The 229,177-nt window shown below is 63.9% G+C and carries 205 protein-coding genes and 2 tRNA genes (2 of these 207 cut by a window edge); 98 read left to right on the top strand and 109 right to left on the bottom strand.

Features of this window, described 5'->3' with window-relative positions; genetic code table 11:
* The 5 genes from ACSQ3E_RS09420 to ACSQ3E_RS09400 form a co-directional block, all read right to left on the bottom strand.
* Positions 1-1,750 carry the 5' portion of an arylsulfatase gene (locus ACSQ3E_RS09420; RefSeq protein WP_436122473.1) on the bottom strand. The gene continues 482 nt to the left of window position 1, outside the view, so only the first 1,750 of its 2,232 coding nucleotides appear in the window; the start codon lies at positions 1,748-1,750; the stop codon falls past the left edge of the window.
* Between the two features lie 108 nt (positions 1,751-1,858).
* A complete protein-coding gene (locus ACSQ3E_RS09415) occupies positions 1,859-2,683 on the bottom strand; it encodes an ABC transporter permease (protein ID WP_115732519.1) in 825 nt (274 codons plus the stop codon).
* Between the two features lie 3 nt (positions 2,684-2,686).
* Positions 2,687-3,502: an ABC transporter ATP-binding protein gene (locus ACSQ3E_RS09410; RefSeq protein WP_310325178.1), complete on the bottom strand. Its 816-nt coding sequence runs from the start codon at positions 3,500-3,502 to the stop codon at positions 2,687-2,689.
* A 2-nt stretch (positions 3,503-3,504) separates the two neighbouring features.
* Complete coding sequence (locus tag ACSQ3E_RS09405; RefSeq protein ID WP_436122472.1) at positions 3,505-4,509, bottom strand: ABC transporter substrate-binding protein; 1,005 nt, start codon at positions 4,507-4,509, stop codon at positions 3,505-3,507.
* Between the two features lie 105 nt (positions 4,510-4,614).
* Positions 4,615-5,487 (bottom strand): formylglycine-generating enzyme family protein, encoded by an 873-nt coding sequence (locus tag ACSQ3E_RS09400; protein ID WP_436122471.1) that lies wholly within the window; start codon positions 5,485-5,487, stop codon positions 4,615-4,617.
* Between the two features lie 159 nt (positions 5,488-5,646).
* On the opposite strand from ACSQ3E_RS09400, the gene ACSQ3E_RS09395 reads away from it, so the two are divergent.
* From ACSQ3E_RS09395 to ACSQ3E_RS09370, 6 genes are all read left to right on the top strand, one after another.
* Positions 5,647-6,396: a GntR family transcriptional regulator gene (locus ACSQ3E_RS09395; protein WP_310325167.1), complete on the top strand. Its 750-nt coding sequence runs from the start codon at positions 5,647-5,649 to the stop codon at positions 6,394-6,396.
* Entirely contained in the window at positions 6,393-7,364 is a 972-nt protein-coding gene (locus ACSQ3E_RS09390) for an ABC transporter substrate-binding protein (RefSeq protein WP_436122470.1), read from the top strand. Before ACSQ3E_RS09395 ends, ACSQ3E_RS09390 begins: the two co-directional genes overlap by 4 nt.
* 53 nt (positions 7,365-7,417) lie before the next feature.
* Positions 7,418-8,200 carry an ABC transporter ATP-binding protein gene (locus ACSQ3E_RS09385; RefSeq protein ID WP_310325162.1) on the top strand — a complete coding sequence of 261 codons (783 nt, stop codon included), beginning with the start codon at positions 7,418-7,420 and terminating at the stop codon, positions 8,198-8,200.
* The gene (locus ACSQ3E_RS09380; RefSeq protein WP_436122469.1) at positions 8,200-8,958 is read left to right on the top strand and encodes an ABC transporter permease; all 759 of its coding nucleotides are present in this window, start codon (positions 8,200-8,202) and stop codon (positions 8,956-8,958) included. The genes ACSQ3E_RS09385 and ACSQ3E_RS09380 overlap by 1 nt, the downstream gene beginning before the upstream one ends.
* Positions 8,959-9,021: 63 nt before the next feature.
* Complete coding sequence (locus ACSQ3E_RS09375) at positions 9,022-11,256, top strand: sulfatase-like hydrolase/transferase (protein WP_436122468.1); 2,235 nt, start codon at positions 9,022-9,024, stop codon at positions 11,254-11,256.
* Positions 11,257-11,432: 176 nt separating this feature from the next.
* Complete coding sequence (locus tag ACSQ3E_RS09370; RefSeq protein WP_436122467.1) at positions 11,433-11,885, top strand: hypothetical protein; 453 nt, start codon at positions 11,433-11,435, stop codon at positions 11,883-11,885.
* Positions 11,886-11,928: 43 nt separating this feature from the next.
* Here the strand turns inward: ACSQ3E_RS09370 and ACSQ3E_RS09365 are convergent, their stop codons facing one another.
* On the bottom strand, positions 11,929-12,630 hold the full coding sequence (locus ACSQ3E_RS09365) for a TorF family putative porin (protein WP_436122466.1): 702 nt from the start codon (positions 12,628-12,630) through the stop codon (positions 11,929-11,931).
* A 514-nt stretch (positions 12,631-13,144) separates the two neighbouring features.
* The gene (locus ACSQ3E_RS09360; RefSeq protein WP_436122465.1) at positions 13,145-14,053 is read right to left on the bottom strand and encodes a LysR substrate-binding domain-containing protein; all 909 of its coding nucleotides are present in this window, start codon (positions 14,051-14,053) and stop codon (positions 13,145-13,147) included.
* Positions 14,054-14,237: 184 nt separating this feature from the next.
* On the opposite strand from ACSQ3E_RS09360, the gene ACSQ3E_RS09355 reads away from it, so the two are divergent.
* The 5 genes from ACSQ3E_RS09355 to ACSQ3E_RS09335 all read left to right on the top strand — a co-directional run bounded on the left by ACSQ3E_RS09355 (position 14,238) and on the right by ACSQ3E_RS09335 (position 19,103).
* Positions 14,238-15,242: a dimethylarginine dimethylaminohydrolase family protein gene (locus tag ACSQ3E_RS09355; protein ID WP_436122464.1), complete on the top strand. Its 1,005-nt coding sequence runs from the start codon at positions 14,238-14,240 to the stop codon at positions 15,240-15,242.
* A gap of 8 nt (positions 15,243-15,250) precedes the next feature.
* On the top strand, positions 15,251-16,318 hold the full coding sequence (locus tag ACSQ3E_RS09350) for an ABC transporter ATP-binding protein (RefSeq protein ID WP_436122463.1): 1,068 nt from the start codon (positions 15,251-15,253) through the stop codon (positions 16,316-16,318).
* A 29-nt stretch (positions 16,319-16,347) separates the two neighbouring features.
* Positions 16,348-17,457 (top strand): ABC transporter substrate-binding protein, encoded by a 1,110-nt coding sequence (locus ACSQ3E_RS09345; protein ID WP_436122462.1) that lies wholly within the window; start codon positions 16,348-16,350, stop codon positions 17,455-17,457.
* Positions 17,458-17,645: 188 nt separating this feature from the next.
* A complete protein-coding gene (locus ACSQ3E_RS09340) occupies positions 17,646-18,305 on the top strand; it encodes an ABC transporter permease (RefSeq protein WP_436122461.1) in 660 nt (219 codons plus the stop codon).
* Between the two features lie 12 nt (positions 18,306-18,317).
* Positions 18,318-19,103, top strand: coding sequence for an ABC transporter permease (locus tag ACSQ3E_RS09335; RefSeq protein ID WP_436122460.1), 786 nt, complete (start codon positions 18,318-18,320; stop codon positions 19,101-19,103).
* Positions 19,104-19,120: 17 nt separating this feature from the next.
* On the opposite strand, the gene ACSQ3E_RS09330 is transcribed toward ACSQ3E_RS09335, so the two are convergent.
* Genes ACSQ3E_RS09330 through ACSQ3E_RS09320 form a run of 3 tightly spaced genes read right to left on the bottom strand, consistent with a single transcriptional unit; the run spans position 19,121 to position 22,158 of the window.
* Positions 19,121-20,041 carry a response regulator transcription factor gene (locus ACSQ3E_RS09330; RefSeq protein ID WP_436122459.1) on the bottom strand — a complete coding sequence of 307 codons (921 nt, stop codon included), beginning with the start codon at positions 20,039-20,041 and terminating at the stop codon, positions 19,121-19,123.
* Between the two features lie 6 nt (positions 20,042-20,047).
* Entirely contained in the window at positions 20,048-21,115 is a 1,068-nt protein-coding gene (locus tag ACSQ3E_RS09325) for an agmatine deiminase family protein (protein WP_436122458.1), read from the bottom strand.
* Positions 21,112-22,158 carry an agmatine deiminase family protein gene (locus ACSQ3E_RS09320; RefSeq protein WP_436122457.1) on the bottom strand — a complete coding sequence of 349 codons (1,047 nt, stop codon included), beginning with the start codon at positions 22,156-22,158 and terminating at the stop codon, positions 21,112-21,114. Before ACSQ3E_RS09320 ends, ACSQ3E_RS09325 begins: the two co-directional genes overlap by 4 nt.
* Positions 22,159-22,307: 149 nt before the next feature.
* Here ACSQ3E_RS09320 and ACSQ3E_RS09315 point away from each other — a divergent pair, with 149 nt between their 5' ends.
* On the top strand, positions 22,308-23,222 hold the full coding sequence (locus ACSQ3E_RS09315) for a LysR substrate-binding domain-containing protein (RefSeq protein WP_436122456.1): 915 nt from the start codon (positions 22,308-22,310) through the stop codon (positions 23,220-23,222).
* Here the strand turns inward: ACSQ3E_RS09315 and ACSQ3E_RS09310 are convergent.
* Together ACSQ3E_RS09310 and ACSQ3E_RS09305 are read right to left on the bottom strand one after the other, a co-directional pair.
* On the bottom strand, positions 23,183-24,241 hold the full coding sequence (locus ACSQ3E_RS09310; RefSeq protein ID WP_310325130.1) for an ABC transporter ATP-binding protein: 1,059 nt from the start codon (positions 24,239-24,241) through the stop codon (positions 23,183-23,185). The two genes, ACSQ3E_RS09315 and ACSQ3E_RS09310, sit on opposite strands and share 40 nt — an antisense overlap.
* On the bottom strand, positions 24,238-25,221 hold the full coding sequence (locus ACSQ3E_RS09305; protein WP_436122455.1) for an ABC transporter ATP-binding protein: 984 nt from the start codon (positions 25,219-25,221) through the stop codon (positions 24,238-24,240). The genes ACSQ3E_RS09310 and ACSQ3E_RS09305 overlap by 4 nt, the downstream gene beginning before the upstream one ends.
* A gap of 218 nt (positions 25,222-25,439) precedes the next feature.
* Between ACSQ3E_RS09305 and ACSQ3E_RS09300 the strand changes: the two genes are divergently transcribed.
* Genes ACSQ3E_RS09300 through ACSQ3E_RS09290 form a run of 3 tightly spaced genes read left to right on the top strand, consistent with a single transcriptional unit; the run spans position 25,440 to position 29,053 of the window.
* Positions 25,440-27,101, top strand: a complete 1,662-nt coding sequence (locus tag ACSQ3E_RS09300) for an ABC transporter substrate-binding protein (RefSeq protein ID WP_436122454.1) — start codon at positions 25,440-25,442, stop codon at positions 27,099-27,101.
* Between the two features lie 15 nt (positions 27,102-27,116).
* The gene (locus tag ACSQ3E_RS09295) at positions 27,117-28,124 is read left to right on the top strand and encodes an ABC transporter permease (RefSeq protein WP_436122453.1); all 1,008 of its coding nucleotides are present in this window, start codon (positions 27,117-27,119) and stop codon (positions 28,122-28,124) included.
* A 5-nt stretch (positions 28,125-28,129) separates the two neighbouring features.
* A complete protein-coding gene (locus ACSQ3E_RS09290) occupies positions 28,130-29,053 on the top strand; it encodes an ABC transporter permease (RefSeq protein WP_436122452.1) in 924 nt (307 codons plus the stop codon).
* A 205-nt stretch (positions 29,054-29,258) separates the two neighbouring features.
* Here the strand turns inward: ACSQ3E_RS09290 and aguB are convergent, their stop codons facing one another.
* The 5 genes from aguB to ACSQ3E_RS09265 form a co-directional block, all read right to left on the bottom strand.
* Positions 29,259-30,140 carry an N-carbamoylputrescine amidase gene (aguB, locus tag ACSQ3E_RS09285; RefSeq protein ID WP_436122451.1) on the bottom strand — a complete coding sequence of 294 codons (882 nt, stop codon included), beginning with the start codon at positions 30,138-30,140 and terminating at the stop codon, positions 29,259-29,261.
* A 16-nt stretch (positions 30,141-30,156) separates the two neighbouring features.
* Positions 30,157-31,515: an aminotransferase gene (locus ACSQ3E_RS09280; RefSeq protein WP_436122450.1), complete on the bottom strand. Its 1,359-nt coding sequence runs from the start codon at positions 31,513-31,515 to the stop codon at positions 30,157-30,159.
* Positions 31,516-31,734: 219 nt separating this feature from the next.
* Entirely contained in the window at positions 31,735-33,237 is a 1,503-nt protein-coding gene (locus ACSQ3E_RS09275) for an aldehyde dehydrogenase family protein (protein WP_436122449.1), read from the bottom strand.
* A 135-nt stretch (positions 33,238-33,372) separates the two neighbouring features.
* Positions 33,373-35,058, bottom strand: a complete 1,686-nt coding sequence (locus ACSQ3E_RS09270; RefSeq protein ID WP_436122448.1) for an amidohydrolase — start codon at positions 35,056-35,058, stop codon at positions 33,373-33,375.
* Between the two features lie 138 nt (positions 35,059-35,196).
* Positions 35,197-36,093 carry a LysR substrate-binding domain-containing protein gene (locus ACSQ3E_RS09265; RefSeq protein WP_436122447.1) on the bottom strand — a complete coding sequence of 299 codons (897 nt, stop codon included), beginning with the start codon at positions 36,091-36,093 and terminating at the stop codon, positions 35,197-35,199.
* A 177-nt stretch (positions 36,094-36,270) separates the two neighbouring features.
* Here ACSQ3E_RS09265 and gabT point away from each other — a divergent pair, with 177 nt between their 5' ends.
* Genes gabT through ACSQ3E_RS09250 form a run of 3 tightly spaced genes read left to right on the top strand, consistent with a single transcriptional unit; the run spans position 36,271 to position 40,272 of the window.
* On the top strand, positions 36,271-37,557 hold the full coding sequence (gabT, locus tag ACSQ3E_RS09260) for a 4-aminobutyrate--2-oxoglutarate transaminase (RefSeq protein ID WP_436122446.1): 1,287 nt from the start codon (positions 36,271-36,273) through the stop codon (positions 37,555-37,557).
* A gap of 8 nt (positions 37,558-37,565) precedes the next feature.
* Positions 37,566-39,023, top strand: coding sequence for an NAD-dependent succinate-semialdehyde dehydrogenase (locus ACSQ3E_RS09255; RefSeq protein ID WP_436122445.1), 1,458 nt, complete (start codon positions 37,566-37,568; stop codon positions 39,021-39,023).
* A gap of 1 nt (position 39,024) precedes the next feature.
* Entirely contained in the window at positions 39,025-40,272 is a 1,248-nt protein-coding gene (locus tag ACSQ3E_RS09250; RefSeq protein WP_436122444.1) for a M20 family metallo-hydrolase, read from the top strand.
* A 3-nt stretch (positions 40,273-40,275) separates the two neighbouring features.
* On the opposite strand, the gene ACSQ3E_RS09245 is transcribed toward ACSQ3E_RS09250, so the two are convergent.
* Entirely contained in the window at positions 40,276-41,493 is a 1,218-nt protein-coding gene (locus ACSQ3E_RS09245) for an ROK family transcriptional regulator (RefSeq protein ID WP_436122443.1), read from the bottom strand.
* 242 nt (positions 41,494-41,735) lie between these two features.
* Here ACSQ3E_RS09245 and ACSQ3E_RS09240 point away from each other — a divergent pair, with 242 nt between their 5' ends.
* From ACSQ3E_RS09240 to glpK, 15 genes are all read left to right on the top strand, one after another.
* Positions 41,736-42,971: an extracellular solute-binding protein gene (locus ACSQ3E_RS09240; RefSeq protein ID WP_436122442.1), complete on the top strand. Its 1,236-nt coding sequence runs from the start codon at positions 41,736-41,738 to the stop codon at positions 42,969-42,971.
* Between the two features lie 72 nt (positions 42,972-43,043).
* Positions 43,044-43,928 carry a carbohydrate ABC transporter permease gene (locus ACSQ3E_RS09235; protein WP_436122441.1) on the top strand — a complete coding sequence of 295 codons (885 nt, stop codon included), beginning with the start codon at positions 43,044-43,046 and terminating at the stop codon, positions 43,926-43,928.
* Positions 43,928-44,773 carry a carbohydrate ABC transporter permease gene (locus ACSQ3E_RS09230; RefSeq protein WP_436122440.1) on the top strand — a complete coding sequence of 282 codons (846 nt, stop codon included), beginning with the start codon at positions 43,928-43,930 and terminating at the stop codon, positions 44,771-44,773. Before ACSQ3E_RS09235 ends, ACSQ3E_RS09230 begins: the two co-directional genes overlap by 1 nt.
* Before the next feature lie 5 nt (positions 44,774-44,778).
* Positions 44,779-45,795, top strand: coding sequence for an SIS domain-containing protein (locus ACSQ3E_RS09225; protein WP_436122439.1), 1,017 nt, complete (start codon positions 44,779-44,781; stop codon positions 45,793-45,795).
* Complete coding sequence (locus ACSQ3E_RS09220) at positions 45,796-46,725, top strand: PfkB family carbohydrate kinase (protein ID WP_436122438.1); 930 nt, start codon at positions 45,796-45,798, stop codon at positions 46,723-46,725.
* Complete coding sequence (locus ACSQ3E_RS09215; protein ID WP_436122437.1) at positions 46,722-47,807, top strand: ABC transporter ATP-binding protein; 1,086 nt, start codon at positions 46,722-46,724, stop codon at positions 47,805-47,807. Before ACSQ3E_RS09220 ends, ACSQ3E_RS09215 begins: the two co-directional genes overlap by 4 nt.
* A gap of 303 nt (positions 47,808-48,110) precedes the next feature.
* Entirely contained in the window at positions 48,111-49,403 is a 1,293-nt protein-coding gene (locus tag ACSQ3E_RS09210) for an NCS2 family permease (protein ID WP_436122436.1), read from the top strand.
* A 395-nt stretch (positions 49,404-49,798) separates the two neighbouring features.
* Positions 49,799-51,328, top strand: a complete 1,530-nt coding sequence (glpD, locus tag ACSQ3E_RS09205; protein ID WP_436122435.1) for a glycerol-3-phosphate dehydrogenase — start codon at positions 49,799-49,801, stop codon at positions 51,326-51,328.
* A 37-nt stretch (positions 51,329-51,365) separates the two neighbouring features.
* Positions 51,366-52,448: an ABC transporter ATP-binding protein gene (locus tag ACSQ3E_RS09200; RefSeq protein ID WP_436122434.1), complete on the top strand. Its 1,083-nt coding sequence runs from the start codon at positions 51,366-51,368 to the stop codon at positions 52,446-52,448.
* Between the two features lie 9 nt (positions 52,449-52,457).
* Positions 52,458-53,525, top strand: coding sequence for an ABC transporter ATP-binding protein (locus ACSQ3E_RS09195; protein ID WP_436122433.1), 1,068 nt, complete (start codon positions 52,458-52,460; stop codon positions 53,523-53,525).
* Between the two features lie 2 nt (positions 53,526-53,527).
* Positions 53,528-54,394, top strand: coding sequence for a carbohydrate ABC transporter permease (locus ACSQ3E_RS09190; protein ID WP_115732541.1), 867 nt, complete (start codon positions 53,528-53,530; stop codon positions 54,392-54,394).
* Positions 54,395-54,443: 49 nt separating this feature from the next.
* Positions 54,444-55,331: a carbohydrate ABC transporter permease gene (locus tag ACSQ3E_RS09185; protein WP_409014664.1), complete on the top strand. Its 888-nt coding sequence runs from the start codon at positions 54,444-54,446 to the stop codon at positions 55,329-55,331.
* A 13-nt stretch (positions 55,332-55,344) separates the two neighbouring features.
* Positions 55,345-55,626 carry a DUF2160 domain-containing protein gene (locus ACSQ3E_RS09180; protein WP_067963213.1) on the top strand — a complete coding sequence of 94 codons (282 nt, stop codon included), beginning with the start codon at positions 55,345-55,347 and terminating at the stop codon, positions 55,624-55,626.
* A 74-nt stretch (positions 55,627-55,700) separates the two neighbouring features.
* Positions 55,701-57,425 carry an ABC transporter substrate-binding protein gene (locus ACSQ3E_RS09175; RefSeq protein WP_436122432.1) on the top strand — a complete coding sequence of 575 codons (1,725 nt, stop codon included), beginning with the start codon at positions 55,701-55,703 and terminating at the stop codon, positions 57,423-57,425.
* Between the two features lie 83 nt (positions 57,426-57,508).
* On the top strand, positions 57,509-59,002 hold the full coding sequence (gene glpK, locus ACSQ3E_RS09170) for a glycerol kinase GlpK (RefSeq protein WP_436122431.1): 1,494 nt from the start codon (positions 57,509-57,511) through the stop codon (positions 59,000-59,002).
* 20 nt (positions 59,003-59,022) lie between these two features.
* On the opposite strand, the gene ACSQ3E_RS09165 is transcribed toward glpK, so the two are convergent.
* The 10 genes from ACSQ3E_RS09165 to hutI all read right to left on the bottom strand — a co-directional run bounded on the left by ACSQ3E_RS09165 (position 59,023) and on the right by hutI (position 78,475).
* On the bottom strand, positions 59,023-60,099 hold the full coding sequence (locus ACSQ3E_RS09165) for an NAD(P)H-dependent flavin oxidoreductase (RefSeq protein WP_436122430.1): 1,077 nt from the start codon (positions 60,097-60,099) through the stop codon (positions 59,023-59,025).
* A 25-nt stretch (positions 60,100-60,124) separates the two neighbouring features.
* Entirely contained in the window at positions 60,125-60,889 is a 765-nt protein-coding gene (locus ACSQ3E_RS09160; RefSeq protein ID WP_436122429.1) for a heme ABC transporter permease, read from the bottom strand.
* A gap of 109 nt (positions 60,890-60,998) precedes the next feature.
* A complete protein-coding gene (locus ACSQ3E_RS09155) occupies positions 60,999-62,765 on the bottom strand; it encodes a glucan ABC transporter ATP-binding protein/ permease (protein WP_436122428.1) in 1,767 nt (588 codons plus the stop codon).
* Between the two features lie 243 nt (positions 62,766-63,008).
* Positions 63,009-71,564, bottom strand: coding sequence for a GH36-type glycosyl hydrolase domain-containing protein (locus ACSQ3E_RS09150; protein WP_436122427.1), 8,556 nt, complete (start codon positions 71,562-71,564; stop codon positions 63,009-63,011).
* A 348-nt stretch (positions 71,565-71,912) separates the two neighbouring features.
* Entirely contained in the window at positions 71,913-72,485 is a 573-nt protein-coding gene (locus tag ACSQ3E_RS09145) for an NADPH-dependent FMN reductase (protein ID WP_436122426.1), read from the bottom strand.
* Positions 72,486-72,599: 114 nt separating this feature from the next.
* Positions 72,600-73,163 carry a HutD/Ves family protein gene (locus ACSQ3E_RS09140; RefSeq protein WP_436122425.1) on the bottom strand — a complete coding sequence of 188 codons (564 nt, stop codon included), beginning with the start codon at positions 73,161-73,163 and terminating at the stop codon, positions 72,600-72,602.
* 29 nt (positions 73,164-73,192) lie between these two features.
* Positions 73,193-74,869, bottom strand: a complete 1,677-nt coding sequence (gene hutU, locus ACSQ3E_RS09135) for a urocanate hydratase (RefSeq protein ID WP_310325056.1) — start codon at positions 74,867-74,869, stop codon at positions 73,193-73,195.
* An 11-nt stretch (positions 74,870-74,880) separates the two neighbouring features.
* Complete coding sequence (gene hutG, locus ACSQ3E_RS09130) at positions 74,881-75,708, bottom strand: N-formylglutamate deformylase (protein WP_436122424.1); 828 nt, start codon at positions 75,706-75,708, stop codon at positions 74,881-74,883.
* Complete coding sequence (gene hutH / locus ACSQ3E_RS09125) at positions 75,705-77,249, bottom strand: histidine ammonia-lyase (protein WP_436122423.1); 1,545 nt, start codon at positions 77,247-77,249, stop codon at positions 75,705-75,707. The genes hutG and hutH overlap by 4 nt, the downstream gene beginning before the upstream one ends.
* Positions 77,246-78,475, bottom strand: coding sequence for an imidazolonepropionase (hutI, locus tag ACSQ3E_RS09120; protein ID WP_436122422.1), 1,230 nt, complete (start codon positions 78,473-78,475; stop codon positions 77,246-77,248). The genes hutH and hutI overlap by 4 nt, the downstream gene beginning before the upstream one ends.
* Before the next feature lie 94 nt (positions 78,476-78,569).
* Between hutI and ACSQ3E_RS09115 the strand changes: the two genes are divergently transcribed.
* Both ACSQ3E_RS09115 and hutC read left to right on the top strand, forming a co-directional pair.
* The gene (locus ACSQ3E_RS09115) at positions 78,570-79,922 is read left to right on the top strand and encodes a formimidoylglutamate deiminase (protein ID WP_436122421.1); all 1,353 of its coding nucleotides are present in this window, start codon (positions 78,570-78,572) and stop codon (positions 79,920-79,922) included.
* A 36-nt stretch (positions 79,923-79,958) separates the two neighbouring features.
* Positions 79,959-80,702: a histidine utilization repressor gene (hutC, locus tag ACSQ3E_RS09110; RefSeq protein ID WP_310325214.1), complete on the top strand. Its 744-nt coding sequence runs from the start codon at positions 79,959-79,961 to the stop codon at positions 80,700-80,702.
* A gap of 77 nt (positions 80,703-80,779) precedes the next feature.
* Here the strand turns inward: hutC and ACSQ3E_RS09105 are convergent, their stop codons facing one another.
* Positions 80,780-81,124: a RidA family protein gene (locus ACSQ3E_RS09105; protein ID WP_310325044.1), complete on the bottom strand. Its 345-nt coding sequence runs from the start codon at positions 81,122-81,124 to the stop codon at positions 80,780-80,782.
* 206 nt (positions 81,125-81,330) lie between these two features.
* Between ACSQ3E_RS09105 and aztA the strand changes: the two genes are divergently transcribed.
* The 6 genes from aztA to ACSQ3E_RS09075 all read left to right on the top strand — a co-directional run bounded on the left by aztA (position 81,331) and on the right by ACSQ3E_RS09075 (position 87,174).
* Complete coding sequence (aztA, locus tag ACSQ3E_RS09100; RefSeq protein ID WP_436122507.1) at positions 81,331-82,224, top strand: zinc ABC transporter ATP-binding protein AztA; 894 nt, start codon at positions 81,331-81,333, stop codon at positions 82,222-82,224.
* An 8-nt stretch (positions 82,225-82,232) separates the two neighbouring features.
* Positions 82,233-83,099 (top strand): zinc ABC transporter permease AztB, encoded by an 867-nt coding sequence (gene aztB / locus ACSQ3E_RS09095; protein WP_436122506.1) that lies wholly within the window; start codon positions 82,233-82,235, stop codon positions 83,097-83,099.
* Positions 83,100-83,122: 23 nt separating this feature from the next.
* Positions 83,123-84,058, top strand: a complete 936-nt coding sequence (aztC, locus tag ACSQ3E_RS09090) for a zinc ABC transporter substrate-binding protein AztC (RefSeq protein WP_436122420.1) — start codon at positions 83,123-83,125, stop codon at positions 84,056-84,058.
* A gap of 139 nt (positions 84,059-84,197) precedes the next feature.
* Complete coding sequence (gene aztD, locus ACSQ3E_RS09085; RefSeq protein ID WP_436122419.1) at positions 84,198-85,388, top strand: zinc metallochaperone AztD; 1,191 nt, start codon at positions 84,198-84,200, stop codon at positions 85,386-85,388.
* A 134-nt stretch (positions 85,389-85,522) separates the two neighbouring features.
* Positions 85,523-86,743 (top strand): zinc metallochaperone GTPase ZigA, encoded by a 1,221-nt coding sequence (gene zigA, locus ACSQ3E_RS09080; RefSeq protein WP_436122418.1) that lies wholly within the window; start codon positions 85,523-85,525, stop codon positions 86,741-86,743.
* 92 nt (positions 86,744-86,835) lie between these two features.
* Positions 86,836-87,174 (top strand): TIGR01244 family sulfur transferase, encoded by a 339-nt coding sequence (locus ACSQ3E_RS09075; RefSeq protein ID WP_436122417.1) that lies wholly within the window; start codon positions 86,836-86,838, stop codon positions 87,172-87,174.
* A gap of 45 nt (positions 87,175-87,219) precedes the next feature.
* Here the strand turns inward: ACSQ3E_RS09075 and ACSQ3E_RS09070 are convergent, their stop codons facing one another.
* From ACSQ3E_RS09070 to ACSQ3E_RS09040, 7 genes are all read right to left on the bottom strand, one after another.
* Positions 87,220-87,756 (bottom strand): DinB family protein, encoded by a 537-nt coding sequence (locus ACSQ3E_RS09070; protein ID WP_436122416.1) that lies wholly within the window; start codon positions 87,754-87,756, stop codon positions 87,220-87,222.
* Between the two features lie 8 nt (positions 87,757-87,764).
* Positions 87,765-88,508, bottom strand: a complete 744-nt coding sequence (locus ACSQ3E_RS09065) for a fumarylacetoacetate hydrolase family protein (protein WP_436122415.1) — start codon at positions 88,506-88,508, stop codon at positions 87,765-87,767.
* Positions 88,509-88,522: 14 nt separating this feature from the next.
* The gene (locus ACSQ3E_RS09060) at positions 88,523-89,392 is read right to left on the bottom strand and encodes an MBL fold metallo-hydrolase (RefSeq protein ID WP_436122414.1); all 870 of its coding nucleotides are present in this window, start codon (positions 89,390-89,392) and stop codon (positions 88,523-88,525) included.
* Between the two features lie 112 nt (positions 89,393-89,504).
* On the bottom strand, positions 89,505-89,957 hold the full coding sequence (locus ACSQ3E_RS09055) for an HPP family protein (RefSeq protein WP_436122413.1): 453 nt from the start codon (positions 89,955-89,957) through the stop codon (positions 89,505-89,507).
* Positions 89,958-90,135: 178 nt separating this feature from the next.
* Positions 90,136-91,170, bottom strand: coding sequence for an L-threonine 3-dehydrogenase (gene tdh / locus ACSQ3E_RS09050; RefSeq protein ID WP_310325000.1), 1,035 nt, complete (start codon positions 91,168-91,170; stop codon positions 90,136-90,138).
* Positions 91,171-91,225: 55 nt separating this feature from the next.
* The gene (locus ACSQ3E_RS09045) at positions 91,226-92,413 is read right to left on the bottom strand and encodes a glycine C-acetyltransferase (protein WP_436122412.1); all 1,188 of its coding nucleotides are present in this window, start codon (positions 92,411-92,413) and stop codon (positions 91,226-91,228) included.
* Positions 92,414-92,590: 177 nt separating this feature from the next.
* A complete protein-coding gene (locus ACSQ3E_RS09040; protein WP_436122411.1) occupies positions 92,591-93,070 on the bottom strand; it encodes a cupin domain-containing protein in 480 nt (159 codons plus the stop codon).
* A 261-nt stretch (positions 93,071-93,331) separates the two neighbouring features.
* Here ACSQ3E_RS09040 and ACSQ3E_RS09035 point away from each other — a divergent pair, with 261 nt between their 5' ends.
* Positions 93,332-94,447, top strand: coding sequence for a mandelate racemase/muconate lactonizing enzyme family protein (locus tag ACSQ3E_RS09035; RefSeq protein ID WP_436122410.1), 1,116 nt, complete (start codon positions 93,332-93,334; stop codon positions 94,445-94,447).
* Positions 94,448-94,499: 52 nt separating this feature from the next.
* On the opposite strand, the gene ACSQ3E_RS09030 is transcribed toward ACSQ3E_RS09035, so the two are convergent.
* Both ACSQ3E_RS09030 and ACSQ3E_RS09025 read right to left on the bottom strand, forming a co-directional pair.
* Complete coding sequence (locus ACSQ3E_RS09030) at positions 94,500-94,979, bottom strand: cupin domain-containing protein (protein ID WP_436122409.1); 480 nt, start codon at positions 94,977-94,979, stop codon at positions 94,500-94,502.
* 272 nt (positions 94,980-95,251) lie between these two features.
* Complete coding sequence (locus ACSQ3E_RS09025; protein WP_436122408.1) at positions 95,252-96,454, bottom strand: acyl-CoA dehydrogenase; 1,203 nt, start codon at positions 96,452-96,454, stop codon at positions 95,252-95,254.
* A 119-nt stretch (positions 96,455-96,573) separates the two neighbouring features.
* On the opposite strand from ACSQ3E_RS09025, the gene ACSQ3E_RS09020 reads away from it, so the two are divergent.
* A complete protein-coding gene (locus ACSQ3E_RS09020; RefSeq protein WP_436122407.1) occupies positions 96,574-97,467 on the top strand; it encodes a LysR family transcriptional regulator in 894 nt (297 codons plus the stop codon).
* Here ACSQ3E_RS09020 and ACSQ3E_RS09015 read toward each other — a convergent pair.
* Positions 97,457-99,502 (bottom strand): FAD-dependent oxidoreductase, encoded by a 2,046-nt coding sequence (locus tag ACSQ3E_RS09015; RefSeq protein ID WP_436122406.1) that lies wholly within the window; start codon positions 99,500-99,502, stop codon positions 97,457-97,459. The two genes, ACSQ3E_RS09020 and ACSQ3E_RS09015, sit on opposite strands and share 11 nt — an antisense overlap.
* A gap of 113 nt (positions 99,503-99,615) precedes the next feature.
* Here ACSQ3E_RS09015 and queF point away from each other — a divergent pair, with 113 nt between their 5' ends.
* Positions 99,616-100,077 (top strand): preQ(1) synthase, encoded by a 462-nt coding sequence (queF, locus tag ACSQ3E_RS09010; RefSeq protein ID WP_310324982.1) that lies wholly within the window; start codon positions 99,616-99,618, stop codon positions 100,075-100,077.
* A gap of 23 nt (positions 100,078-100,100) precedes the next feature.
* Here the strand turns inward: queF and ACSQ3E_RS09005 are convergent, their stop codons facing one another.
* The 3 genes from ACSQ3E_RS09005 to ACSQ3E_RS08995 are packed head-to-tail and all read right to left on the bottom strand — an operon-like array spanning position 100,101 to position 102,550.
* Positions 100,101-100,583, bottom strand: coding sequence for a hypothetical protein (locus tag ACSQ3E_RS09005; RefSeq protein ID WP_310324980.1), 483 nt, complete (start codon positions 100,581-100,583; stop codon positions 100,101-100,103).
* Entirely contained in the window at positions 100,580-100,972 is a 393-nt protein-coding gene (locus tag ACSQ3E_RS09000) for a nuclear transport factor 2 family protein (protein WP_436122405.1), read from the bottom strand. Before ACSQ3E_RS09000 ends, ACSQ3E_RS09005 begins: the two co-directional genes overlap by 4 nt.
* Positions 100,973-100,984: 12 nt before the next feature.
* Positions 100,985-102,550 (bottom strand): trimethylamine methyltransferase family protein, encoded by a 1,566-nt coding sequence (locus ACSQ3E_RS08995; RefSeq protein WP_436122404.1) that lies wholly within the window; start codon positions 102,548-102,550, stop codon positions 100,985-100,987.
* 91 nt (positions 102,551-102,641) lie between these two features.
* Here ACSQ3E_RS08995 and ACSQ3E_RS08990 point away from each other — a divergent pair, with 91 nt between their 5' ends.
* Together ACSQ3E_RS08990 and mutL are read left to right on the top strand one after the other, a co-directional pair.
* Entirely contained in the window at positions 102,642-103,544 is a 903-nt protein-coding gene (locus ACSQ3E_RS08990) for a LysR substrate-binding domain-containing protein (protein ID WP_436122403.1), read from the top strand.
* A 157-nt stretch (positions 103,545-103,701) separates the two neighbouring features.
* Positions 103,702-105,546, top strand: a complete 1,845-nt coding sequence (gene mutL / locus ACSQ3E_RS08985; RefSeq protein ID WP_436122402.1) for a DNA mismatch repair endonuclease MutL — start codon at positions 103,702-103,704, stop codon at positions 105,544-105,546.
* Positions 105,547-105,849: 303 nt separating this feature from the next.
* Here mutL and ACSQ3E_RS08980 read toward each other — a convergent pair whose 3' ends face one another.
* The gene (locus ACSQ3E_RS08980) at positions 105,850-106,749 is read right to left on the bottom strand and encodes a DMT family transporter (protein ID WP_436122401.1); all 900 of its coding nucleotides are present in this window, start codon (positions 106,747-106,749) and stop codon (positions 105,850-105,852) included.
* 90 nt (positions 106,750-106,839) lie between these two features.
* Here ACSQ3E_RS08980 and ACSQ3E_RS08975 point away from each other — a divergent pair, with 90 nt between their 5' ends.
* Positions 106,840-107,766, top strand: coding sequence for a LysR substrate-binding domain-containing protein (locus ACSQ3E_RS08975; RefSeq protein WP_436122400.1), 927 nt, complete (start codon positions 106,840-106,842; stop codon positions 107,764-107,766).
* A gap of 137 nt (positions 107,767-107,903) precedes the next feature.
* Positions 107,904-108,137 carry a DUF2093 domain-containing protein gene (locus tag ACSQ3E_RS08970; RefSeq protein WP_310324960.1) on the top strand — a complete coding sequence of 78 codons (234 nt, stop codon included), beginning with the start codon at positions 107,904-107,906 and terminating at the stop codon, positions 108,135-108,137.
* Positions 108,138-108,157: 20 nt separating this feature from the next.
* Here the strand turns inward: ACSQ3E_RS08970 and lpxK are convergent, their stop codons facing one another.
* The 6 genes from lpxK to ACSQ3E_RS08940 form a co-directional block, all read right to left on the bottom strand.
* Positions 108,158-109,183 (bottom strand): tetraacyldisaccharide 4'-kinase, encoded by a 1,026-nt coding sequence (gene lpxK / locus ACSQ3E_RS08965; protein ID WP_436122505.1) that lies wholly within the window; start codon positions 109,181-109,183, stop codon positions 108,158-108,160.
* Positions 109,184-109,185: 2 nt separating this feature from the next.
* Positions 109,186-110,502, bottom strand: coding sequence for a lipid IV(A) 3-deoxy-D-manno-octulosonic acid transferase (gene waaA, locus ACSQ3E_RS08960; RefSeq protein ID WP_436122399.1), 1,317 nt, complete (start codon positions 110,500-110,502; stop codon positions 109,186-109,188).
* Positions 110,499-111,323 carry a lysophospholipid acyltransferase family protein gene (locus tag ACSQ3E_RS08955; protein ID WP_409014656.1) on the bottom strand — a complete coding sequence of 275 codons (825 nt, stop codon included), beginning with the start codon at positions 111,321-111,323 and terminating at the stop codon, positions 110,499-110,501. Before ACSQ3E_RS08955 ends, waaA begins: the two co-directional genes overlap by 4 nt.
* A complete protein-coding gene (locus ACSQ3E_RS08950; RefSeq protein WP_067963345.1) occupies positions 111,323-111,574 on the bottom strand; it encodes a DUF4170 domain-containing protein in 252 nt (83 codons plus the stop codon). The genes ACSQ3E_RS08955 and ACSQ3E_RS08950 overlap by 1 nt, the downstream gene beginning before the upstream one ends.
* A 78-nt stretch (positions 111,575-111,652) precedes the next feature.
* Positions 111,653-112,453, bottom strand: a complete 801-nt coding sequence (locus tag ACSQ3E_RS08945) for a 3'(2'),5'-bisphosphate nucleotidase CysQ (RefSeq protein ID WP_436122398.1) — start codon at positions 112,451-112,453, stop codon at positions 111,653-111,655.
* Positions 112,446-113,789, bottom strand: coding sequence for a TldD/PmbA family protein (locus ACSQ3E_RS08940; RefSeq protein WP_436122397.1), 1,344 nt, complete (start codon positions 113,787-113,789; stop codon positions 112,446-112,448). Before ACSQ3E_RS08940 ends, ACSQ3E_RS08945 begins: the two co-directional genes overlap by 8 nt.
* A 145-nt stretch (positions 113,790-113,934) precedes the next feature.
* Between ACSQ3E_RS08940 and ACSQ3E_RS08935 the strand changes: the two genes are divergently transcribed.
* On the top strand, positions 113,935-115,365 hold the full coding sequence (locus ACSQ3E_RS08935) for an MATE family efflux transporter (protein WP_310324946.1): 1,431 nt from the start codon (positions 113,935-113,937) through the stop codon (positions 115,363-115,365).
* A gap of 24 nt (positions 115,366-115,389) precedes the next feature.
* Here the strand turns inward: ACSQ3E_RS08935 and ACSQ3E_RS08930 are convergent, their stop codons facing one another.
* The 5 genes from ACSQ3E_RS08930 to ACSQ3E_RS08910 form a co-directional block, all read right to left on the bottom strand.
* Positions 115,390-116,211, bottom strand: coding sequence for a patatin-like phospholipase family protein (locus ACSQ3E_RS08930; RefSeq protein WP_436122396.1), 822 nt, complete (start codon positions 116,209-116,211; stop codon positions 115,390-115,392).
* Positions 116,208-117,560, bottom strand: coding sequence for a M16 family metallopeptidase (locus ACSQ3E_RS08925; protein WP_436122395.1), 1,353 nt, complete (start codon positions 117,558-117,560; stop codon positions 116,208-116,210). Before ACSQ3E_RS08925 ends, ACSQ3E_RS08930 begins: the two co-directional genes overlap by 4 nt.
* 4 nt (positions 117,561-117,564) lie before the next feature.
* Positions 117,565-118,938: a M16 family metallopeptidase gene (locus ACSQ3E_RS08920; RefSeq protein WP_436122394.1), complete on the bottom strand. Its 1,374-nt coding sequence runs from the start codon at positions 118,936-118,938 to the stop codon at positions 117,565-117,567.
* Positions 118,939-119,050: 112 nt separating this feature from the next.
* Entirely contained in the window at positions 119,051-119,605 is a 555-nt protein-coding gene (gene rsmD / locus ACSQ3E_RS08915; protein WP_436122393.1) for a 16S rRNA (guanine(966)-N(2))-methyltransferase RsmD, read from the bottom strand.
* Positions 119,605-121,794 carry a pseudouridine synthase gene (locus ACSQ3E_RS08910; protein WP_436122392.1) on the bottom strand — a complete coding sequence of 730 codons (2,190 nt, stop codon included), beginning with the start codon at positions 121,792-121,794 and terminating at the stop codon, positions 119,605-119,607. Before ACSQ3E_RS08910 ends, rsmD begins: the two co-directional genes overlap by 1 nt.
* Positions 121,795-121,870: 76 nt before the next feature.
* Here ACSQ3E_RS08910 and ACSQ3E_RS08905 point away from each other — a divergent pair, with 76 nt between their 5' ends.
* Entirely contained in the window at positions 121,871-122,323 is a 453-nt protein-coding gene (locus ACSQ3E_RS08905; RefSeq protein ID WP_436122391.1) for a nucleoside deaminase, read from the top strand.
* Positions 122,324-122,391: 68 nt separating this feature from the next.
* On the opposite strand, the gene ACSQ3E_RS08900 is transcribed toward ACSQ3E_RS08905, so the two are convergent.
* The 3 genes from ACSQ3E_RS08900 to ACSQ3E_RS08890 form a co-directional block, all read right to left on the bottom strand.
* Positions 122,392-123,009, bottom strand: a complete 618-nt coding sequence (locus ACSQ3E_RS08900) for a hypothetical protein (RefSeq protein ID WP_310324930.1) — start codon at positions 123,007-123,009, stop codon at positions 122,392-122,394.
* 186 nt (positions 123,010-123,195) lie between these two features.
* Entirely contained in the window at positions 123,196-126,117 is a 2,922-nt protein-coding gene (gene ileS, locus ACSQ3E_RS08895) for an isoleucine--tRNA ligase (protein WP_436122390.1), read from the bottom strand.
* A 232-nt stretch (positions 126,118-126,349) separates the two neighbouring features.
* The gene (locus tag ACSQ3E_RS08890; RefSeq protein ID WP_436122389.1) at positions 126,350-127,153 is read right to left on the bottom strand and encodes a MipA/OmpV family protein; all 804 of its coding nucleotides are present in this window, start codon (positions 127,151-127,153) and stop codon (positions 126,350-126,352) included.
* A 213-nt stretch (positions 127,154-127,366) separates the two neighbouring features.
* On the opposite strand from ACSQ3E_RS08890, the gene ACSQ3E_RS08885 reads away from it, so the two are divergent.
* A complete protein-coding gene (locus ACSQ3E_RS08885) occupies positions 127,367-127,933 on the top strand; it encodes an HdeD family acid-resistance protein (RefSeq protein ID WP_436122388.1) in 567 nt (188 codons plus the stop codon).
* Between the two features lie 59 nt (positions 127,934-127,992).
* On the opposite strand, the gene ACSQ3E_RS08880 is transcribed toward ACSQ3E_RS08885, so the two are convergent.
* Complete coding sequence (locus tag ACSQ3E_RS08880) at positions 127,993-128,976, bottom strand: bifunctional riboflavin kinase/FAD synthetase (RefSeq protein ID WP_436122387.1); 984 nt, start codon at positions 128,974-128,976, stop codon at positions 127,993-127,995.
* A gap of 8 nt (positions 128,977-128,984) precedes the next feature.
* Positions 128,985-129,845: a TIGR01459 family HAD-type hydrolase gene (locus ACSQ3E_RS08875; RefSeq protein WP_436122386.1), complete on the bottom strand. Its 861-nt coding sequence runs from the start codon at positions 129,843-129,845 to the stop codon at positions 128,985-128,987.
* Between the two features lie 264 nt (positions 129,846-130,109).
* On the opposite strand from ACSQ3E_RS08875, the gene ACSQ3E_RS08870 reads away from it, so the two are divergent.
* Positions 130,110-132,098 carry a pilus assembly protein TadG-related protein gene (locus tag ACSQ3E_RS08870; protein ID WP_436122385.1) on the top strand — a complete coding sequence of 663 codons (1,989 nt, stop codon included), beginning with the start codon at positions 130,110-130,112 and terminating at the stop codon, positions 132,096-132,098.
* A gap of 79 nt (positions 132,099-132,177) precedes the next feature.
* On the opposite strand, the gene ACSQ3E_RS08865 is transcribed toward ACSQ3E_RS08870, so the two are convergent.
* The 3 genes from ACSQ3E_RS08865 to ACSQ3E_RS08855 form a co-directional block, all read right to left on the bottom strand.
* Positions 132,178-133,716, bottom strand: a complete 1,539-nt coding sequence (locus tag ACSQ3E_RS08865; RefSeq protein WP_436122384.1) for a DHA2 family efflux MFS transporter permease subunit — start codon at positions 133,714-133,716, stop codon at positions 132,178-132,180.
* A gap of 144 nt (positions 133,717-133,860) precedes the next feature.
* Entirely contained in the window at positions 133,861-135,009 is a 1,149-nt protein-coding gene (locus ACSQ3E_RS08860; RefSeq protein ID WP_436122383.1) for an HlyD family secretion protein, read from the bottom strand.
* Entirely contained in the window at positions 135,006-135,476 is a 471-nt protein-coding gene (locus tag ACSQ3E_RS08855; protein WP_310324907.1) for a MarR family winged helix-turn-helix transcriptional regulator, read from the bottom strand. The genes ACSQ3E_RS08860 and ACSQ3E_RS08855 overlap by 4 nt, the downstream gene beginning before the upstream one ends.
* A 156-nt stretch (positions 135,477-135,632) precedes the next feature.
* Between ACSQ3E_RS08855 and ACSQ3E_RS08850 the strand changes: the two genes are divergently transcribed.
* The 3 genes from ACSQ3E_RS08850 to groL all read left to right on the top strand — a co-directional run bounded on the left by ACSQ3E_RS08850 (position 135,633) and on the right by groL (position 138,423).
* On the top strand, positions 135,633-136,247 hold the full coding sequence (locus tag ACSQ3E_RS08850; RefSeq protein WP_436122382.1) for a DsbA family protein: 615 nt from the start codon (positions 135,633-135,635) through the stop codon (positions 136,245-136,247).
* 159 nt (positions 136,248-136,406) lie between these two features.
* Complete coding sequence (groES, locus tag ACSQ3E_RS08845) at positions 136,407-136,703, top strand: co-chaperone GroES (RefSeq protein ID WP_018427182.1); 297 nt, start codon at positions 136,407-136,409, stop codon at positions 136,701-136,703.
* Positions 136,704-136,767: 64 nt separating this feature from the next.
* Positions 136,768-138,423 carry a chaperonin GroEL gene (groL, locus tag ACSQ3E_RS08840; protein WP_310324894.1) on the top strand — a complete coding sequence of 552 codons (1,656 nt, stop codon included), beginning with the start codon at positions 136,768-136,770 and terminating at the stop codon, positions 138,421-138,423.
* 102 nt (positions 138,424-138,525) lie between these two features.
* On the opposite strand, the gene ACSQ3E_RS08835 is transcribed toward groL, so the two are convergent.
* A complete protein-coding gene (locus tag ACSQ3E_RS08835; RefSeq protein WP_436122381.1) occupies positions 138,526-139,284 on the bottom strand; it encodes a DeoR/GlpR family DNA-binding transcription regulator in 759 nt (252 codons plus the stop codon).
* Positions 139,285-139,404: 120 nt separating this feature from the next.
* Between ACSQ3E_RS08835 and ACSQ3E_RS08830 the strand changes: the two genes are divergently transcribed.
* Together ACSQ3E_RS08830 and ACSQ3E_RS08825 are read left to right on the top strand one after the other, a co-directional pair.
* Entirely contained in the window at positions 139,405-139,761 is a 357-nt protein-coding gene (locus tag ACSQ3E_RS08830) for a DUF4406 domain-containing protein (protein WP_436122504.1), read from the top strand.
* Positions 139,762-139,946: 185 nt separating this feature from the next.
* A complete protein-coding gene (locus ACSQ3E_RS08825) occupies positions 139,947-141,344 on the top strand; it encodes an MATE family efflux transporter (protein WP_436122380.1) in 1,398 nt (465 codons plus the stop codon).
* A 206-nt stretch (positions 141,345-141,550) separates the two neighbouring features.
* Here the strand turns inward: ACSQ3E_RS08825 and ACSQ3E_RS08820 are convergent, their stop codons facing one another.
* Positions 141,551-143,002, bottom strand: coding sequence for a patatin-like phospholipase family protein (locus ACSQ3E_RS08820; protein WP_436122379.1), 1,452 nt, complete (start codon positions 143,000-143,002; stop codon positions 141,551-141,553).
* 126 nt (positions 143,003-143,128) lie between these two features.
* On the opposite strand from ACSQ3E_RS08820, the gene ACSQ3E_RS08815 reads away from it, so the two are divergent.
* The 4 genes from ACSQ3E_RS08815 (at position 143,129) to ACSQ3E_RS08800 (ending at position 146,075) form a co-directional block, all read left to right on the top strand.
* Positions 143,129-143,308: a CsbD family protein gene (locus tag ACSQ3E_RS08815; protein WP_067963408.1), complete on the top strand. Its 180-nt coding sequence runs from the start codon at positions 143,129-143,131 to the stop codon at positions 143,306-143,308.
* 194 nt (positions 143,309-143,502) lie between these two features.
* Entirely contained in the window at positions 143,503-144,900 is a 1,398-nt protein-coding gene (gene fumC / locus ACSQ3E_RS08810) for a class II fumarate hydratase (protein ID WP_310324879.1), read from the top strand.
* A gap of 202 nt (positions 144,901-145,102) precedes the next feature.
* Positions 145,103-145,528: a DoxX family protein gene (locus tag ACSQ3E_RS08805; protein WP_436122378.1), complete on the top strand. Its 426-nt coding sequence runs from the start codon at positions 145,103-145,105 to the stop codon at positions 145,526-145,528.
* Positions 145,529-145,661: 133 nt separating this feature from the next.
* On the top strand, positions 145,662-146,075 hold the full coding sequence (locus tag ACSQ3E_RS08800; protein ID WP_436122377.1) for a DoxX family protein: 414 nt from the start codon (positions 145,662-145,664) through the stop codon (positions 146,073-146,075).
* Here the strand turns inward: ACSQ3E_RS08800 and ppx are convergent.
* Together ppx and ACSQ3E_RS08790 are read right to left on the bottom strand one after the other, a co-directional pair.
* The gene (gene ppx / locus ACSQ3E_RS08795) at positions 146,068-147,603 is read right to left on the bottom strand and encodes an exopolyphosphatase (protein ID WP_436122376.1); all 1,536 of its coding nucleotides are present in this window, start codon (positions 147,601-147,603) and stop codon (positions 146,068-146,070) included. The genes ACSQ3E_RS08800 and ppx overlap by 8 nt on opposite strands.
* A complete protein-coding gene (locus tag ACSQ3E_RS08790; RefSeq protein ID WP_436122375.1) occupies positions 147,603-149,810 on the bottom strand; it encodes an RNA degradosome polyphosphate kinase in 2,208 nt (735 codons plus the stop codon). Before ACSQ3E_RS08790 ends, ppx begins: the two co-directional genes overlap by 1 nt.
* A 152-nt stretch (positions 149,811-149,962) precedes the next feature.
* On the opposite strand from ACSQ3E_RS08790, the gene ACSQ3E_RS08785 reads away from it, so the two are divergent.
* A complete protein-coding gene (locus tag ACSQ3E_RS08785; protein ID WP_310324865.1) occupies positions 149,963-150,211 on the top strand; it encodes a zinc-finger domain-containing protein in 249 nt (82 codons plus the stop codon).
* A 15-nt stretch (positions 150,212-150,226) separates the two neighbouring features.
* Positions 150,227-151,447 carry an FAD-dependent monooxygenase gene (locus ACSQ3E_RS08780; protein WP_436122374.1) on the top strand — a complete coding sequence of 407 codons (1,221 nt, stop codon included), beginning with the start codon at positions 150,227-150,229 and terminating at the stop codon, positions 151,445-151,447.
* On the opposite strand, the gene ACSQ3E_RS08775 is transcribed toward ACSQ3E_RS08780, so the two are convergent.
* From ACSQ3E_RS08775 to ACSQ3E_RS08750, 6 genes are all read right to left on the bottom strand, one after another.
* The gene (locus tag ACSQ3E_RS08775; protein WP_436122373.1) at positions 151,405-152,103 is read right to left on the bottom strand and encodes a TIGR02117 family protein; all 699 of its coding nucleotides are present in this window, start codon (positions 152,101-152,103) and stop codon (positions 151,405-151,407) included. The genes ACSQ3E_RS08780 and ACSQ3E_RS08775 overlap by 43 nt on opposite strands.
* 90 nt (positions 152,104-152,193) lie before the next feature.
* Positions 152,194-152,997, bottom strand: a complete 804-nt coding sequence (locus tag ACSQ3E_RS08770) for an amino acid ABC transporter ATP-binding protein (RefSeq protein ID WP_305866842.1) — start codon at positions 152,995-152,997, stop codon at positions 152,194-152,196.
* Positions 152,998-153,020: 23 nt separating this feature from the next.
* Positions 153,021-154,178: an amino acid ABC transporter permease gene (locus ACSQ3E_RS08765; RefSeq protein WP_310324854.1), complete on the bottom strand. Its 1,158-nt coding sequence runs from the start codon at positions 154,176-154,178 to the stop codon at positions 153,021-153,023.
* A gap of 9 nt (positions 154,179-154,187) precedes the next feature.
* The gene (locus ACSQ3E_RS08760) at positions 154,188-155,378 is read right to left on the bottom strand and encodes an amino acid ABC transporter permease (RefSeq protein ID WP_310324851.1); all 1,191 of its coding nucleotides are present in this window, start codon (positions 155,376-155,378) and stop codon (positions 154,188-154,190) included.
* 63 nt (positions 155,379-155,441) lie between these two features.
* A complete protein-coding gene (locus ACSQ3E_RS08755; protein ID WP_310324849.1) occupies positions 155,442-156,470 on the bottom strand; it encodes an amino acid ABC transporter substrate-binding protein in 1,029 nt (342 codons plus the stop codon).
* Positions 156,471-156,727: 257 nt separating this feature from the next.
* A complete protein-coding gene (locus tag ACSQ3E_RS08750; RefSeq protein ID WP_436122372.1) occupies positions 156,728-157,555 on the bottom strand; it encodes a phosphatase PAP2 family protein in 828 nt (275 codons plus the stop codon).
* 52 nt (positions 157,556-157,607) lie between these two features.
* Between ACSQ3E_RS08750 and ACSQ3E_RS08745 the strand changes: the two genes are divergently transcribed.
* Together ACSQ3E_RS08745 and ACSQ3E_RS08740 are read left to right on the top strand one after the other, a co-directional pair.
* Positions 157,608-158,783, top strand: a complete 1,176-nt coding sequence (locus tag ACSQ3E_RS08745) for a cystathionine beta-lyase (protein ID WP_436122371.1) — start codon at positions 157,608-157,610, stop codon at positions 158,781-158,783.
* Positions 158,784-158,926: 143 nt separating this feature from the next.
* Complete coding sequence (locus ACSQ3E_RS08740) at positions 158,927-159,445, top strand: cupin domain-containing protein (protein ID WP_310324840.1); 519 nt, start codon at positions 158,927-158,929, stop codon at positions 159,443-159,445.
* Between the two features lie 70 nt (positions 159,446-159,515).
* On the opposite strand, the gene ACSQ3E_RS08735 is transcribed toward ACSQ3E_RS08740, so the two are convergent.
* Positions 159,516-159,592 (bottom strand) — tRNA-Arg (locus ACSQ3E_RS08735).
* 45 nt (positions 159,593-159,637) lie between these two features.
* Positions 159,638-159,943: an ETC complex I subunit gene (locus ACSQ3E_RS08730; protein ID WP_109574555.1), complete on the bottom strand. Its 306-nt coding sequence runs from the start codon at positions 159,941-159,943 to the stop codon at positions 159,638-159,640.
* Between the two features lie 158 nt (positions 159,944-160,101).
* On the opposite strand from ACSQ3E_RS08730, the gene ACSQ3E_RS08725 reads away from it, so the two are divergent.
* A tRNA-Pro gene (locus tag ACSQ3E_RS08725) sits at positions 160,102-160,178 on the top strand.
* 117 nt (positions 160,179-160,295) lie between these two features.
* Here ACSQ3E_RS08725 and ACSQ3E_RS08720 read toward each other — a convergent pair.
* From ACSQ3E_RS08720 to ACSQ3E_RS08705, 4 genes are all read right to left on the bottom strand, one after another.
* A complete protein-coding gene (locus tag ACSQ3E_RS08720) occupies positions 160,296-160,961 on the bottom strand; it encodes a helix-turn-helix domain-containing protein (RefSeq protein ID WP_436122370.1) in 666 nt (221 codons plus the stop codon).
* 465 nt (positions 160,962-161,426) lie between these two features.
* The gene (locus ACSQ3E_RS08715; protein ID WP_310324835.1) at positions 161,427-162,083 is read right to left on the bottom strand and encodes an ANTAR domain-containing response regulator; all 657 of its coding nucleotides are present in this window, start codon (positions 162,081-162,083) and stop codon (positions 161,427-161,429) included.
* 90 nt (positions 162,084-162,173) lie between these two features.
* Positions 162,174-163,331: a transporter substrate-binding domain-containing protein gene (locus ACSQ3E_RS08710; protein WP_436122369.1), complete on the bottom strand. Its 1,158-nt coding sequence runs from the start codon at positions 163,329-163,331 to the stop codon at positions 162,174-162,176.
* 144 nt (positions 163,332-163,475) lie between these two features.
* The gene (locus ACSQ3E_RS08705; protein ID WP_436122368.1) at positions 163,476-163,652 is read right to left on the bottom strand and encodes a hypothetical protein; all 177 of its coding nucleotides are present in this window, start codon (positions 163,650-163,652) and stop codon (positions 163,476-163,478) included.
* Positions 163,653-163,938: 286 nt separating this feature from the next.
* Here ACSQ3E_RS08705 and ACSQ3E_RS08700 point away from each other — a divergent pair, with 286 nt between their 5' ends.
* The 4 genes from ACSQ3E_RS08700 (at position 163,939) to ACSQ3E_RS08685 (ending at position 169,982) form a co-directional block, all read left to right on the top strand.
* Positions 163,939-165,999 (top strand): hydantoinase/oxoprolinase family protein, encoded by a 2,061-nt coding sequence (locus ACSQ3E_RS08700; protein WP_436122367.1) that lies wholly within the window; start codon positions 163,939-163,941, stop codon positions 165,997-165,999.
* Between the two features lie 46 nt (positions 166,000-166,045).
* Positions 166,046-168,055, top strand: coding sequence for a hydantoinase B/oxoprolinase family protein (locus ACSQ3E_RS08695; protein WP_436122366.1), 2,010 nt, complete (start codon positions 166,046-166,048; stop codon positions 168,053-168,055).
* 170 nt (positions 168,056-168,225) lie between these two features.
* Positions 168,226-169,494 carry a purine-cytosine permease family protein gene (locus ACSQ3E_RS08690; RefSeq protein ID WP_436122365.1) on the top strand — a complete coding sequence of 423 codons (1,269 nt, stop codon included), beginning with the start codon at positions 168,226-168,228 and terminating at the stop codon, positions 169,492-169,494.
* Between the two features lie 194 nt (positions 169,495-169,688).
* Positions 169,689-169,982 carry a hypothetical protein gene (locus ACSQ3E_RS08685; protein ID WP_436122364.1) on the top strand — a complete coding sequence of 98 codons (294 nt, stop codon included), beginning with the start codon at positions 169,689-169,691 and terminating at the stop codon, positions 169,980-169,982.
* A 217-nt stretch (positions 169,983-170,199) separates the two neighbouring features.
* Here the strand turns inward: ACSQ3E_RS08685 and ACSQ3E_RS08680 are convergent, their stop codons facing one another.
* Complete coding sequence (locus ACSQ3E_RS08680; protein WP_436122363.1) at positions 170,200-171,951, bottom strand: ATP-binding protein; 1,752 nt, start codon at positions 171,949-171,951, stop codon at positions 170,200-170,202.
* Positions 171,952-172,081: 130 nt separating this feature from the next.
* Here ACSQ3E_RS08680 and ACSQ3E_RS08675 point away from each other — a divergent pair, with 130 nt between their 5' ends.
* The 11 genes from ACSQ3E_RS08675 (at position 172,082) to ACSQ3E_RS08625 (ending at position 183,471) form a co-directional block, all read left to right on the top strand.
* Positions 172,082-172,741, top strand: a complete 660-nt coding sequence (locus ACSQ3E_RS08675; protein ID WP_310324821.1) for a response regulator transcription factor — start codon at positions 172,082-172,084, stop codon at positions 172,739-172,741.
* 169 nt (positions 172,742-172,910) lie between these two features.
* Positions 172,911-173,528: a LysE family translocator gene (locus tag ACSQ3E_RS08670; RefSeq protein WP_310324819.1), complete on the top strand. Its 618-nt coding sequence runs from the start codon at positions 172,911-172,913 to the stop codon at positions 173,526-173,528.
* 168 nt (positions 173,529-173,696) lie between these two features.
* Positions 173,697-174,803, top strand: a complete 1,107-nt coding sequence (locus tag ACSQ3E_RS08665) for a transporter substrate-binding protein (protein ID WP_436122362.1) — start codon at positions 173,697-173,699, stop codon at positions 174,801-174,803.
* Positions 174,800-175,408 (top strand): ANTAR domain-containing response regulator, encoded by a 609-nt coding sequence (locus ACSQ3E_RS08660; protein WP_436122361.1) that lies wholly within the window; start codon positions 174,800-174,802, stop codon positions 175,406-175,408. The genes ACSQ3E_RS08665 and ACSQ3E_RS08660 overlap by 4 nt, the downstream gene beginning before the upstream one ends.
* A 1-nt stretch (position 175,409) precedes the next feature.
* Positions 175,410-176,291: an ABC transporter permease gene (locus ACSQ3E_RS08655; RefSeq protein WP_436122503.1), complete on the top strand. Its 882-nt coding sequence runs from the start codon at positions 175,410-175,412 to the stop codon at positions 176,289-176,291.
* Positions 176,288-177,208 carry an ABC transporter permease gene (locus ACSQ3E_RS08650; RefSeq protein WP_436122360.1) on the top strand — a complete coding sequence of 307 codons (921 nt, stop codon included), beginning with the start codon at positions 176,288-176,290 and terminating at the stop codon, positions 177,206-177,208. Before ACSQ3E_RS08655 ends, ACSQ3E_RS08650 begins: the two co-directional genes overlap by 4 nt.
* 70 nt (positions 177,209-177,278) lie before the next feature.
* A complete protein-coding gene (locus tag ACSQ3E_RS08645) occupies positions 177,279-178,922 on the top strand; it encodes an ABC transporter substrate-binding protein (protein ID WP_436122359.1) in 1,644 nt (547 codons plus the stop codon).
* Positions 178,912-179,856, top strand: coding sequence for an acetamidase/formamidase family protein (locus ACSQ3E_RS08640; RefSeq protein ID WP_436122358.1), 945 nt, complete (start codon positions 178,912-178,914; stop codon positions 179,854-179,856). The genes ACSQ3E_RS08645 and ACSQ3E_RS08640 overlap by 11 nt, the downstream gene beginning before the upstream one ends.
* Positions 179,853-181,658: an ABC transporter ATP-binding protein gene (locus tag ACSQ3E_RS08635; RefSeq protein WP_436122357.1), complete on the top strand. Its 1,806-nt coding sequence runs from the start codon at positions 179,853-179,855 to the stop codon at positions 181,656-181,658. The genes ACSQ3E_RS08640 and ACSQ3E_RS08635 overlap by 4 nt, the downstream gene beginning before the upstream one ends.
* A 366-nt stretch (positions 181,659-182,024) precedes the next feature.
* Positions 182,025-183,125, top strand: coding sequence for a helix-turn-helix transcriptional regulator (locus ACSQ3E_RS08630; RefSeq protein ID WP_436122356.1), 1,101 nt, complete (start codon positions 182,025-182,027; stop codon positions 183,123-183,125).
* 61 nt (positions 183,126-183,186) lie between these two features.
* On the top strand, positions 183,187-183,471 hold the full coding sequence (locus ACSQ3E_RS08625; protein WP_436122355.1) for a hypothetical protein: 285 nt from the start codon (positions 183,187-183,189) through the stop codon (positions 183,469-183,471).
* A 42-nt stretch (positions 183,472-183,513) separates the two neighbouring features.
* On the opposite strand, the gene hdaA is transcribed toward ACSQ3E_RS08625, so the two are convergent.
* Genes hdaA through ACSQ3E_RS08610 form a run of 3 tightly spaced genes read right to left on the bottom strand, consistent with a single transcriptional unit; the run spans position 183,514 to position 185,940 of the window.
* Positions 183,514-184,221, bottom strand: coding sequence for a DnaA regulatory inactivator HdaA (gene hdaA, locus ACSQ3E_RS08620; protein ID WP_436122354.1), 708 nt, complete (start codon positions 184,219-184,221; stop codon positions 183,514-183,516).
* Entirely contained in the window at positions 184,218-185,411 is a 1,194-nt protein-coding gene (locus ACSQ3E_RS08615) for an AI-2E family transporter (RefSeq protein WP_436122353.1), read from the bottom strand. The genes hdaA and ACSQ3E_RS08615 overlap by 4 nt, the downstream gene beginning before the upstream one ends.
* Positions 185,383-185,940, bottom strand: coding sequence for a CDP-alcohol phosphatidyltransferase family protein (locus ACSQ3E_RS08610; RefSeq protein ID WP_310324784.1), 558 nt, complete (start codon positions 185,938-185,940; stop codon positions 185,383-185,385). The genes ACSQ3E_RS08615 and ACSQ3E_RS08610 overlap by 29 nt, the downstream gene beginning before the upstream one ends.
* Before the next feature lie 229 nt (positions 185,941-186,169).
* Here ACSQ3E_RS08610 and purM point away from each other — a divergent pair, with 229 nt between their 5' ends.
* From purM to ACSQ3E_RS08585, 5 genes are all read left to right on the top strand, one after another.
* Positions 186,170-187,234 carry a phosphoribosylformylglycinamidine cyclo-ligase gene (gene purM, locus ACSQ3E_RS08605; protein ID WP_310324781.1) on the top strand — a complete coding sequence of 355 codons (1,065 nt, stop codon included), beginning with the start codon at positions 186,170-186,172 and terminating at the stop codon, positions 187,232-187,234.
* Complete coding sequence (purN, locus tag ACSQ3E_RS08600; protein ID WP_436122352.1) at positions 187,231-187,938, top strand: phosphoribosylglycinamide formyltransferase; 708 nt, start codon at positions 187,231-187,233, stop codon at positions 187,936-187,938. Before purM ends, purN begins: the two co-directional genes overlap by 4 nt.
* A gap of 14 nt (positions 187,939-187,952) precedes the next feature.
* Complete coding sequence (locus ACSQ3E_RS08595; protein WP_436122351.1) at positions 187,953-188,480, top strand: SixA phosphatase family protein; 528 nt, start codon at positions 187,953-187,955, stop codon at positions 188,478-188,480.
* Positions 188,481-188,681: 201 nt separating this feature from the next.
* Positions 188,682-189,098 (top strand): MarR family winged helix-turn-helix transcriptional regulator, encoded by a 417-nt coding sequence (locus ACSQ3E_RS08590; protein WP_436122350.1) that lies wholly within the window; start codon positions 188,682-188,684, stop codon positions 189,096-189,098.
* A gap of 60 nt (positions 189,099-189,158) precedes the next feature.
* Positions 189,159-189,551, top strand: coding sequence for a tautomerase family protein (locus tag ACSQ3E_RS08585; protein ID WP_436122349.1), 393 nt, complete (start codon positions 189,159-189,161; stop codon positions 189,549-189,551).
* Positions 189,552-189,691: 140 nt separating this feature from the next.
* Here the strand turns inward: ACSQ3E_RS08585 and ACSQ3E_RS08580 are convergent, their stop codons facing one another.
* The 3 genes from ACSQ3E_RS08580 to ACSQ3E_RS08570 form a co-directional block, all read right to left on the bottom strand.
* Positions 189,692-190,327, bottom strand: coding sequence for a hypothetical protein (locus tag ACSQ3E_RS08580; protein WP_436122348.1), 636 nt, complete (start codon positions 190,325-190,327; stop codon positions 189,692-189,694).
* A gap of 117 nt (positions 190,328-190,444) precedes the next feature.
* Positions 190,445-191,338, bottom strand: coding sequence for a cation diffusion facilitator family transporter (locus ACSQ3E_RS08575; protein ID WP_436122347.1), 894 nt, complete (start codon positions 191,336-191,338; stop codon positions 190,445-190,447).
* Between the two features lie 107 nt (positions 191,339-191,445).
* Positions 191,446-192,342, bottom strand: coding sequence for a LysR substrate-binding domain-containing protein (locus tag ACSQ3E_RS08570; protein ID WP_436122346.1), 897 nt, complete (start codon positions 192,340-192,342; stop codon positions 191,446-191,448).
* A gap of 97 nt (positions 192,343-192,439) precedes the next feature.
* On the opposite strand from ACSQ3E_RS08570, the gene ACSQ3E_RS08565 reads away from it, so the two are divergent.
* Positions 192,440-193,165, top strand: a complete 726-nt coding sequence (locus ACSQ3E_RS08565; protein ID WP_436122345.1) for a glutathione S-transferase family protein — start codon at positions 192,440-192,442, stop codon at positions 193,163-193,165.
* Positions 193,166-193,246: 81 nt separating this feature from the next.
* Here ACSQ3E_RS08565 and ACSQ3E_RS08560 read toward each other — a convergent pair whose 3' ends face one another.
* From ACSQ3E_RS08560 to ACSQ3E_RS08535, 6 genes are all read right to left on the bottom strand, one after another.
* Positions 193,247-195,352 (bottom strand): molybdopterin-containing oxidoreductase family protein, encoded by a 2,106-nt coding sequence (locus ACSQ3E_RS08560; protein WP_436122344.1) that lies wholly within the window; start codon positions 195,350-195,352, stop codon positions 193,247-193,249.
* A 378-nt stretch (positions 195,353-195,730) separates the two neighbouring features.
* Positions 195,731-197,329 (bottom strand): GmrSD restriction endonuclease domain-containing protein, encoded by a 1,599-nt coding sequence (locus ACSQ3E_RS08555; protein WP_436122343.1) that lies wholly within the window; start codon positions 197,327-197,329, stop codon positions 195,731-195,733.
* Positions 197,330-197,421: 92 nt separating this feature from the next.
* Positions 197,422-199,299, bottom strand: coding sequence for a ribosomal protection-like ABC-F family protein (gene abc-f, locus ACSQ3E_RS08550; RefSeq protein WP_436122342.1), 1,878 nt, complete (start codon positions 199,297-199,299; stop codon positions 197,422-197,424).
* Between the two features lie 93 nt (positions 199,300-199,392).
* Positions 199,393-200,661: an MFS transporter gene (locus ACSQ3E_RS08545; protein ID WP_436122341.1), complete on the bottom strand. Its 1,269-nt coding sequence runs from the start codon at positions 200,659-200,661 to the stop codon at positions 199,393-199,395.
* A gap of 238 nt (positions 200,662-200,899) precedes the next feature.
* Complete coding sequence (locus tag ACSQ3E_RS08540; RefSeq protein ID WP_310324751.1) at positions 200,900-201,505, bottom strand: hypothetical protein; 606 nt, start codon at positions 201,503-201,505, stop codon at positions 200,900-200,902.
* Between the two features lie 205 nt (positions 201,506-201,710).
* Positions 201,711-202,223, bottom strand: a complete 513-nt coding sequence (locus tag ACSQ3E_RS08535) for a DinB family protein (protein WP_310324747.1) — start codon at positions 202,221-202,223, stop codon at positions 201,711-201,713.
* 62 nt (positions 202,224-202,285) lie between these two features.
* Between ACSQ3E_RS08535 and ACSQ3E_RS08530 the strand changes: the two genes are divergently transcribed.
* Together ACSQ3E_RS08530 and ndk are read left to right on the top strand one after the other, a co-directional pair.
* Complete coding sequence (locus tag ACSQ3E_RS08530) at positions 202,286-202,978, top strand: glutathione S-transferase family protein (protein WP_436122340.1); 693 nt, start codon at positions 202,286-202,288, stop codon at positions 202,976-202,978.
* Between the two features lie 74 nt (positions 202,979-203,052).
* On the top strand, positions 203,053-203,475 hold the full coding sequence (ndk, locus tag ACSQ3E_RS08525; protein WP_018427138.1) for a nucleoside-diphosphate kinase: 423 nt from the start codon (positions 203,053-203,055) through the stop codon (positions 203,473-203,475).
* Between the two features lie 154 nt (positions 203,476-203,629).
* Here the strand turns inward: ndk and ACSQ3E_RS08520 are convergent, their stop codons facing one another.
* From ACSQ3E_RS08520 to ACSQ3E_RS08495, 6 genes are all read right to left on the bottom strand, one after another.
* Positions 203,630-204,397, bottom strand: coding sequence for a YbaY family lipoprotein (locus tag ACSQ3E_RS08520; RefSeq protein ID WP_436122339.1), 768 nt, complete (start codon positions 204,395-204,397; stop codon positions 203,630-203,632).
* Positions 204,398-204,545: 148 nt separating this feature from the next.
* The gene (locus tag ACSQ3E_RS08515; protein ID WP_436122338.1) at positions 204,546-205,013 is read right to left on the bottom strand and encodes a molybdenum cofactor biosynthesis protein MoaE; all 468 of its coding nucleotides are present in this window, start codon (positions 205,011-205,013) and stop codon (positions 204,546-204,548) included.
* Between the two features lie 5 nt (positions 205,014-205,018).
* Positions 205,019-205,273 carry a molybdopterin converting factor subunit 1 gene (gene moaD, locus ACSQ3E_RS08510; protein ID WP_310324733.1) on the bottom strand — a complete coding sequence of 85 codons (255 nt, stop codon included), beginning with the start codon at positions 205,271-205,273 and terminating at the stop codon, positions 205,019-205,021.
* A 4-nt stretch (positions 205,274-205,277) separates the two neighbouring features.
* Entirely contained in the window at positions 205,278-205,874 is a 597-nt protein-coding gene (gene pgsA / locus ACSQ3E_RS08505) for a CDP-diacylglycerol--glycerol-3-phosphate 3-phosphatidyltransferase (RefSeq protein WP_310324731.1), read from the bottom strand.
* A 105-nt stretch (positions 205,875-205,979) separates the two neighbouring features.
* Complete coding sequence (uvrC, locus tag ACSQ3E_RS08500) at positions 205,980-207,986, bottom strand: excinuclease ABC subunit UvrC (protein ID WP_409014662.1); 2,007 nt, start codon at positions 207,984-207,986, stop codon at positions 205,980-205,982.
* Positions 207,987-208,045: 59 nt separating this feature from the next.
* Positions 208,046-208,810: an SDR family oxidoreductase gene (locus tag ACSQ3E_RS08495; RefSeq protein ID WP_436122337.1), complete on the bottom strand. Its 765-nt coding sequence runs from the start codon at positions 208,808-208,810 to the stop codon at positions 208,046-208,048.
* 417 nt (positions 208,811-209,227) lie between these two features.
* On the opposite strand from ACSQ3E_RS08495, the gene ACSQ3E_RS08490 reads away from it, so the two are divergent.
* Positions 209,228-209,887, top strand: coding sequence for an outer membrane protein (locus tag ACSQ3E_RS08490; RefSeq protein WP_310324724.1), 660 nt, complete (start codon positions 209,228-209,230; stop codon positions 209,885-209,887).
* An 87-nt stretch (positions 209,888-209,974) separates the two neighbouring features.
* Here ACSQ3E_RS08490 and ACSQ3E_RS08485 read toward each other — a convergent pair whose 3' ends face one another.
* Positions 209,975-210,688: an FkbM family methyltransferase gene (locus tag ACSQ3E_RS08485; protein ID WP_436122336.1), complete on the bottom strand. Its 714-nt coding sequence runs from the start codon at positions 210,686-210,688 to the stop codon at positions 209,975-209,977.
* A gap of 205 nt (positions 210,689-210,893) precedes the next feature.
* On the opposite strand from ACSQ3E_RS08485, the gene ACSQ3E_RS08480 reads away from it, so the two are divergent.
* Entirely contained in the window at positions 210,894-211,769 is an 876-nt protein-coding gene (locus tag ACSQ3E_RS08480; protein ID WP_436122335.1) for an alpha-1,2-fucosyltransferase, read from the top strand.
* Between the two features lie 45 nt (positions 211,770-211,814).
* Here ACSQ3E_RS08480 and ACSQ3E_RS08475 read toward each other — a convergent pair whose 3' ends face one another.
* The 6 genes from ACSQ3E_RS08475 to ACSQ3E_RS08450 form a co-directional block, all read right to left on the bottom strand.
* On the bottom strand, positions 211,815-212,414 hold the full coding sequence (locus ACSQ3E_RS08475; RefSeq protein WP_436122334.1) for a glutathione S-transferase family protein: 600 nt from the start codon (positions 212,412-212,414) through the stop codon (positions 211,815-211,817).
* Positions 212,415-212,528: 114 nt separating this feature from the next.
* Positions 212,529-213,242 (bottom strand): ribonuclease T2 family protein, encoded by a 714-nt coding sequence (locus ACSQ3E_RS08470; RefSeq protein ID WP_436122333.1) that lies wholly within the window; start codon positions 213,240-213,242, stop codon positions 212,529-212,531.
* A 16-nt stretch (positions 213,243-213,258) separates the two neighbouring features.
* On the bottom strand, positions 213,259-213,702 hold the full coding sequence (locus ACSQ3E_RS08465) for a hypothetical protein (protein ID WP_184773779.1): 444 nt from the start codon (positions 213,700-213,702) through the stop codon (positions 213,259-213,261).
* Positions 213,703-213,755: 53 nt separating this feature from the next.
* Entirely contained in the window at positions 213,756-214,616 is an 861-nt protein-coding gene (locus ACSQ3E_RS08460) for a 23S rRNA (adenine(2030)-N(6))-methyltransferase RlmJ (protein ID WP_436122332.1), read from the bottom strand.
* The gene (locus ACSQ3E_RS08455; RefSeq protein WP_436122331.1) at positions 214,613-215,248 is read right to left on the bottom strand and encodes a hypothetical protein; all 636 of its coding nucleotides are present in this window, start codon (positions 215,246-215,248) and stop codon (positions 214,613-214,615) included. Before ACSQ3E_RS08455 ends, ACSQ3E_RS08460 begins: the two co-directional genes overlap by 4 nt.
* A gap of 73 nt (positions 215,249-215,321) precedes the next feature.
* A complete protein-coding gene (locus ACSQ3E_RS08450) occupies positions 215,322-215,957 on the bottom strand; it encodes a TetR/AcrR family transcriptional regulator (protein ID WP_436122330.1) in 636 nt (211 codons plus the stop codon).
* 131 nt (positions 215,958-216,088) lie between these two features.
* Here ACSQ3E_RS08450 and ACSQ3E_RS08445 point away from each other — a divergent pair, with 131 nt between their 5' ends.
* Positions 216,089-216,580: a carboxymuconolactone decarboxylase family protein gene (locus tag ACSQ3E_RS08445; RefSeq protein WP_436122329.1), complete on the top strand. Its 492-nt coding sequence runs from the start codon at positions 216,089-216,091 to the stop codon at positions 216,578-216,580.
* 42 nt (positions 216,581-216,622) lie between these two features.
* Here ACSQ3E_RS08445 and ACSQ3E_RS08440 read toward each other — a convergent pair whose 3' ends face one another.
* Both ACSQ3E_RS08440 and ACSQ3E_RS08435 read right to left on the bottom strand, forming a co-directional pair.
* Positions 216,623-217,072 (bottom strand): DNA polymerase III subunit chi, encoded by a 450-nt coding sequence (locus ACSQ3E_RS08440; protein WP_436122328.1) that lies wholly within the window; start codon positions 217,070-217,072, stop codon positions 216,623-216,625.
* 86 nt (positions 217,073-217,158) lie between these two features.
* Entirely contained in the window at positions 217,159-218,655 is a 1,497-nt protein-coding gene (locus tag ACSQ3E_RS08435) for a leucyl aminopeptidase (protein WP_436122327.1), read from the bottom strand.
* 304 nt (positions 218,656-218,959) lie between these two features.
* Here ACSQ3E_RS08435 and lptF point away from each other — a divergent pair, with 304 nt between their 5' ends.
* The 6 genes from lptF to rsmA all read left to right on the top strand — a co-directional run bounded on the left by lptF (position 218,960) and on the right by rsmA (position 226,545).
* Positions 218,960-220,159 carry an LPS export ABC transporter permease LptF gene (gene lptF, locus ACSQ3E_RS08430; protein WP_436122326.1) on the top strand — a complete coding sequence of 400 codons (1,200 nt, stop codon included), beginning with the start codon at positions 218,960-218,962 and terminating at the stop codon, positions 220,157-220,159.
* Positions 220,156-221,244, top strand: coding sequence for an LPS export ABC transporter permease LptG (lptG, locus tag ACSQ3E_RS08425; protein WP_310324698.1), 1,089 nt, complete (start codon positions 220,156-220,158; stop codon positions 221,242-221,244). Before lptF ends, lptG begins: the two co-directional genes overlap by 4 nt.
* 12 nt (positions 221,245-221,256) lie before the next feature.
* Complete coding sequence (locus ACSQ3E_RS08420; protein ID WP_436122325.1) at positions 221,257-223,632, top strand: LPS-assembly protein LptD; 2,376 nt, start codon at positions 221,257-221,259, stop codon at positions 223,630-223,632.
* Positions 223,633-223,750: 118 nt separating this feature from the next.
* Entirely contained in the window at positions 223,751-224,686 is a 936-nt protein-coding gene (locus tag ACSQ3E_RS08415) for a peptidylprolyl isomerase (RefSeq protein WP_436122324.1), read from the top strand.
* A 3-nt stretch (positions 224,687-224,689) separates the two neighbouring features.
* Positions 224,690-225,712 carry a 4-hydroxythreonine-4-phosphate dehydrogenase PdxA gene (gene pdxA / locus ACSQ3E_RS08410; RefSeq protein ID WP_436122323.1) on the top strand — a complete coding sequence of 341 codons (1,023 nt, stop codon included), beginning with the start codon at positions 224,690-224,692 and terminating at the stop codon, positions 225,710-225,712.
* Positions 225,709-226,545: a 16S rRNA (adenine(1518)-N(6)/adenine(1519)-N(6))-dimethyltransferase RsmA gene (rsmA, locus tag ACSQ3E_RS08405; protein ID WP_436122322.1), complete on the top strand. Its 837-nt coding sequence runs from the start codon at positions 225,709-225,711 to the stop codon at positions 226,543-226,545. Before pdxA ends, rsmA begins: the two co-directional genes overlap by 4 nt.
* A gap of 32 nt (positions 226,546-226,577) precedes the next feature.
* On the opposite strand, the gene gmk is transcribed toward rsmA, so the two are convergent.
* The 3 genes from gmk to mltG form a co-directional block, all read right to left on the bottom strand.
* Positions 226,578-227,231 (bottom strand): guanylate kinase, encoded by a 654-nt coding sequence (gene gmk, locus ACSQ3E_RS08400; RefSeq protein WP_310324689.1) that lies wholly within the window; start codon positions 227,229-227,231, stop codon positions 226,578-226,580.
* A 3-nt stretch (positions 227,232-227,234) separates the two neighbouring features.
* Complete coding sequence (locus ACSQ3E_RS08395; protein ID WP_436122321.1) at positions 227,235-228,125, bottom strand: YicC/YloC family endoribonuclease; 891 nt, start codon at positions 228,123-228,125, stop codon at positions 227,235-227,237.
* A gap of 64 nt (positions 228,126-228,189) precedes the next feature.
* A protein-coding gene (gene mltG, locus ACSQ3E_RS08390) for an endolytic transglycosylase MltG (protein WP_436122320.1) crosses the window boundary here: on the bottom strand, positions 228,190-229,177 show its 3' portion. The gene runs 218 nt beyond the window's last position; only the last 988 of its 1,206 coding nucleotides appear in the window; the start codon falls outside the window, past its right edge; its stop codon occupies positions 228,190-228,192.

The following is a 229,177-nucleotide window of genomic DNA, read 5'->3' as shown; positions in this document are numbered from 1 at the left end:
TGGATTCGAGCTGCGGATAAAAGACATAGCGGCTGCGCGAACGGATGGAGTCGGGCTTCGCCTTGGCACGGAAACGAACCTCCCGGTCGTCGAGAGGCATGACGTCGTACCGGCCGGCTTCCGCCCACCAGCGTTCCGTCATCTCGCGGAGCTTGGCGGGATTCTCCCTGGCCAGATCGCGGGTCTCGTTGAAATCCTCGTCGAGCTTGTAGAGCTCCCAGTCATCGAGCTCGAAATCGTCGCCGCGCCTGTGCTTGGTGACGGCCTTCCAGCCCTTGTGCCAGATGCCGCGGTGACCGAACATTTCGAAATACTGCACATCCTTGCGCGTATCTGCGTCGGGCGCGTCGAATGTGTAGGCAAAGCTGGTGCCGTGCACCGGCATCTGGGCGACGCCCCTGTAGACGTCGGGAGCGGTGACGCCGCAGACCTCGAGCACCGTCGGCGTGATGTCGACGACGTGGTGGAACTGATGACGGATGGCGCCCTTGTCTGCGATGCGCCTGGGCCACGACACGATCATCGGGTCACGCACGCCGCCGCCATGGGTGAAGGATTTGAACAGGCGCAGCGGCGTGTTGCTGGCCTGGGCCCAGCCCCAGGGGTAGTTGCTGTTGCTCCTGGGGCCGCCGATCTCGTCGATTTCGGCCAAGTTGCGTTCGAATGATTCCGGGATCTGGTTGAAGCGCCTGAGCACGTTGGTCGTGCCCTCGGGGCCGCAGTCGATCGATGCGCCATTGTCGGAGATGACGACGATCAGCGTGTCGTCCAGCTTGCCTGTCGTCTCCAGGAAATCGAGCAGCCGGCCCAGCTGCTCGTCGGTGTATTCGAGGAAGCCGGCATAGGCCTGCTGCAGCCTGACGGCGACCTTCTTCTGGTCGGCCGAGAGCAGGTCCCAGTTCTCCACGCCGGGGGCATCGGGCGGCAGTTCGGTCGTTTCAGGCACCAGGCCCATCGCCTTCTGCCGCTCAAGCCGCTGCTGCCTGACGACGTCCCAGCCGCAGTCCCAGACGCCCTCATAGCGGTCGATGTAGGCCCTGGGCACCTGATGAGGAAAATGGCCGGCCGAAAAGGCCAGGTTCAGGAAGAACGGCGTGTCCGGCGCCAGCGAGACATGGGCGCCGAGCATCGCCATCGCCTTGTCCACCAGGTCGGCGGTCAGGTGGTAGCCGTCTTCGGCTGACTTCGGCTGGGCAACCGGGTGGTTGTCCTCGACGAGCTCGGGATGATACTGGTCGGTGCTGCCATTCATGAAGCCGTAGAAGCGATGGAAGCCACGGCCGAGCGGCCACTGGTCGAACGGTCCGACGGCGGTGATCTCGTCGGTCTGCGCGACATGCCATTTGCCGACGGCGAAGTTGGCGTAGCCGGCACTGCCGAGCATTTCCGCGACCGTCGCTGCCCGATGCGAGATCGAGCCGCGCCCGTTGCGGTAGCCGAAATCGAAATTGGCCAGGCAGCGCATGCCCACGGCGTGATGGTTGCGCCCGGTCAGCAGGCTGGCCCGCGTCGGCGAGCACATGGTGGTGGTGTGGAAATTGCTGTAGCGCAGCCCCGCCTGGGCAAGCCGGTCGAAATTGGGCGTGCGGATCTCCGAACCGAAGCAGCCCAGGTCGGCGAAACCGACATCGTCGAGAATGACATAGATGACGTTGGGGCTGCCGGACGCCGGCATGGGCCTGGCTTCAAACCAGCTGTCTGACTCGTGATAGGTGCGGCCGATACGGCCTGGATTGTGGTCGTTGGACATTGGGGCGCCTCGGAATTCGGATAAACCGGAGATGCCGCATCTCGCTCACCGACCATGCCGCATCGATCGGAACCCGGCCTGCCCATCGGCAGGCCGGGTCTTTGAAGATTACATCGCCGCGCCGGGATCCCAGCGGATGATCCACTTCTCGAGCATCGAGACGATCGCAAAGCCGGTGATGGCGATGACCGACGCAGTCAGGATCGTCGCAAACAGCCGCGGCGCGTTGAAGTCGAACATGCTCTGCAGCAGGAGATAGCCGATGCCCTGGTTGGAGCCGATCCATTCGCCGACGATCGCGCCGAGCACGCACATCGTCACCGAAATCTTGAGCGCTGAGAAGATGTAGGGCAGCGCGCTGTAGATGCGGATCCTGAGGAAGACCTCGGTCTTGGAAGCTGACAGGACATGCATCAGTTCGAGCAGCTGCGGATTGACCGAGCGGAAACCACGGACCGAATTGACCAGCGTCGGGAAGAAGCAGATCAGCGCCGCGATCACGATCTTGGGCTCGATGCCGTTGCCGAGGATGATCTTGAGCACCGGTGCAATCGCCACGATCGGGATCGTCTTGATCAGGATCGCGACGGGATAGAACATCTCCTCGACGACCTTGTTGTAGACGAAGGACACCGCCACCAGCAGGGCTATGGTGTTGCCCAGCAGAAAGCCCAGAAAGGCTTCGGTGATTGTCGGAACGGCCGCATCCAAAAGCAGCGGCAGATCCCGGGAAAGCGCACCGGCAACGTCGGTCGGCGCGGGCACCAGATAGGACGGCACGCCAAACAGCGTGACGATGAGCTGCCACAGTACCAAGGTGAGCGAGAGACCCAGCACTGCCATGCCGAGCGTACGCATCACTTCGGGGCTTGGGAGGATGCTCCAGATGCGCGGCAGTGGAGCGGCGGTTTCGATGGAACGATCAACGCTCATGGCTTATCCAGCTCCCAGCATGTCGCGCAGCCTGGCGACGTGGTGGCCCAGTTCCGGGGCGTCCTTCAGGGCAAGGCCGCGCTCTTCAGGAAGGTCGACTTCGAGAATTCCCCCGATCCTCGAGGGCCTTCGGCTCATCACCACGACGCGCTGCGACAGGAAAACGGCCTCGTGCAGCGAGTGCGTGACAAAGACGATCGTCATCCCGCTCTGTTTCCAGATCCGCAACAGCTCGACGTTCAGCGTGTCGCGAACAAGCTCATCGAGCGCGCCGAAAGGTTCGTCCATGAGCAGGACCTTTGGCCGGGTGACGAGAGCGCGCGCGATCGAGACCCGCTGGCGCATACCACCCGAGAGTTCCGACGGCAGTGCGTCCTCGAAACCTTCCAGCTCGACCAGCTTCAGGGCCTCATACGGGTCCATGAAGTTGCCAGCCTTCGGATTGGCCCCGCCCACCTCGAACGGCAGGCGGACATTGTCGATAACCTTGGCCCACGGCATCAACACCGATTGCTGGAAGACCATGGAGAATGTGCGCGAGGCACGCGCTGCCGATGGCGTTCCGCCGAATATGGCAACCTTGCCTTCGGTCGGCGCAATGATGTCGGCGATGGTGCGCAGCAAGGTGGATTTGCCGCAGCCGGAATGCCCGATCAGGGAGACGAACTCGCCTTCGCGGACCGTCAGCGAGACGTTGTCGATGGCTCGCACAGCTCGCGAACTGCCGCCAAACGTCACCGCGACGTTGTCGATCTCGATGGCGTTGCGGGCCTGGGAGATACCGACGTCGCCGGGATGGGCGGCCATTGTCGCCATCATGTTCACCGCTTCGTCCTCTGTGCTGCCGCGAGGATGCTGCCGTCGAACACGTCGTCCGCAGTCAGCTCGGATTTGATCTCGCCGATCTTGGCGTAAGTCTGCAGCGTCGCGTCCCAACGGTCCTTGCTGATATTGGCAAAACCGTGCTCGCGCGTTTCATCGGTATAGATGAAATCGGCCACGATCACCTTGAGCGAGGCGAATTCCTTGTCCTTTTCGATCGCGCTGGACATCGAGGCAACCATGTCGATCGCTTCTTCGGGATGGTCGGCGGCATAGGCCCAGCCCTTGTCGCAGGCCTCCAGGAACTTCACCAGCATGTCGCTGTCGGAGCCGATCAGGTCGGTCCGGGCGATGTAGTAGTTAGATTGGAACTGCAGCCCGTTGTCCCAGATGCTCTGCGTGTTGTAGCCACTGGGATGCTGCAGGATCGGCTGGTTCTGGGCGACATTGGTCGGCCAGGAGGCAACGACGTCGACCTGATCCTGCAGAAGGCCGGGAATCTGGGCCTGGATGAAGGTGATGTCCTCAAACTTCAGGCCATTGTGGTCGAGTACGGCCTTGACCTGGGCGGTGGCGCCCTGACCAGCACCGATGCGCTTGCCCTTCCAGTCTGCAATGGACTTGATGTTGGATTCGCCAAGTGAATAGAAGGTCAGCGGCGCCTTCTGGAATGCCGCGCCGAAGGTTTTGATCGGCAGCCCCTGGTTCGCGGCATACATGATCTCGGGCGCATAGGCGGTGGCGATCTGCGCTACCCCGGAGAGCGTCTCCTGCACCGTGTTGGAGTTCGGTCCGCCGGGAAGGATCTCCACCTCGAGGCCCTTTTCCGCGAAGAACCCCTTCTTCAAGGCGACGATTTCGCCAGCGGCGGCTCCGTTGTAGAGCCAGGCGAGTTGCAGTTTGATCTGCTTCTGCTGCGCATGGGCGGGAACCACGTCTCCAAGCCCCAGCGAGGCGAGCGACATGATGCTGGCTGCTGCCAGAAATGAACGTCGGCTGACCATCTATATCCTCCAATCAGACAAGACCAACGACCTAATTGCGATGAGGATAGACCGCATGCAGCGGCTCCACACCATAACATGCTTCTGCGAACTCATTCCATGTGGTTATGGACCCACATGCGGAACGGGCATGGTCGGCCGCTGCCCTGCAAGGTCGCCGGCACAGCGAAATCCGAGATGGCTAGAGGTCGCGCCATGATGGTTGCCGGTCCGGGCCGCAACCCGATAACGGTTGCAGTAGCTCGCATGGCACAGATAGGAGCCGCCACGCATGGCCATCAATCCGGTCGGCTCGCCCGACCAGGGCGACGCGGTCCATTCCCAGACATTGCCGAGCATGTTGTAAAGGCCGAAGCCATTGGGCGGAAAGCTGCGCGCCGGCGCTGTTGCGAGATAACCGTCCTCAGCACTGTTGCTGAGCGGAAAGCGCCCCTGCCAGATGTTACACATATGACGGCCGCCAGGATGCAGCTCGTCGCCCCAGGCATAGATCGCCCGCTCAAGCCCGCCACGCGCCGCGGCTTCCCATTCGGCTTCCGACGGCAGTCGCTTGCCGGCAAAGTTCGCGAAGGCAACGGCATCGTTCCATGAGACATGGACAACCGGATGGTCGCGCCGGTCACGCCAGGTGGCCCCCCTGCCATCGGGTTGTTGCCAGCAAGCGCCGCGAACCGGCGCCCACCAGTCCGGCGCGCTGGCATCGGCGCCGGTTGCAATCACCGCCTCAGGATGAACCTGGGCCATGAAGACAAAAGACCAGCCCAGGCGTTCGGCCTCCGTCACATAGCCGGTGGCGCCGACGAAGGCCGCGAAGGCCCGGTTGGTCACCGCGGTCTTGTCGATCAGGAACGCCGGGAGTTCGACCGGGCGCACCGGTCCTTCGCCGTCGTCAGGATTGGCGAACGAGCGATCCTCCCCGAGGAGCCAGCGCCCAGCCGGTATCAGCGCCATTTCAGGCTGGCTGCGGGCATCGAGCAATGCGGGCTCCGCCACCGGCCTGGGGACATGATCGTTCTGTGATCGGCCCGGAGAACAACACGTCATGGCGCGTTCCTGTCGAAAAATGGATCAACCGAGTTTGACTCTTTCATGTTCCTGCGTAAAGGTAGGACGTCCTACCTCTTGGAGGAGAGAGCGATGTCGGGAACTGCCGCCGAACGTGTCATGCAGTATATTCGCCAGCAAAAACTGGTCGCCGGCGACCGTTTGCCGGCGGAAATCGACATTTCCCGGATACTCGGTCTCAGCCGCAATTCACTGCGCGAGGCCTATGCCGACCTGATGGCCAAGGGCCTGCTCAAGAACAAGCATGGCGTCGGCACCTTCATCGCCAACCCGCCGATCCTCAACGCCTTGACCGGCTCAGCGGGCTTCTGGAACCTGATCGAGAATGCCGGAATGAAGGCATCGTTCCGCGAGGTTCAGCGCGACCAGGTCATCGCGCCGAAAGAGATCGCTGTCATCCTGGGCGTGGCAGCCGAGAAGCCAGTCCATCGTTTGCGCTGGCTGTTTTTGGCCAACGGTCAGCCCTGCATTCTCGTCGACCACTATCTTGCCCGCGGCGTACCGCCCGGCGCCTTCAACGAGAGTACGGAACACGACGCGCTCGCCGCAATTGCCCCGTTCACCGTCATCGACGGCGCATCACTCTCGACCCGCACCTCGGCGATCAATGCCACGGCCGACGTCGCCGAGCTGCTCGAGGTCAGCGAGGGCGACGCACTTTTGTGGAGCACGGCGCTCGTGCACTCGGGCAATGGCAGCGTGCCGTTGGCCTCGCGCTCTTGGATGGTGCCGCAGCTTCTCGCCAGCCATCAGATGATGGCGCTCGCACCCGTTCATTTTCAGGGCAGTTCAGCCCTTTCGCCGGAGGACGAACCGAAATGACCCGCTTCAAAAAGATTGTCCTGAGCCTCGCATCGGGCCTCATGCTCTTCTCGGCCGGGATGGCCGGGGCACAGACCCTGGAGCCTGTGCGCTTCGGCGTCGATGCCTACACCACCGGCTCCCAGATCTGGGTCGCCAAGGAAAAGGGCTTTTTCGAAAAGGAAGGCATTGACGCTCAGATCACCACCTTCGCCACTGGCGTCGAAGCCATCGATGCGCTGCTGATCGGCCGCGCCGACATGGCGGTCGGTCTCGACTTCCCGATCGTCTCGCGCATCCAGGGCGGCAAGCTGACCGTCCTTGCCGGCATCTTCCATTCCAAGCCCGGCTTCCACAAGCTGGTGGTCAGCAACGACATCAAGGACGCCAAGGATCTGGTCGGAAAGAAGATCGGCATTGCCACCGGCACCGCCCAGCACCTGATTACCATGAAATATCTCGAGGAAAACGGCATAGCCGAGGACAAGGTCGAGATCGTCGGCTTCACCAGCCTGCTCGAGATCGTCGCCTCGCTCCGTTCCGGCCGCATCGATGCGGCCTTCGTCTGGGCCGACGGCACTGAGAAGTCGACCGATGGCGGCAACCACTATGTGCTGACCGACGATGCGGCGGCCAAGCGCAACAGCAGCGCCTACATCGCCGCACAGACCGAGTTCACCGAAAAGCACCCGGAACTGACTGTCGCGACGCTGCGGGCGCTCAACGCAGCAAGCCAGTTCATCGCAACCAACAAGGACGAGGCGGCAGCCCTGATCGCCAAGAACACGCGTGCCCCGCGCGACACGGTGCGCGACCTGCTCAACTACAACGAATTCGCCCTGGCGCTGACCGACTATGAGCGCGCCGGCTTCAAGGAAGTCGCCGACTTCCTCGCCAGGACGAAAGCCCAGCCGGTCAGCTTCGAAACAGGCGTCAACCCGAAGTTTCTTCAAGAAGCCGCCTCCGACCTGGTCAAGCTGAGCAACTGAGCGGACCTGCGATGACAAACAATCAAACAAACGCGGCCGCGCCCGGAGGCGCCATGCCTGCGGTCGTCTTCGACAAGGTCGGCATGGCCTATCCCGGCCAGAAGGCGGGTAGCGAGCTGATCCTGGCCGACCTCTCCGTGTCTGTCGGGCAAGGCGAGTTCTTCGTGCTCGTCGGCCCCAGCGGCTCGGGCAAGTCGACCTTGCTCAAGATTGTCGCCGGAACCGAGAAACAGACCGAAGGCCGCGTGCTCGCCAATGGTGAGACGATCGCCGGCCCCGACCGGCGGCGCGGCATGGTGTTCCAGTCGATCGAGGAGCCGCTGTTCCAGTGGCTGACGGTCGCCGAAAACATCGGCTTCGGCCCCAGCGTCGCGGGCAAGCCGCGCGCCGAATGCCTTGAAATGGCCCAGCGCTACGTCGACCTCGTCGGCCTGCGCGGCCACGAGCAGAAATTCCCGCATGAGCTGTCCGGCGGCATGAAGCAGCGTGTGCAGATCGCCCGCACGCTGGCCGCCGAACCTGAACTGATCCTGTTCGACGAACCGTTTGCGGCACTCGACGCGCTGACACGCCGCGTGCTGCAGAAGGAGCTGACGCGGATCTGGCGCGAGACCGGCTGCACCATGGTCTATGTCACCCACGACATTCGCGAGGCCGTGCTGCTTGGCCAGCGTGTCGCCGTGATGAGCCGGGGCCCGCGCGCCAACATCACCCGCATCTACGACATCGACCTGCCCTATCCGCGCGATGACCTCGACAGCCGTTTCGCCGACGCCGTCAAGGCGATCGAGGGCGACATCGAAAGGGAGGCGGCTTCGCAATGGGAGCAAAACTGATGCCATCCTACGCCTGGTCGGCGCTCAGCGTCGCTATCGTCGTGATCTTCTGGCAGATGGCCTCGACCTGGCTGGTCGATCCGATGTTCCTGCCCGCACCGCTCGCCGTCCTCAACGGCGCCGGACAGATGCTGGTCGAGGGCACCCTCACCCAGTCCATCCTCGTCTCGATGATGCGCATTCTCTCGGGCTGGTTCCTCGGCAGCGCCATTGCCATTCCGATCGGGCTGGCCGTCGGCGTCTCGCCGGTGGCGCGTCACCTGGTCGACCCGTTCATCCACTTCTTCCGCTTCGTTCCGGCCATTGCGCTGGTGACCTTGTTCATCATCTGGTTCGGCGTCGGCGAGATGTCGAAGATCATCCTGATCGCTTATGCGACGGCCTTCATCGTCATGGTCAACACGGCCAGCGGCGTGTCCTCGATCTCGCAGGACAAGCTGAACGCCGCGCGCTGCCTCGGCGCCAATGAGCGGCAGGTGTTCTTCAAGGTGATGATCCCGGCCTCCCTGCCCTCGATCTATGTCGGCATGCGGCTGGCACTCGCCTCGTCCTTCCTGGTCATCGCGGCCGCCGAAATGCTCGCCGCCGACGCCGGGCTCGGCTACATCATCTGGACCTCGCGCCTCTACTTCCAGGTCGACTGGATGTTCGCAGCCATCATCGCGCTCGGCCTTCTCGGCTTTGCCACTGATCGGCTGTGGCGGCTGCTCGGGCGGACGCTGCTCAAGCGCTATCTGCGCGGCGTCACCGGTTACTGATCCATCGGCCGGGCCGGCCTCCTGAAACGGCCCGGCGACCATCTCACAAGATCGGGGTAGAGCATGACTTCCGAATTTCGCGGCCATATCGGCCGCACGCACCATGAATCCGAGCGCGACTATGCCGACATTCCCGTCGGCCCCGCCGGCAAGCCGAATGTCATCTATGTCGTGCTCGACGATGTCGGCTACTCCGACCTCGGCTGTTTCGGCTCGTCCATCGATACGCCGAACTTCGATTCACTCGCCGATACCGGCTTGCGCTACAGCAATTTCCACACCACCACGCTGTGCTCGCCGACACGCGCCTGCCTGCTGACCGGGCGCAACCATCATTCGGTCGGCATGCGCTACCTGGCCAATGCCGACATGGGCTGGCCCTCCGGTCGCGGCGCGATCAGCCACCGCGCCGGCACGCTCGCCGAAATGCTCAAGCTGCAGGGTTATGCGACCTATGCGGTCGGCAAGTGGCATCTTGCGCCGACCGAAAACGCCAATGCCGCCGGCCCCTTCGACCAGTGGCCGCTCGGCCGCGGCTTCGAACGCTTCTACGGCTTCATGAATGGCAGCACCGACCAGTTCCACCCGGAACTCTGCCAGGACAACCAGCAGGTTCCGCCGCCGGCGACACCTGAACAGGGCTACCATTTGTCCGACGACCTTTCGGACCGCGCGGTGCGCTACATCGCCGACAAGATGGCGATCTGGCCCGACAAGCCGTTCTTCCTCTATCTCTGCTACGGTGCCGGGCATTTCCCGCACCAGGCGCCCGCATCGACGCTGGCCAAATATCGCGGCCGCTTCGGCCATGGCTGGGACGAAGAACGCGTGCAGAGGCTGGCCAGGCAGAAGGCGATGGGTCTCGTGCCGGAAAGCACCGAACTGCCGCCGCCAAATCCCGGCGTGCGTGCCTGGGCCGAGCTCTCGCCTGAAGAACGCGAGGTGTCGGAGCATATGCAGGAGGCCTATGCCGCCCTTCTGGGCCATACCGACGCTGCCTTCGGCAGGCTGCTCGACTTCCTCGAGCGTACCGGCATTCGCGACAACACGATCATCGTGCTGATTTCGGACAATGGCGCGTCCACCGACTGCGATCCCGACGGCACGACCAATGTCCTGCGCTGGTTCAACCGCCTGCCTGAAGACTATGCCGTGTCGCGCGAGCGCCTGACGGAAATCGGCACGGCGCGCAGTTCGGGCAATTATCCCTGGGGCTGGGCGCAGGCATCGAACACGCCGCTCAAGCTCTACAAGAGCTTCACCCATGGCGGTGGCGTACGTGACCCGATGATCTTCTCGTGGCCATCAGGCATATCAGACAAGGGCGAGGTGCGCAGCCAGTTCACCCATGTCACCGACATCACGCCGACAATCATGCAGCTCTGCGGCGTCACCGCGCCCGAGAGCATCAACGGCGTGGCGCAGATGCCGATCCATGGCGAGAGCTTCGCCTATTCCTTCGACGCGCCCGATGCGGCAACCGCCAAGCAGTCGCAATATTTCGAGATGTACGGCCATCGCAGCATCTGGCACCGCGGCTGGAAGGCTGTGACGCAGCACAAGGCCGGCAGCGACTTCGACAGCGAGCGCTGGGAGCTCTACCACCTCGACGAGGATTTCTCCGAACTGTGTGACCTCTCCGGGGAAAGGCCGGAAAAGCTCGCCGAAATGAAGGAACGCTGGTGGGCGGAGGCCGGCCGCTACGGCGTCATGCCGCTCGACGACAGCGACGTGCTGTTCAAGCCGCCCTACAGGCCCGGCGCACCACGCTGGCGCAACGAATACAGCTACTTCCCGCCGATCTCGTCGATACCTGCGGAAGCGGCGCCGATGACGCAGGACGTCTCGCACCGCATATCGATCGAGATCGAGCGCAGCGATGCGAGCCAGGGCGGCGCACTCGTCTGCTTCGGCAGCTGCCATGGTGGCTACGCGATCGACATCATCGCGAACCGACTGGTCTACACCTACAACTATGCCGGCTTCGAGGTCAGCCGCCTCATCTCCGACCGGGAGCTTCCGCTCGGCAAGACGACTGCCGTGTTCGAGTTCGAAAAGACCGGCACGCTCAAGGGACGCGGCCGCCTGACGGTCGACGGCCAGCCGGCCGGCGAACATGTGTTCGAACGCACCCTTCTCAGGCTGTCGCTGTCGCCGCTGATGTTCGGACGCAGCAACGCCGAACCGGTCGATCCAAACAGGCAGACCAGTCCGGATTTTTCGGGCCGCATCCTGCGCATCGACTACGCCATCGCCGATGACCGCGAGGTCGCCCCGGCGAGCCTCGACGTGGATTGACCAGCATGTCGCATAGACCGGTCGAAGGAAGCCCATTGCTCCTTTGACCGGCCAGATCGATTTCGTCTGTCGCCGCTCGCTCCATCGCCTGGTCGAACGCTGGTGACATGAGCCGTGGATGTATGGCATCGATGGGCACGTCGCTCGCTTCTGCGACGCGGTGAAAGGGGCGCTTCGTGTGGAACTGGCTGGGAAGAAACGCTGACAAGGTGCAGGCGGTGGGGGCGATTGCGACTGCGCTTGCCGCACTCGTGGCGCTGATCGTCATTCCGCTGCAGATCAGTTCCGCCGACCTCATCCAGCGCGACCAGACCGCGCGCGAGATCTACCGCGAGTTCCTGAACCTGACGGTGCAGAAGCCGGAGCTCGCCGCCGGGCACTATTGCGCGATGACGGATGAAAACCAGCGCGTCGCCTACGAGGCCTATGTCGACTATCTGTTCTACACCGCCGAGCAGATGATCGAGTCCGACTCGGCCTGGAAAGGCCCGATGACCACCTATTTCGAGGATCATCTCGAATTCATCTGCTCGCGCGAAAACAAGGGCCGCTACACCCACAGCGTCGCCGAGATCGCAGCAGCGCTGCAATCGCAATGCGCCAAAATCCAGAGCTGCCCTGCGGAGTGATCCGGCCAAGGCGGTGCCGGCGACGCCGGCATTGTTTCACGCTTTACTGTCCGCCCTGTAGCGCCGACCAGCTGGTGTCGAACGACAATTTGGCCACCACCCGGCCGGGATCGTAGTTCGAGTCGTGGTAACGCAGGTCGACAGTGACGACATCGGCGAAGGTGCGGGACAAGCCGAGGTCCCAGGCGACCTTGTCGCTGTCAAAGCCATAGCTTCCGAAATCGGTGCCAAGCTTGCCCGAGAGGCTTGTCTCCCAGGGCAGTCCGTTCACCGACGCCGTCAGGTCGAGCCAGTCGGTGTCGACAAAGACGTCGTGATAATAAGCAGCGCCAGCGCTGAACTGATCCGTCAGGGCGTAGCTGCCCTTGGCGTAGAGCTCGCCATAATTGTTCGGGTCCTTCGGGTAATAATAATGGACATAGCCGAAATCGAGCGACAGGGCGCCGAATGAAGGCCTGATGCCGGCATAGAGATCGATCTCGGCATCTTTCACATCCTCGGCCCTGATGTTCGAGATCCAGGTGCCGGCATAGAACATGTCGTAGGACGCCTCGACATAGGCCTGCACCGCCGGCTTGTCTTCAGTCAGCGTCGCGCCGCGCGAGATGTAGTTGGAAACGAACGCTACCCCGACGGCCACGTCGAACGGCGATTTTTCCGCTGTTGGCGCGAGCGTTTCAGCCTGATCGGCGGCCTGCGCCGCGACCGGCCAGACCATGCCGAGGGCGGATATGAGCGTTAGCACTCTGATCATTTCGGTGTCCCCATTTTTTGCTTCTATTCCGGCCCGGCACCTGAGCTCTCGAATGTGCTCGCGCACGACGTCGCTCCAGCGCGCAAAAGGGTCCGCGCGGCGCCCGATGGTTCGATGAAGGATGAATTTCTACTGCCTGGGATTACGTGGGCTTCTGCTGCGCCAGTCCGTGAGCGGTCCCGCCTCCACGCGGGAGGCTGCCATCCGACGGAAGCGGCAAGCTGCCATCACCGGAAGCAACCATCGACGGACCGCAACCGGCATCATCGTTGCTGCAGCAGGACGGCTCGAAGGTTTGCCCTTCCCGGCAGCCGACACCGCCACGCGACATCACCACGGCAGCCAGTGTCCAGCCAAACGGGCCGCGCCTCGAAGTCGTCATCACATCCATCCCCACGGAGTGGCCGGGCGTCTTGTTGTTGTTGTCTCGCCCGGACCCAAATCACCCCGCGAACAGAACGGATTCACCTGGAGGCCGCAATAACTCCTTGGGGTTACGCTGCCGTCACGCCGTCATGGACGGCATATCGGTTCGCGTCGTTTCCGCGGTCAGCCACTCCAGAAAGGCCTGGGCCGGCTTGGACATGACGCCGCCGGAGGGGGCCAGGATGTAGTAGGCGTTGTTTTGCGGGCGCAACGCCTCCTTGAGCGGCCTGACCAGCGTGCCGTTGGCAAGGTCCTCGGCGGTGGTCAGATTGTCACCGAGCGTGATCCCGAGGCCGGCGCGCGCGGCCGCCAGATTGTGGTTGAAGTCGGTGAAGCAGAGCCGGCGCGCCTCCTTGGCGCTGGCATTGCCGATCAGCGCGAACCACTCGATCCAATGTGTTTGTTCAGGGTCGTCGAGCAGGACGTGGCGAAGCAGGTCCGACGAGCGGCGGATCTTGTGTTCGCCGCTCACCAGGACAGGGCTGCACACCGGAAAAAGCTCCATCTGCTTCAACAGGCGGACATCGAGATGCGGCCACCTTGGCCGGCCGAACATGATGGCGACATCGACGCTCGGGTCGCGGAACGGGTCGTCGTCGGTCGGCGGCGTAATGGTCAGCGTGACGTCGGCATAGCGGTTGACGAAGCGCGACAGCTTCGGGATCAGCCAGTAGGTGGCGAAGGCCGGCATGCAGATCACCTTGACGCGGCCGACGATCTCGCCACGCCTGACATTGCGGACCGCCAGCGACAGGTTGTCGAATGCCTTCGACAGCTGGTCGAGCAGCGCCTGACCTTCCGACGTCAGCGAGAGGTTGCCGCGCTTGCGGTCGAACAGCTCCAGGCCGAGCTGCTGCTCGAGCGATTTCAGCTGCTTGCTGACGGCGCCATGGGTGACGAACAGCTCGTCCGCCGCGCGCGAGATGCTGAGGTTGCGCCCGGCTGCCTCGAAAGCGCGCAAGGCATTGAGCGGCGGCATGTCGCTCATAAGGGCATCCATGGCATGTGAGTTTTTCTCCGTTTCAGCTGCAATTCATTTCGTTTGCTGGAGAAAAAGTCAAACACTACGATCCACTCATGTTCCCGGAATGAAGGCAGCAGACGTTCCTGCGGCAGGTGGCGGCGTCTGATGACGCGCGCCCCACCGGGACTTTGGGAGAGGACCAGAGACGTTGGAACAGAAGAACAAGACCCACTATTCGGACACCATCAAGCTGTTTGGATCCGAGCCGGAACCGGCCTTCGAATCCACTGAACGGCTGACCGCGCTGTGGGGCCGCAACTGGGGTTGCGACAATGACGTCGGCCAGATCCGCGCCGTGCTGATGCACCGCCCCGGCGACGAGTTCGGCATCATCGACCGCTCCAAGCGTATCGACGCCATCGGCACCTATGGCGATGTCGACAAAGGCTGGTACTGGCAGAGCGACCGCATCCCCGAGCTCGCGGAACTGCAGGAACAGCATGACGGACTTGCCGACGCACTGCGCGCCGAAGGCGCCGAGGTGATCTATGTCGAAGGCGTCGACAATGGCCGCTTCAAGTCGGTCTACACTAGAGACTCGTCCTTTGCCGTCAAGGGCGGCGCCATCGTCACCCGCCTGGCGCCCCGGATGCGCCATGGCGAGGAGCTGCCGATCACCCGCACGCTGGCCAAGGCCGGCATGCCGATCCTGCGCACGCTGACCGGCACGTCGATGGCCGAGGGCGGCAGCTTCGCCTGGCTCAACAGCAGCACCGCCGTCATCGGCCGCAGCATCCGCATCAACGACCGGGGCATCGACCAGATCGCAGATGTGCTGCGCCACCAGGGCGTCGAGCTGATCGTCGTCGACCTGTGCGGCTACGACATCCACATCGACGGCCATTTCCTGATGGTCGACACCCATCTCGCGCTGGTGTCGGCGCGCGGCCTGCCCTTTACCTTCCTCGAACGCCTGAAGCAGCTCGACATCAAGACCGTCGAGATCACACCCGACGACAACAGCTGGGTGGTCAACGGCCTGGCGGTGAGCCCCGGGCGCGTGATCATGCCGCGCGGCCTGTCGGACAGGACGCGGGCAGCACTCGAAGGCCACGGTGTCGACATCATCGAGATCGACTACGACAAGGTGCAGCTCAATGGGGGCGGCATCCATTGTTCCACCTGCCCGCTGATCCGGGACCGCGTGGATTGAGAGATCCAATGACCAGTCATATCGAGATGGTCGGCGTCCAGAAGACCTTCGGCGCGTTCCACGCGCTGAAGGGCGTCGACCTGGACATCCGCCGCGGCGAATTCCTGACCTTCCTCGGCCCTTCGGGCTCGGGCAAAACGACGCTGCTGATGATCCTGGCCGGCTTCGAGACGCCCACCAGCGGCACCGTCACCAAGGACGGCGCCGACATCACAGGCATATCGGCCGATCGCCGGAATTTCGGCATGGTGTTTCAGGGTTATGCCTTGTTCCCGCATATGAGCGTGGCTGACAACATCGCCTTTCCCTTGAAGATCAGGGGCGTGCCGAAGCGTGAGCGCGACACCCGCGTGTCCGAGATGATCGATCTCGTCGGGCTGACCAACCATCAGGCCAAGCGGCCGCAGGCCCTGTCGGGCGGCCAGCAGCAACGCGTGGCGCTGGCCCGGGCGCTGGTTTTCAAACCCGAACTGCTGCTGCTCGACGAGCCGCTGTCGGCACTCGACAAGAACATGCGCGAGCAGCTGCAATCCGAACTCAAGGAGGTGCACCGCAAGACTGGAACAACATTCGTCTTCGTCACGCATGACCAGAACGAAGCGCTAGCCCTGTCCGACCGCATCGCCATCTTCAACCATGGCGGCATCGTCCAGGTGGATACGCCGGAACGGCTGTATCAGGCGCCGCGCGACAGGTTCACCGCCGAGTTCCTCGGCTCGATCAACATCTTCGAGCTTCAGAACCCGCGCCGCCTCGACGGCTTCATCGTCGGCGACTTCTGCGGCCAAAAGATCGGCGCGCCGGCGCCGGAGCACGGCACGAGCCCCCTGCTCTCGGTGCGCCCGGAATTCCTCGACATGCGCAAGATCGGCCCGGACCCGGACGAAAACGGCGTCGAGGCCGTCGTCCGCGACAAGGTCTACCAGGGCGGCAACACGCTGCTGAAGCTGGTTGCCGGCAATGGCACGGAACTGACCGCCATCCGGCATGCCGGACAGCCATCGAACATGGAGGTTGGCGAGACCCTCTGGGTCACCTGGCCGCGCGCATGCGGCCGCATCATTCCTGAGAACTGATCAACTGATAACAACAAATGGGTGGAGACATGGACAATCATTTCAAACGGGATTGCTTGCTGGTCCTCAAGGACAAGCTGAGCGAGGGCGCAATCGACCGCCGTACGTTCCTGACGGGCCTCGTGGCGCTTGGCGCCTATTCGGTCATCGGTGCCCATGCCGCAAAGGCGGCCGACGGCGAACTCGTGGTCACGAACTGGGGCGGCGACGCGGTGCCAGCCTTCAAGTCGGCATTTGCCGACGGCTTTGGCGAAAGCGCCGGCAAACCGGTCAAGATCGACGGCTCCGGCCCGACCAAGGGCGCGATGCGGGCGCAGTTCGAAAGCGGCGCGGTGCGCTGGGACGTCTGCGACGCAGACCCCGGTTCGACCAAGGCACTCGGCCAGAAGGGCATGATCGAACAGGTTGACTACGCTGTCGTCGACAAGGCCAAGATCGAGAACGGCTTCGCCTTCGAGTTCAGCCCGGCCAACTACTTCTTCAGCTACGTCATCGCCTATGACGCCAAGGCGTTCGCCGGCGACCCGCCGAAGAGCTGGGCCGATTTCTGGGACGTGAAGAAGTACCCGGGCAAGCGCACCATGTTCAAATGGATGTCCGGCTGCCTGGAGGCAGCGTTGATGGCCGACGGCGTGCCGGCCGACAAGCTCTACCCGCTCGACATGGACCGCGCCTTCAAGAAGCTCGAAGAGCTCAAGCCGCACATCGTCAGCTACTGGGACTCGGGCGCCGAAAGCCAGCAGCTGATGCGCGACGGCGAGGCCTCGATGGGGCTTCTGTGGCATACCCGCGCCAACCTGGTTGAAACAGACACCGGCGGCGATGTCTCCTGGACCTACGCTCAGGGCATCATGGCGGCATCGGGCTGGACGGTGATCAAGGGCAATCCGGCCGGCAAGGATGCTGCCATGCAGTTCATCGCCTATTGCCAGGACCCGGCGCGGCAGGTGGCACTGCTCGAAGCACTCGGCAGCGGCCCGGCCAATCCGGCGGCCCATGCGATGGTAAGCGACAAGTTCAAGCGGCTCGACTGCAGCTCACCTGAAAACCGCGCCCAGCAGGTGGCGATGGACTCCGAATGGTACGCCGCAAATTCCGACAAGGCGCTCGAGCGTTACCTGGCGATGGTGGCAGGATGACAACGACCCGGACAGCCGGCACGGCAGGTGCCAATCTGATCACGCAGATCCTGATGTGAGCACTGCCGGTCCTGCTGCTGGGATTCTATGTCATTCCCCTGCTCGGCGTTGTCAGCTGGAGCGTTACCCAGCCCGTAACAGGGCTGGGTAACTACGCGCGCATCGTCGAAGGCGGCGACATCTCAAGCGTGTTCCTGCGCACGCTGCGCATCTCGCTGATCTCGACCGTTGCCACCGTGCTGATCGGCTATTGCCTGAGCTATTATTGGGTCATGGGCTCGCGCTTCAGGCAGACGATCCTCGAAATCTGCATCTTCATCCCGTTCTGGATCTCGGTGCTGGTGCGCGCCTTCGGCTGGCTGGTCATCCTGCGCGACAACGGCCTGGCCAACGGCTTCCTGATGGCGACGCATCTGATCTCGGAGCCTCTAGGCACCGGGCGCAACGAGTTCGCCGTCATCGTCGGCATGGTGCATTTCATGGTGCCGTTCTCGGTGTTTCCGATGGCAACCGTGATGCGCAAGATCGACCGCCGCATCCTGCTCGCCGCCCACGGCCTCGGCGCCAGCCCGGCTGTCGTGTTCGCCAAGATCTTCCTGCCGCTGTCCTTGCCGGGCGTCTTTGCCGCCTTCGTCATGGTCCTGGTGTTTTCGGTCGGCTTCTTCGTCACGCCGGCGATCCTCGGCGGCGGGCGCGTGGTGATGGTGGCCGAAGCCGTCTTCGTGCAGATGTTCCAGACGACGAACTGGGGCCTGGGTGCGGCGATGAGCGTCGTTCTGCTCGCGCTGATCGGGGCGGTGGTGACTGTCGCCTATCGCCTGCTCGGCGTTCGCAGCTTCGTCGACTGAGGGGAGGAAATCATGTTCGGACGTTCGAAATTCGGCGGCGCACTTGCCTATCTCGCGGCAGCTTTCCTGCTGTTGCCGCTCATTGCCGTCATTCCGGTTTCCTTCACCCCCAAGCGTTTCCTGTCGATGCCCGACGGCGACTGGTCGCTGCGCCACTACCGCGCGCTGTTCGAGGACGGCGTCTGGCTTTCCAGCATCGGTACGAGCCTCTCCATCGCACTCGCGGCCAGCCTGCTGGCAACTGTTCTCGCCACGATGTTCGGGCTGGGGCTGTGGTTCCGCCGGCCGCGGGGTGGTGCCCTGCTTGTCGGCTTTGCGCTGTTGCCGATGGTGGTGCCGCCGGTGACGTCGGCAATCATCCTCTACTTTCTGCTCGCCAAGCTCAGGCTGCTCGACACGATGTTGGGCCTCGTCATCGGCCACGCCATCATGACCTTGCCGTTCGCCGTCGTCGCCATGCTCAGCGCCTTCGCCAGGCTCGACCGCAGCCTGGAGATGGCAGCGCGCAACCTTGGCGCCTCGACCTTGCAGACGATCTTCCTGGTCGTGCTGCCGAACCTCAAGGCGGGCATGCTGTCGGCATGGTTCCTGACCTTCATCCTGTCCTGGGAAGAAAGCACGGTAACCCTGTTCACCAGCGGTATCGAGGTCGTAACGCTGCCCAAGCGCATCTGGGACAATCTGCGTCTCGATGTCGACCCGGTGGTGGCCTCGATCTCGGTCGTGATGGTGGTCATCACGGCAGCGGTCATCATCGTCCGCGCCCTGGCGCGGCACCGCTACGCGACGCAGAGCTGACAACTCTCCTGCCCGCGCTATCTCGGCGCGGGCGCAAAATCCTCGAGATAAGACAGCGGATCGTCCTGCCCCTCCGGCGGCATGCAGGACAGCGCGCGCAGAAAGATGGAGAACAGCTCGCCCTGCGAGGTGATGCCCATCTTGGCGTAGATGCGCTTGCGGTGGACCTTGACGGTCTCGGGGCTGTTTCCCAAAACCCTCGCCATCGACTTGCTCGAATGGCCCTTCAGGATCAGGCGCACGATCTCGCTTTCGCGATTGCTCAGCACCGATGTGGCGAACATCTCGAATGCGTTTTCGAGGTGATTGTCGCGGCGGCTGGAGCCGGCCTGCGGGCTCGGCGCAAGCCGCGGCCAATGCTGCCGGCAGAGATTGGCAATGACGCCGAGCAGCGCCTCCAAAGTCGATTTCGACCGCGCGGACAGGTCGAGCCGGTCGTCGCGCACGCCGAGCGAGATCAGGATGCTGGTGCCAGCGCCAAGGCTGACGAACACTCCCATCTCGTCGTTGAGATAGGTGTCGGCGTAGAACATCCGGTAATAGTCAGACGAGCGGAAATCGTCGGGCGCGCATTCGTTGAGCCCAACGACGCGGTCACCGATGTCCTGCTTGAACAGGTCATAGAACGGATCGAGCAGATAGGCCGAGCCGACATAGGGAATGACGACCCGCCGGTCCTGCTCGGCGCCGAGGTCGCTGTAGAGCGGCAGCGGCTTGTCTCCGGCGAAGAAGGCGCAAATGAAGGCGCTTTCGAAATGCGAGACATGCAGACACAGGGTGGCGACCGCCTTGGGAAAGGCTTGGGTTCCCACCGCGGCGATCGCCAGGGCGACCTTGGCCAGTGCCTCCGCGTCGCAGAGCCCGCCGCCCGCAGCGCCTGCCTGCGGGGCAGCGCTGCGGGGCTCAATTTCAGGCGTCTGAAGAAGCTTGCTGGCCATTGTCATTTATGCCGGCTGCTGCTGGGTGATGCAATGAATTCCGCCACCTCCGGGGCAGATGTCCCTGATGTCGACCTGCACGATCTCGCGACCGGGAAAGCCCTTGGCAAACACCTGCCGGGCCGCCTCATCTGTCGGCGTGTCAAAGCCTGGTATGACTATGCCGCCATTGGCGATGTAGGCGTTGACGTAAGACAGCGCGGTGTGGTCGTTGGCAGCCTCGACCATATAGGCTTCGTTGATAAGCCCCACCTCAATCTCCCTGCCCATGGCGTCGGTCTGGCCGCGAAGCGCGCGAAGATTTTCCGCGCAAACTTTTTGGCGCGGATTTGCCGGATCGGGATTGTTCTCGAAGATCACCTTGCCCGGCGTGCAATAGGTCAGAATGCCGTCGATGTGGCCATCGGTGATCCATTCGTCCTCGTCGCCGGGCAGCCAGATCACCTTGCGCACGCCGAGCGCGTGGAACAGCTCCTTCTCGACATCCTGCCGCGTCATGCCGGCATTGCGATTGGCGTTGAGCAGGCAGGTCTCGGTGGTGATTGCCGTGCCCTCGCCATCGACATGGATGCCGCCGCCCTCGCCGCACAGCGGCGATGAATAGAGCGGCACCGACAGGCGCCGGGCCAAGGCGGCACCGACGGTCACGTCGAATTCGGTGTGCTCGAACTTGCCGCCCCAGCTGTTGAAGACGAGCTTGCTCGCCACGAGTTGGTTGTCGCCGTTCTTGACGAACAGCGGACCAGTATCGCGGAACCAGACGTCGTCCTGGGGGATATCAAGGACTTCGATCGGCGGCGGCAGCGCCCGGCGGGCATCGGCAGCCACTTCCGGATGCGCGACCACCCTGACCGGCTCGAACCGGCTGATGGCGGTGGCCACGCGGACGAAGGCTCGCTGCGCGGCCGGCAGCATCCGCCCCCATGCGTCCGCGTGGTCGTCATGCGGCCACGCCATCCAGCAGCAGGCGTGCTCCGCTGTCTCGATCGGCATGACGAAGCCGAGTTCGCCGGGGGTCTTGCCCATTGCGAACAGGGCGTCGAGTTCGACTGATGTCCCGAGAGCTCCGATCATGCCGCAGGCTCCTGCTGGGTGATGCAGTGAATGCCGCCGCCGCCGACGGCGATGTTGTCGATCGGAACCTGCAGCACCCGGCGATCCGGGAAGATCGCTTCGAAGGTCTCGCGCACCACGTCGTCGCTGCGGACGCCATATTTGGGCATGACCACGCCACCGTTGACGAAGTAGGAGTTGACGTAGGAGCGGCAGAACCGGTCGCCGACAGCCTCGGCTTCAATGGCCTCGGGAATGGTGATCAACTTGAGGCGCCGGCCTTTGGCGTCGGTCTGACCTTCAAGTGCCTGGATGTTGGCCAGATTGATATCTCGCCACGGCGATTCCGCGTCGTCAGCGCCTTCGATCAGCACGACGCCGGGAGCCACGAAGGTGGCAATACCGTCGACGTGGCCGTCCGTCTCGGTTTCTTCCTTGTTGCCCGGAAGCCAGATCACCTTGTCGCCGCCAAGCATCAACATCAGCTCTTGCTCGATCTCGTCGCGCGACCAGTCGGGGTTGCGGTTGGAGTTTGGAAAGCAGGTTTCCGTGGTCAGGATGGTGCCCTCGCCGTCGACCGAGACGCCGCCGCCTTCGGCGATCAGCTTTGAGCTGAAGGCGCGGGCGTTGGCCTGCTCGATCGCAAAGGCTGCGAAGGCGTCGTCACTGTCATGCGGGTGGTACTTGCCGCCCCAGGCGTTGAACCTGAAATCGACGCCGGCCCGGCCGCCGCGACCGTCGACGAGGAAGCACGGACCAGCGTCGCGGGCCCAGGAATCATCAATGGGGGTGATTGCCAGAGTGATGTCGCGGCCCAGCATCGAACGGGCTTCGGCTGCGTCTTCCGGCCGGACGGCCATCGTCACCGGCTCGAACTCACGGATCGCGTGCGCAACGGCGACATAGTCACGTTTGGTGGCCGCCATGTCGTTCCAGAAGTCGGCCCGGGTTGGCCACATCATCCAGCTGCGTTCATGCCGCTCCCATTCTGCCGGCATCCGGAAACCTGACGCCTTCGGGCTCGTTGTCTTGTCGGAAACACGCATCATCTGCCTCTTCTTCATGAATTAATTTTGCTCATCGATTGACCTCGCAAGACCAGTGAGATGAGATACAATGATAGGTACGATGCCGATTTGGCCGGCACAAACGCGAATCCTTCAGGTTTTAGATGAGCAATCCTCATGTGAACCCATACAGAAACCTGCCGCCCATGGCGGCATTGGCGGGCTTCGAGGCGGCTGCCCGGCTGGAGAGTTTTTCGCTGGCGGCGGACGAGCTGAACATGACCCAATCGGCGATCAGCCATCAGGTGCGGGCGCTGGAGGAGCATCTAGGACAGCCGCTGTTCAAGCGCCTGAACCGGCGCGTCGAGCTGACCGATGCGGGGCACGATTTCCAGACGACGGTGGCCAATGCGCTCGAGACGTTGCGCCTCGGCGTGCGCAGGCTCGGCTTCTACACCAAGCCAGGATCGATCGTGCTGGCCATGCCGCCGTCCTTTGCCGCCGGCTGGTACATGCCGCGTCTTGCCAGGCTGAAAGCCGACCACCCCGAAATGGAGCCGTGGCTTTTCACGACCGAGCGCGACATGAACCTTGCCGAGGCCGAGATCGACATCATGGTGACGCGCGGGCGAGGCAATTGGGAAGGCATGGTGTCAGTGGCGCTGTTCACCGATATGGTGTGGCCGATGTGTTCGCCGTCGCTGCGCCAGCAGATGCCTTCAGTCGTCGACGCCGGCACATTGCTCGAATGGCCGATGCTGCATGACGAAAGCGAAGACGACTGGCAGAAATGGTTCCTTGCCGGTGGGCTGGTCCGCAGCGACCTGGTCAAGGGGCTGAACTTTTCGGATTCCGGCCTGATGCTGGACGCCGCCGCGCGTGGTTTCGGCGTCTGCCTCGGCAGCCTCAGCTTGGCCAAAGAGCGCCTTGCCAGGGGCGAGTTGGTGCTCGTCGGCGACCGCGGCATGCCTGCTGCCAAACCCTTCATGCTGGTCGCGCATCCACGCCACCTGCGCCGGCCCGAGATCATGGCGCTGTGGGACTGGCTGGTGCGCGAGGCAGATCAGGATTCTTCGGCAGGTCAGCCTGTAGAAACGCCGTCCGAGACACGGTCGGAATAGGCGCAACGAACCTGATGCCCGTCGACGTCCGAACTCAGGGCTGGTGCGTTTTCGCGGCAAGACGCGGGCTTGCCAAGCTGGTTGTAGAGCCAGCAGCGCGTATGGAAGGCGCATCCTGTGGGCATGCGCGCATGGCTCGGAATGTCGCCTTCAAGCTGGATGCAAGCTTTCGCCTCCTCCCCTTCGTCGCGGTGGACGCGCGGTGCCGCCGAAAGCAACGCAGCGGTGTAGGGATGCTTCGGCCGGGCGATGATCTCTTCGGTCGGCCCGACTTCGACGACCCGGCCGAGATACATCACCGCGATGCGATCGCAGAGATGACGCACCACCGACAGATCGTGCGAGATGAACAACATGGTCATGCCGCTTTCGCGCTGCAGGTCGCGCAACAGGTTCAGAATCTGCGCCTGGATCGAGACATCGAGCGCGCTGACCGGCTCGTCGGCGATAATCAGCTCGGGTTCATTGGCGATGGCGCGCGCAATGGCGACGCGCTGGCGCTGGCCGCCACTGAGGTTGAGCGGGTAGAGCTCGGCATGCGTGCGCTGCAGGCCGACCTTGTGAAGCAGTTCGAGCACACGATCCCGGCGCTTCGCCTTTGCGACGGTGCCCTGGATCCGCAGCGGCTCCTCCAGCGAACGCCCGACGGTCTGGCGCGGATGCAGTGACGAATAAGGATCCTGGAAGACCATCTGCAGATTACGCAAATAGGGTTTGCGCGCCGTCGGCGAAAGCTGCGCGATGTCGTCACCCTGGAAGCGGATTGCGCCCGACGAGCTGCGCGTCAGCCCCATGATGGCGCGACCGAGCGTCGACTTGCCGCTGCCCGATTCACCGATCAGGCCCAGCGTCTCGCCCCGATGCAAGGTGAGGTCGATGCCGTCGAGGGCGCGGAACGTCGCCGGCTTGCCGAACAGCTTTTGCGGTGCGGAACTCCTGAACTCGACGCACAGCTGCTCGACCTCCAGAAGGGCTGCATTGGCGGGGGATGACGTTAGCACAGTAGCGATGTTGTTCACGACAGGCCCCTTCCCGCATCAAGCTTGTGACAGGCGGCGCTATGGCTGCCGCCATCGAGGGCAGTCAGCGCCGGCTGGGCGCTGGCGCAAATGTCGCTCGCCAGCGCACAGCGCAACCTGAATGCGCAGCCGCTCGGCCGCTGCCGGATGCTGGGCGGCGCACCGGGGATCGGCTCGAGCTCGGCGACCTTGTCGTCGAGCGACGGGTGCGCCTTGAGCAACGCCCGCGTGTAGGGATGTGCCGGCTGCCGCAGCACCTGCCTGGTCTCGCCAGCCTCGACGACGCGGCCGGCATAAAGCACGATCAGCTTTTCGGTCATCTCGGAAACGACGCCGAAATCATGGGTGATCAGAAGCAGCGAGGTGCCCATCTCAGCCGTCAGCTGCTTCAACAGCCGCAGGATCTGCGCTTGGATCGTCAGGTCGAGCGCGGTTGTCGGCTCGTCGGCGATGATCAGTTGCGGCCGCAAGGCGATCGCCATGGCAATCAGGATGCGCTGGCGCTGGCCACCGCTGAGCTGGTGCGGATAACGCCGCATCGTCGCCGCCGGATCGGGCATGCCGACGCGGCGCAAGGCGTCGATGACCTGCTCCTGCACCTCCTTGCCTGACAACCGGCTGTGGGTGCGGATGCATTCGGCGATCTGGTCGCCGACACGGATCACCGGATTGAGGCTGCTTGCCGGGTCCTGGAAGATCATCGCGACCTTTGACCCCTGAACCGAGCGCAGCTCGCTGCTGCTCAGTTCCAGCAGGTTGCGGCCCTGGAAGAGGACGTCGCCCGATGTCCTGATCTGCCGGTTGTCGCGCAGCAGTCCCATGATCGACAAGGCAGCCGTGCTCTTGCCGGAGCCGCTTTCGCCAACGATGCCAAGGGAGTGGCCCTTGTCGAGCGACAGGTTGAGATTCTCGACGATCGCGGCGGCGGTCTTCGAACCGCCCACGCTGACCGACAGATCTTGCACATCGAGCAGAGTCAAAGGACGGGCACCTCACGATCTACTGGAGCTGTTCCAGACCCAGTCCGGAACCGCCTCTTGGGCTTCGATATCAGGAGGTTCGTACAGTTGCGCAGGCGGGCGTAGTGCCCCTTTCGGGGTATCGACAAGGAGGCGTCCTGCAAAAAGGATGCGACGGGAACGAATAGCGTCCGCAGCCGGCGCAATCATCAAAAACAGCATCAATGGGAGCCACAGACATGACCGACGACGGCATCAAGCAGGGCGGCGCGTCCAACGAATTGCAGTACAGGTTGCACAGGCGGCATTTCCTCGCTGGCGCTGCCGCCTTCGGCCTCGCTACGGTCGGGCGCGTGCCGATGTCGCTGGCCGCCGCAACCGATCTTCCCATCGGCAACCGCGACCCCAGGAGCCTGGTCGTCGTCGTCGATGCGACGGTGGAGAATCTCGACCCGGCAACCAATGTCGAATGGGCCTATGGCCTGAGGCCGGTCTACGAGACGCTGACCGTCCTCGACGGCGCCGATACCCGCAAGGTGAAAGGCTCGCTGGCAAACTCGGTCACCTCCTCAGACGACAAGATGACGTGGACCTTCGCACTTGCCGAGGGCGTCAAGTTCCATGACGGCACCGCCTGCGACGCAGCAGCGGTCAAGGCAGCGATCACACGCACGATCAAGCATCCGAGCGGCCTTGGCGTCGCCTGGCAGATCGCAGACCCGGACAAGCAGATCAGCGCCAAGGATGCCCGCACGCTCGAGTTCAACTTCACCGAAGCACGGCCCTTCTTCGATGTCGAAGTGTCGTCGCAATATGGCTTCTGGATCGCCAGTCCGACGGCGGCCGAGAAGAACTCCAAGGGGCCTGACGACATGGGCACGGAGTTCCTGCAGTCGCATCCGGTCGGCTCCGGCCCCTACAGGATCGAAACGTTCAACCCGGGCCAGGACGTCACCTATGTCAGGTCCGAAGACTTCCATGGCGGCTGGGACCATCCGCATTTCGAACGGATCATCACAAAGACCGTTCCCGTCTCGGCGACGCGCCGACAACTGCTCGAGGCGGGCGAAGCCGACATCGCCCTGCGCATGGAGCCGCAGGACATCGTCGACCTCAAGAATGATCCGCGCTTCGTCGTCAGCGATACGCTAACCGCGACCCTGCAATATGTGGTCTTCACGACCGACGGCAAATTGGCCGACAAGCGGATCCGCCAGGCGATCTGCCATGCCTTCGACCATGACGCCTATCTGCGCGATGTGGTGCTCGGCACCGCCGACAAGCCGCGCTCGGTCTTTCCCATGCAGATGCAAGGTCTTGACGACACCTCCTATCTCCTCCCCTTCGACCTCGAAAAGGCGAAGGCGCTGCTGGAGGAGGCAAATTTTCCCGCCGGCAGCGAGCTGACCATCACCTACTATGCCGGTTTTGGCGACACCGAATGCCAGTTGCTCCAGGGCTGGCTGAGCGAGCTCGGCATTACGCTGCATCTCCAGGAGAAATCGTTCAGCGCCTTCCTCGACGACTTCTTCGGCGACGCCCCGGCCGACCAGCGCGCCGACCTGTTCTATTTCTCCTGGTGGCCAAACGTGAACCATCCCTACAGCTACGCCTGGAGCCTGTTCAGCGGCGAAACCAAGGCTGCCAACGGCAATGCCGGCCGCTACGCCAATGATGACGCAACCAAGCTGATCGGCGAACTGCGACAGAAGATCATCGATGACGAACAGGCGACCAAGATCCGGAAACTGGCGCAGATACTGACATCAGACGATCCGGCATGGCTGCCAATCCAGCAGGAACGGACGCAGTTCATCTCGCGCCGGGACATCCAGGGCATAGTCAACAACCCGATCTATGTCGCCACGCTCGACATGTACAATCTCTCGCGCTCCGCCTGACGCGGAGGCGAACCGATGCTGCGTTTCGCTATCAGACGTTTTGTCTCGACAGCCTTTCTTCTCACTGGTGTGCTGGTGATGACCTTCGCGCTGGCCCGCATCCTGCCCGGCGATCCGGCTCGCCTCGTCGCCGGCGCCCGCGCCGGCCCGGAGGCCGTGGTGGCGGTCCGGGCCCAGCTCGGGCTGGACCTGCCGCTGACCCAGCAGTTCATCCAGTACGTCTCCGGCATTTTGGAAGGCGACTTCGGCAAGTCGATCATCACCAGGCGCGCGATCTCGACCGACATCCTGACCTTCTTTCCGGCGACCGTCGAACTGGTGATCCTGGCGTCGCTGCTCAGCCTCGTCGGCGGCGTCGCTCTTGGCGTGCTGGCTGCCGCGAAATCGGGCGGCAAGGCCGACGCCTCGGTGCGCGCCGTCTCGGTTTTCGGGCTATCGGTACCCGATTTCTGGACCGGACTGATCTGCCAGCTGCTGTTCTTTTCCGTGCTCGGCATCCTGCCCTTCGGTGGACGCCTGTCGACCGGCGTGGCGATGCCGCCCCAGGTCACCGGCTTCGTCACGGTCGACAGCCTGCTGGCCGGCCGGCCCGATCTGTTTGCAGATGCGCTGCACCATATGATCCTGCCGGTCTTCGTGCTCGCCATTCCCTCGACGGCCATCATCATCCGGGTCGTGCGAACGACGATGCTGGAAGTACTCTCGGCCGACTACATCCGCACCGCCAGGGCCAAGGGCATCGCCCCTCTCAAGGTCTATCTGCGCCACGCGCTCGCCAACAGCCTGCTGCCGATCGTCACGGTGTTCGGACTCAACATGGGGCTGATGATCTCCGGTGCTGTGCTGGTCGAACTGATCTTCAACCTGCCCGGCCTCGGCCGCTACACCGCCGACGCCATCGCCGGCTCCGACTACAACGCGATCATGGCGATCACGCTTGTCGTGTCGGCCGCCTACATCCTCATCAACCTGATCGTCGACCTCAGCTACGTGTTCCTCGATCCCCGGGTGGAATTGAAATGACAGTAATGACCAGTACCGACCCTGTCGTCGCCTTCGGGAGCTTCCGTTTGCTGGGATCCGCCATCAGGGGCACTACCGCTTTCGCCAAATCCTCGCCGCAGAGCATGATCGCCGTCATGATCGTCGGTTTGGTCGTGGTGATGTCGCTCGCCTCGTTTGCAGCCCATGTGTTCGGCTTCAGCCTCACCAACTACAACCCGATCAAGATGAACATCGCGGCATCGCTAAAGGCGCCGTCGTTCGACCACTGGATGGGCACCGACAAGATCGGCCGCGACACGCTGGCGCGCATCCTCGGTGGCGCCTGGATCACCATGTCGATCTCGGTGGTGGTACTTGCGGTCGCCGCCGTCATCGGAACCACTGTCGGGCTCGTTGCCGGCTTCTTCGGCGGCCTGATCGACGAAATCCTGATGCGGGTGACCGACCTGTTCCTGGCCTTCCCCGCTCTCATCCTGGCTGCTGCCATCGCCGCCACCTTCGGCGGCGGCATGGGGCCGACGATGACAGCGCTCGCCGCCGTCTTCTGGCCCTGGTATGCGCGCGTCATCCGTAGCCGAGTGCTGTCGCTGAAGGAGCAGGAGTTCGTCTCCGCCGCCCGCGCGCTCGGTGCAAGCAGGACCTATCTCATCTTCGTGACGCTATTGCCGATGGTCTGGCCGCTGGTTCTGGTGCAGCTGACAAGCGACGTCGGTTTCGTCATGCTGGCCTCATCAGGCCTGTCCTTCCTCGGCCTCGGCGCGCAGCCGCCGGCACCGGAATGGGGCGCGATGATCTTCGATTCCCTGGCGCAGCAGCCGCGCGCATGGTGGCTCGGCGTCTTTCCCGGCGCCGCGATCGCGCTGGTGGCGGTCGGCTTCAACCTGCTCGGCGACAGCCTGCGCGACTATCTCGACCCGTCGCTGGGAGCGAACGAAACCGGCGTCTGATCCATCTGCAGATACGCTCGACACATCCATAAAACCGGGCCCAGGCGGCCCGGTTTTTCTTTGCCTTCGGGCTGGTCGGCTGAGCAGCCTGAGGGCGTCGCTAGTCGCTGCTGCCAAAGAGGCAGTTACCGACAGCGGCAAAAGAAAACGGCGTGACCGCAAGCAGTCACGCCGTGCCCTGGGAGGTCGCGGGCAAAGAGATGGTTCAGTCGGGCATCACGGTGCGACCGTCCAGTGTCCGCAGCGCCCCGTATGTTTCCGGGCGACGGTCGCGGTAGATACCCCATGCCTGGCGGAAATGCTCAATCTCGTCGAGGTCGAAGGAGGCAACAACAACGGTCTCATCCGTGCGGTTGGCATCCGCGACGATGGCGCCGGTGTGGTCGGCGATAAACGACGTACCGTAGAAGGTCGAGGTGGTGGTGCCGTCGGCCTCGGCGCCGACGCGGTTGGAGGCCACGACAGGGATGATGTTGGCCGCAGCGTGCCCCTGCATGGTACGGCGCCAGTGGCCGCTGGAATCGTGCGCCGGATTGACCTTCTCACCGCCGATTGCCGTCGGGAACATCAGAACCTCAGCGCCAAGCAGCGACAGCGAACGCGCCGTTTCCGGGAACCACTGGTCCCAGCAGATGCCGCAGCCAAGTCGGCCATATCGGGTCTGGACGACCTTGAAGCCGGTATCTCCAGGGGAGAAGTAGAACTTCTCCTCGTAGCCGGGCGCCTGCGGAATGTGGGTCTTGCGATAGTTGGTCAGGATCGTGCCGTCGGCATCGATGATGGCAAGCGAATTGTATTTCGCAGCACCTGCTGCTTCGAAATAGGAGATCGGCAGCACGACCTTGAGCTTGGCCGCCACGCTTCGAAAATGCGCAACAGCGCGGTCTTCTTCCATCCTCCGGGCCAGGCCGTAATGCGCGATCTTCTGCTCCAGGCAGAAATACGGGGTATGGAACAGCTCCTGCAGCAGAACGATCTGGGCACCGTCCCCAGCGGCGCGGCGCACCAACGCCTCCGCCTTGTCGATGTTTTCGTCGATATCCCAGCTGCACGCCATTTGCGTCGCAGCAACGGTCAGTTTCCGCATCGTACCCTCCCTTTGCTCAGCGGCTGGCCGCGAATTCGAGAATGCTGTCGTTGATCGCCGCGATGATCGTGTCGCACTGATCCTTGTCGATGACGATTGGCGGCGAGACGACGATCTTGTTGCCGATCGGACGAACCATGACACCACGCTCCAGGCACGACCGGGCGATCTCGGCTGCGTTCGGCAACGGCGCCCTGGTTGCCTTGTCCGCGACCAGCTCGATGCCCAGCATGAGGTGGCTGCCCCTGACGTCGCCGACGACCGGCAGGTTGATCAGCGAAGCCGCCGCTGCCTGCAGGTGGGCACCGACCGTGCGGGCGTTGGCGAGCAGGTTCTCGCGCTCCATGATCTCGATGCTCTTCAGCGCCGCCGCACAGGCGACCGGATGGCCGAAATAGGTCAGCCCCATCGAGAACAAGCCGCCCTCGCATTGCGGGCGGCTGATCACCTCGTGGATTTCAGACGAGATCAGTGTCGCGCCGAGCGGGATGTAACCAGAGGTGATGCCCTTGGCGCAGACCAGGATATCGGGCGTGTAGCCAAACAGCTTCTCGGACGCGAACCACTCGCCGAGGCGACCGAAGGCGGTCACCACCTCGTCGGCGATGTAGAGCATGCCGTAGCGTTTGCAGACCTCGTACATGCGGCGATGGTAGCCTTCAGGCGCGACCAGCACGCCACCGGCGCCCATGATCGGCTCGGCAATGAAGGCCGCGACATTGTCGGGGCCGAGCTGCTGGATGCGGTTTTCGAACTCGTTGACGAGGAAATCGCAGTAATCTTCCTCGCTCATGTCGCGCGGCCTGGAATAGAGATCGGCAGCCGAGACGTGGTGGATGAAATCCTCGCCGATCCGGTCGAAGCCGATCTTGGTGCCATGGATGCCGGTCAGGCTGGCCGCGACATAGGTCGCACCGTGATAACCGTTGACCCGGGAGATGATCTTCTTCTTCCGATGTTGGCCCTTCATGCTGAAATAGTAGTGCACGAGGCGGACAGCAGCATCGTTGGCGGTCGAGCCGCCGCAGCTGTAATAGACGTGGCTGAGATTGCCGGGAGAGTTCGTGGCCAGCCAGTGCGCGAGCTTGGCCGCCGGCACGTTCGAGCTATGGCCGAACGGATTGTAGTAGTCCATGTCCATGACCTGGCGCGCGATCGCCTCGGCCATTTCCTCACGCCCGTGGCCGATGTTGACACACCAGAGACCTGCGATGCCGTCGAGGATGCGACGGCCATCGGAATCGGCGACGTACATGCCACTGGCCTTTTCGATGATCTGGCTCCCCTCCTCGGCGAAGGTGGAAAAATCCGTATAGGGATGGAGCACATGGGCGCGGTCCATCGTCCAGGCGCTGGCACTTTCGAGAACGGTCATTTGCGATACCTTGGTTGAACATAAGTCAGAGTGGCTGTGCTGCGGCGACGGCACAGGGGACTTTGCCAACCCGTTCGACAGGTCGGCCCAGGCCCGGTCCAGCTCGACCTTGTCGGACTCCGACCCGCTCGCAAATCACCTTTAAGGGTTAGCGGCCGGGCCGGTGCGGCCGCAGATGACATGATGCCGACGACGCGCCTCCGGCGATGAACCGTGGAGCTAGCGGCTCAACGTGACCCAGACGGACTTCATCTGCGTGTTCTCGAGCAGCGCCTCGATCGCCTTGTCGCGGCCTTGTCCCGACGCCTTCCAACCACCCCAGGGCTGGCTCATGTCGCCGTTCATGTAGCCATTGACCCAGACCATGCCGCATTCCAGGTCGCGCGCGATGCTGTGCGCGCTGGTCAGGTCATTGGTCCAGATGCCAGCCGCCAGGCCATAGGGCGTGTCGTTGGCAATCGCCACGGCATTCGCCGGCCCGTCATGGCAGATCACCGCCGCCACCGGCCCGAACACCTCCTGGCTGGCGATGGTCATCTCGTGGCGGACCGAAGTGAACAGCGTCGGCGAAACGAAGCAGCCTTCAGGCCGCTCCAGATGCGCCTCGCCGCCGAGAGCTCTTGTTGCGCCTTCAGCACCCGCGCCGTCGATGAAACCCAGCACCTTCTGCTGATGCGCCCGGTTGACCAGCGGCCCCATCGTCGTTGCCGGATCGAGCGGATTGCCGGGCAGGAATTTCCGCATTGCCGTCTCCCTGAACAGGTCGACGAAATCGTCGTGGCGGGCCTTGCCGACGAGGATGCGCGAGCCGGCGCTGCAGACCTCGCCCTGGTTGCCGTAGATGCCGTCGACAACCCAATCAGCCACTTTCTGCAGGTCGCCCGCATCGTCGAGGATGATCTGGGGCGACTTGCCGCCGAGTTCGACCGAGACCTTTTTGAGGTTGGAATCGGCCGAGTATCTGTACATCAGCCGGCCGACGCCGGTTGAACCGGTGAACGCGATCTTGTGAACCTTGGAGGACAGCGCCAACGCCTTGCCGGCGACGGCGCCCCTGCCCGGCACGACGTTGAAGACGCCGTCGGGGCCGCCCGCCTCGAGGAACAGCTTGCCGAGTAGGATGGCGCTCAGCGAGGCATCTTCCGCCGGCTTGAGCACGACGCTGTTGCCGGCGGCCAATGCCGGCGCGACCTTCCATGCCGCCATCATCAGCGGATAGTTCCATGGCGTGATGCAGCCGACGACGCCGAGCGGCTGGCGCTGCATGTAATGCAGCGCATCCGAATTGGTGGTCGGGCATGAGCCGCCAATCTTGTCGATACACTCGGCGAGATAACGGATCGCCAGCACGCTGCCTGGCACGTCGACCGTCAGCATCTCGCTGATCGGCTTGCCCATCTCAAGCGTGTCGAGCACGGCAAAGGTTGCGGCATGGGCCTCGACCAGATCGGCGAGGCGAAACATCACCGCCATGCGGTCGCGCAGGGCCATGCGCGACCAGACGCCTTGCCGGAAGCGGCGCTCGGCGATGTCGGCGGCGCGCTCGACATCATCAGCGGTGCCGCAGGCGAGCTCGGCGACGGGCTTGCCGTTTGCCGGGTTGGTGGAAGCCATCCGCCCCATATCGGCGGCATCACAGAAGCTGCCGTCGATCAGCAGCCGGGCCTCGGGGACGATGGATGCGGCAATGGTGCGCCAATAGGCGGCGTCAGTGGTGGACATTGGGGGAAGCCTCGCAGGATTGTTCGGCCGCCACAGAGACTGCCGGAACGCTCGCTGCAAAGTCCCCCAAAGATGGTATCGCCCGGCATGTCTGACCGGAGCAGAAGCGTTGCCGCCTCCGCTCCGGCTCTCAGCTCATTCCTCGAACATCTTGTCCGGATCGTAGACCGCCTCGCCCTGCAGCAGCGTTGCCACCACTTTGGCTTTGCCGATCTGCTTGACCGGAATTTCCGTGATGTCGCGGTCGACGACGACGAGATCGGCGAACTTGCCGACCTCAATCGAACCGGTGGTCTTGTCCTGGTGCAGCAGCCGTGCCGGATTGATTGTCATCCACTCGATGGCGGTGGCAACGTCAGGCGCGCCGTCGGCCTTGCGTGCGACGGCGGCCTGGATCTTGACCAGCGGCGACAGTTCGTCGGCGTCGAAATCGCTGCTCATCACCACGTCAGCGCCCTGCGCGGCCAGCGTGCCTGCCGGCATCATGTGGTCGGCACGGTCGCCGATGAACTGGCGGATGAACTTGTTGTATTCAGGATCGAGTGAACTGGGCGCGAGCTGGAAATCCGCCACCACGCCCAACTGCTTGAAGCGGGGGAAGTCGGCCTTGTCGAGCAGATAGAGATGGGTCAGGCGGTGCGGGCCGGGCTTGGGATCGGACTGTTCGATAGCATCGAGCGCAAGGCGTGCGCCGCGATCCCCAGTCACGTGATAGTGCAACTGGAACCCGGCCTTCGACAGTTCGCTCGAGTAGCGGTCCAGCGTGTCGACATCGAAATACAAAAAGCCGCTGTCATAGCCGTGGTCGATGCCGGCACCCTTCAGATAGGGTTGCAGCACGGCACCGGTGCGCTGTTCGAGAATGCCGTCGACATAGATCTTGGCCTGGTTGAAGCGCAGCAGGCTGGTGGGATCGTTGGAATAGAGCTTCTTCAGCGACGCCATCTGCTCGTCGAAGGGCAAATCCGGATAGACATAGAGCGCGTTCGAGGCACGCACGGTCAGCGTGTCGTTGGCGACCGCCTTCTGCCAGACCTTGACGTGACCTTGCGGCCAGAACCCGCCGGCGTCGCTGACCGAGGTGATGCCGTTTTCGGCCACCGTTTCCAGCGTCGGCAACAGGCTTTCATAAGCGAATTCGACATTCTCCGGCGTATCGGGGAATGCAAGGTTGCGCAGCTTCTGCTGGGCGTTTTCGAGCACGACGCCGTTCGGCTTGCCGGTCTTGGCATTGCGCAGGATGATGCCGCCGGGCGGATCGCTGGCCAAAGTGTCATAGCCGGCGGCATGCATAGCGGCCGAATTGGCCCAGGCGCCGTGGCCGATGTCGTCAAGGATCAGCACCGGCCTTTCAGGCGAAATCTTGTCCAGCAGGGCAATCGGATTGTCGCTCTGGTCGAGCAGGTTGGTCATGCTGACGCCCGAGCCCAGCACCCATTCGGTCTTGCTCGATTTCATGCAGTCCTTGACCGTGGCGAGCGTGTCGTCGAGCGTGTCGAATGGCTCGAACTCGCAGAGGATCTCGTTCACGCCAGCTTCGATCAGATGCATGTGGGCATCCTGAAAGCCTGGAAGCAGCATCATGCCCTCGAGGTCGACGACATCGGCATCCTTGCCAGCTGCGGCCAGCGCCTCTTCTTCCGATCCCACCGCGATGATCACGCCGTCGTCGTCGATGGCGACCGCTTCGGCCGACGGCGCTTTCGCGCTTACGGTATGAACCTTGGCATTGGTCAGAACCATCGGCTTCGCCAAAGCGGGCGCCGCGACCATGCCGCCTGCGAGGATCGCTGCGACCGCAGTCTTGATGCTGTATGTCATTTGCTGTTCTCCACGATGGGCGCCACAGGCTAGGCGCCAACGAAAGCGGCGTCCATCGCGCGGCATCACCGGTCTGCGGAGTCCCTCTTTCGGGGTATGGTATCAAACGTAAGGCCGACAGCTCCAGCTGCTGCCAACCTATCGGCTTGCAGACGCTGCGGCAGCCTCGGATCGCGTCAGTTCGCCGGCCAGCCATTCATGCAGCTTGCGGATCGCCCTGTCCTTGCGTCGGGCGGGCGCGGCGATGAAATAATAGGCGCCGAGCCGGATGTCGGTGTCGAACAACTCGACGAGGCGGCCCTTGGCGATTTCGTCGCCTGTCGTCAGGCGTGTCGCCAGCGCCACGCCCTGCCCGGCCAGAGCCGCTTCGAAGCCAAGGCTGGCGTCCCAGAGGCGCGGGCCGTGCAGCGCATCATGCGCCACGTCAGCCTTGCGAAACCAGTCGGCCCATTGCTGGCGGTTTTCCTCGTGGATCAGCGGTGCCCGCACAAGCGCAGCAATGCTCTCCAGGGGACCTGCCGCATCCAGCCATTGCCGGCTGGCCACCGGAAACATCCTGGGATGAACGAGCAAGGTCGCTCCGACAGGAAGGTCGTCGGGGTCGCCGAAGCCGACCATCACATCGGCCTCGCCAACGGAGAAATCCGGCAGGCGGTCGATGGCGCGGAACACCAGTTCCGTGTCGCTGAGCAGATGCTGTATCTCAGGCAGCCTCGGCCCCAGCCAGCGCGTCGCCAGGCCAGGCATGCACCACAGCCGCAGCGTACGCCGATGCGAGGGCGGACGAAGTTCGGCCGTCGTTGCAGCGATCAGCTCGAACGCCGTCGAGATAGCGGCATGGAAGATCTCGCCTTCCCGGGTGAGCCTGAGGCCCCGGGGACTGGATGCGACGAGTTTCACCGCCATCCAGAATTCGAGGTTCTTGACATGGCGGCTGACCACCGAGTGGCTGACGCCGAGGTCTTCGGCCGCCTTGCGCATCGAGCCCATGCGCCCCGCGGCCTCGAAGGCGCGGATCATCTGCAGCGGCGGCATGGCCTGATGCGGCTGGTTTTTCCCGACGGACCGGCGTCTTCGAATTTCGGTGTTCAAGCAAATGCCCCTGGACAATCTGTGGTGCACTGGAAGCACCACAGCATCTAATTCAATCGCGCACTGCTTGCCAAGGATTGCCGCTACGCTGGCGCCAGAATCTTACGGAGCACCTCCCCCATGACCACCAACACCACCTTGCTGGCCCGCCGGTCGGCGGCAGTTGCACGCGGCGTCGCAACGGCCTTTCCCGTCTTTGCCGGCAAGGCGGAAGGCGCCGAGATCTGGGACGTCGAGGGCGGCCGCTACATCGATTTCGCCGCCGGCATCGCGGTGCTCAACACCGGCCACCGTCATCCCAGGGTGATCGCCGCCGCGAAGGAGCAGCTCGACGCCTACACCCATACCGCCTTCCAGGTGCTGCCCTACGAGCCCTATGTCGCGCTGTGCGAGCGTCTGAACGCACTGGCGCCCTTCTCCGGCGAGGCAAAGTCCATCCTGTTTTCGACCGGCGCCGAAGCTGTCGAAAACGCCATCAAGATCGCCAAGGCAGCGACCGGCCGGCCCGGCATCATCGCCTTTGCCGGCGGTTTCCACGGCCGCACGGCGATGACCATGGCGCTGACCGGCAAGGTTGCGCCCTACAAGCAGAAGTTCGGCATTTCGCCTGCCGGCGTCTATCATGTCCCGTTCCCGGCAACGCCACTTGATGTCGACGTTTCGGATTCCGTGCGCGCGCTGCAGCTTCTGTTCCGCGCCGACATCGCGCCGTCTGACGTGGCTGCGATCATCATAGAGCCGGTTCAGGGCGAAGGCGGCTTCTGGCCCGCCCCTGTCGAGCTTCTCAAGGCACTCAGGGAAATCTGCGACACCCATGGCATCGTGCTGATCGCCGACGAGGTGCAGACGGGGTTCGCGCGCACCGGCCGCATGTTTGGCATCGAACATTCCGGCATCGAACCCGACATCATCACCGTCGCCAAGGCGCTCGGCGGCGGCTTCCCGCTGGCCGGCGTCGTCGGGCGCGCGGCGATCATGGACGCTGCCGAACCGGGCGGGCTGGGCGGCACCTATGCCGGCAGTCCGGTTGCCTGTGCCGCAGCCCTCGCTGTGCTCGACATCATCCAGGACGAAGGCCTCGTTGCCCGTGCCAATGAGATCGGGGCGACGATGCGCACTGCGCTGGAACGCATCGCGCAGCGCAACGACGCGGTGCCGATGTCGTCGATCCGCGGCCCCGGCGCCATGGTCGCCTTCGACATCGTCGCCCAGCGTGGCACCAACACCCCTGACGCCGAGACGACGAAGAAGGTGGTGCAGGTGGCACTCGGCCACGGGCTGGTGCTGTTGTCCTGCGGCGTGTTCGGCAACACCGTCCGCCTGCTCTGCCCGCTGACGATTTCCGATGCGCTGCTTGGGGAAGGACTGGACCTCCTCGAACGCGCGCTCGTCTCCGCCAACGCCTAGGAGCCGTCATGCGTACTCTAAAAGACAATGGCCTGCTCAAGACGCAGGCCTTCATCGACGGCAACTATGTTGGATCGGGCGAAACACCGGTTACCGATCCGGCCTCCGGCGCCGTCATCGCCCACGTCCCCAACCTTGGCGCGGAGGAGGCAACCCATGCAGTCGAGGCCGCTTCCAGGGCATTCAGACCCTGGGCAGCCAAGACGGCCAAGGAGCGTTCGGCAACGCTTCGCCGCTGGTTCGACCTGATCGTTGCGGCACGCACCGACCTCGCCACCATCCTGACCAGCGAACAGGGCAAACCCCTGGCCGAGGCGCTCGGTGAGATCGACTATGCCGCCTCTTATGTCGAGTTCTATGCCGAGGAGGCCAAGCGCGTCGCCGGCGAGATCCTGCCGTCGCACCGCGCCGATGCGCGTATCCTGGTGCAGCGCCAGCCGCTCGGCGTGGTAGCTGCGATCACGCCGTGGAATTTTCCGGCCGCGATGATCACCCGCAAGGTTGCCCCCGCGCTCGCCGCAGGCTGCACCGTCGTCGTCAAGCCGGCACCCGAGACGCCACTGACCGCACTTGCCCTGGCCGAACTGGCGCGCCGCGCCGGCTTTCCCGCCGGCACGTTCAATGTCGTCACGGGCGATGCGGTTGCCATAGGCGGCGTGCTGACCTCGCATCCGGCTGTCCGACTCGTCGGCTTCACCGGCTCCACACCGACAGGCAAGCTGCTGATGCGGCAGGCGGCGAGCACGGTCAAACGTGTCGCGCTCGAGCTTGGCGGTAATGCCCCCTTCATCGTATTCGACGACGCCGATGTCGACGCAGCGGTCGAAGGGGCGATGGCCTCAAAATTCAGGAACTCCGGCCAGACCTGCGTCTGCACCAACCGCATCTACGTCCAGTCGGCCGTCCATGACGTGTTTGTCGCCAAGCTGACGGAGCGGGTGAAACAGCTGCGGGTCGGCTGCGGCTTCGACGACGGTGTCGTCCAGGGACCGCTGATCTCGGAACGAGCGGTTGCCAAGGTGGAAGCGCATATCGAGGACGCGCTCGGCAAGGGCGCTGAGATCGCAACCGGCGGCAAGCGCCACGCGCTTGGCGGCACCTTCTTCGAACCGACAGTCATCACAGGCGCTGCGTCCGACATGCTGCTGGCGCAGGACGAAACCTTCGGCCCGCTGGCACCCGTATTCCGCTTTGAGACGGAGGCCGAGGTGCTGCAGGCCGCGAATGCCACGGAGACTGGCCTTGCCGCCTACTTCTTCACTCGTGATTCGGCGCGGGTGTTCCGCATGATGGAGCGGCTCGAATTCGGCATGGTCGGGGTCAACACCGGGCTGATCTCGACGGAGCTGGCACCCTTCGGCGGCGTCAAGGAAAGCGGCAATTCGCGCGAGGGCTCGCATCACGGCATCCTCGAATTCACCGAACTCAAATATGCCTGCATCGGCGGCATCGATGCGGAGGGCTGAGATGGATAGCGCCGTGACCATGCCCAACCTGACTGTCGACGGCGACCGCCTGTGGCAGTCGCTGATGGAGACGGCCCAGATCGGCGGCACCCAGAAGGGCGGCATCAAGAGGCTGACCCTGACAGAGGAGGACCGCGCCGTCCGCGACTGGTTGGTCCGCCAATGCGAGGCGCTCGGCTGCCGGACGGCGATCGACGAAGTCGGCAACATGTTCTTCACCCGGCCCGGCACCGACCCTGCCCTTGATCCGATCGCCATCGGCAGCCATCTCGACACGCAGCCGACCGGCGGCAAGTTCGACGGCATCCTGGGCGTGCTGGCAGGCCTCGAAATCCTGCGCAGCCTGAGCGAAAGCGGCTACGCGACACGGCATCCGCTTATGCTGGTCAACTGGACCAATGAGGAAGGCGCGCGTTTCAGCCCGGCGATGCTCGGCTCAGGCGTCCATGCCGGGGTCTTCGACCGCGCCTATGCCGACGCCCGCACGGCGGCAGACGGTGTGACATTCGGCGACGCCCTCGATGCCATCGGCTACCGCGGCGAGACGCCGGCAGGGTCGACCAAGATAGCGGCAATGCTCGAACTGCATATCGAACAAGGCCCTGTGCTGGAGCGGCACGGCAAGGACATCGGCATCGTCGAAGGCGTGCAGAGCATGCGCTGGTACGATCTCGTCATAACAGGCGTCGAGGCCCATGCAGGCTCGACGCCGATGGATGCACGTCTTGACGCGCTCGTCGCCGCTGCCGAACTCGTGCTTCTTGTCGAGCGCATCGCCAAGTCGCATGCATCAGCGGTTGGCACCGTCGGCTGCCTCGCAGTCCATCCGAGTTCTCGTAACGTCGTTCCCGGCCAGATCAGCATGACCGTCGACCTGCGGCATCCCGAGGACTGCCAGCTCGAAATCATGGAAGCCACGCTGCGGCGGGAAATCCATGCTCGTTTCGACGGGCGCCTGACCTGCAGCCTGTCCGAGATCTGGCGCAGCCCGGCCGTCAAGTTCGACGGCAGGTGCATCGACGCCGTTGCCTCGGGCGCGGCGACCGCCGGCTATAGTAGCCTCAGGCTGCATTCCGGCGCCGGCCACGACTCCGCCTACATCGCCCGCGTTGCACCGACATCGATGATCTTCATCCCCTGCCTCGACGGCCTCAGCCACAATGAAGCGGAGTCGTCGACCAAGGAGCAGTGCCAGGCCGGAGCCCAGACGCTGCTCAATGCGGTGCTTATGCTGGACAACAGCTTGTAGCCCTCAGGACGCGCCCGAACGCGTCTTGAGGATTGCCGAAAAGCGGGGATCGAATGCACGGCCGATGGGCTCGGCGGCAGCACCTAGGGCGATCGACCAGGGGTCGGTGATGCCGAGCTGCAGCCGCGGCAAGGTCCGCTGCGGGCGGTTGGCGATGGACAGCGGCAACGGCAGCATTGCCTTGAGGATCAGCCGCGCCAGCACCTCGGGCGCGCCGCTGGTCAGGATCACCGTCTGCGGGTCGAAAAGCGTCTCGATGAGCTGGACGCTCCAGCGCAGGTCCATCGCCGCGTCCCTGACCCAAGAGATCAGCGCCGGGTCTTCGGTGAGAGCCAGCGTCTCGACATGTTCGTAGAGGCCCGGTTCGGACGGGTCGAGCTCCAGCTGCTGGTAGAGCGAGGCAAGCGAGGCCCGGTGCTCGAGCACCGCACCGTCGCTGCCGCGCGGTGAAAGCAGCGCCATGCCGATTTCGCCGGCGTTGCCGTTGCCGCCTCGGTAGAGCTCGCCGTTGAGGATGAGGCCGGCGCCGATGCCGTAGCCGACATAGAGGCAGACGGCGTGGTCGAGCCCGTGCGCGGCACCCACCATGCGCTCGGCGATGGCGCAGGCGGCGGAGTCGTTCTGCAGGCTGACGTCGAGGCCGGTGCCGGCTGCAAGCGTCTCCAAGAGCGGGTATTTCTGCCAGGCCGGCATCATCCATTTGTTGTCGCCGAATTCCTCAAGCCCGAACGGGCCGGGCATGGCGACACCCAGGCCGACGATGCGCCTTTCGGATTGCGCCGAGATCGCGGAGAGGTCGCGCCTGATGCCCTCGATCACCCCTAGAATGATCCTGACGCCGCCTTGCGGGTCGTCGGGCGGCAGGTTGGCCTCGGCGCGCACCAGAACTGTGCCGACGAGGTCGACGGCGACGGCACGCGTCAGATGGCGGTCGATCTGCAGGCCGATGGCAAACGCCCCTTCGGAAACCAGTCTGTAGGGCGTTGAGGGCTGGCCCCTGCCCTTTCTCACCGCGTCGAGCGAGACGACGAAGCCATCACGCTCCAGCTCCTCGATGATGTTGGAGACGGCCTGCTTGGTCAGTTGCGTCGCCCGCGCCAGATCGGCCCGCGACAGCGCCCCGTTGAGCCGCAACGCGTCCATCATGACACGGCGATTGTGGGCGCTCGTGCCCTCCTGGTTGGTGCCGCTGGTGGCGCGGATCGGACTGCTGTCGCTCAATTCTCTTTCCCCTCTTGACTCCAATAGATAATTGCAGAAGTAATAAGTCAAGTCAGTTGACTTAATAAAGGAACCGCGAGAGTTCCGGGGAATGAATGGCGGCTGGAGCCGCCGCGCCTTTCGACCAGGACAGCCGCTTGAGACAGACCGCGAGGCCGAAGCCCAGCGCCGTTCCCAAGCGAGACGGCAAGCGTGACGCGCGCCGTCGAACGGATTTGCATAAGTCAAAAATGGAGGATCAAATGTTGAAATCTTTTAGCAGGACACTGCTCGGCGCGGCTTTCGTTAGCGGCGCCTTCATGCCCCATGCCTTCGCCGAAACCTCGATCAACGCGCTGTTCATGGCCCAGGCCGCCTATAGCGAAGCCGACGTGCGGGCGATGGCCGAGGCCTTCACCAAGGCCAATCCCGACATCAAGGTGAACCTCGAATTCGTGCCCTACGAAGGCCTGCATGACAAGACCGTGCTGGCGCAGGGTTCGGGCGGCTACGACGTGGTGCTGTTCGACGTCATCTGGCCGGCCGAATATGCGTCCAACAACGTGCTCGTCGACGTCTCCTCGCGCATCACTGACGACATGAAGAAGGGTGTGCTTCCCGGCGCCTGGACCACCGTCAACTATGACGGCAAGTCTTACGGCATGCCTTGGATTCTCGACACCAAGTACCTGTTCTACAACAAGGAAATCCTTGAGAAGGCCGGCATCAAGAACCCGCCCAAGACCTGGGACGAACTGGCCGAGCAGGCCAAGATCATCAAGGACAAGGGCCTGCTGGCAACGCCGATCTCGTGGAGCTGGTCGCAAGCGGAAGCCGCAATCTGCGACTACACCACTTTGGTCAGCGCCTATGGCGGCGATTTCATCAAGGACGGCAAGCCGGCCTTCCAGAGCGGCGGCGGTCTCGACGCGCTGAATTACATGGTGACGAGCTACAGCTCGGGCCTGACCAACCCGAACTCCAAGGAGTTCCTCGAGGAAGACGTGCGCAAGGTGTTTCAGAACGGCGAAGCCGCCTTCGCGCTCAACTGGACCTACATGTACAACATGGCCAACGACCCCAAGGACAGCAAGGTCGCGGGCAAGGTCGGCGTCGTGCCGGCACCGGGTGTTGCGGGCAAGAGCGAGGTCTCGGCGGTCAACGGCTCGATGGGCCTCGGCGTCACCACTGCCAGCAAGCATCCCGAGGAAGCCTGGAAGTTCATCACCTTCATGACCTCGCAGGAAACGCAGAACCAGTATGCCAAGCTGAGTCTGCCGATCTGGGCCTCGTCCTATGACGATCCGGCCGTCACCAAGGGCCAGGAAGAGCTGATCGCCGCGGCCAAGCTCGGCCTTGCCGCGATGTATCCGCGCCCGACGACGCCCAAGTATCAGGAGCTGTCGACGGCGCTACAGCAGGCGATCCAGGAATCGCTGCTCGGCCAGGCAAAACCCGAAGACGCGCTCAAGGGTGCTGCCGAAAACAGCGGCCTCTAAGGTTTACTGCCCCAAACTTCCGGGCGGCTCCGGCCGCCCGGCCCTTTCGTTTCAAGTGAAAAGAGTCGCCTCATGTCGGGCCCATGGATGACGACCCGAGCATGGCTGCTGATGCTGCCGCTGCTCGTGGTCATGATATCAGTCATCGGCTGGCCCCTCGTCGACACGGTTCGCCTGTCCTTCACCGACGCCAAGCTCGTCGGCACCGAGGGCAGCTTCGTCGGCCTCGACAACTACGCCAAGATGCTGTCCGGCTCGAACTTCCAGCGCACGCTCGTCACCACGACATGGTTCGCGGTCGTTTCGGTGGCGGCGGAGATGGTGCTCGGCGTGCTTGCGGCTCTGCTGCTGAACCAGCAGTTTTACGGCCGCACAGTCCTGCGCGCGCTGATGATCCTGCCCTGGGCGCTGCCGACCGTGGTCAACGCCACGCTGTGGCGGCTGATCTACAATCCCGAATATGGCGCATTGAACGCAGCGCTGACGCAGGTCGGCCTGCTAGACGCCTACCGCTCATGGCTTGGCGAGCCCAACACCGCGCTGGCAGCGCTGATCGTCGCCGACTGTTGGAAGAACTTTCCGCTTGTCGCACTCATTGCCCTCGCAGCCTTGCAGGCCGTGCCGCGCGACATCACCGCGGCATCGATGGTCGACGGTGCCGGGCCGATCGCGCGGTTTCGCTTCGTCATCCTGCCTTATCTCGTCGGCCCGCTTCTCGTGGCGCTGGTGCTGCGCACCATCGAGGCATTCAAGGTGTTCGACATCATCTGGGTGATGACGCGCGGCGGGCCGGCCAATTCGACCAGAACGCTGTCGATCCTCGTCTACCAGGAAGCCTTCTCGTTCCAGCGCGCCGGCTCGGGCGCGTCGCTGGCGCTGATCGTCACCTTGCTGGTCACCGTGCTGGCCGTCGCTTATGCGGCCCTTGTCAGGAAAGCCGCGGGGAGTACGAGCTGATGGAACGCAGGAGCCTGCCTTTCACCATCTTCATCTATGCCTCGGCGCTGCTGCTGGCGATCGTCATCCTGGCGCCGGTGCTGTGGCTGTTCGTCATGAGCATCTCGCCCGCGGCCGACCTGTCGGCCAAGCCGTTGCGCTGGTGGCCGCAACAGGTCGACTTCTCCCGCTACGCTTTGCTGCTTTCGACCGTCGAAAACAGCGCCGGCGCCGCTTTCGTCGCCTCCCTCTGGAACAGCCTGAGGATCGCCGGCATGGCGACGATTGCGGCGATAGCACTTGCCATCCCGGCCGGCTGGGCAGTGTCGCGCACGCCCGCCGTCGGCTGGTCGCTGTCCGTGGTGATCGCCACCTACATGCTGCCGCCGGTGGCGCTGGCCGTGCCGCTTTATATGGGCCTGGCCTATTTCGGCATGCTCAACAACATCTTCGGCCTGGCGCTGGTCTATCTCACCATCCTCGCCCCTTTCACCACCTGGCTGATGAAGTCGGGTTTCGATGCGATCCCGCGCGAGATCGAAGCAGCCGCGATGATCGACGGCGCCAGCCTGTTCCAGACGCTGCGCATCATCACCTTGCCGCTGGCAGCACCGGTTGTCGCCACCTCGGCCCTGTTTGCGCTGCTGCTTGCCTGGGACGAGTTCTTCTACGCGCTTTTGTTTACCTCCGACCTGCGCGCCAAGACGCTGACTGTCGCCATCGCCGATCTCGCCGGTGGCCGCGTCTCGGATTACGGTCTGATTGCCACCGCAGGCGTGCTGGCAGCCTTGCCGCCGGTGCTGATCGGGCTCGTCATGCAACGTGCCCTGATTTCGGGCCTGACCAGCGGCGGCGTGAAAGGATAATGTCCATGACTACACCAAAGCCCAGACCTGCCGGTCTCTTGGCAATCGACCGCGAAATGGCGCGCCAGCATGGCGACGCACTGGCGTCCTTCGCCGAAAACACCGGGATGGCAGCCAGGGTCGCCGCTTCCCTGGCAAAGACCGGCCAGTTGCTGCTGCTCGGAATGGGCGGCTCGCACGCCGTCGGCCGCGCCGTCGAGCCGCTCTATCGCGCGCTCGGCATTGATGCCATCGCCCTGCCCCTGTCCGAGCAGCTCGGCCAGGGGCTTTCGCTCGATGGCCGCACGGTGATCATGACGTCGCAATCGGGCGAAAGCGCAGAGGTGGTGCGCTGGTTCACCGAGACGGGCGGCAATGCCGAGACTTTCGGGCTGACGCTGGAGGCCGGCTCGTTCCTCGCCCGGACAGCGCCTTCGCTGGTCGGCGTCGGCGGCACCGAGCTCGCTTTTGCCGCTACCCGCAGCCTGACGGTGACACTTTCGCTTCACCTCGCCATCCTCGCCGCCCTTGGCGAGCACCCGGGCGGCGCGCTGGTCGCCCTGCAGATGCCTGAGATCGTCGATGTCGGCGCAGCACTCAAGGCTCTGGCTGATGTCGACACCGTCGTCACCTCGGGGCGGCGCCTGCAGGGCGTTGCCGAAGCACTGGCGCTCGGCCTGACCGAGCTGTCGCGACGCCCATGCTTTTCGCTCGAAGGCGGACAACTGCGGCACGGGCCGATGGAAATGCTGGGACCCAGGATCGGGGTCGTGCTGTTCCGTGGCAAGGACCCGACGGCGGCACTCGTCACTGCCATGGCTATCTCGGCTGTGGAGACCGGCGCACCGGTGGTGATCTTCGATTCCTCTGATGAGACGCCGGTGGCGGGCGCGACGACCCTCGCTTTCAAGCCGGCAACCGGCATGGACGCCATTTTTGCCATGCTGCCCACGGCACAGCGCCTGATGATCGCCTTTGCCGATGCCCGCGTCGCAGACGCCGGCACGCCGGTGCGTTCGACCAAGATCACACGGAGCGAATGAATGCGGCCGCTTGCTGTGATCGGCAACGTCAATGTCGACCTCATCCTGGGCCCGACGGCACCCTGGCCGAGGGCAGGCACCGAGATCATCGTCGACCACGACGAGTTGCGCGTTGGCGGCCAGGCGGGCAACAGCGCGCTTGGCTGGGAGGCGCTCGGCGTCGACTTCGAGATCGCGGCCAATGTCGGCAACGACCAGTTCGGCCTGTGGCTGCGCGATGCCTTCGGCGATCGGGCGGCCAAATGGCCGGTCAGCCAGGAGCGCACGACGCTTTCCGTTGGCATCACTCACCCCGACGGCGAGCGCACCTTCTTCACCACCCATGGCCACCTGCCCCGGTTCAGCCTGGCCGATGTGCTTTCGGTGCTCGATGGCGAGCGCCTTGCCGACGGCTATGCCTTACTGTGCGGTTCGTTCCTGACCACCGACCTCACGCGCGACTACGACGCCTTCTTCGACTGGGCGCATGGCCATGGCATCTCGGTCGTTCTCGACACCGGCTGGCCGCCCGATGGCTGGACGGAAGAGAACTGCGCCTTGGCACGCATGTGGCTCTCGCATTGCGACTGCGCGCTGCTGAACGAGGTCGAGGCGACGACGCTCGCAGGCCTCGACAGCCCTGCCGCAGCTGCCGCCGCCTTGTGGCCGAGCATGCCCAAGGGCGCGATCCTGGTCGTCAAATGCGGCCCGGACGGCGCCATCGCGATCGGTCCCGACGGCGAGCTGGTGTCGGTGGCAGCGCCTGTTGTCACAGTCATCGACACGATCGGTGCCGGCGACGTCTTTAATGCCGCCTTCCTGGCAGCTCTCGCCGACGACCAGCCGCTCGACGCCTGCCTCGCTGCGGGCGTCCAGGTCGCGTCGCGTGCCATTTCCACCTTGCCCCGCAGCTATGGCGGGTTGCCTGAGATCAGGGACGACGTTGCATGAGTGCGCTCGACATCCAGAACATCCGCAAGAGCTACGGCGCGGTCGAGACGCTGAAAGGCATCGACATCGCCTTGCAGAGCGGCGAGTTCCTGGTGCTGCTCGGCTCGTCGGGTTGCGGGAAATCGACGCTGCTCAACATCATCGCCGGCCTCGCGGAGGCCACCAGCGGCGACATCCGGATTGCCGGCAGGTCCATTCTCGGCGTCCATCCCAAGGACCGCGACATCGCCATGGTGTTCCAGTCCTATGCGCTCTACCCCAATCTCAGCGTGCGCCGAAACATCGGCTTCGGCCTCGAGATGCGCAAGGTGCCGCTTGTCGAACGCGAAAAGGCAGTCGAGGAAGCGTCGCGCCTGCTGCAGATCGAGCCGCTGCTCGACCGCAAGCCGAGCCAGCTCTCGGGCGGCCAGCGCCAGCGGGTCGCTATCGGACGGGCGCTGGTGCGCAAGCCGCAGGTGTTCCTGTTCGACGAGCCGCTGTCCAACCTCGACGCCAAGCTGCGGCTTGAAATGCGTACCGAGCTCAAGCGCCTGCACCAGATGCTGAAGACCACCGTCGTCTATGTCACCCACGACCAGATCGAGGCGATGACGCTGGCAACACGCGTCGCGGTGATGAAAGACGGGCGCATCGAGCAGCTCGGCACGCCGGAAGAAATCTACAACCAGCCCGCCACGCTCTATGTCGCCGGCTTCGTCGGCGCCCCGCCGATGAACATCCTCGACGTCGAGGTCGACAATGGCGCGCTGGCAATTATCGGATCCGACATTTGTTTGCCCCTGCCCGACCGCTTCAGGACAGTTGTCCGCGACAAGGCGCGGCTTGCACTCGGCATCAGGCCGGAGGCGCTGCGGCTGGCGTACGCCGATCAGACGGGCGGCTATGCCTTGTCGGCGCGAATCGAGGTGGTCGAGCTGACCGGCCCGGAGCTTGTCACCACCGCCCGCCTCGGCCAGCAAAAGCTCACCGCATGTCTTGCGCCACGAGCCAGGGTCAGCCAGGGTGACGTTGCGGCATTTGCCGTCGACGACGACGCGCTGCACCTGTTCGACCCCGCGACCGGCCAGGCGCTGCTCGCCTGAGGCATCGTCCGAACGGGCCTGATCCATCAACAAAAACGCGAAACTGCTTAAAGCAACTGCCACTTGTGCGATGAGAGCAACGGGCAGAATTTAGGCCATGTTTGCGCAGGCAATCGTGCCTTGCGCCATTTGTTGGCGGAAGCCGGCCCGGGGTGGAGACGCAAGAAGCGTCCTGGGTCGGCACGAGAGGGTAGCAGGAGTTCGGCAGGAAAATCGCTGGCGGCCATGCGGGGAAGCATGGGTGCGTCGGCGAGCCTGCGCCAGGACCAGGCTGCCCCCTAACCGTCTGGGAGGAAGCAAAGAGTGCTCGAGAAGTATTTCAACCTGAAGGAACAAGGCACGTCGGTCCGGACCGAAGTGATCGCCGGCGTCACGACCTTCCTGACGATGGCCTACATCATCTTCGTCAACCCGGAGATCCTGTCGTCGACGGGCATGGACCGCAATGCCGTGTTCGTCGCCACCTGTCTCGCCGCGGCAATAGGCTCGCTCATCATGGGCCTGGTGGCCAAATGGCCGATCGGCATGGCGCCAGGCATGGGCCTGAACGCCTTCTTCGCCTTCACCGTCGTCGGCGCCATGGGCTTTTCCTGGCAGCAGGCGCTGGGTGCCGTCTTCATTTCGGGCGTCATCTTCCTGCTTTTGACCATCAGCGGCGTGCGCAGCTGGCTGATTGCCGGCATCCCGCATTCGATGCGTAGCGCGATTGCCGCCGGTATCGGCCTGTTTCTCGGCATCATCGCGCTGAAAAGCTCGGGCATCGTCGTGGCCAGCCCCGCAACCCTGGTGACGCTCGGCGACCTCAGCCAGACCGGAACGCTGCTCGCCATTGCCGGCTTCTTCATCATAGCTGCACTCGACGCGCTCAAGGTGCGCGGTGCGATCCTGATCGGCATCCTGGTGATCACCATCGCCTCGATGGCGCTCGGCGTCAGCCAGTTCAACGGCATCGTCTCGATGCCGCCATCCATCCTGCCGACCTTCCTGCAGCTCGACGTTGTGGGCGCGCTGCATGCCGGCCTGGTGCACGTCATCCTGGTGTTCGTGCTGGTCGAGGTCTTCGACGCCACCGGCACACTGATCGGCGTCGCCAAGCGCGCCGGGCTGATCGAGCCGGGCAAGCCCAACCGCCTCGGACGTGCGCTTCTCGCCGACAGCACGGCCATCGTCGCCGGCTCGCTGCTGGGCACCTCCAGTACCACCGCCTATGTCGAAAGCGCCTCGGGCGTGCAGGCCGGCGGCCGTACCGGCCTCACCGCCCTGGTCATCGGCGTGCTGTTTCTTGCCGCGCTGTTCTTCTCGCCGCTGGCAGGCTCGGTGCCGGCCTATGCGACCGCACCTGCCCTGCTTTATGTCGCCTGCCTGATGATGCGCGAGCTTGTCGAGGTCGAATGGGCCGACATCACCGAGGCAGCGCCCGCTGCGCTGACCGCGCTGATGATGCCCTTCACCTACTCGATCGCCAACGGCCTGGCCTTTGGCTTCGTCAGCTACGCAGCACTCAAGCTGCTGACCGGTCGTCCCGGCGAGGTTCATGCAGCGACGTGGCTTGTGGCGGCACTGTTCATCATCCGCTTCGCCTTCTTCGCCCACTGACTTTTCCGAACCCATCTTAAGCCGGGGCCGCCCACGCGGCCCCGGCTTTTTGTTGTCCGCGAAGGCGCTTCCCACGGCCGTGACATGCGCTAGGAATTCCGCTTTCGTTTTGGTCGACGAAAGTCGGAAACGAAGATCGCAACCAGGAATTGCCCAGCATTACCCGAGGCCGACCACATTTCGCTGGCCGAAAAATAGAAGATTTCAGCTGTTTGCGGGCATTTAGCCGTCTAAATTGGCGGATGTGCGCTGAAACCCAGGCCTCTGACACAACATCACCCCAAAGCTGGAGAGCAGCTTTATATTTCGTTTGACATTCACTTTCAGTTCGAAATAATCCAAATCTAGTTTCGAAAATTACCTAAATTGCTGCAGTGCGAAAAGGCGGCGAAGGCGTGAGCAGACCCGAAATACACGACATCTTCGTTATCGGCGGCGGCATCAATGGCTGCGGAATCGCACGTGACGCGGTCGGCCGCGGCTATTCGGTCTACCTCGCCGAAATGAACGACCTCGCCTCCGGCACGTCGTCCTATTCGACCAAGCTCATCCATGGCGGGCTGCGCTATCTCGAACACTACGAGTTCCGCCTGGTGCGCGAAGCGCTGATGGAGCGCGAGGTGCTGTGGAAGAACGCGCCGCACATCATCTGGCCGATGCGCTTCGTGCTGCCTTACGCCAAGGGCCTGCGCCCGGCATGGCTGATCCGGCTCGGCCTGTTCCTCTATGACCACATTGGCGGCCGCAAGCTGCTGCCGCCGACACGCACGCTCGACATGCGCAGCGACGTCGCCGGCAAGCCGCTCAAGCCGATGTTTTCGCGTGCCTTCGAATATTCCGACGGCTGGGTCAACGATGCGCGGCTGGTCGTGCTCAATGCCCGCGACGCAGCCGACAAGGGTGCCGTCATCCGCACCCGCGCCAAGGTGACGAGCGCGCGCCGCGACAACGGCCATTGGAACATCCGCGTCGAGGACCTGCGCAGCGGCCAGGTCGAGGAGGTCAAAGCGCGGCTCATCGTCAATGCCGCCGGCCCCTGGATCGACCACGTGCTGACCGAGACCGTCGGGCAGAACAACGTCCACAATGTGCGCCTCGTCCAGGGCAGCCATATCGTGGTGGCAAAGAAGTTCGACGATCCGCGCGCCTATTTCTTCCAGAACAAGGACGGGCGCATCATCTTCGCCATTCCTTACGAGGAAGACTTCACCCTGATCGGCACCACCGACCAGGATTATGAAGGCGATCCCCACACCGCCAGGATCAGCCAGGCCGAAATCACCTATCTCTGCGACGCGGCAAGCGAATATTTCGCCGAGCCGGTGCGCCCCGACGACATCGTCTGGACCTATTCAGGCGTTCGCCCGCTCTATGACGACGGCGCCAGCAAGGCTCAGGAAGCGACGCGCGACTATGTGCTGAAGGCCGATGCCAGCGAAGGCCGCGCGCCGATCGTCAACATCTTCGGCGGCAAGATCACCACTTATCGCCGCCTTGCCGAATCCATGCTCGAGATCATCGAAAAGCAGCTCGGCAAGAAGGGCAAGCCCTGGACGGCGACGGCCGCCCTGCCCGGCGGCGAGTTCGAAGCGACGGGCTTCGATGCCGAAGTGGTGAAGCTCAAGGCTGCCTACCCGTTCCTCGACATGCGCCTCGCCCGTCGCTTGACCAGGCTCTACGGCACGCGTGCCAGGGGCCTGCTTGGCCTCGCGAAGTCCGAAGCCGATCTGGGGCGCAATTTCGGCGCCGATCTCTACGAGGCCGAGGTCCGCTATCTCGTCGCCCATGAATGGGCGGTGAGCGGCGAAGACGTTTTGTGGCGGCGTACCAAGCGGGGCCTGAAGCTCAGCAAGGAGCAGGCCGCGACGCTCGACGAATTTCTGCAAGGAATGAGCCCAGGCGTGCACAACGCCGCGGCAGAATAGGCCTACCCGCCTGCATCTGCCTCTGGGAGGAGGATTTATGCTCGAACTGCGCAACGTTACCAAGACGGTGGCCGGCACGGATCATATCCGCGACGTCTCGCTGACGCTTCAGCACGCTAGCCTCAATGTCCTGCTTGGGCCGACCCTGTCGGGCAAGACCAGCCTGATGCGGCTGATGGCCGGGCTCGACAAGCCGACCTCTGGCTCGGTCTGGTTCGACGGCACCGATGTTACCGGCGTGCCGGTTCAGAGGCGCAACATCGCCATGGTCTACCAGCAGTTCATCAACTATCCGGCGATGACGGTCTACGAGAACATAGCCTCGCCGCTGCGTGTTGCCGGCGCCGACAAGGCCAGGATCGAGCAGGAGGTCAAGCGCGCCGCAGACCTGCTCAAGCTGACGCCCTATCTGGACCGCACCCCGCTCAACCTGTCGGGCGGCCAGCAGCAGCGCACCGCACTTGCCCGCGCCATCGTCAAGAATGCCCGGCTTGTGCTGCTCGACGAACCGCTCGCCAATCTCGACTACAAGCTGCGCGAGGAATTGCGCGCCGAGTTGCCGAAGATCTTCGCCGAAACCGGCGCGATCTTCGTCTATGCCACGACCGAGCCGCATGAAGCGCTTTTGCTCGGCGGCAATGTCGCGACGCTGTCGGAAGGCCGCATCACCCAGTTCGGCCCGACGATCGAGGTGTTCCGCAAGCCGAACGACCTGATCACGGCACGGACCTTTGCCGACCCGCCGCTCAACACCATCGTGTTGAAGAAGAGCGGCCGCAGTTTCCAGCTTGATGGTGGGGTGGACCTCCCGGTGCCGGTGGAACTCGCCGGCATTGCCGACGCCAGCTATACGATCGGCTTCCAGCCCCACCATCTTTCTTTTGAGAAGCGCACCGCGGACGCGGTGGGCGTGAAGGCCAAGGTCTCGGTGACCGAAATCACCGGCTCGGAAAGCTTCGTTCATCTCAACTACGCAGACGCGCGCTGGGTGATGCTCGCCCACGGCATCCGCCAGTTCGAACCGGACGAGGTCATCGAGGTCTTCATCGATCCGCGCCACGTCATGGTTTTTGACGCGAATGGCCGCTCGGCCGCTTCGCCATCGCAACTGGCTGCATAGGAGGGCGAGATGGCACGCATCGACCTGAACCACATCCGCCACGCCTACGGCGCAAACCCGAAATCCGACAAGGACTATGCGTTGCGCGAAGTCCATTACGGCTTCGAGGACGGTGGCGCCTATGCATTGCTCGGCCCCTCCGGCTGCGGCAAGACCACTCTGCTCAACATCATCTCGGGCCTGCTGCACGCCTCGCACGGCCAGCTTTTGTTCGACGGCAAGGACGTGACGCGGCTGTCGACGCAGGAGCGCAACATCGCTCAGGTGTTCCAGTTCCCGGTCATCTACGACACCATGACGGTCTACGACAATCTCGCCTTCCCGCTGCGAAACCGCGGCGTGGCCGAAGCCGATGTCGACCGCAAGGTGCGCGAGACGCTCGACATGATCGACCTCGCCGACTGGGCCAAACGTAAGGCGCGCGGGCTCACCGCCGACCAAAAGCAGAAGATCTCGCTCGGCCGCGGCCTCGTCCGCTCCGACGTCAACGCGATCCTGTTCGACGAGCCGCTGACCGTCATCGACCCGCATATGAAATGGGTGCTGCGCTCGCAGCTCAAGCAGCTTCACCGCCGCTTCGGCTACACCATGATCTACGTCACCCACGACCAGACCGAGGCGCTGACCTTCGCCGAGAAGGTGGTGGTGATGTATGACGGCGAGATCGTCCAGATCGGCACTCCGGCCGAGCTGTTCGAGCGCCCCAAGCACACCTTCGTCGGCTATTTCATCGGCTCGCCCGGCATGAACGTCATGCCGGTGGCGGTCGAAGGCAGGCGCGCCAGGCTCGGCGGCCAGACAATCGACCTGCCCGGCACGCCCAAGGCCGAAGGCGGCGGCATCGAACTCGGCATCCGGCCCGAATATGTCAGGCTCGGCGCCAAGGGCATGCCCGTCACGGTGCGTAAGGTCGAGGACATCGGCCGCCACAAGGTGGTGCGCGCCAGCCTCGAGGGCCGCGAGATCGCGGCGATCCTGGGCGAGGACGATCACGTCCCGGCCGATCCGCACGTCACCTTCGATCCTGCCGGCATCAACCTCTACGATAAGTCCTGGCGCGTCGAGATGGGAGCCTGACCATGGAAAAGACCTGGAATAACAAAGCCTGGTTCATGGTGCTGCCGGTGCTCGTGCTGGTGGCTTTCTCGGCGGTCATCCCCCTGATGACCGTCGTGAACTATTCGGTGCAGGACACCTTCGGCGGCAACCAGTTCTTCTGGGCCGGCGCCGAATGGTTCGAGGAGATGCTGCACTCCGACCGGTTCTGGGCGGCGATGGGCCGCAACCTGATCTTCTCGGCGATCATCCTGGCGATCCAGATCCCGCTTGGCATCTTCATCGCCCTCAACATGCCGAGGAAAGGCTGGGGCGTGCCGGTTTGCCTGGTCTTGATGGCGCTGCCTCTGCTCATCCCGTGGAATGTCGTCGGCACGATCTGGCAGGTCTTCGGGCGCATCGACATCGGCCTGCTCGGCTATACGCTGCACGCGCTCGGCTTCGACTACAACTACGTCAACGACCCGTTCGACGCCTGGGTGACCGTCATCATCATGGACGTCTGGCACTGGACCAGCCTCGTCGTGCTGCTCTGCTACGCCGGCCTAGTGTCGATCCCCGATGCCTTCTACCAGGCGGCCAAGATCGACGGCGCCTCGCGCTGGGCGGTGTTCCGCTACATCCAGCTGCCGAAGATGCAGCGCGTGCTTTTGATCGCCGTGCTGCTGCGCTTCATGGACAGTTTCATGATCTACACCGAGCCCTTCGTCGTCACCGGAGGCGGCCCCGGCAATTCGACGACCTTCCTGTCGATCGACCTCGTCAAGATGGCTGTCGGCCAGTTCGACCTCGGCCCGGCGGCGGCGATGTCGATCATCTACTTCCTGATCGTGCTGCTGCTGTCATGGGTCTTCTACACCGTCATGACAAATTACGACGTGGAGAAGTGAGATGGCGGGGACACGGGATGCAGTCGCGGACGCCGACAAGGACAAGATGATGCGCAATGCCGCGACCACGACGGGCGTTGTCCATGGCGGTGCTCCAGACGAGGCTCTGGCGCGCAGGATGCGGCGGCGCGGCGAGGAATCGCGCTTCTGGTGGGTGGTGCCGACGATCTACATCATCTTCCTGATGCTGCCGATCTATTGGCTCATCAATATGAGCTTCAAGTCGAACCAGGAAATCCTGGGCACCTTTTCGCTCTGGCCGCAAAACCCGACGCTGCGCAACTATGGTGTGATCTTCACTGACCCGTCCTGGTACAAGGGCTACATCAACTCGATCATCTATGTGGTGATGAACACGGTGATTTCGATCGCCGTAGCCCTGCCCGCGGCTTACGCCTTTTCGCGCTACCGCTTCCTCGGCGACAAGCATCTGTTTTTCTGGCTGCTCACCAACCGCATGGCGCCACCGGCGGTGTTTGCCTTGCCGTTCTTCCAGCTCTACTCGGCCTTCGGCCTGATCGACACGCATATCGCGGTTGCGCTCGCGCACTGCCTGTTCAACGTGCCGCTGGCAGTATGGATCCTCGAAGGCTTCATGTCGGGCGTGCCGAAAGAGATCGACGAGACCGCCTATATCGACGGCTACTCGTTCCCGCGCTTTTTCGTGAAGATCTTCGTTCCGCTGATCGCCAGTGGCATCGGGGTGGCAGCCTTCTTCTGTTTCATGTTCTCGTGGGTTGAACTGCTGATCGCCCGAACGCTGACCACCACCGACGCCAAGCCGATCGCCGCCATCATGACGCGCACCGTCTCGGCCTCGGGCATGGACTGGGGCGTGCTCGCCGCAGCCGGCGTGCTGACCATCATCCCGGGTGCGCTCGTCATCTGGTTCGTCCGCAACTACATCGCCAAGGGCTTTGCCCTGGGCCGCGTCTGAGGGAGCGTTTGTGATGGACCTTTCATGGATGGCCTGGACGCTGCCGACGGCGGCGTTCTTCATCACCATCTTCCTGATGCTCGTAGGCATGGGCGTGTGGGAGTACTTCTCGCCGGGCGGCAATCCACGCGTCGGCATCCTCCGCTTCGAAACGACCCGGGGCGACAGGCTTTTCGTTTCGCTGCTCGGCAGCGCCTTCATTCATCTCGCATGGCTGGGCCTGATCGGTCCCAACCTGTGGTGGGCTCTCGCTCTCGCAGTGGTCTACGCGATCGGCGTATTCCGCTTCGTCTAGAGGGGGAAATGTTGGGCCGCCGCAAGCCCGCGGCGGAGCCAAATGGCAATGCAACCTTGTTTGGGAGGAAATTAATGCGACGCCATATTCTAGCATCAACAAGCGTGATCGCCCTGCTCTTGGGATCAAGCAGTGCCTTTGCCGGCATGGACGAGGCGAAAGCCTTCCTCGATACCGAGATCAAGGATCAGTCGGCGCTCGACCGCGCCGGCCAGGAAGCAGAAATGCAATGGTTCGTCGATGCCGCGAAGCCTTTCGCCGGCATGGAGATCAAGGTCGTTTCGGAAACCATCACCACGCACGAATATGAATCGAAGACGCTTGCCAAGGCGTTCACTGACATCACCGGCATCAAGATCACGCACGACCTGATCGGTGAAGGCGACGTCATCGAAAAGCTGCAGACGCAGATGCAGTCCGGCGAAAACATCTATGACGCCTATGTCAACGATTCCGACCTTATCGGCACCCACTGGCGCTATCTGCAGGCCCGCAGCCTGACCGATTGGATGGCCAATGAGGGCAAGGACGTCACCAACCCCAACCTCGATATCGCCGACTTCATCGGCACAAAGTTCACGACAGCGCCGGATGGTAAGCTCTACCAGCTTCCCGACCAGCAGTTCGCCAACCTCTACTGGTTCCGCTACGACTGGTTCAACGACGAGAAGAACAAGGCCGACTTCAAGGCGAAGTACGGCTACGACCTCGGCGTTCCGGTCAACTGGTCGGCCTATGAGGACATTGCCGAGTTCTTCACCGGCCGCGACGTCAACGGCCAGAAGGTCTATGGCCACATGGACTATGGCAAGAAGGACCCCTCGCTCGGCTGGCGCTTCACCGACGCCTGGCTGTCGATGGCCGGCAACGGCGACAAGGGCCTGCCCAACGGTCTGCCGGTCGACGAATGGGGCATCAAGGTCAACGAAAAGTCGCAGCCCGTCGGCTCCTGCGTCGCACGCGGCGGCGACACCAACGGCCCGGCTTCGGTCTACTCGATCGTCAAGTATCTCGACTGGCTGAAGGCCTACGCGCCGCCGGAAGCCCAGGGCATGACCTTCTCCGAATCCGGCCCGGTGCCGGCCCAGGGTGCGATTGCCCAGCAGATCTTCTGGTACACCGCGTTCACCGCCGACATGGTCAAGCCCGGCCTGCCAGTGATGAACGAGGACGGCACGCCGAAGTGGCGCATGGCGCCCTCGCCGCACGGCGTCTACTGGAAGGACGGCATGAAGCTCGGCTATCAGGACGTCGGTTCGTGGACGATCCTGAAGTCGACGCCTGACGACCGCGCCAAGGCCGCATGGCTTTATGCGCAGTTCGTGACCTCGAAGACTGTCGATGTGAAGAAGAGCCATGTCGGCTTGACCTTCATCCGCCAGTCGACGCTCGACCACAAGAGCTTCACCGACCGTGCCCCGCAGCTCGGTGGCCTGATCGAGTTCTACCGTTCGCCGGCCCGCGTTCAGTGGTCGCCGACGGGCACCAACGTGCCTGACTATCCGAAGCTGGCTCAGCTGTGGTGGCAGGCGATCGGTGATGCTTCCTCGGGCGCCAAGACGGCCCAGGAAGCCATGGATTCGCTGTGCGCCGAGCAGGAAAAGGTGCTCGAACGCCTCGAACGCGCCGGCATCCAGGGCGACATCGGCCCGAAGATGGCGGAAGAGCACGATCTCGCCTACTGGAATGCCGAAGCGGTCAAGGCAGGCAATCTCGCGCCGCAGCTGAAGATCGAAAACGAGAAGGAAAAGCCTGTCACCATCAACTACGATGAGCTGGTGAAGAGCTGGAGCAAGTAAGCGTTCAGGCGGAGCATCCGCCTGCCTGGGGAGACGGCGCAGCGCCGTCTCCCCTATTCATGCAAGTGACTGCGGAGGGCAAGATGAGCGGCTTCATTCTGGCGATCGACCAAGGCACGACATCCAGCCGTGCCATCGTCTTCGACGCGGCGATGAAGCCGGTCGGTATTGGCCAGAAGGAATTTACCCAGAATTTTCCAGCTTCCGGCTGGGTCGAGCACGATCCGGAGGAAATCTGGGACAGCGTGGTTTCGACCTGCAAGACAGCGTTGAAGAAGGCGGGCCGGGACGCCGCCGACATTTCGGCGATCGGTATCACCAACCAGCGTGAAACCGTCGTCATCTGGGACAAGGCCACCGGCAAGCCGATCCACAACGCCATCGTCTGGCAGGACCGACGCACCGCCCCCCTCTGTGCCAGGCTGAAGAAGCAGGGGCTGGAGCCGAAGTTCACCCGCAAGACCGGGCTTTTGCTCGATCCCTATTTCTCCGGCACCAAGATCGCCTGGCTGCTCGACAAGGTGAAGGGCGCGCGCAAGCGGGCCGAGCGAGGCGAGCTGCTTGCCGGCACCATCGACAGTTTCCTGATCTGGCGCCTGACCGGCGGCCAGGTGCATGCGACCGACGCGACGAACGCCTCGCGTACGCTGGTCTACAACATCGAGAAGAACAGCTGGGATGCCGAGTTGCTCGACATCCTGAAAATCCCTGCCGTCATGCTTCCCGAAGTGAAGGATTGCGCCGCGGATTTCGGCGTGACCGAGAAATCGCTGTTCGGCGCTGAGATCCCGATCCTCGGCGTTGCCGGCGACCAGCAGGCGGCGACCATCGGCCAGGCCTGCTTCGAGCCCGGCATGATGAAATCGACCTATGGCACCGGCTGCTTTGCCATCCTCAACACCGGCAGCGACATCGTGCGCTCTAAGAACCGGCTGCTGACGACGATCGCCTACCGCCTCGAGGGCAAGACAACCTATGCGCTGGAAGGCTCGATCTTCGTTGCCGGCGCTGCCGTGCAGTGGCTGCGCGACGGCATCAAGGTGATCGGCAAGGCCGAGCAAAGCGGCAAGCTGGCGGCTGACGCCGACGACACCCAGGACGTCTATCTGGTGCCGGCCTTTGTCGGGCTCGGCGCGCCGCATTGGGATGCCGAGGCGCGCGGCGCCATTTACGGCCTCACCCGCAACACCGGGCCGGCGGAATTTGCCCGTGCAGCGCTCGAATCCGTCGCCTATCAGACCCGCGACCTGCTCGACGCGATGAAGAAGGACTGGAAGACCGGCAACGGCAAGACCGTGCTGCGTGTCGACGGCGGCATGGTGGCCTCCGACTGGACCATGCAGCGCCTGGCTGACATCCTCGACGCCCCGGTCGACAGGCCGACAGTGCTCGAAACCACGGCGCTTGGCGCTGCCTGGCTCGCCGGCTCGCGTGCCGGCGTCTGGCCGAAGGCCAAGGCGTTTTCCAAGGCCTGGGCGCTCGACCGCCAGTTCAAGCCGGCGATGGAACCGGCCTTGCGCAACGCCAAGCTGAAAGGCTGGCACGACGCCGTGCGCCGAACGCTGACACCGAAATAGCAGCTTCCCTCGACGGCAGCCTAACGGCCGAAGCTGGCCAGCAAGGCCTGCGTTTCCGTGGCAAGGGCGCGCGTCAGATCGGCCGCCGGCATGTCGCGGCCAAGCCGCGCCGCCTGTCCCGACCACAAGGACATGAAGTCGCCCGAACCTTTCGGTTCCGACGCCGCCCTCAGCGGTGCCAAAGCCCCGCCTGCCAGCGGGAATGCCGGTGCGTCCTTCGACAGCGGGCCGACCTCGCGCATGATGCGGTTGACGATGCCGCGCGCCGGCCGGCCGGTGAACAGATTGGTCAGTGCGGTATGGTCGTCCTTGGCCGAGCGCAGCGCCGCCTTATGCGGCGCCGCCACGTTGGCCTCCGGGCAGAACAGATAGGCCGTGCCGAGCTGCACCGCCGAAGCGCCGAGGGCAAAGGCAGCAACGATGCCGCGTGCATCGGCAATGCCGCCTGCGGCAATGACAGGTACTTTGACCGCGTCGGCCACCTGCGGCACCAGGGCGAAGGTGCCGGGCTGGTTGGCGACGTCGTCGGTCAGGAAGATGCCGCGATGGCCGCCGGCCTCGGCACCTTGCGCGATGATCGCATCGCACCCCCTCGCCTCGAGCCACACCGCCTCATCTGCTGTCGTCGCCGACGACAGCACCTTGGCGCCCGTCGCCTTGACGCGATCGAGCAGGGCCGCATCCGGCAGGCCAAAATGAAAACTCACCACCTCCGGCCGGAACTCCTCGACGATGGCGCAGAACTCGTCATCGAAGGGTGCGCGCCCTGAGCGCGGCGCCGGCGCCTTGGGGTCGAGGCCGAGCTCGATGTAATAGGGCTCGAGCCGCTGTTTCCACGCGGCTTCGCGCACAGGGTCCTCTTGCGGCGGCTTGTGGCAGAAGAAATTGACGTTGATCGGCTTGGACGTGCGCTGCCTGATGATGCCGAGTTCTGTCCGCGCCTTGTCAGGCGTCATCAGCGCACAAGGCAGGCCGCCGAGGCCACCAGCCTCCGAGACCGCGATCACCATTTCGGAATCGACGGGCCCGGCCATCGGCGCCTGGAAGATCGGAAGCTCAAGGCCCAGGAGATCAAGAATTCGACGATCGGGCCACATCATGTCTTCCTTTCTTCAAGGGCCGTCAGGCCTGCTGGCGCTCGGCCCTCCGGGCAGCAATCTGACGCATGGCGACGACGCGGCGACGCCAGATCTCGGTGCGCATCGCCATTAGATGCAGAGTGAAGAACAGAAGGGTAAAGCCAAGCGCCATGGTCATGAGGGGCCAGAGCATGCTCGGATCGATGGTCGGGCCGTCCATGCGGAACACCGAGGCCGGCTGGTGCAGCGTGTTCCACCATTCGACCGAGAACTTGATGATCGGGATGTTGATGAAGCCGACAAGCGCGATGACGGCGGCGGCACGCGCCGAACGCGCGGGATCGTCGAGCGCGCGGGTCAGCGCGATGATGCCGAGATACATCAGGAAAAGCACGAACACCGAGGTCAGCCGGGCATCCCAGACCCACCAGGTGCCCCACATCGGCTTGCCCCAGATCGAGCCGGTAAGCAGCGCAAGTGCCGTGAACACGGCGCCGACCGGTGCCGCCGACTTCAGGGCGACGTCGGCGAGCGGATGACGCCAGACCAGCGTTCCCAGCGCCGAAACCGCCATGACCGAGTAGCACATCATGGCGAGCCAGGCGAAAGGCACGTGGATGTACATGATGCGGACGGTGATGCCCTGCTGGAAATCGGCCGGTGCGGCAAAGGCCAGATAGAGCCCGATCGCCAATACCAATGCCGAAGCGCCGCCAAGCCAGGGCACGATCTTGTCGACCAGCGAGATGAAACGCGTTGGATTGGCCAGGTCGCTGAAACGCCAAGCCTGCGAGGTCGTCTGTGTCATGGACGCTAAATAGCCTTGGGCGCTCGTCTTCGCAATCAGTTCCAGCGTCGCGGTCAAACGCAGACGGGGCGCCAAGGCGCCCCGTTCATATGCGAATTGAGGTGAAGTGTCAGGCCGCAGCCTCGACATGGGTGACGCGGCGGACTTCCTCATCATTGAGCAGACCGCCGGCGCGCAGCAGCGAAGCAAAGCGGCCGTTGCGGGTCGACAGCTCATTGAAGCCGCCCATCTCGACGACATGGCCGTGATCCATGAACACCACCAGGTCGGCGTCGCGAACCGTGCTCAGCCGGTGCGCGATGATGAAGGTCGTGCGACCGTCGCGCAGCATGTCGATGGCGTCCTTGACCCGGTTCTCGGTCTCGACGTCGAGCGCGCTCGTCGCCTCGTCGAGCACCAGGATCGGCGCGCTCTTTAGGATGGCGCGGGCAATAGCGATACGCTGGCGCTCGCCACCGGACAGCTGGCCGCCACGCTCGCCGACATTGGTGTCGTAGCCTTCGCTCTTGGACAAGATGAAGTCCTGCGCCGCAGCCGCGGTCGCGGCAGCGTGCACTTCCTCGTAGCTCGCGCCAGCGCGGCCGACGCGGATGTTGTCCTCGATCGAGCGGTTGAGCAGGCCGGCGTCCTGGAAGACGGTGGCGATCGAATGGCGCAGCGACTTCTTGGTCACCGTGCGCGTGTCGATGCCGTCGATCAGGATGCGGCCATTCTGCGGCGTGTGGACGCGCTGCAACAGGTTGATCAGCGTCGTCTTGCCGGCACCGGTCGGGCCGACGATGGCGATGGTCTGGCCGGCACTTACCTCGAAGGAGACGTCGGTGACGCCCTGTCCCGAGTTCGGGAACTCGAAGCTGACGTTTTCGAAGCGGACATGGCCGGTGACGTTGTCCAGCTCGCGCAGGCCTTCCGGCTCGCGGTTGTCGCCGGCGGCGTCCTCGAGGCGATAGAACTCCTCGAGCTTCGCACGGGCGTCGAAGATCTGGTTGGCGAAGTTCGAAACCTGGTCGAGACGGCTGATCAAAAGGGCAGCGAAGCCGGTGAAGGCAACGATGTCACCGATGCGCAACTCGCCCTTGCTGACGAGATAGGCGCCGATCAGAAGCACGACCATCATCGAGATCGTCGACGCCAGGCGGTGCATGGCGGATGCCAGCGCCCACCAGTCGAGGACCGGGTTCTGCGTGGTGATCAGTGCCTTCACATAAGCACGAAGCGATTCAGTTTCCTGGCCGACGCGGTTGTAGCTCTGCAGCACGGCAACGTTGCTGACCGAATCCGAGACGTGGGAGAAAACCTTGTGATAGTGGCGCTCGACGGAGGCCTGGCCTTCCTTGGTCTTGCGCATGACCAGCCGACCGATGGCGAGATAAAGCCCGCCGAGCACGATCAGCACCAGCGACATGCGGACGTCGAGCGAAAATGCCGTCGGGATCAGCAGCGCCAGCGCCACCGCTGTCGACAGGTGGGTGCGCATGAATTCGAGCCACAGGCTGAACAGCGCTTCGACCGCGCGCAGCAAGGTGTGCAGCGAGTGCGACGTGCCACGCTGCTGGTGCCACGACAGCGGCATGGTGATGACACGCTCGAACGACTGGCACAGCACCTCGCCGCGACGCGCATGCGCCAGGCGGTCGGCGCCGCGTGCGACCAGAACGAAGGCCACGATGTTGAACGCGCCAAGGCCGGCCCACAGCGCCATTGTCGGAACGACTTCCGTCTTTCCGGCGATTGCATCGATGATACGCCCGAACAGAATCGGTTCTGCAATTGTCACGATTGCCAACACGATGTTGGCTGCGCAAATCAGCCCGACCTTCTTGCCGTCGGCGGCAAGATAGCGGAGGGCTCTCCAATAAACTTCAAGCAACGACACTTTGGTACCCCTTGAGTCCCGTTCGTCCCTTTATTGTGCACTGCACCATAGCCGACAAATAGCGGTCATGGGTCCGCAAGACAATGCGCAGATAGCCGCTCCGTTCAAAAAAATCGAACAACACATGGCTACGACCGGTAATCTGCTGTGATCCGATAAGGAATTGAGATTTAACGAAAAAAGGCATCGTTGCGGCAAAATGATGACAAAGCAGGCAGCCAAGTTGACGCAGGGGCATCCCGGCTAGGCCGGGATGCGGATCACAACGTCGACTTCGCCGCTGTCGCGCATGGCAAAGGATGCGTCCTTGCCCTTCACGCCATCGACCTCTGCTTTCGCAGCTTTAGCGGCTTTGTCCCTCACCACACGCAACCTGTAGACGGCACCGCCCAAACGGAGCGTTGCCGAATAACCTTCCCAGTGCTTGGGAATGGCTGGTGCGACGACCAGCTTGTTGCCGCGCTGGCTAATACCGAGGATGCTCTCGACCGCCGCGCGATAGAGCCAGCCTGCCGAACCGGTGTACCAGGTCCAACCGCCGCGCCCTGCTTTGGACGCGTCGGCATAGACGTCGGCTGCAACCACATAGGGTTCGACCCTGTAGGTCTCTGCCGCGGCCTCGTCGAGCGCATGGTTGACCGGGTTGAGCATCGAGAAGCAGCGATAGGCCTCGTCGACCTGCCCCATTTCCGCCAAGGCAATGACAAACCACGTCGCGGCATGGGTGTACTGGCCGCCATTTTCGCGCACGCCAGGCGGATAGGACTTGATGTAGCCCGGCTCCTTGTCGGTTTCGGAGAATGGCGGGGTGAACAGCTTGATCAGCTTCAGCTCGTCGTCGACCAGCATTTTGGTAGCCTGCGCCATGGCGGTGCGCGAACGTGCCGGATCGCCCTCGCCCGAAATGACGCTCCACGACTGCGCGATCGAGTCGATCTTGCATTCGTCGGAGTTGCGCGAGCCGAGCGGCGTGCCGTCGTCGAAGCTGCCACGGCGGTACCATTCGCCATCCCAGGCCGCATTCTCCAGGGCCCGCTTCAATGCCGTGGCATGCTTGTCCCAGGCGTTGGCGCGTTTTGAATCACCTTCGGCCTTGGCCAGCGGCGCAAACTCGCCCAGCGTCCGCAGCAGGAACCAGCCGAGCCAGACGCTGTCGCCCTTGCCCTCCTCACCGACGCGGTTCATGCCGTCGTTCCAGTCGCCGCCGAGGATCAGCGGCAGGCCGTTCTTGGCGGTCCGCTTGATGGCGAGGTCGAGCGCACGCGCGCAGTGCTCGTAGAGCGAAGCCTTCTTCTTGGACTGCTCCGGCGTGAAGAACGCGTCGTGTTCGCCTGGGTTGAGCTGCTGGCCTTCGATGAAGGGCAGTTGCTCATTGAGGATCGCCGCGTCGCCGGTCACCGTGACGTAGCGCGCGGTGGCACTCGCCAGCCAGACGACGTCGTCGGAGATCATGGTGCGCACGCCGGCGCCGGTGCGCGGCAACCACCAATGCTGCACGTCGCCTTCGGCAAACTGCCGGCCGGCGGCGTTCAGGATCTGGGCACGGGCAAGGCTGGCGTCGTGCATCAACAGCGCCAGCGTGTCCTGCAGCTGGTCGCGGAAGCCGAAGGCGCCGCTTGCCTGGTAGAAGGCCGAGCGCGCACGAATGCGGCAGGCCAGGCTCTGGTAAGGCAGCCAGTTGTTGACCATGGCGTCGAGCGCCTTGTCGGGCGTCTCGACCTCGATGGTGCCGAGGAACGAACGCCAGTTGCGCTCGTTTTCCGCCAACCTCTGGTCGAAATCGACCTTGAGATGACGGGTCACCAGCGCACTCGCTTCCTCATCCGAGCCGGCATCGCCGAGCAGCCAGAGCAGGGAAATCGAGCCGCCTGCGGGCACCTCGACATCCCTCGATATCGCCGCGCAAGGATCGACACCCGCCTCGACGCGTCCGGTCAGTTCGGCTCCGATGGTCACGGCGCGCGGCGCCTCGACGGTGCCACCCATGCCGATGAACTCGTGACGGTCCGAGGTGACCGAATTGGCCTTGCCGTCCATCGCCATGAAGGCGACGCGCTCGCCGAAGTCGAGACCGTAGGTATTGCGGGCAAAAAGCGCGCCTGTCGCCTCGTCAAGGGAAGGCACGATGTTGGGGGCCGTCCGGGCCCGGCTGTTGCCCAGCACCCACTCGGCGTAGCTGTAGACCTTGAGCTTGGCCGGCACTGCGCCCGAATTTTCGATCTTCAGCCGCGAAATGCGAACCGGATCGTTCGGATCGACGAGATGCGTCAGTTCGGTGGCCAGCGTGCCGCGCTTCGAGCGGAAGGTCGAGAAACCCTGACCGTGGCGGGCTTCGTAGCTTGCGCCCGCTTCACGCGCGACAGCTGCGATCGGCGAATAGGTCCTGCCGCTGGCGCGATCGAAGATGTATATCGCCTCGCCCGGACGGTTGGTGACGGGATCGTTCGACCAGGGCGTCAGCTGGTAGTCGCGGCTGTTGCGGCTCCAGGTGAAGGCAGCACCTTCGGCCGAAGCGTGGAAGCCGAAGCCGGCATTGGCGATGACGTTGATCCAGGGCTGCGGCGTCGAACGCGCACCATTGAGGCGCACGACATAGTCGCGGCCATTGGCGTCGAAGCCGCCGAAACCGTTCCAGTAGGACAGGCCGTCGCCGCCGCTCTTGCGGGCGCTGCGCGACGGCGACGTCTGCAGCGCGGAGGTTTCCGGCCGGTCGGTCGCCTGAGCGGCTGCAAGGGCATCGCGGGCGGCAAGCGCTGCCGCTTCGGCACGCTCGATCTGGTCGAAGATCGTGCCGTTGCGGGTGTGCAGGCAGACACGTGCGACAGCCAGAAGCGTGCGGTAGGAGCCTTCGTCCATCAGGTCGCGGCGGACGGCGAAGATATGCTGGCGCGGTCCGAGTTCCTTGCCGCGCAGGCGGCTGTTCTCGCACAGATGCTCGATCGCCTGCTGCAGGTCCTGGACATAGGACGAGGCCTGCTCGTTGACGATGACGAGATCGGCGACGAGGCCGCGCGCGCGCATGTATTCCTGGAACCTGAGCGCCTGGGCGACGATCTCGATGTCGGCGACATCGCCGATCCTGATCGCCAGGATCGGGAAATCGCCCGAGATCGCCATCGGCCACAGCGCCGACTGCCGGCCGAGGCCGGAGGCGATGGCATCTGCCGAGAGGCGCAGGAACGGATCGGGATAGATCAGGAAGCGCGCCAGTTTCTGGACGTTTGCCGCATCGGCCAGGTTGAGGCCGAGGTGACGCGTCTGCACCTGCGAACGGGTCCACGACAACATGGCCTGGCGCTGGAAGCCTTCGGGGTGATCGAGCTTGGCAACAGTTTCCTCGACCTCTTCGCGCGTCGAGCCGACGATCGTCCAATAGGTCAGTGTGACCTTCTTGTTGGCCGGCACGCGGACGCGGCGACGCAGCGCCGCGACAGGATCGAGGGTGAAGCCGGCGCTGCCCGAAAGCTTTGCGCCCGGATCAAACGCCGCCGGATCGGCGATGGTGCGGCCGCGGCCGATGAAGGCGCGGCGGTCGGTCTCGGCCTCGGTGTCGCGCACGAAGCCCGACTGGTCGGTGACGAAATGCGCCGCAACGACCGACGGCTCGTTGGCGGCACGGGTGCGCCGCGTCGCCAGGATGGCGCTGCCATTGTGGGTGATCTCGGTCTCGACGAACATCTTGGAGAACGCCGGATGGGCGTTGTCATTGGCCTCCGGCGCAAGCACCAGCTCGGCGAACGACGTCACCTCGATGTGGCGGTCGACGGCCGCGTCGTTCCAGATCGTGACCTTGCGGGCCTCGCCATTGCCTTCGGAGACGACGATGCATTCGACCTCGCTGCGCAGCGTGCCGACAGTCTTGATGAAGCTCGCCTTGTCGTCGCAGAACAGGGTCTGGGTCTGCTCGCCGGTAGCGCGCTTCGGCTCCGATGTCGCCGACCACCAGTCGCCTGTTTCGGTGTCGCGCAGGAACAGATAGGTGCCAAGCCGATCTTCGGTCGGATCCGGCTGCCAGCGCGTGATCGCCATGTCGTTCCAGCGGCTGTAGCCCGAGCCGGTTGCTGTGACCATGACCGAGTAGCGGCCATTTGACATCAGGTTCGTCGAACGCAAGGCGCGCATCGGATTGAGCACGAGGCGCGTATCGGCGCTGTGGTCGGCGGTCTCGTCCTTGGTGTGTTCGGCCACCTCGGTGCGGACGGTGGCGACAGGAATGTCGCGCGGCGCCTTTTCCTGAAGCAGCAGTTCAGCCGCCTCGATCACCGGATCGCTGTGGAAGCGGTCGCGCATGCGGCCTTCAAAGATCGCATTGGCAATCGCCACGATCGACATGCCCTGGTGATGGGCCATGTAGTTGTAGACGACGGCGTGGTCGGTGCCTTCGGGCACGCGCTGCGGTGTGTAGTCGACGGCGTCGTAATAGCCGTAGCGGCCAAGGGCGCCGAGCTTGCGCAAACGCCGGAGGTTGGCCGTCGCTTCGCTTGGCAGGAACTGTGCCGCCAGCACCGTCGCATAAGGTGCAATGACGGTGTTCTGGCCAAGACCGCGTTTGAGGCCAAGCCCCGGCACGCCGAAGTTGGTGTACTGGTAAGTCAGTTCGCGGTCGCGGCCGTTATAGGCGGCTTCCGAAATGCCCCACGGAATACCTTTCGACCGGCCATACTGGATCTGCCGGTGGACGATCAGCTTGTTGGTCTGGTTGAGGATGCCGCCCTGCGGCTCCTTCATTACCAGCGGCGGCATCAGATACTCGAACATCGAGCCCGACCACGACATCAACGCGCCCTGGAAGCCGATCTCGACGATCGGACGGCCGAGGCGGAACCAATGTTCGGTCGAGATGTCGCCCTTGGCGATGCCGAACAGGCTGGTCAGCCGCGCTTCGGAGGCAAGCAGGTCGTAGCAGCTTTCGTCGAGCTGATGCTCTTCGACGCGGTAGCCGATGGACAACAGCTTGCGCTCGTTGCGCATCAGGAAAGAGAAGTTCATCTCGAAGGCGAACTTGCGGGTGCGTTCGCGCAGTTCCATCAGCTTGCTGCGCAGGGCCGCGACCGCCTGGTCATCGCTGTGCGCATCATGCACATGCGCCTCGCAGGTGATTTCGAGTGTCCTCGCCCAATCGGCAAGGACATCGCTCTTGGTCGAGGCCGCCTCGGTGTGGATCGCGCCGGCCAGCTTGCGGATTTCGCCCGACAAAACGGCAAGGTTGATGGTGCGGATCGACGCCATTTCCGGCTGCGACTTGATGGTTTCCACGGCCCGGCGCATGCCGTCGATGCGGTCGATGAGGCGCTGGCGCAGTGGCCGCAGCTGTCGGCGATCGTCAGGCAGGTCGGCGACGCTCTCCTCGATGATCGAAACGATGTCGAGAATGCCCTCGAAGTCGCCCTGGAGATGCACCGAGGGGGCTTCCGCCCATTCGGAACAGGCGGCGGCAACCGCCACGAGATGGCCGGCAAGATTGCCGCTGTCGACGCTCGAGACATAGAGCGGATAGAGCGGCCTGAGGTTCGTGGTGTCGTACCAGTTGTAGAGATGGCCCCGGTAGCGCTCCATCTTTTCGATGGTCGAGACGGTGGCGTCGATGCGCGACACCGCATCGGCAAGGCTGATCCAGCCGAAGTCGCGAGCCGAGACGACCGACAGCAAATACACGCCGATGTTGGTCGGCGAGGTGCGCGTGGCGATCACGCCGGTCGGGTTTTCCTGGAAATTGTCAGGTGGCAGGAAGTTCTGTTCCGGCGTGACGAAGGTCTCGAAATAGTGCCAGGTGCGGCGTGCCACCGTGCGCAGGGTGTGGACGTCCCAGGACGCGACATGCAGCCTATCTTCTGTTTCAGCGGAGCGGCTGATCAGCCAGGCGAAAGCCGGCGAGCCGGCCCAGAAGATGGCGAAGGCAAAGGCGACGAAGGCGCCGGTCGAATCCGTCATCACAGGCAGGACCAGGCCGACAGCGGCGATGATCACCGCGCCATACATCATGCGGTAATAGGCAGCCAGGTCGTTGCCGCCGGACTTGTGCGCCTGCGAGGCGGTGCGCCATTCCAAAAGGTTCTCGCGGCTGACGAACAGGCGATAGAGCGTGCGGATGATCGCATCGCCCATCATCCAGGCCAGATGCGCCATCAAGACGACCTTGAGCGCCACCATCGCGGTGCCGAAGGCAAGGTCGCGGCCGAGCGCGCTGAAATGGCCGCGCGGGGTCGCTTCGCGGTTCTTGGGCAGTATGGCGTCGATGATGTCGAATGTCGGCGCCATGAACAGGCTGAGGATCAGCAGCGCCTGCCATTGCGCGGCCTGGGTGAACGGCAGCAGCGTCCAGCCGGCAATCGCCGCCATGACCCAGAAGATCGGCGTCAGCGAACGGCGCAGGTTGTCGACCATCTTCCAGCGCGAAAGCGCCGGTACGCCCGACTTCGGGTCGAAGATGTAGCCGAGCAGCTGCCAGTCGCCACGCGCCCAGCGATGCTGGCGCGAAGCGTCGACTGAGTAGCGGGTCGGATAGTCCTCGACCACTTCGACGTCAGTGACCAGCGCCGAGCGGGCAAGCGCGCCTTCGAGCAGGTCGTGGGACAGGATGGTATTCTCGGCGATGCGCCCCTTGAGCGCGGCTTCCATCGCGTCGACATGGTAGAGACCCTTGCCGGTGAAGGTGCCTTCGCCGAAGACGTCCTGATAGAGGTCGGACACGGCAAAGACGTAAGGGTCGAGGCCGCGATGGGCCGAAAACACGCGCTGGAAGAACGAGGCTTCGTCGCCCGTCGTCAGCGATGGCGTGACGCGCGGCTGCAGGATGGCGTAGCCTGACGTCACCATGCGTTTCTCTGCGTCGAACTCCGGCCGGTTGAGCGGGTGGCACATCTTGCCGACCAGCTTGGTGACCACGCCGCGCGTCATGCGCGTGTCGGCGTCGAGCGTCATGACGTGGACGATGTTGTCAGGCAGCGCCGTGTCGGTCGGCAGGAAGGTGGTGTCGCCGTCGCCGCGCAGCAAAAGGTTCAGCTCGTGCAGCTTGCCACGCTTGCGCTCCCAGCCCATCCAGCAGCCCTGCGACGGGTTGAACAGCCGGCGCCGGTGCAGCAGGTAGAAACGCGCCGCGCCTTCGCTTGGATAACGCTGGTTGAGCCTGGCGATTTCGCGGCGGGCGTAATCATAGATTTCGCGGTCGCCGACTGAAATCTCGGCCTGGCTGTCGGGCCAATCCGAGAGCACGGCGAAATGGATCTCGCCCGACATGTTGGCGAGGTGATGAATCTCGATGTTGCGGATGTTCTCCTCGACATCATCGCGCGAGCCGATCAGCGACGGCACCACGACCAGCGTCCGGGCTTCGGCCGGAACGCCGTCCTTGAATTCGTAACCGATGAGGCGGGTCGGCTCGAGGAACTTCAGCACGATGGTGTTGAAGAAGGCGAGCGCACCTTCACTGGCCGGAACCGAAAACAGCACCAGCATCACAACGACGGCCGCCGTCGGCAGGCCAAGTGCCGCCAAGGCGTTGCCGGCAAGGAACAGCAGCAGCACGGTCAACGCAAAGACCGGAAGGGCGATGCCGATCCAGTTGGTCTTGCGGAAGGCGCGGTTGGCGATGCGCCCGATGGTCGGACGATAGCCGATCGACTGTTCCAGCTCCTGCCGGCGCGGACCGACGAGGAAGAAACCGACGTCGGAGCGTTCCTTCTGCAGACCCGAAGGATCCTCGGCTGAAGCAGGCGCTTCTTTGAGCGCGAAGTCGGTCGCCTGTTCGGCGACCTGGAATTCCGACAGCTTGGAGTGACGCGCCAGTTCCTCGATCGCGGTGCGATACTGGTCGCGCGAGGCGAAGTCGAGCTCGGCAAAATTGGTGCGCTCGCGCAACAGCGTGTCGACGCGGCTGACATCCTCGAACCAGACCGTCCAGTCCTGGTCGTTGATCAGGCGCAGGCCACGGATGATGTTGCCGGTCGTGACGTTGCCGGAGGACAGCGTGTGGTGCTCGCCGATGATGATCTCTTCGGCGTCGCTGCCCGACTTCTCGAGCTCGTTCTCGAGCCAGATCAACGCCTTGCCGGCGTTCTGCGAACCGTCGCGCAAGCGATAGAGCAGCTGCGTCGCAAAGGTCGTGTCGCGGGCATGGGCGGCGTAGGCCCTGAGCAGGGCAAGGCCGTCGTCCTGCTCCTGCACGCTCTGCAGGCGGTCGGCGACGTCGTTGGCGATTGCCCGCATTTCGCGGGCGCGGTTCACCCGGACGGCGATGCGGCGCAGGTTCTCGACCAGAACGAAACGCAGCAAGGACGGCAGCGCCCACAACTCGCCGATATGCAGCGGCTCGACGGACTGGTAGCCCTCGACGATCGCCTTGAACATATGCGCCGAAACGGTGCTGTCGGAATGAGCGACATAGACCCAGGCGATGGCGAGCGCCCGCGGCACCGACTGGCCGTTGCCGAGATCGATCGTCGGCAGCTCGCGGTAGAAGCGCTTGGGCAGATCGCGCTTGACCTGGTAGATGGTCTCTTCGACCAGGTAATTGTTGTCGAGCAGCCATTGTGCGGCCGGCGTGATCGGCTCGCCCCTGCCCTGCGCGGCGTTGGTGTCGCGATAGACCTGCAGGATCTTCTTGGCGCTCTCGCGGATGCGGGCGTGGAAGTCGAAGGCTTCGAGACCGAAATAGGAGCGCAGCTCCTTGCGGGCCATGCTTTCGCCCGTCGCGCGCAGCCGGTCCTCATGCAGGACCGTCGCCCTGATGGGCTGTTCGGCCACGGCCGGAAAACTCGGCACTACGTCTTTGATCCGGCGCGGGTCGGTCTGAATATTCATCTACAGCATTTCCGTTTGACAGAAAGTCCGCAGCGCCTGCCGGCGTCGCGGACCTGCCACATAAACCGTTTCAAACAAGAATTGGTTGCATGCAACCAACAGGTCGATTGAGCGCTCTTGCACCGCGATTGAGTGAAAATGTGGCGGCGGCGCCGCCAATCTCCCTCCGCGCCTCATAGCAGTGCAGGGCGACGAGCGGAACGCAAGGATTGGGGCTTTTTCGTGTTCGCATGTTGAATCTTTGCCATATTTCAGGCCGTGCGCGTCAACCATCGCAATGCCGGCATTTCTTCTCCCTGATTTCGCTCCCCATGACGCCCAAACATGCGTCGAACCGCTCGGCGCCACTCAGCCGCCCCGGGGCAACACGGTGTAGACCCTGGCGACGAAAGCATGGAACTCGGCCATGTAATTCTTGAGGAATTCGGCGGTGCCCTCGTTGGTCACCTCGCCCTCGTCGGTGATCAGCCCCGGCTTGAACTGGATGTAGGCTTCAGGTGCGTTCATCTGCGGCGAATTGCAGAAGCTCAACACGCTGCGCAGGCTTTGCTGGGCGACAGCGGTGCCGATCGCGCCGGGCGACGTACCGATGACGGCGGAAGGCTTGCGGGTGAAGGAATTGGTGCCATAGGGTCGGCTCGCCCAGTCGATGGCGTTCTTGAGGCCGCCGGGGATCGAGCGGTTGTATTCGGGCGTCACGAACAGCACGGCATCGACGCTGGCCAGCACCTTCTTGAAGGCACGCGCCGGCGGCGGAAAGTCGGCGTCATAGTCATAACTGTAGAGCGGCAGGTCCCGAAATGGGATCTCTTCCATTTCGAGATGCTTGGGCGCGAGCCTGACCAGCGCCTTGGCGAGCTTGCGGTTGATCGAACCGGCGGCAAGGCTGCCGACAAAATAGCCGACCTTGTAGGTGTCCATGGCACATTCTCCACTTCGCCTGGCGATATCGATCGCCGGCCTGACCTACCCGTCCCCCAGGGGAGTGTTTGCCAGTTCAGCGCCGATGTCACGACGATTTTGGAGATTGCCCTGTTAAGTCAGGCGAATGGAGACCAGCAACAGCGACAGAGGCTCGGTCGGCTCGACCTTCAACGTGGCCGTGCCGTCGTCCTGATAGAGCGTGTCGAATGCCGCTACCGGCTCGCTGCCCATGCGCGCCGCCCCGGAGGCGACGAAGGCTAGGCTGATGCCCTCCCCCAGGACAATTTCGGTCGGCTCCGAAAATGCCAGCCGTTCGACGGCATGGCTGACACGGCCGCGCCGGGTCATGACATTGAAGTCGAGGACCGGCCCATCGATGAGCGTTGCCTCGGTGCCGACATCACCTGCAAAAGCGTAAGGCTGTGATTGCGGAGAAAGCGCGACGGGCTCGGCATCGCCTGCTGTTAACCGCATTGTGCCGGACAGGACGGTCAGCGTCCGGTCGATGCCGGCAAAGACCGAGAACGGCCCGCCGCTGGCCACCTGCGCCATCGAGACACGCCAGTCGAAGGCGTCGAGCCCGGCCGCGGGCGGCCAGGCGATGATTTCGGTCGTCACGCCGCCTCCGTTCTTCCACGGCATGGGGCGGCAGTCAGCGTGACGGATTATGCGCATGATCAGCCCAGGATTCCCAAGACCAACCCTTAGCCCAGGATTCCGGGCAGGTTGAGGCCCTTGTCCCTGGCGCAGTCGAGCGCGATGTCGTAGCCGGCGTCGGCATGGCGCATGACGCCGGTCGCCGGGTCGTTCCACAACACGCGCTCCAGACGGCGCGCGGCATCCTCGGTGCCGTCGGCGCAGATGACCACGCCCGAATGCTGCGAGAAGCCCATGCCGACACCGCCGCCGTGGTGCAGCGACACCCAGGTGGCGCCCGAGGCGGTGTTGAGCAGCGCGTTCAGCAGCGGCCAGTCGGAGACGGCGTCCGAGCCGTCCTTCATCGCCTCGGTCTCGCGGTTCGGCGAAGCGACCGAGCCGGAGTCGAGATGATCGCGGCCGATGACGACGGGCGCCTTGAGTTCACCCTTGGCGACCATCTCGTTGAAGGCAAGGCCGAGGCGGTGGCGATCGCCGAGGCCGACCCAGCAGATGCGCGCCGGCACGCCCTGGAAGTGGATGCGCTTGGCCGCCATGTCGAGCCAGTTGTGCAGGTGGGTGTTGCCGGGGGTGAGCTCCTTGACCTTGGCGTCGGTCTTGTAGATGTCCTCAGGGTCACCCGAAAGCGCTGCCCAGCGGAACGGTCCGATGCCGCGGCAGAACAGCGGGCGGATATAGGCCGGCACGAAGCCGGGGAAGTCGAAGGCGTTCTCGACGCCCTCTTCCTTGGCGACCTGGCGGATGTTGTTGCCGTAGTCGACGGTCGGGATGCCCATCTTGTGGAAGTCGAGCATCGCCTTGACGTGCACGGCCATCGAGGCACGCGCGGCCTTTTCGACCGCCTTGGGGTCGCGCTCGCGCTTTTCTTCCCATTCGGCAACGGTCCAGCCGATCGGCAGGTAGCCGTTGACGGGGTCATGCGCCGAGGTCTGGTCGGTCACCGCATCCGGCTTGACGCCGCGCTTGACGAGTTCGGGCAGGATTTCGGCGGCATTGCCGAGAAGTGCGACCGAAATCGCCTTCTTATCCTTGCAGGCCCTGTCGATGATGGCGAGCGCATCGTCGAGATCCTTGGCCTGGACGTCGACATAACCTGTCTTGAGGCGCATCTCGATGCGGCTTGCCTGGCATTCGATGGCGAGGCAGGCAGCACCGGCCATTGTCGCGGCCAGCGGCTGGGCGCCGCCCATGCCGCCGAGACCGGCGGTCAGGATCCAGCGGCCGCCGAGGTCGCCGCCGAAATGCTGGCGGCCCATTTCGACGAAGGTCTCGTAGGTGCCCTGAACGATGCCCTGGCTGCCGATATAGATCCACGAGCCGGCGGTCATCTGGCCGTACATCATCAGGCCCTTCTTATCGAGGGCGTTGAAGTGGTCCCAGTTGGCCCAGTGCGGCACCAGGTTGGAGTTGGCGAGCAGCACGCGCGGCGCATCCTTGTGGGTGCGGAACACGCCGACCGGCTTGCCAGACTGGATCAGCAGCGTCTCGTCGCCTTCGAGCTTGCGCAGGGCGGCAACGATGCGGTCGTAGCTGTCCCAGTCGCGGGCGGCACGGCCGATGCCGCCATAGACGACGAGCTCTCCCGGCTTTTCCGCGACCATCGGGTCGAGATTGTTCATCAGCATGCGCAGCGGCGCTTCGGTGAGCCAGCTCTTGGCGGTGAGCTCGGTGCCGGTGGCGGCGCGGATGACGCGGGCATTATCGATGCGGGAATGTTGGGTCATGCGAAAACCTCCTAGGAGTGTCGGCTGCCCGCCCAGGCGAGCGCGGTTTCGAGGATCTTGGTGAGCGTCGCGCGCATCGGCGCGGCGAATTCGGGGTCGTAGCGGGTCGGCCAGTTGGCCGGCTCGACCTTGCCTGTCGGCTCGAGCATGTAGCCGCGGCAGGACAGTTCCATCTGCAAGGCGTGGACGCCCTGCTCCGGCTGGCCGTGCCGGCGGGTGATCCAGCCACCCTTGAAGCGGCCATTGACCACCCAGGGCCTGCCGCTCGCGGCCATCAGGGCTGCGACCTGTTCCTGCAAGGCGGGATCGGCACTCTTGCCGGAATTGGTGCCAAGGTTGAACAGCGGCAGCTTGCCGTCGAACAGGCGCGGGATGACCGAGCGGATCGAATGGCAGTCGTAGACAACGATCTCGGGGTGCAGGGCCTTGAGGCGGACGATCTCGCCTTCCAGTGCCGCGTGATAAGGATCGTAATAGGTCTCGCGGCGCCTGGCGATTTCAGCCTCGTCGGGCTCGTGCCCTTCCTTATAGAGCGCCTCGCCGTCGAAGGTCGTGGTCGGGCAAAGTTCGGTCGTCGCCTGGCCGGGATAGAGCGAGGCGCCGGAGGGATCGCGATTGACGTCGATGATCGAGCGCGAAACCGTGGTGCGCACCACTGTGGCGCCGAAGCCGGCGGCAAAATCATAGAGCTGCTCGATCCACCAATCGGTGTCGCGCCGGGCCAACCAGGGCGTAACGAAACGATCGTCGAGCCCGGCAAGGTCGGTTCCGGTGTGGGGAATGCTGACGAGCAGCGGGGCGTCGCCGCGCTGGACCGTCAGCCAGGGGGTGCCGCTCATCTCTCACCACCCGAGATCTCAGGCAGGCCAACGCCTGCGATTGCCTGGACGATCGCCCCGGTACGGACAAGTGCGATGGCCTTTTCCATGTCGGGGTGGAAGTGGCGGTCGTCATCGAGATGCGGAACCTGCGCGCGGACAAGCTTGCGCACGGCTTCGAGCGCTCCACTGGAGGCCAGCGGCGCATGGAAGTCGCAGCCTTGGGCTGCGGCAAGCAGCTCGATGCCGAGCACGCCATTGGCGTTTTCGATCATGCCAAGCAGCCGGCGGGCGCCATGGGCGGCCATGGACACGTGGTCTTCCTGGTTGGCCGAAGTCGGGATCGAGTCGACGCTCGCCGGATAGGCTTTCTGCTTGTTTTCAGACACCAGTGCCGCAGCCGTGACCTGCGGGATCATGAAGCCGGAATTGAGACCCGGCTTCGGCGTCAGGAACGCCGGCATGCCGGACAACGCCGGATCAACCAGCATGGCGATGCGGCGCTCGGACAGCGAGCCGATCTCGCAGACGGCAAGCGCGATCATGTCGGCGGCAAAGGCCACCGGCTCGGCGTGGAAGTTGCCGCCCGACAGCGCGGTGTCGTCCTCGGTGAAGATCAGCGGGTTGTCGGTGACGCCATTGGCCTCGGTGCCGAGCGTGTCGGCGGCCTGGCGCAGCAAGGTCAGGGCAGCACCCATGACCTGCGGCTGGCAGCGCAGGCAGTAAGGATCCTGCACACGCTCGTCGCCGACGCGGTGGCTTTCACGAATGGCGCTGCCGGCCATCAGATTGCGCAGCGTCTCAGCCGTTTCGATCTGGCCGCGATGCTTGCGCAGGACATGGATGCGCGGATCGAACGGCGCATCCGAGCCCTTGGCCGCGTCGGTCGACAGCGCACCGGTAACCAGCGCCGAATGATAGAGGTTTTCCGCTTCAAACAATGCGGCCAGCGCATAAGCGGTGGAGAATTGGGTGCCGTTGAGCAGCGCCAGGCCTTCCTTGGCACCAAGGGTGATCGGCTCGAGTTCGTGGGTGACGAAAGCGACCTTTGCGGGAACGATGCCATGCGGGGTATGGCAGTCGCCAACGCCGATCATCGTCGCGGTCATGTGCGACAGCGGTGCCAGATCGCCCGATGCGCCGACGGACCCTTGCGCCGGAACGACCGGGATGACGCCCTTGGCGAGCATCGCCTGCAACAGGTCGATCGTCTGTTCGCGCACACCGGAGGCGCCCTGCGCCAGGCTGGCAAGCTTGAGCGCCATCATCAGGCGGGTGACCGCAACATGCATCGGCTCGCCGACGCCAGCGGCGTGGCTGAGCACGATGTTGCGCTGGAGCGTCTCGAGATCGGCAGCCGGGATGCGGACGCTGGCAAGCTTACCGAAACCGGTGTTGATGCCGTAGACCGGTTCGCCCTTGGCGACGATCCGCGCCACCGTTTCGGCGCTGGCCTTGATCTTGGGACGGCAGGCTGGATCGAGTTCGGGAACAGCGCCGCGATAGATAGCGCGCCAATCGGCAAGCGTGGCATTGCCCGGGTTCAACACAAGTATGGTCATTTCCCTCTCCAGATACGGGCATGGAGCGGGTTGAACCCCATGCGATAGACAAGTTCGGCCGGGCTTTCGATGTCCCAGATGGCGAGATCGGCCCATTTTCCTGTTTCGAGCGTGCCGGTCTCGGTCAGCAGCCCGAGCGCGCGGGCGGCCTCGCGGGTGGTGCCGGCAAGGCATTCCTCTACGGTCATGGCAAACAGGGTCGCTGCCATGTTCATGGTCAAAAGCAGCGAGGTCAGCGGCGAAGTGCCGGGGTTATTGTCGGTGGCGACAGCCATTTTCACGCCGTGACGGCGGAACAGCTCGACTGGCGGCTTTTTGGTTTCGCGGATGAAATAGAAGGCGCCGGGCAGGATGACGGCGACCGAGTCCGCCCCCGCCATGGCGGCGGCACCAGCGTCGTCGGTGTATTCGAGATGGTCGGCCGACAGCGCGCCATAATGTGCGGCAAGGGTTGCACCGCCGAGATTGGAGAGCTGGTCGGCATGAAGCTTGACCGGCAGACCCTTGGCGCGGGCGGCGTCGAAGACACGCGTCATCTGCCCGGTCGAAAAGGCGATGCCCTCGCAGAAGCCGTCGACGGCGTCGGCAAGGCCTTCGGCTGCGATCCTGTCGAGCATCGGGCCGGCAACGAGATCGATATAGGCGTCCTTGTCGCCACCTGCTTCCGGCGGCAGCGCGTGCGCCCCGAGGAAGGTGGTGCGGACAGTCACCGGCCGTAGTTCGGCCAGTTGCCTGGCGGCGCGCAGCGACTTGGCTTCGTTGTCGAGGTCGAGGCCGTAGCCCGACTTGACCTCGACCGTCGTCACACCTTCGGCGATCAGCGCATCGAGGCGTGGCAAGGTCTGAGCCACCAGATCGGCCTGGCTCGCCGCACGCAGCGCCTTGACCGAAGAGACGATGCCGCCCCCTGCCCGCGCCACCTCTTCGTAAGTCGCGCCCGCCAGCCGCATCTCGAACTCGTTGGCACGGTTGCCAGCATGGACCAGATGGGTGTGGCAGTCGATCAGGCCCGGCGTGATCCAGCGGCCGTCACAGTCGATGACCTCGGCGCCATCGCGCAGAGCCTGGGGCATGTCGACTTCTGGGCCGGCAAAGACGATGCTGCCGTCACGAGCAGCAATCGCGCCATTTTCAACAATGCCAAGACCGGCGGCACCTTCAGCCAGCGTCGCCAGCCGCGCATTGCGCCAGATTCTTGCCGATGTCGCCGATTGCTCGCCAGCCATCATCTTTTTCGTTTCCTCCAACTGCGATTATGTATATACATATTAGAAGGACGATGCAAGTGCTATCGTGCATATGAAAGGTGAGGAGATTCTGGTGGCGACGATCTTTGCGGAACAGGCGCTGCTGGCCGACGGCTGGCAACGCAACGTGCGGATGACATTGGCCGGCGGCCGCATCGGCACAGTGGAAACAGGCGCGGCCGCACAGCCCGGCGACGAGCGCCACGCGATTGTCCTGCCCGGCATGCCCAATCTGCACAGCCATGCCTTCCAGCGCGGCATGGCCGGCCTCGCCGAAATCCGCGGGCCTTCGTCTGACAGCTTCTGGTCCTGGCGTGAGGTCATGTACCGCTTTGCGCTGTCGATGACGCCCGAGCAGGTCGAGGCGGTCGCCGCCCAGCTCTATGTCGAAATGCTGGAGGCGGGTTTTTCCCGCGTCGGCGAGTTCCACTATCTCCATCACGACCGCGATGGCAGCCCCTATGCCAACATCGCCGAGATGGCCGAACGCATAGCCGCGGCCTCTCTGGACACCGGCATCGGGCTGACATTGCTGCCGGTGTTCTATGCGCATTCCGGCTTCGGCGGCACACCCGCCAATGACGGCCAGCGCCGATTCATTAATGATACGAATCGCTTCGCAAGGCTTTTTGAGAAGTGCGGCGAAGTGCTGAAGGGCATCGACGGCGCGGTGCTCGGCCTGGCGCCGCACAGCCTGCGCGCCGCAACGCCTGACGAGTTGGCCATTGTCACCGCGCTGACGTCAGGCCCTGTTCACATCCACATCGCCGAACAGGTCAAGGAAGTCGAAGACTGCGTCGCCTGGTCCGGCGCCCGGCCGGTCGAATGGCTGCTGCGCCACGCCGATGTCGACAACCGATGGTGCCTGATCCACGCCACCCACATGACCGAGGCCGAGACGATCGCCATGGCCAAGTCGGGAGCAGTCGCCGGCCTGTGCCCGATCACCGAGGCCAATCTCGGCGACGGCGTCTTTGCGGCGCCGCTGTTCGTCGAGCATGGCGGCAAATATGGCGTCGGCTCGGATTCGAATGTCGAGATCGGCGTCGGCGGCGAGTTGCGGATGCTCGAATATTCGCAGCGCCTCGCCCATCGCGCCCGCAATGTGCTCGCGACGTCAGGCCAATCGACTGGCCGCGCATTGTTCGATGCAGCGCTCGACGGTGGCGCTCAGGCTCTTGGCGCCGGTCCGGCAGGACTTGCAGAGGGTTCCTCGGCGGATTTCATCTCGCTTGATCCCAACCACCCGACGCTCACCGGCAAATCGGAAGATGCCATTGTCGATGCCTGGATCTTTGCCGGAGGCGGCAAAGTCGACTGTGTCTGGGCAAATGGCCGCAAAGTCGTGGCCGATGGCGCACATTTCCGTCGCGACGCTATTGCGGCCAGGTTTCGTAACGTGATGATGGAACTGACAGCGACGTAACATGGAGTGACTGGGGTGCCCGATTCGACGGCGGAGATGCTTGAAGAGACGGTTGGCGGCGATGCCTCGACATCGCTCTACCAGCGCATCCTCAACGACATCAGGGACCGCATCGTCTCGGGCGAGTGGGAGCCCGGCTACCGCATCCCGTTCGAACACGAGCTGACCGCCGAATATGGCTGCTCGCGCATGACCGTCAACAAGGCGCTGTCGCAGCTCGCCAAGGCCGGGCTGATCGAAAGGCGCCGCCGCTCCGGCAGCTTCGTGCGGCGGCCGCAATCGCAGGCCGCGGTGCTGGAGATCCACGACATCCGCGTCGAGGTCGAAGCGCTCGGCCTGCCCTATCGCTACGAGCTGATGGCCCAGACCAAGCGGCGCGCCACGACCGTCGACCGCGACAGGCTCGGCCCCAGCCCGTCGACCGCAGGCCAGGTCCTGGCATTGCAGTGCCTGCATTATGCCGGCGTCAGGCCGTTCTGCGTCGAGGACCGGCTGATCAGCCTCGCTGCCGTGCCCGAAGCCGCCGATCAGGAGTTTCGCAAATCGGCGCCCGGGCCGTGGCTGATCGGGCAGGTGCCATGGAGTGCCGCCGAACACGTCATTCGCGCCGCCTCCGCCGACAGCGAGACGGCCGCCGACCTTGGCCTCGCCAGCGGTGCGCCCTGTCTGATCATCGAAAGGCGGACATGGAGCGCCGAGCGTCCCGTCACCCATGTGCGGTTCACCTATCCGGCCAACGCGCACGCCGTGGTCGCCCGCTTCACCCCGTCAGACAGCTAGATCCAGAAAAAAGAAAAACGCCGCGCATCCCTGGGATACGCGGCGTTCCTTGTTGGCTTCAAGCCGAAGGCCGTCGCTTATGCAGCGGCGGTGACGATGATCTCGACCTTGTACTCAGGGGCAGCCAGCTTGGCTTCGCCGGTGGCGCGCGCCGGCGTGTTGCCCTGGGGCACCCAGCCGTCCCAGACCGAGTTCATCTCGGCGAAGGTCGACATGTCGTCGAGCCAGATGATCGCCTGCAGGATCTTGGTCTTGTCGGTGCCGGCCTTGGCCAGCAGCGCGTCGATCTCGGCCAGGATGGCCTTGGTCTGCGCGGCAACGCTTTCGCCCGGGGCGCCAACTTGGCCAGCCAGGTAAACGGTGTTGTTGTGGATCACGATCTGGCTCATGCGGGGGCCGACATCGATACGACGAACGCTCATGGGTGGTCTCCTTCCGTTATAGGTGGCGCCTTCTTAGATTTTGCCACCCCCTCGGCGCAAGGCCGCAATGGTCGAATTCCATGGACCAGCGCCCGGCTCACCCGCATTGCGTCCCAAATCCACCGGACAAATCGGCTGGCCTCGTTGACTAATGTAATAACATCACATATCCAATGACTAGTTCGCTGCCGCAAAGCATGAAGCCGATGACCGACGCCTGCCTGACATTCAAGGACCTGACGCTTGGCTACAACAGCCATCCGGCGGTGCACCACCTCAACGGATCGATCAGCTCGGGATCGCTGACCGCCGTCGTCGGCGCCAATGGCTCGGGCAAGTCCACCCTTATGAAGGGCATCGTCGGCGTGTTGAAGCCGATGGCCGGCATTTGCACGGTCACGCCAGGCAAGCGCGTCGCCTACCTGCCGCAGCAATCCGAGCTCGACCGCAGCTTCCCGGCCCGTGTCGTCGACCTCGTCTCGCTTGGTCTCTGGCCGAGGCGTGGCCTGCTTGGCCGCTATTCCAGGGACGACCGCGATTCCGTCTCAAAGGCTCTGATGGCGGTCGGCCTCGAAGGTTTCGAAAAACGCGCCATCGACACGCTGTCGGGCGGCCAGCTCCAACGTGCCCTGTTCGCCCGCGTGCTGGTGCAGGATGCCGACCTGATCCTGCTCGACGAGCCGTTCAATGCGGTCGACGCCAAGACCGTCGGCGACCTGATCCGGTTGATCCAGCGCTGGCACGGCGAAAGCCGCACGGTGATGGTCGTCGCCCATGATCTCGAACTGGTGCGCGCACATTTCCCACACACGCTGCTTCTAGCCCGCCGGCCGGTCGCCTGGGGCGAAACGCGCGAGGTGCTGCGTCCGGAAAACCTGCTCAAGGCGCGTCGTTTCGACGAGGCCTGGCATGACGATGCGCCTTGGTGCGAGCCGGACGACGGTCATGCGCACGGGCACGCGCATCCCCACACAGATGGACATGACCATGACCATGGGCATGGGCATGGGCATGGGCATGGGCATGACGAGCATCACCATCATGATCACGGCGAAGTCCACGATCATCCCGACCACGAATCCGGTCCCCGGGCAGCGTGACCTTCGCCATGTATGATTTCCTGATCGCCCCCTTCGTCGAATTCGGCTTCATGCAGCGCGCGCTCGCCGGCTCGCTGATGCTGGCGCTGGGCGCCTGCCCGGTCGGCGTCTTCCTGATGCTTCGGCGCATGAGCCTGACCGGCGACGCCATGGCGCACGCCATCCTGCCCGGTGCTGCCGCCGGCTTCCTGCTTTATGGCCTGCAGATCGTGCCGATGACCATTGGCGGGCTGATCGCCGGCGTCATCGTGGCGCTCGGCGCGGGTGCGGTGTCGCGCTTCACCGTGCAGCGCGAAGACGCCTCGATGGCGGCGTTTTACCTGATCTCGCTGGCGCTCGGCGTGCTGATCGTGTCGCTGCGCGGCTCGAGCGTCGACCTGATGCATGTGCTGTTCGGCACCGTGCTGGCGCTCAATGACGACGCCCTGACGCTGATCGCGCTGATCTCCGGCATCACGCTTCTGACGCTCGCCATCTTCTGGCGCGCACTCGTCGCCGAATGCCTCGACCCGCTGTTCCTGCGTTCGGTCAGCCGCCTCGGCACGCCGGTTCATTTCATCTTCCTAGGCCTTGTCGTGCTCAACCTCGTCGGCGGCTTCCAGGCGCTCGGCACTTTGCTTTCGGTCGGCCTTATGATGCTGCCGGCGGCGGCGGCGCGCTTCTGGACGGCGCGCGTCGAGCCGATGTGCGCACTCGCCTTCGGCTTCGGCGCCATCTCATGCGTCGCCGGGCTGCTGGTGTCCTATCACGCCTCCCTGCCCTCGGGCCCGGCCATCATCCTGTCTTCCGGCGCGATCTACCTCGCATCGATCCTTTTTGGCACCCGCGGCGTCTTCAACACCAAGCTTCGCCGCCACCGCCACCGCACCGCCTGATCCGCTTCAACATGGAGAGACATATGCTCAGGACAATTGGCTTCGCCTCGCTGATGAGCGTTATAACATTAACTTCGCTGACTGCGACTTCGGCCACAGCCGAGCCGCTGAAAGTCGTGGCGAGCTTCTCGATCATCGGCGATTTCGCCAAAAATGTCGGCGGCGACCGCATCGAACTGACGACGCTGGTCGGCCCTGACGGCGACGCCCATGTCTACGAGCCCTCGCCAGCCGACGCAGTGACGATGTCGAAGGCCGATGTCGTGCTCGTCAACGGCCTGCAGTTCGAAGGCTTCCTGCAGCGCCTTGTCGAGGCCAGCGCCACCAAGGCGTCGGTCGTCGAGCTGACCAAGGGCGTCGAGCCGATCAAGATGAAGGAAGACCATGAGCACGCCGCTGAGGCAGGCGGTGATCACCACCATCACGGCGATCTCGACCCGCATGCCTTCCAGTCGATCGCCAATGCCAAGATCTATGTGAAGAACATCGCCGACGCCTTCTGCGCGGCCGATACCACCGGCTGCGACGCCTACAAGAGCAACGCCGATGCCTATACCGCCAAGCTGACGGCTGCCGAGACCGAGGTCAAGGAGGCGGTGGCCGCCATTCCCCAGGCCAAGCGCACCATCATCACCTCGCATGACGCCTTCGGCTATTTCGAAAATGCCTATGGCCTGACTTTCCTGGCGCCCGAGGGTATTTCGACCGAGGCGGAAGCGTCAGCCGCCGACGTGGCGGCCCTGATCTCGCAGGTGCGCGGCGACAAGGCGTCGGCGATCTTTGTCGAAAACATCACCAATCCGCGCCTTGTCGAGCAGATTTCGGCCGAAACCGGGGTGAAGGTCGGCGGCACGCTCTACTCCGACGCCTTGTCCAAGGCCGACGGCCCGGCTCCGACCTATATCGACATGATGAAATCCAACATCGCCACCATCAAGGGCGCGATCCTCGGCAGCTAGGCCTGCCCGCCCGAAGCACCGGCGGCCCGAGCGATCGGGCTGCTGCACGACCCGACCAGCCTGAATGAAGGCGGGGCCTAAAACCTCGCCTTTTTTCCTGGGCTCAATTTGTTACGTAATAACATTATATGAGGACAAGATGAAACGTCTGCTCGCCACCACATCCGCGCTCGCCGTCCTGCTTGGCGTCGCTGCGGCGCCTGCGCTCGCCGAAGAAAAGACAGCATGGCGGCTGTTCGTCTCCGACCATGCAGCACCCGTCGTCCATGCCCTCGACATGGAGACCGGCCAGACGATCGAGACCTTCAGCGTCAAGACACCAGCCCGGCTTTACAGCACCGACAGCGGCCGCAGCATCTTTGCCGTGCAAGGCACGAGCGACGTGGTTTCGGTGCTGTCGAGCGGCATCTCCTTCGGCGACCATGGCGACCACGGCGACATCAAGGTCGAGGCCCCCAGGCTGCTCGACGTCAGCTTCGAGGGCAAGAAGCCGTCACACTTCGTCGATCATAACGGCGACATCGCCCTGTTCTTCGATGGCGAAGGCAAGGCGCGGATCACCCGCGAGGCCGACATTCTGGAAGGCAAGCCTGCCATCCGCGAAGTGGCGACCGATGCCCCGCACCATGGTGTTGCCGTCGCCCTTGGCGACGATGTGCTGATCTCCGAGCCGAACAAGGACAAGCCGGACGAATTGCCTGTCGGCATTCGTGTCGTCGATCGCACCGGTGCGACCGTCGGCGACGTCCATAGCTGCCCTGACCTGCATGGCGAGGCATCATCAGGCAACCTGCTGGCCATTGCCTGCGCCGAAGGCCTTCTGGTCACCAGCGGGGACGGCAAGATCGAGTTGCTGCCTTATGACAAGGCCCTGCCGGAAGGCAAATCGACGACGCTCGTCGGCGGTCGCGGCCTGCAATATTTCCTCGGCAATTATGGCCCAAGCGCTGTCGTGCTGATCGATCCCAAGTCCGAAGAGGCCTTCCGGCTGATCGACCTGCCGACGCGCCGGGTGCATTTCACTGTCGATCCGGTGCGGGCGAAATTCGCCTATATCTTCACCGAGGACGGCCAGTTGCACCGCATCGACGTGGTCGCGGGCAAGATCGACGGCTCGCTCAAGCTGACCGAGCCCTACTCGATGGACGGCCACTGGAGCGATCCGCGCCCGCGCATCGCCGTTGCCGGCAACCGCATCGTCGTCTCCGACCCGCTCAAGAGCGCGCTGCACGTCGTCGATGCCGAAAGCTTCACCAAGGGCGACGACATCCCGCTCGAAGGCAAGCCCTTCAACCTCGTTGCCGTCGGCGGCTCCGGCGAAACGCACTGAGCGACCCTGTTCCGGCATCCAGGCCGGACCATTCCACCCAGATCCGCCCGGCGGCGTCCGCCGCCGGGCAAATTCCACCCACGTCCTAGCCGGCGGCATCCGTCGCCGGCTACCCACATCGAAGGGAGTGACCAATGCCCGTCCCAAACAAGCCGGCACGACTGCCCGTGACAGTGCTCTCCGGTTTCCTCGGTGCAGGAAAGACCACGCTTCTCAACCACATATTGAACAACCGCGACGGCCTTCGCGTCGCCGTCATCGTCAACGACATGAGCGAGGTCAACATCGACGCAGCTCTCGTCCGTGACGGGGGCGCCGACCTTTCGCGCACCGACGAGCAACTTGTCGAAATGACCAATGGCTGCATCTGCTGCACCTTGCGCGACGACCTGCTCAAGGAGGTGCGCGCGCTCGCCGGGCAGAACCGCTTCGACTACCTGTTGATCGAATCGACAGGCATTTCCGAACCCCTGCCCGTCGCCTCGACCTTCCAGTTCCGCGACGAGAACGGCCAAAGCCTGTCCGACGTCGCCCGCCTCGACACGATGGTGACTGTCGTCGACGCCGCCAACCTGCTCAAGGACTATGGCTCATCGGATTTCCTCAGCGATCGCGGCGAACAGGCCGGCCCCGGCGACGATCGCGCCTTGGTCGACCTGCTTGTCGAGCAGATCGAATTTGCCGATGTCGTCGTGCTCAACAAGGCGTCGTCGGCCAGTGCTGCCGACCGCGACGCGGCGCGCAAGATCGTCCGCGCCCTCAACCCGGATGCCCGGCTGGTCGAGACCGATTTCGGCCGCGCGCCGACAGACGCCGTCCTCGGCACCGGCCTGTTCGATTTCGACAAGGCCGAACAGCACCCCTTGTGGTTCAAGGAGTTGAACGGATTTGGCGATCATGTCCCCGAAACCGAGGAATATGGCATCCGCTCCTTCGTCTATCGCGAGCGGCGGCCGTTCGACCCTGAGAAACTGCACGGCTTCATCAACCACCAGTGGCCCGGTGTCGTCCGCGCCAAGGGCTTCTTCTGGCTCGCCACACGGTCCGAGTTCGTCGGCGAGATCAGCCAGGCCGGCGCGCTGGTGCGGACCGGCAAGCGTGGCCTGTGGTGGTCGGCGGTGCCGCGCGGGCAATGGCCCGACCACCCGGAATGGCACGAGGCGATGAAGCCCTATCTCGACCCGGTCTGGGGCGACCGCCGCCAGGAGATCGTCTTCATCGGCTGCGATCCGATGAACGAGGCGCGTATCCGCGCCGAACTCGACCACTGTCTTGTCGACGCCTCGTCATTTACCCCAGGCAAATGGCGCGATCTCGCCGATCCCTTTCCGTCCTGGCAACGCCCGGCGGCCTGACGCCCTCCAACAGCAGTTGCCCCGCGGCGCCAGCAGTGGCAAGACTGGCGCCGACGCGCCGCCGCGGCGGCCAACAAACTGTGAGGACTAACATGGAATACCGTCAGATCACCGACGACTACTCGGTTTCAGGCCAGATCACCCCCGACGAAGTTGCCGCCATCAAGGCCGCCGGCTTCAAGAGCGTCATCTGCAACCGGCCCGACGACGAACAGCCCGGCCAGCCCTCCGCCGACAGCGTCAAGGCCGCCGTCGAAGCCGCCGGCCTCGCCTTCCGCTACATCCCCGTCATCAGCGGCGCCATGACCGGCGACAATGTTGCCGACATGGCCGACGCGCTCGACGAGATGGACGGCCCTGTTTTCGCCTATTGCCGTTCGGGCACACGCTGCACCAATCTCTACATGGCGATCCAGCAGAACAAGGGCTGATCGGCCAAGCGGCAAGACGCGGCCACCGACACGTGTCTTGCCCTGCTAAATCCCCAGTCGTTCGACCTCTTCGCCCCTGAAGCGCAGGTCGTAGTCGAGGAAAAACTCGTCGAGCTGCGGCGGCGCGGCCGAGGTGCCCGACAGCATCGCATGGACCTGGCCGCGATGATGGATCTGGTGGATGAACAGATGGGCCAAGAGGTCGCCGATGCGTTCGGGGATCTGGCCGGCCTCGCCGCGATCCGACAGCACCCGCCTGTCGAGATCGGCAGCACCCAGACCGTCGCAGCAGGCGACCAGCCGCCGGTCGAAACTGGCCTGCGCCGCGGCAAGGCTTTGCGCCGTGTCGAAGGCAACGTAGCGATCGAACAGCTTCTGCCCCTCGCCGGCTTCCTCGATCATGTCGAGATAGAACAGGTCGACTTCCAATATGTGGTTCAGCGTGTCCTGGAGCGAGGGGAAAAAGCTTGTCCGTTCGGCCTCGAACTCACCCGGCTGCAAGGCCAGCACGGCGCGGTAGATGCGGTCGTTGGACCACAGATTGTTCCGCGCCATGCGGCTGAAATGGCTGGTCAACTCCATCCGGCCGCTCAGGCCGGCTCGAACCTGCCGACCTGGCGTTCGATGGCACCGAAGATCGAGTGGCCGGCCTTGTCCTTCATTTCGACGCGCAGCGTGTCGCCGAGCGACACCGACAGCGTTTCGACAGCGCCCCTGACGATGGCGCCGGTGCCGAGCGCACGGGTGGCAGCGGCATCCGCAATCAGCTTGGGAAAGCTGGTCCAGACCGAGGTGACGTTGCGCCCGCCGGCAATCAGCGGCAGGTGCACGGCCCCGTCCCAGCCATCGCCCAGCTCATCGGGGGTGACGGCGACAGGCGACAGCGCCGAAGTGCCGGCCTGGCCACCATCGAGGGTCGTGTCGGTGGAGAGCACGATCAGCGCCACCGCCTCCTTCGCCGCCTCTTCGGTCGCCGCCATGGCGACGTCGGACACGATCACCGCGACCGCGGCTTCGATCTTGGCGTCGCGGATCTTGCCGGGCAGTTCGATCGGATCGCGCGGACCGGCAAAGGCGTCGCCGCCGCCAAGCCGCTGGTAGGCGCGCGGCAAGGGCGAATGGGCGTCATGCTCGTGGAAGCGCGACGACGGCACCGCGCCGATTTCGAGCGAGCCGGCCAAAGCCGCGAGATGCGGAGAAATGCGGCGCCAGTCGTCGAGCGCCGCCTGCAGGTTGGGTGCCAGGAACGAGGCATCGGTGTATCGCGTCAGGTCGCGCGAGACGATGACCAGTTTCCCGTCACGCGAACCGTTCTTCAGCGTCGCCAGTTTCATGCACGTCCTCCCGGTTAGGGGGCGTCTTCGCCCTTAGCCGTCACAACAAGCCCGTCGCGGCCAATCGTCAAGGGACCATTCCATGTTTTCCTGACAGCTTCGACCCAATCGGCCTCGCCGATGTCGGGATCGTCGGCCGGAATGAGGTGGTTGAGCACAAGCCGGCCGACGCCGGCACGCGCCGCGATGGTGCCCGCCTCGCCGGCCAGGCTGTGGCTCGCCATCAGATGTTCGCGCAACCGTGCGCCATTGCCGGTGCGCGCCACCAGCCGCTCGACGCCCTCCTCCAGCATCGCCTCATGCAGCAGGATATCGGCGCCACGGGCAAAATCCGCCAAAGGCGGGAAAAAAGCCGTGTCGGCGGAAAAGACGATCGACGTGCCCTGGTGCTCGAAGCGCAGGGCGAAACACTCGGTGACAGGCGGGTGGTCGACACGCAGGGCGGCGACCGACAGGGTGCCGTCGCGCAGCACCTCGCCCTCGCCGAACTCGACGACCTCGACCATCTCGCGCAGATCCGGGCGGCCTTCGTCGACGATGCGGATTTCGATGTCGAATTCAAGCGCTTGCACGAAACTCTGCCAGTATCGATTCAATCCGACCGGGCCGAAAAGTGTGACCGGTGTGGCGAGCCCTGCCGTCCAGGCAGTGTGCAGCAACGGCCCGAGCTCGAGCACGTGGTCGGAATGGAGATGGGTGATGAAAACGAGGTCGAGCGCCTTGAGGCTGAGACCGGCATCGGTCACGCCGCGCGTCACGCCGAGCCCGCAATCGATCACAACAGTGCGGCCGCCGAGCTCGAGCAGCGTCGATGTCGGCCATGGGCCGCCCGGCCTGATCGCCGGCCCGCCCTTGGTGCCGAGCAGGACGAGACGGCCGCTCATGCGCCCCTGCCCGTGCGAACAGCTGCGATCTGCGTCTCAGCTTTCATGTCATACCTCTTCATGCCTGCGCCCAAGCTAGAGCGGCTGAAGCAACCGAGGCAAGGTCAAAGCGTCAATCGACGCGGCGCGGATATTGGGCGCGCGGCGGGATCCAGTGATGGACAAGCGCCAGCACAAGCAGGCTGATGCAGCTCAGCAGCACGACGATGAACAATGTGCTGCCCTGATAGGGCGTGGCTGTCGCCACCAGCGGGATGGCGCCCGCCGGCGGATGGGTGACGCGGAACATCAGCATCAGGGCGATCGAAACGCCGACCGCAACGGCCGAGACTTCCCACAGGCCGGGGAAAGCCATCGCCGCGGCGACGCCGATCAGCGTGGCGATGAAATAACCGGCGAATATGTTGATGGGCTGCGCCAGCGGGCTGGCCGGCTGGCCGAACAGCAGAACCGCTGTTGCGCCCAGCGGCGCAATCAGCATCGGCAGGCCGGTAACCGATGCCAGGCCGCCGACAGCCGCCAGGCCGACGATCGCACCCGATCCCGACTTGACGTGCGAGAGCATCTGGCCTTTCGGCTCATGCCGGGCAGTAAGGGTGCGTATGTGACGGCGCATCGTTGGTTCCAGGCCGAAGGGCCCGCTTCAATAGCAAATCAGGGCTTCGGCTGGCAACGTCGCTTTGTTCGAATTTTTCACCTCACAGTGAAAAAACTTTCCATAGAAATGCGCCCTGCCAATCCCCCTACCAATCCATCACGACCTTGCCGGAATTGCCGCTGCGCATGGCGTCGAACCCGGCCTGATAGTCGTCGATGCCGATGCGGTGGGTGATCAGCCCGCTGACGTCGAGCGGCCCCTGCACCAGCGCGATCATCTTGTACCAGGTCTCGAACATCTCGCGGCCATAGATGCCCTTGAGATGCAGCATCTTGAAGATGACCTTGTTCCAGTCGATCTCGAAACCGGTCGGCGCAATGCCGAGGATGGCGATCTTGCCGCCATTGTTCATGGTGTCGATCATGTCGCGGAAGGCAACCGCCGAGCCCGACATTTCCAAGCCGATGTCAAAACCCTCGGTCATGCCTTCCTCGCGCATCACGTCGCGCAGCTTCTCTTTCGAGGCGTCGACGACGTGGTGGATGCCCATCTTGCGCGCCAGCGCCAGCCGGGTCGGGTTGATGTCGGTGATGACGACCTTCCGGGCGCCGACACATTGTGCGACCAGCGCGCCCATGATGCCGATCGGCCCGGCGCCGGTGACCAGCACGTCCTCGCCGACGAGATCGAAGGACAGCGCGGTGTGCACCGCATTGCCGAGCGGGTCGAAGATCGCGGCGATCTCGTCGGAGACGTCGTCGGGGATCGGCACGACATTGTGCTGGGGAATGGCGACATATTCGGCGAACGAGCCCGGCCGGTTGACGCCGACCCCGAGCGTATTGCGGCAGAGATGTCCCCGTCCCGCCCGGCAGTTGCGGCAATGGCCGCAGACGATGTGGCCTTCGCCGGAGACACGCTGTCCGACCTTGTAGTCCTTCACCCCGGCGCCAAAATCGGCGACGGTGCCAACGAATTCGTGTCCCGTCACCATCGGCACCGGCACGGTTTTCTGCGCCCACTGGTCCCAATTGTAGATGTGCACGTCGGTGCCGCAGATCGCCGACTTCCTGACCTTGATCAGCACGTCGTTGGGGCCGACCTCCGGCACCGGCACCTCTTCCATCCAGATCCCCGGTTCCGCCTTCGCCTTTACCAGTGCGCGCATCATGTTCGACATTGTCTTGTCCTCGGAATCGCTTGATCCGGAATCGCTTTTCGCAATCCCGGCAGTGTTACCAGATCACCTCGAGCTCGCGCCCGACCTCGGCGAAGGCCGCGATCGCGCGGTCGATATCGGCTGAAGAATGCGCCGCCGACATCTGCGTGCGAATGCGCGCCTGCCCCTTGGGCACGACCGGGAACGAAAAGCCGATGACGTAGATGCCGCGCTTCAGCATGCGCGCCGCCATCTCCTGGGCCACCGTGGCATCTCCGAGCATGACCGGGATGATCGGGTGGTCGGCGCCGGCGAGCTTGAAGCCGAGCTTGCCCATGCCGGCGCGGAACCGCTCGGCATTGGCATAGAGTTTTTGGCGCAGGTCCGCGCCTTCGGCGATCAGCTCCAGCACCCTGATCGAGGCGCCCGCGATGGAAGGGGCAAGCGTGTTGGAGAAGAGATAGGGCCGCGAGCGCTGGCGCAGCCAGTCGACGACCTCGCGCCTGGCCGAGGTGTAGCCGCCTGAGGCGCCGCCCAGCGCCTTGCCGAGCGTGCCGGTGATGATGTCGACCCGGCCCTCGACGCCGCAATGCTCAGGGGTGCCGCGCCCGTTGTGGCCGACGAAACCGACGGCATGGCTGTCGTCGACCATCACCATCGCCCCGTATTTTTCGGCAAGGTCGCAGACGCCTTTGAGATTGGCGATGATGCCGTCCATCGAGAACACGCCGTCGGTAGCGATCAGCTTGAAGCGGCTGCCCTCGGCCTTCTTCAGTTCTTCCTCGAGCGCCGCCATGTCGTTGTTGGCATAGCGAAAACGCCGGGCCTTGGAGAGCCTGACGCCATCGATGATCGAGGCATGGTTAAGCGCGTCGGAGATGATGGCGTCTTCTTCGCCGAGCAACGTCTCGAACAGCCCGGCATTGGCGTCGAAACAGGAGGAATAGAGGATCGTGTCCTCCATGCCCAGGAAGCCGGAGAGCCTGGCCTCCAGTTCCTTGTGCTCTTCCTGGGTGCCGCAGATGAAGCGCACCGAGGCCATGCCGTAGCCATAACGGTCGAGCGCCGTCTTGGCTGCGTCGCGCAGTTCGTGGCTGTCGGCGAGGCCGAGATAGTTGTTGGCGCAGAAATTCAGCACCTTTTCGCCGCCGACTTCGATCTCGGCACCCTGCGTCGAGGTGATGACGCGCTCTGACTTGTAGAGGCCGGCGGATCTGAGACCGGACAGTTCCGTCTGGAGATGGGAGAGGAAAGCACTTGTCATCGCGTCACGTCCCGTTCGTTGGCCTGATATGGCGGCAAGACCTGGCCGATACTACAGGAAATCCGACCCGAGAGGTCGATCATCCATGGCACAGGATGCGGCCAAGCCGGGCCGCCTTGCAACGGGCACGTTTCACGACGCGAGGGGCCGGCCGGGCGGCCAGCCCTTCAAGACTAGTCAGGACAAAGGCGCGCCGATGATGTCGATGCCGTTGCGGGCACAGGCCTCGGTGAGCGCCTTGATGGCCTCAGGCGTCGGCGCGATCTGAGGCGGAAACTCCGCCTTGTCGGTCGGGACGCCGATTTCCCGCACCAGGCGCTCGAAGTCGCCGCGCGTGGTGACGGTCAGGCAACGGGCGCCTTCGGCGGATTCGACGCGGTAGCTGTGCGGAACACCCTTCGGTGCCATCATGGTCTGGCCGGCGCGGCCGTAGAGCTCCTTGCCGCCGACATTGAAGCGCATCACGCCTTCGAGGATATGGAACACCTCGTCCTCATTGACGTGGACGTGGAGCGGCGGCGACGAGCCGTAGGGCATCAGATGTTCGATGACGCTGATCGTGTCGGCTCCCGCCTGACCGGATACCTTGATGGTTGCCAGAGAGCCGGCGAACCACAGCAATTCGCCGTCACTGTCAGTCTTCGCATGCATGGTCATTGTTCGTCCTTTCGAGCAGCGCGGTCTGAAAAGCCGCGGTGCCCCGATCTAAGCGGCGACCGTATCCGTTCGAATTCAGCGAAACCGAAGGCTGTATCTGAAACCTGAAACAATTCGCACCGCATACGAAAGCAAAGGAACCCGTCGGGCCAGAGCCGGGCCTGTCAGGAAAACGACGCGGACAAGCGCCGTTTCCTTCGCCGCGATGGTCGATCCCCCGGTTTATCCTTGGCCGAAATCAGTCTGCGCCCAGGGGACAACATGGCCGACGCGAGCATTTCAGGCATCCGCATCTTCCGGCAATGGCAGCCGTTTCGCGATGGCACCTATCGCTGCTCGGGCGGGCGCAGCGCCGAGGGCTTCGATTCGACCATCGTCGAGATCACCAGCCGCGACGGCGCCAGAGGCTATGGCGAGATGGCGCCGCTCGGCAGCTTCTACGACCCGGCCTTCGCTTCAGGCGCCCGCGAAGCGATGAAGGAACTGGCGCCGCAGCTGCTCGGCTGCGCGGCATCAGGCATCGAGGCGCTCAACCGGCGCATGGAGCTTTTGCTCAAGGGGCACCCTTACGCCAAGTCGGCCATCGACATGGCGCTCTGGGACCTGGCCGGCAAGCGCGCCGGCCTGTCGCTGGCCGCGCTGTCAGGCGGCGCCGAGGGAGAACACCTTGCGCTCTACCGCTCCATCGCCCAGCAGGCGCCTGACGCGATGGCCGCCCGGGCGGTGAAATACATCGCCGAAGGCTACCGTCGGCTGCAGGTCAAGGTCGGGCTCGACGTCAACGAGGACATCGCAAGGCTGGAAGCGGTGCGGGCATCGGTGCCCACTGATACGGTGCTGTTCTGCGACGCCAATGCGAGTTGGGGCACAGCGGAGACAAGGCGTTTCCTGATGGCGACGCGCAATCTTGACTACACGCTGGAGCAGCCTTGTGCGAGTTACGAGGAAAACCTCGCCATCCGCCGCGCCACGGACCGGCCGCTGGTGCTTGACGAGACCATCGACGGCGCCGATGTGCTCATCCGGGCGATCGGCGACGGGCTGGTCGACGGCATCACCATCAAGCTCGCGCGCGTCGGCGGCCTGACCAAGGCCAAGCTTCTGCGCGACATCGCCATATCCAAAAACCTAAAGGTCACGATCGAGGACACCGGCGGCGCCCAGATCGACACGGCGGCCTATTCGGGCCTGCTGTTGTCGACGCCCGAGCATCTCAGGCAGCACACGGTCGACTTCCACAACTGGGTGACGGTGGCAAATGCCCGTGGCGAGTTTGCCATCTCAGGCGGCATGATGGTGCTGCCCGGTGGACCGGGTCTCGGCCTCGACGTCGACCCTGACATGTTCGGCGAACCGCTGTTTGCCTGCGGCGCCTGAAGGAGATGGATGGACGGACACGCCCCCGCACCCGTCCAGCCGGATGTCGGCGCTATGGTAGCGGAGCGCCGACGACCTCGATGTTGTGTTGTGCGCAGGTGTCGAAGAAACGCTGCGTTGCTTCAGGCGTACGCTCCGCCCGGGGCGGCAGGCTGTCCGCCGTCACCGGCAGGCTCATCTGGCGAACCATCTGCTCGAATGCGCCACCCTGGGTGACGATCAGGCAGGTCGCGCCGTCGGTGGATTCGATCCTGAAATCGTGCGGCAGCCCCCGGGGCGCCATCACCGTCTGGCCGACATGGACAGGGAAATCCTTGCCGTCGACGAAAAACTGCATCGTGCCTTCGAGCATGTGAATGACTTCGTCGCCGCTGAGCGTGATGTGCAGCGGCGTCGTTTCGCCCTGCGGCATGCGGCATTCGATGACGCTGATCTGGTCGTCGCCGGCGCTCGCCGGCACGCGGATGGTCATGAGGTTGTCGCCGAACCACAAAATCTGGTTGGCGTTTTCAGCCCTGGTCTGAGCGCTCACAGATTATTCTCCCCGCAACCCGGCGAAATCAGCCGGCCAGTTCGGGAGTTATCGACGCGATGTAACCGTTTGAGGTTGGCAGCCGCCGTTACTGTTTCAGATCAATGAAACAATTCGCGCGAAAGTCGAAATATATTCGCAACACCTAAACCTAAAAGCGAAAGCCATTCCGTGTGAAAGTCCAGCTTCATGGCTAGCAAAGGCCCAAAAGAAAGCGGCCGCGAAGCAGTGCTTCGCGGCCGCCTAAATCGATTTCGAGTTGTGGCCGAGGCCTAGAAGAAGGCCTGCAGGCCGGTTTGGGCGCGGCCCAGGATCAGCGCATGCACGTCATGCGTGCCTTCATAGGTGTTGACCGTCTCCAGGTTCTGCGCGTGGCGCATGACGTGGTAACCGATCTGGATGCCGTTGCCGCCATGCATATCGCGGGCAACGCGGGCGATGTCGAGGGCCTTGCCGCAATTGTTGCGCTTGACGAGGCTGATCATCTCGGGCGCGAACTTGTGCTCGTCCATCAGGCGGCCGACGCGCAACGAACCCTGAAGGCCGAGCGCGATCTCGGTCTGCATGTCGGCCAGCTTCTTCTGGTAGAGCTGCATGCCGGCCAGCGGCTTGTTGAACTGCTTGCGGTCGAGGCCATACTGGCGGGCACGGTGCCAGCAATCCTCAGCCGCACCCATGACGCCCCAGGAAATGCCGTAACGGGCGCGGTTGAGGCAGCCGAACGGCCCCTTGAGGCCCGAAACGTTGGGCAGCAGCGCATCTTCGCCGACCTCCACGCCTTCCATGACGATCTCGCCGGTGATCGAGGCGCGCAGCGACAGCTTGCCGCCGATCTTCGGCGCCGACAGGCCCTTCATGCCCTTTTCGAGCACGAAGCCGCGGATTTGGTTGTCATGGGCTGATGATTTGGCCCAGACGACGAAGACGTCGGCGATCGGCGCGTTCGAAATCCACATCTTCGAGCCGGAGATCTTGTAGCCATCGGCGGTCTTTTCGGCGCGGGTCTTCATGCCGCCCGGATCGGAGCCTGCGTCCGGCTCGGTCAGGCCGAAGCAGCCGATCCACTCACCCGATGCAAGCTTGGGCAGGTACTTCTTGCGCTGCTCCTCGGAACCATAGGCATAGATCGGATACATCACCAACGACGACTGCACCGACATCATCGAGCGATAGCCGGAATCGATACGCTCGACCTCGCGCGCCACCAGACCATAGGTGACGTAGCCGGCGCCAAGGCCGCCATATTCCTCGGGAACGGTGATGCCGAGCAGGCCGGCCTCGCCCATTTCGCGGAAGATCGCCGGATCGGTCTTCTCGTCGAGATAGGCTTCCTCGATGCGCGGCGCGAGCTTGTCGGCGGCAAAGGCCGCGGCGCCATCGCGCACCATGCGCTCGTCCTCGGTCAGCTGGTCTTCGATCAGGAACGGGTCGGCCCAGACAAAGCTGCCGCCGCCGGCCGGTGTGGATGCGCTCATGGTTCCTCCGGAGAATGGGTGAATTCGTCGCCATCCTAGACCGCTTCGGCACTTTTCGCTAACAAGTAATCTCGCATAGTTTATGCGTAAATTCGATCAACTCGGTCAGAGGCCAGGCGATGCGCCGCAGCTATGTCCCAACGATTGCAGAGCTTGAGGCGTTTCGCGCCTGCGCCAGCCTCGGCACGACAATTCGCGCCGCCGATCAGCTTGGCCTGACGCAGAGCTCGGTCAGCCGCTCGATCGGGCAACTGGAGGACCGGCTCGGCGTGGCGCTGTTCCACCGAGTCCGGCAGCGGCTGGCGCTGTCGGATGCCGGCCGGCGTTTTGCCCGTGATGCCGAGGCCATCCTCGACAGCCTGCATGAGGCGGCAGTGCGCACCATGGCTTTTGGCGGCCAGTCCGACGTGCTCAGCATCGCGGTGCTGCCGACATTGGCCGACCGCTGGTTGATCCCCAGGCTCGCCAGCTTCCATGCCGCCCACCCGCATGTCGCCATCGACCTCGCAGTGCGGCTGGAAACCGTCGATTTCGAAACCGAAGCTTTCGATGCCGCGATCCAGCGCGGTCCGGCCTGGACGGGACAGCTCGGCGTCGTCAGGCTGTTCGACGAGGTCCTCGTCGTGGTCGCCTCGCCTGCCCTGCTCGACGGGCGCGCCGCGCTTGACGATGCCGAACTCGCCGCGCTGCCGCTGCTGCAACAGTCGACACGGCCGACGCTGTGGCTGCAGTGGTTCCAGGCCGCGGGCATCGACCCGCGCACCACCTTGCGCGGCCATCGCTTCGAACAGTTCTCGATGGTGGTCGAGGCAGCGGTCGCCGGCCTCGGCGTGGCGCTTGTGCCTGAGGTGCTGGCCGAGCGCGAACTCGGCACCGGCCGGCTGGTCATGGCCTCGCCCAACCGCATCGCCGGCGAAGCGCCTTACCGGCTCGCCTTCCGCCCCGGCAGCGAGGACCGGCCGGGCCTGCGCGAATTCGTCCGCTGGCTGACGGCGGAGGCCGTCAGATCCTGAGGCCGAAGCGGATGCCGTCATAGATGGCGGCGTGGATGTTGCGCGCCTGAACCGCGTCGCCGATGCGCAGCAGCAGGAAACGGCCGTCCGGGTTCTTGTCCGGGAAGATGTCGCCGCCATGGATGAGGCGCTCATAGTCGATGGCGCCAGCGTTCTTCGACAGCGGCTTGAGCTCGAGATAGAGCTCGTCGAGCGGCAGCGTGCCATGCTCGACCACCACCTGGTCGACGCGGCGCTCCTCGCTCCAGCCCTTGGCGAAATCCGAAACAAGCGTCGCCACCAGTTGGTTGCCATCGCGCCGCACCTGCTGCAACCGCGTGTTGATGGTGATCTTCACGCCATGGCGATGGAATGCCTCCATGTAGGGTACGTGGTTCATGCCGCCGATCTCGGGGGCAAAGAAACGCTCCGGCGTCAGAAGCTCGAGCTTGCTGCCGGCCTTGCCGATCAGTTCAGCCGCGGTCATGCCCTGGTGACCGCCATTGTCGTCGTAGAGCATCACGTTTTCGGCCGGCTTCACGGCACCTGCGATGATGTCCCAGCTCGACGTCACAAGACCGTCACCGCCGTCGAGCGGCGGGTTCTGCGGCAGACCGCCGGTGGCGATCACCACGGCGTCCGGGTCGAGCGCCAGCACGTTGTCCAAGCCGGCCCAGATGTCGTAGCGGATCTCGACGCCGAGGCGCTCCAGCTCGGCCAGCCGCCAGTCGACGATGCCGATCAGCTCGCGCCGGCGCGGGTTCTGGGCGGCCAGCCTGATCTGGCCGCCGGCCTGGCTCGCTGCCTCCAGAACGGTCACCTTGTGCCCGCGCTCGGCAAGCACACGTGCCGCCTCCAGCCCGGCGGCACCGGCGCCGACCACGACGATCTTGCGCAGCGGCCCTTCGGTGCGGGAAATGACATGCGGGATCGTCGCCTCGCGGCCGGTGGCGGCATTGTGGATGCAGAGCGCGCCGCCGCCTTCATAGATGCGGTCGAGACAGTAGGTGGCGCCGACGCAGGGCCTGATCCGGTGCTCCTCGCCCGCCATCACCCTTTTGGTGATGTGCGGATCGGCAATGTGGGCGCGTGTCATGCCGACCATGTCGAGCTTGCCGGCTGCGATCGCATGGCGGGCGGTGGCGACGTCGGAAATACGCGCGGCATGGAAGGTGGGGAACTTGGTCGCGGCCCTGATTTCGCCGGCAAAATCGAGATGTGGCGAGGACGGCATGCCGTGAATGGGGATGACGCCGGTCAGTGCGGCATCGGTATCGATATGGCCGCGGATGATGTTGAGGAAATCGAACTTGCCAGACGACGCCAAGCGCTGGGCGATCTCGATGCCCTCCTGTTTCGACAGGCCCTTTTCAAAATCCTCGTCGGCGACCATGCGGATGCCGACAAGAAAATCCGGTCCGACAGCCGCGCGCACCGCATCGATCACCCGCCAGGTGAAGCGCAGGCGGTTGTCGAGCGAACCGCCATGTAAATCGTCGCGATGGTTGGTGGCAGGCGACCAGAAACCGTCGAGCAGATGGCCGTAGGCCTCGAACTCGATGCCGTCGAGCCCCGCCGCCTGCATGCGCTGGGCGGCCGAGGCATAGTCGCCAACGATGCGGTCGAGGTCCCAGTCCTCGGCGGTCTTGGGAAAGGTGCGGTGGGCGGCCTCGCGCACCGGCGAGGCACTGAGCACCGGCAGCCAGTCGGCCTTGTTCCAGGCGGTGCGCCGGCCGAGATGGGTGAGCTGGATCATCACCTTGCAGTCATGCTCGTGACAGGCATCCGCAAGCTCGGCCATCCACGGCACGATGGCGTCGTCATAAGCGTGCAGGTTGCCGAAGGCGGCCGGGCTGTCGCGCGAAACGATGGCCGAGCCCGCCGTCATGGTCAGCGCCATGCCGCCCTTCGCCTTCTCGGCATGATAGAGCCGGTAGCGCTCCTTGGGCATGCCGTCCTCGGAATAGGCCGGCTCATGGCTCGTCGACATGATGCGGTTCTTGAGCCGCAGATGCTTGAGCTGGTATGGCTGGAGGAGCGGATCGTTGCTGGTCATTGCCTTCCTGCATTGTCAGGCGCTAATACACGCCACTTGAAAATCTGGCCCGTGCAGTCTGGCGCATGCCGCCTTTCGAGCATTGAGCCAGGCCCATTCAGAAGAGCCGCCCAATGACCATCACCGACACCCTCACCCAGCTTGGCACCCATGTGCAGACGCCGGCCTCGCCCGAAGCAGCTGTGCTCGAAACCGTGCCTTACGACCGCGTTGGCGGCCCACCCGCCATCGTGCGCTTCACCTGCCCCGAGTTCACCTCGCTGTGCCCGGTTACCGGCCAGCCTGACTTCGCCCACATCGTCATCGACTATGCCCCGGACCGGCTGCTGGTCGAGTCCAAGTCGCTGAAGCTGTTCATGGTCTCGTTCCGCAACCACGGCGCCTTCCACGAGGATTGCACCGTGATGATCGGCCGCCGCGTCGTTGCGGCGACCAAGCCCTTGTGGCTGCGCATCGCCGGCTACTGGTATCCGCGCGGCGGCATCCCGATCGACGTGTTCTGGCAGACCGGCAAGCCGCCGGAGGGCGTGTGGCTGCCCGACACGGGTGTTGCGCCCTATCGCGGCCGCGGCTGAGCGCATCGAAGGGATATCGGCACTCACTGGCATTGATACTGGCTGAGCGCCCATTCATTGGTCACCGACAACAGGTCGGCGACCTTCCACTCGCCATCGACCTTCTTCAGCCTCCACTGCATGCGGTGCGGCTCGCCCGCAGCCGTGAAGGCGGCGACCACGATCGCCGTGTCGCCGGTTTCCGAGCCGATGATCTTCAGGCTCTTGTCGAGTTCGGCCTTGTCATAGGTGACGCTGTCAAGCGGCATGTTGGTATCGAGGCAATCGCCCTGCTCCGATTTCTCGAGCTGGTCGCGGGCGTCGAGCACCGCCTTGGCCGGGTCGACGAAACGTCCGCGCTCGGCTGGATCGAGTTCGAGCCCGACATGGTCGTAGAACGGCTTGATCGCCTCGACGGCGGTGCCGGCAAGTGCCGGGGTGACCAGCAAGGGCAGGATGGCAGTTGCAAAAGCGGCTTTCATGGCGGCCTCGGCGTTGGCGTGATGGCCCTCAATAGCACGCGTCATCGGCCGGTGCCTTGCGCGCTAACGTCATCCTTCACCTCGACGCGCATGATCCTGCCGTCGGCATCGAACGTCACCGTCTCCTCGCCCGACCTGACGAGCCGTGCGCCGCTCACGACATGCGTCGCCTCGAGCCGCCAGCGCGACCAGGCGGAGCGCGGCGACAATGCCGCCACCTGCTCGTCTTTGGAGACCTGGTCGCCATAGCAGGCGAAATAGCCGCGAAATGCCTTGAGGATCGCATCGCGGCCGACAGAGATGGCACCGACGCCATCGGAGACATACTCGGCATCAGGCGTGAAGCAGGCTTCGATGGCCGCGAAGTCGAGCACGTCGATTGCCGCGTGGTAGGTTTTCAGAGCTGCGACGGGATCGAAGGCGGTCTCCTGCATAGGCTGCGGCTCTCAATACCAAGCGTCTTCCATCGACGCCTTCCGGCGCGTCATGAAGTCCTGCAGCGCCTCATCGATGCTTTCATCGAGCGGCGGCGCCTCGTATTCGGCGAGCATCGTCTTCCAGCGCTTGTTGGCGCGGGTGGCCGCATCGGCCGAGCCTGCAGCCTCCCACTTCTCATAGGGCTCGTTGTCGGCGATGGCGGAATCCCAGAAGGCCGTCTCGTAGTTGGCCATGGTGTGGGCACAGCCGAAGAAATGGCTGCCGGGGCCGACCTCGCGGAAGGCGTCGAGCGCCAGCTGGTTGTCGTCGATCTTCACGCCGTCGAGATAGGTGTGCAGCGCGCCGCAGAAATCGGCGTCCATGACGAACTTCTCGTAGGACATCGACAACAGCCCGTCGAGGAAACCGGCCGAGTGCAGGATGAAGTTGGCGCCGCAATGCACAGCCGCCAGCATCGACATGGTGCCTTCGTTCATGGCGTGGGCGTCGGGCAGCTTGGAGGTGGTGAAATTGCCGGAGCAGCGCAGCGGCAGGTTGAGCCGCCGGGCCAGTTGCCCGATGACCATCGAGCCGATCGCCGGTTCAGGCGTGCCGAAGGTCGGCGAACCCGAGCGCAGCGACATGGAAGACAGGAAATTGCCGAAGATGACGGGCGCGCCGGGCCGTTCGAGCTGGGTCAGCGCACAGCCGGCCATGGTCTCGGCCAGCGACTGGGCGATGGCGCCGGCATTGGTCACCGGCCCCATGGCGCCGCCGAGGATGAAAGGCACGATGACAGCCGCCTGGTTGGCGCGGGCATAGGCGCGCAAAGCGGTGGTCATGGTGGCGTCCCAGACCAGCGGCGAATTGACGTTGACGTTGCCGAGGATGACGCAGTTCTGGTCGGTGAACGCCTCGCCGAAGACGATGCGCGCCATGTCGATGGAATCTTCGGCGCGGCCTTCCGAAGTCACCGAGCCCATGAAGGCGCGGTCGGAGTAGCGGATGTGGCTGTAGACCATGTCGAGATGGCGCTTGTTGACCGGCACGTCGACCGGCTCGCAGATGGTGCCGCCGGAATGGTGCAGCCAGGGCGAGGACTGCGCCAGCTTCACGAAATTGCGGAAATCCTCAATGGTGCCGTAGCGGCGGCCCTTGTCGAGATCCATGACGAAGGGCGAGCCATAGGCCGGCGAAAACACCACGCTCTTGCCGCCGATGTCGACCGAACGTTGCGGGTTGCGCGCGTGCTGGGTGAAGCTTGCCGGTGCGGTCTTCAGCACCTCGCGTAGCAGGCCGGGCTCGAACTTGACCAGCACACCCTCGACCTTGGCCCCTGCCCGTTTCCAGTGATCCAGTGCTTCAGGGTCGTCGCGGAACTCGATGCCGATCTCGGCAAGAATCCTGTCGGCGGTCGCTTCGATGCGGACAAGGTTGTCCTCGGAGAGAATGTCATAGGTCGGGATGTTCCTGACGATGTAAGGCCGGCCATGTGCCTCGGGGCCGTGCGAGCGCTGCTCGCGGCGGGCGTTGCGGCCGCCACGCTCGCGGCGTTTGGCGGGCTCGCTCGGGGCTTCGGCGGTTGCGACGCTCATGTCAGGCTCCAAATCGTTCCAGCATGAAGCTAGCCTTTGGATTCGGTGCTGTGACGCTTGAAAATCCTCATCACTTGCATAAGTCTGGCTTATGCAAAGCTTGCGCCACCTGTTGCCCTCGGCCGGCAGCCTGATCGTCTTCGAAGCCGCTGGACGTTTGGCGAGCTTCACCGCTGCGGGCCGCGAGCTCGGCATGACCCAGGCCGCGGTGTCCTACGCCATCCGCGGACTGGAGGATCAGTTCGGCGCCAAGCTGTTCCAGCGCCGCCACCGCCAGGTGCTTTTGACCGAGGCCGGCGAGCGGTTCCATGCCGATGTCACGCTCGGCCTGTCGCATATCCGCAAGTCGGCGGAGGAACTCAGGGCACGGGCCGGCGGCATGCATGTGACGCTGTCGGCCTCGACAGCCTTTGCCTCGTTCTGGATGATGCCGCGGCTGCAGAAGTTCCGTGACGACCTGCCCGGCATCGACCTGCGCATCCAGACCGCCGACCGCGACCTCGACTTGATCGCCGAGGGCATTCCGCTCGGCATACGCGGCGGCGACGCCGCCGACTGGCCCGACTACGAGCTGTTGCAGATCGCCGACGAAGAGGTCTATCCCGTCGCCGGGCCGGCCTATCTCGCGCGCGCCGGCACGCCGAGGACACCGGCTGAGATGACCCTGCACCATCTTATCCATCTCGAAGAGCCCTATCGCCCTGCTGCAACCTGGAACGAATGGTTCCAGTCGGCCGGTCTCAACGGTGCCGTCGCCAAGCGCGGACTGGTCATCAACGACTATGTGCTGGTCATCCAGGCTGTGATGGAAGGCCAGGGCATTGCCCTCGGCTGGCGTCACCTCACCGACCGGCTGATCGCGGCGGGGCTTTTGGTCCGGCTGTCCGACCACGTCATGACGACGAACAAGGGTTTCCATGTCGCCTGGCCCAGGAATTGCGTGCTGAGCGAAAGCGCCGAGAAGGTGCGCGACTGGCTGGCGGCGCAGGCGTGAGGCGCTGCGTGTCGTGCCGCCGCCTGTCGGAACGCGCGCGGACCTGACCGGCAAGGCAACTGACCGTCAGTATACAGGTCCAGCAATCCGCTGTGGATGGCCCTGCACCCGGCAATGCACCTGTCCCGGCGCAGCCGAATCCCGCTATAGTCCTGTCATGCCCATTCGCCAGCTTTCCGAGACAATGATCAACCAGATCGCCGCCGGCGAGGTCGTGGAGCGGCCGGCCAGCGTGGTCAAGGAACTTGTCGAGAATGCGCTCGACGCAGGTGCGGCGCGCATCGAGGTGGCGACAGCAGGCGGCGGGCTCAACCTGATCCGCGTCGTCGACGACGGTTCGGGCATGCCCGAGGACGAACTTGCGCTGGCGATCTCGCGCCATTGCACCTCGAAGCTCGGTGACGACATCCTCGACATACGCTCGCTCGGCTTCCGCGGCGAGGCCTTGCCGTCGATCGGCTCGGTGTCGAAGCTCGCCATCCGCTCGCGCACCAGATCAGCCGACAGCGGCGCCGAGATCACTGTCGAGGGCGGCCGGGTGTCGGGCGTGCGTCCGGCGCCGAGCAACCGTGGCACCACTGTCGAGGTGCGCGACCTGTTCTATGCAACGCCTGCCCGGCTCAAATTCATGAAGACCGAGCGCGCCGAGGCAATGGCCATCGCCGACACGGTCAAGCGCATCGCCATCGCCTTCCCGGCCGTGCGCTTCACGCTGTCGGGCACCGACCGCTCGACGCTGGAATTGTCGGCGACCTCGGATGAGGTCGAGGGCCGGCTTGCCCGCATCGCCCAGGTGATGGGCACGGATTTTCCCGACAATTCGATCGCCATCGATGCCGCCCGGGAAAGCGTGCGGCTCGAAGGCCATGTCTCGATCCCGTCCTACACCAGGGGCAATGCGCTGCAGCAATATGCCTATGTCAACGGCCGGCCGGTGCGCGACAAGCTGGTCGCCTCGGCGATACGCGGCGCCTATGCCGATGTTCTGCCGCGCGACCGCCATGCGGTGACGGTGCTGTTCCTGACGCTCGACCCGGCCGTCGTCGACGTCAACGTGCATCCGGCCAAGGCCGACGTGCGCTTTCGCGATCCCGGGCTGGTGCGCGGCCTGATCGTCGGCGCGATCCGCCAGGCACTGGCCAATGCCGGCATCCGGCCGGCGACAACAGGCACGCAGGCGATGATGGGGGCGTTCCGGCCGGGACCGACCAGCTACGGCCACCCCGGCCCGGCCAACGGCCATCGCGCCTACAATCCGGATTTCCGTGCCGCCACCTCGGCCAATTACGAGCCGCAGCGCTCGCCGTTCCGGCCGCTTGACGCGGGCTTTGCCGAGGCAGCGCAGGCGAGCTTCGACGCGGGACCGCTGCATAGTGCCGATGCCCGCGCAGGCCAGGCTGAAATGGTCGAAGCGCTGCTGCGGACCGAACTGGGTGCTGCCCGGGCGCAGGTGCATGAAAACTACATCGTCGCCCAGACCAGCGACTCGCTCGTCATCGTCGACCAGCACGCAGCCCATGAACGGCTCGTCTATGAGGCGCTGAAAAACGCGCTGCATTCGCGCCCGATTCCCTCGCAGATGCTGCTGCTGCCCGAGATCGTCGACATGCCCGAAGAAGACGCCGAGCGGCTGGCGCTGCATTCGGAAACATTGGCCCGCTTCGGCCTCGGCGTCGAACGTTTCGGCCCCGGAGCGGTGGCGGTGCGGGAAACACCTGCGATGCTTGGCGAAACCGATGTCACCCAGCTGGTGCGCGACCTCGCCGACGAGATCGCCGACAGCGACACGGCGGATACGCTGAAGGAGCGGCTGCATGCGATCGCCGCCACCATGGCCTGCCACGGCTCGGTGCGGTCGGGCCGCCGGCTGCGGCCCGAGGAGATGAATGCGCTGCTGCGCCAGATGGAGGCGACGCCGGGATCGGGCACCTGCAACCACGGCCGCCCGACCTATATCGAGCTCAAGCTCGCCGACATCGAAAAGCTTTTCGGCCGCCGATAGAGCGGTTCTGCTTTTCTTCGAATCGCGAAACCGCTCTATCTCCTTGTTTTTGCGCAATTCCGCACGGAAAGGCGCTGCACAGTCTTGCTGGAATTGCGCCAGAGCGTTGCGCTTGTCATTGATTCAAGGAAACACGCTATCTCCTTGTTTTTGCGCAACTCCTGGGAAAACCGCTTCACACTTTTCGTCGACTTGCTTCTCGACGGCTGATGGCGGTAGCACCTGGCGCCATGAAGGCAGACACCGCAATGTCGGGGGCGGTCCGATCTCAGCGCCTCAGGCCGCCGCAGCACTTGAGCCGCCTCAGCGCTTGAGATTGACCAGCACCACGCCGGCCAGCGCTAGCGCGCCGCCTGTTATGCCGAACAGGCCGGGGGTCTCCCCGAGCCAGACAAAGCCGATGACCACCGCCACCGGCGGCACGCAATACATGAAGTTGGAGGCACGCGACGCCGGCAGCCGCGACAGCGCCACCGACCAGCTGCCATAGGCGATCAGGCTGGGCACGATGCCGAGATAGATGACCGACCAGAACGGTTCGGATGCGGCGACCGACATCTGGGCAAGGCCGTTGGGCAGCGCCGGGGCCAGGAACAGCGCGCCGAGGATCATGTTCCAGGCCGAGACCGTCAGCGGCCGGTGACGGCTGTACAGGCGCTTCTGGACGATGCTGCTCAGCGAGGTGCACAGCGCCGAGCCGAGGATCAGCAAGGCGCCGGTGTTGAAGGTCAGCCCCTGCCCTTCGCCGAGCGCAATGATGCCGATGCCGGCAAAAGACAGGAAGGTACCTGCCCAGGCAAGCACCGGAAAACGCTCGCCGAGCAGGATCATCGCCAGCACCGCCGTGATGATCGGGTTGACGTTGATGATGAAGCTCGCCGCCCCCGCCGAGACAGTCATCTCGCCATAGTTGAGCAGCACCGTGTAGAGCGCGATGAAGACCGCACCGCCAAAGGCAAAGCGCCAGAGCTCGTTCAGCGCCGGCAAGGCCGGGCGCAGGATCATCAGGTAGATCGCCGACGGCACCGCCGCGATGGCGAAGCGCAGCGCGCCGAGCTCGATCGGATCGATGGCGCCCAGCCCGGCGCGGATGGCCGGAAAGGACGAGGCCCAGCCGACGATCGTCACGACCACCGCAAGCACGGTCACGGCGGAAGACGCCTGTGTCGGATTGCCGGTCTGGGTGGTGGTCTGGGCGGTCATGGCTGGGCCTCGTCAGTTTGGGTCTGCGATCCAGATGTCGCCGACACGGAGCTGATTGACAAACGAATAAATCGAGGCTCAGCTGTGAGCATGGATCACAGCTCAGAACAGATGCTCCCTCTCGAAACCTTGCGTGCCTTCCAGGCGGCGGCGCGCAGCGGCAGCTTCTCGGCGGCGGCCGAAAAGCTCAACATGACCCATGGCGCGATCAGCCGGCAGGTCGCCAAGCTCGAGGACTGGCTCGGCCTCAGGCTGTTCGAGCGCGGCGCGCGCGGAGTGACGCTGACGCTCGAAGGCCAGCGCCTGCATCTGCGCGCCAGTGAGGCGTTCTCGCTGATATCTGACACCACCGACCGCTGGATCGAGCCGCGCGGTGCGGCTGTCGTGCGGCTGACCTCTATTCCCTCCATCGCCAGCCTGTGGCTGATGCCGCGCCTGTCGGAACTCGAAGCCGGCACCCCAAAGCTGCGCGTGGTGCTCGACATCGACATCCGCCAGGCCGATCTCGCCGACGAAGGCATCGACCTGTCCATCCGCTGCGGCCGCGGCAAGATCCCGGGGCGGATCTCGACGCAATTGTTCGAGGAGCATTGCTTTCCCATCGCAGCACCCGCACTTGCCGCCCGCATCGGCAGCGGCGACGCCGCAAGGCTGCTGGAGTTTCCGCTGATCCATGATTCCGACGCCTCGAGCTGGCGGTCCTGGTTCAGCACGCATGGCCTCGACTACCGCCCGCGGCCACAGGACCGGCGCTTCGAGGACTACAATCTGGTGCTGTCGGCGGCGAGCCATGGCCTCGGCATCGCTTTGGCGCGGCCGCCGCTGACCGAAAACCAGCTCAAGGCAGGCCATCTCGTCATGGTCGACGAACACCGCGCGCTGAACCCGGTCTCCTACTGGCTCGACCGCCCGACGGGACGGCCGCGAAGTGCCGCGGCCGAGCTTGCCCGGCGCATCGGCCACCATGCCGGGCTGGCACCCGAGACGGTCGAACGCTTCCTGTCCGAGGACAGGTAGCTTGACCCAGGACATTTTGTGACCGTAAAAGCCGGGCAACGCACGGCACGCCCTTCTTTGCGGGCCAAAGAAACTGTAGATTTGGCATCCAGACGATGTCGCCGCCGACCGGCACCAAGGAGATTGAGCGAAAGCCCATGATGAACCGTTTCGAAGGCCCCGGCGCGCGCGAAGCCCGCATCCGCTATCTCGACGGCGATTTCCAGGTGACCAGCCCCGGCTCCTTCGTGCGCTGCGCGGTGACGGGTGAATCGATCCCGCTGGACGAGCTAAAATACTGGAGCGTCGCCCGCCAAGAACCTTACCGCGACGCCGCGGTCTCGCTGTCGCGTGAAATCGACATGAACCCGGACCTGCGCAAGCGCAAGTAGCGCCCGTCAGCCAGCGATCTTCAGCCTGATATCTTCCGGCGCCGCCAGGCTTCGAGCGCCTCGCCGATGATGCGCTCGGGCGCGTTCTCGATGTCGAAGACCGCGTCTATCTCCAGCACGTTCAGGTTTTCCAGGAATTCCGGCGACGCCGCACCATGGCGCAGCCTGGCCGCGTCCTTGGACGTAGTGACCAGCTCGAGCTCGCCGGCGCCGGCAGCGGTGGTCAGGTCCTCGAGCTCGTCGGGCAGGTAGAAATGATGGTCGGCGAAGGGATGCGCCAGCACCACGGTTGCCCCTGCCTTGGCCAGCGTGGCGAAGAACTTCTCGGGGTGGCCGATGCCGGCGAAAGCCAGGAAGCGGCGGCCGGCAAAGGCCTTCTTGCCGCGTGGACGCGCCAGCGCTGAAAAGACCGGCTTGCCGGCGCGAGCCGCCCGGCGCACCACTGCATCCGCCCGCTCGCCCTCGCCCATCTTGAGCACGGCATCGGCGAATCTGAGCTGGTCGATCAGCCGCGCCCGCATCGGCCCGCCGGGGATGACGTGGCCGTTGCCCAGGCCGAAGCGGGCGTCGACGACGATCAGCGCATAGTCGATGTGGATGCGCGCGCTCTGGAAGCCGTCATCCATGATCAGGAAATTGCAGCCGCGCTCGATCAGCATGCGCGCGCCGGCGGCCCGGTTGGCCGACACCGCGACCAGCGCATGCTCGGCCAGAAGCAGCGGCTCGTCGCCGACATGCTTGGCGCTGTCGTGATGGGGATCGACGATGTGCGGTTCGGAAAAACTGCCGCCATGCCCGCGCGACAGGAAGCCGGGCACCAGATGCATGCGCTTGGCCTGCTTGGCTAGCGCGATGGCGATAGGTGTCTTGCCGGTGCCACCAACGGTGAAATTGCCGACGCACAGCACCGGTGCGTCGATCTTTTCGCGCCTGGCCGCCTTCATGCGCCGGCCCGCCACCAGGGCATAAAGCGCCGACACCGGATAGAGCGCGTAAGCGCGCCAATCCGGCTTTTCCCACCAGAAAGGAGGCGCTTCGCTGGCCAGACCTACCTCCCGCCCGCGCCCTTGAGGCGCGACTGCACGATCAGCGGGTGGATGTAGGGTTCGAGCGCTTTCAGCGTCCGGGCCAACGCGCCGCGCATTTCCTCGACGGTGGCGGCACCTGCCGACATCATGTCGTGGCGGGCGATTTCGTTGCCGAGCAGGAAATTGACCGCACCCGCGAGCATGTCGCGGTCGCGCACGATCTTGGCGCCGCCCTTGTCGATGAGACGCTGGTAGGTGTCGCGGAAGTTCTGGACGTTGCGCCCGGCAAGAACAGCAGTGTCGAGCATCGCCGGTTCGAGCGGGTTCTGGCCGCCCTGCGCTGTCATCGAACGGCCGACGAAGGCGATCTCGGTCAGGCGCAGATAAAGCCCCATCTCGCCGATGGTGTCGCCCAGCAGGATGTCGGTGTCGGGGGTGATGCGGTCGCCGGTGCTGCGGCGGGCGACATTCAGGCCCATGGTGGTCAGCTCCGCCACCAGTGCCTCGGCACGATCGGGATGGCGCGGCACGATGATGGTCAGAAGGCTCCGATGGCGGCTGCGCAGCATGGCGTGCACTTCGGCAGCCATCACCTCTTCGCCGTCATGGGTCGACACGGCGGCCCAGGTCGGGCGGCGGCCGATCTGGCGCTGGATGGCATACAAGGCGCCTTCGTCGGCCGGCGGCGGCGCGGTATCGACCTTGAGGTTGCCCGACACGGTGACGGGGCGTGCGCCAAGTGCGCGAAAACGCTCGCCGTCGACCTCCGACTGCGCCACCACATGGGCCATGTTCTCGAACAGCGCCTCGGCGATGTAGGCGCGCTTTTTCCACGACTTGAACGAACGGTCGGACAGGCGCCCGTTAACCAGGATCTGCGGCACGCGGCGCGCGCCGAGTTCGAGGATCGTCATCGGCCAGATTTCCGATTCGGCGATGATCGCCAGATCGGGGTGCCAGTGATCGAGGAAGCGGCTCACCGCCGGCTTGAGGTCGAGCGGCACATATTGATGGATGATGCGGCCACCCAGCCGTTCCTCCGCGACCTGCGCTGAGGTGACCGTGCCCGTCGTCAGCACGACATGGATGCCATAACCAAGGATGGATTCGATCAGCGGCACGACCGCAATGGTCTCGCCGACGCTCGCCGCATGGAACCAGACCAGCGGCCCGTCAGGCCGCTCCCGGCTCGGCACACCGTAGCGCTCACGCCGGCGGTTGTGGTCTTCCTTGCCCTTGGAGGCCCGCCAGGCGACATAACCGCCAACCATCGGATAGGCAGCGGCACCTGCGTAACGATAGGCTCTGAGGAAGGCGCGAGCCCAGCGTTCGCTCATTTGCCGCTATCCACTTTGCCACTGGCCACTTTGCCACCATCGACCAGGCGATAGGCCTGCTCGGTGGCATGGTCGATAGCCGCGGTCAGCTCCTGGCGCTTGCGCTCCATCTCGGCGTCGTCGGCGTCGGCCGGAACCTCGATCAGCGGGGCGACGAAGATCGCGCAACGGCCGAACGGCAGATTGATCGTGGTCTTGTCCCAGGTGCCTTCCAGCACCTTGCGGCGGCTGGTGGCAATCGCCGCAGGCGCGATCGGGCGCCCCGAAAGCCGTGCCAGGAGCACGATGCCCATGCCCGCGTCACGCGGCGTGCCATGCGGAATGTCAGCGATCATGCAGACGTTCTTGCCGGTATCGAGCGCCTTTTTGAGGGCAATCAGCGCGGTTGCACCACCTTTTTCGTGCTTGCGCCTGGTTTCGCGCCCGCCGGAGCCGCGCACCGCCTCGATGCCGAACTTGTTGATGACAAGCGCATTGAGCTCGGCATCGGCACTGCGCGACACCATCGCCACCAGGCCGCGCTTGCTCGGATAGAGCGCCGGCGCCAGCAGGTGCTGGCCGTGCCACAATCCGACGATCAGCGGCTCGTTGTCGGCATGGCTGCCGCCGGCAAGCTCATAAGAGCCCTCGACCAGCGGATTGGTCAGCCTGATGAAGCGCATCGCACCGGCAAACAGGCTCGCCACCGCACCCTTGGCAAAGCGCGACTTGGCAAGCGGCTCGCGGATGCGGCGCCAGAACGTCTTCGACGCCGGCTGCTTGACGCGCTTCTTCTTCGCCACGGGCCTCACGGCCGGCGACGCCATGCGGGGTTGCTCCATCAGTTCTGACCGGCAGCCTTTGTGTCGGGCTCCAGCAACCGATGCAGGTGGACGACGAAATAGCGCATGTGGGCGTTATCCACACTTGCCTGCGCCTTTGCCTTCCAGGCCAGCTCGGCCGACTTGTAGTCGGGATAGATGCCAACCATGTCGAGCGCGTCGAGATCGCGGAACTCGGTTCCGCCGAGCTTGGTCAGCTCGCCGCCAAACACCAGATGCAGGAGCTGCTTTTTTCCGTTTTCTTCGGACATCTGTTTCCTTGATTCATCATCTCAGGGCTCGCCTGATCTAGACCAAAGCGAGCCGTTTTGGAACACTCGGTAAAATCATCAACCGTCGTGGCTGGCAAGCACTCCGGCCATGACGTCGAGCAGCGTCCCGTTGCCGGCCATCAGCGCGCCGTGAACGATGTCGCTGCCGGCAAAAGCGAGCCTGCTGCCATGCCTGTCGAGCAGCTTACCGCCCGCCTCGGTCAAGATCAGCTCGGCAGCGGCAATGTCCCAATCATGGGCATTCGGCTTGACGAAAGTCGCGTCGAGCACCCCGTTGGCGATCATCGCCACGCGATAGGCCAGCGAAGGTATGTAGGCCTCCCGATCAAGCCGCTCCTGCCAATCCGCCGGCATCCTGTCGATCATCGGCTTGGGACCAGCGATACGCATGCGTTCGCCCGGTTCGCGCACCTTCAAGGGTTGGCCGTTGAGAAAGGCGCCACCGCCTTTGACCGCCCAGTAGGTCTCGTTGCGTGCCGGGCATTCGAGCACGCCGGCGAGCGAGCGGCCATCTTCGACCACGGCAACGCTGACGCACCATGCCGTGCGCCCTTCGACGAAGCCGCGCGTGCCATCGATGGGATCGACGACGAAGGTGCGGCGCGCGCCGAGCCGGTCGGGATTGTCGGCGGTTTCCTCCGACAGCCAGCCATAGTCAGGCCGTGCCGCCGTCAAGGTTTCGCGCAGATAGTGGTCGGCGGCGTAATCGGCCTCGCTGACCGGCGAATTGCCGCCCTTGAACCAGACTTCCGGGCTCTGCCGGAAAAAGCCCATGGCGATCCGCCCGGCCTCGGTGGCAGCCTTGCGCAGCAGGTCGAGCTCGGCCTTGAGGTCGGGATTGTCGATGTTGTCAGTCACCTGCAAGGGTCATGCCTTCGATCAGAAGCGTCGGCGCGGCAGTGCCGAAATTGCGGTCGAGGTCGCTTGCCGGCACCATGCGCAGGAACATGTCCTTGAGGTTGGAGGCGATCGTCACCTCCGACACCGCCCAGGTGATCTCGCCATTCTCGATCCAGAAACCCGAAGCGCCGCGGCTGTATTCACCCGTCACCATGTCGACGCCCTGGCCGAACACTTCGGTGACGTAGAACCCACGCTTGAGCGAACGGATGATGTCCTCGGGCGAGCGATCGCCCGGCTCGATGCTGAAATTGGTCGACGACGGCGACACCGAAGAGCCGCCACGCGCGCCACGGCCATTGGTGACGAGGCCAAGCTCGCGTGCCGCCGATGTCGACAGGAACCAATGGTTGAGCACGCCCTTGTCGACCATCTTCAGCGTGGCACCCTCGATGCCTTCGCCGTCGAACGGCCGCGAGGCCTGTCCACGCAGCTTCAACGGCTCGTCGATGGCGGTGATGGCGGCCGATGCCACCTGCTTGCCCATCATGTCGCGCAGGAAGCTGGTCTTGCGGGCCACGGATGCGCCATTGATGGCGCCGGCGAGGTGTCCTGCAATGCCACGCGCGACGCGCGGATCGAAGACGACGTCGACGGGTCCGGTTGCCGCCTTGCGCGCGTTGAGCCGCTTGACCGCACGTTCGCCGGCGTTGCGGCCGATATCGGCGGCTGCATCGAGATCGGCGAAGTGGATGCGCGAGGAGTAATCGTAGTCGCGCTCCATCGACGTGCCCTCGCCGGCGATCACGCTGGCCGAGCGCGAGAAGCGTGAGCCGACATAGTGGCCGACGAAGCCGTGCGATGTCGCGAGCACCAGCCCGCCGAGACCGGCGGCAGCACCGGCGCCGGATGAATTGGTCACGCCCTTGACGGCGAGTGCGGCCTCCTCGGCGGCGAGCGCGTCTTCTTTCAGCCGTTCGGCCGATACGACGGTGTCGTCGAACAGATCGAGGTCGCGCGGCGTTTGCGTCAGCAACGATGCATCCGCCAGGCCCTGATAGGGATCCTCAGGCGAAACCCTGGCCATTGCTACGGCGCGCTCGGCCAGAACCCTGGGGTCGGAGGCGGCCGTCGCCGAAACGCTGGCGACGCGCTGGCCGACGAACACCCGAAGCGACATGTCCTCGCTTTCGGAAGCCTCTGTCGCCTCGACCTTGCCGAGGCGCACCGAAACGCTTGTCGAGCGGCCGCGCACCGCAACCGCGTCGGCTGCGTCAGCGCCGGCCTTCTTTGCCGCCTCGACGAGGTTCGCCACCCGGTCGGCCAGTTTCGCGGCGTCGTTGGTATCGTTCATTTGGCATGTTCCGATTGCTTGCCGCCCGTTGGTCGCGGCCCGTACCACCCCATCTATTGTCCCCAACCCGCTTGTGCAATGGGCGGGTGCATGGTCAAACGACCCTGATGCGGCGCTTCGCCGCCGAAATCTCCAGGGGAATAGCATGTCCACACAGGCCCCGGCGGCGGCACCGGCCAAATTCACCACCGGTTCGACCATGCGCCATGTCGTGGTCATGACCGGCACCGGATCGGTCGGCCTGATCGCCATCTTCATCGTCGACGCGCTCAACCTGTTCTATATTTCCCTGCTCGGCATCGAGGAACTGGCGGCAGCCATCGGCTTTGCCTCGACGCTGCTGTTCTTCACGCTTTCGATCTCGATCGGCTTCACCATCGCCTGCGGCGCGCTCGTGGCGCGCTGCCTCGGCCGCGGCCAGCGCGAGGAAGCCCGGCGCATGGGCGGCGCCTCGATGGTGTTCATGGGTGTCGCCACGCTTGTGATGACGCTTGCTGCCTTGCCGTTCCTGCGGCCACTGCTCTCCCTGCTCGGCGCCACCGGCGCCACGCTCGACCTGTCGACGCGATTCCTGCAGATCGTGCTGCCGTCATTCCCTGTTATGGCGCTCGGCATGTGCACGACAGGCATATTGCGTGGCGTCGGCGATGCGCGACGGGCGATGTATGTGACACTGGGCAGCGGCATTGCGGCGGCCATTCTCGACCCGATCCTGATCTTCGGCTTCGACCTCGGCCTCGATGGCGCCGCCATCTCGACGGTACTGACCCGCTTCGTCATGCTGGCCATCGGCCTGCACGGTGCCCATGTCGTGCACAGGCTGATCAAGCTCCCCGATTTGAGCGGACTGCGCGAGGCCGTCAGGCCATTCTTCGCCATCGGCGTGCCGGCCATGCTGACCCAGGTCGCGACCCCTGTCGGCAACGCCTATGTCACCATCGAAATGGCTGCCTTCGGCGACCAGGCGGTGGCCGGCTGGGCGATCATCGGCCGTCTGGTGCCGGTCGCCTTCGGCGTCATCTTCGCGCTGTCGGGGGCCGTCGGGCCGATCCTCGGGCAGAACTACGGCGCCCGCAAGTTCGAGCGCCTGACCACGACGATGCGCGACAGCCTGCTGTTCACCATCGTCTATGTGCTGAGTGTCTGGGCGTTGCTGGCGATCTTCGCCAACCCGATCGCCAGCGCCTTCGGCGCCGACGGCATCGCTCGCGAGCTGATCGTGTTCTTCTGCCATTTCGCCGCCGGCAGCTTCCTGTTCAACGGCGCGATCTTCGTGTCGAGCGCTGCCTTCAACAATCTCGGCTACCCGACCTATTCGACCGTGTTCAACTGGGGTCGCTCGACACTCGGCGTCATCCCCTTCGTCTGGATCGGCGCGCACTACTGGGGCGCCATCGGCGTCATCGCCGGCTGGGGCCTGGGCGCCGTGGTGTTCGGCGTGGTGTCGATGTTCGTCTGCTTCCGCGTCGTCAATGCGATCGCGCGCGAACCGCAGCACCAGGACGAGCTGGTGCTGGCGCCGCCACCGGCGGCACAGTCGCCCTTCTCCACCGGCAAGGCATCCACCCTGCAATAGGGCGGCCTACAGGCTTCGACCGGTTTAGCTAAGGATCTCGTCGAGGGCGTGCTTGAGTTCGTCCTTGATCGCCGCCGTCTCGGCCATCACCTGGTCGATCTTGAGGAAGTCGAGCGCCTTGAAGCGCGACACCGGTGGCCTCAGGAAGATGTCGGGCGGGTTCTGGCCGAGCTTGTTGGCGATGATCGACTGCATCATCAGCTGGCTGGCGCCGAACATCAGGTCGATCGAATTGGGCGGCTTGCGTCCGTTCTCGAACGGCGCACCGACGACATCGATGGCAATGACGTGGTCGGCCAGGCCCTCGAGCAGGTCGAACGGCACTGGATTGTAGATGCCGCCATCTATGTAGAGCGTGTTGCCGCGCGTCACCGGCTTGAACACCGCCGGGATCGCCGCCGACGCGGCAAGGGCCGAAAACAGCTCGCCCTCCTCGAACACCTTCAGGCAATGGCCGTAATAGTCGGTGGCCGTCACCTTCAAGGGCAGCTTCAGCTCCTCGAAAGTTGCCGGCACACCCTCGGGCAGGAACGACTTGAGGATGCGCTCGACATTGAACTGGGTGACCCTGATGCCGGTCTCGACCATCTCCGACAGCGTACCCGGCCGAGCCCGCCACATGCGGCTTGCAACCTCCGCCGGCCGGCCAAGGACAGCCCGGGAGTGCTCGTGAATTTCCTTGCCGGTCAGGCCGGCAGCCATGCCTGCCCCCATCACCGCGCCGATGGAGGATCCTGCGATCGCCACCGGCTTGATGCCGAGCTCGTCGAGCGCCTCGATGACATGGATATGAGCGAGGCCGCGCGCCCCGCCGCCGCCAAGTGCCAGCGCGAAGGTGGCGCTCATCCCTTGCTCTCTCCGAATTTAGGACCGAGGATCATGATCGCCGGTTCGACCGACAACAGCTTGCGCGCCGCCGCCTTGACGTCGTCGAGCTTGACGGCGTTGATCAGGTCTATGCGCCTCTGCATGTAGTCGATGCCGAGCTTGTCGGTCTGCAGGTCGACAAGCGTGCCGGCGATCGCGCCCGAGGAATCGAGATTGTTGATGGCATAGGCGCCAAGCATGTATTTCTTGGCCGCGTCTAGTTCGGCCTCGGTGGGCCCCTCCTCCGCCATCTTGCGGATCACCTCGCGGATGACGCCGAGCGTCTCGGCTGCCCGGTCCGACCGTGTCGCCGTGCCGATGATCAGCGACGACGAATGCTCCTGGTTGATCAGCGCGGAGCTTACGCTGTAGGCCAGCCCGCGCTTTTCGCGCACCTCGTCGAAGAGCCGCGACGAGAATGTACCGCCGCCCAGAATGTGCTCCATCAGCGCTGCTGCGAGGAAATCGGGCGCTTCGCGTGGCACGCCGGGATAGACCAGCTGCAGCGAGGTCTGCGGCAACGGGTATTCGATATGCATGGTCTGGCCAAGCCTGGGCTCGACGCGTTCGACCGGCCGCAACTCGGCCTTCTCAGGCAACTCGCCGAAAACCTCGTCGAGCCGCGTCTTCAGCGTTTCGGCATCGATCGCGCCGACGACGGCGACATGGATGTTTTCGCGAGCGAAATTGGCCTTGTGAAAGGCGCGCAGGTCATCCGCGGTGATCGTGGCAAGCGATGCCTCGGTGCCCATGTCGGGCCGCGCATAAGGATGCGTGCCGTAGATCGCCTCGGCCCATTTGCGCGCCGCCTGTGTCTCGGGGTCACGCGCATTGGCAACGATGCCGTTGACGATCTGCGAGCGGACGCGGTCGAGCGGTGCCTGGTCGAAGCGCGGCTTCTCGACCGCAAGCTTGAGCAGTTCGAAGGCATCGTTCTGGCGATCGGCCAGCATGCGCATACCGCCGCCGACGGCGTCATTGCCTTCGTTGAAGCCCATCTCCGCGCCGGCCTCGTCGAGCTTGATCTGGAAGGCGTCGCTGTCAAGATCGCCGGCGCCCTCGTCGAAAAGCCCGGTCATCAGGTTGGCGAGGCCTTCCTTACCGACAGGATCCTGCGTGCTGCCGCCATCGAACAGGAATTTGATTGCGATGATCGGCACCGAATAGTCCTCGACCAGCCAGGCGGTGATGCCCTTGTCGGACTTGACCTCCTGGATGCGGACCTCGGCGCGCGCGACCATGGCGGGCAGGACCAGGAAAGCCAGCGCCAGCATCAGCGTCACCGCTGATGCATAGGCCTTGAAACGCATTGCCATGAGCGTGGTCATCAAATCACTTCTCGACTGATTTCGCCGGCAGCAGATAGCCGGCAACCGAATGGTCGGGATTGAGGTATTTGGCGGCAACCGCCTTGATCTGGTCGGTGGTCACAGCGCGAATCCTGTCCGGCCACTGTTCGATGTCGGCAACGGTGCCGCCGGTCGCCAGTGTGCTGCCATAGATGTTGGCCATGCTTGCCTGGTTGTCGCGGGCAAAGATCATCGAGCGGACGAAACGGTCCTTGGCCTTCTCGAGCTCGTCAGCGGTCACGCCATCCTTGATGATGCGGCGAATCTCGACGTCAACGGCGGCTTCCACCTGCTGCAGCCCGGCTTCGCCACGCGGCGCGCCATAAACGGTGAAGCTGGTGTCGTCGACCATCGTGCCTTGGAAGAAGGCGCCGGCGGACGAGGCAATGCCGTCCTTGACCACCAGGCCCTGGTAGAGCCGGCTGCGGCTGCCGCCGCCAAGGATCTCCGAGAGAAGGTCGAGCGCTTCGGCTTCGCCCGGCTCGGCCGTCTGGTAGGACGGCACCACCCAGGCCTTGGAGAAGCTCGGCACGCTGACACGCTCGTCGGTGAGCTCGACGGTGCGCTTGGTGTTCTGCTCCGGCTCGACCGGGCGGATGCGTGGCGGAAGCTCCGGGCCGCGCGCCACCTTGCCGTAGGTCTTTTCGGCCAGTGCCTTGACCGTCTCAGGCTCGACGTCACCGGCAACGATCAGGATCGCGTTGTTGGGGGCGTAATACTGGTTGTAGAACGCCGTCGCGTCGACCCGGTTGAGCTTCTCGATCTCATGCATCCAGCCGATGACGGGAATACGATAGGGCTGGTTCTGGTACAGCGTCGCATCGACTTCCTCGTTGAGCAGCGCGCCCGGATTGTTTTCGACCCGCGAGCGGCGCTCTTCCAGGATGACGTCGCGCTCTGGCCCGATCACCCCATCGGTCAGCACCAAATTGCGCATCCGGTCGGCCTCGAAGCTCATCATCGTTTCGAGTGCTGCGGGTGTCACCGTCTGGTGGTAGGCGGTGTAGTCATAGGTGGTGAAGGCGTTCTCGCTGCCGCCGATCTCGGCGATCTTCTGGCCGAACTCACCGGCCTTGTGGTTGCTGGTGCCCTTGAACATCAGATGTTCGAAGAAATGGGCGATGCCCGACTTGCCGGGCATCTCGTCGGCGCTGCCGACCTTGTACCAGACCATGTGCGTTGCGATCGGCGCACGATGGTCGGGAATGACCACGACCTGCATGCCATTGTCGAGCGTGAAGCTGGTGACCTTCCAGTCGCTGCGCGGCGCTTCGGCGAGAGCCGGCGCCGTCGAGGCGAGGCCCAAGGCCAATAGAATTGGCAGCGAGGCTTTCGCCCGCAAGAATCTCAAGATCATCAACTGCCTCTGAATGTGGACGTGCCCGTCTTATAGGCTTCGGCACAAAGCGGCGGGAAGTGAATTGTTCGTAATCTTCCGGTCCGAAAGAGGCCGAAGTCGGGCGCCGCAGCTATTCCGCTTCGATGAAGCGGATCACCGTCTCGCCATAGGAGCGTTCGTCGACGATGGAAAAGCCGGGACCCGGCTCGAAGGCAGCGGCAGCCGCTTCCTCGACGACGCAGAGCGCGCCGGGCGCGAGCCAGCCGCCGGCGCGGGCCGAACGCAAGGCGCGTTCGCCCAGGCCCTTGCCATAGGGCGGATCGGCAAAGACCAGGCCGAAGGGCCCGAGCGTGCCGGCGTCGCCCAGACCGGTCGCGTCACGGCGGAAGATCTTGGTCCGGCCGGTCAGGCCGAAGCTTTCGACATTGGTTCGGACAAGCCCGCGGCCTTCCGCCGATTCCTCGATGAAGACGCAATAGGCAGCGCCGCGCGACAACGCCTCGATGCCGAGCGCACCGGTGCCAGCGAAAAGATCGAGCACGCGTGCGCCGTCCAGCCTGCCGCCGAAGCGGTGGGCAAGCATGTTGAACACCGCTTCGCGCGTGCGATCCGTTGTCGGGCGAATGGCGTTGTCGCGCGGCGTGGCCAGAGGCCTGCCGCGCAAGTCACCACCGACAACCCGCATCAGCCGCGATCCCGGCGCGGACCGCCGGGGCGTCCGCCGCGCGGACCGTCGCCGCTTGGCCTGTCGGAACGCGGCCTGTCGGAACGTGGCTTGTCGGAACGCGGCCCGTCAGAACGAGGCTTGTCGAAGCGTGGCTTGTCCGAGCGCGGCTTGTCGAAGTCAGGCCTGCCACGCGGCTTGGAAGCGGCATCGGCCTTGGCCTTTTCGCTCTGCGGACGCGCACCCGGAGCCATCCAGACATTGGCCTTGCGGGCGCCCGGCGTTTCGAACGGCTTCTTCTCGCGCTCGTCACCCTTCTTGCCGCCGAATTTCGGCTTGTCGCCAAACCTGGGCTTGTCACCGAACTTAGGCTTGTCGCCAAAGCGCGGCTTGTCACCAAATTTCGGCTTGTCGCCATAGCTCGGCTTGTCACCGAAGCCGGCAGGGCGTTCGGTCGACAGGCGACCCAGCACGTCCTCACGATGACGCTCGCGATCGCGCTTGCGGTTCTTGATCAGGCCGCCTTCGCCGATGTCGAGGCGGGCGGCACGCGGCGCGCGCGGGGCCTCTTCCTCGCGACGTTCCTCGCGGCGGAAGGTCGGCTTGTTGGAGAACGGCTTGACGATGTCGGCGTCGAAATTGGCACCCGACTCCTCGATCAGCCGCTCGCCGAGCTGGTCGCGCAGCATCTTGCCCTTGATCTCCTGGACATGGCCCTCGGGCAGCTCGCCGAGCTGGAACGGGCCATAGGAGATGCGGATCAGGCGGTTCACCTCGAGGCCGAGCGCGCCGAGGATGTTCTTGACCTCGCGGTTCTTGCCTTCACGCAGGCCGATGGTGATCCAGGCATTGCTGCCCTGCTCGCGGTCGAGCGTCGCTTCGATCGAGCCGTAGAACACGCCCTCGACGGCGATGCCGTCCTTGAGACCGTCCAGCGTCTTCTGCTCGACCTTGCCATGGACACGCACGCGGTAGCGGCGCAGCCAGCCGGTCGCCGGCAGTTCGAGCACACGCGACAGGCCGCCGTCATTGGTCAGCAACAACAGGCCTTCGGTGTTGATGTCGAGGCGGCCGATGGTCATCAGGCGCGGCAGCTCTTGCGGCAGCACGTCAAAGACGGTCTTGCGGCCTTCAGGGTCGCGGTTGGTGGTGACCACGCCCGCCGGCTTGTGGAACAGGAACAGGCGGGTGCGCTCGATCGGCGGGATTTCCATGCCGTCGAGATGGATGATGTCATCCGGCATGACGTTGACCGCCGGCGACGCCAGGATCTTGTTGTTGACCTTGACGCGGCCGGCGGCAATCAGCTCCTCGGCGTCGCGGCGCGAGGCCAGGCCGGCACGTGCCAGGCGCTTGGCGATGCGCTCGCCCGGCTCCGGTGCATCCTCGGAAGCACGCGGGCGCGGCTTGAAGCCCTCGCCGCGCTTCTCGAAGGGCTTGCCGCCCTCGGCACGCGGCCGGAACGAGCGATCGCCGCCTTCGGCCGGACGTGCCCGGTAAGGCTTGTCGCCATAAGGCTTGTCGCCGCCGAACGAACGGCCGCCTTCGCGCTTTTCGTAAGGCTTGCCCTCGGGGCGCGGACCCTTGTGGAACGGACGCTCGGAGCGGCCTTCGCCATCGCGCGGGCGATCATCGCGGTTGAACTCGCGGCGCGGACGCTCAGCGCCCTCGGCACCTTCGGCCGGACGCGCCCGGTAAGGCTTGTCGCCATAAGGCTTGCCGCCGCCAAACGAGCGGCCGCCTTCGCGCTTTTCGTAAGGCTTGCCCTCAGGGCGCGGGCCCTTGTGGAACGGGCGCTCGGCCCGTGCTGCGCCATCACGCGGCGCGAAATCGCGCTTGGGGCGTTCGCCGCCTTCGGCACCTTCGGCGCGCTTCACAAATGGCTTCTTGGCATAGGGTTTGTCGCCGAACGGCTTGCCTTCGCGCTTCTCATAGGGCTTGCCCTCGGGGCGCGGTCCCTTGTTGAAGGTACGCTCGCCGCTTGCAGGACGCGCTTCGCCGTCGCGCGGACCGAAGTCACGCTTGGGACGATCAGGACGATCGCCACCGCCTGCACCAGCAGGACGCGGTGCATACGGCTTCTTGGCAAAAGGCTTTGCACCGCCTTCGGTGCGCGGCTTGCCGAATTTCTTCGCACCGCCGTCACGGCCGCCTGCTCCAGCCGGTTTTGACCCGCCCTTGCGGGGGAATTTCTTACGATCGTCGTCCATGGTGGCCTTTGCCCTTTTCGGCGGCTAGATAACAGGAAGCTCGGGGGTTAGCGAGGGGTAACAGGATGGTTGAGGCGTGAAACGGCCCGATTACATGGCATTGGCCTTCGACGAGGCCGAAGCGGCAGCGGCGCGCGGCGAAGTGCCGATCGGCGCGGTCATCGTCCAGGGCAACGAAATCGTCGCCCGGGCCGGCAACCGCACCCGCGAACTCAACGATGCCACGGCGCATGCCGAAATACTGGCGATCCGCGAAGCCTCCGAGCAGCTCGGCCAGGAGCGCCTCACCGGGCTCGACCTCTACGTGACGCTCGAACCCTGCACCATGTGCGCCGCCGCGATCTCGTTTGCCCGCCTGCGCCGGCTCTATTTCGGCGCCGCCGACGACAAGGGCGGCGCTGTGGTCAGCGGCGTCCGCTTCTACGCCTCCCCCACCTGCCATCATGCGCCCGATGTCTATGCCGGCATTGGCGAAACACGCGCCGCCGAGATGCTCAAGAGCTTCTTCAAGGACCGGCGCGAGGACTAGGTCTTCCAGAAAACGAAAACGCCCTGAACCAGTCAGGGCGCCCGGTCAGTCTGCAAATGTGGCCTGGATCAGAACGGCCACCAGCTGGTGCTCTTCTTGGAGAGCTTCTTCTTGCGGCGTTCCTTCTTGATCTCGTCTTCGCCGAGCTCGTCCTGCGCTGCGGTCGCGGCGGCCTGACGATAGGCCAGCGGCGGTTCGCTCAGATACTTGCGGCTCGTGGTGCTGCCCTGCTTGTTCTCGCGCAGGCGGCGCTCGATCTCGATCTTGCGCTGGGCCGGCGTCCACTTGCTCATGTCGGGGCCGTTCAGCGACGCCATGTCGTTGACGACCTGAGGCTCGAAGTTCGGATTGTCGCGATTCTTGGTGGCGTCGTCGCGGATACGGGCGCGGCGCGCCTCGGGCGATTCGGGCCAGTCGGCGCTTGCCGTGGTGACGATGTTGTCCTGCGGCGCCGGCAGCGCTGCCACCTGGCCGGTCTTTGGCTTCACCAGATCGGGACGCGGCTTGTATTCGATGCTGTTGGTCTTCGGCTTCAACGACATGATGTTGGTCAGGTCGGACGCGAGCTGGGTCGTCGCCGACTTGTCGGTGCCGTAGGTGGGGGCGCTCATGCAGCCCGTGAGCGCCAGGCCGGAAACGGCGAGCGACGCAAGCAAAGCTCCGCGCGCGCTGATGCGGTCCGTCATGCCAGTAATTTTCACTCGAACGCCTCTCGCTAGATGCCGGCCTTGAGCCGGGTCCCGGTCCGTATGCTCATCCGACGGAATTCCGGCGACAATTTGTCTGCCGGAGTTTCGCGCTTTTACCTTAATGGGCCGTCAAGGGCAACGACCGGCCACAGATGTCTACCGGTCGTTGCATTTCAGCATCTGTTAGAACCGGCCAAGTGCCTGCAGTTCGTGCAGTGCGGCGGCATCGCGAGCCGACACGTCGGCAAAGGCCGCGTCCGAACCAACGTCACCGGTGTAGCGCCACGAGCGCGCGCACTTGACCAGTCCGCGGTCTTCCGCCTTCTCGACGACGACGGCGACGCCGGGAACTTCGCGAAGGACGAAGGAATCGGCAGGAGCAGCGCCATGCGAGATGACGAGATCGCTGGTGATGCTGATCTCGGCCAGGTCGATGCCCGACAGGGCCTCCTCCAGCACTGCATCGTTCATGTAGACGACCGGAACCGCCTCCAGTGACGAGCCGATGGTCTTCTTCGCCCGCTCCAGCTCCAGCGCGCCGGTGACCACGCTGCGCACCTGGCGGACCTTGCGCCACTTTTCGGCCAGCGCTTCATCGCGCCAGGCAGCCGGCACCTCGGGGAACTGCTCGAGATGAACCGAGACAGCCTCGGGGTTGCGTTCGAGCCATGCCTCTTCGGTGGTGAAGGGCAGCATTGGCGCCAACCACTTGACCAGGCAGTTGAACAGCTCGCGCACGACATGGACGGCCGCCTTGCGGCGGGTGCTCGACGGCGCATCGCAGTAGAGCACGTCCTTGCGGATGTCGAAGTAGAAGGCCGACAGCTCGACGACCATGAAATCGATCAGCCCGCGGGTGATGCGCTTGAACTCGAACTCGTCATAGCCCTTCCGCACCAAAGCATCGAGCTCCGACAGCCGGTGCAGCATCAGCCGCTCCAGCTCCGGCATCTCGGCCAGCGCCACTTCCTCGCCATCGTCATGGGCGAGCGTGCCCAGCATCCAGCGGATGGTGTTCCGCAACTTACGGTAGGCGTCGATGTTGGTCTGCAGCACGTTCTTGCCGAGGCGCTGGTCTTCCCAATAGTCAGTCGTCATCACCCACAGACGCAGGATGTCGGCGCCCGACTGCTTCATGACGTCCTGTGGCACGACGGTGTTGCCGAGCGACTTCGACATCTTGCGGCCTTCCTCGTCCATGGTGAAACCATGGGTGACGACCGTGTTGTAGGGCGCGCGGCCGCGCGTGCCGCAGCTTTCGAGCAGCGACGAGTGGAACCAGCCGCGATGCTGGTCCGAGCCTTCGAGATAGACATCGGCCGGCCATTTCAGGTCGGGGCGATCCTCCAGCGTGAAGACATGGGTCGAGCCCGAATCGAACCAGACGTCGAGGATGTCCATCACCTGCGTCCACGCCTCGTTGGCGCGCGCCCCCAGGAAACGCTCGCGCGCACCCTCGGCGAACCAGGCGTCGGCACCCTCAGCTTCGAAGGCCTCGACGATGCGGGCGTTGACAGACTCGTCCTTCAGCACATTGCCGTCGGCGTCCGCAAAGATGGCGATCGGCACGCCCCAGGCACGCTGGCGCGACAGCACCCAGTCGGGGCGCTCCGCGATCATGGCGCGCAGGCGGGTCTGGCCAGCGGCCGGCACGAAACGGGTTTCCTCAATCGCGCTCAGCGCGCGGCTGCGCAGCGTCGTGCCATCGCCGAGCTGCTTGTCCATATAGACAAACCACTGCGGCGTGTTGCGGAAGATGACCGGCTTCTTCGAGCGCCAGCTGTGCGGGTAGCTGTGCTTGAGTCTACCGCGCGCAAACAGTGCGCTGGCCTTGATCAGCTCTTCGATGACAGCCTTGTTGGCATCGCCCTTCTTGCCGTTGTCGTCGATGACGCGCGCCGCCCCACCCTCGCGGTCGGGACCGAAGCCCGGCGCGTCCTTGGTCAGGAAACCGGCGTCGTCGACGGTAAAAGGGATCGCCGGGTCGATGCCGCGTTCGCGGAGGTGCTTCGCCGCATCCATCCAGGCGTCAAAGTCCTCGCGGCCGTGGCCCGGTGCCGTGTGCACGAAACCGGTGCCGGCGTCGTCGGTGACATGGTCGCCGGCGAGCATCGGCACGGCGAACTCATAGCCGCCGCCCAAGCCCTTGAGTGGATGCGAAAGCACAAGCTTTCCAAGCTCTTCACCCGAAACGCTGCGGATCTGATTCAACGTCACCTTCGCCTTTGCCGCAGCTTCTTCGGCCAATGCCGAGGCAAAGATCAGCTTCTCACCCGGCTGCGGGCCGAAATCGTTTTCGGCTGCCGTGACCTCATAGAGACCATAGCCGATGCGCGGCGAATAGCTGACGGCGCGGTTGCCGGGGATGGTCCAGGGCGTGGTCGTCCAGATGACGACAGAAGCGCCGGCCAGGGCATCCGAACCGGAAGCCACCGGGAATTTCACCCAGATCGTGTCGCTCTCATAATCCTGGTACTCGACCTCAGCCTCGGCAAGTGCTGTGCGCTCGACCACCGACCACATCACTGGCTTGGAGCCACGATAGAGCTGGCCCGACATGGCGAACTTCAACAACTCGCCGGCGATGCGAGCCTCGGCGTGGAAGTTCATGGTCGTGTACGGGTTTTTGAAATCACCGACGACGCCGAGACGCTGAAACTCCTCGGCCTGGACCCCGATCCAGCCGGCGGCGAATTCACGGCATTCCTTGCGGAACTCGTTGATCTCGACCTCGTCCTTGTTCTTGCCGGCAGCGCGGTACTTCTCCTCGATCTTCCATTCGATCGGCAGGCCGTGGCAGTCCCAGCCTGGCACGTAGTTGGAGTCATAGCCGCGCATCTGGAACGAGCGGGTGATGACGTCCTTGAGGATCTTGTTCAGCGCGTGGCCGATATGGATGTTGCCGTTGGCGTAGGGCGGTCCGTCGTGCAGCACGTATTTCTCGCGGCCGGTGGCACTTTCGCGCAGGCGCTTGTAGAGGTCCATCTTCTGCCAGCGCGCAACCGTCACCGGCTCCTTCTCGGGCAGGCCGGCGCGCATCGGAAATTCCGTCTGCGGCAGATAAAGGGTCTTGGAATAGTCGATCTTTTCGAACGTATCGGTCATTTGTCTTGCCATCTTGCCCGGCAAAGCTGCCACGGGCGTTCAACTGTCATGATCTGGAAAAGGCGCTGGTGAGCGCGCAGGCAAAAAGTCCCGGACTTGCGGACAGCCTCAGGCCACCCGGAAGGCCGGGCCCGTAATTCGTATCGCAGTCGCGAAGACGGGCGCGAAAAATCTCATGGCCGCGCTTTTAGCGGAGCCGGAGCGCGGAATAAAGCGCCTAATTCGCTTGCTATCAAAGCTTGAAGTCGAAGCGGTAGCTGGTCGACACGCCGATCGTCAGTTGGTCGCGCGAACCGCGCTCCCTGACGATCGTCGAATCCGCCGCCGATCCCATCAAGCGCGAATACTCGCCAAACAGGCTCGCGGTGACGTTGTCGGTCGCCTTCCAGGTGATCGCGCCGCCGACGCCGGCCGCGCGCATGCCGCCGCTTGGATCATACTGGCTGATGCCGGAGGCCGCCGCTTCCTGGGCGCTGACGCCGTAATAGGTGTCGAAATAGTCGTCGGAAGCGAATGAGACGCGCGGGCCGCCTGAAACCCTGATCTCGGGCGTGACGTCGTGGAAGGCATCGACAGCGATATCGGCAACGATGCCGCTATGGGCGCGAATGCCGTGGCGAACCTCGGCGCGGGCGCGCATCCAGTCGGTCGGATAGAATTCGAAGAAGCCGCCGATTTCGCCGCCCCAGCGCACGTCGTGCAGGCCTTGCAGCTCGTGTTCGGCGTCGCGGCCGAAAATAATCTTGCCGTTCAGGCCGGCGCGGACGCCGCCATCGTCGATCAGCGCCAGCGAGATGTTGTCGTTGCGCGAGGAAAAGCGCACGTCATTGCCGGCCTTGCCGAGCGAGATGATCGGCTGGGCGCTGAACAGGTATTTCTTGGAACCCTCGAAGCGGGGCGCGACCATGCCGGTGGCGCCGAGCGTCAGATACCAGTCGCCGGAGAGAAAGCCGAAAGCGCCTTCGCCTGCCATCGCCGGTCCACTGACCAACGCAAGAGCGGAAACCGCTGCGGAAATACGACCGAAAGACCTCATCACAACCCCGCGTACGCTACGAACCCAATCGCCAGGACCATTCGGTTTGACGCAAACAACGTAAAATTTGAATTAAATTCGATCGTTCGCACTGACGTTTATTTCCCTCTCCGGTTGCCCGCCACTGGACCGACTCGCCTGCCAAGACTAGCCTCCATGTCATGCGCAGTGCCACCGTTATTGAGACTTGTTCAAATCAAGGAGACGGGTTCGATGGCAATTTCCGATCAACTGCCGCAAGGCGACATCGCCGCGCTGCGCTCCAAATGGAGCTGGTTCGTGCTGCTCGGCGTGGCGCTCACCGTTCTGGGAATCGTTGCTGCCGGCAATCTGATGGTCGCGACCGTCGCTTCGGTCTATTTCGTGGGCTGGTTGATGATCCTGGCCGGCGTCTTCGAAATCATCCACGCCTTTGGCGTGAAGAACTGGGGCGGCTTCCTGCTCTGGCTGCTCGGCGGCGTGCTCTACATCGTTGCCGGCTTCCTGGCCTTCAGCAACCCGCTCTTGGCGTCGGCCATCCTAACATTGTTCCTGGCCGCCAGCCTCGTCGCCTCGGGCCTGATGCGCATCTGGATGGGCATCAAGGGAAGAGGCCTGCTCTCGAGCTGGGGTTGGATCGTCGCCGCCGGCGTGGTGACGTTGCTCGCCGGCATCGTCATCGCCATCGGCTGGCCGGTGAACAGCCTGATCGTGCTGGGCGCCTTCCTGGCGATCGACCTGATCTTCCAGGGCATCAGCTACATCGCCTTCGGCTTAGGCGTGAAGAGCGCCAACGGATAGAGCTTTGTTTTTGCACAATTCCGGACGGAAAACCGCGTCACACTTTTCCTGGAATTGCGCTAAAAGGCCATCGTCTGATCGAGTTCGGAGAGAGCGCGAACGCCTTGGAGCAGCGCCCTCGCCTCGGCCTCGTCCTGCTTCATCTGGACGACGAGCGCGTCGAGGCCCTCGAACTTCACCTCGCCCCTGAGGTAGCCGAACAGCGACACTGAAGCGACCTCGCCATAGAGGTCGCCGGAAAAGTCGAAGACGAAGGTTTCGAGCAAAGGCGCGAGATTGTCACCCACTGTCGGGCGCCGGCCGAAGCTTGCGACGCCGTCATGCAACGAGCCGTCGGCGCGGCGGAAGCGGACGGCATAGATGCCTTCCTTCAAGCCGGCCTCCGGCGACAACCGCATGTTGGCGGTCGGGAACCCAAGGGTTCGGCCAAGCTGCGCGCCGCCGACGACCTCTGCCTCGACGGTGTAGCGATAGCCGAGCAGACCCGCCGCTTCCGCCGCCTCGCCCTGTGACAGCGATTCGCGGATGCGGCTCGACGAGATGATCTCGGCGCCCTCGTCGCGGAAGGCGTCGACAAGGGTTACGCCGAAGCCATGACGCTCGCCGGCTTCCATCAGGAAGGCGGGTCCGCCCTGGCGGTTCTTGCCGAAGTGGAAATCGAACCCGGTGACGACGTGGCTGATGCCTAGCCGGTGTTCCAGGATGGAGGTCACAAAATCCTCGGCCGACAGGCTGGCGAATTCGCGCGTGAACGGCGTCTCGACGACGCCGGCAAAGCCGAGCGCCTCGACCAGCCGCGCCTTGACCGGTGGCGGCGTCAGCACGAACAGCGGAACGTCGGGCCTGAACACCTTTCGCGGATGCGGCTCGAAGGTCAGCACGAGTGCGGCCACACCGCGCCGGCGCGCCTCTTCGAGCGCGCGCTCGAGCACCGCCTGGTGGCCGCGATGGATGCCGTCGAAATTGCCGATGGCAACGACGCTGCCGCGCAGCGATGGCGGCACCGGCTCTTCCCCCGAAATGCGAAGAAAGCTCTGTTTCATCTTGGCGCTTACCGCAGCCTTGGAATGGTCGCCACCGGCGAATAGCCATGCTTGTCGAGGAACGCCGCCAGCATTTCGGGGTCGGGTGCGTGCGCCTCGCCATAGTCGCGAGCATGGATGCCGCCCGAGACGTAGAGCACGTCGATGCCGTTGTCGGCCGCGCCCTTGACGTCGGTGAACATGCCGTCGCCGATCGCCAGCGCGTCGGCCAGCTTGACTTCGCGACCGAGCACCTCGCCCGCCGCAGCCAAGGCCGCCTCATAGATCGGCCTATGCGGCTTGCCCGACACCAGCGTGCGGCCGCCAAGCTGGCCGTAGTCACGGGCCAGGGCGCCGGCGCACCAGATCAGCTCGTGGCCGCGCTCGACGACGATGTCGGGGTTGGCGCAGATGAACGGCAGGTTGCGCGCACGCAGGCGGCGCAACACCTCGGCATAATCGTCGGGTGTTTCGGTCTCGTCGTCGAAAAGCCCGGTGCAGACTACGACAGAGGCCTCGAACTCCTCGACAAGATCGACATCGAGGCCGTCGTAGATCGGAAAATCGCGATCGGGACCAATGTGGAAGACGCGGCGCGGACCCGAACGGATCAGTTCGCGTGTCACGTCGCCCGAGGTCACGACCTTGTCCCAGGCGGTTTCAGGCACGCCAAGGTTCGCCAACTGCGCAATGACACCGGCACGCGGACGCGGCGCATTGGTGATCAGCACGACAGCGACGCCCTTCTCGCGTGCGGCCTTGAGCGCGGCCGCGGCTTCGGGGAAGGCATCGACACCGTTGTGGATGACACCCCAGACGTCGCAGAGCAAAGCCGAATAGCAGCCGGTAAGCGCTTCGAGCGACGCGATTGATTGCGGCAAGCCTGCCATTGTCTGTCCTTCGATCGATCCCAACGGGAGACTTTGGCTGAACGGCCAAGCAGCCCGGAATTATCCGAACCTGCTCGCCCTGTCACCAGCTTTGATCTGATGGCAGCTATGCCAACGGCCGCGACGCCGTCGTCGCTGGCGCGGGCCGGTGCCGGCTTGGTAAATGCTTGCCTAATCCGAAGCTGCGATTTCACAACAGATTAGGACCCGCAAATTTAACGGTTGTGTGCGACTTTGGCTCGTTGAGCTCGGGGACACCCTTCCATGATCCGCAATTTCTTGCGCGACAGGCGCGGCAGCTATGCAATCCTCACCGTCGCGGCAATGGTCCCCATCATGGGAGGCTTGGCGCTCGCCATCGACTATTCGGAGATGTCGCGCCAGCGCGAGATCACACGCAACGCACTCGATGCCGCCGGCATAGCCACAGCCAGGCGCCTCATCGAAGGCGCCACCGACGACCAGCTCAAGGCCTATGCGGACGACTTCTTCAAGGCCAATCTCGGGCCGGTGAATCCGGCGAACACGATCCTCACGGTTACGTTGCCCAACAACAATTCGGGCGGCGGCACGCTGAAACTGGAAGCAAATCTCAAATACGATCCATACTTCGTTCCAGCTGCGGCCGCGCTGCTCGGCAAGGGCAGCAGCTCGAACCAGATGGATTTTTCCGTAACGTCCGAGATACGCCTCAAGAACACACTCGAAGTGGCGCTCGTGCTCGATAATTCGGGATCGATGAGCGAATACGGTTCAGGCACCGGTCAGAAACGCATCGATCTTTTGAAGTCCGCGTCAAAGCAGCTCGTCGACACACTTGCGGCACAGGCCGCGCAGATGAAGCAAATCGACAAGCCAGTACAGTTCGGACTCGTGCCATTTTCGGCTTCAGTCAACGTCGGCCCGAAAAATGACGACGAGCCATGGATGGACTTGAACGGCCTATCGCCGGTTCACCACGAAAACTTCGACTGGTCCCAAATGACCGCAGCAAATGCGCCGTCGATCGGCAACAGATATGCCGAGCTATCCGGTGGCATCTGGCGGAAACGCGGCGCCGGCTGGGGTGACACCAAAGACCTGCCTCTAACACGTTTCAGCCTCTATCAAGACATGACTGTCCAGTCCGACCGCGAACGCGTCGAAGGCAGCAGGCACTACGTCTGCTACAAGAAGAAGCCGAACAGCGACAAGTGCGACTCCGGTGCCTATGAGTACGACTACACTTATACTTACAGCCAGTTCTCCAGCTGGCAAGGATGCGTTGAGGCGAGACCCTCACCTTACAACGACAACGACGCTCCGGCTGTGACAACTAATCCCGCGACATTGTTCGTGCCAATGTTCGCGCCAGACGAGGCCAGGCATCTTTGGCGGCTCGACATCGACGGCGATGGCGACATTGATGACAGCAGCAGCGACTTGAACTCGGCCAGCTTCGGCTATTCGAACAGCTGGTGGGCCGACTGGGACAATTCCACCGCAGGCAACCGCCAGCGGGACATGCGCAAGTATTTCCGTATTAAGCCTTATGGCTCTGCGAGTCCGGGAACGGGCGACGGCCCCAGTGCTGGCTGCTCGACCAACCCCATTACTCCGCTCATCGATGTCAGCAAGCTCGAAGGCAAGAATGAAATCAAGGCTGCCATCGACGCGATGGCCCCCACTGGCAATACCAATGTTCCTGAGGGCACCGCATGGGGCTGGCGCGTGGTTTCCAGTGTCGCGCCCTTTACCAATGGCCGTGCAGACGGCGAAAGGGGCAACGACAAGGTCGTCATTGTCCTGACCGACGGCGCCAACACCTATGGCGACCTTGGCAGCACCGATGATGCGGGCAACAAGTCGACCTACGCAGCCTATGGCTACGCAGGCAAAGGCTACGATGGAGGCAGCACCAGCCGCATCTTCATGGGCACTAGCTCCGCTGTCGGCAAATCCACCTACACTAGCGACAACTATCAGGCGGCGATGGACGAACATATGCAGACAGTGTGCACCAACGCCAAAGGCCCCACCGCCCGCAAGGTAACTGGCGAAGGCAATGACAACGTCATCGTCATGACGGTGTCGCTCGATTTGAGCGAAACCTATTCAGACGAGAAGAAGGCTATCGCAGCCCTCAAGAACTGCGCATCCTATTCGCGCAGTACAGTCGGCAAGAAGCTCTACTGGAATGCCACCGGCGCCAATCTGATGCAGGTGTTCAAGGAAATCGCCGACGAGCTGTCGAACCTGCGCATCGTCGGCTGACGATAGGCACTCGGCAAGAAATGAAAAAGGCGCCACCCTGGCGGACGGCGCCTTTTCCTTGTCAGTCCATATGTGCCGGTCAGTCCATGTGCGCCGCCGGAGCACCGCCTGTCACCTGCACCTTCGGCTTGCGCAGCAAAAGCGCCAGGGGAATGGCACAGAGCGACACGATCATCATCAGCTTGAAGTCGTCGATGTAGGAAATCATCAGCGACTGGATGTTGACCAGGCCATCGACCTGCGACAGCGCCGTCGGGTTGCCGGCGACCGCCCCCGGCGACAGAGCCATCAGGTTCGGGTTGAACGGCGTAACATTGGCCGACAACTCGGCATGATTGATCTGGACATTGCGTGTCAAAAGCACCGTGACGATCGAGATGCCGATCGACGAGCCGATGTTGCGGACCAGGCTGAACAGGCTCGCGGCATCCGTACGGTATTGCGGCGCCAGCGTCGCGAACGCCACCGTCGACAGCGGCACGAAGACGAGGCCGAGCCCCAGCCCCTGCACGACGCCGGTCGAGACGATCAGGAACGCATCCATCTGCGGCGTGAAGCCGGTCATGTAATAGAGCGACAGCGCGGTCAGCAGCAGCCCGGCGACGACCAGATAGCGGTTGTCGACCATCCGCACCAGGCGCCCGACCAGCAGCATCGAGATCATCGTGCCGACACCGCGCGGCGCCATGACCAGGCCGGTGGTGATGGTCGGGTAGCCATAGATGCGCGCCAGCATCGGCGGCAGCAGCGCAAGGCTGGCCAGCAGGATCACGCCGATGACGAAGATGAACACCAGCCCGGTGACGAAGTTGCGGTCGGTGAAGATCTTGGGGTCGAGGAAGGTGTTCTGCGACATCGCCATATGGACGGCGAAAACCCAGAAGCCGGTGATCGCGAGCCCGAGCTCGATCCAGATCTCGACGGCCGAGAACCAGTCGACCTCGCCGCCGCGGTCGAGCATCAGCTGCAGCGCGCCGACGCCAAGCGACAGCATGGCAAAGCCGAAGAAGTCGAAGCCGCGCAGGCGCTTGGCGATAGCAGGCAGATAGGCGGCCGAGCCGAGGAAGGCGACGATGCCGACCGGCAGGTTGATGAAGAACACCCAGCGCCAGTTGAAGCTCTCGGTCAGCCAGCCACCAAGCGTCGGGCCGATGATCGGGCCGACCATGATGCCGGCGCCCCACAAGGCCATGGCCTGGCCGTGGCGCTCCTTGGGATTGATGTCGAGCAGGAAGGTCTGGCTCAGCGGCACGATGGCCGCGCCGAACACGCCCTGGAGGACGCGGAACAACACCATCGTCTCCAGGCTCCAGGCAACGCCGCAGAGCATCGACATGATGGTGAAGCCGACGACCGAGACAAGGAACAGCTCCTTGCGGCCGAAACGGTCCGACATCCAGCCGGTCAGCGGCGTCATGATGGCGGCGGCGACGATGTAGGAGGTCAGAACCCAGTTGATGGTGTCCTGGGACGCCCCGAGATCGCCGACCATCGAGGGCAGCGCGACATTGGCGATGGTGGTGTCGAGCACCTGCATCACGGTTGCCAGCATGATGGCAATTGTGATCAGGCCGCGATGCGGCACCTCGGTGAGGGATTTTGCAGCTGACTGGCTCATTCGACCAACCCTTGGGACCCGATGGTCGTCAAGCGGCGACCAGAAGCCGGAGTGCCGGCCGCATCAGCGCGGCCGGATCCACTTCGAAAATTCACATATGCACAGACGGGGACGGCGCTTACTCCGCCGCCCCGGGGACGGCGGCTATTCCGCCGCCACCGCGTGACCGAAGATGCTGCCGAAGCCGCGCGACACGCCGGTGTCGATCGACACCGTGGCGCTCATGCCGGTGCGCATGGCGAGGCCTGCCTCGGCTGTATCGACCTTGACCCTGACCGGAATGCGCTGGGTGACCTTGACCCAGTTGCCGGTAGCGTTCTGGGCCGGCAGCAGCGAGAACTCGGCGCCGGTGCCCGCGCCGATCGCCTCGACCGTGCCGCGGAAGGTGCGGTCCGGATAGGTGTCGAGCACGATCTCGGCTTCCTGGCCTGGCTTCATGTGGGTCAGCTGCGTTTCCTTGAAATTGGCCTCGATCCAGGTGTCGCCCGTCTCGACCAGGCTGAACAGCGCGGTGCCGGTGCCGACGAACTGGCCGACCTTGAAGGACGCGGCTTGCGAGACCACGCCGTCGGCGGGCGCGCGGACAGTCGTCTGGGCCAGGTTGAAGGCTGCCTTGTCACGTGCGGCGAGCGCCGACAGAACCGTCGGGTGCTTGTCCGTCTCGATATCGGGATTGCCGCCAAGCGCCGCCTTGGCACTGGCGATACCCTGCACCGCAGCACTGTGCTGCTCCTGCGCCTTGTCGAGATCCATGCGGGCCTCGTCGAGCGACGACTTGGTGTTGACGCCCTTGGTGACCAGGCCGTTGCTGCGGTCGAACTGCGCCTGGGCATAGTCTAGGCCGCTGGCCGCGACACGCTCCTGGGCGACTGCCTGGCTGTAGGCGGCGCGAAGCTGCTCGACATTGAGGCGGGCTGCAGCAAGGGCTGCGTCCGACTGCGCCAATGCAATCTTGTAGGGCTCGGGATCGACCTCGAACAGCACGTCGCCTGTCTTCACCGTCGTGTTGTCGGCGACGTCGACCTTGACGATGCGGCCCGCGGCTTCCGAGGCGATGTTGACCTTGGCCTGGCGCAGATTGGCGTTTTCGGTTTCCTGGTAGCGGCCGCCGGTCACCCAGAAATAACCGCCGCCGACCACCAGAGCCAAGGGCAATGCCGCCATCAACAGAAGACGGCCACGCTTCTTCGGCGCAGGTGCAGGTGCAGCCAATACCGGCTGGAGCTGGGTCGCTGCCGCGCCATCGAGTTCGACCTTTGCGCTGTTCTCGTTCACTTTCGCCACCGCGTTCATTTCTTCGTCTCTCTCAAACAATTCGCATCCGTGGGTTCGCCAGCGGAAAGGTTGTCGACAATGGTGCGCAGGCCATGGACCGTGGCGAGGCGCTCTTCATCGGAAAGTCCTGCCAACGCCTTCTCGTACACTTCACCGGCCACCGCCTTGACCTTGGAGAAAGCCTCCAGCGCCTTGTCGGTCGGAAAGATCATGCGCACACGTCTATCGGCGGCGCCCTGGCGGCGCTCGATCCAGCCGCCCTCCTCCATCCGGTCCAGCAGTCGCGACACGCTGATCGGCTCGATTTCGAGAAGCTCGGCAAGGCGCGCCTGCGCCACGCCCTCTTCCTTGACCAGCCGGACCAGCAGACGCCATTGCGCCGCTGACAGCCCGAATTCGCTGCCGCGCTGCTCGAAATTGCGCCGCACCAGCCTTGCCGCGTCGTGGATCAGGAAGCCCAGTCTGTCGATGCCTTCGTTTTTCATGAGCGGCATATATTATAAGCATGCTTATCATTCAAGCGACGTTTTTGCATTGCACACCCGCATTCACGTCATCGTGTGCCTGCGCGGCGATTAGGTGACTGTTAATCATGCGCGCTCATCGTCTAGGAGATCGCGACGAAAAACAGGATCGATCGCATGCCGGACCGGTCGCCCAACCGGCGCCATATCCTCAAGCTTGTTGTTGGCCTTGGCGCGCTGGCGCCGCTGCCGCTGTGGGCCAATCCGATGCCGACGGTGGAAGACGTCGCCTTCGACCCTGACATTCCCGTGCTCGGCAATCCCGACGGCGACGTCACCATCGTCGAATTCACCGACTACCAGTGCCCCTACTGCAAGCTGAGCTTCCTCCAGCTGTCGGAAGTGATGAAGGAAGACGCCGGCATTCGCCTCGTGCTGCGCGACTGGCCGATCTTCGGCGAAATCTCGCGCAATGCCGCCCTGCTGACCCTGGCCTCGCACAGCCAGGGCCGTTATGCCGATGCCGTGCACACGCTGATGGCGACGCGCGACCGGCTGACATTCCGCAGCACCGCCAACCTGCTTGGCGAGGCCGGCATCGATGTCGATCGCGCCCGTGGCGACCTCGATGCCAGGCAGGACGTGCTGGTCGGCGTGCTTGCACGCAATGCGGCACAGGCCACCGCCTTCCAGCTCCAGGGCACGCCCGGCTTCCTGATCGGCAAGGCGCTCTACAAGCGCGGCATGACATCAGACGACTTCCGCAAGGCCATCGCCCAGGCGCGCGCCTAGGCCCCCCAGAAAACTCGCTGTCGCGAAGCTGCCATTCCCTTGACACTAGAAGGGTGTCGGACTATCTCAGCGGCACGTTAGCACTCGCCTGAAGTGAGTGCTAACCAAGTCCGGCCAGACCGGACCGAGGGTTCTCAACAGTTCACCGAGGAAGTTCAAATGGCAAAGTCGAAGTTCCGCCCGCTTCATGACCGCGTGGTCGTTCGCCGGGTCGAATCCGAATCCAAGACCGCCGGCGGGATCATCATCCCCGATACGGCCAAGGAAAAGCCGCAGGAAGGCGAAATCGTCGCCGTCGGCTCTGGCGCTCGCGATGAAGCCGGCAAGCTCGTCCCGCTGGACGTCAAGGCTGGTGACCGCGTGCTGTTCGGCAAGTGGTCGGGCACCGAAGTGAAGCTCAATGGCGAAGACCTTCTGATCATGAAGGAATCCGACATCATGGGCATCATCGGCTAATCGCCACCCATCCGCACCATCCAATCTGAAATTCGGGCCGTAAAGGCCCATCGAGGAGCTTAAAATGGCTGCTAAAGACGTAAAGTTCTCCCGTGACGCCCGCGAGCGCATGCTGCGCGGTGTCAACATCCTCGCCGACGCAGTGAAGGTGACGCTTGGCCCGAAGGGTCGCAACGTCGTCATCGACAAGTCGTTCGGCGCCCCGCGCATCACCAAGGACGGCGTCACCGTCGCCAAGGAAATCGAGCTTGAAGACAAGTTCGAGAACATGGGCGCGCAGATGGTCCGCGAAGTTGCTTCGAAGACCAACGACATCGCCGGCGACGGCACCACGACCGCGACCGTTCTGGCCCAGGCCATCGTTCAGGAAGGCCACAAGGCCGTTGCCGCCGGCATGAACCCGATGGACCTGAAGCGCGGCATCGACCTCGCTGTTGCTGAAGTCGTCACCCACCTCGTCAAGAGCTCGAAGAAGATCAAGACTTCGGAAGAAGTCGCTCAGGTCGGCACCATCTCGGCAAACGGCGAGAAGGAAATCGGCTCGATGATCGCGGAAGCGATGCAGAAGGTCGGCAACGAAGGCGTCATCACGGTTGAAGAAGCCAAGACCGCCGAGACCGAGCTGGAAGTCGTCGAAGGCATGCAGTTCGACCGCGGCTACCTCTCGCCCTACTTCGTCACCAACCCCGACAAGATGGTTGCTGACCTCGAAGACGCCTACATCCTGCTCCACGAGAAGAAGCTGTCGAACCTCCAGGCCATGCTGCCGGTCCTCGAGGCCGTCGTGCAGACCTCGAAGCCGCTGCTCATCATCTCGGAAGACGTCGAAGGCGAGGCTCTGGCCACGCTCGTCGTCAACAAGCTGCGTGGCGGCCTGAAGATCGCTGCCGTCAAGGCTCCGGGCTTCGGCGACCGCCGCAAGGCCATGCTGGAAGACATCGCCATCCTGACCGGTGGCCAGGTCATCTCCGAAGACCTCGGCATCAAGCTCGAGAACGTCGGCCTCAACATGCTCGGCCGCGCCAAGAAGGTGTCGATCTCCAAGGAGAACACCACCATCGTCGACGGCGCCGGCAAGAAGGCCGAGATCCAGGGCCGCGTCGCCCAGATCAAGCAGCAGATCGAAGAGACCACGTCGGACTACGACAAGGAGAAGCTGCAGGAACGTCTCGCCAAGCTGGCAGGCGGTGTTGCCGTCATCCGCGTCGGCGGTGCGACCGAGATCGAGGTCAAGGAGCGCAAGGACCGCGTCGATGACGCGCTGAACGCAACCCGCGCCGCTGTCGAAGAAGGCATCGTTCCTGGCGGTGGCGTTGCCCTGCTGCGTTCGTCGCTCGCCATCAAGGCTGTCGGCGAGAACTCCGACCAGGCCGCTGGCATCAACATCGTCCGTCGCGCTCTGCAGGCTCCGGCCCGCCAGATCGCTGCGAACGCTGGTGCGGAAGCTTCGATCGTTGCCGGCAAGATCCTCGAGAACAAGACGGCTACCTTCGGCTACAACGCGCAGACCGGCGAATACGGCGACATGATCGCTTTCGGTATCGTCGATCCGGTCAAGGTCGTTCGTACGGCTCTGCAGGACGCGGCCTCGGTTGCCGGCCTGCTCGTCACCACCGAAGCCATGATCGCTGAAGCTCCGAAGAAGGACTCGGCTGGCGGCGGCATGCCTGGCGGCATGGGCGGCGGCGGCATGGGCGGTATGGGCGGCATGGATTTCTAATCCAGCCATCTGGCTCAAGCTTACGGAAAGGGCGCCCTCGGGCGCCCTTTTTCGTTGAACAATCACCCGCTCCAGGCATCGGCCTGAGTCGAGCGGGTTCTCCTAGCCGGCGCGCAGGATTGAAACGCCGCTGCCGGCAAGGGCGGCGATACGCTCGTCCGCAACGTTGCCTTCGACAATCAGCGTTGCAATGTCTCCGGGCCCACCGATGCGGAATGACGACACCGCACCAAGCTTGTCGTTCGTCGCAAGCACCGCCGTCTCGGCGGAGCAGGCCATCAGTTGCCGCTTGATCGCCGCCTCCTCCATGTCGCCCGTGGTCAGCCCTTCGGTCGGATGAACACCCGTGACGCCAAGGAAAAACAGATCGGCGCGAATGCGCGAAATGGCTTCGGCCGCCAGCGCGCCAACCGCCACCATCGAGTGACGGAAGAGCTTTCCGCCGATGATAACGGCGTCAACGTTCGGCCTGTCCTCTAGCGCCACTGCAATGGTCGGACTGTGGGTGATCGCGGTGAAACGAGCCGCAACAGGCAGATGCCGGATGATCTCCAGATTGGAGGTGCCGCCGTCAAACACGACAGTCATGCCGTCGTGGATCAAATCAGCACCCGCCTTGCCGAGCGCCGACTTGGCGTCCGTTGAGATGGTGCGGCGTTCGGCAATCGGAACCACTGTCGGCGACACCGGCATCGCCCCGCCATGCACGCGTAGCAGCAAACCTTCCGCCGCGAGTTCCCTGAGGTCGCGCCGGATCGTGTCTTCCGACAAATCCAGTTGGTGGCTGAGCCGCTTGGCAACGACCTGCCCATCCCTGGCCAGGAGATCGAGGATCAAACGCTTGCGTTGGCTGGTGAGCACTTTGCGGGTCCATCAATTCCGTGATGCCACACGATATTGCACGATGATGCATGAGGCTATAATAATTTCGTGCAGATTCGCGCAATATCTGGAGATATCATGAACAACCCTAGGAAACCGCTGCTCATCCTGATCGCCGGCCCTTACCGCTCCGGCACTGGCGACGACCCGATCAAGATGGCAGAAAACCTGAACCGCCTCGAAAGCGTCGCCGTTCCGCTGTTTCGCGCCGGCCATCTGCCTGTGATCGGCGAATGGGTGGCACTTCCGCTCGGGCGGCAAGTCGGCTCGAAGGGTGCTGGCGACCCGCTCTATGACGAGTTCGCCTACCCGGTCGCCGACCGCCTGCTGCGCCATTGCAACGCCGTCCTGCGGCTGCCCGGGGCGTCGAAAGGCGCCGATGAGGACGTGCGTCTGGCCAAGGAGCGCGGCCTCGCGGTCTATTACGACCTCTCCGAAGTGCCCGGCATAACCTGATGCACCGGAGCCGGATTGACAGCGTGCATCCACGGGCCTAGTGAGCGCCCAGGGCATGAAGGGCCCGCCGCCCGCAGCGCAAGCACGGTAAAGCCTTCGCCATGTCAGTCGAAACCGACGCATCAGACCAATGGCAATGCGGGCCCCATTTGATCTCCGTTTGATGCGATATCGGAGACGACGAGATGACTTCCCTCGACCCTAAGGGCGCGAATGCCTTTCTGCACGCACCCCTGCCCGGCCTTTTCCTCAGGACGGCGGCGCCCATCATCCTGATCATGGCCACCAACGGCCTGCTCGCCATCGTCGATGCCTATTTCCTCGGCGCCTATGTCGGGCCCGACGCGCTGGCCGCAGTCACCCTGATGTTCCCGGCCTTCATGCTGCTCGTTGCCTTGTCGACGCTGGTGGCAAGCGGCATGGCGAGCCAGCTTGCCCGCCTGCTCGGCGCCGGCGACCTCGACAAGGCGCGGGCGACATTCCTCGATGCGCACGGCCTTGCCCTGCTCGTCTGCGCGCTGGCCATCGCTGCGTTCCTGCTCGGCGGCAAGGAGCTGGCCTTGCGGCTCGCCAACGGATCCCGGCCGCTTGCCGACATGGGCTACAGCTACATCTCCATCCTGATCTGGGGTGCGCCGCTGATGTTTGCGCTGTCGCTCAATGGCGACGGGCTGCGCAGCGAAGGCCGCCTCGGCATCGTCGCGGCAGCCAATCTGCTGACGTCGGTTGCCAATGCCGGCTTGAACTACCTGCTCATTGTCGGCTTCGACTACGGTGTGTCAGGTTCGGCGGTGGGCACCGTGCTGGCCCAGATGATGGCGGTCGCCTTCATCGTCGTCTACAGGCTGCGCGCCGGTACCGTGCTGCAATACGCGCTGGTTCCGTCCATGCGCTGGACCGCCGCCTGGCGGCAATTGCTGTCGCTTGGGGCACCGCAGAGCCTGAGCTTCATCGGCATCTCGCTGCTCGCCACATCAGTCATCACGGCAGCGCAATTTTGGGAAGGCGAGGCCTATGCGGCAACTGTTGCCGCCTACGGCATCATCACCCGCATCATGACCTTTGCCTTCCTGCCGATGCTCGGGCTGAACATGGCGATGCAGACCATCGTCGGTAACAATTTCGGCGCCGGCCTGTGGCAGCGGTCGGATGCCGGCCTCAAGCTCGGCCTTGTGCTGGCGCTGGGCTATTGCGCGTTGTTCGAGGCCGCGATGCTGCTGAGCCATGGCAGCCTTGGCGCGATCTTCGTCGACGATGCGGCGACACAAGGCGAAGTCGCCCGTATCCTGCCGATGACGGTGTCGCTCTACATCCTGGCCGGACCTGTCATGATGCTGTCGGGTTACTTCCAGGCCATCGGCGATGCGCGTCGTGCCCTGCTGCTCAGCGTCGCGCGCACCTATCTGTTCGCCATCCCGCTGACCGTCGGCCTGCCCTACATGCTGGGCGAACGCGGCATCTGGCTGGCCTCGCCCATGGCCGAACTGCTGATGGTGCTGGTGGTCTCGGCGCTGCTGTTGCACGCGAGGGTCAGGACCGGCTTCGCCTGGGGTCTGTTCCGGGCCAAACCTGCCATGGCCTGAGACGACGTCAAAAAAAACTTCGAATTTTTTTCGAAACCGGTGGAACCTTTCTGCCGCCCGCGCATTGAGGTGATGTCGTCGGTACCGGAAGAAGCAATTCAGACGGAACATCGAACGACGAACAGGACGCCTCCAGCACTCTCAAAGGTGCGGGAGGCGTTCTCTTTTGTGCCTTCGGCGGACCATCTTCATGCGCGTTTCGCGGCTCAGTTTGCGCCACCTGATACAACCTGCAGCTGGTCGAGCACGCCGGCGTGGCGGCGGATGTCGGCAACGGCCTCCTGGAAGCTGTCATTGCCCCGAAGCGCCTCGCGTCCTGCCGCAATCGTCAGGTCGACCTGTTCGGTCGGCAATTTCAGCCGCGTCGGCACGCGGTTCAGCTTCGCCTGGGCCGCAGCATCGAGATCCTGGAATGATAGATGCTCGAGCACGAGCCGCACGTCGCGGCAATTCCAGCCGGCCAGCGACCCGCGATAACGCCTGACCGTTTCAGCCGACAGGCTGCAGCGATAGCGGATCAGTTCGCCGCGCCACTCCCCCACGGCAAATTTGAGCGCATCGAGCTGATCACGAACCGCGGCTGAGAAGGTCGTGTTGGTCACCGCCTCAAGCAGGTCGCCCAGCCCAGGACCGCGTATGGTCTCGCCCCAGTCGACATCATCTTCACGACCGGCATCGGCAACGATGAACAACAAGGTCCGCAACTTGACGGCCGCGGCTGGCGACAGCGGACCGTAGGGCGTGCCGGCCGACGAGCGCTCGATGGTGAAACCGGTGATGCCGAGATTGTCAGTCAGCCCGCCATCGAGCAACTTCACATAGTCGAGCCGGTCCGCATGCTGATAGGTCTTCAAGGCGCCGGCATAGGCCTTGAGCCGCACCGAGGCATCAGGATCGGCAAGCGCGCGGCTCAGCCACGCAGGCTGGGTGTAGCCGCATGTCGGCATGGTTGCCGACAGGACGACCGGCGCAAAGACGACGGGAACCGCAGCTGATGCTGCAACGGCATCGGACAGCCTGACCTTGTCGAGATCACTGCATAGCGCGGCGAAGGTGTCATAGGTGAACAGGAATGGCGTGCGGTTGTAGATGTCAGAGGCGTTTATCCAGACGATCGGGGCATCCGGTCGCCTGAAACTCGCATAGGTCGCGCCATTAAAGAGATTGTCCTCGAGCCATTTGGCCAGGCCGTTGCGGTCGTTGACGCCGCCATTGAGCGCGCGCGCCAGGTTGACCGGCGATAGCGTCGACGTCCTGAGATACGCTTCGGCGTCCTTGATCAGGAACCGCTCGCGGAAATCGCGGTAGTCGTCCCGTCCCTTGTAGCCAAAATAGGACGCTGCGACCGCCCCGCCCGAAGCGCCAGAGATCATGCGGATATCGTCGACGAGGCTGCGCGTCACCGGATACTCGTCGATGATGGTGTCGTCGAGTTCGCGCAACACGCCAAAGGCGAAAGCCGCCGCCCGCGTGCCGCCACCGGAAAAACTCAACCCCACCACGGTCGAGCCGTCATCGCCGATATCGGGGATGAATTCTGGCGAGGCCTGGCCGACATGTGCGGTGAGGGTGTTGATCGGGCCGACGTCGCTGGCGACGCAGCCGGCTGCCGACAACCCTGCCATCACAGCCAACGCCGCGCGAATTGCCAATCGCATCCCATCCCCCGATGCCGACAAGATCCGGCTGAGCCTAGCGACATTGAAACATCGCAGCAACCTGGGCGCCGGAACCGTAACGCATCCAAAACGTTGACCAGCGCCACCACCCACAGGAGATGCGAAATGGTGAACAAGGATCAGGTCAAGGGCGTTGCCAAGCAGGTTGCCGGCTCCGTCAAGGAAGCGGCCGGCAAGGCCACCGGCAACAAGACGACCCAGGCCAAGGGCACGGCCGAGAAGATCGCCGGCAAGGTGCAGAAGGCCTATGGCGACACCAAGGAAAAGATCAAGAAGGCGCTTTGACCCCCTGATCTCGTAACCAGCAAGGCGGCTTCGGCCGCCTTTTTTCATGTCCCGTTTCCTGTCCCAGGCGCCGATCCTCAAGCGACATCCCAGTTGAACCGATTAGGATTCCGGCGCGCCCCAATCTCCGCTTGAAGCCGTGTGTGCAACGCGATAGGCCGATGCCCGCAACGAGATTTTTCGGAGACCTGATCGTGACAGCCCAGAAGACCAGAACCGAGACAGACACCTTCGGACCGATCGAGGTCGCTTCCGACCGCTATTGGGGTGCGCAGGCGCAGCGCTCGCTGGGCAATTTCAAGATCGGCTGGGAAAAGCAGCCGCTTTCGGTCGTGCGTGCGCTCGGCATCGTCAAGCGCGCCGCCGCCGAAGCCAACATGGCGCTCGGCCGCCTCGACCCCAAGATCGGCAACACAGTGGTCGCTGCTGCCCAGGAAGTGATCGACGGCAAGCTCAACGACCACTTCCCGCTGGTGGTCTGGCAGACCGGCTCGGGCACGCAGTCGAACATGAACGCCAATGAAGTGATCTCCAACCGCGCCATCGAGATGCTGGGCGGCGAGATGGGCTCGAAGAAGCCGGTCCACCCCAACGACCACGTCAATATGAGCCAGTCGTCGAACGACACCTATCCGACGGCCATGCACATCGCCTGCGCCGAGCGCATCGTCCACGACCTGCTGCCGGCGCTGAAGCACCTGCATGCCGCCCTCGACAAGAAGGCGCGCGAATTCGACCACATCATCAAGATCGGCCGCACCCACACCCAGGACGCGACGCCGTTGACGCTGGGCCAGGAATTCGGAGGCTACGCCGCGCAGGTCGCCTCGTCGATCAAGCGCATCGAGCTGACCCTGCCCGGCCTGCAGGAACTGGCCCAGGGCGGCACCGCCGTCGGCACCGGCCTCAACGCGCCGGTCGGCTTTGCCGAAAAGGTCGCCGAGAGCATTGCCGCCATCACCGGCATCGCCTTCGTCACCGCGCCGAACAAGTTCGAGGCACTTGCCGCCCACGATTCGATGGTCTTCTCGCACGGCGCCATCAACGCGGCCGCCGCTGCCCTGTTCAAGATCGCTAACGACATCCGCTTCCTCGGCTCGGGCCCGCGTTCAGGCCTCGGCGAGCTGTCGCTGCCCGAGAACGAGCCGGGCTCGTCGATCATGCCGGGCAAGGTCAATCCGACCCAGTGCGAAGCGCTGACCCAGGTCTGCGTCCAGGTGTTCGGCAACAACGCAGCGCTGACCTTCGCCGGCAGCCAGGGTCATTTCGAGCTCAACGTCTACAACCCCGTCATGGCCTACAACTTCCTGCAGTCGGTGCAGCTGATGGCCGACGCTGCGATCTCCTTCACCGACAATTGCGTCGTCGGCATCGAGGCGCGCGAAGACAACATCAAGGCAGCGCTCGACCGCTCGCTGATGCTGGTGACGGCGCTGGCGCCGACCATCGGCTACGACAACGCCGCCAAGATCGCCAAGACCGCGCACAAGAACGGCACCACGCTGCGCGACGAAGCGCTGGCGACCGGGCTGGTCAGCGCCGAGGATTACGATCGCATTGTCCGTCCCGAGGACATGACCCGTCCGGGCTGACCGCCTTTCAGGCTGATCCCATCGTCACGGCGCGGCACTCACCTGCCGCGCCGTCTGCTTTTGCGGCGCACCGCGTCGCCGGGCGCATGGTTTCGAGCAAATCGCTTCTTCTGTGAACGATCTGTCGACATATTCGCACCTTTAGTGAACAGTCGAAATCCACTAGGTGTTGGGCATCAAATTTCAACGGAGCCCCACGCCCATGTCCAACGCTTCCATTGCCACCGCAAAGTCCGGCCTCAGCACCAACGCCTCGGCCCTTACCCTCGCCGGCCGCGTGCTTTTGTCGGCCATCTTCATTCTCGCCGGCTTTGCCAAGCTGACCGCCATTTCCGGCACCGCCGGCTGGTTTGCCAGCATCGGCCTGCCGCTGCCGACCGTAACGACCGTCGTCGTCGGCCTGGTTGAACTGGTTGGCGGCATCGCCATCCTGGTCGGTTTCCAGACCCGCATCGCCGCGATCGTGCTCGGCCTCTTCACCCTGGCGGCCACCGCCATCGCCCACACCGACTTCGCCGATCCGAACCAGATCATGTTCCTGCAGAAGAACCTCGCGATCGCTGGCGGCCTGTTCGTGCTCGCCGCCTTCGGTGCCGGCGCCCTGTCGATCGACGGCCGCCGCCGCTAAACTACAGAAATTCCTCCCAAGAAATGGCCCGGGCTCGTCCCGGGCTTTTTTGTGCCCTGACCAACCCACAGGTTCGAGTTGGTGGTGACAGCAAAGGTGCACGGGTGCATCCTGCGGCTGCGAGGACATACCGATGCTCAACAGCCTGTTGTTGCTTGTCGCCAGAATTCTGATCGCGGCGCTGTTCGTGCCGGCGGGCATCAGCACGCTGTCCAACATCTCAGGGACCGCCGGCTATTTCGCCGGGCTCGGCTTTCCCCTGCCGACGATCGTCGCGCTGGGTGTCGGACTGTTCGAACTGATTGGCGGTTTTCTGGTGCTTGTCGGCTTCCAGTCCCGCATCGTGCCGGTGCTGCTGGCCGCCTTCGCCTTGGCTGCGGGCTTTATCGGACACTACGGCCAGAGTGGCGACGACGCGGCCATGGCCTTCATGCACCAGCAGGCACTGATGAAGGACATTGCCACCGCAGGCGGCTTGCTGGCGCTATCTGTGGCGGGTGCAGGCGCGCTCTCGCTCGACCGGATGCTGCTGCGCCAGCCTATTTGACCGCGATGCTCGGGCCGTCCTCGACCGCCAGCACCAGCTTGCGGCCGGTGACCTTGGCAAGTTGGGCAAGGCGTCCAGCGGGCCGCTCGCCATAGAGCTGGCCGAACTCCGACGGGATGACCAGCGCCAACACGCCGTTGCCCCGGTCTTCCCAGCGCAGCCTGGGCATCACCCCCGGCATCGAGGCCGACAGCAGATAGACCACCCGCATCATCGCACCCAGAATGCGGGCACGCTCAAGATAGCGCGGCGTCGCCAGTTCCTTCAGCTCCGGGGCGAAGCTGTCGTTGAAGACACCGTCATGGCGGAACAGATTGGCCAGCGCCAGGAAAGCGCGGCCGGGATGATCGACGCCGATGAACGAGGCGTGCGCGATGATGTTGAGTGATTGGCGCCCGCGATACTCCGGATGGGCGCGCCAGCCGATGTCGGCGAGCAGGCAGGCAGCGTGGCGATAACGCGCCTCCTCCTCGGTCTCTTCGATGCCGAATGCCGCGAAGGACTGCTTGGTCCACTCGGTCAGCTCCTGGGCATGCTGCACCGAACGTGCGCGCAGCAGGGCCAGTTCCTCGGCCGCCGAAATCAGCGGATCGGCGCGCTGTTCCTGCTCTTCGAGCAGCGAAAACAGAAAACCCTCGCGCACGCCGAGCGCCGACACGACGATCTTCTCCGGCTTCATCGCCGTGATGATCTCCTGCAGCACCAAGGCGCCATAAGGCAAAAGCGAACGGCGGTTCTTGGACACGCCTTCGATGCCCTTGATCTTCTCGACTTCGCCGCGCGCCACCTGGCGCAGGAACGGCACAAGCGTGACCGGGTCCATCTGGTAGTGGTGCATCACCTCCAGCGGATAATTTGAGGTGTTCATGTGCAGCCGGGCGAGGTTTCGCCAGGTGCCGCCAACCGCATAGAAAGTCCTGCCCTGCCCGCCCTTGAGCAGCTTGGCGCGGGCGAGTTCGGCATGCGCGATCTTGGCCGCCGTAACAGGCGAGCCCTTGGCCATGTCCTGCAGCCTGAGGCCGCCCAATGGCAAAGTGATGCCGTCGCCGATGGCTTCGCCCCTGACGTCGACAAGCTCGAGGCTGCCGCCGCCGAGATCGCCGGCGATGCCATCGGCGGGATGGAAGCCCGAGATGACGCCGAGCGCCGAATAATAAGCTTCCTCGCGGCCGGTCAGCACCTGGATCTTGGTGCCCAGCACATCCTCGGCGCGCTGAATGAAATCGGGTCCGTTGATGGCTTCGCGGGCGGCGGCGGTTGCCAGCACATACATCTTCTCGGCGCCGGCCTGTTCGGACAGTGCGCGGAAGCGCCGGAATTCCTCCATCGAGCGCGTCACGCCCTCGGGGTCGAGCTTGCCGGTGGAGACGATGCCGCGGCCGAGGCCGGCGAGCATCTTCTCGTTGAACAGAAGGGTCGGCGAACGCGCCAACCCTTCATAGACGACGAGACGGATGGAGTTCGAGCCGATATCGATAATCGACAGCGGTCGGCGGTCCTTGAGCCGGCCCTGCGAAAGCTGCGCCATCAGGTGGCCGCCGCCTCCGCCTTCTTGCGGCGCTTGAACTGGGCAATACGTTTGGGCGCGTGAGACTTCAGCGCGTCACCCCGTCCGGAGAGGCTCGGATTGGTCATGAAATATTCCTGCGCATTGAACGGCTCTTCGCCCTCGTCAAGCGTTATCCGCCGCGAGGTTCCATCCGCCAATACTTCGAAACTTTGCTGGTTGTCCATGATATTTCCCAGCATGACCTGACCCAGCACCTGCTCGTGCACGGTCGAATGTTTGGCGATCGGCACCATGGTTTCAACGCGGCGGTCGAGGTTGCGCGGCATCAGATCGGCCGAACTGATGTAGACGATGGCCTCGTCCGAGGGCAGGCCGTGGCCATTACCGAAGCAATAGATGCGGCTGTGCTCGAGGAAGCGGCCGACGATCGACTTGACGCGGATGTTCTCCGACAGGCCGGGAACCTGTGGCCTGAGGCAGCAGATGCCGCGCACCACCAGATCGATCTCGACGCCGCTGCGGCTGGCGTCATAAAGCGCGTCGATCACGTCGGGATCGACAAGCGAGTTCATCTTCATCCAGATCTGCGCCGGCCGGCCGGCACGGGCATGCTCGACCTCGTCGGCGACGTGCTTGAGGATGCGGCTGCGCAGCGTGTAGGGCGACAGCGCGATGCACATCTCGTCGGCCGGCTCGGCATAGCCGGTGATGAAGTTGAAGATATGCGCCACGTCACGCGCGATCGCCGAATCGGTGGTGAAGAACGACAGGTCGGTATAGATGCGCGCGGTGATCGGGTGGTAGTTGCCGGTGCCGAGATGGACGTAGTTGCGCAGGCGGCCGTCCTCGCGGCGCACCACCAGCGACATCTTGGAGTGGGTCTTGAGTTCGAGGAAACCGAACACCACCTGCACACCGGCGCGCTCGAGGTCGCGGGCCCAGCGGATGTTGGCTTCCTCGTCGAAACGCGCCTTGAGTTCGACGAGTGCGGTCACCGACTTGCCGGCCTCGGCGGCGTCGACGAGCGCGCGCACGATCGGGCTGTCATTGGATGTGCGGTAGAGCGTCTGCTTGATCGCCACAACTTCCGGGTCGATCGCGGCCTGGCGCAGGAACTGCACGACCACGTCGAAGGATTCGTAAGGGTGGTGGACGACGAAGTCCTTCTCGCGGATTGCCGCGAAGCAGTCGCCGCGATGGTCGCGGATGCGTTCGGGAAAGCGCGGGTTGAAGGGCGGGAACTTCAGATCATCGCGGGCGATCGAGACGATCTCCGAGATCTGGTTGATTGCCAGCGGCCCGCTCAGCACGCTGACGCGGTTGGAGGCGACGCCCAACTCGCTGGCAACGAATTCGCGCAGCTCCGCTGGCATCAGGCTGTCGAATTCGACGCGGATCACCGAGCCGCGGCGGCGACGCTTGAGCGCGGTCTCGAACAGCCGAACAAGATCCTCCGACTCTTCCTCGACCTCGATATCGCTGTCGCGAATGATCTGGAACGTGCCCGAGCCCTTGACCTCATAGCCGGGAAAGAGCTTACCGATGAACAGGTTGACCGTTTCCTCGATCGGGATGAAGCGCACCGAGCGCTTGCGGTCGGGCAAGCGGATGTAGCGCTTGAGCGCGACCGGCAGGCGCAGCAGCGCCGTCATTTCCTCGCCGCTCTTGCGGTGGCGCAGCTGCAAAGCGATCGAGAAGCCGAGATTGGGGATGAAGGGGAACGGATGCGCCGGGTCGATCGACAACGGCGTCAGCACAGGGAAGACCTGCTCCATGAAGTGATCTTCGAGCCACTTCCGCTCTTCCTTGGTCAGGTCAGCCGAAGCGATGGTCTCGATGCCTTCGAGCTTGAGCAGTTCGAGCAGGCTGGCGAGGCTTTTCTGCTGGTCCTCCTGCAGCCGCTCGACCTCGTGCAGCAACTGGTCGAGCTGCTGCTCTGGCGTGCGGCCGTCGGCGCTGCGGATGGTGATGCCCTCGCGCACCTGCCCGGCGAGACCGGCGACGCGGACCATGAAGAACTCGTCGAGATTGCCGGCCGAGATCGACAGGAAGCGGACGCGTTCGAGCAGCGGATGGTTGGGGTTCTGCGATTGCTCGAGCACACGCCGGTTGAACTGCAACCAGGAGAACTCGCGGTTGACGAAGCGATCCGGATTGCCGTCGATGGCTCCGGTCGGCGACTTGTCGTTGACGAAATCGGTATGGACCGGCTTCAACTGATTCATAAACAACCCTTCCCCACTGCCGCATTCCGCCGCTTATCCGGCTCAACTTATCCTCTGACAGGCAATTGCGACAGTTTCATTTCAGCATCTTGCAAACCCGCCGCTTATGATACAAACGCTCTCCAATAAGGTTCCTTAGAAGGGAAAATACCATGGCCGGTGGCTCCATCCCCCACTTCCAGAACGACGCTGGACATGCCGTGATCGAGATCGGCGTGAAGGAGTTCATGTGCGTGGGCGCCAAGGCTCCCTTCGACCATCCGCATGTGTTCCTCGACATGGGCGCCGATTCCGAGAAGGTCTGCCCCTACTGCTCGACGCTGTACCGCTATTCGTCCAAGCTGAAGGCCACCGAGACCCTGCCGGCAGGCAGCCTCTACGTCATCGACCGCGCAGCCTAAGACCCCAGCACGATCATGCAGTCGCGGCCGGTCGTCATTGCAGGCGCCGGTATCGCCGGGCTTACGGCTGCGCTTGCCTTTGCCCGGCATGGCGTCAGCGTTCGCATCCATGAACGCTCGCCGGTGCTCGAAGAGGTCGGCGCCGGCCTCCAGCTTTCCCCCAACGCCACCCGCATCCTCGACCGCCTCGGTGTGCTCGACCTCGTCAGCGCGTCTGCCGTGCGGCCCGAAGCGGTGGTCCTGCGCGACGCGGCGACGCTTGTTGAGCGCGCCCGCGTGCCGCTTGGTGCTGCGGCCGAACGACGCTGGAAAGCCCCTTACCTCGTCGCCCACCGCGCAGATCTGCAGTCGGCGCTGCTGGCGCGCGTCAGCGAAAGCCCGCTGATCGAGATCACCACGGGAGCGACGGTCGACACAGTCGAGCCGCAGGCGAACGGCCTAAATGTGTCGGTGATGCAAGGCGGCATCGTCTCCCATGAACAAGCCAGCCTGTTCGTTGCCGCCGACGGCGTCTGGTCGGCCAGCCGACGCCTTGTCGGCCCGCATGGAAAGAGCCGGTTCTCGGGCGAACTCGCCTGGCGCACGACGATCCCGGGCGACAGCGAGCTCGGCCGGCAGTTCGCCGGACTGACCTCGCTTGCGACGGTCACGACCTTCCTGCATCCGGGCTTCCATCTCGTCGCCTATCCGATCCGCGCCGGCCACGCGGTCAATCTCGTCGCCTTCACCCCAGGCACCGCGATCGCAGAGCAATGGTCCGGCGAAACCGATGCCGATGCGTTGCGGCGCGCCATGCATGGCACCGCCCCTGCGCTCTCCAGGCTTGTCCAAGAGGCCGGGCCGTGGACGGTGTGGCCGCTGCACACAGTCGACGCCTCCCGTCCCTGGACCTCGGCATCCGGCATCGTGCTGATCGGCGATGCGGCGCACGCCATGACGCCATTTGCCGCCCAGGGTGCCACCATGGCGATCGAGGATGCCTGGACGCTGGCCGACGCCGTCACTGCGGCGTCGGACATGGCGGACGCGCTTTCGCAATGGGAGGCGGCACGCAAGATCCGCGTCGCCAAGGTGGCGCGACGCGGCGCTCTCAACCATTTCGCCTGGCATGCCGCGGGACCGGTGGCGCTCGCCCGCAACCTGTTCCTCCGGCTCAAGTCGCCGGCGAGCCTGGCAGCCGACCTGGACTGGCTCTATGGCTGGACGCCGTCGGGCTGGTCCGACCGCCGGTTATAGAGGCCGAGCGACCAGTTCAGCGTCGCCGGCAGCGGGTTCCACCAGCCGGTCGTCAGCCCAGCTTCCCTCAGCGCTGCCGCCGTCCAGGTGTTGCAGCCGGCCAGTGCGTTGAACTTGCCGTGGGCATCGAAGAAGCCGTCATAGGCGCCATAGGCGACCTCGGGAATGCGCTGGACGCCGGCCGTTCCCCGCACGAAGCTGCGGTCGATGAAATCGAGCATGGCCGCGAAACCCGCCTCGCCGATCTCGAAGCGCTGGACGGCTGGCTGCGGCAGGGCGACGTCGCCGGCGAGATCGACATGCATGACCGAGTCGTCGAGCGTCAGCGCCGCAAACACCGGGCCGGGCTTGAGCTCCGACCATGTCGGCGTGCCGATATAGAAGGCCTTGCTGCCCCACCCGAACACCAGGTAGCGCGCCGCCGGAAGATCGGCCGCGATGCCCGCATCGAGAAGGAAGCCGAACTTCTGCAGCACCGCATCGTCGATCGGCACGGCGATGTCGGTGTGGATCGGGTTGGTGAAGACGAGGATATGGCGGGGTGCGGCCTCACCTGCCGCGCGCCCGAACAGCGGCCGCGGCACCAGCGTGCCTAAGACCACTGCGGCCACGGCCACAAGCACGACAGCGCCCAGCAGACGTAGAATTCTTCTCAACCGTCCCCATCCCCGCTTCCGCTGCGCCTGTTCCAACAAAAAAGCCCGGCCGTATTACGACCGGGCTTTCTGATTTTTGGGAGCTGATCCCTAGTGAAGGATCTGGCTGAGGAACAGCTTGGTGCGCTCGTGGCGCGGATGGTCGAAGAACTCGCTCGGCGTGTTCTCTTCGACGATCTGCCCCTGATCCATGAAGATGACGCGGTTGGCGACCTTGCGGGCGAAGCCCATCTCGTGGGTCACGCACAGCATGGTCATGCCCTCTTCGGCGAGGCCGACCATCGTCTCCAGCACTTCCTTGATCATTTCCGGATCGAGCGCCGAAGTCGGCTCATCGAACAGCATGATGCGCGGGTTCATGCACAGCGAGCGCGCGATTGCCACGCGCTGCTGCTGGCCGCCCGACAACTGGCCCGGGTACTTGTTGGCCTGCTCCGGGATCTTGACGCGACGCAGGAAGTGCATCGCCTGCTCCTCGGCCTGCTTCTTCGGCGTCTTGCGCACCCAGATTGGCGCCAGCGTGCAGTTCTCCAGGATCGTCAGATGCGGGAACAGGTTGAAGTGCTGGAACACCATGCCGACTTCGCGGCGGACCTCGTCGATCTTCTTGAGATCGTTGGTCAGTTCCTTGCCGTCGACGATGATCTTGCCCTTCTGGTGCTCTTCCAGCCGGTTGATGCAGCGGATCATTGTCGACTTGCCCGACCCGGACGGACCGCAGATGACGATGCGCTCGCCGCGCATCACCTTGAGGTTGATGTCCTTGAGCACGTTGAACTCGCCATACCACTTGTGCATGCCGACAATGTCGATGGCGACGTCGGTATCCGAGATGTGCATCTTTGCCCGATCGACCTTGATCTCGTCGGCGCTGACTGCGTTTTCTATGGCCATGGGCCGTTCCCTTTTGTTGTTCGTTATCGCTTGTGCCCGGTGTCGAGGCGATGCTCCATATAAATGGAATATCGCGACATTCCAAAGCAGAACATCCAGAACACCAGCGCCGCAAAGACGAGCCCTGACGCCGGGGTCTGGGGTGAAGCCCAGGCCGCATCCGAGAAGTTCTGCCTGACAACGCCGAGCAGATCGAACATCGAGATGATGTAGACCAGGCTCGTGTCCTTGAACAGGCCGATGAAGGTGTTGACGATGCCCGGGATAACCAGCTTCAGCGCCTGCGGAAGGATGATAAGCCCGGTCTTCTGCCAGTAGCTGAGGCCGAGCGAATCGGCCCCTTCATACTGGCCCTTGGGGATTGCCTGCAGGCCGCCGCGCACCACTTCGGCCATGTAGGCCGAGGCGAACAGCGATACGCCGATAAGCGCCCGCAGGAACTTGTCGAAGCTCACGCCCGCCGGCAGGAACAGCGGCAGCATCACGCTCGCCATGAACAGCACCGTGATCAGCGGCACGCCGCGCACCGTCTCGATGAAGATGACGCTCAGCATCTTCACCACCGGCATCTTGGAGCGCCGTCCGAGCGCCAGCAAGATACCGAGCGGCAGCGACACGACGATGCCGACATATGACAAGGTCAGCGTCACCAGAAGTCCGCCCCAAAGCGGGGTCTCGACATGCGGCAGTCCCAGCATGCCGCCGATCAGAAGGATCGCGGCTACGATCGGGAACGCCACCAGGAACAGGAATGCATTCAGTCCCTTGTAGGGCGCACGCGGTGTCAGCAGCGGCACCAGAAGCGCCACAAACATGATCGCCACGAGAATGACCCGCCAGCGCTCGTCGAACGGATAGCGGCCAACCATGAATTGGCCGAACTTGGCGTTGACGAATGCCCAGCATGCGCCGGACCAGCCTTCCGGCTGGATGCCGCCCTGCGCCACAGTGGCGCAGAAGGTGCGATCGGTGCCAGTCCATTGTGCCTGGATCAGTGCCCAGTTGATCAATGGCGGCACGATCATCGCAACGATGATCATGCCGATGATCGACAGCACCGAATCGAACGGGTTGGCGAACAGGTTCTTGCGAATCCAGGCCACCGGCCCACGCTCGCGAGCCGGAGCCGGCTGTGGCTGCGCCATCTCGGTGCGGACGTAACCAACGTCATTGAGTGACATCTCCGCCTCCTACCTTTCCACCAATGCCATCTTGGCATTGAACCAGTTCATGAAGGCAGAGGTGATCAGGCTCAGGCCGAGATAGACGACCATCCAGATCACCACGATCTCGATAGCCTGCCCGGTCTGGTTGAGCACCGTTCCACCCACTGCGACAAGGTCCGGATAGCCAATGGCGATCGCCAGCGACGAGTTCTTGGTCAGGTTGAGGAACTGGCTGGTCAGAGGCGGGATGACGATGCGCATCGCCTGCGGCACAACCACCAGCCTGAGCGCCTGGCCCGAGCGGAGGCCGAGCGCCGATGATGCCTCGGTCTGTCCCTTGTTGACCCCGCGGATACCCGCGCGGACGATCTCGGCGATGAAGGCCGCGGTGTAGAACGACAGCGCCAGATAGAGCGACAGGAACTCAGGCTTGATCTGCAGGCCGCCGGTCAGGTTGAAGGTCGACTTCTGCGGGAAGTTGAAGCTCAGCGGAAAGCCCGTGACGACAAGCGCCAGCAGCGGCAAACCGATGATCAAGGCGAGCGAGGTCCAGAGCACCGGGAATGTCGCGCCCGTTGCCATCTGCCGCTGCCTTGCCTGCCGGGCGACGAACCACGACATCGCGATGCCGAGCAACAGCGCCACACCGATCAGCCAAGCCCCCTCACCCCAGACTGCCTTGGGGAAATAGAAGCCGCGGCTGTTGAGATAGGAGCCGAACGGCAGCTCGATGCTCTCCTTCGGCAAGGGCAGCACTGAAAGCACGCCGAAATACCAGAAGAAGATGACCAGAAGCGGCGGGATGTTGCGGAACAGCTCGACATAAACCGTGCAGATCTTGCGGATCAGCCAGTTGTTGGACAGCCGTCCGATACCGATCAGGAAGCCGAGAATCGACGCCGTGATGATGCCGGCCGCGGCCACGACCACTGTGTTGATCAGGCCGACCAGCAAGGCGCGCTTGTAGGTCGAATCGGAATCGAAGGCGATCAGCGTGTCACTGACGTCGAAACCGGCGCGGCCGTTGAGAAAGGCGAAACCTGAGGCGATGTTGGCGCGCTTGAGGTTTTCGATCGTGTTGCCAATGATCCAGTAGACGAACGCTGTCAGCGCAACGACCACCAGGATCTGGAAGAAGATGCCGCGCACCTTCGGGTCGTAGAGTAGCGACGCGCGGCCGCCCCCTACGTCTTGGGGAATGTCCTGCGTAGCCATCGGAAGTCCCTTCAAAAGAGGAACCGGAAGGCGGCAGCGCCGCCCTCCGGGTGAGACTTCGGATCAGCGGATCGGCGGTGCGTACTGCAGGCCGCCCTTGGTCCATTGCGCATTGATGCCGCGGGCGATCTTCAGCTTGCTGCCCTGGCCGACGTTGCGTTCAAAGACTTCGCCGTAGTTGCCCACAGCCTTGACGATGTTGACGACCCAGTCGTTGTTGAGACCAAGATCGGTGCCGATCTTGGTGTCAGCCTCGGTGCCAAGCACGCGCTTGACCTCGGGGTTACCCGACGCCTTCATCTCTTCGACATTCGCCTGGGTGATGCCGAGTTCTTCGGCGGTCAGCAGCGCGAAGTAGGTCCACTTGACGATATGGTACCACTTGTCGTCGCCCTGGCGCACGGCAGGTCCGAGCGGTTCCTTGGAGATGATCTCGGGCAGGACGACGTGATCGTCCGGCGCGCCCAGCGTCAGGCGGATGCCATAGAGACCCGACTGGTCGGTGGTGTAGACGTCGCAGCGGCCAGCGTCATAGGCAGCATTGACCTCTTCCAGCTTCTCGAAGACGACCGGGTTGTACTCCATCTTGTTCGCCTTGAAGTAGTCGGCGAGATTGAGTTCGGTGGTCGTGCCAGTCTGCACGCAGACGGCGGCGCCCGAAAGCTGCAGGGCGGAATTCACGCCGGGCAGTTTCTTGGCGTTGATCATGAAGCCCTGGCCGTCATAGTAGGTGGCCCCGACAAAGTTCAGGCCAAGTGCCGTGTCGCGATTGATCGTCCAGGTGGTGTTGCGCGACAGAAGATCGATTTCGCCCGACTGAAGTGCGGTGAAGCGCTCCTTGGCGGAGAGCGGCGTGAACTTCACCTTGGTGACGTCACCGAAAACCGCAGCGGCCACCGCGCGGCAGAAATCTGCGTCCAGACCTTCCCAGTCGCCCTTGTCGTTGGGCGATGAGAAACCGGCCAGGCCGGTGCTGACGCCGCATTGCAAAAAGCCCTTTGCCTTGACGTCCTCAAGGGTGCCGGCAGATGCGGCGGTCGCCACCATGCCGAGCGTGGCTGCCCCGAGAATGCCTGAAATGATGTACTTCATGACCCACGAACCCTTCTGTTTTTTACAGGCTTTTGCCTGTCTTTTTGAATTGTGAACTCAGCATCCCCTATCCGGCCCAAATCCGGATTGCGCGTCCTGTCCGGCGCGCTTTGCTGCAGTCCGGTTCACGGATGCATCGAAGGCGATAATTCTTATTAGGTCAAGCAATAAAGGCCCGCTGCCGCCGGCTGCGCCTTTAGTATTAGAAATCGGGAGGAACGATTGCTGCGGCCTATGTCGTCTTCACTTCGAAGACGTTAGCCGGCGGCGCGTTTTCGTCTGCCAAAACCGACTGCTGCGGGCAATAGCTTTCCCGGCACGACCCTGAAGCCAACCCTGCGCGCGGCAAAGAAGCGCGCGGCAACGATCGTCACGATCAGCCCGAACAGGAAGCCGGCAGTGACGTCGGATGGATAATGTGCTGCAGCCGGAATCCTGAGCGCGGACAGTGCCAGACCGACGATGCCGATCGGCAGCCAATGGCGCGGGAACCAGATCATCAGGATGGCCGCCACCGTGCCGATGGTCGTCGCATGGCCGGACGGAAAGCTCGAGGAGTAGCGCGTCACCACGAACGGATCGAAATGGTAAGCACCATATTCGCCATAGAAGGCTGGCCGTGCGCGGCCGAAGAACAGCTTGACGATGTTGACAGCAATGCCGGTGAAGGCGACCAGGCCAAAGACGAAGGCGGCCTGGCCAAACAGCGTCACCAGCCGGGCCTTGAGGCCATAACCGACGCCGCGCCAGTCGGCGGCCGCGGTCGCGAGATAAATGAGCAAGGCCGGCACGAGATACCATTCCGACCTGCCGATATCACTCAGCCATGCCAGCCAGGCGGTGAAGCCGTTGCGGTTGCTGAGCATGAAGTTCATCACCGCCGAATCGATGGTGAACAACAGCGCCACGGCGACGGCGCCGCAGAAGAGCAGCAATGTCAGCCCGCGCGACCACACCGGCTGCGGCGCGCCAATGCGACGGCGACGGATGCGGCGCGAGGAAAACGCCACCGTCTCCATAAGCCGCCCGGCAAAACCCACCGGCCAGATCTGGCCCAGCCGAACGGGGCCCTGCGGCGGTTGCACGGGTCGTGCCGTCGCACTATGGCTGGCGTCTTCACTGAAAGGGTGCGGATTCATGACTCGAGACAATGGCAGGATCAAAGGCGTCAACACGCGGCTGACGCACTCCGGGCACGATCCACACGGCTTTCATGGCTTTGTCAATCCGCCGGTCGTGCACGCCTCGACAGTTCTGTTCCCCAACGCTGCGACGATGGCCGCGCGTGCTCAAAAATACACATATGGCACCCGCGGAACGCCCACAAGCGACGCCCTGTGCCACGCCATCGACGAGCTCGAAGGTTCGGCCGGCACCATCGCCGTGCCCTCGGGCCTGGCCGCGGTGACGATTCCCCTGCTCGGCTTCCTGTCGTCGGGCGATCACATCCTGATCACCGATTCCGTCTATTTCCCGACCCGCCATTTCGCCGACACCATGCTCAAGCGCCTCGGCGTCGACGTCGACTATTACGATCCGCATGTCGGCGCAGGCATCGCCGCACTTATCAAGCCGAACACCAAGGTGGTGTTCACCGAATCGCCTGCGTCCAACACCTTCGAGATCCAGGACATTCCGGCGATATCGAAGGCTGCGCACGCCGCGGGCGCCATCGTCATGATGGACAACACCTGGGCGACGCCGCTCTATTTCAAGGCGCTCGACTTCGGCGTCGACGTGACCATCCACGCCGCGACCAAGTACCCGGCCGGCCACTCGGACGTGCTGAGCGGCACCGTGTCGGCCAATGCCGCCTGCTGGCCGAAGCTGCACGACGCCTTCGTCACGCTCGGCTGCTGCGCCGGCCCCGACGACGTCTACCAGGTGCTGCGCGGCCTGCGCACGATGGGAGTCCGGCTCGCCCATCATCAGAAGAGCACGCTCGAGATCGCGCGCTGGCTCGAAGGCAAGCCGGGCGTCGCCCGCGTGCTGCACCCCGGCCTCGAAAGCCATCCCGACCACCAGCTCTTCAAGCGCGACTTCTCCGGTTCGAGCGGCATCTTTTCCGTAGTGCTTGCCGGCGGCGGCACGCCAAAGGCGCACGCCTTCCTCGACGCGCTCGAGATCTTCGGCCTCGGCTATTCCTGGGGCGGCTACGAAAGCCTGGCGGTGCAGGTCAGCCTCGCCGACCGCCAGATCGCCAACGGTCCTTATGAAGGCCCGATCATCCGGCTGCAGATCGGCCTGGAAGACGTCGCCGACCTCAAGGAAGACATCGCGGCCGGCCTGCAGGCGGCGAACGCGGTGGGGTGATGGCCAGGCATGGCGGGCAGTTGGCAAAGCTGCTCCGTCTGATCCCCGCCCCGATACCTCGTCCCGCCTTCTCATATTGACAGGCAGCGTCGCCATCACGACGTTTGCCTTCCGAACCTGGCAAGCCCATCGGGGAGATCGACATGACCGCATCCGGCCGCCCTTCCGAAATCGTCCACTGGACCGAGGTCGAAAAGCCCGACGGTGAAACCTTCATTGGCACATCGGAGCTGCGGGGGCTCGGCGCGCCGCTCGCCGTCCATTTCGGCCTCGAGCGGCTCGGCATCCACCACGTCAGGCTGCCGCCGGGCCGGCGCACCTCGTTTCCGCATGCCGAAAGCCTGGAGGAAGAATTCGTCCACGTGCTCGAAGGCGCGCCCGACGTCTGGCTGGACGGGGTGCTGCATCGCCTGAAGCCGGGCGATTCCGTCGGCTTCCCCGCCGGCACCGGACTGGCGCACAGCTTCCTCAACAACACCGACAGCGAAGTGCGGCTCCTGGTGGTCGGCGAAGCCAACAAGGACGAGAACCGGATCGTCTATCCCGTCAACCTCGAGCGCAAGGCGATCCGCGACGACTGGTGGCACGACGCACCAAAGCGCCAGCTCGGCGATCATGACGGATTGCCGGATCGGGTTCGCGCGGCGCGGGACGGGAAGTGAGAAGAAACTAGACCGTCCATCTACCGGTCGCGTCCAACCGTGTGGGCCAAGGCCAAGTCCTTGATTTTATTGGCGATCCCGACAGGATTCGAACCTGTGACCATCGGCTTAGAAGGCCGGTGCTCTATCCAGCTGAGCTACGGGACCGCTGGCCGGCCGCAGTGAGGGCCGGCGTGATCGTGCGCTGGGATGTCAGTGCGTCCAGGGCGTCCTGCGGTCATAACGGAAATTGTCGGAGTAGGAAATCTGCCGGCGCTTGGCTTCCTTGGGCTCCTGCACGCGGAAAGCGATGCCTTCCTTTTCGGCGTAGGCGACAGCCTCTTCGCGGGTCTCGAAGGTCAGCCGGATCTGGCTCTTCATGTCGCCGGAGCTGGTGTAGCCCATCAGCGGGTCGATCTTCTTCGGCTTCTCGGCGTCGAATTCGAGCACCCAGTGCCCGGTCTTGGCTTTGCCCGACTGCATGGCGGTCTTGGCAGGGCTGAAAATTCGCGCGGACATAATTCCCTCATTCGTGAGTCCGCAGCGAGCGCGGACATCCAGATGCGCCCGTCATTTACTGCGCAATCGCCATTGCTGCAAGGCGAAAGCCGGTTTCCGCTTTTTTGCCCTTGCCATGTCGAGCGGAAGCCACTAGGCACGGCGTCGAAATGTGATTTCGGAGTGTAGCGCAGTCTGGTAGCGCATCTGGTTTGGGACCAGAGGGTCGGGAGTTCGAATCTCTCCACTCCGACCATTTTTCTCCCCGCGACATCGATCTGCCCCATCTGCCCAATTGATTGGCGCACCCTGGCGTCGGCGCGTCATGCGCAGGCGAATCGCGTGCGATGGAACGGCCTGCATGGGCCGTCGCTCAGACCTTTCTGGCCGGCCGCCATGATACGACCGAGAGGAACCGGACCGGCAGCGTCAGCAGCTGATCAGGGCCGTGCGGCGAGGCAGCGTCGAAGAACAGGCTGTCGCCCGGCGCCATGCGGTAAAGTGCCATGCCATGGCGCCAGACCATCCCACCTTCCAGCATATAGATGAACTCCATGCCGGCATGCTGCCGCAAGGCGGGACGATCGGCGTCATCAGCCAGGGTGACGAGACAGGGTTCGACCGAGACACCGGCGGCATCAGGGACGACGTAGCCGAGCGGGCGATGACCGGCGCGCGTGCCGCAGCGCTCGGTTGGCAAACCTGCCTTCACGAACTTGGCGTCGCGCAGCTCCTCGGACGGCTTCAGCAATACGCTCAGCGGCACGGCCAAGGCGCGCGACAGCTGATGCAGCGTGGTCAGCGATGCCGAGATGATGCCGTTCTCGATCTTCGACATCATGCCGAGCGACAGGCCGGCGGCCCGCGCCAGCTCGATGATGGTCATGCCATGTTTGCGCCTGCAGGCCCTGACCTCGCGGCCGATCGCCATTTCGAGCTGGTTGCCGGCAGCACCGCGCAAGGCATGCGGGTCCTGGTTCAGTGCCAAAGCTGCGTCGGCCATGTCGCGTTCGCCGAAGTCGAGGCCTGATATTGTCATGCGCGTCACCTCCTGAAATGCCCATGTCGCTGGCTTTGTCGCCCCCATGTCGCCGGCATCTGCCGCCCCTTTGAACGACGACCGGTCGCGACGGCCCGAACCGAAATCCGCCTCTCCAATTCCGGCACCCGTTTGGACGTCGGCGCGACGTCAAACGTCTGCGGAAATCCGCGACGGCGCGAGGCGGCCCGCCTCCTGCGTCCAGAACGCAAAAAGCTCCCGGCGGGGGTGACCCGCGGGAGCTTTTTTGCTCTGCCATCGGCCCGCATCGGTGCGGGCGTGATGGGGTGAAGCGTCAGGGATTTAGCGGGTCATGTCAATGGGAGTCTGGGGGCGTCCCGAGGGAGTCTCGGAGGGAGTCTCGGGGTGGACAAGTCGAGGCTGCTGCGGCGCGCCGGCATTCGATGCGCCACAGGCGCGCGCCGCCGGCATGTCAGGTCGACCAGTGCAGCGCCCCGGAGATGCCTAGGCAACGTCCACGGCCTCCTTCACCGGCAGCTTGAGCACGTCGCTGGCATTGATGATGGCAAGCGCGATCGCCTCGATGGTGGTGCGCTTGTTCATCGCCTGCTCGCGCAAGGTCTCGTAGGCGACCTGCTCCGACACCTTGTTGGTGGCCATCAGGATCTCCTTGGCCTTGTCGATGTCGCGATGCGCCTTGAGCTTGGCGGAGAGCCGCTCGACGCGGATGCGCAGCCGCTCCTCGCGCCGGTGGTTGTTGACGCTCAGAAGGATGTTGGCGAGGATTCCGAAGGTTCGGAGCGGCAGGCCGATCACTGCTTGCGCCCGCAGCCGCAGCACCTTTTCGACGATGATCGGGTTCTCATAGTCGACGATGGCGATCAGCACCGCCGGCGGATCGTCGGCGTTCCAGTTCCAGGTGATTCCGCCTTCGACCAGCGGGCGGATGAAGGCGAACACCACGTCGATATTGGCGGGAATCTCGGCCGGCGGCGGCCAGTTGGTCTGAACCTGGCAGCCGATGCGGTTGAGGTGCTGCCAAAGCTCCTCGCCTTCGCTGCTCTTAGGCTGCAGCAGCAGCACACGCAGCGAGCGTATGTCCTTGATCTGGATCGGCGCTGATCCGTCATGCGGCGCCACGTTGGGGCTACGTGATACCATTGTTCCTCATCGCGGCAATGTCGTTGCGGTGTTCCAACGCTTGCCTATGGTGTCGTTCGGTTTCTTGTTCCCATGCCCCTCGGCACGGGGTCATAGCGAATGCATGGCTAGGCGCTCCCCCCATTCCTCGGGGTTGTAGCTGGCGAGATAGGGATCGGGCCTGACAGCCGTTGCCGATTTCGACAGGATCTCGAACTGGCCGTCCTCGCGCGCCCGCGCCACCCGCGGCCAGACATGGGTATGGGCATTGTCGGGGTCGATGCGGATGCGTCCTTGCGGTGCATCGAATTCCGAACCGAGGATGGCCGGCCTGAGCGCCTCGACATCGTCCGTGCCTGTCTTGCGCAGCGCATTGGCCACGACATGGACCTGGAAATAGGCCGCCTCCCAGCACATGTTGGTCACAGCATCGCTGCCGAACCTCTTCTTGTAGCGCTCGACACAGCGTTCGTTCTGCAGGCCCCCGACCGACTGGAAATAGCTGGCCGAGGTGATGTGACCGGCGCCGACGTCGATGCCCATCGCCTGGATGTCGGACTCGCTGGTGGTCAGGCTGGCGATCGGCATCGCCCTAGCATCGAGGCCGGCTTCGGCGAAGGCCTGGTAGAAATGGACGATGCTTTCGCCGACGAAATTGCAGAAGATCACGTCCGGCTGCTTGCGCTTGATGTCCGCTACCAGCGGCTTGTAGGCCGAGCGCCTGGCATCGAGCTTGAGATAGCCGCGCCCGGCCACCTCGCCGCCATGCTTGACAAGCATCTCGTTCATGATGCGGTCGGACTCGCGCGGCCAGATGTAGTCGGAGCCGACCATGTAAAAGCGCTGGCCTACATGGTTGAGCAGATGTTCGCCGAGCTGGACGCTGTTCTGGTTGGGGGCAGCACCGCAATAGATGGCGTTGCGCGAATATTCGAAGCCCTCATACTGGGCGGGATAGCAGAGCAGCCCGTTGCGGTGCTCGACCGCCTTCAGCACGGCCTTGCGCGTGCTCGACATGTAGCAGCCGAAGATGATCCTGACGCCGTCCTCGACAAGCAGCCTGTTGGCCAGGCTGTGATAGGCAACCGCATCGCAGCCCGGATCGTGATGGACGGCAACAAGCTCACGGCCGTTGATGCCGCCTGCTTCATTGACCTCGTGGATGGCAAACAGCGTCGCATTCAGCATGCTGCGTTCCATCACCGAAGTGACGCCGGTCTGGGAGAACAACACGCCGACCTTCATCGGCTCCTCGGTTCTTGTCGCCATCAATTGCCAACTCCGTCAGATTGTTCATCCGCGAACTCGACACAAAAAAAGCGCCCAGCGCGGGTAACCGCAGCAAGCGCCTTTGCTCGACTGATGGGGACATCGCTGTCCTTACGTAAACTTTGCCTGAAGCCATCTGGCCCGTCAACTCGCTTGCGCCTGGGCAAACGACATTCCGCCACTGCCCTGTTCAGGCAAAGGCTGTCCGACGGTCGCAGGCGAGCCGGCAAACCGCACAGGAGGTTGCTTTGCCTGCCGTTGCGCCGACCAGATGAAATGCCGGTTGACAGAAATCGGGAAGTTGCGGATGATCATCGACATCAGGCCTGCGACGCTGCGGGCTGAGACCAGAGCAAAAAGGCTCCCGCGGGTCATCTCCGCCGGAGCCTTTTTGCGTTTTACCACCAGTGCGCTGCGCGCCCCATCTCTTCGGCTGCGCAGACAGCAACGACGCTGACAATACCCATTGCCGCCTCGAGCGACTGACCTCGCTCGCACCCCAAATTCCCTGGAATTCCGCAGGAATTCCAGACGTGCGGAGCTTTGCCAAAACGGCTCCGCCCGGCGGAAGCACGACAACAAACATCAGCCTGAGGAGGAACTGGACGTGAACAAGGTAGAGACATTTGGCACTGCGGTGCGTGTGGCCTGCGATGTGGGCGGCACATTCACCGATGTGTGCATCCTGAACGAGGCTTCCGGCAAGATCCATGTCGCCAAGACGCCGACGACGCCGGACCCGATCGACGGCGTGCTCAAGGGCATCGAGGCAGGCGGCGTCGCCCTGCGCGACATCATCCTGTTCTCGCATGGCACCACGCTCGCCACCAATGCGCTGATCACCCGCCGCTTCCCGCCCGCCATCATGGTCACGACCAAGGGTTTTCGCGACGTCATCGAAATCCGCCGCGGCACGCGCGACGATCTCTGGGACACCTACAAGGAAATGGCCCCGCCCTATCTGCCGCGCCGCGACCGGCTGGTGGTGTCGGAGCGCATCGACTACGCGGGCAAAGTCATCGAAGGCGTCAATGAAGCCGAGGCGCGCGAGCTCGCCCGCGTCATCAGGAAGCGCAACGTCAACAACGTCGCCATCTGCTTCGTCAATTCCTTCGTCAATCCCGCAAACGAGCAGCGCATGCGCGACATCCTGCTCGAGGAATTGCCCGGCGTGTCGATCTCGCTGTCGAGCGACATCATGCCCGAGATCTTCGAGCATGAACGCTTCAACACGACCGTCGCCAACACCGTGCTCGGACCGGTCGCCGGCCAGTATGGCGCCGAGCTCGAAAGCCGCATGCAGGACGGCGGTTATGCCGGCGACGTGCTTTTGCTGCATTCCGGCGGCGGTGTCATGACCGCCAAGGGCGCCACCAAATTTGCCGCGCGTCTAGCGGCGTCGGGCATCGCCGCCGGCGCCATCGCCAGCCGCTTCATCTCCGAGCTTGCCGGCTACAAGAACTCGATCAGCCTCGACATGGGCGGCACCAGCACCGACATCAGCCTGTGCTCCGACGGCCATCTCCACGTCACCAATGACTGGCATGTCGAATATGGCTATCCGATCCGCTTCCCCAGCATCGAGGTCCTGACCATCGGCGCCGGCGGCGGCTCGCTGGCCTGGCGCGACGCGGCCGGTGCCTTGCGCAACGGACCGCAATCGGCCGGCTCGACGCCGGGACCGGTGTGCTACAATCAGGGCGGCACCGAGCCGACCAATTGCGACGCCAATGTCTATCTCGGCCGGCTCGGCACCAAGCTCGCCGGCGGCAGGGTCGAACTCGACGTCAAGCTGGCGGAAAACGCCATCAACCGCGTCATCGCCGAACCGTTCGGCATGGACGCGGAACAGGCGGCACTGTCGATCCTGAAGGTCGCCAACGCCAACATGGCGGACGCCGTGCGCCTGGTGTCGCTGCGCAAGGGCTACGATCCGCGCGACTTCGCGTTGGTGGCCTTCGGCGGTGCCGGTGCGCTGCACGGCGTGGCGCTGGCCCGCGACCTCTACATCCCTGTCGTGCTGATCCCGCCAAATCCCGGCGTCACCTCGGCCATGGGCTGCCTGCTCGTCGACATCACCCATGACATCACCCAGATGTACACCGACACGGTCAGCGACATCGACATGGCCGAGCTCAACAGCGCCTTCCGCGTGCTCGAAGAAGACGGCCACGACCGCCTGCTGAGCGAGGATATCTCGCCCGAACAGATGCTGTTCCAGCGCTACATCGACATGCGTTATCTCGGCCAGTGGCGCTCGATGTCGATCCCGGTCAGCGCCGACATCACCAATCTCGACGAGGCGGTCCGGCAGTTCCATGAGGAACATGGCCGCGAGCACAACTATTCGAGGCCCGACGCCCCGGTCGAGGTGTGCCGCATCCAAGTCAAGGCCACCGGCCTCAACCGCAAGGCGGAGCTGGCCAAGCACGAACTGCGCAAGGCGCCTTTGCCCGCCCCCGTCGGCGAACGCCTGGTCCGCTTCGACGAAGCGCCGGAGCGCATCAAGACCCCGGTCTATGACCGCTCGACCCTGCATGCGGGCGCCGTCGTCGTCGGCCCCGCCATCATCGACCAGCTCGACAGCACCATCGTCGTGCCGCCCGGGATCAAGGCCGAGGTGGACGAGTACCTGATCATCAGGATGCACGTCCCGCAGCAGTCCTGAACGACTGAGCCAAAGCCCCACGCAAATTCTGAATTGGAGATTGGAAATGGCACCGAAAAAAGATCGCCGTACGCTCGATCCGGTTACCTTCGAGGTCCTGAAGAACGCCTATGTCAACATCGTCGACCAAATGGCGGAGCAGATCCTGCGCACCTGCTACTCGTTCGTCATCTACTCCCGCGACTTCTCCTCGGCACTGTGCGACCCAACCGGGGACACGATCATGCAAGGCAGCGGCGATATCGCCGCTCACGTTGGAACGCTGCACCTGACCGCCAAGGCGGTGATCAAGAAGTTCGGCAACGACGTTCATCCGGGCGACGTATTCGTCATCAACGACGTCTACCAGGGCGGAACCCACTTCAACGACACCCGCCTGTTCGCGCCGATGTTCTACAAGGGAGAACTGCTTGGCTACGCTCAGGCCAACGGCCATTGGGCAGATGTCGGCGGTGCCGTTCCAGGCTCGTTCAACGTGAATGCGCTCGATCACATGGCCGAAGGCCTGCGCATCACGCCAGTCCGCGTCTACAGCAAGGGCGTGTACCTCTCCGACGTCGCCGAGCTGATCGCCCACAACACACGTGCGCCCAGCGACATCATCGGCGACCTCCAGGCGCAGGCGGAAGCTTGCCGTCTTGCCGAACGCGAGGTGCAGCGCTTGTGCGACAAGTATGGCGTCGACACGATCAAGAAGTCGTTCAACGAGGTCCAGGACTACGTCGAGGATATGACGCGCCAGCGCATCTCCGATTTGCCCGACGGCACCTGGGAGACCATCGATTACATCGACGTTGACCCCGATGAGGGCGAAGGGCTGGTGCCGATCAAGGTCAAGATGACCATCGACGGCGACCGGGTCCATTACGACCTGACCGGTTCGCACCCCAAGACGGTCGGCTCGTTCCTCAACTGCTGCTATGGCGGCGCGTTTGCGGCCGTCGTTGCCGGCACCAAGATGCAGTCGCCCGACATTCCGATGAACTCCGGCTTCTACCGGGTGGTGACGGTCGATGCTGGCCCGCTCGGCTCGGTGGTCAATGCCGAATGGCCGACGCCGGTCGCCGGCTTTGCCTCAGGTCCCTTCGAGAAGATCATGAACGCGGTCTTCGAGCTGTGGGCGGAGGTTCTGCCGGAGCGCGCCATGGCCTGCACCTTCAACCTCGACTACCTGCTGATCGGCGGCCGCGACACCCGTCACGAAGGCAAGCCCTACTTCATGTGGTACGACTGGATGGTCGGCGGCTGGGGCGCGCGCAACGGCCGTGACGGCTGGGCGGCCACCGGACCGGTGTTCGGCGTCCAGCTTGGAACCCAGCCTTTCGAAGGCCAGGAACGCCTGTCACCGGTGCTCACCACCTGCCACGAGCTGATGGTCGATTCAGGCGGCCCCGGCGAATTCCGCGGCGGCCTCGGCGTCCAGAAGGGCGGCACGCTTTACGCCTGCGAACGCACCGTGGTGTCTTATTGCTGCGACCGCGAGCGCTCGATCACCTGGGGCCTGTGGGGCGGATTGCCGTCGATTCCCCACGGCGTCTGGGTCAATCCCGGCCAGGAAAAGGAGCGTTATCTCGGCTCGCTGTTCTCAGGCGTGCCGCTGCAGCAGGGCGACACTGTGCAACGGCCCTCGGCCGGCGGCGGCGGCCTTGGCGATCCGCTCAAGCGCGATATCCAAAGCGTGCTCAGCGACGTGGTCGAAGGCTACGTCTCCGTGGAGCGGGCGAAGAAGGACTATGGCGTCGTCGTCCATGTCGTCGATCTCGATCTCGACGAATACAAGATCGACGAGAACGCCACGCTCGCCGAACGGGCGCGCATCGCCAGCCACCGCAAGGACTGGCTCAACGAGGACGCCGAGAAGATCGCCGCCCTTTATCGCGACAAAAAGCTCAACATGCTCGACCTGATCCGCCAGTACGGCGTCATCGTCGACTGGGGCTCGGGCGAGCTTCTTCCCAAGACCACCGCCGAGTTCCGCGAGATGCTGAAGCGGCGGACGGTTCCTTACTGGACGGCATCGGGCCAGGCCGCCAACGCGACCCTGAAGGTCGCCTGATCAAGGGAAGGCAGCAGGCTCTCGCAGGCTTGCTGCCTTCTTCGCCAACGGGGTTTGCATAATCAAGAATCTGCCAAAAAACAAAAACTCGGAGATGAACCATGTCCGGAAGTCTCGATGTCGCAGGGGAATTGGACTATTCGCAACGGCCGGTCCCACCTAGTGGCCGCATGCCCAAGCTCAATCTGACGATGGCCTTCTGGGCGATCTGCAGCGCCATGTTCTTTCTCATCATCTCGGCGACGCTCGCCGAGATCTATGGCACCGCCAATACGATCATCGGCCTGATACTGACCGTGATCTCCTACTCCGCCATCAATGCCGTCATCACCCGCTACGCGATCAGGACCGGCCTGTCGGTGTCGCTATTCTCAAGGCTTTTGTTCGGCCGCTACGGATCGGCGATCGCCACCTTCATCTATGCGGTCTCAAGCATCTATTACGCCGTGTTCGAAGGCTCGGTCATCGCTACCGCGGCGACCTACTACTTCGAAGGCCTGACCTTCGCTGTCGCAGCCCTGATCGTCTGCATCTACAGCGTGCCGCTGATCCTCGGCAGCGTCCAGCACTGGCTCGACAAGTTCAACGGCTATCTCCTGCCGCTCTATCTTGTCGGCCTGATGGGCACGGTGGTCTACGCCATCTCGCATTACGGCTATTCCAACGCCTGGCTGACCATGACGCCGGAAGGCGGCGCCCCGCCCTATGGCTGGATCAACGTCTTCATCGCCTTCATGGGCGTCTGGTGGATGATGATGTGCACCTTCGACTTCGCCCGCTTCGGCAAGAAGGAGGACGAGACCTACCACGCCGTCTTCAATTTCGGCCTGCCCTTCTACACGCTGACCTATTTCGTCAACGGCCTGGTCGGCATCTTCCTGGTGCAGACGATCCCGCTCGAAGGTGCCACCTCGGAAGTGTCGGTGGTCAAGGCGCTGATCGTGATGATGGGCGCGCTCGGCCTGCTGTTCGTCTGGATCAGCCAGACGCGCATCAACACCACCAATTTCTACCTGTCGACAGTCAACATGCAGGCGTTCTTCCGGCTGGTGTTCAAGCTGGAGATGCCGAAATATGTCTGGGCGATCATCGTCGGCGTCATCGTCTATTTCGTGATGCTGGCCAACATCTTCCAGTACCTGCTCGTCGCACTCGCCTATCAGGGCATCTTCGTCGTCGCCTGGGTCGGCGTGGCGCTGGCCTACATATTGTGCGGACAGCATGACGGCACCGGCGAGGAAAGCGCCCGTTCCGACGACGATTTCCCGGCCTATTACGCGCCCGGAATGGTCGCCTGGTTCGGTGCGGTGGCCATCGGCATCATATTGCTCGCCATCCCCAACCTCGAACTGCTCTCCGCACCGGCAACCGTCACCAGCAGCTTCCTGCTGTTCTGGGCGCTGTCGTCACGCATCAGAACTGTCGCCATAGCCTCTTGAGCCTGCCGGGCGCGGTCGCGTTCTCGAAACCCATCTTCGAGAACCGACCGCGCCCTGAAGAGTTTTGGGGTGTAATCTTGGGCCGCCTCTCCGGGCGGCAGTGTCTCAGTTTGCAAGTTGACGGAACGCAATAGGCGTTTCCCAAATCAGCCCGGCCTCCTATACACTTAGCGGAAAGCAGGGGTGAAGGGGCTATGGAAAGTATCACATTCGCCACGAGCGCTGACTTAATGCGGTGGATCAAACTCGCCGTCAAGTTGCCGCGCTATGATCGCGTACCTGCAGATAAACGTGTGATCTGGACCTACGGCAATGGTGATGTAATCGAGAAGAAAACGGGCAAGAACGGGGGAACGCTGAACTCAAATCTCAGGTTCTTGCTTAGGACAGGAACAGGAGAGTTGGAACATTCGAGCGACGCTCTGCTTGTCAGCAACATCGACGCCAAGGGCGGCGTGGTCCTCAGTATAAATTGGGCTGACGAATAGACATGCCCACCGGCCCCAAAAAGGCCAGAAGCGTCCCGCCGACGTGAGCAATGCCATCCGCGTCATGCGCATTGCAAACGGCTAGGAAGCTGGCGATGGTGCGAAGGCCGACAAGCGTGGTGGCGCTTCACCATACGCTGTTATGGTCGGAGTAGCGTGTCCTGCATTTCAAACTAAGACAATACCCTCACGACAAGACGATCTCGCGCGCCCGCCGTCACCGCCCTGCCCCGGCCCATGCCGCCTGGATCGCCTGGCTGAGCTCGGCTTCCGAGATCGGCTTGTGCAGGATGCGGCTGCCCCCGGCGCTCACCTCCTTCAGCCGTGACGGCGAGGTGTCGCCGGTGATGATGATCGACGGCACGACATGGCCGAGATAGGCGCTCAGCATGCGGATCGCCTCGAGCCCGGTAGCGCCATGCGCCAGCCGATAGTCCGAGATGATCAGATCGACCGTTGCATGGCCGCGCAGGGCCGCTGCCGCATGCACCGCCTGGGCCTCCGCCGCCGACCGTCCGGCATAGACGCTGTGCCCCTCGATGGTCAGCAGCTGCTCCATCGCCTCGAGAATGTCGCTCTCGTCCTCGACGACGATGATGCCGCCGGTTATGGCTTCAGTCCGCGTCTCGCGCTGTGGGACAGGCGCCTTCGCCGCGCGGACTTCCGGCACGGTGATCGAAAACATCGAACCGCGCCCCGGCGTCGATATCAGCCTCAACGGGTGCTTCAGCAAGCCGGCGGTGCGACGCACGATGGCTAGGCCAAGGCCGAGCCCTTGCGTGCGATCGCGCGCCGGGTTCTGCAACTGCACGAATTCCTCGAAGATCACGGCCTGCTGGTCATCGGGAATGCCGGGGCCGCTATCCCAGATCTGGATCTCGACGAAACCGGCCCGCTTGCGGCAGCCAAGCACGACGCCGCCCTCTTTAGTGTAGCGAAAGGCGTTGGTCACTAGGTTGGTCAGCACCCGCTTCAGCATCATCGGGTCGCTTTCGACCATCAGATTACTGTCGACCACCCGCCATTTCAGGCCACGCTGCTTGGCTTCGGCGGCGAACTCCTCGCGGAAATCGCGGAACAGTTCGCGCAGGCACACGGTTTCGCGGGTGACGGTGACGATGCCGGCATCGAGCTTGGAGATGTCGAGCAGCGCGTTCAGCAGGCCGCTGAGATTGCCGATGATCGATTTGGCCCGGCCGGCGAGACCGCGCGCCTGCTCGGCCGGCACGTTGCCGCGTTTGGCCAGCACGGCAATCGTCGACACCAGCAGGCTGAGCGCATGGATCGGCTGGCGCAGGTCGTGGCTCGCCGCGGCCAGGAAGCGGGTCTTGGCGCGGTCGGCTGTCTGCGCGCGGTCGCGCTCTTCCTGCAGATGCTCGACGAGCCGTTCATTTTCCAGGCGCAGGCTGATGGTCTCGCGCAACATGCGGTAGGTGATGCGGCAATAGTAGAAATTGATCGCCACGAGCGAGACGAGCAGGAACAGAAAGCCCGCCGAAATCGCGCTGCCGCTGGTGATGACGCGGGCGGCAACCGGCAACACCGTCGCCAGGATCGAGCCGATCAGCGCCGGCGGAAAAGCCGAAAGCGACGGCACCGTGCCGCAGACGAGGCCGGTCAGCACCACCACGGTGAAGGACAACAGAAGCGGCGCTTCCGGCAGGAAGCCGACCCAGCCGAATATGCCCCACAACAATCCCGAGACCCAGGAAAAGGCGGCCGCCAGCCAGGCCCAGTGCATGATCGTCCGGGGATCGCGCGGCCGGCTGAAGAAGCGGCGGGAGGCAAAGACGCGCAGCGCCGTCAGCGCATAGAGCGTGCCGAGCCAGCCCGCCAGCCATGGCGTGGAAATGCCGCTGCGCAAGACGTAGACGGCGGCGAGCGAAATGACGATGTTGGAGATGACCACGCCATATGAATTGCGATAGAGAAGCTCGACCAGAGCCTGGCGTATCTTGTCTTCCTGCATCGCCCCTCCAAATGCCTGACGAATATCATCAAGGCTGTCCTTGGCCATTGACGGCTGATCTACCGTCAATTTGTTTCCCATAAATTGGCGACCAACGTTCCGGCACCACCGAATCATCTATGCTGTCCAGATGAACCGTCCACTTACATTCATCCTCGCCGACGACCACGCACTGGTGCGCGAAGGGCTGAAGATGCTGATCTCGACCATGGACAACATGTCGGTGGTGGCGGAAGCAGCGGATGGCGAGGCCTTGCTTGAGCAGGTCGCCAGGACGCGCGCCGACCTGTTGCTCCTCGACCTCGGCATGCCCGGCGTTGCCGGCATCCAGTTCATCTCCGACATCAGAGAGCTCGTGCCCAGGCTGAAGATCATCGTGCTGACCGCCAATATCGAGCCGCGGACGGTGCGCGCGGCACTCGAGGCCGGCGCCAGCGGCTACCTGACCAAGGACGGCGATCCCGAAGAACTCGGCGAAGCGATCGAGGCAATCAGGAAAGGCGGCACCTACCTTGCTCGCACTGTGCGTTTCGCCGTAGGCGAGGCACCCGGCAACGGCAAACAGCCTGCCGTACCCGACATCCTGTCGCCGGTGCCGCTGACCCGGCGCGAGCGCGAAATCCTCGCTCTGGTGGCGCAGGGGCTGACGGCGCGCGAAATCGCCGAACGGCTGGGCATCAGCCCGCTGACGGTGCGCAAGCACCGCGAAAACCTGATGGGCAAGCTCAATCTCCACAGTGCCGCCGAACTGACCGCCTATGCGGTTCGCCTGGGTTTGCCCACAGCCTGAAGGCTGCCGCGCACCGCCTTCCCGGCGCACGACATCACGTCAATATCTGCTTAACCATCAACAAATTAGCCAAGGCGGCGGGCGCTCGATATACGCCACATGCCGTATGTTTTCGCCTGATCGGCAAGCCTATTCCTCCCAGCGATCGCATCATTGGGGAGGAGCCGACATGCCGTCGCTGGAACTGTGGATTCCCTTTGCCGCTGCAACGCTGGCCTTCGCCTGCATGCCGGGGCCGGCAATCCTCTACATGACGGCACAGACGGTGGCGCTCGGCCGCCGGGCCGGGCTGATGGCAGCTTTTGGCGTCCATATCGGCTGCTACGTCCACATCTTCGCCGCGGCCATCGGCCTGGCCTCGCTGATCGAGCAGGCGCCGATGCTTTTTCAGGCGATCAAGCTTGCCGGTGCTGCCTATCTCGTCTGGCTCGGGCTCTCGATGTTCATGGGCTGGGGCAAATCCAATGACAAGGCCGCCAGCCCCGCCTCACAAAGCCTGCGCGACAGCATCATCGTCGAGATCCTCAATCCGAAGACCGCCTTGTTCTTCCTGACCTTCCTGCCGCAATTCGTCGATCCGGCAGCCGCCTTCCCGCTGTGGCTGCAGTTCCTGCTTCTCGGCATGTTCGTCAACCTGGTCTTCTCGATCGCCGACGTCGCCGCCGTCGGCATCGCCTCGGTCACCCTTGCCCGCGTTGCATCGGGCGAGGCCGGCTGGATCGTGCCCAAGGCCTGCGGCTCGATCCTGGTCGGGCTCGGCCTGGCGTTGGTCGGTCACCAGATCTGAAACGGCATCACGCCGATCCATGCATTCGCATCGGCCCCCCTTGACTGGCAGGCGCGACAGGCTACGCTGACGTCAAAATACCGGCCCCGACTGCCGGGTGGCAAACATGCCCCGTATGCCTCGCCTCCCGGCGATGGCTGCGGGGCATTTTTGTTTTGGGAGGAATTTTTGAAGTCGCGCATCGAAATCGGCGTGCTGTATTCGCGCTCGGGCAGCTATCAGCTGGTTGCCAACGCCTGCCATGCCGGCACCATGCGCGCCATATCAGACATCAATGCCGATCCCGCAAGCGGCATCGAGCTCGTTGCCATCGAGCGCGACCCCTGTGGCAACATCGACCGCTACGCCCCGCTCTGCGACGAGATCCTGCGCACCAGCGGCGCGCGCCATGTCGTCGGCGCTGTCACTTCGTGGAGCCGCAAGGAGGTCATCCCGGTTCTGGAGAAGTCGGGGGCGGCACTCTGGTATGCCTGTCCCTATGAAGGCTTCGAGGCCAATGAGCATGTCGTCTACATGCATGCCTGCCCGAACCAGCATCTGGTGCCGCTGCTTGCCCATGTCGTGCCGCGCTTCGGCGCCGATGGATTCCTGCTCGGCTCCAACTACATCTGGGGCTGGGAAACCAACCGCGTCGCCCGCGACCTGATCGCGGACGCCGGCGGCAAGGTATCAGGCGAGCGCTACCTACCGATCGGCGAGACCGACGTCTCCAGGTTGATCGAGGAGATCAGGGCGACAAGGCCGTCCTTCATCCTCAACAATCTGATCGGCACCTCGTCCTACGCCTTCTTTGCCGCCTACACTGAGCTTGCGCGCAACGATCCGCATTTCGGGCCGGAGCGCTGCCCGATCCTGTCCTGCAACCTGACCGAGGCCGAGCTGCCGGCGATCGGCGCGGCCGGAAGCGGCCACCTGTCGGTCGGACCCTATTTCCGCGACGTCGGTACGGCCACGCCTGATGCACCAGCGTCGTCCTTCGAGGCTTCCGGCTATGCCTCCGTCATGGTTCTGGCCAAGGTGCTCCAGGCAAATCCCGACGCGGGCTTCGCCGAACTGTCCGCCGCCTTCGCCAAATCAAGTTTCGCCACGCCCTTCGGCACCATCGCCGTCGACCCGCAGACCCAGCATGCGACCCTGCCGGTCGAGATCGGCCGCATCTCAGGGCTCGGCTTCGAACGCGTCAGCCATATCGAACGTGTCGCTCCCGACCCCTATCTCTCGCGTTACGACCGGGCCAAGACCTTCGGCCGCCAGCGGCTCAAGGTCGTGTCATGAGCCGCGCGGCACATATCCCCAATCTCGGCGGCGCCAAGGCATTCGTGCTGCACCGCCCGCATGCCACGGTCAGCGCCATATCACGCCAGCTCCAGGCTATCGGCCTCGAGGTTGTGGATTGCTGGCCGGAACTGCCGGCCGAGGCGCTAGCCGCCGACTTCGTGTTCTTCGACGTCGATCTCGGCTTCGACCAGCAGTTTCCCTGGCCGCGCGGTGCTGCCCCCATGCCGACCATCGCGCTGATCGGCTCGGAAGCGCCGGGTCGCATCGAATGGGCACTGTCGCACAAGGCGGATGCGCAACTGCTGAAGCCGGTCGGCAATGCCGGCGTCTACAGCGCGCTGCTGATTGCTCGCCAGAGTTTTGCCGCGCGCCGGCAACTGGCCGACGAGATCACCGCGCTGCAGCAGCGCGTCGCCGAGCGCCAGACCATCGTGCGCGCTGTTACCGCTCTGTCGAGCCAGGATGGCGTCGACGACGAACGCGCTTATGCGCAATTGCGTTCGCTCGCCATGAACTGGCAGGTCAGCCTCGAGGAAGCCGCCCGACGTGTCGTCGCCATGACCGAAAAGGAGGGCGGCGTTGACCAGTCCCATCGCGCCTGAGATGCCGGCTGTCGCTGTGCCGGCCAAGGCACGCGCCGGTGTCTGGCGTTGCCTCGTCAAGCGGCCGCTGGCGCTGACCGGCCTGGTGACCATCGCGATCACCGTCGCCGGCGCCCTGCTCGCCCCCTATCTCACCGGCTACGACCCCAACGAGCAGCTCTTCGACGGTCTGACGCTGGAAGGCGCGCCGCTGCCGCCCAGCGCCACCTTCTGGCTCGGCACCGACCTGCTCGGCCGGGACCTTCTGACCCGCATTCTCTATGGCGCGCGGACCTCGCTGATCATCGGCATCGTCGCCAATGGCGCGGCCCTCCTGATCGGCACGCTCGTCGGCATCACCGCGGGTTATTTCCGCGGTTATGTCGGGGCAGCCCTGATGCGCTTCACCGACCTGATGATGGCCTTTCCGGCCTTGCTGCTCGCCATCTGCCTGGCCGCCGTGTTCCAGCCCAGCCTGTGGATCGTTGCCATGGTGATCGCGCTGGTCAACTGGGTGCAGACAGCCCGCATCGTCTTCACCGAAACCAGCTCGCTTGCCGAACGCGAGTTCATCGACGCCGAGCGCACCATCGGCGCCGGCACCGGGCGCATCCTGTTCCGCCACATCCTGCCGCATCTGCTGCCGACCATCATCGTCTGGGGCACGCTCGGCATCTCGACGACGGTGCTTCTGGAAGCGACGTTGTCCTATCTCGGCATCGGCGTGCAGCCGCCGACGGCGTCGTGGGGCAACATCATCTTCGAGAACCAGACCTATTTCCAGGCAGCCCCCTGGCTGGTGTTCTTCCCCGGCGCCGCGATCCTTTTGCTGGCGCTCGCTTTCAATCTTGTCGGTGATGCCCTGCGCGACATTCTCGACCCGACGCAGCGAGGCCGGGCATGATCGCCTATCTCACCCGCCGGCTGATCCAGGCAGCGCTGATCCTGCTCGGCGTGTCGCTGATCACCTTCGCCCTGCTCTATCTCCTGCCGGCCGATCCGGTGCGCCAGATCGCCGGCCGCAGCGCCACCCCGCAGACAGTCGAGAGCATCCGCCAGCAGCTCGGGCTCGACCAGCCTTTCGCTGTGCAATACTGGCGCTATCTGACCAACCTGCTCAGCGGCGATCTCGGCCGCTCCTACATCCAGCGTTCGGAGGTCAGCGAGCTGATCGTGGCGCGCCTGCCGGCCAGCCTGCTGCTGATGGTCGGCGCCATCGTCTGCGAGCTGGTCATCGGCCTGAGCATGGGCCTGGTTGCTGCGGTCAAGCGCGGCAGCGCCACCGACCAGGCACTGATGGTCGGCTCCTTCATCGGCGTGTCGGCACCGCAATTCGTCGTCGGCCTGCTTCTGCTCTACGTCTTTGCCGTCAAGCTCGGCTGGTTTCCGATCGGCGGCCACGGCACCTTCAGCCACATGGTGCTGCCGTCGCTGACGCTCGGCATCCTCGGCGCCGGCTGGTATTCGCGGATGATGCGCTCGTCGATGATCGACGTCCTGCGCCAGGATTACATCCGCACCGCCCGCGCCAAGGGCCTGGCCCAGCGCGCCGTGCTGTTCGGCCACGCTCTGCCCAACGCCATCCTGCCTGTCGTCGCCATGATCGGCATCGACATCGGCCTGTTCATGGGCGGCATCGTGGTGGTCGAAAGCGTGTTCGGCTGGCCCGGCATCGGCCAGCTCGCCTGGCAGGCGATCCAGCGCGTCGACATCCCGATCATCATGGGCGTCACGCTGGTCTCCGCCTGCGCCATCGTGCTCGGCAATCTGCTCGCCGACATCGTCGCCCCGTTCATCGATCCGCGCATCAAGCTGCGCTGATCAACGACAGGACCGCAAGACTGCCAACAGACAGACGACAAGCAGACAACAAAAGAGAAGGGAACCTCGGATGAAACAGCTGTTAACATCGACCGTCGCCGCGTCAGCGCTTTTGCTGGCGCTCGGCATGGCTTCTGCCACGGCACAGGAAACGCTCGACCCCAAGGCCAAGCAGGGCGGCGCGATAACCATCACCTACAAGGACGATGTCGCCACCCTCGATCCGGCGATCGGCTATGACTGGCAGAACTGGTCGATGATCAAGAGCCTGTTCGACGGGTTGATGGATTACGAGCCCGGCACCACCACGCTGCGGCCCGAACTGGCCGAGAGCTACGAGATCTCCCCCGACGGCAAGACCTTCACCTTCAAGCTGCGCAAGGGCGTGAAATTCCACAATGGCCGCGAGATGACGGCCGAGGACGTCAAATATTCGCTCGACCGCGTCACCAACCCCAAGACCCAGAGCCCGGGCGCCGGCTTCTTCGCCTCGATCAACGGCTATGACGACGTCGCCGGCGGCAAGTCGGAAAGCCTTGCGGGCGTGACTGTGGTCGACCCCTCGACGGTCAAGATCGAGCTGTCGCGGCCCGATGCCACCTTCCTGCATGTCATGGCGATCAATTTCAGCCATGTCGTGCCGAAGGAAGAGGTCGAGAAATACGGCGCCGACTTCGGCAAGCACCCTGTCGGTACCGGCGCCTACAAGATGGCCGAATGGACGCTCGGCCAGCGCTTGGTGTTCGAGCGCAACGCCGACTACTGGCACAAAGGCCTGCCCTATATTGACAAGATCACCTTCGAGATCGGCCAGGAGCCGATCGTGGCGCTTTTGCGCCTGCAGAATGGCGAGGTCGACGTTCCGGGCGACGGCATTCCGCCGGCCAAGTTCCAGGAGGTGATGGCCGATCCGGCGCAGAAGGCGCGTGTCGTCGAAGGCGGCCAGCTGCAGACCGGCTACGTCACCATGAACACCCAGATGGCGCCGTTCGACAACGTCAAGGTGCGCCAGGCCGTCAACATGGCGATCAACAAGGACCGCATCGTCAAGCTGATCAACAACCGCGCAGTGCCCGCCAACCAGCCGCTGCCGCCGTCGATGCCCGGCTATGACAAGGCCTTCACTGGTTATGCCTTCGACGTCGACAAGGCCAAGGCGCTGCTCGGCGAAGCCGGCCATCCCGACGGCTTCGAGACCGAGCTGTTCGTCATGAACACCGATCCCAACCCGCGCATCGCCCAGGCGATCCAGCAGGATCTTTCGGCGATCGGCATCAAGGCCTCGATCCAGTCGCTCGCCCAGGCAAACGTCATCGCCGCCGGCGGCGAAAAGAACGGCGCGCCGATGATCTGGTCCGGCGGCATGGCCTGGATCGCCGACTTCCCGGATCCGTCCAATTTCTACGGCCCGATCCTCGGCTGCGGCGGCGCGGTGCAGGGCGGCTGGAACTGGGCCTGGTACTGCAACAAGGACCTCGACGAAAAGGCGGCAGCGGCCGATTCGATCGTCGATCCTGCCAAGGCCGAGGAACGTGCCAAGCTGTGGGGCGAGATCTACGCCAAGATCATGGCGGACGCGCCCTGGGCGCCCGTCTTCAACGAGCAGCGCTTCACCATGAAGTCGCCGCGCATGGGCGGCGACGACAAGCTTTATGTCGACCCGGTCCATATCCCGATCAACTACGACTATGTGTATGTGAACGATGTGCAATAACTGCAACTACACCATCCACGGACGCCATCATCACTTCGGCTGGGACAATTCGTTTGCCCCGGCCGAGCGGGTGGCGCCCGGCTCGACGATCGAGTTCGAATGTTTGGACTCGTCGGGCGGCCAGCTCACGGCCAACAGCACCGTCGGCGACATCGCAAAACTCGACTTCGACCAGATCAACCCGGTGACCGGGCCGATCTTCGTCGAGGGCGCCGAGCCGGGCGACGCGCTCAAGGTGACGATCGAGGCGTTCAAACCGTCCGGCTTTGGCTGGACGGCGAACATTCCGGGCTTCGGCCTGCTCGCCGACGACTTCAAGGAGCCGGCGCTCAACATCTGGAAATATGACGCGACCTCGCTCGAGCCGGCGCTGTTCGGCAAGAACGGCCGCGTGCCGCTGAAACCTTTCGCCGGCACCATCGGCAACGCCCCGGCCGAGATGGGGCACCACTCGGTGGTGCCCCCACGGCGCGTCGGCGGCAATCTCGACATCCGCGACCTTGCCGCCGGCACCGTGCTCTATCTGCCTGTCGAAGTGGCGGGCGCGCTGTTCTCGGTCGGCGACACGCACGCCGCCCAAGGCGACGGCGAGGTCTGCGGCACGGCGATCGAAAGCCCGATGAACGTGGTTCTCACCCTCGACCTGGTCAAGGACGCCAGGCTGAAGACGCCGCGCTTCACCACGCCGGGGCCGGTGACGCGGCATCTCGACGCCAAGGGCTACGAGGTGACGACAGGCATCGGTCCCGACCTGATGACCGGCGCCAAGGAGGCCGTCGCCCAGATGGTCGACCTGTTGTCACGGCGTTACCAGATGGATCCGGTCGACGCCTACATGCTGGTGTCGGTGTGCGGCGACCTCCGCATCTCGGAGATCGTCGACATGCCGAACTGGGTGGTGTCGTTCTACTTCCCGCGCTGCGTGTTCGAATGAACGCAGCCGCTGACATCAAACATGCTGCCGGAGCCCCTGCCCCGGCAGCCGACAGGCCGGTGCTCGACGTCGCCGGGCTGACCATTTCCGTGCGCGGCGAAGACGGCGAACGGCCTGTCGTCTCCGATCTCTCCTTCTCTTTGGCTCGCGGCGAGACCTTGTGCATCGCCGGTGAATCCGGCTCCGGCAAGTCGATGACCTCGCTGGCAATCATGGCGCTGCTGCCCCAGCCGGCAGCACGGATCTCGGCCGGTTCGATCAGGCTCGGCGACACCGATCTCGCCGGCCTGGACGAACGCGGGATGCGCCGCATCCGCGGCAACCGCATCGCCATGATCTTCCAGGAACCGATGACCTCGCTCAATCCGGTGCTGTCGATCGGGCGCCAGCTGGTCGAGGCGATCGAAGCCCATACAGGTGTTTCCAGCGCCGAGTCGCGCAAACATGCCATCGAGGCGCTGACCGCCGTGCGCATCCCCGAGGCCGAAAGCCGGCTCGGGCAATATCCGCATGAACTCTCCGGCGGCATGCGCCAGCGCGTCATGATCGCCATGGCACTGGCGCTGAAGCCCGACGTGCTGATCGCCGACGAGCCGACCACGGCCCTCGACGTCACCGTGCAGGGCGAGGTGCTCGAACTGCTGCGCGACCTGCAGCGCCAGCACGGCACCAGCGTCATCCTGATCACCCACGACATGGGCGTCGTCGCCGAAATGGCCGACCGCGTCATCATCATGCGTTACGGCCGCATGGTCGAGCAGGGCAAGGTCGCCGACATCTTCGAACGGCCCCAGGCCGACTACACACGCGACCTGCTCGCCGCTGTGCCGCGCATGGGCACTGGTGCCGCGCGCCAGGCCGCCTCCGGCGACGTCGCGGCGACGAAACCTCAGCCGGTCGCCGTGGCGCGCGACCTGCATGTCCGCTTCGACCTCACCGGCGGCTTCTTCGGTCGGGTCAACCGCCGGGTCCATGCCGTCGAGGGCATCAGCTTTGCCATCGCCGCCAACGAGACGCTGTCCTTGGTCGGCGAATCCGGCTGCGGCAAGTCGACGACGGCCAAAGCCCTTGCCGGCCTAGTGCCCTATCACGGCGAGCTCGAGATCGGCGGGCGCAACCTCAAGGGCCTCGGCCGCGAGGCGCGCAAGGCGGTGCGCCGCGACGTGCAGATGATTTTCCAAGACCCTTACGCCTCGCTCGATCCACGCATGCGTGTCGGCGACCTGGTCGCCGAGCCGCTTGTGATACACGACATCGGCACATCTAAGGAGCGCAGCGAACGGGTCGCCGCCCTGTTCGAGCGCGTCGGTCTTTCAGCCGACCAGATGGAACGTTATCCGCACGAGTTCTCCGGCGGCCAGCGCCAGCGCATCTGCATCGCCCGCGCCCTGGCGCTCAGGCCCAAGCTGATCATCGCCGACGAAAGCGTGTCCGCGCTCGACGTCTCGGTGCAGGCGCGGGTGCTGCAGCTGTTGAAGGAGCTGCAGCGCGAATTCGGCGTCGCCTATCTGTTCATCTCACACGACATGGCGGTGGTGGAGAACATCTCCGACCGTGTCGCCGTCATGTATCTCGGCCAGATCGTCGAGATGGGCACACGCGACCAGATCTTTTCCAATCCGCGCCACCCCTACACCAGGCGGCTGATCGAGGCGGTGCCGGTTCCCGACCCGGTCAGGCGCCGGGAACGTTTCGCGCGAATGGACCGCGAGATCCCGAGCCCGGTGCGCAAGCTCGGCGATGCGCCGAAGAAGCTGGTGCTGACCGATGTCGGCGGCGGCCACCTCGTCGCCGAATCGTAAGATCGGCAAGTCCGCTAACCCGCCGCCCCCATGCCCGACGCCGACGCCGCCGGGGCCGCTCGCGACGCCCCGCCGGCACGTTTCGCCCGCACATCCCCCACCCGCACATCCGATGTGCAGGACGGCGCCGGCCATAGATTGTGGAAAGATCACCGGGAGATGTGCCGTTGCGACCTTTGCGCACGGCAGCCAGCATTTGATGAATCAAAGTGTAGTGCTATCGTCCGGTCAAGCATGGTTAACAAAAGCTGAATGACAGCTGCGCGTTCCACCATGCCAGAGCCTGGCGGATCCGCTCGCCGGCTTTTCGCCACGCGCGAATGACTTTGCATAACCGGTCGCGGGCCAGGGTGGGAGTGCCAACGATTGGCGGAGCTATCCGAAAAATTCATCGACCAGATCTACGAGGCGTCCTTCGTCCCGGAGAAATGGCCTGTTTTGCTTGACGGCCTCGCCAAGGCTGTCGACGGCATGGGCGGCTATCTCTTCACCATCAGCCGTGGCGCTTCCGCCTATGTCGCCTCCGACGCGGTCGCGCCGCATGTCGAGGCCTTCATGCATGAAGGCTGGATGGCGGTGAACGGCCGGGCGGCGCGCGCCGAAGCGCTTGCCTATCCCGGCTTCATCACTGACCTCGATGCCTTCAGCGAAGAGGAGCTGGAGCGCGAGCCGATCTACCGCGATTTCCTCAGGCCACGCGGCATGGGCTGGGCAGCCGGCACCCATATTCCGATCCCGACCGGCGACGTACTGTCGTTCAACCTTGAGCGGACCACGGCGCGCGGCCCGTTCGAGAGGCCGCTTGTCGACGCGCTCGACCGGCTGCGCCCGCATGTCGCCCGAGCCGCTATGGTCGGCGCGCGGATCGGTCTGGAAAAGGCGCGCGCCGGGGCGGATGCGCTGGAGGCGCTTAGCCTGCCGGCGGCAGTGCTGGGCGGACGCGGGCAATTGCTCGCCTGCAACCAGCTCATGGACAAGCTGATCCCGGTGACGGTGCAGGACGGCTCGGCCCGCGCCCAGATCACCGACAAGAAAGCCGATGCGCTGCTTGAGACAGCACTTTCGGCGCTGGCCGGCGGCACAAGGCGCGGCATCGTCCAGTCGTTTCCGATCAAGGGCAGCGACGGCAAGCCATCAGGCGTGGCGCATCTCTTGCCGGTGCGCGGCTCGGCGAACGACCTGTTCAGCCGCATGAACAGCATCCTCGTCATCATGCCGCTGCCCGGCCCGGGCGCACCGCCTGTGAAGGTGTTGCAAGCGCTGTTCGACCTGACACCGAGCGAAGCGCGCATCGCCTCTGCCCTCGCCGACGGCCGCACCATCGACGCCATCGGCCAGGATTTCGGCATCGCCAGGGAAACCGTGCGCTCGCATCTGCGCTCGATCTTCGCCAAGTCGGGCGTCTCCAAGCAGTCGTCGCTGGTCCGGCTGCTGCTCGGCGTGACGCTGCCGCGACCGGGCAGCTAGACGATAGGCTTACTCGACAGTTCGCATACGACCTGCGCAACTGGATTCGGGAGGAACGACAATGCCTTATCTCGACATCTATCTTGCCCAGCTGACCGACCCGTTCCGGGTCGGCCTGCTGATCGCGCTGGTGCTGACCGCCGCCAACACCGCGCCCAACCTGAACCGCTGGATACCGATTGCGCTTGGCATCGTCTTCGTCGCTGTCCTCATTCCCTACAGCTTCGGCAGCTCCGACGACGTCGCCAAGGCGTTTGCTGTCGGCGTTGGCCTGGTCTCCAACATCACGCTGCTGGCCGTCATGCTCGGTGCCAAGGCGCTCTATACGCGGCTGGCGAGAGGCTAGCGAAATTCCAGAAAGAGGAGGAGTTCCGTAGGAAAGGCGGAGCTAGAGCTCGAACTCGCCCTGCCCGGCGTCGAGCGCGCCGATGGTCTCGGCGGCCAGTGCGCGGGTGATGCGGCTCTTCTGTTCGAGCGCTGCCCAGTCGAGGCGCTCGACAACACGAATGGCCGTCGACAGCGAGCGCTCGATGCGGCGGACAAGGAACTGCACGACATGCGGCTCGACCTCGACCTGGCGGTCGGCGAACAGCTTGGTGATGACGCCGGCAAGCAGAAGGTCGTCGGGCTCGTCGATCTCGACGGTCGCCGCTGCCTTGAGCCGCGAGGCGAGGTCAGGCAGCGTCACCGCCCAGGCCGCGGGAAAGCTGCGCGCGGTAAGCAAAAGCTGCGCGCCCGAGCCGCGAACGGTGTTGATCAGATGGAAGAGCCCGTCCTGGTCGATCCGCCCTTGGTCGGCGTCGTCGATCAGCACCGAGGCGGCGCCGACCTCGCCCAAATGAGCCGTAATGTCGGAGACGTCGAGCTGAAGCGCCTCGGCATGCTCGCGCCAGATCGCGGCGAGATGCGACTTGCCCGATCCGGCGGGACCGGCCAGCAACACGACAGGTGCGGGCCATTCGGGCCAGCGGTCGATCAGCGAAACTGCCTGGGCGTTGGCGCCTGAAACAACGAGATCGTCGCGCGAAAACCCGGGCGAATGGCCGAGGTCGAGCGGCAGCTGGCGCGGTTTGATCGGCTCGCGCGACACGGTCATTTTTCCGGTTTCGCGCCGCTCGGCTTGCGGGCCTGGACTTTTGCGCTGCTCGGCGTGCCCGCCTCGGGCGGCTCCACGGCATGGCCGTGATAGAGCGGTGAATCGAGGTAGCGGCCTATGGCAAAGCGCACCAGCACGGCAACGGCTGCCGCCGACGGCACCGCGACCAGAAGGCCGACGAAGCCGAACATCGCACCGAAGGCGACCAGCGCAAACATCAGCCAGACCGGATGCAGGCCGACGCTCTTGCCGACGAGGCGCGGCTGCAGAATGTTGCCTTCGATGAACTGGCCGATGAAGAACACCGCCGCCACGGCGGCGACCATAGTCCAGTCCGGCCAGAACTGGACGAAGGCGACGCCGATCGACAGCACCAGGCCAAGCAGCGAGCCGACATAAGGAATGAAGCTGACGAGTCCGGCAAACAGGCCGATCAGCACGCCGAAGTTCAGCCCGGTCAGCGTCAGGCCGACGGCGTAGAAGATGCCGAGGATCAGGCACAACGTGCCCTGCCCGCGCACGAAGCCGGCGATCGCCGTGTTGATGTCGCGGGCGATCTGCCTGACCGTGACAACGTGATCACGCGGGATCCAGCTGTCGACGACAGAGACCATGCGGTCCCAGTCGAGCAGCATGTAGAAGGCAACGACAGGGGTGACCACGAACAGGCTGGCGATCGAAAACAGCGCGACGCCGGAACTCCAGATGCCTTGGAAGATGGTGGTGGCGAAACCGAAGCCCGACTTGAGCAGCGAGCTCAGGCCCTCGCGCAAGCCTTCGGCATCGACGCCGAAACGCTGTTCGAGCCATTGCGGGTTGAAGTTGGTGATGAGCTGCTGCAGGCGTTCGAGATAGCCCGGCACCTTGGCGGCGAAGTCGGCCATCTGCGAGGCCAGCACCGGAATGATGATGACCAGCCCGAGGATGAGCAGCACCAGGAAGCAGACCAGGATGACGACCGTCGCCATCAGCCTGGATAGGCCAAGCTTCTGCAGTCGGTCGGCGACGGGGTCGAGGAAATAGGCAAGCGCCATGCCGGCCACGAAAGGCAGCAGGATGTCGCTGAACAGATAAAGGAATACCGAGAACAGGACGGCGGTGATCAACCAGAAGCGGATCTGCTTGCGGAATGCCGCCGCAGCAGCTTCTTCGGCCGCTTCGTTATCGGTTGGGAGTTTCGCCTTCGCCATAACCGCTCATGTGCCTCAGCCAAGCCACGAGATAGGCTGCCGCGGAAGCGACGGTCAAGAGGCCGGAAATGGTTATCAACGCTGGCCGGACCGGGCCGAGCGCAAAGCTGAAGGCAAGTTCGGCCAGCACGACGGCCGCCAGCACGATCTGGACGGCTGTGTTGACCTTCGAGACCATCAGCGGGCGCACCTTCACCGGATGCCCCATGATGGTCGACAAAAGCACTGCACCGATGATCAAGGCGTCGCGCGACACCGCCAGCACCACCAGCCACAGCGGCAGATGCCCCATGATGCCGAGCACGACGAAGACGCTGACCAGCAACAGCTTGTCGGCCATCGGGTCGAGATAGGCGCCAAGTTCCGAGCGCTGGTTGAAGTGGCGGGCAATGAAGCCGTCGACGCCGTCCGAAACGCCAGCAATGACGAAACCGGCGAAAGCCCAGTCCCACTCACCCGCCAGCATGGCGTAGATCACGCAAGGCACGAGGATCAGCCTCATGATCGTGATCATGTTCGGAATAGTCACAATCAGCATCCCGTCCCGGCCGTTGCCATTACGCTTTGTCTTTTCCCGATATTTTGTCTTTTGTCGATAAATGGGCGAGACTTCACAGCATCGCAAGAGAGTGGCCGCCACCAGCGCCCTGTCCACCGCTTTGGCAGGGCGTTTGCAAGGCAATCCGGCTCTCTCGCTTGCGGGAACGGGCCGTTCATGCGAATAGCGCCTCAAAAGCGCACGACATCAGGAATTGGCGATGAGCGAAGGCAAGAACGGTCTCACCTATGCGCAGGCAGGTGTCGACATCGACGCTGGCAATCTGATGGTCGAGAAGATCAAGCCGCTGGTGCGCTCGACGCGCCGGCCGGGCGCGGATGGCGAGATCGGCGGCTTCGGCGGCCTGTTCGACCTCAAGGCCGCCGGTTTCAACGATCCGATCCTGGTCGCGGCCAATGACGGCGTCGGCACCAAGCTCAAGATCGCCATCGATGCCGGCAAGCATGACACGATCGGCGTCGACCTCGTCGCCATGTGCGTCAACGACATCGTCGTCCAGGGCGCAGAGCCGCTGCTGTTCCTCGACTATTTCGCTACCGGCAAGCTTGATCCCAACCAGGGTGCCGACATCGTCTCCGGCATCGCCGAAGGCTGCCGCCAGGCCGGCTGCGCGCTGATCGGCGGCGAAACCGCCGAAATGCCCGGCATGTACCATGGCAACGACTACGATCTCGCCGGCTTTGCCGTCGGTGCCGCCGAGCGTGGCCGGCTGCTGCCGACCGACGACGTCGTCGAGGGCGACGTGCTGCTCGGCCTCGCGTCCTCGGGCGTTCATTCCAACGGCTATTCGCTGGTCCGCCGCATCGTCGAGGTTTCGGGCCTGAAGTGGAGCGACCGCGCGCCCTTCGCCGATGGTCCGACGCTGGCCGAAGCGCTGCTCGAGCCGACGCGCATCTACGTCAAGCCGCTACTCAAGGCGATCCGCGAGACCAACGGCATCAAGGCGCTGGCCCACATCACCGGCGGCGGTTTCCCCGAAAACATCCCCAGGGTGCTACCCAAGGAATTCTCGGCCGAGCTCGACCTGTCGGCGATCGAGGCACCACGCGTATTCTCCTGGCTGGCTGCCACCGGCGGCGTCTCGCCTGAAGAAATGATGCGCACCTTCAACTGCGGCATCGGCATGATCGCGGTGGTTGCCGCCGGACAGGCAGCGCAGGTCGCCGCCGTGCTGCAGGAAGCCGGCGAGACCGTCACGCCGATCGGCCGCATCGTGCCGCGCCGCGACACCGGCGTCATCTATCGCGGGTCGCTCGCCCTATGAGCCTCCAGCGCAAACGCACCGTCATCCTGATTTCCGGCCGCGGCTCCAACATGGCCGCGCTTATCGACGCCGCCGCCGACCCGGCATTCCCCGCCGAGATCGTCGGCGTCATTTCCGACAAGGCCAATGCGCCCGGCCTCGGCATCGCCGCCAGCCGTGGCGTCGCCACCAAGGTGGTGACACGCGCGGAGCACGCCAGCAAGGAAGCGCATGACGAGGCGATTGCCACGGCACTCGACACGTTCGGCGCCGAGATCGTCGCCCTTGCCGGCTACATGCGTCTCCTGACCACCGGCTTCGTCGAGAAGTGGCAGGGCCGGATGATCAACATCCATCCGGCACTGCTGCCGTCGTTCAAGGGGCTCGACACCCACCAGCGCGCGCTCGACGCCGGCATTCGCGTGCATGGCTGCACCGTGCATTTCGTTACGCCCGAGATGGATGATGGCCCTGTCATCGCCCAGGCCGCCGTGCCGGTGCTGATCGACGACGACGAGCCGACACTGTCGGCCCGCGTGCTCAAGGCCGAGCACCGGCTCTATCCGCTCGCCCTCAAGCTCTTCGCCGAAGGCAAGGTGCGCATGGAAGGCAGCCGCACGGCCTATTCCGGCTTCAGCGACAGCATCGGCACGGACGAGATCGCCGCCCCGAACCCGGCGCGCGACGAGATCGATCTCGAGCAGCTCGCCCGCATCACGCCCTGAGCCGAAAGACCTGCATGGCAAAGACCAGGCAACTGCTTCTGCTGCGCCATGCCAAGTCGAGCTGGGACGATGCAGCGCTTGCCGATTTCGACCGGCCCTTGGCGCCGCGTGGCCTCGAGGCCGCGCCGCGCATGGGCGCTGAAATCGCCAGACGCGGCTGGCTGCCCGAGCTTGTCTATATCTCGCCGGCGATGCGCACGCGCCAGACCTGGCAGCTGGCTTCGGCACTCTGGCCCGCCCCCCTGCCCGCAACCGCATATCACGACAGCATCTATGGCGCTTTGGCGAACGACCTGTTCGCGCTCACCAAGGCTGCGCCCGACGAGATCGGCGCGTTGCTGGTCATCGGCCACAATCCGGGGCTTGAGATCTTCGCCGCCCAGCTTGCCGGCCCTGGTTCGAGCAGCGATGCGGTCCAATCGCTTGAAGAAAAGTTCCCGAGCGGCGCACTGGCCCGCTTCGAATTCGAAGGCGGCTGGGATGAACTCCGCCCCGGTGTCGCGCGCCTGACGCATTGCCTCAGGCCAAGAGAGCTGGGCTGAGGGCTCAACCTCAAGGCAGACGCCGCCACGGCAAGCTGCCGGTCGCACGCGACCGTCCCCGCAACGATCCGCCTTCAGCGCCCCTGCCCGGCCGTGTCCTTCCGGCCGCCGGTTGAAGCCCGTCATCCCGCCCGTCGTAATTTTTCGAACGGGGGCAAAATAGTAATTGCATATACAACTACCAATGCCTATCTTGAGGTCATGTTCGACCGTTGCATCTACTTCAACACCACAGCCTTGGCGCGGCAGCTCGATCGCGTCTGGACGGTAGCATTTGCGCCGTTCGACCTGACGCCGCCGCAAGGCTTCATGCTGCGCGCCGTGCTGGCACGGCCGGGCCTGCTGCAAAGCGAGCTGGCCGACGAATTGAAGATCGCCCGGGCCACAGCAACGCGCGGCCTCGACGGGCTGGAGGCCAAGGGGTTGGTCGTCAGGACCAAGTCGAGCGGGGACAAACGCGAATCCCTGATCACGCCGACAGCGGCGGCTGTCGAAATCAAGGATGCGCTAAACGCCGCCAGCGCTGCGGTCACGAAACGCCTGTCCGGCCTTTTCGGCGCGGAGGTCTTTGCCGGTTTCGTCGACCAGGCCAAGGCGATCGCCGCAAAGCTGGAATGAGCCATTCAGGATGAATGAGCCGCTCATAATAGTTGCATATCTAACCACTGGAGAGAAGTCATGCCTATCCTCACCGTCAAGATTGCCGCCCAGCGCAGCGACACGCTGACCGACCAGGTGGCGGCGATGCTGGCCGAACACACCAGCACCATCCTCGGCAAGAAGCCTGAAGTGACGGCCATCGCCATCAGCTATGTCGATCCACGCGACTGGATCATCGCCGGCAAGTCGCTGCAGAACCACGGCAAGTCGAGCTTTGCGCTGGAGATCAAGGTCACCGACGAAACCAACACCAAGGACGAGAAGAAGCGCTACATCCAGGCGGTTTTCGCCGGCTTTGCCGACATCCTCGGCGACATTCATGAGGAGAGCTACATCCACGTCCATGACGTGCGCGCGGCCTCTTATGGCTATGGCGGCAAGACCCAGGAGTTCCGTTACCAGCATCCTTGATGGCAGCACCCGTGATGGCGCCATGGCTCACGGCGCCATTTCAGGTCCTGGGGCGCGCGCCTGTCGTAAGGGCGCGTCTTGGGGCCTGTCACGTGGGCGCGTCTTGGGTGCTGCTTATCTCGGGCGCGCGCCGAAACCGCCTAGCGGAACTTGCGCGTGAGCAGGGATACCAGCCTGGGTGCTGCCATGATCAGCACCGCGCCGACCAGCCAGACCACGACCACAAGCGGCTTGAGCACGGCACCGACGAGCGTGAAAAATCCGCCGAGCAGGCCCGATGTCTCGACGCTGCCGACGACACCGACGACCTCCGAGCCGATGCCGGTCGCAGCCGCCGCATCCCGACCGCTCTGCACCAGGGCGCCTGCATTGCTCGACGTCCAGGCGAGCACGCCGTCGACGAGGCTGTAGCCGCCCCAGGCCAGCAGCGTCCACACAACCAGAACGACCAGCGCTGCCGTGCTGCCGAAGCCGGGCAAACGCGAGCGCGGCTCGGTCTTGCCCTGAAGCCCGCGCCCGTCGCGCCCGAAGGCCGCCGATCCATCATGGCCCGACGGCGAACGCTGATTGGCGCCCCAGTTGCCGCTGCCGCCATGACTGCTGCCGCCATGGCCGCTGCCGGCATGACTGCTGCCGCCATGACTGCCGCTTGAGGCCTTGTCGCCAAGCCGCGTGCCTATTTCGCTGAGCACCGTGCCGAGCAGGCCATCCCGGCCGCCCCTGTTACGGTCCCCGTCGCGGCGCTTGCCGTTGTTCCTGAAGTCATGTCCGCCCATCGATGCTCTCCGCTACAGTTGCGCACCGAAGACTCATCGGGCCGGCATGACATAGGCACTCCGGCTGTTAGAGATAATAGGACATATCACTGACAGGACAGTGTGACGCAGGCGCGCTCAGTGAATGCGCTCCAGCGGCGCGCAGCTGACCCGCTCCATCTGCAATGTGGTGTGGTGCAGGTCGAACTTTTCCTGCAGCCGCGCCTCGATCGCCTGGCGCACCGTCTCGGCATCGGCGCCCTCCTCCAGCACCACATGCGCGGTCAGCGACGCCTTGCTCTGGGTGATCGCCCAAAGATGCAAATCGTGCACCGAGGCCACATCAGGCACGGTGGCGATCGCCAGATCCACCTCGGCCAGCTCCATGCCGGGCGGCACGCCTTCGAGCAGGATGTTGATGCACTCCTTGAGCAGCACCCAGGTGCGCGGGAAGACCATGAAGCCGATGCCGACGGCAATGACAGAATCGACCCATTGCCAACCGGTCAGCCAGATGAGGGCTGCACCTGCGATCACACCGATCGAACCGAGCATGTCGGCCCAGACCTCGAGATAGGCGCCCTTGACGTTGAGACTGCCGTCCTTGTGGCCGGCCAGCAGCCGCATCGACGTCAGATTGACCAGAAGCCCGATGACGGCGATGCCGAGCATGCCAACTGACTGGATGTCCTGCGGCTGGAACAGCCTGACATAGGCCTCGTAGAGAATGTAGAAGGCGACAGCGAGCAGCAGCAGCGCGTTGAACGCCGCAGCCAGGATCTCGAAGCGGGCATAACCATAGGTGCGCAGCAGGTCGGCCGGGCGGCGGCCGACATTGATCGCCACCAGCGCGATCGCCAGCGCCATGGCGTCGGTCAGCATATGCGTGGCATCCGATATCAGCGCCAGGCTGCCGGTGACGAAACCGCCGATCACCTCTGCCACCATGAAGGCGCTGGTCAGGCCAAAGGCCATCCACAGCCGCGAGACCGGCGTGTTCTTCATGTCGCCGTGATCGTGGTCGCCGCTCATCAAGGCCTCCCCCTCGGGATTCGATTGCTGCAAGCTAGACCGATATGGACGGCGCGCGAAAGATGCAGTGATTGGGCCTGGACAGCGTCGCCCCGCTGCAGTGACAGCTAGCTTGCCGGCTGGGCGCCCTTCTCGAGCAGGAAATCGATCACCGCGCGCACCGCCGGCAATTGCCCACGCTTGTGCGGTGTCAGGATCGTCGTGGTGACGCGGCCTGCCGTCCAGTCCGGCAGCAGCCGCACCAGCCTGCCCTGCGCCACTGAACTGGCCGAGATCAGCTCGGGCAGGCAGACGATGCCGAGGCCGGCCTCTGCAGCCATCAGCAAAGGCACGGACTCGTCGGCATGGAAGCGCTGCTGCGGCGCCACGTCGACGATGCGGCCCTTGATATCGCGCAGCCGCCAATTCTTCGCCGTCATGCTGCTCATCAGCCCGTCATGAGAGGCGAGCGCCTCCGGTTTATCAGGCACGCCATGCTCGGCGAGATAGGACGGTGCCGCCACCAGCGTCATCGCATCCTCGCTCATCCGCCTTTGCACCAGGTCGGAATCGGGCAGCGGCGCGAAATGGCTGCGCAGGGCGATGTCGAAGCCCTCCTGCACCAGGTCGATGAAGCGGTCGGTGACATGCAGCTGGATCAGCAGCTTGGGATAACGGCGCGCCAGCACAGGCAACCGGTGCGCGAGCCGGAACTGCGCATTGGGCACCGAGGTTGTGACACGGACGATGCCGCCCGGCTCCGCCAGCCGCCGCTGCACCACAGTCTCCACCGCCTCGGCCTCGATGACCGCCGCGCGCGCATGGTCATAGACGTCGCGGCCGACGTCGGTCAGCGTGAAGCTGCGCGAGCTGCGGTGGATCAGCAACGCGCCGAGCGACGCCTCAAGCGCTGCGACACGCTTGCTGACCGTCGATTTGGGGCAGCCGAGACGCCGCGCGGCGGCGGCAAAGCCGCCATGCTCGACCGCCGCGGCGAAAAAATGGAGATCGTTGAGGTTCAGCATCAAAGTCTACGTTTGTGGACATTTGGTTTCAAATTGCCCGACTACAAGATCAAAGTCCACATCAATACATCAGGGTCATCAACAATGGAGACCTGACATGACAACCACCCCGATCTTCACCTCCGGCTTCCCGCTCGGCTCGTCGGCCGGCCTCGTCGCCGCCTTCGAATGGCTCGGCCACCCCTACCGGCTGACCCGCGTCGACATGCTGGGCGAGATGCGCACCGAGGCCTACAAACGCCTGAACGGCCGGGTCGAGACGCCCGTGCTGATTACAGGAGAAGGCCGCGTGCTGACCGAGACGATGGCGATCGCGCTCTGGCTGGAGGCGCGCGACCCCGAACGCCGCATCAGCTTCGAGCCCGGCACGCCGGAGGCCGACAGGATGCACCAGTACATCGCCTTCCTGAACACCGCCTTCACCGGCGCCTTCGGCCCGCTCTGGGTGGCGCTCGAAGCGGAAGACGCCACCGAAGAGGAGCGCGAGACGCTGCGCAAGTTCGGCCGCGACTTCGTCGCCACCCGCCACGCACAACTCGAGGCGATGATCGGCGACAACGACTACCTGCTCGGCGACAGGCCGACACTGGCGGATGCGGTGTTTGCCGGGGTGGCGCGCTGGACGGACTTCCACAAGGCGGTCAACCCGAGCGACTACCCGCGCATCCTGGCGCTGCGCAACCGCATCGAAGCCGACCCGGCGTTCCGCTTTGCCGTGGCGATCGAAGACGGCGACACCACGGCCACCGGCAGCGGCGCGATGAAGGGGCTGGTTCCCCTCGCCGACGTGCTGCGCGACACGAGCGCAGCGCTGGCCGCCTGAGCGGTCAAAACAAAAGGCTGCGCGCCGTCATGACGCGCAGCCCATTTTCGTCGTTTCTGCGGCTGGCTGGCAGCCCAGACCCTAAGCCGCCCTTACCCAGACCTTGTTGTCGTGCACGGCCGCGCCGCCATAAGGCGCCGGCGCGTCGGCGCCGGTCAGCACGTTGATGCCTTCGCCGCGCTCATGGTCGGAGTTCGGCCAGATGCCCTCGGCAATGACGACGCCGCGCTTGATCTTGTCGAACAGGCGGGCATGCAGCACGACCTCGCCGCGCATGTTACCGATCTCGACCCGGTCGCCTGTGGTGATCCCGAGTGCTGCCGCGTCCTCGGAATGGATGAGCAGTTCGGGCCGCCCCTCCTTCTCGCGCGACACCGGCGTCTCGGCAAAGGTCGAGTTGAGGAAGTTGCGCGCCGGCGACGTCGCCAGGCGGAACGGATGTTCGGCATCCGCCACCTCGATCAGGTCGACATGATCGGGGAATTCGGGCAGCTGCGCCACCGGGCCGAAGATGCCCATGCTGCGCGGCGGCTTGTTGGGGGCGGCACCGCCATTCCATTGCGGCCTGAAGCGGAACTTGCCGTCGGGATGGCCGAACCCTTTGAGGAAATGCGCGCTGTCGAACTCCGGCTGCATGTCGGCCCACTTCTCTTCTTTAAAGGAATCGAAATTGCCCAGGCCCTTCTTCTCCAGCATGACGTCGATGTGCTGGCGTTCAGTCATGCCGAAGCCCGGCATATGCGACACGCCAAGCCGCTTGCCCAGCTCCTCGATGACATAGTGGTTGGTGCGCGGGCCCTCCGGCGGGTCGGTCAGCTTCGGCCCCAGCGTGATGTGCTGGTTGCCGCCGCCCTTGTAGATGTCGTCATGCTCGAGGAACATCGTCGCCGGCAGGACGACGTCGGCGAGCTTCGCCGTATCGGTCATGAACTGCTCGTGCACGCAGGTGAACAGTTCGTCGCGCATGAAGCCCTGCTTCACCAGACGCTGCTCGGGCGCGACATTCATCGGGTTGGTGTTCTGGATCAGCATCGCCGTCACGGGCGGGCCGCCATAAAGTGCGTCCTCGGCATTGGTCAGCACCGGGCCGATACGCGAATGGTCGAGATAGCGAATGTTGGGGTCGCGGAACTTGGTGCCTTCGAGCAGCTCACCATTGAGCTTGAAGATGCCCGAATTGGAATGGAAGGCGCCGCCGCCCTCATATTGCCAAGCGCCAGTCACCGCCGGGATCGACAGCGCCGCATGCATGTTCACCGAGCCGTTGCGCTGGCGCGAGAAGCCGTAGCCCAAGCGGAAGAAGGTCTTCTTGGTGGTGCCAACTAGCCGGGCGAAAGCCTCGATCTCGTCAACCGAAAGGCCGGTAATCTGGGCTGCCCATTCCGGCGTCTTGTCGCGCAGATGCGCTTCCAGCCCCTTGGGATCGTCGGTGTATTTTTCGAGATAGGCGCGATCGGCAAGGCCGTCCCGGAACAGCACATGCATCACCGCGCAGGCCAGGGCCGCGTCGGTGCCGGGCTTCAGCACCAGCCCCATGTCGGCCTGCTTCAGCGTCGCCGTCTCGTAGATGTCGATGACGACGATCTTGGCGCCGCGTTCCTTGCGCGCCTTGATCGCGTGGGTCATCACATTGACCTGGGTGACGACCGCATTGGTGCCCCAGATGACGACGCAGTCCGACTTGCCGATCTCGCGCGGATCGGTGCCGCGCAGCGCACCTGTCCCCATGACATAGCCGGTCCAGGCCAGATTGGTGCAGATCGAGCCGAAGAAGCCGGAATATTTCTTGGCGTGGCGCAGCCTTTCGATGCCGTCGCGCTGCACCAGCCCCATCGTGCCAGCGTAGAAATAGGGCCAGACCGTCTCCGAGCCGTATCTGTCCTCCGCCGCGATGAACTTTTCCGCGACGAGGTCGAGCGCTGCCTCCCAGCTCGCTTCCTTCCAGTTGCCGTCGCCCTTGGCGCCGGAACGGACCAGCGGCTTCAGCAGCCGGTCGGGGTGATGGACGCGGTCGGCATAGCGCGCGACCTTGGCGCAGATGACGCCTGCCGTATAGCTGTTGGACTTGGCGCCATGCACACGCCCGATGCGCTTGTCGTCGAGCAGCTCAACTTCGAGCGCGCAGGTCGACGGGCAGTCATGCGGGCAGGCCGAATGGCCGATCCTGATCTTGGCGTGCTGGTTCATGTCAGGGGTTTACCCCAAATTGCCAAGGGCTGGTAGATTGCTCCAGACATTGGCCTAAGCCATCCCGCCAAGTCGACCAATCGCCTCGAATCGCTGGGCCAGTTCGGCAAAGAACAGGTTGCGGTAGCGGGCGACCTGCTCCACGGCATCGAGATGCCCGGCATCAACGCCGTCGAGTTCAGTATGTGCCGACCACAGGAGATAAGCGAGCGTGTAGTTCCCTGCGGGTCAACGCCGGCCTCGGTTTGCCAAAGCAGCGCCATTACGCGATCCGCCCCTACGCAAAGACGACAAACGCGCCGTTGCGGCGGAGCATTCGCCGAGCGGCAGACTACCTCGTCGCTGCGACTAGCGGATTGTCTTACAGCGATTGCTTGCTCATTTTAGGTTTTCTCTCTCACTATTGCAGCGCGGATGGACTGGTCGCCCATTCGCACCGGCTGAACTGCCCCCGTTCGATCGCTCGTCCTCATGATCCGTGACGATCCCGTTGCTGTGCAATAGCCCCCCGCATAACAAGCATCTATGGGCAGTAGGCAAAGCGGATTCAATGAAGCCACCGGACTTAGCTCCCCGAGAGAACCCAGCCCCAGCCGTTCCCGTTCTACGACGCTCCTTGTGTTCGGCATCTTCGCTTTCAAGAAACGCAAAGTCCGATTCACCTATTATACTTGTCCATGCTTCATCGGGCGCGGTTCCTGCGCTCAGTATTTGCAGCATTTTGTCATAGAGGCGCATCATCCGCCGCCGTGTTCGGCCGCCGCTGCCTAGGCGATGGGTTGCAGGTTTTCCGAGTACGGGATGATCCATGATCATTTGTTCAAATTTACTTCGGACTTTCAAAAATCTTACGATCTCACCTTTCTGCTCCAACTGGAGTAACCATGAGAGAACATTGAAAAGTGCGGCCGACTGAAATCCACCCGAAGATGTATAGAAATACAAAGCGGGATGCAGGCCTAGCGATTGAGGTGCTGTTGAAATTATGAATTCAACCATCCGTTTTGTAGATTTGAGATATTCTACAGTTGAGTTTCCGTCTTGATCTTCCGGAATCTCGTCTTTCAATCCTTTTTTCTTCGTCGAAGAATCGGGAATGACCAACTCATTGGCCAGAGAGATCAGATCGAAACAGAACGGCAAAACGGATGCACCGTAGCCGAAGCCCGCCAATGGCACATCCAGGGTTTTGATGGGGAGTTGAAGCGGAGGACTAAATAAGAGCTTGTTTACTGCGCCACCCAGTTCCTCAACCAACTGCCTTTGATGCTGATCGAACTTCTTCCAATACGCGTGTCCAGTGCCGCCTCGCGTAATTGCCCGCGATGAAATCGCGAGGGCCGAATTGCCGGCACGCAGTATCCTAGTTTCGGTCGCATCAATTGGGGTGCCACCTTCGTTTATTCGAAAGAATGCACTCTTGGCCTGCTCGACCCCGGCATTTTTGATCCACTGAGTATCAATAGACTTGAACCCGATTAGGGACGCACGTCTTAGCAACTCTGGGTCTTCTGCCTTCTGATATTGTGCCGCGAACTCATGGGCTTCGTATGAGCCAAGCCTGTCTTTCACCATTTTCCGCGTCAGATCGTGCATGACGCGCTGATGTTCGGGTATCGCATTCCCATAGTGCTTCGCGGAAATTGTTCCCGCGCCGTAGTCGTCATTTGCCCATGCGGCGAGCGCGCTCAGCCTGTGGGCTCCATCAACGACAAAAACGCGCTGACCATTCTGCCAAAGAATGATGGCGGGGATAATGTTGCCGTTGGCAAAAGTTTCGATCAGTCCGACAACCTGTTCAGGTGTCCAGTTGGCGGTTTCTCGCTGGAAGTCTGGCTTGCGTAACCAGCTATAGACAAGACCGGGCTTTAGGTCGCTAATCTTAAGGCCGGGAATATCGCCACCAGATTCAGCCGGAGCCGATAAGTCCTCCCGCGGTATAAGCGCGTCAAGGTTCACAACGTTACGGGTGGCCATGGCAGAATCCCCTCATCCTCATCAAGGTTGAGTCTAGGTAATGCCGTATGTTCAGTCTAGGTGATGCCCGCCCCAGGGAAGAGTGAAAGGCTCTATTCGGCGACGCCTTCTTCATATTCGGCCGACATGGTCAGCCACTTTTCCTCGTTCTGGGCGAGTTGGGTGCCAAGCTGCGAACGCTCCTTGGCCAGCTGCGTCGCCGTCGTCGGGTCCTTCTCATACAGCTTGGGATCGGCCAGCTGGTCCTCGATGCCGTCGATGCGCTTGCGGATACGGTCCATCAGCGCCTCGGTGGCGCGGATTTCCTTGGCCAGCGGCTCCATCGCCGCGCGCCGGGCCGCGGCCTCGCGGCGCTTGTCGGCCTTCGACGCCTTGTCGGCCTCGCGCTCCTTGCGCCGGTCGCCCGACACGCCCGTCACCAACGTCTTGTAGTCCTCGAGATCACCGTCATACGGGTTGACCGAGCCGTCCTTGACCAGCCACAGCCGGTCGGCGGTGGCTTCGAGCAGGTGGCGGTCGTGGGAAATCAGGATCACCGCGCCCGGAAACTCGTTGAGCGCCATGATCAACGCCTCGCGGCTGTCGATGTCGAGGTGGTTGGTCGGTTCGTCCAGGATGAACAGGTTCGGCCCGTCAAAGGCCGACAGGCCCATCAGAAGCCGCGCCTTTTCGCCGCCGGACAGGTCCTTGGCGGCGGTGTTCATCTTTTCCGTCGGCAGGCCGAACTGGGCGACACGCGCCCTCACCTTCGATTCCGGCGCCTCCGGCATCAGCCGGCGGACATGCTCATAGGCATTTTCCTCGGGCCTCAAATCGTCGAGCTGGTGCTGGGCGAAGATCGCCACCTTGAGCCCGGGCGCGATCGTCACCGATCCCGTCTCGGCCTTGAGCCGGCCGGCGAGCAGCTTGGCGAAGGTCGACTTGCCGTTGCCGTTGGCGCCGAGCAGCGCGATGCGGTCGTCGGCGTCGATGCGCAAGGTCATCTTCTTCAGGATCGGCTTGTCGGCCTGGTAGCCGACATTGACCTTGTCGAGGGCGACGATCGGCGAGGCAACCGTCTTCACCGGCTCGGGGAAGCTGAACGGGCGCACATTGTCTTCCATCAGCGCCGCGATCGGCTTCATCTTCTCCAGCGCCTTGATGCGCGACTGCGCCTGGCGTGCCTTCGAGGCCTTGGCGCGGAAGCGGTCGACGAAAGACTGCAGGTGCTTGCGCGCTGCCTCCTGCTTGACGCGGCCCTTTTCCTGCAGCTCGCGCTGCTCGGCGAACTGGCGCTCGAACTGGTCGTAGCCGCCGCGCCAGAAGGTCATCTTCTTCTGATCGAGATGGACGATCGAATTGACGGCGCGGTTGAGCAGGTCGCGGTCGTGGCTGATCAAGAGCACCGTGTGCGGATATTTCGAGACATAGTTCTCGAGCCACAACGTGCCTTCGAGATCGAGATAGTTGGTCGGCTCGTCGAGCAGCAGAAGATCGGGCTCGGAAAACAGCACGGCGGCAAGCGCCACGCGCATGCGCCAGCCGCCCGAGAAGGACGAGGCCGGACGCCGCTGTGCCTCATCGTCGAAGCCGAGGCCGGCGAGGATGGTGGCTGCGCGCGACTCTGCCGAATGCGCGTCGATGTCGGCAAGGCGGATGTGGATCTCGGCGATGCGGTGCGGGTCAGTGGCGGTCTGCTCCTCGGCGAGAAGTGCCGTGCGCTCGACATCGGCCTTGAGCACGATTTCGAGCAACGGCTCCTCGGTGCCGGGCGCTTCCTGGGCAACCTGGCCGATACGCGTGTTCTTGGGCAGGCTGATGCTGCCGGTTTCCGAGCTGAAGTCGCCGGTGATTGCCTTGAACAGCGTGGTCTTGCCGGTGCCGTTGCGGCCGACCAGGCCAGCCTTGGTGCCGGCAGGCAGGGTCAGCGACGCGTGGTCGAGAAGCAGGCGTCCGGCAATGCGGAGGGAAAGTTCATTGATGATGAGCATGGCGTGGCGGTTTTGGCCGAGAGTTGCGGCAATGGCAAGAGCGCGCCGCACCCATTAGGAACGACGCATGATGGAATGAGCCAGTGTCAGGGATCAGGCGAAGGCCGGCCGGTGGCTGCGGTGCAGCGCTTCGCCTGCAATCTCGCCCGTCGCATCGACCGCCTCGCCGTCTGATGCAGCAGGCGGCGGCGAGGCATGGCCGATGGCAAACAGCACCGCACTGCCGGCGGCCAGCATGGCAAACAGCATGAACATGCCCTGCCCGCCAAACGCGCCCAGCGCCAGCCCACCAAACAGCGGGCCGATGAAATTGCCCACCGAACTCAGCGAATGGGCGCCGAAATAGGCGCCGCGATTACCGTCATTGGAGATCTTGTCGACCAGAACATATTCGGCTGGCACGACCAGAACCTCGCCGATGGTGAACAGCACCATGAAGCCGATCAGCATGGTTGCATCGGTGGAAACGGCAAAGCCGAGTTCGCCGCCGAGGAACAGCAGGCAGCCCAGCACCATCGCCCGCAACGGCCCGATCCTCTCGATCACCATGCGCGCCGGTGCGGTGGCAAGCACCACCACGGCGGCGTTGGTGGTGACCAGCCAGGCGAAGATCTTCATGCCGTCGGCAATATTGGTGGTCAGGTATTGCGACAAGGTCACCGACCACTGGCCATAGACCGCCATCAACAGCGTGCCGCCGCCGACATAAAACAACAGCCGGCGGTCGCGCAAAGCAGCACCAAGCCTGCGCAAGCCGGGCGCCTGCTGCACCGTGCCCTGTCCGCCGCGTTCGGCCAGTGCCGCCGGCACGATGGTGAAGATCGCCGCGGCAAAGACGAAGTGGACGATGCCGGCGATGACGAAAGGCAACGGCGAATTGGCGCCGATGGCAAGGCCGATCATCGGCCCGACGGCCCAGCCGGCATTGATGACGAGGTAGCGCCACGAAAACATCTTGAGCCGGAGCTTTTCAGGCGCCGCGTCGCTCATCAGCGCGCGCGACACCGGCTCATATACCGCAGCCGAAACCGACGACACGATATGCGCGAGCGCGAAGGCCGCAACCGACTGCGCCAGGCCGAGGCCGACAAGGCCGAGGCCGGCGAACATCAGCGCCGTAACCAGCACCACCCGCCGGCCGATACGATCCGAAATCGTGCCGGCAAACGGACTGACGGCAGCACCCAGCAAAGGCCCCGTGCCGATCAGCACGCCGATCCATGCCGGGCTCAGGCCGAAATCGCCTTGCAGGCGGATCGCCAGGAAGGTCAGGCTCATGCCCCGGGCGATCGCCACCATGCCGGAGCCGGCAATGAGCAACAGCACGATCGTCTGGCCGGTCTTGTCGCTGAATGGACGCACGGAGGTAATTCCTGGAAAAAGAGATGGCCTGACAAAAGAGAAAGCGACCGCTGCCGGATCGGGCGGAGTCGCGATTGCCTGAACTGGACGAGATCATGGTCAAAGACAAGGCAAACCGCGCCGCCCAGAAGCTCCTATCCGATGATCCAGACATCTCATGACAAGCAGTTGGGCCGACCGTCCCTCGGAATCAAAACGGCCCGCAGATCGCGGGCCGTCCGAAATTCTTCGCGAAGCCTTAGCGGCTTGCGGTACGCAGCAGCTTGCACAGTTCGCGCAGGTCGCTTTCGAATGCCGCCGGGTTGGACAGCACCATCTTGCAGCGCTTCACATAGGCTGCCACCTGAGCGGAATTCATGCCACCGATGACGCCTGGGTTGATGCCAGGTCCGCCAGGTCCGCCGGGGCCTCCGGGTCCACCAGGGCCTCCGGGACCGCCAGGTCCACCAATGCCGGGTCCGCCGATGTTGATGCCAATGTCTGCGAGCGTGTTGCCGCCAAGGCCGACGTTGGCGTTCACGCCGGCCAGGCCCTGGTTGCCAGCGACATTCGCACTGGCATTGGCGGTCAGGCCGTTGTTACCACCGACGGTCGCGTTGGCTTTGGCATCCGCCAGACCCTTGGTGCCGCCGATATCTGCGTTGACATCGGCGTTGACACCGCCCGAACCGCCAACGGTTGCGCCGACGTCGACGCCGAGTCCATTTGAATTACCGATGTCGACAGAGACGCCGAGGCCCTTGCTACGGTCGCCGATGTCCAGGGCGCTGGCCGGGGCGCAGAGCGCCGCGAAAACGATACCACCCGCCAGTGTCTTGGCTATTGCCTTCGATATACTAGTCATGGATGTCTCCCTGTGGTTTTCGAACCAAGCACCCAGTCGCCTTAGACTGGTGCTCCTTCAGTTACGCACCCATGCGACTACGAGTTTCACATGCCCGGCAATTATCCTTTTCTTTTTACTAACGCTGCTCTCTTTCGCTACTCGACGCAAAAAGCAATTTTGTCCACTTCACGACACGTTTAAGAATATAAAATTTTATGCAACCTCAAGCGAATGCTCTGCCGTCTTCCGTGCGCTGGAAGTAAATCAAATCCAAAGCTACGGACGGACGGCCGAGCACTGTCAGGATCATGTGCGCCTGGCCGCGATGATGGGTCTGGTGGTTGAAAAGGTGCATCAGGGCCGGCGCCAGCCGCTGGGAGATTGTGCGCATGTCGGTGACGGTCATGTAGGTGAACCGTCCAGCGAATGCCTTGTCACTGAGCGAGCCGATCCACTCGACGATACGCTTGTCCTCGGCCTGGCGCGCGGCGCGCAGCTTGGCGAAGTCGCCATGGATGACGGCGTCGAGCGATGACGGCGCATCGCCCTCGCCAGTGAAACGCTTCAGCCAGACGCGGTCAGCGACCAGCAGATGATTGAGCGTTCCCTTCATCGACTTGAAGAACGCCCCGGTGTCGCGCTCATATTCTTCCGCGTCCAGGTCGGCTGCTGCTTCATAGACACGCTCGTTGGCCCATTGATTATATGCGGCCAACATCATGAAATGCTGTTTCATCCGATATCCTTCGGTGCTTCGAAAATCATCTTCTTACTACAGCCCATCGGGAACAGCCGCCAATGACCATTCTCCTCTACGACCTCGTGGGCAGCGATATGACGCGCCCGTTCAGTCCGCATTGCTGGAAGGTGGCGATGGCGCTGGCGCATAAGGGGTTCGAATACCGCACCGTGCCGACGCGCTTCCTCGAAGTGCCTGATATCGAAGGCGGCGCCTCGAAGACCGTGCCGGTCATCCGCGACGGCGATAGTGTGGTCGCCGATTCCTTCGCCATCGCGCTCCATCTCGAACATGCCTATCTGGATCGTCCGTCGCTGTTTGGTGGCGCCGGCGGCGAGGCGCATGCCCGCTTCATCGAGCGCTGGTCGCAACTGACCATCCATCCCTTTATCAGTGCCGCCGCGCTGACCGCCCTTCACGGCATGCAAGACGAGGCCAACGCCGACTATTTCCGTAGGAGCCGGGAAGCGCGTTTCGGCAAGACGCTTGAAGAGGTGACGGCGGGGCGCGATGCCGGACTCGCCAGCTTCAGGGCATCGCTCGAGCCGCTGCGCAGCATGCTTGCCTATCAGCCCTGGATTGGCGGCGATGGCCCCCTGTTTGCCGACTACATCGTGTTCGGCGCGCTGCAATGGGCGCGCATCGCCACGCCTTACCAATTGCTCGACGACGCCGACCCAATCGCTGCCTGGTTTGGCCGCTGCCTCGCCCTGCATGGCGGCCTGGCAAGCCGCGTGGCTGCGGCGGCCTAGCCCCTTGGCAATGCGGCGGGCGGCCTGTATAGACCCCGCCACACTGCAAATCCCAGAGATCACAAGGACCTATCATGGCGATCGAACGCACATTTTCGATGATCAAGCCGGACGCAACCCGCCGCAACCTGACCGGCGCCATCACCAAGATGCTCGAAGACGCCGGCCTGCGCGTCGTTGCTTCGAAGCGCGTCTGGATGAGCCGTCGCGAGGCCGAAGGCTTCTACGCCGTCCACAAGGAACGCCCCTTCTTCGGCGAGCTGGTCGAGTTCATGTCGTCGGCTCCGACGATCGTCCAGGTTCTCGAGGGCGAGAACGCCATCGCGAAGAACCGCGAAGTGATGGGCGCCACCAACCCGGCAAACGCTGCCGAAGGCACCATCCGCAAGGTCCACGCCCTGTCGATCGGCGAAAACTCGGTGCACGGCTCGGACGCCCCCGAGACCGCAGCTGAAGAGATCGCCTACTGGTTCTCGGGCACCGAAGTCGTCGGTTGATCCAGCCAGCGAACAGCAGCTGCCAAGTTGCTGATCCAGAATCGAAAAAGCCGGGGTGCGAGCCCCGGCTTTTTCTTTGATCATGAGCTGCCAATTTCACCTGCCAGCCAGACATTTCAAAGGCTTGACAGGACTATCGGCGAAACTGATTCAATCAGCTTCCGGCAGCGAAACGCAGGATGTCCTTGCCGTCCTTGTCGGCCACCACGAGCTTGCCCTGCTCGATCTTGAACGTGGCCGCGCGCTCGAGCGCCTGATGGAACTTGTGCTCCTGGTCCATCACAGCCTGCTCGCAGGCCATCTGCGTCGAGCCGATCTGGCCAAACGTCACCTTGCTGCCATCGACCTTCGCACTGCCGAAGAAACCGTTGCAGCCACCGCGGCCCGACACCTTGCCGTCCTTGCCGATCTGCAGCGTCGGCTTGGCCTTGTCGTGGGCGGCCGCGCCGTCGATCTCCTCGGCAACCCAGTCGCGGTCAAAAATCGTGACCTCCTCGGTGCCAGCGGACTGGCGGACCATTTTGACCTGGATCGTCTGCGGTCCCGCCGTCAGCGGATCGAGCGAATGGCGTACATCATTGATGAACCAGAGCTGGTCATCGACGCTGATGCGCGCCTGCAGCGCGTAGGTCATGTTGGTCTTGATCGCGGTGGGATCGAAAGGGATGGCAAACCTGATCGGCACCTGGCCGGCCGGATCGATCTTCTGCTCGCCGAGTATCTTGGCGGGAGCGTCGGCCAGGGAAATGTCGGCAAGCTGCACCGAAAGCACCGCGTTCGGCGGCAAGGCGATGCGCTCGCGATAGAGCACCTCGCCGGTGACCAAGGTCTCGTCAGCCGTTGCCACGACAGGCACCGCCAGCATTCCGACCAACAGCGGCGCGAAGCCAAACACTAGAAATTCCGCGAGCTTGCAGAGCAAGGCAGCCTCCCCGTTTCAGTTGTTGCCAAGGCGCGACGTGCGCCACCCATCTGCCCCCGAAGCTGCAAAGCCTCGGGGTATGAGGGCCAAAAGTACAAAGAAATGAGGTGGTTCCATGGCCGCCGATGTCGACAGCGGCCACCATCGATCAGGACTTCGCCCAGCGGGCGGCGGCAGCTTCGTCGCTTTCCTTGGCGTCGACCCACCCGCCTTCAGTGCCGTCGATGCGATGCTCCTTCTTCCAGAACGGCGCGCGCGACTTGAGATAGTCCATCAGGAAGCTTGCCGCCTCGAAGGCTGCCTGCCGGTGCCTGGACGCAGCGACGACCAGCACGATGTTTTCGCCCGGCCTGATCTTGCCGAACCGGTGAATGGCGGTGATGCCGGCCAGCGGCCAGCGCGCCATCGCCTCGTTGGCGATGCGCGTGATCTCGGCTTCGGCCATTCCAGGGTAATGCTCGAGTTCGAGGGCAGCAAGGCTGCCGGCCTCGTCGCGGCACAGGCCGGTAAAGGTGACGACGGCGCCGACATCCGCCCTGCCCTGCGTCAGCAGCGCGATCTCGGCGGCGACGTCGAAATCGGCCGCCTGGATGCGCACCATCGGCACGACAGTCATCGGCTTCAGCCGCCCGTCATCGGCGGAAACAGCGCGATCTCACGCGCACTTCCGATCGGCTCGCGGTGATCGACATGCTCCTGGTTGATCGCAACCCGGATCACTTCAGGATGCTGCAGGGCGCTTTCGAATTCCTCGCCGCGCGACTTGAGCCACAAAAGCAGCTCCCTCACCGTCTTCACGTCGGCGGGCAGCTCGACCTCTTCTTCGGCCTTGCCGATCCGCTCGCGCACCCAGGCGAAATATATGAGCTTGGTCATGGTCTCACTCGTCCATGATGTGCTTCAGGCCGGCGCGGAAATAGTCGTAGCCGGTGTAAAGCGTCACAAGGGCCGCGATCCACAGCAGCACGAGGCCGACCTGGGTGGTCAGCGGGAAGATCTTGTCGCCGGCCGGGCCGGCAAGCAGGAAGGCGATGGCCACCATCTGGATCGCCGTCTTCCACTTGGCGAGCTGGGTCACTGGCACGCTGACTTTCAGCGCGGCGAGATATTCGCGCAGGCCCGAGACCAGGATCTCGCGGCACAGGATGATGATCGCCGCCCACAGCGACCAGCCGGCAATGCCGCCACGATGGTCGGTATCGGCGGCAAGCAAGAGCAGGCAGGTGGCGACGAGCAGCTTGTCGGCGATCGGATCGAGCATGCGGCCGATGTTCGATGTCTGCTTCCAGGCGCGCGCCAGGTAGCCGTCAAGATAGTCGGTGACGCTGGCGGCGATGAAGATGACAAGCGCACTCCAGCGGGCAAAGTCGCTCGACTTCAACGTGCCCTCGAGGAAGAAGCACAATACGACGAGCGGCACGGCCACGATACGCGCGTAGGTCAGCATGTTGGGCAGATTGAATGCGCGCTGGGCCATGGTCTCTTATGCTCTTTCGTCTGCCGTAGTGAAATCAGAACGGGGGCTTGGGGGTCAACTGTCTATCGATAGCCCGATCAGACGCCGGACGACAATTCTCGTTGATCACCCATTATCGTGAAAATGGTTGTAAACAAGGCGCGCGATGGATTCCGAGATGCCCTCGACGGCCATCAGGTCGTCGACAGCCGCCCGGCTCACCGCCTTTGCGGTACCGAAGGCCAGCAGCAGCGCGCGCTTGCGACTCGGTCCGATGCCGCCGATCTCGTCGAGCGGGTTCTTGACCATCTCCTTCTTGCGCCGTGCCCGGTGCGAACCGATGGCAAAGCGGTGCGCCTCGTCGCGCAGGCGCTGGACGAAATAGAGCACGGGATCGCGCACCGGCAGCGAGAACGAATCCTTGCCCCTGACGAAGAAACGCTCGCGCCCGGCCTCGCGGTCCTGGCCCTTGGCGACGCCGATGGCAATGACGCGGTCCTCGATACCTAGTTCGGCCAGCATGGCGCGCACCGCCGTCATCTGGCCCTGGCCGCCATCGATCAGGATGACGTCGGGCCATGCCGGAAACGCGCCGGCGTCCTCGACGCCCTCGGCCTCTTCCGTCTCGGGCTGGTCGCCGCCATGCTCCTTGAGCAGGCGCGAAAAGCGGCGGGTCATCACTTCGCGCATCATGCCGAAGTCGTCGCCGGGGGTGATGTCGGTCGAGCGGATGTTGAACTTGCGGTACTGGTTCTTGACGAAGCCCTCCGGCCCCGCAACCACCATGCCACCGACCGCATTGGTGCCCATGATGTGCGAGTTGTCGTAGACCTCGATGCGCACCGGCGGCTTGTCCAGCCCGAAGGTCTGGGCAAAGCCCTCCAGCAGCCGCGCCTGGGTCGACGTTTCTGCCAGCCTGCGGCCGAGCGCCTCGCGGGCGTTCTGCACGGCGTGGTCGACGATGTCCTTCTTCTCGCCGCGCTGCGGCACCGAGATCGCCACCTTGTGGCCGGCGCGGGTGGACAGCGCTTCGGCGAGCAGTTCCTGCTCCTCGACCCCATGTGACAACAGGATCGCGCGTGGCGACGGCTTGTCGTCATAGAACTGGGCCAGGAACGAGCCGAGCACTTCGGCCGCCTCCAGCGACGAGTCAGCCTTGGGGAAATAAGCGCGGTTGCCCCAGTTCTGGCCGGTGCGGAAGAAGAACACCTGGATACCGGTCTGCCCACCTTCCTGATGGATGGCGAAGACATCGGCCTCGTCGATGGTCTGCGGGTTGATGCCCTGATGGCTCTGCACATGCGACAGGGCCGCCAGGCGGTCGCGATAGACGGCGGCGCGTTCGAAATCGAGCTCCTCGGCCGCATGTTGCATCTGGCCGGAAATCTCGGTCTTCACCTTCTGGCTGCGGCCGGAGAGGAAGTCCTTCGCCTCCTGCACCAGCTCGTCATAGCCCTCGCGCGAAATCTCGCCGGTGCAAGGTGCCGCACAACGCTTGATCTGGAACAACAGGCAGGGCCGCGTGCGGTTGTCGAAGAACGAGTCGGTACAGCTGCGCAGCAGGAAGGCGCGCTGCAGCGAGTTGATGGTGCGACCGACCGCCTGCGCCGAGGCGAACGGCCCGAAATAGTCGCCGCCCTTGCGTGAGCGCGCGCCGCGGTGCTTGTAGATGCCGGGCGCGGTGTGGTCGCTGGTCAGCATGATGTAGGGGAACGACTTGTCGTCGCGCATCAAGACGTTGAAGCGCGGCCTGAGACGCTTGATCAGGTTTGCTTCGAGCAGCAGCGCCTCGATCTCGGTGCGGGTGACGACGAACTCCATCGTCGCCGTCTCGCGCACCATCTTGCCGATGCGGTTGGTGTGGAATCGCCCCTGCGCATAGTTGGTGACGCGTTTCTTCAGGCTGCGCGCCTTGCCGACATAAAGCACGTCGCCCGCCGCATTCATCATGCGGTAGACGCCCGGCGCGTTGGGCAGCCGCTTGACCAAAGTCTGGATCACCTCGGCGCCGACCATGCCGTCGGCATCGCCAGCGTGCGCGCTCCAGTCTATCGCGGTGAAAGGCAGGTCCGGACCGGAGGCTACGACAATCTCTTCCGCCGCCTCGTCGTCATCGAGATCGACGTCGGGCATGTCTTCGGCAGCCTTGGCGCCCTTGCGGAGGCTCGTGCCGGTATCGGATTGGCGTGGACTCATTCCACCATGCCTGTCACGTCAGGCGTCTGCCAGGCAAGATGCTGGCCGCCGTCCAGCGCGATCATCTGGCCGGTCACCGACCGCGACTGCCAGAGATAGCGGATCGTCGCTCCAAATTCCGCCAGCGCCGGCCCGTGCTTCAGGATCAGCCCGTCGAGCTGGGCGGCGAAAGCAGCGGCATCCTGGCGGGAGCTCGGCAGAGTCGGGCCGGGGCCGATGGCATTGACGCGGATGCGCGGCGCCAGCGCCTGCGCCATCGTCCTTGTCGCTGCCCACATCGCCGCCTTCGACAGCGAATAGGAGAAATATTGCGGTGTCGGCTTGAGCACGCGCTGGTCAATCATGTTGACGATCAGGCCGTCGGCGCCCTCGGGCAATGCGGCGGCAAAGTTCTTCGCCAACAGTGCCGGCGTCTTCACATGCAGGGCGAAGTGGCGGTCCCATATCTCCCAGCCAAAATCGGTGACCGAATCGACTTCGAAGACCGACGCATTGTTGACCAGCAGCGAGATCGGCCCGAGTGCCGTCGCGGCGTCAGCGACAAGTCCGTCCACCGCCGCCATATCGGCGAGGTCGGCCTGGACGACGACGGCCCGGCCACCACCGGCATTGATGGTGGCGGCAAGATCATCGGCCGCCTTGCGCGCGTGATTGCAATGGATGGCAACGCCAAAGCCATGCGCGGCAAGGTCTTCGACGATCGCGCGGCCGATACGCTTGGCCCCACCCGTCACCAGCACGTTGCCCGCCATGTCAGCCATCCAGTCGTCCTCTCATGCTGTCCGCCAGCTTCCGCAAAGGCAGGTTTCGGCTACCTCTTGGTAACCTATGTAAAAAGCCGTTCATCGATCTGGCGGCAATGTGGCGAAAGCCAGCGGTACCGCCCGAAAACCTGCCAGCGAAGCAGGCTGGCATGCGAGATATAGAACGCCCAACCCCTTGTACCAAGCGGCTTCAGGCAAATGGCTGGCAAAGCTCCTGACAAGGCTGTTGCGCACATGCAACGTCACGCTTCAGCCTCATTTGCGCCGGGCAATCACCCAACTTCAGGTTCGGTTCAGCCGCATTTCGACACGACATTCGGAACTGTTCGGCGCCCAGCCCGTTTCTCCCCCCGGACGGGCTAGGGGTGCCAGTTGAAAAAGAGCCAGTGTCTAGTTGGCTTAAGGAGTAAAACAATGACTGCCATTCTCAAGCACGCTCGTCCGCTCGCTGCGGCGTTCGGCCTGGTCGCGCTGGCTTCCATGCCTTCATTCGCTGCCGACGTCGTCATGGAAGAGCCGCCGGCACCTGCCGCGCCGATGGAACAGCCCCCGCTCAACACCTGGTCGGGCCCGTATGCCGGTGTGACCATCGGTTACGGCTTCAGCGGCGAAGCTGACGCAGCTGGCAACAAGATCAGCACCAGCGGCTTCCTCGGCAGCGCTTTCGCTGGTTACAACTACCAGATGGAAAACTTCGTCCTCGGCGCCGAAGGCGATCTCGGCTACAGCGGCGTCAAGGGCGACAACGCCGGCACCGCCGTCAAGAACGGCTTCGAAGGCTCGCTGCGTGCCCGTCTCGGCTACGTCGTGACCCCTGACATCCTGCTCTACGCTACCGCTGGTGGCGCTGGCGCACAGGTCAAGGCGACTGAAGGCGGCATTTCCGACAAGAACACCATGCTCGGCTGGACCGCTGGCGTCGGCACCGACGTCAAGCTCACCGAGTCGGTCTTCGGCCGTGTCGAGTACCGCTACACCGACCTGGGCAGCGACACCTTCGCTCTCGGCGCAGGCGACACCAAGATCTCGAACAAGGATCACCGCATCCAGTTCGGCGTCGGTATGAAGTTCTGATCCTTGAGATCAGCACAAACGAAAAAGCCGGGCTCACGCCCGGCTTTTTTGTTTTGTGAAGGTCAACCGCAACAGAGAACAAAAAGGTTATCTCGACCTGAAAGTCTCGCAAAAGCGTCGTAGCCAACCAAAGGTAGTTGTCCGTAAGAAAAGCTGGTCGCCATGCCTTGGCGCGCGGCGGAGTTCGATGAACCCGTGGCGGCCGAGAAATACCTTCAGCTCGGGCTGCAGCACCCCGCCTTCGTAGAACTGCTCCTTCGAAACCTCCACGATCACCGCCTTGGCATTGGCCAACAGCGATGTCGCTCCCTTCAAAACCATCAGCTCTGCGCCCTGCACGTCCGCGGCGATGAGATCAGCGTTCTGAAATCCGTTCGACTGGGCAATGTGGTCGAGCGTATCCGTTCCAACCTCTTCGGTAACGCCCGTCTCTTCTACATGCCCCCAGGTTTCCCGAAACAACGGAGTCGCCGAAAAGATTGAACTGGAAGCGCCTTCATTGCTGAAGTGGCGAAGGGTTACGCCCAGACCTGCGACATCGGAGGCAAACGCATTGATCGCCACATGGCGCGTCCTGGCGCCAGTCGGCTTGGCAAGGCGGTCGACGAGTTGCCGATACGCATCCGCGGATGCCTCGACCCAAAGCACATCGCTGAAACCCAGCGACTCGTAGGCCTCGCGCTCTTCGCCATAATGTGCCCCAACGTGAATGGCCGTCTTAATGCCAAGCTGCGCAGCCAAGCCGTCCTTCAGCAACGCCAGCGGCTCCCGGTGTTTTTCCAGGAAGCCAAATTGGCTCATCAGTTTTCGCAACATTCTTGATCCTGCCTGCGCGACGTGAAGGCGAAAGCCAGTAAACTACAGTCTGGCGAATGGGAATGACATTTGCACACGCGCCTCATTTGCAGCGTGTCGTCGGACAAATGCGATCTCACGATCTCCAGATTTGATTTCTTCGACAACCGCTGCCACTAAGCGGCAAATTGCGGCGGACTCGATCACACGAATGAACCGGCAGATAATCAGCAAGATATATGGCGGCCTGGGCAACCAGATGTTCCAGTTTGCCATGGGCCGCGCCATGGCAATCCGCAGCCAAAGTTCCCTGCTGCTGGACAAGCGGTATTTCGATAGTGCGCCGTCAGTCACTTTCCGGCTGAACCACTTCAACATCGGCCAAGCCGTCGTTGCTGGAAGGTTGCCGCCGCTACGGAAGGAGGAGCGGCTGCGCTACCTTCTCTGGCGCGGACTGAGGCTTCCGCCGCATCGTGTGAGGGAACGCGCCCTCAGCTTCGACGCCTCAATGCTTGTGCCTCGCACCAACGTCTGGCTCGACGGCTACTGGCAGTCGGAACGCTATTTTGCCGATTGCATCGAAACAATCCGGGACGACCTCCGAATCGTCACGCCGCCCAGCGACGAAAATGCAAAACACCTTGCCGACATCGCGGCATGCCCTGCAATCTCGTTGCATGTCCGTCGTGGCGATTACCTCCTGCCGGAAAACCAGGCGCTGTTTGCCGCCTGCTCGAAGCAATATTACGCCAAGGCTGTTGACCTGATGGCGTCGAAGATGGCGGAAGAACCGGTCATCTATGTCTTCTCCGACGATCCCGACTGGGCCCGCGACAATCTCTCCTTCCCGGTCGAGAAACGGGTGATGGGCCATAATGGCCGCGACGCCGACTATGAGGACATGCGCCTGATGAGCGCCTGCCGCCATCATGTCATCGCCAACTCCAGCTTTTCCTGGTGGGGCGCCTGGCTCAACCGATCGCCCGAAAAGATCGTCATCGGGCCGGCGTTATGGTTTGCCGATCCGTCCGCCAGCAATCCCGACATCCTGCCCAAGAGCTGGTCGAAGCTGTCCAACCAGGCCTGAGTGCCAAGCCCGAGCGAACGCAACCGGCCGCTGCCCCGGCAGGTCTCAGCCTTGCGGGATTATGGCCTTCAGCTCCGGGAACTTCTCGTCGAAGCGGGCGGCCCAGCGCTTGAGGCGCGGGCGGCCCTTTTCCCACTTTCCGGCGAAGCGCAGGTCGAGATAGCCGATCGCCGCCCGGAGCGCGATCTGGCCCGTGGTGATCGCCTTCGGCAGTTTTGGCGGGTTGGCGTTGAGCAGGTCGAGCGAACGCGTCACCTTCGACCACTGCTTGTCGATCCAGGGCTGGTGGACGATCTCCTCCGGACGCCCGCGACGTTCGTAGACGATCGCCAAAAGGCAATCGCAGATGCCGTCGGCCAGCGCTTCCAGGCGCTCGGCATCGAGGCGCTTTTCGGCATTGCGCGGGAACAGCTTGTTGCCGGACAGCCGGTTCAGATACTGGGTGATGACGCGGCTATCATAGATGCTCTGCCCTTCGTCGGTGATCCAGACCGGGATCTTGCCGAGCGGATTGGCGTCGGTCAGCAGCGCCGGCTGCGGCCCGGTCTCGACGGTGACGGATTCGACCGCGATCCCAACGTAAGCGGCCGCCATGCGGACCTTGCCGCTGTAGGGCGAAGCGGGAGAATAGAAGAGTTTCGGCATGGAGGTCCCCTTTTGCGCCGGCGACCATATCAGCACGTGCTGCTGCGGCAACATGCAGCCAGCATAATCAGGGACGCCAGAAGCAGAGTTCGCCAGAATCAAGGATAGCCGGAATCAGCGGCCACGCACGGGCGGCATTACCACCTTGTCGAGCCGGCAGCCGCGGCGGTCGATCTCGGGACAGGCGCGGAAGGCGAGATCCTTGCTCATGCAGATGCGCACCTCGCGCAGGAAGCGCCGGTCGCAGGTCACCGCGACCGAATCGGCCGACATCTCGGGATTGGACTGCCGGAATGCGCGCTCAGCCTGATCAGGCGACAGTGTGCGATAGCTGTCCAGGCTCTTGAATTCCTTTGGCATTTCGATCTTCTCGCGGGCCGCCCGCAGCACCTTGAAATAGTCGTCCTGGCTAAGCCCGGTGCAGGTGCCGTGCTTGCGCCACTGATGGCGGATCAGGCCGGCCGAGGGCATCAGGTCGTAGAGGCTGCGTAGCCTGTCGCTCGAAACATCGCTATTGTTGGTCGGACAGCTCTCGGGAAAGCCGCGCTCATATTGCGGCCAAAGTCCATGCACGACGAAGGCATAGGGCCGGCCGGCGCGACATTGCTGGCCGTTGGCCTGCTCGCCCTCGGCCTCGCAATAGCTCGGCGACCAGGACAGAGCGAGGACGTAGAAATCGAAGCCCTCGCCACGCGGAACGGCTGATGCCGCCTGCTTCGTTTCGGTTGATGTCGTGTCGGACGGCTGCGACTGCTCGGCCGGCGCACAGGCGGCCAACACGGCAAAGACCGCACTTGTCAGCGCGACCCTCAGGACGTTGCGGATCATCTCAGCCGAGCCGGCCTCAGCGCAGGACGCGGCAGCGGCCGTTATAGACGTACCAGCGGTCGAAGCCCGACACGCAGAACTCGACATTGTCGCCGATCGATGCAAAGCCCATGCCTTCCTCGATCAGGTACCAGATGTCGCGGTCGGCACCATCGGACAAGACCACGGTCGCGCCGCAATAACGGCGGCCGATCGGATGGCTCTCATCGGCCGGCTCGTAGCGGTGTTCGTGGATGCGCTGGAAATCGGTGATGGCGACCTGCGGCAGGTTCGGCACGTGGCGGACCTGGTAGCTGAAGCGGCTGGTGATGCGGTTGAGCACCGCCGCATTGCCGCAAATGCCGGGATCGGAATAGTCGGCGCCAACGGAAAGGTCGGCTGCCTGCGCAGAGCCTGCGCCCGACAGGGCCGCTCCGAGGCCAATCATTGCGGCAAAGATGGTGCTGGCGACGCGACTCATGGTTCCCACTCCAAGGCTTGTGCAACCCAGTTTGCGGTTTCGCCGCGTTGCGGTCAAGAAGCCGCAGCTTCGCCCGCCAGCCACTCGACCGACCAGCGCGCGCCGGGCCCTTCAGCCAGCAGCTTGCCAAGTGCCGGCAGCATGGTCTTGAGCTCAGCTTCCAGCTGATAGGGCGGATTGGCCACCACCATGCCGGTGCCGTCGAGCCGTGGTTCGGCCGATGGCTGCCGGATGTAGAATTCGATGTCCATGATCTTGGGGATGCCTGCGTCCGCAAGGTCGTCGCGGAACGCCGCTACCGCCTTGCGGTCTTTGACCGGATACCACAGGGCGAAGATGCCGCCCGGCCAGCGCCGGTGCGCCTTCTTCAGCCCGTCGACCAGCCGGTCGAACTCGCCGCCGATCTCGAAGGGCGGATCGACCAGCACCAGCCCGCGCTTTTCCTTGGGCGGCAGATGCGCGCCAAGCGCCAGCCAGCCGTCGAGTTCGGTGACCCGGGTCTGGAAGTCGCCTTCGAACTGCGCGGCAAGCGTCCTCGCGTCCTCGGGGTGCAATTCGATCGCCGACAGGCGATCCTGCTTGCGCAGCAGATGCCGGGCGATCACAGGCGAACCGGGATAGCGTTCGATGCCGCCCTCGGCGTTGACGGCACGGACGGCGTCCAGATAAGGCGCCAGCAGTTCGGCAGCATCTGCAGGCAGCTTCGCGTCGATCAGCCGGCCGATGCCGTCATGCCATTCACCCGTCTTTTGAGCCTCTTCAGATGCAAGATCGTAGAGACCTATGCCTGCATGGGTGTCGATGACGCGAAACGCTTTGTCCTTGCGCTTGAGATATTCGACGAGCCGGGCAAGCACGGCGTGCTTGACGACGTCGGCGAAGTTCCCGGCATGATAGGCGTGGCGGTAGTTCATGACTTGTCGGCGTCCCTGCCCCAGCGCGGCGCAGGAGGCGGCGAATTGGGCGGCTGTGAATTGGGATTGTCGGGCTGGCTGTCCTTCTTGCGGCGCAAAGACAGCACCAGGCCGACGAAGCCGACTGCCATCAGCGACAGCCCAATCGGCTGGGCGCGCTCGTCAACCTCGAGGCCGCCCGAACGCAGGATGAGATCGACGCGCTGGACCTGGACGTTGTCGGCGTCGCCCTGCTCGATGACAAAGCGATAGCTTCCCGGCTGGACCTCGCGGATCAGCCCGGCATCGTCGCGGAACACCGGGTCGGGCAGCTGCGGACTGCGCTCGCGCGGGGTGGTGTCATAGAAATTCAGCGCCTCAGCCAGCACGGTCTGGCCGCGCGTCGAGGCTGTGATGGTCAGCACCGCGCTCGCCGGATTGACCTGCGGCGGCGCCAGCGTGGTCAAGTCGACCAGCACGCGCACCGGCGCGTCGCTCGACGCCAGCGCAACCTCGACCGGGCGATAGCCAGCGGCGCGGTCATAGGCGCGGTAGGTGCCGATCTCGCGACCGGCAAAATTGGTCGTCGCCCAGGGATAGAGGATGCCGAGACCAGTACCGGCAAGCAGGATGAGTAGAAACAGGAACCGCATGACGCTCGAAACTCTATGTCGCTCGAAACTGGGCCGGAAACAGCAATCGCCCTGACCGGACGACGCTCCCCTACTACGGCTTTTGCGCCATGCCGGAAAGGCCGGGCCGGCCATTGCCGGCAACTTCCCGTTCCATCTCGTCGAGTAGCATGTCGAGGCCGAGGTCGAAGGTCTTGTCGAACTCGGCGACGGTGAAGAATGCACCGGCCGCCGCCACATTAGGAAAATCGCGCCGCAATTGCGCGTCATCGACCGTGGTCACCGCCGACGCGCCCTTGGCATAGCCTGCCGTCTCGTCGAGGATCGCGCCCATCAGATAGTAGCCGGCCGCCCGGAAAAGCCGTGCCGAGCGCTCCTTGCCAAAGCCGCCCTCCTCGAAGACGCCAAGCACGCCGTCGAGCCATTGCAGGCACTTCGGCGAGTTCATGCGGTAGGTAACGAGAAACGGCGCAAAGGCCGGATGCGCACGCCCCACCGCCCGGAAGTCGCCCATCACCGCCCGCGCCCGCTGCCGCCAGGGCAGATCGCGCGACGGGATCTCCAGTTCACCGACCAGCCTTTCCACCAGCGCCTCGAACAGATGCGCCTGCGAGGCATAATGATGGTAGATGCTCATCGCCTCGCAACCGAGCGCTTGCGCCAGCTTGCGCATCGAAAAGCCCGCCAGGCCCTCGCGCTCGATGACCTCGAAAGCGGCCTTCGCGATCATGTCGCGCGACAGCTTCGCTCGCTTTTTGTTGATCGCCCTGCCCATCCGCTCGCCTTGACAACTTACACTGTAAGGATCATCAATTTGCACACCTTACACCGTAAGGGGAAAATGATCCAGAGGAGGAAGTCATGCCCGCATATGACGCATACACCTTCGCCTCGTTCCGCCGCACGTTGACGGTCCTGGCCGGTGCCGCAGCCCTCACCATTCCGCTTGCCATCATGCCGTTGCCGGCTTTTGCCGACGACTACGACGCCACCATCCAGGACATCCAGAAGACGATGGGCGGCGTGCCAAGCTTCATCAGCCAGTTCCCCAAAGCGGGCCTGCCCGGCGCATGGTCGGAGCTCAAGGCCATCGAGTTCAGCGACAAGACCGCGCTGCCGCCGAAGACCAAGGCGCTGATCTCGCTCGCCGTCGCCGCACAGATCCCGTGCAGCTATTGCATCTGGGCCGATACGCAGAGCGCCAAACAGGCGGGTGCCACCGACCAGGAAATCCAGGAAGCGGTCGCCATGGCAGCGCTGACGCGCCACTGGAGCACCATCTTCAACGGCATGCAGGTCGATTTCGAGACCTTCAAGAAGGATCTTGGCGGCGAGATGAGCGCTGCCAAATAGTCGCTTGGCACGGCGCGGCGGCCCCTTGGTGTGCCGCGCCCGTCAGGCCTTGCGCTCCCAGCGCTTGTCGGCCGCCTGCTGCCAGTAGGTCACCGCGTGGCCGGCAGCTTTCATTGTCTTCCAGTGCTCCCTCGCCCCTTCGAGCTGAGCCGCGTCATGGCCGTCGAACAGGAACACCGCCCTCTGATAGGGCGTGATGTCGGGCGGCGACGCGCCATCGACGAGGAAACGGATCTCAGCGGCGTTGGGATTGGCTTCTGTCACCGTCAGCACCACCGGCTGGTCGGCGGCGTGCGGCTCGCGGTCGCTGCCATGGGCGAGAAACGAATCGTCCCGGAAGGTCCACAGATGCTGGTCGAGCGCGTCGCGGCGCTCTTCGCTGCCGGTCTGCACCACCGCTTTCCAGCCACGCTGCAGACTGCGCTCGAGCAGGCCCGGCAAGGCATCCTCGAGAGTCGATTCGGTCAGGTGGTAGAAAAGCACTTCAGCCATGAGGCAATGCTATGCCCCAATTCCAGTCGCGGGTGAAGCTTCACAGGCAACCGCGCTGATGACGCGCGGTTGCCGGAGCTTGAGCCTTAGCCTTCGTAGTGGTCGCGCACCAGCCTGTCGAGCAGCCGCACGCCGTAGCCCGAACCCCAGGACTGGTTGATCTCGTTGGTCGGCGAGCCCATGGCGGTGCCGGCAATGTCGAGATGCGCCCAGGGCGTTTCCTTGACGAAACGCTGCAGGAACTGGGCCGCGGTGATCGAGCCGCCATAGCGGCCGCCGATGTTCTTCATGTCGGCATTCTTGGAATCGATCAGCTTGTCGTATTCCGAGCCGAGCGGCATGCGCCACAGCTTCTCCTGCGTCGCCGTGCCCGAGGCGGTCAGGCGCTCGGCAAGCTCGTCGTTGTTGGAGAACAGGCCGGCATGGCTCTGGCCGAGCGCGACCATGATCGCACCGGTCAGCGTCGCCAGGTTGACCATGAACTTCGGCTCGAAACGCTGGTTGCAGTACCAGAGCGCGTCGGCCAGCACGAGGCGGCCTTCGGCATCGGTGTTGAGCACTTCGATGGTCTGGCCCGACATCGAGGTGACGATGTCGCCCGGACGCTGGGCGTTGCCGTCGACCATGTTCTCGACCAGACCGATGATGCCGACGGCATTGACCTTGGCCTTGCGCGCGGCGAGCGCCTGCATCAGGCCGGTGACGGCCGCAGCGCCACCCATGTCGCCCTTCATGTCTTCCATGCCAGCAGCCGGCTTGATCGACACGCCACCCGAATCGAACGTCACGCCCTTGCCAACGAAGGCCACCGGCTTGTCCTTGGCCTTGCCGCCGTTCCACTGCATGACCGCGAGGCGCGGCGGACGCACCGAACCCTGGGCGACGCCGAGCAGCGAGCCCATGCCGAGCTTCTTCATTTCCTTCTCGGTCAGGATCTCGACCTTGACGCCGAGCTTCTCGAGTTCCTTGGCCTGGGCGGCGAACTCGACTGGGCCAAGGATGTTGGCAGGCTCGTTGACGAGGTCGCGGGCAAGCAGTACGCCGCCAACGACAGCCTCGGCGTCGGCAAAGGCCTTCTTGGCGGCCGCCGGATCGGCGCAGTGGATGGTGATCTTGGCCGGCTTCTTGTCGTCGGCCTTGCCGTCGCCATTATCCTTCTTGGTTTTGTATTTGTCGAAGCTGTAGCTCCGGAGCTGGATGCCGGCGGCAATGCCTGCCGCGGCCGCGCCATCGGCTGTCACGCCCGGAATGTCGAGGATCACGGCTACTTCAGTCGCCTTACGCAGCTGCGCGGCAACCACGCCGCCGAGCTTCAGCCAGGCATATTCGTCGAGCGCCGACGCCTTGCCGGTTCCGATGGCAACGAGCCGGTCAACCGCCGTGCCCTCGGGCGCCAGGAGTTCGACCACGCCTGCGAATTTGCCGTTGAAGTCGGCAACGGGGAAAGCACGATCGAGCGCCTTGGCCGGATCACTGGCACGTGCCGCATCGCTCAGCCCGCCCTCGTCGGCGGAAAAGACGATGACGGTGCCCTTCTTGGGCGTGCCCGGCTTGGCAAAACTGATCGACGGCTTAGAAGTCATGATATCCCGCTTTCGGATCCCGTTCAGATGGTGCGCGACATTTCGTCGTTTTCACAGGTTTGGCAAGCCTCCCGTCATCTTCCCTCGATATGATTAAAGCTGAAAATTGTTCGGAAACCTTGCGTTAACCACCTCCGTTCGGCGTTTCTTAGCCATTGGCGACGAGACTCCCGATGGCGGGAGAAAGTGTTGGCGGCGTTGACGGCAGTTGTGCCGGCTTGCCTTGGACTATAGTTTAGACACCCACCGGCCAAGCGACGCCCTGTCGGCCGGCCAAGTCGGAAACACGGAATCCTGATCATCGATGAAGGTTGTTGAGCGCTACATTCTGCGTCGTGCGTTCGCGGTTTTCATCGCGGCGTTGACGTGGACATTGGCGATCGTCTGGACCACCCAGGTCCTCGGACGCATCGACCTTGTTACCGACAGCGGCCAGTCGGCGCTGACCTTCTTCGAGGTCGCGGCCCTCATCCTGCCGACCGTCATTCCTATCGTCGTGCCGTTTGCCGTCATCATCGCGGTGGCACTGACGCTGAGCACCATGAACAGCGATTCCGAGCTGGTGATCCTCAATGCCGCGGGCGCCTCGCGGCTCACCGTCATCCGACCGATTCTCATCCTTGCGGTGTGCGCCGCGATGTTCTCCTTCATCGTCGACAACGTCGCCAACCCGATGGCGCGCCAGCGCAACCGGGAGCTTATCGCGACGTCGCGCGCTGACCTTCTGTCGCTGATCATCCAGGAAGGCACCTTCCGCAAGGTCGACGAAGGCCTGTTCGTGCAGGTCGGCGAGCGCCTGCCCAATGGCGGGCTGGGCGGCATCTTCGTCGCCGATTCGCGCGAGCCCAATGTCGACCTCGTCTACTACGCCAAGGACGGCTCGTTCATCGAACGTAACAAGAAACAGATGCTGGTGATGAATGAAGGCGTCATTCACCGCAAGGCGCCGGGCGGCGAAGTCTCGGTCATCAGCTTTGACTCCTACGCGTTTGATCTTAGTGAGTTTTCTGCTGCCGCCAATGAAGTCACCATGCAGCCGAAGGACCGCTCGACGTCCTATCTGATGCAGCCGCAGCACGATGACAAATTCTACCAGCGCAACCCGCGCCTGTTCGACGCCGAACTCAACCGCCGCTTCTCCGACTGGCTCTATTCAATCGCCTTCGCCTTCATAGCACTTGCCGTCGCCGGCGACGCACGCTCGCACCGCGAGGCGCGAATCCACCCGCTGGTCACGACAGTGACGATAGCGCTGTTCTTCCGCTGGCTCGGCTTCTTCGCCAACAGCAAGGCCGAGGCAGCGGCCTGGATCGGCTATGTCGTCTACGCCATTCCCATCGGCGCCTCGCTGTTTGCCCTCTGGTTCATCCGCGGCCACCGCGCCTTGGAACTGCCTGTCTCGGTCGCTGACCGGTTGACGGCATTCGCAGCGCGGCTACGCGACCGCTTCGCCGCCTTCCGCCAGCGCCTCACAGGCCGCGCTTCCGGCCAGGGAGCGGCATGATGGGCTGGACGCTTGGCCGCTATTTCCTCGTCCGCTACGCCGTCATCACGACGTGGTTCTTCATCGGCATCTATGCGCTGATCTTCATCATCGACGTCACCGAATTCTCGAGCAATGTCGGCGGCCTGCCGGGCTTCAAGTTTTCGATCGCCATGACGGTTTCAGCCCTTCGCGTGCCGATGATCATGCAGCAGACGGTGCCGTTCGTGGCCCTGTTCAGCGCCATGGCGACGCTGGTTTCGCTCAACCGGCGCTATGAGCTGGTCATCGCGCGTGCCGCAGGCATCTCGGCCTGGCAGTTCCTTTTGCCCTGCTGCATCGGCGCGCTGCTGTTCGGCCTGGTCACCGTCGGCATCCTCAATCCGATCGCGGCATACGGCTTCTCGCATTCCGAGACCATCGAATCCGAGCTGCGCTCGCGCCAGTCCAATTCGGTTTCGGCGTTTTCGGCGCCCTGGTTGCGGCAGAAGGCCGACGGCACCGAAGTGATCATCGGTGCCCGGGCAGTGCTCAACCAGGGTCTCGAGCTGTCGGATGCGGTGTTCTTCATCTTCGACGACAAGGGCGACATGGTCGAACGCAAGGACGCCGAGCGCGCCTATCTGCGTGACGGCCACTGGGAATTGGTCAACGTCCGCAGCATGAAGGGCGGCAAGAATTTCACCTCCCAGCCGGTCGATCAGGTGCCCACCAATCTGAAGCCTGAATTCGTCCAGGAACGGCTGGCGCGGCCCGAAACAATTCCCTTCTTCGAGCTGCCTTCAAAGATCGAAGTGGCCCGTTCCTTCGGCCTCCGGGCCAACGCATTCGCCATGCAATTTCATTCACTTGTGGCGCTGCCCTTCCTTTTGGTTGCAATGACTCTCATTGCTGCAACAGTGTCGATGCGATTTGCACGTATGGGGCAGTCAGCAACGATGATTTTGGGTGGCGTCGTCGCCGGCTTTCTGCTTTATGTCGTTTCGGTTCTGGTCAAAGCATTTGGCAATGCGGGATTCGTGCCGACTTATATTGCGGCATGGTTTCCAGTAGTGGTCGCAATGTTTTTCGGGGTGACTTTCCTGCTCTACAAAGAGGACGGTTAGGTGAGGGGCGCAATGGCCAACCGCAGGGCCCATATGGCAGGCCTTTTGGGCGCGACTGCGCTCGCGTGCCTGTTTGCGGTCGCGTTGCCGTCCGCACCTGCTTTCGCACAGACTGTCGCCGACCTCGCACCCAGCGTGCCGGAAGGCGCGCAGATGCTGCTAGAGGCGGACACGCTCGTCTATGACAACGACGCCAACACCGTGACTGCGGTGGGCGGCGTGCAGATCGACTATGCCGGCAACCGACTCGTTGCCCAGCGCGTCACTTATGATCGCAAGACGTCGCGGCTGGTCGCCAGCGGCAATGTCGAGGTCGTCAATTCGGACGGCACCAAGATCTTCTCGCAAGAGATCGATATCACCGACGATTTCGCCGACGGCTTCGTCAATACGCTGCGCATCGAGACCGTCGACAAGACCTATTTCGCCGCCGAAAGCGCCAAGCGCGAGGGCGGCTTCCTGACGACGTTCAACAACGGCGTCTACACCGCCTGCGAACCTTGCGAGCAAAAGCCCGACAAGGCACCGATCTGGCGCGTCAAGGCGCAGAAAATCATCTGGAACGGCCAGAAGAAGACTGTGCGATTCGAGAACTCGAACTTCGAGTTCTTCGGCTTCCCGATCGCCTTCCTGCCGGCCTTCGAGATTGCCGACCCGACGGTCAAGCGCAAGAGCGGCTTCCTGATGCCCGGCGTCAGCTACAAGAGCGAGCTCGGCGTCGGCGTTTCGATCCCCTATTATTTCGCGCTTTCGCCGACATATGATCTCACCATCAAGGGCACCGGCTACACCCGCCAGGGTTTCCTTGGCGAGGCCGAGTGGCGCCAGCGCTTCAACAACGGCCAATACAGCCTGAAGATCGCCGGCATCCACCAGATGAACCCGGACAAGTTCGACCCCAACACGGTCGATCGCGGCCCGGCCGGCGACGAAAACAAGCTGCGCGGCATGGTCGGCACGAAAGGTCATTTCGACCTCAACCCGCGCTGGGCCTTCGGCTGGAACATCCTTGCCCAGTCGGACAAGAATTTCTCGCGCACCTATGGCATCGATGGCTTCTCCGGCAGCACGCACCGCTCGGAAGTCTACCTGACCGGTCTCAACGACCGTAACTACTTCGACCTGCGCGCCATGCGTTTCCAGGTCCAGGAAGAAGCGCTCGACACCGATCCCAATGCGCGTGCCGACAAGCAGCCCTGGGTGCTGCCGTCGCTCGACTATGCCTACATCCCCGACACCCCGGTGGCCGGCGGTGAGCTCTCCTTCGACCTCAACGCTCGCGTCATCCAACGCTCGGACCTCGATGCGGGCCTTGCGGCTGCGAATGGTCCGACGGTTCACGGCATCGAAGGCACGTCGAGCCGCATCACTGCCGAAGCTGAGTGGAAACGCACCATCATCACCGATGGCGGCCTTTTGGTAACGCCCCTGCTCGCCTTCCGTGCCGACGGCAGCTATGTCGATGCGTCCAGCGCCTCGCTTACCGCCATCGACAACATGGCCGCCGATCCCCGGATCAACGTTGCCGACGACGTGCGCTCGTCGCTGTTCCGCTACATGGCTACCCTTGGTCTGGAGCTGCGCTGGCCGGTGCTGTTCTCATCGACCAGTTCGACCCATGTGCTCGAGCCGATGGCCCAGATCTTTGCCCGTCCGAGCGAAAGCCATATCAGCGCCCTCGGCATCCCCAATGAGGATGCGCAGAGCTTCGTCTTCGACGCGGCCTCGCTGTTCGAACGCGACAAGTTCTCCGGCTACGATCGCATGGAAGGCGGCACACGCGCCAATCTCGGCCTGCGCTATTCCGGCAGCTTCAACAATGGCTGGACCACCAACGCGCTTGTCGGCCAGTCGTATCATCTTGCCGGCGACAATTCGTTCGCCGCGCCTGATCTCGTCAATGCCGGCGCCTATTCCGGCCTTGAGACCGATACCTCCGACTACGTAGCCCTGGCCGGCATCGCCAGCCCGAACGGATTCTCGGCTTCGGTCAGCGGCCGCTTCGACGAACGCACCTTCGATGTTCGCCGCGCCGAGATGAAGGTCGGCCTCGATGCGCGTCCCCTTGCCGTGTCGGCGCGCTATGCCTTCATCGAGGCGCAGCCGCTCTACGGCTTTGCCAATGACCGTCATGAAGTCACCCTTGGCGCCACCGCCCGCTTCAACGACGAGTGGCGGGTGTTCGGCTCCGGTACCTACGACATCAAGGGCGACCTGCTCGTCAAGAATGGCCTCGGCTTCGCTTATGACGACGAGTGCTTCACCTACATGATGTCCTATTCCGAGAGCCGTGATCACAATAAGCCTGACGACGTCTCGCGCACCGTCGGCTTCAACATCTCGTTCCGCACGATTGGCGACTTCGGCACGGCGACGAGCGCCTTCTAAGGCAGTGACGGGACGGCGGCAGGGGCGGCCTGACATCGTTTTGCCGCATAACGCGGCCAATGACGGGGCACGTATCCGGGCAATGTCCGGATTTGGGGTTTGAACGGGACTTATTTTTATGCGGAAGCACCTCTTTTCGGCAGGCTTTGCCCTGCTCGTGGCGGCGACGTCGCTTTCGATCACCGCCTATGCACCGCCGGCTCAGGCAAGCGAGATCAAGTACATCGTCAATGATGTGCCGATCACCAGCTACGACATCCAGCGCCGCGCGGCTTTCCTCAAGCTGCAGAAGCGCAAGGGCGATGCCGGCCAGGAAATGATCGAGCAGACGCTGCGCGTCGCCGAGATGAAACGGCTCAACATCCGCATCTCCGACAAGCAGGTCGAAGACGCCTATGCGCGCTTTGCCGGTTCCAACAAGCTCAAGCCGGCGCAGATGGACCAGATTCTGGGCCAGGCCGGCGTGACCGCCAGCCACTTCAAGGACTACATCCGCGCCCAGATGGGCTGGAACCAGGCGCTCGGCGCCCGTTTCCGTTCGGCTGACGGCGGTGGCGGCATGTCGACCGAGCAGGACGCGGTACGCCGCATGTTGCAGCAGGGCGGCGCCAAGCCGAGCGCTACCGAATACATGCTGCAGCAGGTGATCTTTGTCGTTCCCGCTTCCGAGCGCGGCACGATCGCCAAGCGCAAGCGCGAGGCGGATGCCATGCGTGGCCGCTTCAATGGCTGCGAGCAGACGCGCGAGTTCGCCAAGGGCCTGCTCGACGTCACCGTGCGCGACCTTGGCCGTGTCATCGCCCCGCAGCTGCCGCCGGAATGGGCAGAGGAGATCAAGAAGCTCAAGGTCGGAGGCGCTACGCCGGTGCGCGAAACCGATCGCGGCGTCGAGTTCATCGGCGTCTGCAGCTCGCGCGAAGTCTCCGACGACAAGGTCGCCCAGATGGTCTTCCAGGCCGAGGGTGCAGGCAAGCAGGGCGACGCAAAGGCCGACGAGCTCAACAAGAAGTACCTCGAAGAGCTGCGGGCCAAGGCTCGCATCGTCACCCGCTAGGCCGTGACAGGCCATAGCTTGCCGCTGGCGCTGACGTCGGGCGATCCCTCGGGCATTGGTCCCGAAATCGCTGTCGCCGCCTGGCGGCAGCGTAGCGCGTTTAGCGTGCCGCCCTTCTATCTGCTTGCTGACCCGAAGCTCATTGCGGCGCGCGCGCGCGCCTTGGGCGTTGACGTCGCCATCGTCGAAACCGATCCCGCCGGTGCTGCCAAAGCCTTCGCCCATGCCCTGCCAGTGGTTCCGCTCGCGGCCGCTCTGATCGATACGCCCAGCCAGCCCGACAAGGCCAACGCCGCCGGCATCATCGAGGCCATTGACCGTGCTGTCGCCGACACCTTCGAAGGCCGCGCTGCAGCCGTCGTCACCTGCCCGATCGCCAAGAAGCCGCTCTATGACGCCGGCTTCCGCTTTCCCGGCCATACCGAATATCTCGCTCATCTCGCGACCGAGCGGACCGGCATCGACACCACCCCTGTCATGATGCTTGCCGGGCCCGAGCTGCGCGCGGTGCCGGTGACCATCCACATCGCGCTGGCAGAGGTGCCGAAGGCGCTGACGACAGACGCCATCGTCGAGACCGTGCGTATCACCGCACGTGACTTGCGCGCCCGCTTCGGCATCGCCAGCCCGCGCATCGCGGTGTCGGGCCTCAACCCGCATGCCGGCGAAGGCGGGGCCATGGGCTACGAGGACGAGCGCGTCATCCGCCCTGCCGTCGAGGCGCTGAAGGCGGAAGGCATCGATGCCTTCGGCCCCCTGCCCGCCGACACGATTTTCCACGCCCGCGCGCGCGCCGGCTACGACGCGGCGATCTGCATGTATCACGACCAGGCACTGATCCCGGCCAAGACGCTCGCCTTCGACGAGACGGTCAACGTCACGCTCGGCCTGCCCTTCGTGCGCACCTCACCCGACCACGGCACCGCCTTCGACATCGCGGGCAAAGGCATCGCCCGGCCCGACAGCCTGATCGCCGCGCTGAAGCTGGCCAGGCTGCTGGCAGACATAGAGGCGAAGCCCGCATGAGCAGTACGACTAGCATCGACGGCCTGCCGCCGCTTCGCGACGTCATCGAGCGCCATGGCCTGCAGGCCAAGAAGGCGCTTGGCCAGAACTTCCTGCTCGACCTCAACCTCACCGGCAAGGTGGCACGCGCCGCCGGCGACCTGACCGGCGTCACCGTCATCGAGGTCGGCCCCGGCCCCGGTGGCTTGACGCGGGCACTCTTGATGCATGGCGCCAAACGGGTCATCGCCATCGAGCGCGACGAGCGCTGCCTGGCCGCCCTTGCCGAGGTTTCCGATCATTATCCGGGGCGGCTCGAGGTGGTGTCAGGCGATGCGCTGAAAACCGATTTCGCAGGCCTCGCCGGCGGCGAGCCGGTCAAGATCGTGGCCAACCTGCCGTACAACATCGGCACTGAGTTGCTGGTCCGCTGGCTGACCGTCGAGGCCTGGCCGCCCTTCTACCAGTCGCTGACGCTGATGTTCCAGCGCGAGGTCGCCGAGCGCATCGTGGCCAAGCCTGCCAGCTCCGCCTTCGGCCGGCTCGGCGTGCTAGCGGGCTGGCGCACCGACGCGCGCATCGCCTTCGACGTGCCTCCGCAGGCCTTCACGCCGCCGCCCAAGGTGACCTCGTCGGTCATCCATCTGGAGCCGCGCAGGGAGCCGCTGGCGGCCGATGTGAAGGTGCTTGGCCGGGTTACCGAGGCAGCCTTCGGCCAGCGCCGCAAGATGCTGCGCCAGAGCCTGAAAAGCATGGGCGGCGAAAAGCTTCTGGAAGCTGTCGGCATCGACCCGACCCGCCGCGCCGAAACGCTCAGCGTCGAAGAATTCGTCGCACTGTCAAAGGCCGTCTGATCTCCTTCTCCCACAGAGGAAAAGGAAAAACGTCAAATCTTCTCGTCGAGCAGCTTCGAAACGAAGTCGAACAGGCCGGGCCGGCGGTCGCGGCGCAGGCGTTCTGAGGCGACGATCGCCCGCACTTCGGCGAAGGCACGGTTGAGGTCTTCGTTGATCACGACATAGTCGTATTCGCCCCAGTGCTCGATCTCGTCGCGGGCGTTCTTCAGCCGCGTTTCGATCACCGCGTCCTGGTCCTCGGCGCGGCGCTTGAGACGGGCCTTCAGCTCGCCCATCGACGGCGGCAGGATGAAGATCGAGACGATGTCGCCGCGCATCTTTTCCTTGAGCTGCTTGGCGCCCTGCCAGTCGATATCGAACAGCATGTCGCGGCCCTGTGACATGGCGAGCTCGACCGGCTCGCGCGGCGTCGCATAGAAATTGCCGTGCACCTCGGCCCATTCGAGCAGCGCGTCATTGTCGCGCAACAGCTCGAACTCGCGCTTCGAGGTAAAATGATAGTGGGCGCCGTCGATCTCGCTGCCGCGGCGCGGACGGGTGGTGACGCTGACCGACAGCTTCAGCTCCGGATCGGTTTCGATCAGGTTGCGCGAGATGGTCGACTTGCCGGCGCCCGACGGCGACGACAATACCAGCATCAAGCCGCGCCGCTTGATGACGATGGATGGGGTCTCGGCGCTCATGCGCTACTCCAGATTCTGAACTTGCTCGCGGAACTGATCGACGACGGCCTTCAGTTCCAGCCCGATGGCGGTCACTGCGGCGGCATTCGACTTCGAACACAGCGTATTCGATTCGCGGTTGAATTCCTGCGCCAGAAAATCGAGCTTCCGGCCGATCGCGCCGCCGCCGGCAAGCAGCGTCCGCCCGGAGGCGACATGGGTCTTCAACCGGTCGATCTCCTCGCGGATGTCGGCCTTGGTGGCCAGGAACGCCGCTTCCATGTTGAGCCGCGTCTCGTCGAGCGCGGGTGATGCTTCAAGCAGCAGCCGCACCTGTTCGGCCAGGCGCTGGCGGATCTGCGCCGGCTCGCGCGACGGGTCGGCTTCGGCCTGCAAGGTCAGCGTCTCGATGGTCGCGATGTGATCCGACAGCAACGACCGCAGCGCCTCGCCCTCGGCCTTGCGCGCCTCGACGAGCCCGGCGAGGCCCTTTTCCAGGCCATTCATGATCACAGCGTCGATCGCTGCCCGCTGCTCTTCGGTCTCGACGGTTTCAGGCACGTCGAACACGCCGCGCAGCGCAAGCAACCCGTCGGCACTGGCAGGGGCCGCGCCATATTGCTTGACCAAGCGGGTGGCGAGCTCAGCGACGTCGCGCAGGAACACTTCGTTGATGACAGGTTGCACCATCGCGCCGGCCATGCGGCTGACGGTCAGCGTCGCCTGCACATTGCCGCGCGAAAAGCGCTTCTGGATGGCTTGCCTGACTGCCGGTTCGAGCCGCTCGAAGCCCTGCGGCAGGCGCAGGCGCACATCGACGCTCTTGCCGTTGACCGACTTCACCTCCCAGGCGATCGCCGTCCCGTCGTGCTCGGCGGCCACGCGGGCGAAGCCTGTCATGCTCTGGAGGGTCATCTGGGCAGCGCGTTCCTGTCTTGCAGCGTGCCTTGCCCCTGGAACGGCGCAAGGCAGCCTGTTCTTACTTCTTGACGGCGTTGGTGGTCGCAGCGTCTTTCTTGGCCGGATCGGCCTCGTCTGCCGCCTTCTCGTCCTCGACGACCTTGCGCTGGAAGGCACGCCAGCGGGCAACGTTCTCGTTGTGCTCGTCCAGCGTCTCGGCAAAGACGTGCCCGCCCGAACCGTCGGCAACGAAGTAGAGGTCCTTGGTCTTCGACGGATTGGCCACGGCCTCGAGCGAGGCCTTGCCCGGATTGGCGATCGGCGTCGGCGGCAGGCCCTTGATGGTGTAGGTGTTGTAAGGCGTCGGCTTGTCGATGTCGGAGCGATAGATCGGCCTGTCGGCCGGCTTACCCTTGCCGCCGAAGATGCCATAGATGATCGTCGGATCGGACTGCAGCCGCATGCCCTTGTTGAGGCGGTTGATGAACACCGCCGCGACGCGTGAGCGCTCGTCGCCGCGCGCCGTTTCCTTCTCGACGATCGACGCCAGCGTCACGAACTCGTTGACGTCGGCGAGCGGCAGGTCGGGCGAGCGCCGGGCCCAGATGGTCTCGACCAGTTCCTTCTGGTCGGCCAGCATCTTGTTGACGATCTGCTGGCGCGTCAGGCCGCGGGTGAAGCGCTGCGTGTCGGCGGCAAGCGCACCCTCCGGGGGCATCTCGGCCGGCATGTCGCCGCTCAGCGCTTCCTGCTCGGCAATGCGCTTCCAGGCCTGCTCGACGGTCAGCCCCTCAGGGATGGTCAGCGAATACTGCACCGACTTGCCGCTCTTCAACAGCTCCATGATGTCGTGCATCGAAGCACCGGCCTGGATCTCATATTCGCCGGCCTTGAGCGCACCGTCATTGCCATAAGCGCGCACGCCCATGCGGAAGATGCGGGCGTCGCTGATCAGGCCGCGCCGCTCGAGCTGGTCGGCGATGTCCTGCACGCCGGTGCTCGGCTTGACCAGGAAGGTCGCCGGCACCGTCGAAGGGCCCGCGCCGCCAAATTCCTGCTTGCCGAAA

Origin of the sequence: Aminobacter sp. LjRoot7 (genome assembly GCF_964252895.1) — a bacterium.
GTDB lineage: Bacteria > Pseudomonadota > Alphaproteobacteria > Rhizobiales > Rhizobiaceae > Aminobacter > Aminobacter aminovorans_B.
This window is presented reverse-complemented; position numbering and strand designations above follow the sequence as displayed.

Coding starts and splice junctions, on each gene's coding strand:
- ACSQ3E_RS09295 (WP_436122453.1), top strand. CDS start 27,117: ATGCTGCGTTTCGCTATCAGACGTTTTGTCTCGACAGCCTTTCTTCTC.
- ACSQ3E_RS08770 (WP_305866842.1), bottom strand. CDS start 152,997: ATGGCCATAGAAAACGCAGTCAGCGCCGACGAGATCAAGGTCGATCGG.
- hutG (WP_436122424.1), bottom strand. CDS start 75,708: ATGAGCGGCACCCCCTGGCTGACGGTCCAGCGCGGCGACGCCCCGCTG.
- zigA (WP_436122418.1), top strand. CDS start 85,523: ATGCCCGTCCCAAACAAGCCGGCACGACTGCCCGTGACAGTGCTCTCC.
- ACSQ3E_RS08420 (WP_436122325.1), top strand. CDS start 221,257: ATGGCCAACCGCAGGGCCCATATGGCAGGCCTTTTGGGCGCGACTGCG.
- ACSQ3E_RS08415 (WP_436122324.1), top strand. CDS start 223,751: ATGCGGAAGCACCTCTTTTCGGCAGGCTTTGCCCTGCTCGTGGCGGCG.
- purN (WP_436122352.1), top strand. CDS start 187,231: ATGAGCCTCCAGCGCAAACGCACCGTCATCCTGATTTCCGGCCGCGGC.
- ACSQ3E_RS08980 (WP_436122401.1), bottom strand. CDS start 106,749: ATGACCGCCCAGACCACCACCCAGACCGGCAATCCGACACAGGCGTCT.
- moaD (WP_310324733.1), bottom strand. CDS start 205,273: ATGACCAAGCTCATATATTTCGCCTGGGTGCGCGAGCGGATCGGCAAG.
- rsmA (WP_436122322.1), top strand. CDS start 225,709: ATGAGCAGTACGACTAGCATCGACGGCCTGCCGCCGCTTCGCGACGTC.
- ACSQ3E_RS08690 (WP_436122365.1), top strand. CDS start 168,226: ATGCCCAAGCTCAATCTGACGATGGCCTTCTGGGCGATCTGCAGCGCC.
- waaA (WP_436122399.1), bottom strand. CDS start 110,502: ATGAGCGAACGCTGGGCTCGCGCCTTCCTCAGAGCCTATCGTTACGCA.
- ACSQ3E_RS09270 (WP_436122448.1), bottom strand. CDS start 35,058: ATGACATACAGCATCAAGACTGCGGTCGCAGCGATCCTCGCAGGCGGC.
- ACSQ3E_RS08800 (WP_436122377.1), top strand. CDS start 145,662: ATGCTCAACAGCCTGTTGTTGCTTGTCGCCAGAATTCTGATCGCGGCG.
- aztA (WP_436122507.1), top strand. CDS start 81,331: ATGACCGACGCCTGCCTGACATTCAAGGACCTGACGCTTGGCTACAAC.
- ACSQ3E_RS08715 (WP_310324835.1), bottom strand. CDS start 162,083: ATGGTATCACGTAGCCCCAACGTGGCGCCGCATGACGGATCAGCGCCG.
- ACSQ3E_RS08755 (WP_310324849.1), bottom strand. CDS start 156,470: ATGAAGTACATCATTTCAGGCATTCTCGGGGCAGCCACGCTCGGCATG.
- ACSQ3E_RS08560 (WP_436122344.1), bottom strand. CDS start 195,352: ATGAACCAGCACGCCAAGATCAGGATCGGCCATTCGGCCTGCCCGCAT.
- ACSQ3E_RS08480 (WP_436122335.1), top strand. CDS start 210,894: ATGAACCGGCAGATAATCAGCAAGATATATGGCGGCCTGGGCAACCAG.
- ACSQ3E_RS09350 (WP_436122463.1), top strand. CDS start 15,251: ATGACCAGTCATATCGAGATGGTCGGCGTCCAGAAGACCTTCGGCGCG.
- ACSQ3E_RS09265 (WP_436122447.1), bottom strand. CDS start 36,093: ATGCCGCCGCTGCAGATGATCCGCGCCTTCGAGGCCGCGGGGCGCATG.
- hutC (WP_310325214.1), top strand. CDS start 79,959: ATGCTTGAAGAGACGGTTGGCGGCGATGCCTCGACATCGCTCTACCAG.
- ACSQ3E_RS08435 (WP_436122327.1), bottom strand. CDS start 218,655: ATGACTTCTAAGCCGTCGATCAGTTTTGCCAAGCCGGGCACGCCCAAG.
- pgsA (WP_310324731.1), bottom strand. CDS start 205,874: ATGGCCCAGCGCGCATTCAATCTGCCCAACATGCTGACCTACGCGCGT.
- ACSQ3E_RS09415 (WP_115732519.1), bottom strand. CDS start 2,683: ATGAGCGTTGATCGTTCCATCGAAACCGCCGCTCCACTGCCGCGCATC.
- ACSQ3E_RS08850 (WP_436122382.1), top strand. CDS start 135,633: ATGCCGGACCGGTCGCCCAACCGGCGCCATATCCTCAAGCTTGTTGTT.
- ACSQ3E_RS09065 (WP_436122415.1), bottom strand. CDS start 88,508: ATGAAACTGGCGACGCTGAAGAACGGTTCGCGTGACGGGAAACTGGTC.
- ndk (WP_018427138.1), top strand. CDS start 203,053: ATGGCGATCGAACGCACATTTTCGATGATCAAGCCGGACGCAACCCGC.
- ACSQ3E_RS08935 (WP_310324946.1), top strand. CDS start 113,935: ATGTCCACACAGGCCCCGGCGGCGGCACCGGCCAAATTCACCACCGGT.
- ACSQ3E_RS08650 (WP_436122360.1), top strand. CDS start 176,288: ATGATCGCCTATCTCACCCGCCGGCTGATCCAGGCAGCGCTGATCCTG.
- ACSQ3E_RS08625 (WP_436122355.1), top strand. CDS start 183,187: ATGCCTTATCTCGACATCTATCTTGCCCAGCTGACCGACCCGTTCCGG.
- ACSQ3E_RS08670 (WP_310324819.1), top strand. CDS start 172,911: ATGCCGTCGCTGGAACTGTGGATTCCCTTTGCCGCTGCAACGCTGGCC.
- ACSQ3E_RS09045 (WP_436122412.1), bottom strand. CDS start 92,413: ATGACAAGTGCTTTCCTCTCCCATCTCCAGACGGAACTGTCCGGTCTC.
- ACSQ3E_RS08475 (WP_436122334.1), bottom strand. CDS start 212,414: ATGCCGAAACTCTTCTATTCTCCCGCTTCGCCCTACAGCGGCAAGGTC.
- ACSQ3E_RS09000 (WP_436122405.1), bottom strand. CDS start 100,972: ATGCAGGAGACCGCCTTCGATCCCGTCGCAGCTCTGAAAACCTACCAC.
- aztD (WP_436122419.1), top strand. CDS start 84,198: ATGAAACGTCTGCTCGCCACCACATCCGCGCTCGCCGTCCTGCTTGGC.
- ACSQ3E_RS08445 (WP_436122329.1), top strand. CDS start 216,089: ATGCCCGCATATGACGCATACACCTTCGCCTCGTTCCGCCGCACGTTG.
- ACSQ3E_RS09230 (WP_436122440.1), top strand. CDS start 43,928: ATGGAACGCAGGAGCCTGCCTTTCACCATCTTCATCTATGCCTCGGCG.
- ACSQ3E_RS08975 (WP_436122400.1), top strand. CDS start 106,840: ATGGATCACAGCTCAGAACAGATGCTCCCTCTCGAAACCTTGCGTGCC.
- ACSQ3E_RS08825 (WP_436122380.1), top strand. CDS start 139,947: ATGACTTCCCTCGACCCTAAGGGCGCGAATGCCTTTCTGCACGCACCC.
- ACSQ3E_RS09015 (WP_436122406.1), bottom strand. CDS start 99,502: ATGACCAGCAACGATCCGCTCCTCCAGCCATACCAGCTCAAGCATCTG.
- ACSQ3E_RS09390 (WP_436122470.1), top strand. CDS start 6,393: ATGACCCGCTTCAAAAAGATTGTCCTGAGCCTCGCATCGGGCCTCATG.
- ACSQ3E_RS08805 (WP_436122378.1), top strand. CDS start 145,103: ATGTCCAACGCTTCCATTGCCACCGCAAAGTCCGGCCTCAGCACCAAC.
- ACSQ3E_RS09290 (WP_436122452.1), top strand. CDS start 28,130: ATGACCAGTACCGACCCTGTCGTCGCCTTCGGGAGCTTCCGTTTGCTG.
- ACSQ3E_RS08710 (WP_436122369.1), bottom strand. CDS start 163,331: ATGGCGACAAGAACCGAGGAGCCGATGAAGGTCGGCGTGTTGTTCTCC.
- ACSQ3E_RS09165 (WP_436122430.1), bottom strand. CDS start 60,099: ATGTGGCCCGATCGTCGAATTCTTGATCTCCTGGGCCTTGAGCTTCCG.
- ACSQ3E_RS08460 (WP_436122332.1), bottom strand. CDS start 214,616: ATGAACTACCGCCACGCCTATCATGCCGGGAACTTCGCCGACGTCGTC.
- ACSQ3E_RS09160 (WP_436122429.1), bottom strand. CDS start 60,889: ATGACACAGACGACCTCGCAGGCTTGGCGTTTCAGCGACCTGGCCAAT.
- ACSQ3E_RS08990 (WP_436122403.1), top strand. CDS start 102,642: ATGCAAAGCTTGCGCCACCTGTTGCCCTCGGCCGGCAGCCTGATCGTC.
- ACSQ3E_RS08870 (WP_436122385.1), top strand. CDS start 130,110: ATGATCCGCAATTTCTTGCGCGACAGGCGCGGCAGCTATGCAATCCTC.
- ACSQ3E_RS08695 (WP_436122366.1), top strand. CDS start 166,046: ATGGCACCGAAAAAAGATCGCCGTACGCTCGATCCGGTTACCTTCGAG.
- ACSQ3E_RS08760 (WP_310324851.1), bottom strand. CDS start 155,378: ATGGCTACGCAGGACATTCCCCAAGACGTAGGGGGCGGCCGCGCGTCG.
- ACSQ3E_RS08450 (WP_436122330.1), bottom strand. CDS start 215,957: ATGATCGCGAAGGCCGCTTTCGAGGTCATCGAGCGCGAGGGCCTGGCG.
- ACSQ3E_RS08540 (WP_310324751.1), bottom strand. CDS start 201,505: ATGACTAGTATATCGAAGGCAATAGCCAAGACACTGGCGGGTGGTATC.
- gabT (WP_436122446.1), top strand. CDS start 36,271: ATGACCACCAACACCACCTTGCTGGCCCGCCGGTCGGCGGCAGTTGCA.
- ACSQ3E_RS08720 (WP_436122370.1), bottom strand. CDS start 160,961: ATGACAATATCAGGCCTCGACTTCGGCGAACGCGACATGGCCGACGCA.
- ACSQ3E_RS09180 (WP_067963213.1), top strand. CDS start 55,345: ATGGACCTTTCATGGATGGCCTGGACGCTGCCGACGGCGGCGTTCTTC.
- ACSQ3E_RS09200 (WP_436122434.1), top strand. CDS start 51,366: ATGCTCGAACTGCGCAACGTTACCAAGACGGTGGCCGGCACGGATCAT.
- ACSQ3E_RS09025 (WP_436122408.1), bottom strand. CDS start 96,454: ATGAGCGCATCCACACCGGCCGGCGGCGGCAGCTTTGTCTGGGCCGAC.
- ACSQ3E_RS08655 (WP_436122503.1), top strand. CDS start 175,410: ATGCCGGCTGTCGCTGTGCCGGCCAAGGCACGCGCCGGTGTCTGGCGT.
- ppx (WP_436122376.1), bottom strand. CDS start 147,603: ATGGCGCAGCTTTCGCAGGGCCGGCTCAAGGACCGCCGACCGCTGTCG.
- aztB (WP_436122506.1), top strand. CDS start 82,233: ATGTATGATTTCCTGATCGCCCCCTTCGTCGAATTCGGCTTCATGCAG.
- ACSQ3E_RS08570 (WP_436122346.1), bottom strand. CDS start 192,342: ATGCTGAACCTCAACGATCTCCATTTTTTCGCCGCGGCGGTCGAGCAT.
- ACSQ3E_RS08930 (WP_436122396.1), bottom strand. CDS start 116,211: ATGAGCGCCACCTTCGCGCTGGCACTTGGCGGCGGCGGGGCGCGCGGC.
- ACSQ3E_RS08640 (WP_436122358.1), top strand. CDS start 178,912: ATGTGCAATAACTGCAACTACACCATCCACGGACGCCATCATCACTTC.
- ACSQ3E_RS09185 (WP_409014664.1), top strand. CDS start 54,444: ATGCGCAATGCCGCGACCACGACGGGCGTTGTCCATGGCGGTGCTCCA.
- ACSQ3E_RS08660 (WP_436122361.1), top strand. CDS start 174,800: ATGAGCCGCGCGGCACATATCCCCAATCTCGGCGGCGCCAAGGCATTC.
- ACSQ3E_RS08875 (WP_436122386.1), bottom strand. CDS start 129,845: ATGGCAGGCTTGCCGCAATCAATCGCGTCGCTCGAAGCGCTTACCGGC.
- ACSQ3E_RS08900 (WP_310324930.1), bottom strand. CDS start 123,009: ATGACGGACCGCATCAGCGCGCGCGGAGCTTTGCTTGCGTCGCTCGCC.
- ACSQ3E_RS08615 (WP_436122353.1), bottom strand. CDS start 185,411: ATGGCGAAGGCGAAACTCCCAACCGATAACGAAGCGGCCGAAGAAGCT.
- ACSQ3E_RS09150 (WP_436122427.1), bottom strand. CDS start 71,564: ATGAATATTCAGACCGACCCGCGCCGGATCAAAGACGTAGTGCCGAGT.
- ACSQ3E_RS08555 (WP_436122343.1), bottom strand. CDS start 197,329: ATGGCCACCCGTAACGTTGTGAACCTTGACGCGCTTATACCGCGGGAG.
- ACSQ3E_RS09240 (WP_436122442.1), top strand. CDS start 41,736: ATGTTGAAATCTTTTAGCAGGACACTGCTCGGCGCGGCTTTCGTTAGC.
- ACSQ3E_RS08955 (WP_409014656.1), bottom strand. CDS start 111,323: ATGGAGCAACCCCGCATGGCGTCGCCGGCCGTGAGGCCCGTGGCGAAG.
- ACSQ3E_RS08485 (WP_436122336.1), bottom strand. CDS start 210,688: ATGAGCCAATTTGGCTTCCTGGAAAAACACCGGGAGCCGCTGGCGTTG.
- hutU (WP_310325056.1), bottom strand. CDS start 74,869: ATGACCCAACATTCCCGCATCGATAATGCCCGCGTCATCCGCGCCGCC.
- aguB (WP_436122451.1), bottom strand. CDS start 30,140: ATGCGGAAACTGACCGTTGCTGCGACGCAAATGGCGTGCAGCTGGGAT.
- ACSQ3E_RS09145 (WP_436122426.1), bottom strand. CDS start 72,485: ATGGACACCTACAAGGTCGGCTATTTTGTCGGCAGCCTTGCCGCCGGT.
- mutL (WP_436122402.1), top strand. CDS start 103,702: ATGCCCATTCGCCAGCTTTCCGAGACAATGATCAACCAGATCGCCGCC.
- ACSQ3E_RS09005 (WP_310324980.1), bottom strand. CDS start 100,583: ATGACGCGTGCTATTGAGGGCCATCACGCCAACGCCGAGGCCGCCATG.
- ACSQ3E_RS09345 (WP_436122462.1), top strand. CDS start 16,348: ATGGACAATCATTTCAAACGGGATTGCTTGCTGGTCCTCAAGGACAAG.
- ACSQ3E_RS09300 (WP_436122454.1), top strand. CDS start 25,440: ATGACCGACGACGGCATCAAGCAGGGCGGCGCGTCCAACGAATTGCAG.
- aztC (WP_436122420.1), top strand. CDS start 83,123: ATGCTCAGGACAATTGGCTTCGCCTCGCTGATGAGCGTTATAACATTA.
- ACSQ3E_RS08565 (WP_436122345.1), top strand. CDS start 192,440: ATGACAACCACCCCGATCTTCACCTCCGGCTTCCCGCTCGGCTCGTCG.
- ACSQ3E_RS08745 (WP_436122371.1), top strand. CDS start 157,608: ATGACTCGAGACAATGGCAGGATCAAAGGCGTCAACACGCGGCTGACG.
- ACSQ3E_RS09275 (WP_436122449.1), bottom strand. CDS start 33,237: ATGTCCACCACTGACGCCGCCTATTGGCGCACCATTGCCGCATCCATC.
- ACSQ3E_RS09195 (WP_436122433.1), top strand. CDS start 52,458: ATGGCACGCATCGACCTGAACCACATCCGCCACGCCTACGGCGCAAAC.
- abc-f (WP_436122342.1), bottom strand. CDS start 199,299: ATGCTCATCATCAATGAACTTTCCCTCCGCATTGCCGGACGCCTGCTT.
- ACSQ3E_RS09040 (WP_436122411.1), bottom strand. CDS start 93,070: ATGACCATGCATGCGAAGACTGACAGTGACGGCGAATTGCTGTGGTTC.
- ACSQ3E_RS09215 (WP_436122437.1), top strand. CDS start 46,722: ATGAGTGCGCTCGACATCCAGAACATCCGCAAGAGCTACGGCGCGGTC.
- ACSQ3E_RS09070 (WP_436122416.1), bottom strand. CDS start 87,756: ATGGAGTTGACCAGCCATTTCAGCCGCATGGCGCGGAACAATCTGTGG.
- ACSQ3E_RS08495 (WP_436122337.1), bottom strand. CDS start 208,810: ATGGCTGACATGGCGGGCAACGTGCTGGTGACGGGTGGGGCCAAGCGT.
- rsmD (WP_436122393.1), bottom strand. CDS start 119,605: ATGCGGGTTGTCGGTGGTGACTTGCGCGGCAGGCCTCTGGCCACGCCG.
- ACSQ3E_RS08880 (WP_436122387.1), bottom strand. CDS start 128,976: ATGAAACAGAGCTTTCTTCGCATTTCGGGGGAAGAGCCGGTGCCGCCA.
- ACSQ3E_RS08465 (WP_184773779.1), bottom strand. CDS start 213,702: ATGAGTCGCGTCGCCAGCACCATCTTTGCCGCAATGATTGGCCTCGGA.
- ACSQ3E_RS08740 (WP_310324840.1), top strand. CDS start 158,927: ATGACCGCATCCGGCCGCCCTTCCGAAATCGTCCACTGGACCGAGGTC.
- ACSQ3E_RS09060 (WP_436122414.1), bottom strand. CDS start 89,392: ATGAGCGGCCGTCTCGTCCTGCTCGGCACCAAGGGCGGGCCGGCGATC.
- ACSQ3E_RS08675 (WP_310324821.1), top strand. CDS start 172,082: ATGAACCGTCCACTTACATTCATCCTCGCCGACGACCACGCACTGGTG.
- ACSQ3E_RS09280 (WP_436122450.1), bottom strand. CDS start 31,515: ATGACCGTTCTCGAAAGTGCCAGCGCCTGGACGATGGACCGCGCCCAT.
- ACSQ3E_RS08860 (WP_436122383.1), bottom strand. CDS start 135,009: ATGAACGCGGTGGCGAAAGTGAACGAGAACAGCGCAAAGGTCGAACTC.
- ACSQ3E_RS08925 (WP_436122395.1), bottom strand. CDS start 117,560: ATGACCACGCTCATGGCAATGCGTTTCAAGGCCTATGCATCAGCGGTG.
- ACSQ3E_RS08395 (WP_436122321.1), bottom strand. CDS start 228,125: ATGACCCTCCAGAGCATGACAGGCTTCGCCCGCGTGGCCGCCGAGCAC.
- ACSQ3E_RS08580 (WP_436122348.1), bottom strand. CDS start 190,327: ATGGGCGGACATGACTTCAGGAACAACGGCAAGCGCCGCGACGGGGAC.
- lptF (WP_436122326.1), top strand. CDS start 218,960: ATGAAGGTTGTTGAGCGCTACATTCTGCGTCGTGCGTTCGCGGTTTTC.
- ACSQ3E_RS09055 (WP_436122413.1), bottom strand. CDS start 89,957: ATGCTCTCGCACGTCAAGTCGGGATCGGGTGCGATCGTCGGCCTGGCG.
- ACSQ3E_RS08790 (WP_436122375.1), bottom strand. CDS start 149,810: ATGAATCAGTTGAAGCCGGTCCATACCGATTTCGTCAACGACAAGTCG.
- ACSQ3E_RS08920 (WP_436122394.1), bottom strand. CDS start 118,938: ATGATCTTGAGATTCTTGCGGGCGAAAGCCTCGCTGCCAATTCTATTG.
- ACSQ3E_RS09250 (WP_436122444.1), top strand. CDS start 39,025: ATGGATAGCGCCGTGACCATGCCCAACCTGACTGTCGACGGCGACCGC.
- ACSQ3E_RS09330 (WP_436122459.1), bottom strand. CDS start 20,041: ATGGCCAGCAAGCTTCTTCAGACGCCTGAAATTGAGCCCCGCAGCGCT.
- ACSQ3E_RS08890 (WP_436122389.1), bottom strand. CDS start 127,153: ATGAGGTCTTTCGGTCGTATTTCCGCAGCGGTTTCCGCTCTTGCGTTG.
- ACSQ3E_RS09325 (WP_436122458.1), bottom strand. CDS start 21,115: ATGATCGGAGCTCTCGGGACATCAGTCGAACTCGACGCCCTGTTCGCA.
- ACSQ3E_RS08950 (WP_067963345.1), bottom strand. CDS start 111,574: ATGTCCGAAGAAAACGGAAAAAAGCAGCTCCTGCATCTGGTGTTTGGC.
- ACSQ3E_RS08970 (WP_310324960.1), top strand. CDS start 107,904: ATGATGAACCGTTTCGAAGGCCCCGGCGCGCGCGAAGCCCGCATCCGC.
- ACSQ3E_RS09380 (WP_436122469.1), top strand. CDS start 8,200: ATGCCATCCTACGCCTGGTCGGCGCTCAGCGTCGCTATCGTCGTGATC.
- ACSQ3E_RS09335 (WP_436122460.1), top strand. CDS start 18,318: ATGTTCGGACGTTCGAAATTCGGCGGCGCACTTGCCTATCTCGCGGCA.
- ACSQ3E_RS08645 (WP_436122359.1), top strand. CDS start 177,279: ATGAAACAGCTGTTAACATCGACCGTCGCCGCGTCAGCGCTTTTGCTG.
- ACSQ3E_RS09175 (WP_436122432.1), top strand. CDS start 55,701: ATGCGACGCCATATTCTAGCATCAACAAGCGTGATCGCCCTGCTCTTG.
- ileS (WP_436122390.1), bottom strand. CDS start 126,117: ATGACCGATACGTTCGAAAAGATCGACTATTCCAAGACCCTTTATCTG.
- ACSQ3E_RS09315 (WP_436122456.1), top strand. CDS start 22,308: ATGGCGGCATTGGCGGGCTTCGAGGCGGCTGCCCGGCTGGAGAGTTTT.
- ACSQ3E_RS08440 (WP_436122328.1), bottom strand. CDS start 217,072: ATGGCTGAAGTGCTTTTCTACCACCTGACCGAATCGACTCTCGAGGAT.
- ACSQ3E_RS09035 (WP_436122410.1), top strand. CDS start 93,332: ATGGCCGACGCGAGCATTTCAGGCATCCGCATCTTCCGGCAATGGCAG.
- ACSQ3E_RS08575 (WP_436122347.1), bottom strand. CDS start 191,338: ATGAGCGGCGACCACGATCACGGCGACATGAAGAACACGCCGGTCTCG.
- ACSQ3E_RS09105 (WP_310325044.1), bottom strand. CDS start 81,124: ATGAGCGTTCGTCGTATCGATGTCGGCCCCCGCATGAGCCAGATCGTG.
- ACSQ3E_RS09395 (WP_310325167.1), top strand. CDS start 5,647: ATGTCGGGAACTGCCGCCGAACGTGTCATGCAGTATATTCGCCAGCAA.
- glpK (WP_436122431.1), top strand. CDS start 57,509: ATGAGCGGCTTCATTCTGGCGATCGACCAAGGCACGACATCCAGCCGT.
- ACSQ3E_RS08590 (WP_436122350.1), top strand. CDS start 188,682: ATGTTCGACCGTTGCATCTACTTCAACACCACAGCCTTGGCGCGGCAG.
- hutI (WP_436122422.1), bottom strand. CDS start 78,475: ATGGCTGGCGAGCAATCGGCGACATCGGCAAGAATCTGGCGCAATGCG.
- ACSQ3E_RS08635 (WP_436122357.1), top strand. CDS start 179,853: ATGAACGCAGCCGCTGACATCAAACATGCTGCCGGAGCCCCTGCCCCG.
- ACSQ3E_RS08855 (WP_310324907.1), bottom strand. CDS start 135,476: ATGAAAAACGAAGGCATCGACAGACTGGGCTTCCTGATCCACGACGCG.
- ACSQ3E_RS08865 (WP_436122384.1), bottom strand. CDS start 133,716: ATGAGCCAGTCAGCTGCAAAATCCCTCACCGAGGTGCCGCATCGCGGC.
- ACSQ3E_RS09220 (WP_436122438.1), top strand. CDS start 45,796: ATGCGGCCGCTTGCTGTGATCGGCAACGTCAATGTCGACCTCATCCTG.
- purM (WP_310324781.1), top strand. CDS start 186,170: ATGAGCGAAGGCAAGAACGGTCTCACCTATGCGCAGGCAGGTGTCGAC.
- ACSQ3E_RS08995 (WP_436122404.1), bottom strand. CDS start 102,550: ATGAGCGTCGCAACCGCCGAAGCCCCGAGCGAGCCCGCCAAACGCCGC.
- ACSQ3E_RS08530 (WP_436122340.1), top strand. CDS start 202,286: ATGACCATTCTCCTCTACGACCTCGTGGGCAGCGATATGACGCGCCCG.
- ACSQ3E_RS09190 (WP_115732541.1), top strand. CDS start 53,528: ATGGAAAAGACCTGGAATAACAAAGCCTGGTTCATGGTGCTGCCGGTG.
- hdaA (WP_436122354.1), bottom strand. CDS start 184,221: ATGACCGTGTCGCGCGAGCCGATCAAACCGCGCCAGCTGCCGCTCGAC.
- ACSQ3E_RS09375 (WP_436122468.1), top strand. CDS start 9,022: ATGACTTCCGAATTTCGCGGCCATATCGGCCGCACGCACCATGAATCC.
- ACSQ3E_RS08685 (WP_436122364.1), top strand. CDS start 169,689: ATGGAAAGTATCACATTCGCCACGAGCGCTGACTTAATGCGGTGGATC.
- ACSQ3E_RS08535 (WP_310324747.1), bottom strand. CDS start 202,223: ATGAAACAGCATTTCATGATGTTGGCCGCATATAATCAATGGGCCAAC.
- ACSQ3E_RS08680 (WP_436122363.1), bottom strand. CDS start 171,951: ATGCAGGAAGACAAGATACGCCAGGCTCTGGTCGAGCTTCTCTATCGC.
- ACSQ3E_RS08885 (WP_436122388.1), top strand. CDS start 127,367: ATGGCAATTTCCGATCAACTGCCGCAAGGCGACATCGCCGCGCTGCGC.
- ACSQ3E_RS08815 (WP_067963408.1), top strand. CDS start 143,129: ATGGTGAACAAGGATCAGGTCAAGGGCGTTGCCAAGCAGGTTGCCGGC.
- ACSQ3E_RS08730 (WP_109574555.1), bottom strand. CDS start 159,943: ATGTCCGCGCGAATTTTCAGCCCTGCCAAGACCGCCATGCAGTCGGGC.
- groL (WP_310324894.1), top strand. CDS start 136,768: ATGGCTGCTAAAGACGTAAAGTTCTCCCGTGACGCCCGCGAGCGCATG.
- ACSQ3E_RS08585 (WP_436122349.1), top strand. CDS start 189,159: ATGCCTATCCTCACCGTCAAGATTGCCGCCCAGCGCAGCGACACGCTG.
- ACSQ3E_RS09255 (WP_436122445.1), top strand. CDS start 37,566: ATGCGTACTCTAAAAGACAATGGCCTGCTCAAGACGCAGGCCTTCATC.
- uvrC (WP_409014662.1), bottom strand. CDS start 207,986: ATGCCCGACGTCGATCTCGATGACGACGAGGCGGCGGAAGAGATTGTC.
- ACSQ3E_RS08820 (WP_436122379.1), bottom strand. CDS start 143,002: ATGCGATTGGCAATTCGCGCGGCGTTGGCTGTGATGGCAGGGTTGTCG.
- gmk (WP_310324689.1), bottom strand. CDS start 227,231: ATGAGCGCCGAGACCCCATCCATCGTCATCAAGCGGCGCGGCTTGATG.
- ACSQ3E_RS09410 (WP_310325178.1), bottom strand. CDS start 3,502: ATGATGGCGACAATGGCCGCCCATCCCGGCGACGTCGGTATCTCCCAG.
- lptG (WP_310324698.1), top strand. CDS start 220,156: ATGATGGGCTGGACGCTTGGCCGCTATTTCCTCGTCCGCTACGCCGTC.
- ACSQ3E_RS09360 (WP_436122465.1), bottom strand. CDS start 14,053: ATGAGCGACATGCCGCCGCTCAATGCCTTGCGCGCTTTCGAGGCAGCC.
- ACSQ3E_RS09075 (WP_436122417.1), top strand. CDS start 86,836: ATGGAATACCGTCAGATCACCGACGACTACTCGGTTTCAGGCCAGATC.
- tdh (WP_310325000.1), bottom strand. CDS start 91,170: ATGTCGAACATGATGCGCGCACTGGTAAAGGCGAAGGCGGAACCGGGG.
- ACSQ3E_RS09385 (WP_310325162.1), top strand. CDS start 7,418: ATGCCTGCGGTCGTCTTCGACAAGGTCGGCATGGCCTATCCCGGCCAG.
- ACSQ3E_RS09140 (WP_436122425.1), bottom strand. CDS start 73,163: ATGCGCATAATCCGTCACGCTGACTGCCGCCCCATGCCGTGGAAGAAC.
- ACSQ3E_RS08910 (WP_436122392.1), bottom strand. CDS start 121,794: ATGGACGACGATCGTAAGAAATTCCCCCGCAAGGGCGGGTCAAAACCG.
- ACSQ3E_RS09405 (WP_436122472.1), bottom strand. CDS start 4,509: ATGGTCAGCCGACGTTCATTTCTGGCAGCAGCCAGCATCATGTCGCTC.
- hutH (WP_436122423.1), bottom strand. CDS start 77,249: ATGACCATACTTGTGTTGAACCCGGGCAATGCCACGCTTGCCGATTGG.
- ACSQ3E_RS09235 (WP_436122441.1), top strand. CDS start 43,044: ATGTCGGGCCCATGGATGACGACCCGAGCATGGCTGCTGATGCTGCCG.
- queF (WP_310324982.1), top strand. CDS start 99,616: ATGACCATCACCGACACCCTCACCCAGCTTGGCACCCATGTGCAGACG.
- ACSQ3E_RS08785 (WP_310324865.1), top strand. CDS start 149,963: ATGGCCGGTGGCTCCATCCCCCACTTCCAGAACGACGCTGGACATGCC.
- ACSQ3E_RS08490 (WP_310324724.1), top strand. CDS start 209,228: ATGACTGCCATTCTCAAGCACGCTCGTCCGCTCGCTGCGGCGTTCGGC.
- ACSQ3E_RS09320 (WP_436122457.1), bottom strand. CDS start 22,158: ATGAAGAAGAGGCAGATGATGCGTGTTTCCGACAAGACAACGAGCCCG.
- ACSQ3E_RS08470 (WP_436122333.1), bottom strand. CDS start 213,242: ATGATCCGCAACGTCCTGAGGGTCGCGCTGACAAGTGCGGTCTTTGCC.
- ACSQ3E_RS08780 (WP_436122374.1), top strand. CDS start 150,227: ATGCAGTCGCGGCCGGTCGTCATTGCAGGCGCCGGTATCGCCGGGCTT.
- ACSQ3E_RS08940 (WP_436122397.1), bottom strand. CDS start 113,789: ATGAACGATACCAACGACGCCGCGAAACTGGCCGACCGGGTGGCGAAC.
- groES (WP_018427182.1), top strand. CDS start 136,407: ATGGCAAAGTCGAAGTTCCGCCCGCTTCATGACCGCGTGGTCGTTCGC.
- ACSQ3E_RS08515 (WP_436122338.1), bottom strand. CDS start 205,013: ATGACTGTCGTGCCGATGGTGCGCATCCAGGCGGCCGATTTCGACGTC.
- ACSQ3E_RS08595 (WP_436122351.1), top strand. CDS start 187,953: ATGGCAAAGACCAGGCAACTGCTTCTGCTGCGCCATGCCAAGTCGAGC.
- ACSQ3E_RS08705 (WP_436122368.1), bottom strand. CDS start 163,652: ATGTCGATGATCATCCGCAACTTCCCGATTTCTGTCAACCGGCATTTC.
- ACSQ3E_RS09020 (WP_436122407.1), top strand. CDS start 96,574: ATGCGCCGCAGCTATGTCCCAACGATTGCAGAGCTTGAGGCGTTTCGC.
- ACSQ3E_RS08455 (WP_436122331.1), bottom strand. CDS start 215,248: ATGCGGTTCCTGTTTCTACTCATCCTGCTTGCCGGTACTGGTCTCGGC.
- ACSQ3E_RS08765 (WP_310324854.1), bottom strand. CDS start 154,178: ATGTCACTCAATGACGTTGGTTACGTCCGCACCGAGATGGCGCAGCCA.
- ACSQ3E_RS09225 (WP_436122439.1), top strand. CDS start 44,779: ATGACTACACCAAAGCCCAGACCTGCCGGTCTCTTGGCAATCGACCGC.